206 protein-coding genes and 2 pseudogenes (2 of these 208 only partly in view) are annotated in these 226056 nt (G+C 69.7%); 129 read left to right on the forward strand and 79 right to left on the reverse strand.

Going from position 1 to position 226056, the window contains the following annotated elements; translation table 11 throughout:
• The 3 genes in view from BM109_RS12215 to BM109_RS12225 are tightly spaced (at most 46 nt apart) and all read left to right on the forward strand, a layout consistent with a single transcriptional unit that may run on beyond the window.
• Positions 1-454, forward strand: partial view of a 5-methyltetrahydropteroyltriglutamate--homocysteine S-methyltransferase gene (locus tag BM109_RS12215; protein WP_093343088.1) — the 3' end only. 668 nt of this gene lie to the left of the window's left edge; the window shows 454 of its 1122 coding nt (coding positions 669-1122); its start codon lies beyond the left edge, outside the window; it ends in the stop codon at positions 452-454.
• A 27-nt stretch (positions 455-481) separates the two neighbouring features.
• Positions 482-1147, forward strand: coding sequence for a glutathione S-transferase family protein (locus BM109_RS12220; protein WP_093343090.1), 666 nt, complete (start codon positions 482-484; stop codon positions 1145-1147).
• A gap of 46 nt (positions 1148-1193) precedes the next feature.
• Positions 1194-2573 (forward strand): phospholipase D-like domain-containing protein, encoded by a 1380-nt coding sequence (locus BM109_RS12225; protein ID WP_093343091.1) that lies wholly within the window; start codon positions 1194-1196, stop codon positions 2571-2573.
• On the opposite strand, the gene BM109_RS12230 is transcribed toward BM109_RS12225, so the two are convergent.
• Positions 2551-3297, reverse strand: a complete 747-nt coding sequence (locus BM109_RS12230; protein WP_093343093.1) for a TetR/AcrR family transcriptional regulator — start codon at positions 3295-3297, stop codon at positions 2551-2553. The genes BM109_RS12225 and BM109_RS12230 overlap by 23 nt on opposite strands.
• Before the next feature lie 94 nt (positions 3298-3391).
• On the opposite strand from BM109_RS12230, the gene BM109_RS12235 reads away from it, so the two are divergent.
• The 6 genes from BM109_RS12235 (at position 3392) to BM109_RS12260 (ending at position 11970) form a co-directional block, all read left to right on the forward strand.
• Positions 3392-4408, forward strand: coding sequence for an HlyD family secretion protein (locus BM109_RS12235; RefSeq protein WP_093343094.1), 1017 nt, complete (start codon positions 3392-3394; stop codon positions 4406-4408).
• The gene (locus tag BM109_RS12240; RefSeq protein ID WP_093343096.1) at positions 4405-6177 is read left to right on the forward strand and encodes an ATP-binding cassette domain-containing protein; all 1773 of its coding nucleotides are present in this window, start codon (positions 4405-4407) and stop codon (positions 6175-6177) included. Before BM109_RS12235 ends, BM109_RS12240 begins: the two co-directional genes overlap by 4 nt.
• The gene (locus BM109_RS12245) at positions 6174-7304 is read left to right on the forward strand and encodes an ABC transporter permease (RefSeq protein WP_093343097.1); all 1131 of its coding nucleotides are present in this window, start codon (positions 6174-6176) and stop codon (positions 7302-7304) included. The genes BM109_RS12240 and BM109_RS12245 overlap by 4 nt, the downstream gene beginning before the upstream one ends.
• Positions 7305-7317: 13 nt before the next feature.
• A complete protein-coding gene (locus BM109_RS12250; protein WP_093343099.1) occupies positions 7318-8436 on the forward strand; it encodes an ABC transporter permease in 1119 nt (372 codons plus the stop codon).
• Positions 8437-8468: 32 nt separating this feature from the next.
• Positions 8469-9992: an efflux transporter outer membrane subunit gene (locus tag BM109_RS12255; RefSeq protein WP_093343100.1), complete on the forward strand. Its 1524-nt coding sequence runs from the start codon at positions 8469-8471 to the stop codon at positions 9990-9992.
• Between the two features lie 226 nt (positions 9993-10218).
• Entirely contained in the window at positions 10219-11970 is a 1752-nt protein-coding gene (locus tag BM109_RS12260) for an Ig-like domain-containing protein (protein ID WP_177239323.1), read from the forward strand.
• A 7-nt stretch (positions 11971-11977) separates the two neighbouring features.
• Here the strand turns inward: BM109_RS12260 and BM109_RS12265 are convergent, their stop codons facing one another.
• Positions 11978-12871: a LysR family transcriptional regulator gene (locus BM109_RS12265; RefSeq protein WP_256222521.1), complete on the reverse strand. Its 894-nt coding sequence runs from the start codon at positions 12869-12871 to the stop codon at positions 11978-11980.
• A 363-nt stretch (positions 12872-13234) separates the two neighbouring features.
• On the opposite strand from BM109_RS12265, the gene BM109_RS12270 reads away from it, so the two are divergent.
• The 3 genes from BM109_RS12270 to BM109_RS12280 all read left to right on the forward strand — a co-directional run bounded on the left by BM109_RS12270 (position 13235) and on the right by BM109_RS12280 (position 17154).
• Positions 13235-14359 carry a TauD/TfdA family dioxygenase gene (locus tag BM109_RS12270; protein WP_093343102.1) on the forward strand — a complete coding sequence of 375 codons (1125 nt, stop codon included), beginning with the start codon at positions 13235-13237 and terminating at the stop codon, positions 14357-14359.
• A gap of 56 nt (positions 14360-14415) precedes the next feature.
• Positions 14416-15381, forward strand: coding sequence for a tripartite tricarboxylate transporter substrate binding protein (locus tag BM109_RS12275; RefSeq protein WP_093343103.1), 966 nt, complete (start codon positions 14416-14418; stop codon positions 15379-15381).
• A 381-nt stretch (positions 15382-15762) separates the two neighbouring features.
• A complete protein-coding gene (locus tag BM109_RS12280) occupies positions 15763-17154 on the forward strand; it encodes an MFS transporter (RefSeq protein ID WP_093343105.1) in 1392 nt (463 codons plus the stop codon).
• On the opposite strand, the gene BM109_RS12285 is transcribed toward BM109_RS12280, so the two are convergent.
• Together BM109_RS12285 and BM109_RS12290 are read right to left on the reverse strand one after the other, a co-directional pair.
• On the reverse strand, positions 17155-18273 hold the full coding sequence (locus tag BM109_RS12285) for an ROK family protein (RefSeq protein WP_143129150.1): 1119 nt from the start codon (positions 18271-18273) through the stop codon (positions 17155-17157).
• Positions 18274-18360: 87 nt separating this feature from the next.
• The gene (locus tag BM109_RS12290) at positions 18361-19248 is read right to left on the reverse strand and encodes a LysR substrate-binding domain-containing protein (protein ID WP_177239324.1); all 888 of its coding nucleotides are present in this window, start codon (positions 19246-19248) and stop codon (positions 18361-18363) included.
• Between the two features lie 103 nt (positions 19249-19351).
• Between BM109_RS12290 and BM109_RS12295 the strand changes: the two genes are divergently transcribed.
• Together BM109_RS12295 and BM109_RS12300 are read left to right on the forward strand one after the other, a co-directional pair.
• Entirely contained in the window at positions 19352-19651 is a 300-nt protein-coding gene (locus BM109_RS12295; protein WP_093343108.1) for a DUF6506 family protein, read from the forward strand.
• A 46-nt stretch (positions 19652-19697) separates the two neighbouring features.
• Positions 19698-21251 carry an ABC transporter permease/substrate-binding protein gene (locus BM109_RS12300; protein ID WP_093343109.1) on the forward strand — a complete coding sequence of 518 codons (1554 nt, stop codon included), beginning with the start codon at positions 19698-19700 and terminating at the stop codon, positions 21249-21251.
• Here the strand turns inward: BM109_RS12300 and BM109_RS12305 are convergent.
• Positions 21241-22140, reverse strand: a pseudogene (locus BM109_RS12305) (LysR family transcriptional regulator); the annotation flags it as partial. The gene BM109_RS12300 and the pseudogene BM109_RS12305 sit on opposite strands and share 11 nt — an antisense overlap.
• Before the next feature lie 104 nt (positions 22141-22244).
• On the opposite strand from BM109_RS12305, the gene BM109_RS12310 reads away from it, so the two are divergent.
• On the forward strand, positions 22245-23441 hold the full coding sequence (locus BM109_RS12310; protein WP_093343111.1) for an MFS transporter: 1197 nt from the start codon (positions 22245-22247) through the stop codon (positions 23439-23441).
• 22 nt (positions 23442-23463) lie between these two features.
• On the opposite strand, the gene BM109_RS12315 is transcribed toward BM109_RS12310, so the two are convergent.
• The 7 genes from BM109_RS12315 to BM109_RS12345 all read right to left on the reverse strand — a co-directional run bounded on the left by BM109_RS12315 (position 23464) and on the right by BM109_RS12345 (position 31041).
• Positions 23464-24900: an aldehyde dehydrogenase family protein gene (locus BM109_RS12315; protein WP_093343475.1), complete on the reverse strand. Its 1437-nt coding sequence runs from the start codon at positions 24898-24900 to the stop codon at positions 23464-23466.
• Between the two features lie 55 nt (positions 24901-24955).
• On the reverse strand, positions 24956-26302 hold the full coding sequence (gene gudD, locus BM109_RS12320; protein WP_093343112.1) for a glucarate dehydratase: 1347 nt from the start codon (positions 26300-26302) through the stop codon (positions 24956-24958).
• 58 nt (positions 26303-26360) lie between these two features.
• Positions 26361-27347 carry a Bug family tripartite tricarboxylate transporter substrate binding protein gene (locus BM109_RS12325; protein ID WP_093343114.1) on the reverse strand — a complete coding sequence of 329 codons (987 nt, stop codon included), beginning with the start codon at positions 27345-27347 and terminating at the stop codon, positions 26361-26363.
• Between the two features lie 16 nt (positions 27348-27363).
• Positions 27364-27819, reverse strand: coding sequence for a nuclear transport factor 2 family protein (locus BM109_RS12330; RefSeq protein ID WP_093343115.1), 456 nt, complete (start codon positions 27817-27819; stop codon positions 27364-27366).
• 312 nt (positions 27820-28131) lie between these two features.
• A complete protein-coding gene (gene kdgD / locus BM109_RS12335; protein ID WP_093343117.1) occupies positions 28132-29043 on the reverse strand; it encodes a 5-dehydro-4-deoxyglucarate dehydratase in 912 nt (303 codons plus the stop codon).
• A gap of 55 nt (positions 29044-29098) precedes the next feature.
• On the reverse strand, positions 29099-30088 hold the full coding sequence (locus BM109_RS12340) for a Bug family tripartite tricarboxylate transporter substrate binding protein (protein WP_093343118.1): 990 nt from the start codon (positions 30086-30088) through the stop codon (positions 29099-29101).
• Positions 30089-30210: 122 nt separating this feature from the next.
• Positions 30211-31041 carry a FadR/GntR family transcriptional regulator gene (locus tag BM109_RS12345; protein WP_093343120.1) on the reverse strand — a complete coding sequence of 277 codons (831 nt, stop codon included), beginning with the start codon at positions 31039-31041 and terminating at the stop codon, positions 30211-30213.
• A gap of 114 nt (positions 31042-31155) precedes the next feature.
• Here BM109_RS12345 and BM109_RS12350 point away from each other — a divergent pair, with 114 nt between their 5' ends.
• The 25 genes and pseudogenes from BM109_RS12350 to BM109_RS12470 all read left to right on the forward strand — a co-directional run bounded on the left by BM109_RS12350 (position 31156) and on the right by BM109_RS12470 (position 59342).
• Positions 31156-31902: an amino acid ABC transporter permease gene (locus BM109_RS12350; protein ID WP_093343121.1), complete on the forward strand. Its 747-nt coding sequence runs from the start codon at positions 31156-31158 to the stop codon at positions 31900-31902.
• Positions 31899-32564: an amino acid ABC transporter permease gene (locus tag BM109_RS12355; protein WP_093343123.1), complete on the forward strand. Its 666-nt coding sequence runs from the start codon at positions 31899-31901 to the stop codon at positions 32562-32564. Before BM109_RS12350 ends, BM109_RS12355 begins: the two co-directional genes overlap by 4 nt.
• A gap of 19 nt (positions 32565-32583) precedes the next feature.
• Complete coding sequence (locus BM109_RS12360) at positions 32584-33363, forward strand: amino acid ABC transporter ATP-binding protein (protein WP_305728098.1); 780 nt, start codon at positions 32584-32586, stop codon at positions 33361-33363.
• A gap of 57 nt (positions 33364-33420) precedes the next feature.
• A complete protein-coding gene (locus BM109_RS12365) occupies positions 33421-34215 on the forward strand; it encodes a transporter substrate-binding domain-containing protein (protein WP_093343126.1) in 795 nt (264 codons plus the stop codon).
• Positions 34216-34228: 13 nt separating this feature from the next.
• Positions 34229-35041 (forward strand): NAD-dependent epimerase/dehydratase family protein, encoded by an 813-nt coding sequence (locus BM109_RS12370; protein WP_093343128.1) that lies wholly within the window; start codon positions 34229-34231, stop codon positions 35039-35041.
• 14 nt (positions 35042-35055) lie between these two features.
• On the forward strand, positions 35056-35946 hold the full coding sequence (locus tag BM109_RS12375) for an SMP-30/gluconolactonase/LRE family protein (RefSeq protein WP_093343477.1): 891 nt from the start codon (positions 35056-35058) through the stop codon (positions 35944-35946).
• A 64-nt stretch (positions 35947-36010) separates the two neighbouring features.
• Complete coding sequence (locus BM109_RS12380) at positions 36011-36988, forward strand: TRAP transporter substrate-binding protein (protein ID WP_093343129.1); 978 nt, start codon at positions 36011-36013, stop codon at positions 36986-36988.
• 156 nt (positions 36989-37144) lie between these two features.
• Entirely contained in the window at positions 37145-37633 is a 489-nt protein-coding gene (locus BM109_RS12385) for a TRAP transporter small permease (protein ID WP_093343131.1), read from the forward strand.
• A gap of 9 nt (positions 37634-37642) precedes the next feature.
• A complete protein-coding gene (locus tag BM109_RS12390) occupies positions 37643-38938 on the forward strand; it encodes a TRAP transporter large permease (protein WP_093343132.1) in 1296 nt (431 codons plus the stop codon).
• Positions 38938-40497, forward strand: coding sequence for a galactarate dehydratase (gene garD, locus BM109_RS12395; RefSeq protein ID WP_093343134.1), 1560 nt, complete (start codon positions 38938-38940; stop codon positions 40495-40497). Before BM109_RS12390 ends, garD begins: the two co-directional genes overlap by 1 nt.
• Before the next feature lie 84 nt (positions 40498-40581).
• Positions 40582-42600 (forward strand): lipocalin/fatty-acid binding family protein, encoded by a 2019-nt coding sequence (locus BM109_RS12400; protein WP_093343135.1) that lies wholly within the window; start codon positions 40582-40584, stop codon positions 42598-42600.
• 59 nt (positions 42601-42659) lie between these two features.
• Positions 42660-43421: an SDR family NAD(P)-dependent oxidoreductase gene (locus BM109_RS12405; RefSeq protein WP_093343137.1), complete on the forward strand. Its 762-nt coding sequence runs from the start codon at positions 42660-42662 to the stop codon at positions 43419-43421.
• Between the two features lie 68 nt (positions 43422-43489).
• Complete coding sequence (locus BM109_RS12410) at positions 43490-44470, forward strand: Bug family tripartite tricarboxylate transporter substrate binding protein (RefSeq protein WP_093343138.1); 981 nt, start codon at positions 43490-43492, stop codon at positions 44468-44470.
• Positions 44467-45552, forward strand: coding sequence for a lactonase family protein (locus BM109_RS12415; RefSeq protein ID WP_093343140.1), 1086 nt, complete (start codon positions 44467-44469; stop codon positions 45550-45552). Before BM109_RS12410 ends, BM109_RS12415 begins: the two co-directional genes overlap by 4 nt.
• A gap of 42 nt (positions 45553-45594) precedes the next feature.
• Positions 45595-46584, forward strand: a complete 990-nt coding sequence (locus tag BM109_RS12420) for a Bug family tripartite tricarboxylate transporter substrate binding protein (RefSeq protein ID WP_093343141.1) — start codon at positions 45595-45597, stop codon at positions 46582-46584.
• Between the two features lie 140 nt (positions 46585-46724).
• The gene (gene asd / locus BM109_RS12425) at positions 46725-47576 is read left to right on the forward strand and encodes an archaetidylserine decarboxylase (protein ID WP_093343143.1); all 852 of its coding nucleotides are present in this window, start codon (positions 46725-46727) and stop codon (positions 47574-47576) included.
• A gap of 196 nt (positions 47577-47772) precedes the next feature.
• Positions 47773-48075: pseudogene (locus BM109_RS12430) on the forward strand (winged helix-turn-helix transcriptional regulator); the annotation flags it as partial.
• Positions 48076-48355: 280 nt separating this feature from the next.
• On the forward strand, positions 48356-48706 hold the full coding sequence (locus tag BM109_RS12435; protein ID WP_057594512.1) for an FKBP-type peptidyl-prolyl cis-trans isomerase: 351 nt from the start codon (positions 48356-48358) through the stop codon (positions 48704-48706).
• A gap of 238 nt (positions 48707-48944) precedes the next feature.
• Positions 48945-49508: a nucleotide exchange factor GrpE gene (gene grpE, locus BM109_RS12440; protein WP_093343144.1), complete on the forward strand. Its 564-nt coding sequence runs from the start codon at positions 48945-48947 to the stop codon at positions 49506-49508.
• 124 nt (positions 49509-49632) lie between these two features.
• Complete coding sequence (gene dnaK, locus BM109_RS12445; protein ID WP_057594514.1) at positions 49633-51576, forward strand: molecular chaperone DnaK; 1944 nt, start codon at positions 49633-49635, stop codon at positions 51574-51576.
• Between the two features lie 120 nt (positions 51577-51696).
• Positions 51697-52836: a molecular chaperone DnaJ gene (gene dnaJ / locus BM109_RS12450; protein WP_057594515.1), complete on the forward strand. Its 1140-nt coding sequence runs from the start codon at positions 51697-51699 to the stop codon at positions 52834-52836.
• Between the two features lie 25 nt (positions 52837-52861).
• On the forward strand, positions 52862-53884 hold the full coding sequence (locus tag BM109_RS12455) for a hypothetical protein (RefSeq protein WP_093343146.1): 1023 nt from the start codon (positions 52862-52864) through the stop codon (positions 53882-53884).
• A 611-nt stretch (positions 53885-54495) separates the two neighbouring features.
• Complete coding sequence (locus BM109_RS12460; RefSeq protein ID WP_093343147.1) at positions 54496-56418, forward strand: PrkA family serine protein kinase; 1923 nt, start codon at positions 54496-54498, stop codon at positions 56416-56418.
• Positions 56419-56478: 60 nt separating this feature from the next.
• Positions 56479-57771 carry a YeaH/YhbH family protein gene (locus BM109_RS12465; RefSeq protein ID WP_093343149.1) on the forward strand — a complete coding sequence of 431 codons (1293 nt, stop codon included), beginning with the start codon at positions 56479-56481 and terminating at the stop codon, positions 57769-57771.
• Positions 57768-59342 (forward strand): SpoVR family protein, encoded by a 1575-nt coding sequence (locus tag BM109_RS12470; RefSeq protein ID WP_256222525.1) that lies wholly within the window; start codon positions 57768-57770, stop codon positions 59340-59342. The genes BM109_RS12465 and BM109_RS12470 overlap by 4 nt, the downstream gene beginning before the upstream one ends.
• A 7-nt stretch (positions 59343-59349) precedes the next feature.
• Here the strand turns inward: BM109_RS12470 and aroQ are convergent, their stop codons facing one another.
• The gene (gene aroQ / locus BM109_RS12475) at positions 59350-59790 is read right to left on the reverse strand and encodes a type II 3-dehydroquinate dehydratase (protein WP_057594519.1); all 441 of its coding nucleotides are present in this window, start codon (positions 59788-59790) and stop codon (positions 59350-59352) included.
• 39 nt (positions 59791-59829) lie between these two features.
• Positions 59830-60801 carry a LysR family transcriptional regulator gene (locus tag BM109_RS12480; RefSeq protein WP_093343150.1) on the reverse strand — a complete coding sequence of 324 codons (972 nt, stop codon included), beginning with the start codon at positions 60799-60801 and terminating at the stop codon, positions 59830-59832.
• Positions 60802-60986: 185 nt separating this feature from the next.
• Between BM109_RS12480 and BM109_RS12485 the strand changes: the two genes are divergently transcribed.
• From BM109_RS12485 to BM109_RS12540, 12 genes are all read left to right on the forward strand, one after another.
• Entirely contained in the window at positions 60987-62066 is a 1080-nt protein-coding gene (locus BM109_RS12485; protein ID WP_093343152.1) for a BMP family ABC transporter substrate-binding protein, read from the forward strand.
• A 17-nt stretch (positions 62067-62083) separates the two neighbouring features.
• On the forward strand, positions 62084-62767 hold the full coding sequence (locus tag BM109_RS12490; RefSeq protein ID WP_093343481.1) for a Rieske 2Fe-2S domain-containing protein: 684 nt from the start codon (positions 62084-62086) through the stop codon (positions 62765-62767).
• Between the two features lie 14 nt (positions 62768-62781).
• Positions 62782-63645, forward strand: coding sequence for an aromatic ring-hydroxylating oxygenase subunit alpha (locus BM109_RS12495; protein ID WP_093343154.1), 864 nt, complete (start codon positions 62782-62784; stop codon positions 63643-63645).
• Entirely contained in the window at positions 63642-64292 is a 651-nt protein-coding gene (locus BM109_RS12500; protein WP_093343156.1) for a glutathione S-transferase family protein, read from the forward strand. The genes BM109_RS12495 and BM109_RS12500 overlap by 4 nt, the downstream gene beginning before the upstream one ends.
• A gap of 76 nt (positions 64293-64368) precedes the next feature.
• Positions 64369-65475, forward strand: a complete 1107-nt coding sequence (locus BM109_RS12505; RefSeq protein ID WP_057594524.1) for an S-(hydroxymethyl)glutathione dehydrogenase/class III alcohol dehydrogenase — start codon at positions 64369-64371, stop codon at positions 65473-65475.
• A gap of 17 nt (positions 65476-65492) precedes the next feature.
• The gene (locus BM109_RS12510) at positions 65493-66401 is read left to right on the forward strand and encodes an alpha/beta fold hydrolase (RefSeq protein ID WP_093343483.1); all 909 of its coding nucleotides are present in this window, start codon (positions 65493-65495) and stop codon (positions 66399-66401) included.
• A complete protein-coding gene (gene fghA / locus BM109_RS12515) occupies positions 66398-67273 on the forward strand; it encodes an S-formylglutathione hydrolase (protein WP_093343157.1) in 876 nt (291 codons plus the stop codon). Before BM109_RS12510 ends, fghA begins: the two co-directional genes overlap by 4 nt.
• A 10-nt stretch (positions 67274-67283) precedes the next feature.
• Positions 67284-67778 carry a GNAT family N-acetyltransferase gene (locus BM109_RS12520; protein ID WP_093343159.1) on the forward strand — a complete coding sequence of 165 codons (495 nt, stop codon included), beginning with the start codon at positions 67284-67286 and terminating at the stop codon, positions 67776-67778.
• Positions 67779-67801: 23 nt separating this feature from the next.
• Positions 67802-68191 carry a VOC family protein gene (locus BM109_RS12525; RefSeq protein ID WP_093343160.1) on the forward strand — a complete coding sequence of 130 codons (390 nt, stop codon included), beginning with the start codon at positions 67802-67804 and terminating at the stop codon, positions 68189-68191.
• Between the two features lie 16 nt (positions 68192-68207).
• A complete protein-coding gene (locus BM109_RS12530; protein WP_093343162.1) occupies positions 68208-68525 on the forward strand; it encodes a YciI-like protein in 318 nt (105 codons plus the stop codon).
• Positions 68522-69019, forward strand: a complete 498-nt coding sequence (locus tag BM109_RS12535; RefSeq protein ID WP_093343163.1) for a TfoX/Sxy family protein — start codon at positions 68522-68524, stop codon at positions 69017-69019. The genes BM109_RS12530 and BM109_RS12535 overlap by 4 nt, the downstream gene beginning before the upstream one ends.
• Positions 69016-69627 (forward strand): 3'-5' exonuclease, encoded by a 612-nt coding sequence (locus BM109_RS12540; RefSeq protein ID WP_093343165.1) that lies wholly within the window; start codon positions 69016-69018, stop codon positions 69625-69627. Before BM109_RS12535 ends, BM109_RS12540 begins: the two co-directional genes overlap by 4 nt.
• On the opposite strand, the gene BM109_RS12545 is transcribed toward BM109_RS12540, so the two are convergent.
• A complete protein-coding gene (locus BM109_RS12545; RefSeq protein ID WP_093343167.1) occupies positions 69628-70365 on the reverse strand; it encodes an alpha/beta fold hydrolase in 738 nt (245 codons plus the stop codon).
• An 83-nt stretch (positions 70366-70448) separates the two neighbouring features.
• Entirely contained in the window at positions 70449-71483 is a 1035-nt protein-coding gene (locus tag BM109_RS12550) for an AraC-like ligand-binding domain-containing protein (protein WP_093343168.1), read from the reverse strand.
• Positions 71484-71684: 201 nt separating this feature from the next.
• On the opposite strand from BM109_RS12550, the gene gnd reads away from it, so the two are divergent.
• Positions 71685-73109, forward strand: a complete 1425-nt coding sequence (gene gnd, locus BM109_RS12555; protein WP_093343170.1) for a decarboxylating NADP(+)-dependent phosphogluconate dehydrogenase — start codon at positions 71685-71687, stop codon at positions 73107-73109.
• 66 nt (positions 73110-73175) lie between these two features.
• Here the strand turns inward: gnd and BM109_RS12560 are convergent, their stop codons facing one another.
• From BM109_RS12560 to BM109_RS12580, 5 genes are all read right to left on the reverse strand, one after another.
• Positions 73176-75125: a prealbumin-like fold domain-containing protein gene (locus BM109_RS12560; RefSeq protein ID WP_093343172.1), complete on the reverse strand. Its 1950-nt coding sequence runs from the start codon at positions 75123-75125 to the stop codon at positions 73176-73178.
• A gap of 94 nt (positions 75126-75219) precedes the next feature.
• Positions 75220-77826 carry a prealbumin-like fold domain-containing protein gene (locus tag BM109_RS40730; protein ID WP_177239325.1) on the reverse strand — a complete coding sequence of 869 codons (2607 nt, stop codon included), beginning with the start codon at positions 77824-77826 and terminating at the stop codon, positions 75220-75222.
• Between the two features lie 49 nt (positions 77827-77875).
• Complete coding sequence (locus tag BM109_RS12570; RefSeq protein WP_093343175.1) at positions 77876-85144, reverse strand: DUF11 domain-containing protein; 7269 nt, start codon at positions 85142-85144, stop codon at positions 77876-77878.
• A 181-nt stretch (positions 85145-85325) separates the two neighbouring features.
• Positions 85326-88280, reverse strand: coding sequence for a DUF11 domain-containing protein (locus tag BM109_RS12575; protein WP_093343177.1), 2955 nt, complete (start codon positions 88278-88280; stop codon positions 85326-85328).
• A gap of 155 nt (positions 88281-88435) precedes the next feature.
• Positions 88436-89035, reverse strand: a complete 600-nt coding sequence (locus BM109_RS12580) for a DUF11 domain-containing protein (protein ID WP_093343178.1) — start codon at positions 89033-89035, stop codon at positions 88436-88438.
• A gap of 392 nt (positions 89036-89427) precedes the next feature.
• Here BM109_RS12580 and BM109_RS12585 point away from each other — a divergent pair, with 392 nt between their 5' ends.
• Positions 89428-89991, forward strand: coding sequence for a GNAT family N-acetyltransferase (locus tag BM109_RS12585; protein WP_093343180.1), 564 nt, complete (start codon positions 89428-89430; stop codon positions 89989-89991).
• Between the two features lie 7 nt (positions 89992-89998).
• Here the strand turns inward: BM109_RS12585 and BM109_RS12590 are convergent, their stop codons facing one another.
• The gene (locus BM109_RS12590; RefSeq protein WP_093343181.1) at positions 89999-90439 is read right to left on the reverse strand and encodes a DUF2000 domain-containing protein; all 441 of its coding nucleotides are present in this window, start codon (positions 90437-90439) and stop codon (positions 89999-90001) included.
• 273 nt (positions 90440-90712) lie between these two features.
• On the opposite strand from BM109_RS12590, the gene BM109_RS12595 reads away from it, so the two are divergent.
• The 3 genes from BM109_RS12595 to BM109_RS12605 all read left to right on the forward strand — a co-directional run bounded on the left by BM109_RS12595 (position 90713) and on the right by BM109_RS12605 (position 96818).
• The gene (locus BM109_RS12595) at positions 90713-93919 is read left to right on the forward strand and encodes an efflux RND transporter permease subunit (RefSeq protein ID WP_093343183.1); all 3207 of its coding nucleotides are present in this window, start codon (positions 90713-90715) and stop codon (positions 93917-93919) included.
• Between the two features lie 119 nt (positions 93920-94038).
• Entirely contained in the window at positions 94039-95322 is a 1284-nt protein-coding gene (locus BM109_RS12600) for an efflux RND transporter periplasmic adaptor subunit (protein ID WP_093343184.1), read from the forward strand.
• Between the two features lie 2 nt (positions 95323-95324).
• Positions 95325-96818, forward strand: coding sequence for an efflux transporter outer membrane subunit (locus BM109_RS12605; protein WP_093343186.1), 1494 nt, complete (start codon positions 95325-95327; stop codon positions 96816-96818).
• On the opposite strand, the gene BM109_RS12610 is transcribed toward BM109_RS12605, so the two are convergent.
• A complete protein-coding gene (locus tag BM109_RS12610; RefSeq protein ID WP_093343187.1) occupies positions 96769-97866 on the reverse strand; it encodes a PA0069 family radical SAM protein in 1098 nt (365 codons plus the stop codon). The genes BM109_RS12605 and BM109_RS12610 overlap by 50 nt on opposite strands.
• A gap of 123 nt (positions 97867-97989) precedes the next feature.
• Between BM109_RS12610 and BM109_RS12615 the strand changes: the two genes are divergently transcribed.
• The 6 genes from BM109_RS12615 to BM109_RS12640 all read left to right on the forward strand — a co-directional run bounded on the left by BM109_RS12615 (position 97990) and on the right by BM109_RS12640 (position 102155).
• On the forward strand, positions 97990-98577 hold the full coding sequence (locus BM109_RS12615; RefSeq protein ID WP_057592450.1) for a GbsR/MarR family transcriptional regulator: 588 nt from the start codon (positions 97990-97992) through the stop codon (positions 98575-98577).
• A gap of 62 nt (positions 98578-98639) precedes the next feature.
• The gene (locus BM109_RS12620; RefSeq protein ID WP_093343189.1) at positions 98640-99071 is read left to right on the forward strand and encodes a thiol-disulfide oxidoreductase DCC family protein; all 432 of its coding nucleotides are present in this window, start codon (positions 98640-98642) and stop codon (positions 99069-99071) included.
• A 35-nt stretch (positions 99072-99106) separates the two neighbouring features.
• Positions 99107-100039 (forward strand): SAM-dependent methyltransferase, encoded by a 933-nt coding sequence (locus BM109_RS12625; RefSeq protein ID WP_093343190.1) that lies wholly within the window; start codon positions 99107-99109, stop codon positions 100037-100039.
• Positions 100040-100076: 37 nt separating this feature from the next.
• Positions 100077-101144 carry an SRPBCC family protein gene (locus BM109_RS12630; protein WP_093343192.1) on the forward strand — a complete coding sequence of 356 codons (1068 nt, stop codon included), beginning with the start codon at positions 100077-100079 and terminating at the stop codon, positions 101142-101144.
• Positions 101141-101779, forward strand: a complete 639-nt coding sequence (locus BM109_RS12635; RefSeq protein WP_093343194.1) for a DUF4166 domain-containing protein — start codon at positions 101141-101143, stop codon at positions 101777-101779. Before BM109_RS12630 ends, BM109_RS12635 begins: the two co-directional genes overlap by 4 nt.
• Positions 101780-101807: 28 nt before the next feature.
• Complete coding sequence (locus tag BM109_RS12640) at positions 101808-102155, forward strand: DOPA 4,5-dioxygenase family protein (protein ID WP_093343195.1); 348 nt, start codon at positions 101808-101810, stop codon at positions 102153-102155.
• Here the strand turns inward: BM109_RS12640 and BM109_RS12645 are convergent.
• Both BM109_RS12645 and BM109_RS12650 read right to left on the reverse strand, forming a co-directional pair.
• On the reverse strand, positions 102135-103487 hold the full coding sequence (locus tag BM109_RS12645; RefSeq protein ID WP_093343197.1) for an aromatic ring-hydroxylating oxygenase subunit alpha: 1353 nt from the start codon (positions 103485-103487) through the stop codon (positions 102135-102137). The genes BM109_RS12640 and BM109_RS12645 overlap by 21 nt on opposite strands.
• A gap of 20 nt (positions 103488-103507) precedes the next feature.
• The gene (locus BM109_RS12650) at positions 103508-104494 is read right to left on the reverse strand and encodes a tripartite tricarboxylate transporter substrate-binding protein (RefSeq protein WP_093343198.1); all 987 of its coding nucleotides are present in this window, start codon (positions 104492-104494) and stop codon (positions 103508-103510) included.
• Between the two features lie 122 nt (positions 104495-104616).
• Here BM109_RS12650 and BM109_RS12655 point away from each other — a divergent pair, with 122 nt between their 5' ends.
• Positions 104617-105444 (forward strand): helix-turn-helix domain-containing protein, encoded by an 828-nt coding sequence (locus BM109_RS12655; protein ID WP_093343200.1) that lies wholly within the window; start codon positions 104617-104619, stop codon positions 105442-105444.
• 1 nt (position 105445) lies between these two features.
• On the opposite strand, the gene BM109_RS12660 is transcribed toward BM109_RS12655, so the two are convergent.
• Positions 105446-106102 (reverse strand): glutathione S-transferase, encoded by a 657-nt coding sequence (locus tag BM109_RS12660; protein ID WP_057592442.1) that lies wholly within the window; start codon positions 106100-106102, stop codon positions 105446-105448.
• A gap of 131 nt (positions 106103-106233) precedes the next feature.
• On the opposite strand from BM109_RS12660, the gene BM109_RS12665 reads away from it, so the two are divergent.
• Positions 106234-107454: a polyhydroxyalkanoate depolymerase gene (locus BM109_RS12665; RefSeq protein ID WP_093343201.1), complete on the forward strand. Its 1221-nt coding sequence runs from the start codon at positions 106234-106236 to the stop codon at positions 107452-107454.
• Between the two features lies 1 nt (position 107455).
• Here the strand turns inward: BM109_RS12665 and BM109_RS12670 are convergent, their stop codons facing one another.
• From BM109_RS12670 to BM109_RS12710, 9 genes are all read right to left on the reverse strand, one after another.
• A complete protein-coding gene (locus BM109_RS12670; RefSeq protein ID WP_093343202.1) occupies positions 107456-109162 on the reverse strand; it encodes a Mur ligase in 1707 nt (568 codons plus the stop codon).
• A gap of 70 nt (positions 109163-109232) precedes the next feature.
• On the reverse strand, positions 109233-109949 hold the full coding sequence (locus tag BM109_RS12675; RefSeq protein ID WP_093343203.1) for a glycosyltransferase family 2 protein: 717 nt from the start codon (positions 109947-109949) through the stop codon (positions 109233-109235).
• 3 nt (positions 109950-109952) lie between these two features.
• On the reverse strand, positions 109953-111518 hold the full coding sequence (locus BM109_RS12680; RefSeq protein WP_093343204.1) for a phosphotransferase: 1566 nt from the start codon (positions 111516-111518) through the stop codon (positions 109953-109955).
• A complete protein-coding gene (locus BM109_RS12685; protein ID WP_093343206.1) occupies positions 111515-111886 on the reverse strand; it encodes an HAD family hydrolase in 372 nt (123 codons plus the stop codon). The genes BM109_RS12680 and BM109_RS12685 overlap by 4 nt, the downstream gene beginning before the upstream one ends.
• Before the next feature lie 11 nt (positions 111887-111897).
• Positions 111898-113058: a hypothetical protein gene (locus tag BM109_RS12690; protein WP_143129154.1), complete on the reverse strand. Its 1161-nt coding sequence runs from the start codon at positions 113056-113058 to the stop codon at positions 111898-111900.
• Positions 113025-114818: a hypothetical protein gene (locus BM109_RS12695; protein ID WP_143129155.1), complete on the reverse strand. Its 1794-nt coding sequence runs from the start codon at positions 114816-114818 to the stop codon at positions 113025-113027. Before BM109_RS12695 ends, BM109_RS12690 begins: the two co-directional genes overlap by 34 nt.
• 3 nt (positions 114819-114821) lie before the next feature.
• Complete coding sequence (locus BM109_RS12700; protein WP_256222528.1) at positions 114822-115466, reverse strand: aspartyl/asparaginyl beta-hydroxylase domain-containing protein; 645 nt, start codon at positions 115464-115466, stop codon at positions 114822-114824.
• Positions 115467-115603: 137 nt separating this feature from the next.
• Entirely contained in the window at positions 115604-115963 is a 360-nt protein-coding gene (locus BM109_RS12705) for a hypothetical protein (protein WP_143129156.1), read from the reverse strand.
• An 80-nt stretch (positions 115964-116043) separates the two neighbouring features.
• Positions 116044-117063, reverse strand: coding sequence for a LysR family transcriptional regulator (locus BM109_RS12710; RefSeq protein WP_093343213.1), 1020 nt, complete (start codon positions 117061-117063; stop codon positions 116044-116046).
• Positions 117064-117139: 76 nt separating this feature from the next.
• On the opposite strand from BM109_RS12710, the gene BM109_RS12715 reads away from it, so the two are divergent.
• The 13 genes from BM109_RS12715 to BM109_RS12775 all read left to right on the forward strand — a co-directional run bounded on the left by BM109_RS12715 (position 117140) and on the right by BM109_RS12775 (position 133568).
• Positions 117140-118255: an adenosine deaminase family protein gene (locus tag BM109_RS12715; RefSeq protein ID WP_177239326.1), complete on the forward strand. Its 1116-nt coding sequence runs from the start codon at positions 117140-117142 to the stop codon at positions 118253-118255.
• Positions 118256-118263: 8 nt separating this feature from the next.
• On the forward strand, positions 118264-119259 hold the full coding sequence (locus BM109_RS12720; RefSeq protein WP_093343217.1) for a Bug family tripartite tricarboxylate transporter substrate binding protein: 996 nt from the start codon (positions 118264-118266) through the stop codon (positions 119257-119259).
• Positions 119260-119326: 67 nt separating this feature from the next.
• Complete coding sequence (locus BM109_RS12725) at positions 119327-120952, forward strand: phospholipase D family protein (RefSeq protein ID WP_093343219.1); 1626 nt, start codon at positions 119327-119329, stop codon at positions 120950-120952.
• A gap of 44 nt (positions 120953-120996) precedes the next feature.
• The gene (locus tag BM109_RS12730; RefSeq protein ID WP_093343221.1) at positions 120997-121719 is read left to right on the forward strand and encodes a helix-turn-helix transcriptional regulator; all 723 of its coding nucleotides are present in this window, start codon (positions 120997-120999) and stop codon (positions 121717-121719) included.
• A gap of 36 nt (positions 121720-121755) precedes the next feature.
• Positions 121756-122127, forward strand: a complete 372-nt coding sequence (locus BM109_RS12735; protein ID WP_093343223.1) for a VOC family protein — start codon at positions 121756-121758, stop codon at positions 122125-122127.
• Positions 122128-122238: 111 nt separating this feature from the next.
• Entirely contained in the window at positions 122239-123057 is an 819-nt protein-coding gene (gene blaOXA, locus BM109_RS12740) for a class D beta-lactamase (protein WP_093343225.1), read from the forward strand.
• Entirely contained in the window at positions 123054-124202 is a 1149-nt protein-coding gene (locus BM109_RS12745) for an acyltransferase family protein (RefSeq protein ID WP_093343227.1), read from the forward strand. The genes blaOXA and BM109_RS12745 overlap by 4 nt, the downstream gene beginning before the upstream one ends.
• A 174-nt stretch (positions 124203-124376) precedes the next feature.
• Positions 124377-126656, forward strand: coding sequence for an AMP-binding protein (locus tag BM109_RS12750; protein WP_093343229.1), 2280 nt, complete (start codon positions 124377-124379; stop codon positions 126654-126656).
• Positions 126657-126672: 16 nt separating this feature from the next.
• A complete protein-coding gene (locus BM109_RS12755; protein ID WP_093343231.1) occupies positions 126673-127650 on the forward strand; it encodes an ABC transporter permease in 978 nt (325 codons plus the stop codon).
• A gap of 93 nt (positions 127651-127743) precedes the next feature.
• Positions 127744-128769, forward strand: a complete 1026-nt coding sequence (locus BM109_RS12760; protein WP_093343233.1) for a sugar ABC transporter substrate-binding protein — start codon at positions 127744-127746, stop codon at positions 128767-128769.
• A gap of 22 nt (positions 128770-128791) precedes the next feature.
• Positions 128792-130906, forward strand: a complete 2115-nt coding sequence (locus BM109_RS12765; protein ID WP_093343235.1) for an ABC transporter permease — start codon at positions 128792-128794, stop codon at positions 130904-130906.
• Positions 130906-132009 carry an SMP-30/gluconolactonase/LRE family protein gene (locus BM109_RS41190; RefSeq protein ID WP_093343236.1) on the forward strand — a complete coding sequence of 368 codons (1104 nt, stop codon included), beginning with the start codon at positions 130906-130908 and terminating at the stop codon, positions 132007-132009. The genes BM109_RS12765 and BM109_RS41190 overlap by 1 nt, the downstream gene beginning before the upstream one ends.
• Positions 132006-133568, forward strand: a complete 1563-nt coding sequence (locus BM109_RS12775) for a sugar ABC transporter ATP-binding protein (protein WP_256222529.1) — start codon at positions 132006-132008, stop codon at positions 133566-133568. The genes BM109_RS41190 and BM109_RS12775 overlap by 4 nt, the downstream gene beginning before the upstream one ends.
• Positions 133569-133595: 27 nt before the next feature.
• Here the strand turns inward: BM109_RS12775 and BM109_RS12780 are convergent, their stop codons facing one another.
• Positions 133596-134045, reverse strand: coding sequence for a CBS domain-containing protein (locus tag BM109_RS12780; protein ID WP_093343237.1), 450 nt, complete (start codon positions 134043-134045; stop codon positions 133596-133598).
• Positions 134046-134190: 145 nt separating this feature from the next.
• Here BM109_RS12780 and BM109_RS12785 point away from each other — a divergent pair, with 145 nt between their 5' ends.
• The gene (locus BM109_RS12785; protein WP_093343238.1) at positions 134191-135501 is read left to right on the forward strand and encodes an O-acetylhomoserine aminocarboxypropyltransferase; all 1311 of its coding nucleotides are present in this window, start codon (positions 134191-134193) and stop codon (positions 135499-135501) included.
• 4 nt (positions 135502-135505) lie between these two features.
• Positions 135506-136312: an alpha/beta fold hydrolase gene (locus tag BM109_RS12790; protein ID WP_093343239.1), complete on the forward strand. Its 807-nt coding sequence runs from the start codon at positions 135506-135508 to the stop codon at positions 136310-136312.
• 12 nt (positions 136313-136324) lie between these two features.
• On the opposite strand, the gene BM109_RS12795 is transcribed toward BM109_RS12790, so the two are convergent.
• Together BM109_RS12795 and BM109_RS12800 are read right to left on the reverse strand one after the other, a co-directional pair.
• Positions 136325-136996, reverse strand: coding sequence for an NAD-dependent epimerase/dehydratase family protein (locus BM109_RS12795; RefSeq protein ID WP_093343240.1), 672 nt, complete (start codon positions 136994-136996; stop codon positions 136325-136327).
• Between the two features lie 46 nt (positions 136997-137042).
• Positions 137043-137438 carry a thioredoxin family protein gene (locus BM109_RS12800; RefSeq protein ID WP_093343242.1) on the reverse strand — a complete coding sequence of 132 codons (396 nt, stop codon included), beginning with the start codon at positions 137436-137438 and terminating at the stop codon, positions 137043-137045.
• 101 nt (positions 137439-137539) lie between these two features.
• Here BM109_RS12800 and BM109_RS12805 point away from each other — a divergent pair, with 101 nt between their 5' ends.
• Entirely contained in the window at positions 137540-137896 is a 357-nt protein-coding gene (locus BM109_RS12805; protein ID WP_093343243.1) for an Mpo1-like protein, read from the forward strand.
• Between the two features lie 21 nt (positions 137897-137917).
• On the opposite strand, the gene BM109_RS12810 is transcribed toward BM109_RS12805, so the two are convergent.
• Positions 137918-139129: a YihY family inner membrane protein gene (locus tag BM109_RS12810; RefSeq protein WP_093343245.1), complete on the reverse strand. Its 1212-nt coding sequence runs from the start codon at positions 139127-139129 to the stop codon at positions 137918-137920.
• Positions 139130-139205: 76 nt separating this feature from the next.
• Here BM109_RS12810 and BM109_RS12815 point away from each other — a divergent pair, with 76 nt between their 5' ends.
• Positions 139206-139613 (forward strand): DUF2069 domain-containing protein, encoded by a 408-nt coding sequence (locus BM109_RS12815; RefSeq protein ID WP_093343246.1) that lies wholly within the window; start codon positions 139206-139208, stop codon positions 139611-139613.
• On the forward strand, positions 139610-141046 hold the full coding sequence (locus BM109_RS12820; RefSeq protein WP_093343248.1) for an FAD-binding oxidoreductase: 1437 nt from the start codon (positions 139610-139612) through the stop codon (positions 141044-141046). Before BM109_RS12815 ends, BM109_RS12820 begins: the two co-directional genes overlap by 4 nt.
• 122 nt (positions 141047-141168) lie before the next feature.
• On the opposite strand, the gene BM109_RS12825 is transcribed toward BM109_RS12820, so the two are convergent.
• From BM109_RS12825 to BM109_RS12850, 6 genes are all read right to left on the reverse strand, one after another.
• Complete coding sequence (locus BM109_RS12825) at positions 141169-141540, reverse strand: nitrile hydratase accessory protein (protein ID WP_093343249.1); 372 nt, start codon at positions 141538-141540, stop codon at positions 141169-141171.
• Positions 141537-142196, reverse strand: a complete 660-nt coding sequence (gene nthB, locus BM109_RS12830) for a nitrile hydratase subunit beta (RefSeq protein ID WP_093343251.1) — start codon at positions 142194-142196, stop codon at positions 141537-141539. The genes BM109_RS12825 and nthB overlap by 4 nt, the downstream gene beginning before the upstream one ends.
• On the reverse strand, positions 142193-142825 hold the full coding sequence (nthA, locus tag BM109_RS12835) for a nitrile hydratase subunit alpha (protein WP_093343252.1): 633 nt from the start codon (positions 142823-142825) through the stop codon (positions 142193-142195). Before nthA ends, nthB begins: the two co-directional genes overlap by 4 nt.
• 24 nt (positions 142826-142849) lie before the next feature.
• On the reverse strand, positions 142850-145276 hold the full coding sequence (locus BM109_RS12840) for a TonB-dependent siderophore receptor (protein WP_256222530.1): 2427 nt from the start codon (positions 145274-145276) through the stop codon (positions 142850-142852).
• Between the two features lie 112 nt (positions 145277-145388).
• Positions 145389-146405 carry a FecR domain-containing protein gene (locus BM109_RS12845; protein ID WP_218159370.1) on the reverse strand — a complete coding sequence of 339 codons (1017 nt, stop codon included), beginning with the start codon at positions 146403-146405 and terminating at the stop codon, positions 145389-145391.
• Entirely contained in the window at positions 146402-146941 is a 540-nt protein-coding gene (locus BM109_RS12850; RefSeq protein ID WP_209541072.1) for a sigma-70 family RNA polymerase sigma factor, read from the reverse strand. The genes BM109_RS12845 and BM109_RS12850 overlap by 4 nt, the downstream gene beginning before the upstream one ends.
• Positions 146942-147084: 143 nt before the next feature.
• Between BM109_RS12850 and BM109_RS12855 the strand changes: the two genes are divergently transcribed.
• The 5 genes from BM109_RS12855 to BM109_RS12875 all read left to right on the forward strand — a co-directional run bounded on the left by BM109_RS12855 (position 147085) and on the right by BM109_RS12875 (position 150675).
• On the forward strand, positions 147085-147918 hold the full coding sequence (locus BM109_RS12855; protein ID WP_093343490.1) for a thymidylate synthase: 834 nt from the start codon (positions 147085-147087) through the stop codon (positions 147916-147918).
• A gap of 11 nt (positions 147919-147929) precedes the next feature.
• Positions 147930-148634 carry a cyclodeaminase/cyclohydrolase family protein gene (locus BM109_RS12860; RefSeq protein ID WP_093343255.1) on the forward strand — a complete coding sequence of 235 codons (705 nt, stop codon included), beginning with the start codon at positions 147930-147932 and terminating at the stop codon, positions 148632-148634.
• Positions 148621-149133, forward strand: a complete 513-nt coding sequence (locus BM109_RS12865; RefSeq protein ID WP_093343257.1) for a dihydrofolate reductase — start codon at positions 148621-148623, stop codon at positions 149131-149133. The genes BM109_RS12860 and BM109_RS12865 overlap by 14 nt, the downstream gene beginning before the upstream one ends.
• On the forward strand, positions 149130-150218 hold the full coding sequence (locus BM109_RS12870; RefSeq protein WP_093343258.1) for a phosphatidate phosphatase App1 family protein: 1089 nt from the start codon (positions 149130-149132) through the stop codon (positions 150216-150218). Before BM109_RS12865 ends, BM109_RS12870 begins: the two co-directional genes overlap by 4 nt.
• A gap of 217 nt (positions 150219-150435) precedes the next feature.
• A complete protein-coding gene (locus BM109_RS12875; protein ID WP_093343260.1) occupies positions 150436-150675 on the forward strand; it encodes a hypothetical protein in 240 nt (79 codons plus the stop codon).
• Here BM109_RS12875 and BM109_RS12880 read toward each other — a convergent pair.
• Positions 150662-151654: an AraC family transcriptional regulator gene (locus BM109_RS12880; protein ID WP_093343262.1), complete on the reverse strand. Its 993-nt coding sequence runs from the start codon at positions 151652-151654 to the stop codon at positions 150662-150664. The two genes, BM109_RS12875 and BM109_RS12880, sit on opposite strands and share 14 nt — an antisense overlap.
• 156 nt (positions 151655-151810) lie before the next feature.
• On the opposite strand from BM109_RS12880, the gene BM109_RS12885 reads away from it, so the two are divergent.
• Genes BM109_RS12885 through BM109_RS12905 form a run of 5 tightly spaced genes read left to right on the forward strand, consistent with a single transcriptional unit; the run spans position 151811 to position 156996 of the window.
• Positions 151811-152659, forward strand: a complete 849-nt coding sequence (locus tag BM109_RS12885) for a TauD/TfdA dioxygenase family protein (RefSeq protein WP_093343264.1) — start codon at positions 151811-151813, stop codon at positions 152657-152659.
• Between the two features lie 43 nt (positions 152660-152702).
• The gene (locus tag BM109_RS12890; protein ID WP_093343265.1) at positions 152703-153761 is read left to right on the forward strand and encodes a beta-keto acid cleavage family enzyme; all 1059 of its coding nucleotides are present in this window, start codon (positions 152703-152705) and stop codon (positions 153759-153761) included.
• A gap of 22 nt (positions 153762-153783) precedes the next feature.
• Positions 153784-154755, forward strand: a complete 972-nt coding sequence (locus BM109_RS12895; protein ID WP_093343267.1) for a Bug family tripartite tricarboxylate transporter substrate binding protein — start codon at positions 153784-153786, stop codon at positions 154753-154755.
• 31 nt (positions 154756-154786) lie between these two features.
• The gene (locus BM109_RS12900; RefSeq protein ID WP_093343268.1) at positions 154787-155758 is read left to right on the forward strand and encodes a quinone oxidoreductase family protein; all 972 of its coding nucleotides are present in this window, start codon (positions 154787-154789) and stop codon (positions 155756-155758) included.
• 11 nt (positions 155759-155769) lie between these two features.
• Positions 155770-156996 carry a porin gene (locus tag BM109_RS12905; protein ID WP_093343270.1) on the forward strand — a complete coding sequence of 409 codons (1227 nt, stop codon included), beginning with the start codon at positions 155770-155772 and terminating at the stop codon, positions 156994-156996.
• Positions 156997-157015: 19 nt separating this feature from the next.
• On the opposite strand, the gene ligD is transcribed toward BM109_RS12905, so the two are convergent.
• From ligD to BM109_RS12930, 5 genes are all read right to left on the reverse strand, one after another.
• A complete protein-coding gene (ligD, locus tag BM109_RS12910; RefSeq protein WP_093343271.1) occupies positions 157016-159562 on the reverse strand; it encodes a DNA ligase D in 2547 nt (848 codons plus the stop codon).
• Between the two features lie 13 nt (positions 159563-159575).
• Entirely contained in the window at positions 159576-160100 is a 525-nt protein-coding gene (locus tag BM109_RS12915) for a DUF4142 domain-containing protein (RefSeq protein WP_177239327.1), read from the reverse strand.
• Positions 160101-160333: 233 nt separating this feature from the next.
• Entirely contained in the window at positions 160334-161341 is a 1008-nt protein-coding gene (locus BM109_RS12920) for a lysylphosphatidylglycerol synthase domain-containing protein (protein ID WP_093343275.1), read from the reverse strand.
• Between the two features lie 84 nt (positions 161342-161425).
• The gene (locus tag BM109_RS12925; RefSeq protein ID WP_093343276.1) at positions 161426-161653 is read right to left on the reverse strand and encodes a hypothetical protein; all 228 of its coding nucleotides are present in this window, start codon (positions 161651-161653) and stop codon (positions 161426-161428) included.
• Between the two features lie 124 nt (positions 161654-161777).
• The gene (locus BM109_RS12930; RefSeq protein ID WP_093343278.1) at positions 161778-162047 is read right to left on the reverse strand and encodes a hypothetical protein; all 270 of its coding nucleotides are present in this window, start codon (positions 162045-162047) and stop codon (positions 161778-161780) included.
• 223 nt (positions 162048-162270) lie between these two features.
• Here BM109_RS12930 and BM109_RS12935 point away from each other — a divergent pair, with 223 nt between their 5' ends.
• The 3 genes from BM109_RS12935 to BM109_RS12945 all read left to right on the forward strand — a co-directional run bounded on the left by BM109_RS12935 (position 162271) and on the right by BM109_RS12945 (position 164736).
• A complete protein-coding gene (locus BM109_RS12935) occupies positions 162271-162537 on the forward strand; it encodes a hypothetical protein (RefSeq protein ID WP_093343280.1) in 267 nt (88 codons plus the stop codon).
• A 115-nt stretch (positions 162538-162652) separates the two neighbouring features.
• A complete protein-coding gene (locus BM109_RS12940) occupies positions 162653-163432 on the forward strand; it encodes an APH(3')-II family aminoglycoside O-phosphotransferase (protein WP_093343282.1) in 780 nt (259 codons plus the stop codon).
• A gap of 35 nt (positions 163433-163467) precedes the next feature.
• A complete protein-coding gene (locus tag BM109_RS12945; protein WP_093343283.1) occupies positions 163468-164736 on the forward strand; it encodes an acyl-CoA thioesterase/bile acid-CoA:amino acid N-acyltransferase family protein in 1269 nt (422 codons plus the stop codon).
• Positions 164737-164930: 194 nt separating this feature from the next.
• Here the strand turns inward: BM109_RS12945 and BM109_RS12950 are convergent, their stop codons facing one another.
• Complete coding sequence (locus BM109_RS12950; protein WP_093343285.1) at positions 164931-166571, reverse strand: long-chain-fatty-acid--CoA ligase; 1641 nt, start codon at positions 166569-166571, stop codon at positions 164931-164933.
• A 135-nt stretch (positions 166572-166706) separates the two neighbouring features.
• Between BM109_RS12950 and BM109_RS12955 the strand changes: the two genes are divergently transcribed.
• Positions 166707-167507 (forward strand): phosphodiesterase, encoded by an 801-nt coding sequence (locus tag BM109_RS12955; protein ID WP_256222534.1) that lies wholly within the window; start codon positions 166707-166709, stop codon positions 167505-167507.
• A gap of 1 nt (position 167508) precedes the next feature.
• Complete coding sequence (locus tag BM109_RS12960) at positions 167509-167889, forward strand: hypothetical protein (protein ID WP_093343288.1); 381 nt, start codon at positions 167509-167511, stop codon at positions 167887-167889.
• Positions 167890-167901: 12 nt separating this feature from the next.
• Here BM109_RS12960 and BM109_RS12965 read toward each other — a convergent pair whose 3' ends face one another.
• Positions 167902-169080, reverse strand: coding sequence for an acetyl-CoA C-acetyltransferase (locus BM109_RS12965; protein ID WP_093343290.1), 1179 nt, complete (start codon positions 169078-169080; stop codon positions 167902-167904).
• A 426-nt stretch (positions 169081-169506) separates the two neighbouring features.
• Here BM109_RS12965 and BM109_RS41795 point away from each other — a divergent pair, with 426 nt between their 5' ends.
• Positions 169507-169626 carry a MarR family transcriptional regulator gene (locus BM109_RS41795; RefSeq protein ID WP_371268806.1) on the forward strand — a complete coding sequence of 40 codons (120 nt, stop codon included), beginning with the start codon at positions 169507-169509 and terminating at the stop codon, positions 169624-169626.
• A gap of 2 nt (positions 169627-169628) precedes the next feature.
• A complete protein-coding gene (locus tag BM109_RS41800) occupies positions 169629-169751 on the forward strand; it encodes a hypothetical protein (protein WP_371268807.1) in 123 nt (40 codons plus the stop codon).
• A gap of 87 nt (positions 169752-169838) precedes the next feature.
• On the opposite strand, the gene BM109_RS12980 is transcribed toward BM109_RS41800, so the two are convergent.
• From BM109_RS12980 to BM109_RS12990, 3 genes are all read right to left on the reverse strand, one after another.
• On the reverse strand, positions 169839-170732 hold the full coding sequence (locus BM109_RS12980) for a DMT family transporter (RefSeq protein ID WP_177239328.1): 894 nt from the start codon (positions 170730-170732) through the stop codon (positions 169839-169841).
• Complete coding sequence (gene gntB, locus BM109_RS12985) at positions 170725-171693, reverse strand: guanitoxin biosynthesis L-arginine gamma (S) hydroxylase (RefSeq protein ID WP_093343294.1); 969 nt, start codon at positions 171691-171693, stop codon at positions 170725-170727. Before gntB ends, BM109_RS12980 begins: the two co-directional genes overlap by 8 nt.
• Before the next feature lie 283 nt (positions 171694-171976).
• Positions 171977-172759, reverse strand: a complete 783-nt coding sequence (locus tag BM109_RS12990) for an SDR family NAD(P)-dependent oxidoreductase (RefSeq protein ID WP_093343296.1) — start codon at positions 172757-172759, stop codon at positions 171977-171979.
• 135 nt (positions 172760-172894) lie between these two features.
• On the opposite strand from BM109_RS12990, the gene BM109_RS12995 reads away from it, so the two are divergent.
• Both BM109_RS12995 and BM109_RS13000 read left to right on the forward strand, forming a co-directional pair.
• Positions 172895-175615 (forward strand): winged helix-turn-helix domain-containing protein, encoded by a 2721-nt coding sequence (locus BM109_RS12995; protein ID WP_093343297.1) that lies wholly within the window; start codon positions 172895-172897, stop codon positions 175613-175615.
• A gap of 53 nt (positions 175616-175668) precedes the next feature.
• The gene (locus BM109_RS13000; RefSeq protein ID WP_093343299.1) at positions 175669-176331 is read left to right on the forward strand and encodes a hypothetical protein; all 663 of its coding nucleotides are present in this window, start codon (positions 175669-175671) and stop codon (positions 176329-176331) included.
• Positions 176332-176351: 20 nt separating this feature from the next.
• On the opposite strand, the gene BM109_RS13005 is transcribed toward BM109_RS13000, so the two are convergent.
• The 15 genes from BM109_RS13005 to BM109_RS13075 all read right to left on the reverse strand — a co-directional run bounded on the left by BM109_RS13005 (position 176352) and on the right by BM109_RS13075 (position 192330).
• Complete coding sequence (locus BM109_RS13005) at positions 176352-177419, reverse strand: branched-chain amino acid ABC transporter substrate-binding protein (RefSeq protein ID WP_256222536.1); 1068 nt, start codon at positions 177417-177419, stop codon at positions 176352-176354.
• Between the two features lie 189 nt (positions 177420-177608).
• Positions 177609-178757: an acyl-CoA dehydrogenase family protein gene (locus tag BM109_RS13010; RefSeq protein WP_093343300.1), complete on the reverse strand. Its 1149-nt coding sequence runs from the start codon at positions 178755-178757 to the stop codon at positions 177609-177611.
• 48 nt (positions 178758-178805) lie between these two features.
• A complete protein-coding gene (locus tag BM109_RS13015; RefSeq protein ID WP_093343302.1) occupies positions 178806-180365 on the reverse strand; it encodes a long-chain-fatty-acid--CoA ligase in 1560 nt (519 codons plus the stop codon).
• A 50-nt stretch (positions 180366-180415) separates the two neighbouring features.
• Positions 180416-181528, reverse strand: a complete 1113-nt coding sequence (locus tag BM109_RS13020) for a CaiB/BaiF CoA transferase family protein (RefSeq protein ID WP_093343304.1) — start codon at positions 181526-181528, stop codon at positions 180416-180418.
• A 130-nt stretch (positions 181529-181658) separates the two neighbouring features.
• Positions 181659-182237, reverse strand: coding sequence for a DNA-3-methyladenine glycosylase I (locus BM109_RS13025; protein ID WP_093343305.1), 579 nt, complete (start codon positions 182235-182237; stop codon positions 181659-181661).
• A gap of 25 nt (positions 182238-182262) precedes the next feature.
• Positions 182263-183699, reverse strand: coding sequence for an amidase (locus BM109_RS13030; RefSeq protein ID WP_093343307.1), 1437 nt, complete (start codon positions 183697-183699; stop codon positions 182263-182265).
• A 16-nt stretch (positions 183700-183715) separates the two neighbouring features.
• Entirely contained in the window at positions 183716-184705 is a 990-nt protein-coding gene (locus tag BM109_RS13035) for a tripartite tricarboxylate transporter substrate-binding protein (RefSeq protein WP_093343308.1), read from the reverse strand.
• Between the two features lie 37 nt (positions 184706-184742).
• Entirely contained in the window at positions 184743-186119 is a 1377-nt protein-coding gene (locus BM109_RS13040; RefSeq protein WP_093343310.1) for an amidase, read from the reverse strand.
• A 22-nt stretch (positions 186120-186141) separates the two neighbouring features.
• A complete protein-coding gene (locus tag BM109_RS13045; RefSeq protein ID WP_093343311.1) occupies positions 186142-186903 on the reverse strand; it encodes an SDR family NAD(P)-dependent oxidoreductase in 762 nt (253 codons plus the stop codon).
• Positions 186904-186914: 11 nt separating this feature from the next.
• Positions 186915-187685 (reverse strand): SDR family NAD(P)-dependent oxidoreductase, encoded by a 771-nt coding sequence (locus BM109_RS13050; protein WP_093343313.1) that lies wholly within the window; start codon positions 187683-187685, stop codon positions 186915-186917.
• Positions 187682-188506: a polysaccharide deacetylase family protein gene (locus BM109_RS13055; protein ID WP_093343315.1), complete on the reverse strand. Its 825-nt coding sequence runs from the start codon at positions 188504-188506 to the stop codon at positions 187682-187684. Before BM109_RS13055 ends, BM109_RS13050 begins: the two co-directional genes overlap by 4 nt.
• Positions 188507-188539: 33 nt before the next feature.
• Entirely contained in the window at positions 188540-189340 is an 801-nt protein-coding gene (locus tag BM109_RS13060; RefSeq protein WP_093343316.1) for an ABC transporter permease, read from the reverse strand.
• Positions 189337-190188, reverse strand: a complete 852-nt coding sequence (locus BM109_RS13065; protein WP_057589639.1) for an ABC transporter permease — start codon at positions 190186-190188, stop codon at positions 189337-189339. The genes BM109_RS13060 and BM109_RS13065 overlap by 4 nt, the downstream gene beginning before the upstream one ends.
• Positions 190185-191270: an ABC transporter ATP-binding protein gene (locus tag BM109_RS13070; protein ID WP_093343318.1), complete on the reverse strand. Its 1086-nt coding sequence runs from the start codon at positions 191268-191270 to the stop codon at positions 190185-190187. Before BM109_RS13070 ends, BM109_RS13065 begins: the two co-directional genes overlap by 4 nt.
• 34 nt (positions 191271-191304) lie before the next feature.
• The gene (locus BM109_RS13075; protein ID WP_093343319.1) at positions 191305-192330 is read right to left on the reverse strand and encodes an ABC transporter substrate-binding protein; all 1026 of its coding nucleotides are present in this window, start codon (positions 192328-192330) and stop codon (positions 191305-191307) included.
• Between the two features lie 170 nt (positions 192331-192500).
• Here BM109_RS13075 and BM109_RS13080 point away from each other — a divergent pair, with 170 nt between their 5' ends.
• Positions 192501-193115 (forward strand): MarR family winged helix-turn-helix transcriptional regulator, encoded by a 615-nt coding sequence (locus BM109_RS13080; RefSeq protein ID WP_093343321.1) that lies wholly within the window; start codon positions 192501-192503, stop codon positions 193113-193115.
• Positions 193116-193119: 4 nt separating this feature from the next.
• On the opposite strand, the gene BM109_RS13085 is transcribed toward BM109_RS13080, so the two are convergent.
• The 8 genes from BM109_RS13085 to BM109_RS13120 all read right to left on the reverse strand — a co-directional run bounded on the left by BM109_RS13085 (position 193120) and on the right by BM109_RS13120 (position 203787).
• Positions 193120-194571 carry an HD domain-containing phosphohydrolase gene (locus tag BM109_RS13085; protein ID WP_093343323.1) on the reverse strand — a complete coding sequence of 484 codons (1452 nt, stop codon included), beginning with the start codon at positions 194569-194571 and terminating at the stop codon, positions 193120-193122.
• Between the two features lie 35 nt (positions 194572-194606).
• Positions 194607-195401: an alpha/beta fold hydrolase gene (locus tag BM109_RS13090; protein WP_093343324.1), complete on the reverse strand. Its 795-nt coding sequence runs from the start codon at positions 195399-195401 to the stop codon at positions 194607-194609.
• 107 nt (positions 195402-195508) lie between these two features.
• Positions 195509-197983 carry a ferric-rhodotorulic acid/ferric-coprogen receptor FhuE gene (gene fhuE / locus BM109_RS13095; RefSeq protein WP_093343326.1) on the reverse strand — a complete coding sequence of 825 codons (2475 nt, stop codon included), beginning with the start codon at positions 197981-197983 and terminating at the stop codon, positions 195509-195511.
• A gap of 68 nt (positions 197984-198051) precedes the next feature.
• Positions 198052-199053: a FecR domain-containing protein gene (locus tag BM109_RS13100; protein ID WP_256222541.1), complete on the reverse strand. Its 1002-nt coding sequence runs from the start codon at positions 199051-199053 to the stop codon at positions 198052-198054.
• Positions 199054-199058: 5 nt separating this feature from the next.
• On the reverse strand, positions 199059-199562 hold the full coding sequence (locus tag BM109_RS13105) for a sigma-70 family RNA polymerase sigma factor (RefSeq protein ID WP_093343495.1): 504 nt from the start codon (positions 199560-199562) through the stop codon (positions 199059-199061).
• A 101-nt stretch (positions 199563-199663) separates the two neighbouring features.
• Positions 199664-202135: a TonB-dependent siderophore receptor gene (locus tag BM109_RS13110; protein ID WP_093343327.1), complete on the reverse strand. Its 2472-nt coding sequence runs from the start codon at positions 202133-202135 to the stop codon at positions 199664-199666.
• Between the two features lie 123 nt (positions 202136-202258).
• Entirely contained in the window at positions 202259-203254 is a 996-nt protein-coding gene (locus BM109_RS13115; protein WP_093343329.1) for a FecR domain-containing protein, read from the reverse strand.
• The gene (locus BM109_RS13120) at positions 203251-203787 is read right to left on the reverse strand and encodes a sigma-70 family RNA polymerase sigma factor (RefSeq protein WP_093343330.1); all 537 of its coding nucleotides are present in this window, start codon (positions 203785-203787) and stop codon (positions 203251-203253) included. The genes BM109_RS13115 and BM109_RS13120 overlap by 4 nt, the downstream gene beginning before the upstream one ends.
• A 398-nt stretch (positions 203788-204185) precedes the next feature.
• Here BM109_RS13120 and BM109_RS13125 point away from each other — a divergent pair, with 398 nt between their 5' ends.
• The 26 genes in view from BM109_RS13125 to BM109_RS13250 are tightly spaced (at most 52 nt apart) and all read left to right on the forward strand, a layout consistent with a single transcriptional unit that may run on beyond the window.
• The gene (locus BM109_RS13125; protein ID WP_256222543.1) at positions 204186-204452 is read left to right on the forward strand and encodes a flagellar biosynthetic protein FliQ; all 267 of its coding nucleotides are present in this window, start codon (positions 204186-204188) and stop codon (positions 204450-204452) included.
• 48 nt (positions 204453-204500) lie between these two features.
• Positions 204501-205325 (forward strand): flagellar biosynthetic protein FliR, encoded by an 825-nt coding sequence (locus tag BM109_RS13130; RefSeq protein ID WP_093343333.1) that lies wholly within the window; start codon positions 204501-204503, stop codon positions 205323-205325.
• On the forward strand, positions 205325-206428 hold the full coding sequence (locus tag BM109_RS13135; RefSeq protein ID WP_093343335.1) for an EscU/YscU/HrcU family type III secretion system export apparatus switch protein: 1104 nt from the start codon (positions 205325-205327) through the stop codon (positions 206426-206428). The genes BM109_RS13130 and BM109_RS13135 overlap by 1 nt, the downstream gene beginning before the upstream one ends.
• Positions 206425-208521 carry a flagellar biosynthesis protein FlhA gene (gene flhA, locus BM109_RS13140; protein ID WP_093343336.1) on the forward strand — a complete coding sequence of 699 codons (2097 nt, stop codon included), beginning with the start codon at positions 206425-206427 and terminating at the stop codon, positions 208519-208521. Before BM109_RS13135 ends, flhA begins: the two co-directional genes overlap by 4 nt.
• Positions 208522-208543: 22 nt before the next feature.
• A complete protein-coding gene (locus BM109_RS13145) occupies positions 208544-209335 on the forward strand; it encodes a flagellar hook-basal body protein (protein WP_093343338.1) in 792 nt (263 codons plus the stop codon).
• Between the two features lie 43 nt (positions 209336-209378).
• Entirely contained in the window at positions 209379-210167 is a 789-nt protein-coding gene (flgG, locus tag BM109_RS13150) for a flagellar basal-body rod protein FlgG (protein WP_093343340.1), read from the forward strand.
• A gap of 10 nt (positions 210168-210177) precedes the next feature.
• On the forward strand, positions 210178-211218 hold the full coding sequence (gene flgA / locus BM109_RS13155; protein WP_256222544.1) for a flagellar basal body P-ring formation chaperone FlgA: 1041 nt from the start codon (positions 210178-210180) through the stop codon (positions 211216-211218).
• Positions 211215-211802, forward strand: a complete 588-nt coding sequence (locus BM109_RS13160) for a flagellar basal body L-ring protein FlgH (protein WP_093343341.1) — start codon at positions 211215-211217, stop codon at positions 211800-211802. The genes flgA and BM109_RS13160 overlap by 4 nt, the downstream gene beginning before the upstream one ends.
• On the forward strand, positions 211802-212947 hold the full coding sequence (locus BM109_RS13165; RefSeq protein ID WP_093343342.1) for a flagellar basal body P-ring protein FlgI: 1146 nt from the start codon (positions 211802-211804) through the stop codon (positions 212945-212947). Before BM109_RS13160 ends, BM109_RS13165 begins: the two co-directional genes overlap by 1 nt.
• A 49-nt stretch (positions 212948-212996) precedes the next feature.
• Positions 212997-213380 carry a flagellar basal body rod protein FlgB gene (locus tag BM109_RS13170; RefSeq protein WP_093343343.1) on the forward strand — a complete coding sequence of 128 codons (384 nt, stop codon included), beginning with the start codon at positions 212997-212999 and terminating at the stop codon, positions 213378-213380.
• A gap of 2 nt (positions 213381-213382) precedes the next feature.
• Positions 213383-213853, forward strand: coding sequence for a flagellar basal body rod protein FlgC (gene flgC, locus BM109_RS13175; protein WP_093343345.1), 471 nt, complete (start codon positions 213383-213385; stop codon positions 213851-213853).
• Complete coding sequence (gene fliE, locus BM109_RS13180) at positions 213850-214200, forward strand: flagellar hook-basal body complex protein FliE (protein WP_093343346.1); 351 nt, start codon at positions 213850-213852, stop codon at positions 214198-214200. The genes flgC and fliE overlap by 4 nt, the downstream gene beginning before the upstream one ends.
• Entirely contained in the window at positions 214197-215666 is a 1470-nt protein-coding gene (gene fliF, locus BM109_RS13185; RefSeq protein ID WP_093343347.1) for a flagellar basal-body MS-ring/collar protein FliF, read from the forward strand. Before fliE ends, fliF begins: the two co-directional genes overlap by 4 nt.
• The gene (locus tag BM109_RS13190; RefSeq protein ID WP_093343349.1) at positions 215663-216328 is read left to right on the forward strand and encodes a hypothetical protein; all 666 of its coding nucleotides are present in this window, start codon (positions 215663-215665) and stop codon (positions 216326-216328) included. The genes fliF and BM109_RS13190 overlap by 4 nt, the downstream gene beginning before the upstream one ends.
• Positions 216325-217251 carry a FliH/SctL family protein gene (locus BM109_RS13195; RefSeq protein ID WP_093343350.1) on the forward strand — a complete coding sequence of 309 codons (927 nt, stop codon included), beginning with the start codon at positions 216325-216327 and terminating at the stop codon, positions 217249-217251. Before BM109_RS13190 ends, BM109_RS13195 begins: the two co-directional genes overlap by 4 nt.
• Positions 217252-217256: 5 nt before the next feature.
• Positions 217257-218696 (forward strand): FliI/YscN family ATPase, encoded by a 1440-nt coding sequence (locus tag BM109_RS13200; protein WP_093343352.1) that lies wholly within the window; start codon positions 217257-217259, stop codon positions 218694-218696.
• Positions 218693-219205 carry a hypothetical protein gene (locus tag BM109_RS13205; protein WP_093343354.1) on the forward strand — a complete coding sequence of 171 codons (513 nt, stop codon included), beginning with the start codon at positions 218693-218695 and terminating at the stop codon, positions 219203-219205. The genes BM109_RS13200 and BM109_RS13205 overlap by 4 nt, the downstream gene beginning before the upstream one ends.
• Complete coding sequence (locus BM109_RS40745) at positions 219202-220020, forward strand: hypothetical protein (RefSeq protein WP_143129157.1); 819 nt, start codon at positions 219202-219204, stop codon at positions 220018-220020. Before BM109_RS13205 ends, BM109_RS40745 begins: the two co-directional genes overlap by 4 nt.
• Entirely contained in the window at positions 220020-220421 is a 402-nt protein-coding gene (locus tag BM109_RS13215) for a flagellar hook assembly protein FlgD (protein ID WP_093343357.1), read from the forward strand. Before BM109_RS40745 ends, BM109_RS13215 begins: the two co-directional genes overlap by 1 nt.
• Positions 220422-220469: 48 nt before the next feature.
• Positions 220470-221666: a flagellar hook protein FlgE gene (locus tag BM109_RS13220; RefSeq protein WP_093343358.1), complete on the forward strand. Its 1197-nt coding sequence runs from the start codon at positions 220470-220472 to the stop codon at positions 221664-221666.
• Positions 221663-222616 carry a FliM/FliN family flagellar motor switch protein gene (locus BM109_RS13225; protein ID WP_093343360.1) on the forward strand — a complete coding sequence of 318 codons (954 nt, stop codon included), beginning with the start codon at positions 221663-221665 and terminating at the stop codon, positions 222614-222616. The genes BM109_RS13220 and BM109_RS13225 overlap by 4 nt, the downstream gene beginning before the upstream one ends.
• Entirely contained in the window at positions 222613-223041 is a 429-nt protein-coding gene (locus BM109_RS13230; protein WP_093343361.1) for a FliM/FliN family flagellar motor switch protein, read from the forward strand. Before BM109_RS13225 ends, BM109_RS13230 begins: the two co-directional genes overlap by 4 nt.
• Before the next feature lie 3 nt (positions 223042-223044).
• Positions 223045-223563, forward strand: coding sequence for a FliO/MopB family protein (locus BM109_RS13235; protein WP_093343363.1), 519 nt, complete (start codon positions 223045-223047; stop codon positions 223561-223563).
• The gene (gene fliP / locus BM109_RS41610; RefSeq protein ID WP_256222545.1) at positions 223563-224630 is read left to right on the forward strand and encodes a flagellar type III secretion system pore protein FliP; all 1068 of its coding nucleotides are present in this window, start codon (positions 223563-223565) and stop codon (positions 224628-224630) included. The genes BM109_RS13235 and fliP overlap by 1 nt, the downstream gene beginning before the upstream one ends.
• Positions 224631-224651: 21 nt before the next feature.
• The gene (locus tag BM109_RS13245; RefSeq protein WP_093343364.1) at positions 224652-225530 is read left to right on the forward strand and encodes a sigma-70 family RNA polymerase sigma factor; all 879 of its coding nucleotides are present in this window, start codon (positions 224652-224654) and stop codon (positions 225528-225530) included.
• 52 nt (positions 225531-225582) lie between these two features.
• A protein-coding gene (locus BM109_RS13250; protein WP_093343366.1) for a tetratricopeptide repeat protein crosses the window boundary here: on the forward strand, positions 225583-226056 show its 5' portion. 813 nt of this gene lie beyond the right edge of the window; 474 of the gene's 1287 nt are visible here — the first part of the coding sequence; it begins with the start codon at positions 225583-225585; its stop codon lies beyond the right edge, outside the window.

The raw sequence follows: 226056 nt of genomic DNA on the forward strand, positions 1-226056 counted from the left end.
CGCCGCCTTCATCAACAAGGTGGTGGCGCAGAAGCCGCCGGGCATGCTGCTGGCCATGCACCTGTGCCGCGGCAACTTCAAGAGCACCCATGCCGCGGCCGGCAACTACGAGCCGGTGGCCGAGGCGCTGCTCCAGGAGATGGACCTCGACGCCTACTTCATGGAGTACGACGACGCGCGCTCGGGCGACTTCAAGCCGCTGCGCTTCCTGCCCAAGGGCAAGACCGTGGTGCTGGGCCTGGTGACCACCAAGTTCGGCCAGATGGAGGACAAGGACGAGCTCAAGCGCCGCATCGAGAACGCCGCCATGTACGCGCCGCTCGAGCAGCTCGCGCTGTCGCCGCAGTGCGGCTTCTCGAGCACGGTGCACGGCAACAACATCGCGGTCGAGGCGCAGCGCGCCAAGCTGCGGCTGGTGGTGGAGACCGCGCAGGAGGTCTGGGGATCGACCTGAGCCGCGCTTTCTGCTGAACTCGGGGCCATGACGACCCACATCTTCTCCGGCCCCCTCAGCATGTTCGGCGCCAAGGTCCAGATCGCGGCGCTCGAGAAGGGCATCGCCTTCGAGCTCGTGATGGTGCCCTTCGACCGCGACGACAACTACAGCCCCAGGCATCCCGAGGTGCTGCGCATCAACCCCAAGGGCCAGGTGCCGGTGCTGATCGACGACGCGGTCGAGCTGTTCGACTCGACCCAGATCTTCGAGTACCTCGAGGACCGTCATCCGCAGCCCGCGCTGTGGCCCGCCGAAGCGGCCGCGCGGGCCCGCGCGCGCCAGCTCGAGCACCGCTCCGACGAGGTCTTCTTCCCGCAGGTGGTCAAGCTCTTCGGCCTGCAGGAGGCGATGCAGAGCCCGCCCGCGGTGGAGGCCTGCGCCGCCTGCGCGCGCTTCTACGGCCAGCTCGACACCCTGCTGGCCGACGGCCGCGCGTTCCTGGCCGGCGACTACGGCTATGCCGACATCGCCTTCTACATGGCCCATGTGTTCGCCGACCGCAAGGGCGCGGGCATGACCGCCGAGACGCCGCGGCTCGTGGCCTGGCGCGACCGCGTCGGCGAGCGGCCCGCGGTGCGCGCGGTGGTCGATCCGATGATGGACTTCCTGGCCTCGCAGGGCCGCGGCGTGCCGGCCTTCCTTCGGCGCTGAGGGGGCAAGCGCGGCGGCGCGCGGCGGGCTCAGGCATCATCGGTCCATGCCGAAAAACGGGTTCGACTGGCTTCCCTCTCCGTCCCAGCATTTCCTCGTCGTCACCTTCGCGCTGCTGGTCTACGTGCTGACCACCCGCGCGCGCCGCGAGCAGCGCGCGCCCACCACCGCCATCGCGTGGGTCATGGGCCTGGTGCTGCTGCCCTACCTGATCCTGCCGATGTACCTGCTGTTCGGCCAGCGCAAGCTGCGCCCCGCGGGCTCGGCGCGGCCGCCGCGCTCGGCGCCGGCCGGCCACTGGGCCGCCGACCTGATCGAGAGCTTCGGCCTGGCGCCGCCCGGGCGCAGCGCGATCCGGCTGCATGCCGATGGCGAGCATGCGCGGCTCGCGCTGTTCGAGGTGATCGACGGCGCGCGCGAGCGGCTCGACGTCTGCACCTTCATCATCGGCAACGACGAACTCGGCCGCTCGGTGATCGAGCGGCTCGCGCGGCGTGCGCGCGAGGGCATCAAGGTGCGGGTGCTGCTCGACGGCTTCGGCGCGCTCACGCTGCCGCGCCACCACTTCGACCGGCTGCGCGCGGCCGGCGGCGAGGTGGCGGTGTTCCGGCCCTTCTTCAGCCTGCGCCGCATCGGGCCGCGCAACCTGCGCAACCACCGCAAGTTCACCATCGCCGACGACGGCTGGCTCTGGTCGGGCGGGCGCAACCTCGCCTGCGAATACTTCAACGGCGACGCCGCCCATCCCGAGGCCTGGCACGATCTCTCGTTCGACCTGCGCGGCAGCGTGGCGGCCGCCGCGGCGCGCCAGTTCGACCACGACTGGGCCTCGGTGCGCAGCCGCAAGCCGCGCGCCATCACGGCCGAGGACGTGCCCGAGGGCCCCGGTGCCGCGATGGCGCAGTTCCTGCCGAGCGGCCCCGACCAGACCGAGGACACCGCGCATGCGCTGCTGATCGACGCCTGCTTCCGTGCCGAGCACCGGCTGCTCGCGATCACGCCCTACTTCGTGCCCGGCGACGGCCTGCGCGACGCGCTGCGGCTGGCCGCGCGGCGCGGCGTGCAGGTCACGATCGCGATCCCCGCGCAGTCGAACCACCGGCTGGCCGACTTCGTGCGCGCGCGTGCCATGCGCGACCTGGCGCGCGCGGGCGTGAGCTTCCGCATGCTGCCGTTCATGGCCCATGCCAAGGCGGTGGTGGTCGACGACCAGCTCGCGATGTGCGGCTCGATCAACCTCGACCTGCGCAGCCTGCTGCTGAACCACGAGGCCAATGTCGTGTTCTACGGCGAGCACGAGATCGAATGGCTGGCCGAGTGGATCGAGACCACGGCCTCGGCCGGCGAGGCCTACCGCGCGCGGCGCCCGGGCCTGCTGCGCGACGTGGCCGAGGGGCTGCTGCTCACCGTCGCCTTCCAGCTTTGACGGGCGCGGCGGCCTGCTGGCCGCCCGCCTCCCGCGCCACCGCGTCGAGGCCCGCGAGCACGTAGCGCATCAGGTCGTCGACCAGCGCCTCGGTGTCGCGCACCGCGGGCAGCACGCGCTGGCCCAGCTCCTTGGGCGCGACCATCATCACGATGCACGGCAGCACCGTGAACATCACGCTGCGCTGCACCGAGGGATGGTCGTCGGCCAGGCCCATGATCTCGCCGATCAGCCCGCGCACCACCTTGGCCTTGGGCAGCACCGCCTTCTGGATCAGCACCGGCAGCGCGCTCGACGGCGACAGCGCCTCGCGCAGCATCACGCGAAAACCCCAGGGTGCCTGCGGCTGGTGGCCCATCTCGACCAGATGGCCGAGGAAGGCGCGCAGCCGCTGGCGCGGATCGGCGCCGCTGCCGGCCTGCGCCACCAGCTCGTCCACGCTGACGATCTGGCGGTGCGCCTCGACCAGCACCGCCTCGTAGAGGCCGTCGCGGCCGCCGAAGTGGTAGTTGACCGCCGCCATGTTGGTGCCGGCGCGGGTGCAGATCTCCTTGCTGGTGCTGGCCGCGAAGCCGCGTTCGGCGAACAGCCGGCCCGCGGTCTCGAGGATGTGGGCGCGGGTCGCGCTGCCGTCGGTGCGCGGCACGCGCGCGGCCGGCTCGGCCTCGGCGGCAGGCGGTGCGGAGGAGGCGGTCGAACGAGGAGAACGGGATCGGCTGGCCATGGCGCGAGCCTACCCCAACTTCCGGCCTACTTCAAATTCAAATTTGAATTTGATACGATCCGGCCGCTCCTTCCGCTTTGTCGAAAAAAACGCCATGACCAAGAAACCCCTGATCGCCCTCGCCGTCGTCGTGCTGGCCGCCGCGGCCGCCGGCGCCTGGTACTTCGGCCGCTCGCCGGCACCGTCCGACCGCATCGTGCTCTACGGCAACGTCGACCTGCGCCAGGTGTCGCTGGCCTTCAGCGGCAGCGAGCGCGTGGCCGAGCTCGCGGTGCGCGAGGGCGACCGGGTGCGCGCGGGCCAGGTCATCGGCCGCCTCGACACGCGCCCCCTGGCGCTGCGCGTGGCGCAGTCGCAGGCGCGCATCGGCGTGCAGGAACAGGCGCTGCTGCGGCTGACGACCGGCAGCCGGCCCGAGGAGATCGCGCAGGCCGAGGCCCAGGTGAGCGCCGCCCAGGCCAATGCCGAGCTCGCGGCGCAGCAGCTCGCGCGGCTGCAGGCCATCGGCCAGTCGACCGCGGGCCGTGCGGTGAGCCAGCAGGACCTCGAGAGCGCGCAGGCGCGGCGCAAGGTCGCGCAGGCCCAGCTCGACAACGCGCGCAAGGCGCGGCAGCTGGTGGTGAGCGGGCCGCGCAAGGAAGACATCGGCCAGGCCCAGGCCCAGCTCGAGGCGGCGCGCGCCGAGCTCGCGCTGATGAAGCACGAACTCGAGGAGGCCGAGCTCAAGGCGCCGATCGACGCCGTGGTGCGCGCGCGGCTGCTCGAGCCCGGCGACATGGCCTCGCCGCAGCGCCCGGCCTTCACGCTCGCGATCACCGATCCCAAGTGGGTGCGGGCCTATGTGGCCGAGCCCGACCTCGGCCGCATCCAGGCCGGGCAGGAAGCCAGCGTGAGCACCGACAGCCAGCCCGATCGCGCGATCGCGGGCAAGGTGGGCTACATCGCCTCGGTGGCGGAGTTCACGCCCAAGACCGTGCAGACCGAGGAGCTGCGCAGCAGCCTCGTCTACGAGATCCGCGTGATGGTCGACGACAAGGAGGACCGACTGCGGCTGGGCATGCCGGCCACCGTCACGCTGCGGCTCGCGTCCTCCGGAACGGCCGGCAAGTGAGCACACCTGCCGTCCTCGCGCGCGGCCTGCACAAGCGCTTCGTCGTCAAGCCCGCGAAGAAGACCGTGCACGCGCTCGACGACATCGCGCTCGAGGTGCCGCCCGGCACGCCGACCGCGCTGGTCGGCCCCGATGGCGCCGGCAAGACCACGCTGCTGCGGCTGATGGCCGGCCTGCTGCGCGTCGATGCCGGCGAGCTGCGCGTGCTCGGCATCGACGTGGCCGCCGACCCGCAGGCGGTCCAGGACCGCATCAGCTACATGCCGCAGCGCTTCGGCCTCTACGACGACCTCAGCGTGCAGGAGAACCTCGACCTCTATGCCGACCTGCACGGCGTGCCGCGCGAGCAGCGGCGCGCACGCTACGGCCGGCTGATGGAGATGACCGACCTGGGCCGCTTCACCGACCGGCCCGCGGGCAAGCTCTCGGGCGGCATGAAGCAGAAGCTCGGGCTGGCCTGCACGCTGGTGCGCTCGCCCGAACTGCTGCTGCTCGACGAGCCCACGGTGGGTGTCGATCCGCTGTCGCGGCGCGAGCTGTGGCAGATCGTGCAGCAGCTGGTGGACGACGAAAAGCTCTCGGTCATCGTGAGCACCGCCTACCTCGACGAGGCCGAACGTTGCGCGCGCGTGTTCGTGCTGCGCGAGGGACGGCTCGTGGCGCAGGGCGCGCCCGAAGAGATCCGCGACCGCGCGCGGGGCCTGTGCTTCGTGGCGGCGCCGCCGGCCGGCGAGCCGCCGCGACGGCTGCAGGCGCGGCTGCTCGATGCACGCGCCGAGATCGTGGACGCGGTGCCGCAGGGCGGCGAGGTGCGCTTCGTTCGGCGCGACAACGCGGACGAGGCAGGCATCGACAAACTGCTCGAGGGCGCGGCCGCCGAGCCCGTGGCGCCGCGGCTCGAGGACGGCTTCATGACGCTGCTGCGCACGCAGGAAGAGCCGGCGCCGAAGCCCGCCGAGCCGATCGCACGGCAGCCGGCGCCCTCCTCCTCCACGCCCGGCGACACCGTCATCGAGGTCAAGGACCTGGTGCGCCGCTTCGGCGATTTCACCGCCGTCGCCAGCACCAGCTTCAGCGTGCGCCGCGGCGAGATCTTCGGCCTGCTGGGCCCCAACGGCGCGGGCAAGACCACCACCTTCCGCATGCTCTGCGGCCTGCTGCCGGCCAGCGGCGGGCAACTGCGCGTGGCCGGCGTCGACCTGCGCCATGCGCGCGCGCAGGCACGCCGGCGCATCGGCTACGTCTCGCAGAAGTTCGCGCTCTACGGCAACCTCAGCGTGCGCGAGAACCTCGAGTTCTTCGGCGGCGCCTACGGCCTGCGCGGCCAGCGACTGCGCGAACGCATGGACGCGGTGCTGCGCCAGTTCGACCTGGCGCGCGAGATCGACGCACCCAGCGGCCAGTTGCCCGGCGGCTACCGCCAGCGCCTGGCGATGGCCACCGGCCTGCTGCACGAGCCCGAGATCCTGTTCCTCGACGAGCCCACCAGCGGCGCCGATCCGCTCGCGCGGCGCGAGTTCTGGCGCCGCATCACCGCGCTGGCCGAGGCCGGCACCACGGTCGTGATCACCACCCACTTCATGGAAGAGGCCGAGTACTGCGACCGCATCGTGATCCAGGACGCGGGCCGGCTGCTGGCCATCGGCACGCCGCGCGAGGTGCGCGCTCAGGCGCTGGGCGACGAACACGGCGAACACGATGCACGCCGCATCGACATGGAGCAGGCCTTCATCGGCATCGTCGAGAAGGCGCGGAAGGAGAAAACATGAGCGGTTTCTGGTCCCGCCTGGTCTCGCTCACGCGCAAGGAGTTCCGCCAGCTGCTGCGCGACCGCAGCAACCTCGCGATCGGCATCCTGCTGCCGATGGTGCTGATCCTGATCTTCGGCTACGGCATGTCGCTCGACGTCAAGCATGCGCCGGTGGCGATCGTGTTCGAGGATGCCTCGCCCGGCGCGCAGGAGGCGATGGCCGGGCTGCAGCTCTCGCCCACGCTCGCGCCGATCCCGCTGGCCTCGATGCACGAGGCCGAGCAGTTGATGCGCGAACGCCGCATCGACGCCATCGTGCGCGTGCCCTCCGACTTCTCGCGCGCGCTCGCGGCCGGCCAGGCGCGCGTGCAGGTGATCGTGCACGGGGCCGACGCGGGCCGCGCGACCATCGTGCTGCAGTACCTCAACGCGGCCATCGGCCAGTCGGCGCTGCGGCAGGCCGATCGCGGCGGCAACGCGAGCGCAGCGCCCGCCATCGGCAGCGTGACGGTCGAGCAGCGCATGTGGTTCAACGCCGCCAACACCAGCACCTGGTACCTGGTGCCGGGGCTGATCGTGCTGATCATGACGCTGGTCGGCGCCTTCCTCACCGCGCTGGTGATGGCGCGCGAATGGGAGCGCGGCACGCTCGAGGCGCTGTTCGTCACGCCGGTGCGGCCGGTCGAGATCCTGCTGGCGAAGATCGTGCCCTACTTCGCGGTCGGCATGCTGGGGCTGGCGCTGTGCCTGCTGGCCGCGCGCTTCCTGTTCGCGGTGCCGATGTACGGCTCGCTGGTCGTGGTGGTGCTGAGCTCGATGCTCTACCTGGTCGTGGCGGTGAGCCTGGGCCTGGTGATCTCCTCGGTCACGCGCAACCAGTTCCTCGCCAGCCAGGTGGCGCTGATCGCCACCTTCCTGCCCTCGATGATGCTGTCGGGCTTCCTGTTCGACCTGCGCAACACGCCGCTGGCGGTGCAGGTGATCGGGCATGCACTGCCGGCCACCTACTTCATGGAGCTGGTCAAGACGCTGTTCCTCGCGGGCGACGTCTGGCCGCTGATCTGGCGCGACTGCGCCATCCTCGCCGCCTATGCGGTGGGCCTGCTGGCGCTGGCGCGCGCGGTCACGCGCAAGCGCCTGGACTGAAAGGACCCGCACCATGCTCGACTTCCTGCTGCGCATCGCCAACCTCTGCCGCAAGGAACTGCTCGCGATCCTCAAGGACCCCGCGAGCCGCGTGATCCTGGTCGTGCCGGCGCTGATGCAGAGCCTGATCTTCGGCTACGCCGCCACCTACGACCTGAGCAACGTGCCCTATGCGTTGCTCGACCAGAGCCATGGCGGCGCGGCCACCGAGCTGGTCGCGCGGCTCGACGGCACCGGCGTGTTCCACCGCGTCGCCACGCTGCGCACCCAGGCCGACATCCGCGAGGTCATCGACACGCAGAAGGCGCTGCTGGTGGTGCAGCTCGGCCCCGACTTCGAGCAGCGGCTCGCGGCCGGCCAGCGCGCGCCGGTGCAGCTGATCCTCGATGCGCGCAACTCCAACACCGCGGGCTCGGCCGCGGGCTACGTGGGCGCGGTGGTGGAGCGCTACAACGCCGAGCTGCGCAGCCGCGCGGGCCTGGCGCCGGCGCCGCTGGCCGTGGAGTCGCGCGCCTGGTTCAACCCCAACCTCGAGACGCGCTGGAACCTGCTGCCCGGCATGATCGCCGCGCTCAGCATGGTGCAGACGCTGCTCTTGACCGCGCTGTCGGTGGCGCGCGAGCGCGAACAGGGCACCTTCGACCAGCTGCTGGTGACGCCGATGTCGCCGCTCGAGATCATGGTCGGCAAGGCGCTGCCGCCGGTGCTGGTGGGGCTGGTGCAGTCCTCGCTGGTGCTGCTGGTGGCGCGCTTCTGGTTCGGCATACCGATGGCGGGCTCGCTGTTCACGCTCTACACCGGGCTGGTGTTCTTCACCGTCGCGAGCGTGGGCATCGGGCTGTCGATCTCGGCGGTGTCGGCCAACATGCAGCAGGCGATGCTCTACACCTTCGTGCTGCTGATGCCGATGATGCTGCTGTCGGGCCTGACCACGCCGGTGCGCAACATGCCCGAGCTGCTGCAGATGGCCACGCTGGCCAATCCGCTGCGCTTCGCGATCGACCTGGTGCAGCGCGTCTACCTCGAGGGCGTCGGACTCTCGACGGTGGCGGCCAATCTCATTCCGCTCTCGGTCATCGCCGTGGTCACGCTGCCGCTGGCGGCCTGGTTGTTCCGGAACCGGCTCGCCTGAGCGCGCGCCATTCCACGTCTGGAGAAGAAGACATGTCCATCCCTCATGCCCTCGCGCCGCTGGTGCTCGCCCTCGCGCTGTCGGGCTGCGCGGTCGGCCCCGACCATCGCCCCGCCGAGACGCCGGCACCCGCCGACTGGTCGGCCTGGCACGGCGGCGCCGATGCGCTGCTCGGCGCCGAGCGGCGCGCCGGCGTCTCGGCCGCCCCCAGCGACTGGCAGGCCTTCGGCGATCCGCTGCTCGAGAGCCTGCAGGCGCGCGCGCTCGCGGCCAACCACGACCTGCAGACGGCCGCCTTGCGCTTCGCGCAGAGCCGCGCCCAGCGCGGCGCCACCGCGGCGCAGCAAGGGCCGCAGCTCGAGGCGAGCGCGGGCGTCAACCGCCAGCGGCAGAGCGAGAGCGGCGCGGCCACGCGCATGATCGACGCGATCGGTTCTTCGGCCGGCAACCGCGAGCAGCTGATCCGCTCGCTGTCGCAGCCCTTCGACCTCTACCAGGCCGGCTTCGACGCCTCGTGGGAGATCGACCTCTGGGGCCGCGTGCGGCGCGCGGTCGAGGCCGCCGATGCCGACAGCGCCGCCTCGGCCGCGCTGCTGCGGCAGGCACAGCTCAGCGTGCAGGCCGAGGTCGCGCGCAACTACGTCGAGCTGCGCGGCAGCCAGCGCGAGCTGCAACTGGCGCGCGCCGACCTCGCGGCCGCCGGCGAGTCGCTCGAGCTGGTGCTGGCCCGCGCGCGCGGCGGCCTCGTGACCGAACTCGACCCGGTGCGCCAGCGCGGCCTGCTGGCCGAGCTGCGCGGCCGCATTCCGGCGCTGCTGCAGCAGGAGGCGCAGGCGATGAACCAGATCACGCTGCTGCTCGGCGCCGCGCCGGGCGCGCTCAATGCCGAGCTCGCGGCGCCGGCCGATGCCACCGCGCAGGACCGCGCCCTGCCCGAACTCGCGCTGGGCCTGCCGGCCGAACTCGCGCGGCGCCGGCCCGACATCGCCGCCGCCGAAGCCCAGTTGCATGCCGCCACCGCGCGCGTGGGCGTGGCGGTGGCCGAGCTCTATCCGCGCGTGACGCTGGGCGCGAGCTTCGGCAACGAATCGGTGGGCCACGAGCGCTTCGGCGACTGGGGCAGCCGGCAGTGGCAGGTCGGCCCCTCGCTGAGCCTGCCGATCTTCGACATGGGAAGGCGCCGCAGCACCGTGACCCTGCGCGAGCTGCAGCAGCAGGAAGCGGCCGTCGCCTTCCAGCAGACGGTGCTCAAGGCCTGGCACGAGATCGACGGCGCGCTCAGCGCCTATGCGGCCGAGCGCCGCCGCCAGGCCGAGCTGGCCGAGCGCGAGCGCGAGAGCGCCGATGCGCTGGCGCTCGCGCAGGCGCGCTACGCGGGCGGGCTCACCGATTTCGGCGTGGCGCTCGATGCCCGCCGCACCCTGCTGCAGGCCCAGCGCGACCGGGCCCAGAGCCGCGCCCGGCTGGCCATCGACTGGGTCGCGGTCTGCAAGGCGCTGGGCAGCGCGCCGCCCAGGGAAGCGGTCGCCGCGGCGGCATCGGGGCCGCCAATTTGATACATTGCAACAACGTTTGAAACACAAACACACAATCCATCTAGAATTACTACCGGTTTCGGTAGTTGACGGATGGGTTTTGTCCGCGCGCCCCTGAGGCGCGGCCCGATCGGCACTCCCGGCACCCCCTGCATCGCAGGGCCGCCCGACGGGGGTCGCGCACGGCGAACGGCCGGCTCCCGGCGCCGACCGTTCGCGCTTTGCGCCCCCGCCGCGGGGAAGACCGATGCGAGCCTTCTCCTCGCTGCAAGCCGGTACACGCCGGCTGTGCGCCGCCCTGCTGGGGGCGGTGGCCCTGCTGGTCGCATCGCCCGCGGGCGCGGTCGTGCTCGACGAGATCGGCCGCGGCACCGCCAGCGTCCACCGCCTGAAGTTCTTCGTCGATCCGCAACTCGCGGCCGAGATCGGCGGCGCCGAGGCCGGCCGCCGGCTGGCGCAGTACGTGGCCGACGTGAACACCGTCTTCACGCGCGAATCGGTGCGCGGCTTCGGCTTCGATCCCGCCGCCGACCTGCAATGGATCGCGCCGGCACAGGCGCCGCAGTGCAGCCTCAACGGCCTGGTCAACGGCGAGATCGCGGTCTGCATCAACAAGTCGACGCGCGGCTACAGCCACGGCGGCCTGACGATGAGCTGGACCTTTCCGGCGCGCGGCGCGACCTGGAACCTCAACTGGACCGCGATCCACGACCCGCTGCGCCTGTCGCGCGCCATCGCGCCCGGCGCCGTCGAGTCGACCGAGAAGGACTACCTCGGGCGCCAGCTCAAGACCCTGCTGCACGAGCTCGAGCACGTGTTCGGCGCCGGCTCGGGCGAGTACTACAACGCGATCGCGGTGGCCGACACCACCGACGTCGCGCCCAAGGCCGACCTCGACCTCACGAAGCCCGCCGACCGCTACTGGTGGCCGCGCCAGCACTGGCGGCTCGATCCGCTGCTGGGCACGGTGTTCGAGGAGCGCTTCGACCCCGCGGCCAACCGCGTCGCCACGCTCGAGATGATCCGCTTCACCGAGGGCACGAAGGCCAACCTCGACACCGACTGGAGCAACTGGCCCAAGCTCGGCAGCTCGAAGTTCATGGCCGGCACCACCGCCACCCAGGTGCGCGTGAGCGAGCGCGAAGGCGGCGCGGCGCTGCCCGGCGCGCAGGTCTGGGTGTGGCGCGATCCGGGCGCGGGCAAGCCGCTGGAGCCGATCGCGCAGGGCGTGTCGGACGCGGGCGGGCGCTTCGTCTTCGACTGGCGCTGCGGCTTCACCTGCTTCGCGGTCGGCAAGACCAACCTGCTGGTGAAGGCGCAGGCACCGGGCCGCGCGCCGGGCGCGAGCTGGTTCACCATCTTCGACGCCTTCGAGCAGAAGGCGGTGCGCGGCCAGGCCATGTTCACCATCGAGCTGCCGCTGGGCCTGCCCGACGAGCACAAGCCGGTGGTCTCGCTGGCCGCACCGGCCATGGCGACCGTGGGCCAGCCGGTGACGCTGGCGCCGGTGGCGGTCGACAACGTGGGCGTGTGGGGCCTCAAGGTGATGGGCGCGCAGAGCCTGCCGATCTGCAGCTTCACCGCGCCGCCCTACACCTGCAGCTGGACGCCGACCGCGCCCGGCATGCAGACCATCCGCGTGATCGCGATGGACGCGGCCGGCAACACGGCGCAGGCCTCGGCCAACGTGATGGTCAACCCGCCGGCCGACACGCTGCCGCCCGCCGTGGCCTTCGTCGCGCCGCCGACCGCAGCGGCCGGCCTGCCGCTGCGCCTGGCCGCGAGCGCGGCCGACAACGTGGCGGTGGCCGAGCTCAAGTTCATCGCCGACGGCCGCACCGTCTGCACGCTGCGCGCCGCGCCCTACGTGTGCAACTGGACGCCGACGCGCGCGGGCCATGCGGTGATCGAGGTGCGCGCCTCGGACGCGGCCGGCAACATCGCGGCCGTGTCGGGCGGCGTGCGCGTCGAGGGCGGCCTGCGGCCCGAGGACCTGTAGCGCGGCCCTACATGCCCCGGTCGCTGCGCTGCCGCTGCGCCGTCATCAGCGCCGTGTGCATGGCCTCGCGCATCGCGGCCAGCGTGCGGCTGTCGTCGTCGGTCTTGCGCGTGACCAGCGACAGCTGCAGCATCGGCGCGCCGCGGCCGAGCCGCACGATGCGCACCGGGTAGGTGGCCACCAGCCCCGGGTCCGCGATCTGCACCACCGAGATCCCGAGGCCGCCGCTGACCATGGCCACGATGGCGGGCGTGCTGTCGAACTCCAGCGTGCCACGCTTCTCGCGCACCTGCGTGCTCACGAAGCGCGCGGCCAGCGTGCCGGTGACGGTGGAGCGGTCATAGCGGATCCAGTCGTACTGCTTGAACAGCGCGGCCACGGAGCTCTCGGTGGCCGTGGGCGGCGCCACCAGCACCAGCTCGCGCCGCAGCATCGGCTGCCAGCGCAGCCGCGCCGAACCGCCGCTCTCTGGCTGCGCCACCAGCGCGGCGTCGAGGTCACCGGCCTTCACCGCCGCGATCAGCGACGCGCTGCGCCCGCGCGCCGGGCGCAGCTCCAGCCGCGGATAGCGCTCGCGCAGCAGCCGCATCGTGGCCGGCAGCACGATGGGCTGCATCGACTCGATCACGCCGAGCCGCACGCTGCCCTCGATGCTCACGGTCGCGCGCTTGCGCAGCGACTCGAGCTGCTGCAGCGCGTCGCGCATGACCGAGGAGACCTCGTGCGCCAGCTTCATCGGCTTGACCTGCAGGCCCGAGCGGTCGAACAGCGGCTGACCCAGGTAGGCCTCGAGCTGCTTCATCTGCATGCTGATGGCGCTGGGCGTGAGGTTCATCTCGTGCGCGGCCGCCGCCAGGGTGCCGCCGCGCAGCACGGCGTAGGGCCTGTTAACGCTATTCAAGGGGTCGCGCTGCTGCGCAAAGGGGCTGGATGCAAGGCGCCCGCGCGCAGCAAGGCTGATGCCTTGCAAGCGCGGGCAACGCCGCAGACGGCCCCTTTGCGCAGCAGCCCGGAGGGGAGCTCGCCAGAGCCCGCCCCTCCGCGTTGCGCTCCTAGCGTGTGCGGACGCACACGCGTCGTCACGCGCCTTGATGGGCGGGCTCTGGCGAGCTTCGCGACCCCTTGAATAGCGTTAACAGGCCCTAGCGTGGAGAAGGCATCGATCTTCATCAAATTTCCTTATCTAAGACTTGAAATAGTGTCGCTTTTTCTTTGCATCGCGCGGTCCTAGACTTTTTCCCACGACACCCGAGGACCCGATCGAATGAAAGACACGCAACCCACCGCCCCTCTTGCCTGGACCGCCGAAGAGGTGCGCCAGGACAGCTCCTGGATCCAGCGCCTCAGCGAGACGGAGGTCGACGGCTTCCGCTCGGCGCTGCGGCATGCGGCCGCGCTCGGCAAGCCGCTGCTCTCGATGACGCAGGCCGACTTCCCGCTGCCCGCGGCCTCGCGCGAAGCGCTGGCCCGCGCCATCGCGACCACGCAGGGCCGCTGGGGCATGTGCCTGCTCAAGGGCTTCCCGGTCGACGAATGGAGCGAGGACGAGACGCGCACCGCCTACTGGGGCATGAGCCTGCACATGGGCGTCGGCCGCACGCAGAACCGCGCCAGCCAGGTCATGAACGACGTGCGCGACGAAGGCGGCGACTACAAGGTCAAGGGCGGCCGCGGCTACAACACCAGCGCCGGCCTCGATTTCCACCAGGACTCGTGCGACGTGGTGGGCCTGCTGTGCCGGCGCACGGCCAAGAGCGGCGGCACCAGCAAGGTCATCAGCTCGATCCGGCTGCGCGACGAGGTGCAGCGCCTGCGCCCCGACCTGATCCCGGTGCTGCAGCAGCCCTTCTTCCACAGCTACCAGGGCACGCAGGATCCGTCGCAGCCGCCGTTCTACCGCTGCCCGATCTTCGGCAGCGACCCGTTGCATTTCGCCGCCCGCACCAACCGCAAGAACACCGATGCGGCGCAGCGCGACTTCCCCGAGGTGCCGCGCCTCACGCCACAGCAGGTGGAGGCCCTCGACCTGCTCGACGCGCTGATGCCGAGCCCGCTGCTGTGCTACTCCATGACCCTGGAGCGCGGCGACCTGCAGCTGCTCAACAACTACGTGACCCTGCATTCGCGCACGCCCTTCGAGGACTTCGAGGCGCCCGACGACAAGCGCCACCTGCTGCGCCTGTGGCTCGCGATCCCCTCGTCGCAACCGCTGCCCGCTGCCTTCGAGGAGTACTACGGCGACGTGCGCGCGGGCGCGGTGCGCGGCGGCGTTCGCGGCAGCGCGATCACGTCCGAGTTCCTGGCCTACGAGCAACGGCAGGCCCGGGCCCTGAACATGCGGCTCGAGCCCTGGCGGCCGAAGCGGCTGGCGGCGGACGCCCTGGCCTGAACCGCGCGCCGGCACCGGCCGGCCCGGCCCCCGATGACAACGAAAGAGAGACAAGCATGCTTCGACGCAGATTCATCGCCGCGGGCGCCAGCGCCTCGGCCCTCGCGAGCTTCGGCGTTCGCGCGCAGCAGGTCACACGCCTGCTCGTGGGCGCGACGCCCGGCGGCGGCACCGACATCGTGGCGCGCGCGCTGGCGCAGGAGCTCACCACGCGCCTGGGCCACCAGTTCATCGTCGAGAACCGCCCGGGCGCGGCCGGCAACATCGCGGCGCTGGCCGTGGCCAAGGCGCCCACGGACGGCAGCACGCTGCTGCTGAGCTACACCAGCCACGCCATCAATGCCTCGCTGTACCCGAGCCTCCCCTTCGATCCGCAGAAGGACTTCACGCCGCTCGCGGGCATCGCCAGCCTGCCGGCCATCCTGATCGCACGGCCCACGCTCCCGGCCAACGACGTGCGCGAGCTGATCGCGCTGGCCAAGCGCGAACCGGGCAAGCTCAACGTGGCGATCGCGGGCATGGGCAGCGCCAACCACCTCGCGGGCGAGATGCTCAAGCGCGACGCGGGCATCGACATCGTGGGCGTGCCCTACAAGGGCACCGGGCCGGCCATCGCCGACGTGGTGGCGGGACAGATCGACCTGGCCTTCGCGGGTGTCGCCACGGTGCAGCAGCTCGTGAAGGCGAAGCGCCTCAAGGCCCTGGGCGTGACGAGCGAGAAGCGCCTCGCGGCCTTTCCCGACGTGCCGGCCGTGGCGGAAGTGTTGCCCGGCTATGCGTACAGCTCGTGGTATGGCCTGTTCGGGCCGGCGCAGATGCCCGCGCCGCTGGTGGCGCGCATCGCCGACGCCGCGCGCGCCGCGCTGGGCTCCGAGCTCATGCGCGCGCGCTTCAGGGACGAAGGCCTGGTGCCGATGGGCACCGGCCCCGACGAGTTCGGCGCCTTCGTGCGCAGCCAGGGCCTGTTAACCCTATTCAAGGGGTCGCGAAGCTCGCCAGAGCCCGCCCATCAAGGCGCGTGACGACGCGTGTGCGTCCGCACACGCTAGGAGCGCAACGCCGAGGGGCGGGCTCTGGCGAGCTTCCCTCCGGGTTGCCCCGCAAAGGGGCCGTCTGCGGCGTTGCCCGCGCTTGCAAGGCATCAGCCTTGCTGCGCGCGGGCGCCTTGCATCCAGCCCCTTTGCGGGGCAACGCGACCCCTTGAATAGGGTTAACAGGCCCTGGATCACGCGCTGGGGCAAGGTGGTGGCGGCCACGGGCGCCAAGCCCGAGTGAGCGGCGGGCGGGCGCCGCGGGCCCGCGACGCGCTTCTCCGAGCGCCTGCAAGGGTTTCCCCTTAAGACTAGCCTTCGCGTCCTCCCACGGCGTCGCCGGACGCCGCAGCCCTCTTCTTTCCGCGAGCGATGGCCTCCCTGTTTTCCCGTCAAGAGATCCATGCGGTCGGCCCGGGCCTGCCGGCCCACGAACGCTTCGGTTCGCTGCTCGCCGTCATGCTCGGCGTGTGCGTGGCCAGCCTCGACACCGCGATCGCCAACACCGCCCTGCCCACCATCGCCAACGAACTGCGCGTGAGCGAGGCCGCCTCGACCTGGGTCGTCAGCGGCTACCAGCTCGCGATGGTGGCCGCGCTGCTGCCGGCCGCGGCACTCGGCGACGTGCTCGGCCACCGGCGCGTGTTCCTCTGGGGCCTGGTGCTGTTCACTGTGTCCTCGCTGGGCTGCGGCCTGGCCGATTCGCTGCCCGCGCTGGTCGGCTGGCGCGTGGTGCAGGGCCTGGGCGCCGCCGGCGTGATGGGCGTGAACGGCGCGCTGGTGCGCGTCATCTACCCCTCGGGCATGCTGGGGCGCGGCCTGGGCGTGAACGCGCTCGTCGTGGGGCTGGCCTTCGCGGGCGGGCCCACGGCGGCGTCGCTGGTGCTGCTGCTGGGCTCGTGGCACTGGCTGTTCCTGATCAACGTGCCGATCTGCGCGGTGGCGGTGTTCTACGGCCTGCGCTTCCTGCCGGCCACCGAGCGCCACGGCCACGGCTTCGACGGCCTGGCTGCGCTGCTGTGCGCCGCCGCGCTCGCGCTGCTGGCCTCCACGCTCACCGAGGCCGCGCACCAGGCCACCGTCGAGTCGGTGGTCGTGCAGGCGGTGCTGGGCTTCGGGCTGCTGGCCTGGCTGCTCAAGCGCCAGTCCGGGCACCCGGCGCCGATCCTGGCCGTGGACCTGCTGCGCAATCCCGTGTTCGCGCTGTCGGCGGCCACGGCCGTGTGCTCGTTCGCGGCGCAGGCGCTGGCCTTCATCTCGCTGCCCTTCCTGTTCCAGGCGCTGCTGGGCTACTCGCAGGTCGAGACCGGCTTCCTCATCACGCCGTGGCCGCTGGTGGTGGCCGCGATGGCCCCCGTGGCCGGGCGCCTGTCGGACCGCTACGAGTCGGGCATGCTCTGCGGCGTCGGGCTGGCGCTGCTCGCGCTGGGCCTGCTGTCGCTGGCGCTGCTGCCGCCGCATCCCACGGTGGCCGGCATCGTCTGGCGCATGGCGCTGTGCGGCGCGGGCTTCGGCTTCTTCCAGTCGCCGAACCTGCGCGCCATCATGGGCTCGGCCCCGGCCTCGCGCAGCGGCGGTGCCAGTGGCATGGTCGGCACGGTGCGGTTGCTGGGCCAGTCCTCGGGCGCGGCGCTGGTGGCGGCCTGCTTCCATGTGTCGAGCACGAATGGCGCGGTGTACGCGCTGTGGCTGGGCACCGCGTGCGCCGCGAGCGCCAGCGTGTTCAGCTTCCTGCGGCTCCGGCGAAGGGCGCTGGCAGCCTAGTCACTTCCGGTTCGTGAAGCTGGCGTTGCCCAGCCCGGTGCCGATGGTCAGCACCGCCCAGTGGCCGACATCGCGCATGAACGGCAGCTCGCTCAAGCCCTGCACCACCGCGTCGTTGTGCATCAGCACCAGCGTCGGGCCCGAGCCGATCATCGGCATGCGGCGCCACAGCGCGCTCGGCAGGTGGAAGTTCTCGCTCTCCCAGTCGCCCGGCAAGTTCTGCGCGCCGCGCGCGATCGAGCCGTCCTTGCGGATCAGGCCCGGGCAGGCGATGCCGATGAAGGGCGCGAGCCGGATCTTCTTGCGTTCGGCATAGCGCACCATGTCCTCGAGCATGCCGGCCACGTGCTCGACGAAGTTGGTGCGGCTGGGCTTCTCGTCGGCATGGCGCCACTTCTCGCGCCGCACCACCTTCGCGAGCGAGAAATCGCGCGCCTTGCGGTGGCGCGTCTTCACGATGCCGCAGCGCACGTTGGTGCCGCCGATGTCGATCGCGAGGATCGCGTCGTGCTTCTTGAGCATCTCGGGCGGCGTCAGGTGCACCCAGCCGATCAGCCCGCCGTCGTCGACCTCGTGCGAGAGCCGGCCGAGCTGCACGTGCACGCCCATCTCCTCGAGGATCGCGCCGGCCTCGAGGATCGCGCGCTCGCCGGCCTCGCTCTCGGGAAAGCCGCCGCCCACCACGATGCGCTCGACCTTCTCCCACGAGGGCTGGTGCAGGAAGCGCTGGATCACCGCCGCGAGCTCCTGCGCGAACTCGCCGATCGCGCTGTGCATCACGTTGGCCGCGTCGCTGACCTTCTGGCCGCGCAGCAGCCGGTCGAGCTCCTTCTTGCTCATGTCGCGCGAATGCCGCAGGCCCAGCGGATCGGTGCCGTCGCTGCGGTGCTTGCGGCGCCAGCGCTCGAGCAGCGCGCGAAACGCGGTCTGGCTCGCCTGGTCGCCGACGAAGCCCTCGTTGTCGCGCAACTGCAGGCTGTAGCCGTCGACCTGCAGCTTGGGCAGTTCGCGCAGGCCGTGGACGTCGGGGCCGGGCAGGTCGATCTTGGGAGGCTGGCGGGGCTTGGCCGTGGGCTTGGTCGTGGTCTTGGAAGACTTCTTGGCGGGCTTGGGATTCATGGCTTTCGACTATGCGACGTGGCGCGGTGCGAACGCATCGGCTTCGCGCACCACGGCGTGTAGGAGACGGGCGGGTACCGCCACGGCTCAGACGGCCGGCAGCGCCGCGAGCAGGCGCTCGGCGAGCGCGCCCGGCACTCTTCTTGTCACCGCATGCACCTCGAGTTCGAGCGCAAAACCGCGCGGCAGCTCGGCCCAGGCCACGCCCGAGGGCGCCAGCCGCTTCAGCCCGGACTGGACGATCGCCAGCCCCAGCCCGCAGGCCACCAGCTCGAGCACGGTGGAAGGCTCGGCCGCCTCGTGGCGGATGGCGGGCGTGAAGCCCGCGCGCCGGCAGGCCTCGAGCATCTGCGCGCGCCCCTCGGGCGTGGCCTGGCGCGGCAGGAAGACGAAGGGCGCGCCATCGAGCGCCCTGGCGCCGGCACGCCGGCCGGTGGCCAATGCATGGTCGGCCGGCAGCGCCAGCAGATAGGGTTCGCGCGCCACGCGCCGGCTCGCGAGCGCATCGTCCGACGCGGGCGGTGCCCGGTGCGTGAAGCCGATGTCGATGCGGCCGTCGCGCAGCGCCTCGAACTGCGCCGCGGACCGCGCAGCCTGCAGCTGCACCTCGGTGACCGGCGACTGCCGCCGCAGCGCGCGCAAGGCCTTGCGCAGCACGCCCGCATGCAACGCGCTCTCGACATGGCCGATGGCCACGCTGCCGGCCCGGCCCGCGGCCTCCTCGCGCACGCGGGATTCGAGCCGCGCCGAGGCGGACAGCAGCAGCCGGCATTCCTCGAGGAAGCGCTGCCCCGCCTGCGTGAGCTTGAGCCGCTTGCCGCTGCGCGCGAACAGCGCCAGGCCCAGCCGCTCCTCGAGCGCGATGACCTGCCGGCTCAGCGGCGACTGCGAGATGTGCAGGCGCTCGGAGGCGCGCGCGATGCTCTGCGTCTCGGCGACCGCGACGAAATAGTGGAGCTGCTGCAGATCGAGCATGTCGGACCTTTTCTGTCTCATTCATTGCCGAAACGGACGTGGACGAGCATAGACCGAAGCGCGACCATGGCGGCCATTCACCACTGCCCCCTGGAGCAAGCACATGGCACTCACCCGATTCGGATTCATCGTCACCGGCAACGGGCTCGACCCCGCACGCGACCGCAGCGTGCTGGCGTCCCCGCACTTCCACATGGTGACCATCGGCGTGGCGAGCGCCGCCCAAGGGCCGCAGGCCGCGCGTGCCCTGCTGGCAGAGGGCGTGCACCTCATCGAGCTCTGCGGCGGCTTCGGCCCCGCGGGCACGGCGGCGGTGCTCGCGGCCGTCGATGGCGCGGTGCCGGTCGGCTCGGTGGGCTACGGCCCCGAATCGATCGCGGGGCTGGCGCGGCTGTTCGCCTGAGTGCCCCGGGTGGCCGCGCGCCACGCATGCCGATACACTGGTCCGGATGCAATCGCCCCGCCGCCACCTCTGGCGCGCCATCCTGCTGTTCTCGCTGGCCTGGCTCGGTGTCGCGGCATCCGCGCAGACCACCGACGACGGCACGCTGCGCGTCGGCTCGAAGCGCTTCACCGAGTCCTACATCCTGGCCGAGCTGCTCGCGCAGACCGCCGCGCCGCATCTGGCGAACAAGCCGGTGGTGCGCCAGGGCCTGGGCAACACGGCCATCGTCTACGAGGCGCTGCGCTCGGGCGCGATCGACCTCTATGCCGAATACACGGGCACCATCGCGCTCGAGATCCTCAAGGGCTCGCCCGCGGCCACGCGCGAGCAGATGAACGCCTCGCTCGCGCCACTGGGGCTGGGCGTGGCGATACCGCTGGGCTTCAACGACGGCTATGCGCTCGCGGTGCGCGCGGCCGATGCCGACCGGCTCGGGCTGCGCAGCCTCGGCGACCTCGCGAAGCATCCCGAGCTGAAGCTCGGCCTGTCGAACGAGTTCATCGGCCGCGCCGACGGCTGGAAGGGCCTGGCCGCGCGCTACGGCTTCACGCAGACGCCCACCGGCCTCGACCACGGCCTGGCCTACGACGCGATCGGCGCGAAGCAGGTCGACGTGATCGACATCTACACCACCGACGCCAAGATCGACCACCTGGGCCTGCGCGTGCTCGAGGACGACCGCCAGTACTTCCCGCGCTACGACGCGGTGGTGCTCTACAAGCTCGACCTGCCGCAGCGCCTGCCGAAGGCCTGGGCCGCGCTGCAGAAGCTCGAGGGCCGCGTCGACGAGCACGCGATGATCGCGATGAACGCGCGCGCCGAACTGCAGAGCGTGCCCTTCGACACCATCGCGCGCGACTTCCTCGCGAGCGCCGGCAAGGACGGCGCGGCGCCGCAGGATACGCGGCGCGGCTTCACGGCCAAGCTCTTCGGCCCCGATCTCTGGCAGCTCGCGCGCCAGCACCTGCTGCTGGTGGCGCTGTCGGTGGGCGTGGCGATCCTCATCGGCGTGCCGATCGCGATCCTGGTGTTTCCGCACCTGCGGCTGCGCGCCCTGGTGCTGGGCGTCGCGAGCCTGATGCAGACCGTGCCCTCGCTGGCGCTGCTCGCGGTGCTGATCTCGATGCTCGGCGCCATCGGCACCCTGCCCGCGCTGATCGCGCTCACGCTCTATTCACTGCTGCCGATCATGCGCAACACCGTGACCGGCCTGGCCGAGGTGCCCAACGGCCTGCGGCTGGCCGGCACCGCGCTCGGCATGACCTCGAAGCAGAGCCTGCGGCTGGTGCTGCTGCCGCTGGCGCTGCCCACGCTGCTCGCGGGCGTGCGCACCGCCACCGCGATCGCCATCGGCACCGCGACCATCGCGGCCTTCATCGGCGCGGGCGGCTTCGGCGAACGCATCGTGACCGGGCTCGCGCTCAACGACCGCGAGCTGCTCGTGGCGGGCGCGCTGCCGGCGGCGGCGCTGGCGCTGCTGAGCGAGGGCGTGTTCGAGCTGGTGGAGTTCTGGCTGCGCCGGCGCCGCCGCGCGCCGCCGGCATCGACAGTGCCTTGAGGCCCTCGCGCAGCAGCCGCGCGCCCACGCCCAGCGGCTTGTCGGCGCGGTGGCAGAAGTAGGCGCGGTGGCCGGTCTCGCCGTCCACGCCGAGGCGGCCCACGGGCAACTGCACCAGCGTGCCCGCGGCGATGTCGGCGGCCACCAGCCACGACGGCATCTTTCCCCAGCCGAGGCCTGCGCGCAGCAACGCGAGCTTGATCTGCATGTCGCCCGCGCGCCAGGTGGTGGGCGAGAGCACGTCGAAGTCCTGGCCCGTGCTGAGCGCGCTCGCATCCTCCACCACGATCTGCAGATGCCGCGCGGCCGCGTCGTCGAGCGAGCCGCGGGCCTTCTTCCTCGCGAGCGCCGCCAGCGGATGCGCGGCGGCGGCCACCGCCACCATCGACAGCGGCATCAGGAACTCGCGCGCGATGCGCTCGTCGAGCTGCGAGAAGGCCGAGATCGCGATGTCGCAGCGGCCGCTGTGCAGCGCCTCGACCGGCGCGCCCATCGAGCCGTACTCGATGCGCATCGCGATGCCCGGATGCACCGCGTGCACGCCGCGGATGGCCGTTGCCACGAGGTCGATCGGGAACAGCGTGTCGACCGCGATCGAGAGGCCGAGCTCGATGCCCTGCTCGATCCCCTGCGCGCGGGCGCGCAAGGCATCGACCTTCGCGAGGATCTGCCGCACGTCGCCCAGCAGCGCCTGGCCCGCGGGCGTGAGCACCGGCTTGTGGCCCGAGCGGTCGAACAGCCGCACCTGCAGCTGCTGCTCGAGGTTGGCGACGGCCTGGCTCACGGCCGACTGCACGCGGTGCAGCCGGTCCGCGCCCGCGCGAAAGCTGCCGGCCTCGGCCACCACCACGAACATCTGCATCTGGGACAGCGTGAGCGCATCCAGCATGGGCTTCTCCTCTTTCAAGCAATGCGAGTCGATCGGTTCGATCGATGAAGTCGACCGATATTATTTGCTTTCGTCGATAGCCCTCGAAGGCCAGACTGGCGCCCATGCACTCCACGTCCGCGCCGCTGCCCTCCTCCGCCGCCACCACCGCCTGGACCGGCGTCGCCCTGGTCGTTGCCGCGGGCGTGATCGCCGCGCTGCAGGTCGGCAAGGTCGCGATCGCGGTGCCGCAATTGCGCGAGGACTTCGGGTTCGGCCTGTCGGCGATCGGCTGGCTGATGGCGGTGTTCTCGCTGCTCGGCGTGCTCGGCGCGATTCCGGTCGGCGCCTGGATCGCGCGCGCGGGCGACCGTCGGCTGCTCGCGGTCGGCCTGCTGGCGCTGGCGGTCGGCAGCACCATCGGCGCCCTGGCCGGCAGCCTGGCCGCGCTGCTGTTCGCGCGCGTGGTCGAGGGCCTGGGCTTCCTGCTGATCGTGATCGCCGGGCCCTCGCTGCTGCAGCGCATCGTCGCGCCCGCCGCCAAGGACCTGGCCTTCGCGATCTGGAGCTGCTTCATGCCGGTCGGCATCGCGATCGCGTTCTTCGTCGGCTCGGTGCTCGAGGGCTGGCGCGGCTTCTGGCTCGCGAACGGCCTGCTCGCGCTGGTGCTGCTGGCGCTGGTGCTGGCGGCCGTGCCGCGCGGGGAGCGCGATGCGCGCCGGCTGTCGTGGCGCGACATCGCGGGCGACACCACCCGCACGCTCGAAGCGCGCGCGCCGCTGCGGCTCGCGCTGTCCTTCGCGATCTACAGCCTGCAGTTCTTCGCGCTGTTCAACTTCCTGCCGGTGCTGCTGATCGAGCGCATGGGCGCGGGCGTGGCCACGGCCGGGCTGCTGAGCGCGCTGGCCTGCCTCGCGAACGTGGGCGGCAACCTCGCGGCCGGCCTGCTGCTGGCGCGCGGCACGCCGCGCTGGCGGCTGGTGGCGGCCGCGACCGCCACCATGGGCATCGCCGCGCTCGGCATCTTCCTGCCGCTCCTCGCGGCGCTGCCGACCTTCTTGCTGTGCCTGCTGTTCTCGGGCGCCGGAGGGCTGCTGCCCGCGACCCTGCTGGCCTCGGCCGAACGGGCCGCGCCACAGCCTCGGCTCGCGCCGCTCACGGTCGGCCTGCTGATGACCGGCAACAACGTCGGCCAGATGATCGGCCCGGTGCTGGTCGGCGGCGCGGTCGAGGCGCTGGGCTGGCCGGCCGCCGCCGCGATCGTGGCGCTCGCGAGCGTGGCGGGGCTGTGGGTGGCGATGGGGTTGCGGCCGCTGCGCTGAAAGCGCGGCCGCGAACGCTGCCTCAGGCCAGCGTGTAGGCCGTCTTCACCGTGGTGAAGAACTCCTGCGCATAGCGCCCCTGCTCGCGCGGTCCGTAGCTCGAACCCTTGCGACCGCCGAAGGGCACGTGGTAGTCCACGCCCGCGGTCGGCAGGTTCACCATCACCATGCCGGCCTGGCTGTGGCGCTTGAAGTGCGTGGCGTACTTCAGCGACGTGGTCGCGATGCCGGCCGACAGGCCGAACTCGGTGTCGTTGGCCGTGGCCAGCGCCTCCTCGTAGTTCTTCACGCGGATCACGCTCGCGACCGGGCCGAAGATCTCTTCCTTGTTGATGCGCATCGCCGCGGCCGATTCGCTGAACAGCGCGGGCGACATGTAGTAGCCGTCGGTGTCGAGCTTCAGGCGCTCGCCGCCGGCGGCCAGCACCGCGCCCTCGGCCTTGCCGATGTCGACGTACTCCAGGTCCTGCTCGAGCTGCGACTTCGAGGACACCGGGCCCACGTCGGTGCCCTGCGCGAGCGCGTCGCCGACCTTGATCTTGGCCATGCGTTCCTTCATCGCCTCGATGAACTTCGGGTAGATGCCCTCGGTGACGATCAGCCGGCTCGAGGCCGTGCAGCGCTGGCCGGTCGAGTAGAAGGCGCTCTGCGTGCTCAGTTCCACCGCCTGCGCGAGGTCGGCATCGTCGAGCACCACCTGCGGGTTCTTGCCGCCCATCTCGAGCTGCACCTTCTTGCCGTTCTTCACGCACTGCACCGCGATGTTGCGCCCCACGCCCACCGAGCCGGTGAAGCTGATCGCGTGGATGCCGGGGTGGTTGACCAGCGCATCGCCGATCACGCTGCCGCGGCCCATCACGAGGTTGAACACGCCGGCCGGAATGCCCGAGCGGCTGATGATCTCGGCCAGCGCCCAGGCGCAGCCCGGCACCAGGTCGGCGGGCTTGAGCACCACGCAGTTGCCGAACGCGAGCGCGGGCGCGATCTTCCAGGCGGGAATGGCGATCGGGAAGTTCCACGGCGTGATCAGGCCGACCACGCCCACGGGTTCGCGCGTGATCTCCACGCCGATGTTGGGCCGCACCGAGGGCAGCAGCTCGCCCGACAGGCGCAGGCACTCGCCCGCGAAGAACTTGAAGATCTGGCCCGCGCGCGTGGCCTCGCCGATGCCTTCGGCCTTGGTCTTGCCTTCCTCGCGCGCGAGCAGCGTGCCGAGTTCCTCCTTGCGCGCGAGGATCTCGTTGCCGATCTTGTCGAGCGCGTCGGAGCGTGCCTGCACGCTGCCCGTGGCCCAGGCCGGGAAGGCGGCGGTGGCAGCTGCCACGGCCGCTTCGACATGGCTCGCGTCGCCTTGCGTGTAGTGGCCCAGCACGTCGCCGAGGTTGCTGGGGTTGACGTTGGGGCTGTAGCTCGCGCCGGCGCGCCATTCGCCGCCGATCAGGTTGTCGTGGTTCTGCATGGAATGCATCCTTGTTGCTGCGTAAAGAACGGAATGAGGGGTGAGGCCGGCGGTCTCAGCGGACCAGGCAGGGCCGCTTGTTGTCGAAGCGCCAGCCGGGGATCAGGTACTGCATCGCCTGCGCATCATCGCGCGCGCCCAGGCCATGCTTCAAGTAGAGCGCGTGAGCTTTTTTGACTTCGTCCATGTCGAGCTCGACGCCGAGGCCGCCGCGCGTGGGCACCTTCACGAAGCCGCCCTCGATGCGCAGCGGCTCCTTCGTCAGGCGCTGGCCGTCCTGCCAGATCCAGTGCGTGTCGATGGCCGTGACCTTGCCCGGCGCGGCTGCCGCCACGTGCGTGAACATGGCCAGCGAAACATCGAAGTGGTTGTTCGAATGCGAGCCCCAGGTCAGGCCCCAGGCCTGGCACAGCTGGGCCACGCGCACCGAGCCGGCCATCGTCCAGAAATGCGGGTCGGCCAGCGGGATGTCGACCGACTGCAGCGACAGGCTGTGGACCATCTCGCGCCAGTCGGTGGCGACCATGTTGGTGGCCGTGGGCAGGCCGGTGGCACGGCGGAACTCGGCCATCACCTCGCGACCCGAGAACACGCCCTCGGCGCCGCACGGATCCTCGGCATAGGCCATCACGCCATGCAGGTCGCGGCACAGCCGCACCGCGTCGGCCAGCAGCCAGCCGCCGTTGGGGTCGAGCGTGACGCGCGCCTGCGGAAAGCGCTCGTGCAGCGCGCGGATCGCCTCGACCTCCTCCTCGCCGCGCAGCACGCCGCCCTTGAGCTTGAAGTCGGTGAAGCCGTAGCGCGCATGCGCGGCCTCGGCCAGGCGCACGATGGCCTCGGGGGTCATGGCCTCCTCGTGGCGCAGGCGGAACCAGTCGTCGGCGGCGCCGGGGTCGCTGTCGTACGGCAGGTCGGTCTTCGCGCGGTCGCCCACGTAGAACAGGTAGCCGAGCATCTGCACCGCGTCGCGCTGCTGGCCCTCGCCGAGCAGCGCCGCCACCGGCACCTCGAGGAACTGGCCCAGCAGGTCGAGCAGCGCGGCCTCGACGGCCGTGACCGCATGGATGGTCACGCGCAGGTCGAAGGTCTGCAGGCCGCGCCCGCCGCTGTCGCGCGCGGCGAACTCGCGGCGCATGGCGTTGAGCACGGCGTTGTGGTTGCCGATGGGCTGGCCCACGACCAGCGCGCGCGCGTCCTCGAGCGTCTGGCGGATCTTCTCGCCGCCGGGCACCTCGCCCACGCCGGTGCGCCCGGCGCTGTCGGTGAGGATCAGCAGGTTGCGCGTGAAGAAGGGACCGTGCGCGCCGCTGAGGTTCATCAGCATGCTGTCGCGGCCCGCGACCGGGATCACCTGCATCTCGGTGACGACGGGGGTGGAGGAACGGGAGTCCGGGAGCGTCATGGCTTTGGCGTCGGTTCTGAAGGCTGCGGGCCCACGGGGCCCTTGTCAATCGGCGTGATCAATCGGCGGTGATGTGGCGCGTCTCGATCAGGGTCTTCCAGCGCGTCCATTCGCGCGCCTGGAAAGCAGTGAATTCCTCCGGCGTGCTCGCGACGATCTCGAGGCCCTGCTCGAGCATGCGCTTCTTCGTCTCGGGATCCTGCATCGCGGCCACCACGGCATCAGCCAGCTTCTTCTTCGTGGCCGGCGGCAGTCCGCGCGGCGCGGCCACGCCCTGCCACGAATAGACCTCGGCGCCCTTCACGCCGGCCTCGGCCAGCGTGGGCACATCGGGCAACACGGGCGAGCGCTTGTCGCCGGTGACGGCGATGGCGCGCAGCTTGCCGGCACGGATGTGCGGCAGCACGGCATTGACGTTCTGGAACGAGAAGTCGACCTGGTTGCCGAGCAGGTCGTTGACCGCCGGCGCGCCGCCCTTGTAGGGCACGTGAACGCCCTCGGTCTTCGTCTGCTGCCAGAACAGCTCGGCTGACAGGTGATCGGAGGAGCCGTTGCCCGAGCTCGCGAACGAGACCTTGCCCGGCGTCTTGCGCAGCAGCGCGAGCACCTCGTCGACCGTCTTCTCGGGCCGCGCGACATTGGCCACCAGCACGTTGGGCGCCTGCACCGGCACGCTGATGTAGTCGAAGTCCTTGGTCGCGTCGTAGGGCACGCTCTTCTGCAGGTGCGGCGTGACCACGAAGGCGCCGAGCGAGGACACCAGCAGGGTGTAGCCGTCGGGCGCGGCGCGCTTGACGAAGCCGGTGCCGATGGTGCCGGTGGCACCGGGCCGGTTGTCGACCACGAAGCTGCCGCCGAGCTTCGTCTGCAACTGCAGCGCCAGCGCGCGCGCCACCATGTCGGTGGAGCCGCCCGCGGGGAACGGCACGATGATGGTCACGGGCTTCTGCAGTGGCCAGTCACCTTGTGCGGACGCGGCCATCGGCAGCCAGGCCGCACCGGCCAGGCCGACCAGGCCGGTCGCGAGCAATGCTCTGCGCTTCATGCGTGCCGTCCGCAAATCAGGAAGCGCGCACGGCCTGGCGCGCGAGCAGCTTCCAGTCGCCGCCCTGCTTCTGCCACACGCCGAGGATCTTCAGCGCCACCTTGCCGGGCTTGCCCGAGTCGTTGGTGTCGGCGGCCAGCGCATGGCGCACGATGGCGGTGCGGGCATCGACCACCTTCACGGTCTGCTCGGTGATGGTGATGGTCACGAAGTCGGACTTGCCGTCGAGCAGGTCGGCGATGAAGCTTTCCTTGGTGTCGACCTTGCCGCCCGAGTGGCCGTAGCTGAGCTCGTCGGCCACCAGCGCCGACAGCGCGGGACGGGTCGGGTCGACCATCGCGATGCGCAGGCGCTCGGCGGCCGCGGCCACGTCGGCCGCATCGGAGGCGCTGCCGCCGCCCGTGGGCATGACGTTGGCGCAGCCCGAGAACAGCGCCGCGGCGGCGGCAACGAGGAACAGTTTCTTCAGCATGTCGTCATCTCCGGTGTTGTGTGTTTCTAGGGCCTGTTAACGCTATGCAAGGGGTCGCGTTGCCCCGCAAAGGGGCTGGATGCAAGGCGCCCGCGCGCAGCAAGGCTGATGCCTTGCAAGCGCGGGCAACGCCGCAGACGGCCCCTTTGCGGGGCAACCCGGAGGGAAGCTCGCCAGAGCCCGCCCCTCGGCGTTGCGCTCCTAGCGTGTGCGGACGCACACGCGTCGTCACGCGCCTTGATGGGCGGGCTCTGGCGAGCTTCGCGACCCCTTGCATAGCGTTAACAGGCCCTGGTTCGACAGCGGCGCCGCTTACTGCGGACCCAGCTTCTCGATCAGCGCGGCGAGCTGCGCGACCTCGTCGGGCTTGAGGTCGGTCAGCGGCGCGCGCACCGGGCCGGCGTCGTGGCCGACGATCTTGGCGCCGGCCTTGACGATGCTCACGGCGTAGCCCGGCACGCGGTTGCGCAGCTCGAGGTAGGGCATGAAAAAGTCCTTCAGCAGGCGGTGCTGGGTCGGCAGGTCGTCGTTGGCGACGGCGTTGTAGAAGTCCATCGCGGTCTTCGGGATGAAGTTGAAGACGGCCGACGAATACACCGGCGTGCCCATGGCCTTGTAGGCCGCGGCATAGACCTCGGCCGTGGGCAGGCCGCCCAGGTAGGCGAAGCGGTCGCCCATCTTCTGGTAGATGGCGACCATCGCCTCGATGTCGCCCACGCCGTCCTTGAAGCCCACCAGGTTCGGGTTGCGTTCGGCCAGGCGCGCCAGCGTGTCGGGCTTGAGGCGGCTGGTGGCGCGGTTGTAGACGATCACGCCGAACTTCACACTCTTGCACACGGCCTCGACGTGCGCGGCGATGCCGTCCTGGCCGGCTTCGGTCAGGTAGTGCGGCAGCAGCAGGATGCCGTGCGCGCCGGCCTTCTCGGCCGCCTGCGCGCACTGGATCGCGAAGCGCGTGGGACCGCCGGCGCCCGCGATGATCGGCACCTTGCCGCGGCAGGTGTCGACCGCGGTCTGGATGATGCCGGGGTACTCCTCGCCGGTCAGCGAGAAGAACTCGCCCGTGCCGCCGGCCGCGAACAGCGCGCTGGCGCCGTACGGCGCGAGCCATTCGAGGCGCTCGATGTAGCCCTTCTTGTCGAAGTCGCCGTTGGCATCGAAGTCGGTCAGCGGGAACGAGAGCAGGCCGGAGCCCATGATGTTTTTGAGTTCTTGCGGGTTCATCGAAGAAAACGTCCAGTGAAAGAAATGAAGAAAGGGTTCGAAGCGGCGAGCGCGTTCAGTCGAGCTTGATGCTGGCGTCGGCCACCACCTTGGCCCAGCGCGCGCGTTCCTTGTTGAAGAACTGCTCCTCCTCGGCCGGGGTCATGGTCACCACCTCGGCGCCCTGCCCCGCGAGCCGCGAGCGGATGTCGGCCGTGCGGATGACGGCGATCAGTTCCTTGTTGAGGCGCTGCACGATCGCCTCGGGCGTGCCGCGCGCGACGCGCACGCCCTGCCAGGTGCCCGACTCGTAGCCGGGCACGCCCTGCTCGGCGATGGTCGGCACGTCGCCGATCAGCGGCATGCGCGTGGCCTTGGACACGCCCAGCACCTTGAGGCGGCCGCCCTGCACCTGCGGCAGGGTGGCGAGCATGCCGTTCATCAGCACCTGGGTCTGGCCCGAGACGGTGTCCTGCACCGCCTGCACGCCGCCCTTGTAGGGCACGTAGGTCCACTTCGCGCCGCTGGCGCGCTCGAGCGCCACGCCGGCCAGGTGCGGCGCGCTGCCGGTGGCGGTCACGGCGAAGTTCAGCTCCGAGGTCTTCGAGAGCGCGACCAGTTCCTTGAGGTTGTTGGCCTTCACCGACGGGTGCACCACCAGCAGGTGCGGCGAGTAGGCCAGCATGGTCACGCCGCGCAGGTCCTTCGACGGATCGAAGGACAGCCTGGTGTAGACCGAGGGGCTGATCGCCAGCGCGCCCACGTCGCACAGCAGCAGCGTGTAGCCGTCGGGCGCGGACTTGGCGACGAAGTCGGCGCCCAGGTTGCCGTTGGCGCCGGGCTTGTTCTCGACGATCACCGGCTGCTTCAGCGCTTCCGACAAGGGCTGGCTGATGGCGCGCGCAATGATGTCCGACGAACCGCCGGGCGGGTACGGCACCACGATGCGCAGCGGCTTCGCGGGCCAGCCGGCGGTGCCGGCTTGCGCCAGGGCGAACCCCGGCAGGCTTGCGGCCAACGTCGTGGCCAGTGCGGCGCTGAGCGCGCCGCGGCGTTTGATGGTCATCCTCTGCCTCCAGTTGTCTCGATGGTCGATGCCTCGCTCGTTAATCTCGCGAGTTATCAGTCATCGTACAACTAGAAAAACAAGTTGTCCAGCATCACGAACCCCAAAAGGGGGTTCATGGACTAGTTATCGGAGGACTTGGCCGCTTCGGCCTTCTTCTGCGCCGCTTCCTGCGCCATGCGCAGCCGTTCGCGGCTGTTGGTCAGGTGGATGCGCATCGCGGCGCGGGCCGACTCGGGGTCGCGCCGCGCGATCGCCGCATAGATCTCTTCATGCTCGCGGTTGACGCGGCTGAGGTAGGCCCCACCCTCCTGGTGGCGGATCGCGCTGATGCGGGTGCGCGGGATGATCGTCGTGCCCAGGTGCCGCATGATGTCGGCGAAATAGGGGTTGCCGGTCGACTGGGCGATCTGCAGGTGGAAGCGGAAGTCGGGCGCCACGGTGTCGCCCGAGACCGTCACGTTGTGCTCGAAATCGTCGAGCGCCTGGCGCATCGCGACCAGCTGCTCCTCGGTGCGACGGCTCGCGGCCAGCCCGGCGGACTCGGTCTCGAGGCTGATGCGCAGCTCGAGCACGGCCAGCACGTCGACCGAGGTCGCGATCTCGCCCGGCTCGAGCCGGAACACCCCGCCCGGGCGCGGCTGCAGCACGAAGGTGCCGACGCCATGCAGGGTCTCCACCAGCCCGCCGGCCTGCAGCTTCGACAGGGCCTCGCGCACCACGGTGCGGCTCACGCCATAGGCCTGCATGATGGCCGACTCGGTCGGCAGCTTGTCGCCCGGCCGCAGCACCTGGCTGCGGATCTTCTCGCCCAGGTCTTCCACCAGCCCGTGCGCCAGTCCGCGCGCGCGCTGGCGCGGCCGCCCCACGAAGGCGCTGCCGCCCTTCGAGGCGGAAACACCGGCTTCCGGCGCATCGGAAACCAAGGGATTACCCGCAGTCGTCTGGTCCATACCCACGATCATAATCTCCCATCAGTTGTACGACAACAGATAACCTATCACTCAAAACCTGCCAGATCGCCGCCTTCGCACCTCTGCGGGTGTTCTCGTCGAAGCGGCATTCACATGAAGTATTCGCTCGATTTCTCTCCGCTGGCATCGTACTGGCCCGTGTTCGTCAACGGGGCATGGCTGACCCTGAAGATGACCGCGCTGGCCGTGCTGATCGGCGTCTGCGTGGGCACGCTGGTGGCCTTCGCCAAGCGCAGCCGCATCCGGCCCCTGTCGCGCGCCTGCTCGATCTACATCGAGGTGGTGCGCAACACGCCGTTCCTGGTCCAGATCTTCCTGCTGTATTTCGGCCTCGCGAGCTTCGGCCTGCGCATGCCGACCTTCGCGGCCGCGGTGCTGGCGATGGTGATCAACATCGCGGCCTACGCGGCAGAGATCATCCGCGCCGGCCTCGAGTCGGTGCCGCGCGGCCAGATCGAAGCAGCCGAATGCCTGGGCCTGTCGAAGTGGCGCATCGGCTGGCACGTGATGCTGCAGCCATCGATCGAGAAGGTCTACCCCGCCCTCACGAGCCAGTTCCTGCTGATGATGCAGGCCTCAGCGATGGCCTCGCAGATCTCGGCCGAGGAGCTCACGGCGATCGCCAACACCGTGCAGTCCGACACCTTCCGCTCGCTCGAGACGTACATCGTGGTCGCGGCGCTCTACCTGGTGCTGTCGCTGTTCATCAAGCTCGTGACCTGGGCGCTCGGCGAATACATGTTCCGCCGCCGCCGCGTGGTGCGCCGCGCGGCCGCGCAGGCGGGCAAGGTGCAGCCGGGCGCAGCGGCCGCCGTTGCGATCCATGGGGGTGCGGCATGAGCATCGGCCACTTCACCTTCACGCATTTGATGTACCTGGTGCAGTCCATCGGCTGGACCCTGGTGCTCTCGGCCATCGCCTTCGCGCTCGGCGCCATCGGCGGCTTCGGCCTGATGCTCGCGCGCATCTCGCCGCGGCCCTGGCTGCGCTGGCTGCGCTGGCTCGCGCTGGTCTACATCGAGTGCATCCAGGGCATCCCGCTGCTGATCCTCTTGTTCATCGTCTACTTCGGCCTCTCGGTCTACGGCCTCGCGCTGCCCTCGCTGATCGCGGCCGGCATCGCGATGATGATCTACGTCAGCGCCTACCTCGGCGACATCTGGCGCGGCTGCGTCGAGGCCATGCCCAAGCCGCAGTGGGAAGCCTCCGAATGCCTGGCCTTCACGCGCTGGCAAACCTTGCGCCTGGTGATCATCCCGCAGGCGGTGCGCCTGTCGCTGCCGCCCACGGTCGGCTTCCTGGTGCAGATCATCAAGATGACCTCGCTGGCCTCGGTGATCGGCTTCGTCGAGCTCACGCGCGCCGGCCAGATCATCAACAACACCATCTTCCAGCCCTTCCTGGTCTTCCTCCTGGTCGGCGCTTTCTATTTCGCCCTGTGTTATCCGCTGTCGCGCTGGAGCGAAGCGATGGAGAAGAAGCTCAATGTCGCCAATCGTTGAATCCCTGCGCACCCCCTACATGGACGCCAGCGTCGGCACGGCCGGCGGCGGTGCCGCGCAGGTCCCGGGCTCCTCGCCCATCGTGCGCCTGGACCAGGTCTACAAGAGCTTCGGCGCGAACCAGGTGCTCAAGGGCGTCTCGTTCGAGGTCGCCAAGGGCGAGATGATCGCCATCATCGGCGCCAGCGGCTCGGGCAAGAGCACGGCGCTGCGCTGCATCGACCGGCTCGAGGTGATCGACCGCGGCAGCATCGAGGTCTGCGGCATCCGCGTCGACGATCCCGCGGTCGACCTCAAGCGCCTGCGGCTCGAGGTCGGCATCGTGTTCCAGAGCTACAACCTGTTCCCCCACCTCACGGTGCAGGAGAACATCATGCTGGCGCTGCGCCACGTGAAGAAGCTCTCGCGCGGCGAGGCCGCCGAGGTGGCGATCCGCGTGCTCGACCAGGTGGGCCTCAAGCAGAAGGCCGACGCCTATCCCGAGCAGCTCTCGGGCGGCCAGCAGCAGCGCGTGACCATCGCGCGCTCGCTCGCGATGTCGCCCAAGGTCATGCTGTTCGACGAGGTGACCTCGGCGCTCGACCCCCAGCTCACCGGCGAGGTGCTGCGCGTGATGGAGGACCTCGCGGCCGGCGGCATGACCATGCTGCTGGTGACGCACGAGATGGCCTTCGCCAAGCGCGTGGCCGACCGGATCATCTACATGCACCAGGGCACCGTGTGGGAAACCGGCCCCGGCGAAATGCTCGACGCGCCCCGCACGCCGGAGCTGCATGCCTTCCTGAACAACGGGCTGTAAACAGGCAGCCCGGGTTCTTCTCTTTACTCCCATACCAAACCACACCAGGAGATATTCATGAAACTCGGCAAAGCCTTCACCCGCAGCTGCATCGCGCTGGCCCTCGTGGCCGGCGTGGCACAGGCCGCCATGGCCGACCAGCTCGACGACATCAAGAAGGCCGGCAAGATCCGCGTCGCGATCGCCATGGGCACGCCGCTGTTCAGCTTCGCCGACGCCAACCTGCAGCCCACCGGCTCCGACGTCGACACCGCCACGCAGCTGGCCAAGGACCTCGGCGTGAAGCTCGAGATCGTCTCGGTCACCAACGCCGCGCGCGTGCCCACGCTGCAGGCGCAGCGCGCCGACATCGTGGTGGCCGACCTGTCGATCACGCCCGAGCGCGAGAAGGTGGTCGACTTCTCGACGCCCTACGCCGTCATCAGCATCATCGTGGGCGGCCCCAAGAGCATCAAGGTCGCCGACTACGCCGACCTCAACGGCAAGCGCATCGGCCTGACGCGCGCCACCGTCAACGACACGCTGACCACGCAACAGGCCAAGGGCGCCGAGATCGTGCGCTACGAGGACGACGCCACGCTGATCACCTCGATGGTCACGGGCCAGATCGACCTGTTCTCGAGCACGCCCTCGAACCTCAGCGAAATGATCAAGCAGGCCCCGGCCAAGAACCTCGAGCTGAAGTTCTCGCAGAAGGACTTCGACCTGGGCATCGCGCTCAACAAGGAGCAGCCCAAGCTCAAGGAGTGGATCAACAACTGGGTCGTGACGAACCAGAAGAACGGCAAGCTCAACGCCATCTACAAGAAGTACCACGGCCGCGACCTGCCTGAACGCATCACCAAGCTGTAAGGACGAGCGACGGATGGAATCGAACAAGAAACTCGATCGGCTGCTGTTGACCGGCGCCGCCGGCGGCCTCGGCAAGGTGCTGCGCGAACGGCTCAAGCCCTATGCGGGCGTGCTGCGCGTGTCCGACATCGCGGCGCTCGCGCCGGCCGCCGACGCGAGCGAGGAAGTGGTGCCCTGCGACCTCGCGGACAAGGCCGCGGTGCATGCGCTGGTCGAGGGCTGCGATGCCATCGTCCACCTGGGTGGCGTGTCGGTCGAGCGGCCGTTCGAGGAGATCCTCGAGGCCAACATCAAGGGCATCTTCAACGTCTACGAGGCCGCGCGCCGCCACGGCGTGAAGCGCGTGGTGTTCGCGAGCTCGAACCACGTGATCGGCTTCTACCGGCAGGACGAGCACATCGACGCCCATGCCGCGCGCCGGCCCGACGGCTACTACGGCCTGTCGAAGTCCTTCGGCGAGGACATGGCGCAGTTCTACTTCGACCGCTGGGGCATCGAGACCGTGAGCATCCGCATCGGCTCCTCGTTCCCCGAGCCACTGAACCGCCGCATGATGAGCACCTGGCTCAGCTACCGCGACCTCACCACGCTGATCGAGAAGTCGCTGTTCACGCCCGGCGTGAAGCACACGGTGGTCTACGGCATGTCGGCCAACCGCGACGTGTGGTGGGACAACTCGGCGGCCGCGCACCTGGGCTTCGTGCCGCAGGACGGCTCCGAGGTGTTCCGCGACAAGATCGAGCAGCAGCCGCCGGTGGCCCCCACCGATCCCAACGCGATCTACCAGGGCGGCGCCTTCACGGCGCAGGGCCCGTTCGGCGATTGAGCGGCACGCCCAGCATGCAGGCCGAACTCGTTCTCGACGCGCGCAACGGCACCGGCGAAAGCCCGGTCTGGCAGGCGGCCGAGCAGGCGCTCTACTGGGTCGACATCCCGGCGCGCGCGCTGCACCGCTGGCATGCCATCGAGGGCCATGCCAGCTGGACCGCGCCCGAGATGATCGCCTGCATCGCGCCGCGCGCCGACCGGCCCGGCAGCTGGATCGCGGGCCTGGAGAGCGGCCTGTTCTCGCTCGAGCCACGCGCCGACGGCACGCTGGCCGCCACCTCGATCGCGCCGGTCGAGCACGCGGCCCCCGCGATGCGCTTCAACGACGGCCGCTGCGATCGCCAGGGCCGCTTCTGGGCCGGCACCATGCTGCTGGACATGGCCGCCGGCGCGCGCGTCGGCCGCCTCTACAGCCATGGCCAGGGCGATGCGAGCGCCGCCCTGCGCCTCGACGACCTGATCGTGCCCAACGGCCTGGCCTGGAGCCCGGACGGCCGCACGATGTATCTCTCCGATTCGCACCCGAGCGTGCAGGCCGTCTGGGCCTTCGACTACGACACCGCCAGCGGCACGCCGTCGAACCGCCGCCTGTTCGTCGACATGAAGCCCCTGCCCGGCCGCCCCGACGGCGCCGCGATGGATGCCGAGGGCTGCTACTGGATCTGCGGCAACGATGCCGGCCTGGTCCACCGATTCACGCCCGGGGGCCGGCTCGACCGCTCGCTCGCGGTGCCGGTGAAGAAGCCCGCGATGTGCGCCTTCGGCGGCCCGGGCCTCGACACCCTGTTCGTCACCTCGATCCGGCCTGGCAACACCGACCTGTCGGACCAGCCGCTGGCCGGCGGGGTGTTCGCGCTGCGGCCGGGCGTCACGGGATTTCCCGAGCCGATGTACGGCACTTGATTGGGTACCTGAGTCTTTGCGCTTTCATTTTCACGACAACCAACGATCAGAGGACGAGACAGACATGAAACTCCAGAAGACACTCATCGCACTTGCAGTCGGCGCCGCGGCCATGCTGACCACCCTGGCCGCCAGCGCCACCGAGTTCCGCTCGGCCGACATCCATCCCGACGACTACCCCACCGTCACCGCCGTCAAGTTCATGAGCGAGCGCCTCAAGGCGCTGTCGGGCGGCAAGCACAGCATCAAGGTCTTCAACAACAGCGCGCTCGGCAGCGAGAAGGACACCATCGAGCAGACCAAGATCGGCGCGCTGCAGATGGTGCGCGTGAACATCGCACCGATGAACAACATCTGCGCCGAGACGCAGGTGCCCACCATGCCCTTCCTGTTCCGCTCGGTCGACCACCTGCACAAGGTGCTCGACGGCCCGATCGGCGAGGAGATCCTCAAGTCCTGCGAGAAGCAGGGCTTCGTCGGCCTGGCCTACTACGACAGCGGCGCGCGCTCGATGTTCACCGCCAAGAAGCCGGTGCGCAGCTTCGCCGACATGAAGGGCCTGAAGGTGCGCGTGCAGCAGTCGGACCTGTGGGTCTCGATGCTCGAAGCGATGGGCGCCAACGCCACGCCGATGCCCATGGGCGAGGTCTACACCGGCCTGAAGACCGGCCTGATCGACGCCGCCGAGAACAACTACCCCACCTACGAGAGCGCGCGCGCCTTCGAAGTGGCCAAGTACTACAGCAAGACCGAGCACTCGATGGCGCCCGAGATGCTGCTGTTCTCCAAGCGCGTGTGGGACAAGCTCTCCACCGAGGAGCAGGGCTGGATCCGCCAGGCCGCCAAGGAGTCGGTGCCTTACATGCGCAAGCAGTGGGAAGAGCGCGAGGTGAAGTCGCTGGCCACCGTGAAGGCCGGCGGCGCCGAGATCATCGAGGTCGACAAGGCTCCGTTCCAGGCCGCGATGAAGCCGGTCTACGACAAGTTCATCACCGACGCGAAGCTCAAGGACCTCGTGAAGCGCGTGCAGGACACGAAGTAACCGGACCGGTTTGCTGAATTGGCTCCTTCCCCCTCTGGGGGAAGGCAGGGATGGGGGCATCGGCGCATCCATCGCCGCGCGCTTGCCGCCGCCCGGCGCCCCCACCCCAACCCTCCCCCACAGGGGGAGGGAGGACGACAGAAGGCTTCACATCGTATGTACACCAAACTCTGCCGCACGCTCGCGCGTGCCTGCATGTGGCTGGGCATCCTCGGACTCGTCGCGGTGATCTGCGCGGTGAGCTGGCAGGTGTTCGGCCGCTACGTGCTCAACAACACGCCGACCTGGGCCGAGAGCCTGGCGCTGCTGCTGGTGCTCTACGTCACCATGCTCGGCGTGGCCGTGGGCGTGCGCGACGCCGGCCACATCGGCCTCGAATCCTTCCTCGTGCTCGCGCCCGACTGGCTGCGGCTGAAGATGGAATACCTGATCCACGCGCTGATCCTGATCTTCGGCGCCGCCATGGCCTGGAACTGCGCCGAGCTGGCCGCCTCGGTCTGGGACTACCGGCTGCCCACGCTGTGGATCTCCGAAGGCTGGAAGTACGTTCCCGCTACCGTCTCGGGCGTGCTGATCGTCCTGTTTTCCATCGAACACCTCATCGCGCTCGCACAGGGCCGCGAAGTCGAACCCGCCTGGGGATAAGCCGCCATCATGACGATCCCGCTCCTCATCCTCTGCCTCTCGTTCACGCTGTTCCTGCTGCTCGGCGTGCCGGTGGCCTTCTCCATCGGCCTGTCCGCGCTCGCCACCCTGCTCTACGAAGGCCTGCCGCTGGCGGTCGGCTTCCAGCAGATGACCTCGGGCATGGGCATCTTCTCGTTCCTCGCGATCCCGTTCTTCATCTTCGCGGGCGAGCTCATGCTGTACGGCGGCATCGCCGACCGCATCGTCAACTTCGCGCGCGCGCTGGTGGGCCACGTGCGCGGCGGCCTCGGCATGTCGAACGTGGTGGCCTGCACGCTGTTCGGCGGCGTCTCGGGCTCGCCCGTGGCCGATGTCTCGGCCATGGGCGCCGTGATGATCCCGATGATGAAGAAGGAGGGCTACCACGCCGACTACGCGGTCAACGTGACGACCCACGCGGCCCTGGTCGGCGCGCTGATGCCCACCAGCCACAACCTGATCATCTATTCGCTGGCCGCGGGCGGCAAGGTGTCGATCGCGGCGCTGATCCTCGCGGCGCTGCTGCCGGCGGCGGTGCTGACGCTCAGCAACCTCGCGGCCGCCTACCTGGTGGCGGTCAAGCGCGGCTATCCCGCGGGCACCTTCCCGGGCTGGGACATCGTCTGGCGCTCGCTCGCCGCGGCGCTGCCGGGCCTGTTCATCGTGGTGCTGATCCTGGGCGGCATCCTCTCGGGCGTGTTCACCGCGACCGAGTCGGCCGCCGTGGCGGTGCTCTATGCGCTGGCGCTCACGATCTTCGTCTACCGCACGCTGAAGTGGGAGCACTTCATCAAGGCGGCCTCGAAGGCGGTGCGCACCACCGGCGTGATCCTGCTGCTGATCGGCATCTCGAGCACCTTCGGCTACCTGATCAGCCTCTACGGCGTGGCCGAGCTCACGGGCCAGATGCTGTCGCAGGTCACGACCACGCCGTGGATGATCTTCCTGCTGATCAACATCATTCTGTTCGTGCTCGGCACCTTCCTCGACATGGCGGCCACCATCCTGCTGTGCACGCCGATCTTCCTGCCGATCGCGCAGCACTACGGCATGAGCTCGGTGCAGTTCGGCGTGGTGATGCTGATCAACTGCGCGCTCGGCCTCAACACCCCGCCCGTGGGCACCACCCAGTTCGTGGGCTGCGCGATCGGCGGCGTGTCGGTGGGCCAGGTGATGCGCACCATCTGGCCGTTCTACGGCGCGCTGATCTTCGCGCTCGGCGTCGTGACCTTCGTGCCGGCCTTCTCGACCTGGCTGCCGAGCCTGTTCATGGTCGTGCGCTGATGACCGAGCCCGTGCGCCCGCCGCTGTACATCCGCATCCACCCGGCGGACAACGTCGCCATCGTCGCCAACGACGGCGGCCTGAAGGCCGGCGCGGTGTTCGCCGACGGCCTCGCGCTGGTGGACAACGTGCCGCAGGGCCACAAGGTGGCGCTGGCCGACCTCGCCGAGGGCGAGGCGATCCGGCGCTACGACGTGGTGATCGGCTATGCGCAGAAGGCGCTGCCGCGCGGCAGCTGGGTGCACGAGCGCGTGATGCGCATGCCGACCGCGCCCGAGCTCGACGGCCTGCCGATCGCCACCGTCAAGCCGCCGCCGATGGCGCCGCTCGAGGGCTTCAGCTTCGAGGGCTACCGCAATGCCGACGGCTCGGTGGGCACGCGCAACATCCTCGCGATCACGCAGACGGTGCAGTGCGTGGCCGGCGTCACCGAGTTTGCGCTGCAGCGCATCAAGCGCGAGCTGCTGCCCAAGTACCCGAACGTCGACGACGTGGTCGCGCTCGAGCACGGCTACGGCTGCGGCGTGGCGATCGACGCGCCCGATGCGATCGTGCCGATCCGCACCTTGCGCAACATCAGCCTCAATCCGAACTTCGGCGGCGAGGTGATGGTGGTGAGCCTGGGCTGCGAGAAGCTGCAGCCCGAGCGCCTGCTGCCGCCCGGCAGCATCCCGATCGCCGACGGCCGCGATGCCGACCTCGACGTGGTCTGCCTGCAGGACGACGAACACGTGGGCTTCATGTCGATGATCGATTCGGTCATGCGGCAGGCCGAGCAGCACCTCGCGCGGCTCGACGCGCGCCGGCGCGAGACCGTGCCCGCGAGCGAGCTCGTGGTGGGCGTGCAGTGCGGCGGCAGCGACGCTTTCTCGGGCGTCACCGCCAACCCGGCCGTGGGCTTCTGCACCGACCTGCTGGTGCGCGCGGGCGCCACTGTGATGTTCTCCGAGACCACCGAGGTGCGCGACGGCATCGACCAGCTCACCGCGCGCGCCAGCACGCCCGCGGTGGCCGAGGCCATGATCCGCGAGATGGCCTGGTACGACGACTATCTGCAGAAGGGCCGCGTCGACCGCAGCGCCAACACCACGCCCGGCAACAAGAAGGGCGGCCTGTCGAACATCGTCGAGAAGGCGATGGGCTCGATCGTGAAGTCGGGCTCGGCGCCGATCTCGGGCGTGCTCGCGCCCGGCGAGAAGGCCACGCACAAGGGCCTGATCTACACCGCCACGCCGGCCAGCGACTTCATCTGCGGCACCTTGCAGCTCGCGGCCGGCATCAACCTGCACGTGTTCACCACGGGCCGCGGCACGCCCTACGGGCTGGCCGAGGTGCCGGTCATCAAGGTCGCCACGCGCAGCGACCTCGCGCGCCGCTGGCACGACCTGATGGACGTGAACGCGGGCCGCATCGCCGATGGCGACGCCACGATCGAGGAGGTGGGCTGGGAACTGTTCCGCCTGATGCTCGACGTCGCCAGCGGCCGGAAGAAAACCTGGGCCGAGCACTGGCAGCTGCACAACGCGCTGGTGCTCTTCAACCCGGCTCCCGTGACCTGAGAAAAAGAGGCAGGCGCGGGTATTCCGGACGACCCGGCAAAGGGGGCCGGGCGTCCTTCTTTCAACCGAGAGAGGAGACCGAGGATGCAAAGAACCCGTTTGGTGGCGAGCATGATCGCAGGCGCCGCCCTGCTGGCCGCGTGTGGCGGCGGCGGTGGTGGTGGCGCGAGCTTCGTGCCGCTGCCGCCCGCGGCGAACAACCCGCCGCCCGAAACACCCGTGCCGCCCGAGGTGCAGGCAGCCCAGCCGAAGCTGTCGAACACGCCGATGAACGAGATCGTGAGCAGCCACCTGCTGCCCACCATCGAGCGCCTGTTCGCGCAGGTGCGCACGCAGAAGCTCGACACCGTGCTGCTGGGGCAGAAGGTGTTCGCGCCCGGCAGCAAGGACAAGTTCCTGCCCGGCAAGGTGGCGATCGGCTTTTCCTACATCCTGCTGAACACGCCCAGCTCCGACCCCAAGTACCGCGAGTACATCGACGGCTACCGCGAGATCGCCGACGCGACCATCGACGTGACCAACGACAGCTGGGGCATCTACTACTACATGTCGGCGCTGTGGAAGCTCAAGAAGGCCGGGCTGCTCGAGGGCAGCGGCGCCGCGATCTCGCCGGCCACGCTCGACAAGCTCAAGACCAAGCTCAACTGGACCGCCTTCGTCAACCCGGCCGACTATTCGCTGATCGGGCTGCCGACCAACTACTACGGCGTGGCCTTCAGCATCGCGCGCCTGCGCCACCTCATGGGCTGGGAAGGTCCCGAGGCCAGCGAGGCGCTGCTGCAGAAGATGATCAACCACTACAAGACCTTCTCGGCCTTCGGCTTCTCCGACGAGACCGACGGCAGCGGCCGCTTCGACCGCTACAGCGTGCTGCTGATCGGCGAGATCATGCAGCGGCTGATCGAGACCGGCATGACGGTGTCGGCCGAGGACGAGGCCCTGCTCAAGGGCTGGCTGCGCCAGTCGGTGGACGTGATCAAGGTGCGGCTGAACCCGGCCGGCAACGGCGTGGACTACGGCCGCAGCCTCGCGGGCTATGCCGACACGGCCTTCGCCGAAGTGCTGTCGGCGGCCGAGCACATGAACGTGCTGAACGAGGAGGAGAAGCAGATCGCCTATGCCTTCGCCACGCGCGTCACGGCCAAGTACGTGGAGTTCTGGTACGACGCCGAGCTCGGCTCGCTCAACATGTGGCAGAAGGGCCGGCGCGTCGACAGCTACCGCGGCATCGACCGCGTGCTCGGCGAGAACCTGAGCCTGTCGCACCAGCTGATCTACACCAACAACCTCTGGAAGTCGGCCGGCTACGCGCAGAAGGCGCCGGTGTCGACGCAGACCTTCCTGGCCTACCTCGACAGGCAGCCGCGCGCCACGCTCACGAAGTTCGCGGGCTTCGACGGCGGTGCCTCGACCTACGACCGCGGCCTGGTGACGTACCGCGACGGCCTGCGCGTGATCAGCCTGCCGGTGGTCAACGGTGCGAAGACCTACCACCACACCAACCCCTACTTCGCGATCCCCCACTCCTACAACATGCTCTCGGGCGTGGCCGACACCCAGTGGCCGCAGCTGCAGCCGCGCTTCACCGTGGCGACCGGTTCGCAGCCCCTGATCCCCGCGGCCTACCAGAAGAACCTGAAGATCGCCGAGGCCGGCCAGGTGCTCACGGTGAGCTACGACCAGGATGCGATGGACCGGGCCACCTCGGGCAACGACCCGATCAAGGACACGCGCATCACCTCGAACACGCGCTACACCTTCGAGCCCGGCCGGATCACGCGCGTCGACACCTACACGCCCGCGGCCGCGCTCGACATCGCGAAGCTCGAGCTCGAGTTCGGCAGCTACTCCGACGGTGCCAGCGCGCTCGGCGGCAACCGCTTCGCGTTCGCGAACGGCGACGTGCAGGGCTTCGAGGTCGAGGGCCTGCAGGACTGCGCCGCGGTCGATGTGCGCGAGAACGTCGACTACAACACGCCGACCGGCGCGCTGAAGACCAGCATCCGCTGCAGCACGCCGGCCTTCAGCCTGGCCGCGCCGCTCACGATCAAGTGGGTGCTCGAGTACCGCTCGCCGAGCGTGGCGGGCATCGCACCCAAGTGACCCACCGCCCGGCCGCCGCGAGACGGCCGGGCTTTTTTTCTCCAACGACGACAAGCCCCATGGAAGACCTCAGGAACAAGACCGCCCTCGTGACCGGCGCCAGCACCGGCATCGGCGCCGCGGTGGCCATCGCCTTCGCCGCGCGCGGCATGCGCGTGGCGGTGCACTACAACAGCTCGGCCGATGCCGCGAACCAGGTGGTCGAGACCATCCGCGCCGCCGGCGGCAGCGCCTTCGCGGTGCAGGCCGACGTGCGCGACACGGCCGCGATCCGCGACTGCGTGCGGCGCACCGCCGGCGAGTTCGGCCGCATCGACGTGCTGGTGAACAACGCCGGCAGCCTGGTCAAGCGGGTGCCGATCGCCGAGTTCGACGACGCGCTGTTCGACGAGGTGCTGCATGTCAACGCGCGCTCGGTGCTCGCCTTCTGCCGCGAGACGGTGCCGCTGATGCGCCAGCAGGGCGGCGGCAACATCATCAACGTGACCTCGGTCGCGGCGCGTACCGGCGGCGGCCCCGCCGCCTACCTCTACGCGGGCGCCAAGGGCTTCGTGAGCACGGCCACCCACGGGCTGGCCAAGGAATTGGTGGGCGACCGCATCCGCGTCAACGCGGTGGCGCCGGGCGTGATCCAGACGCCGTTCCAGGACCGCTTCTCCACGCCCGCGATGCTCGAAAACTTCAAGGCCGGCATCCCGATGGGCCGCCTCGGCGAACCCGAGGAGTGCGTGGGCGCCTTTCTCTTCCTCGCTTCGGAACAGCTCTCGGGCTATGTCACGGGGCAGGTCATCGAGGTGAACGGCGGGCAGTACATGCCCTGAGTTTTTTGAGCGACGGCGCCCTCGCGGGCGCGCATGGATTTCGATCGACAACAACCACTGGAGACACCATGAACAGAAACGACTTCCTCCGCGGCCTCGCCGCCCTCTCGGCGACGGCCGCGCTCTCGCTGGGCCTGGCCGCCACGGCCTCGGCGCAGGCCAGCGACTATCCGAACCGCACCATCGAGCTGCTGGTGCCCTACCAGCCCGGCGGCGGCACCGACGGCCTGGCGCGCGCCTTCGCGGACGCGAGCCGCAAGCACATCTCGCAGCCGATCGTGATCGTCAACCGCCCCGGCGCGGGCGGCGCCATCGGCTGGACCGAGGTGATCAATTCCAAGCCCGACGGCTACAAGCTCGCGGTGCTCACGGTCGAGCTGCTCACGCTGCCGCACCTGGGCCTGGCGAAGTTCAACTACGACGACTTCCAGCCGATCGCGCAGCTCAATGCCGACCCGGCCGCGATCACGGTGAAGGCCGACTCGCCCTGGAACACGATCGAGGACTTCCTCGCGGCCGCGAAGAAGGACTCGGGCAAGGTGAACGTCGGCAACTCGGGCAACGGCTCGATCTGGCACCTGGCCGCGGCCGCGCTCGAGGACAAGACCGGCACCAAGTTCGGCCACATCCCGTTCCAGGGCGCGGCGCCCGCGGTGCTCGCGCTGCTCGGCGGCCACATCGACGCCGTGGCCGTGAGCCCGGCCGAGGTGACGACCCATGTGCAGGGCGGCAAGCTCAAGGTGCTGATGGTGATGGCCGACCAGCGCGTGAAGGGCTTCGAGAAGGTGCCGACCGCGAAGGAGCGCGGCATCGACCTGACGATCGGCACCTGGCGCGGTCTGGGCGCGCCGAAGAACACGCCGCCCGAGGTGATGGCACGGCTGCGCGAGATCACGGCCAAGACCGCGGCCGAGCCGCTGATGCACGAGGTGATGGACAAGCAGAACCTCGGCTACGTCTACACCGACGGCGCGGCCTTCAAGGAGACGCTGGCCAAGGACAACGCCTATTTCAAGGCGTTGATCACCAAGCTCAATATCAAACCATGAGCTCAGCCACGCATCGCGCGCGGCGCGTCGCCGCGGCCGCGCTGCTGTCGGCGGCCGCGTGGCAGGCCCAGGCCGCGACCTGGGTCTACGTGGCGAACGCCGACAGCCAGGAGATCTCGGTGCTCGCGCTCGACCGCGACAAGGGCACGCTGGCGCCGGTGCAGACGCTCGCCGTCGGCGGCACGGTGATGCCGATGGCGGTGAGCCACGACAAGCGCCTGCTCTACGCGGCGCTGCGCTCGCAGCCGTTCCGCGTGGCCACGCTGGCGATCGACGCCGCCACCGGCCGGCTGCAGAAGCTCGGCGAGGCGCCGCTGGCCGACAGCATGGCCAACATCGACCTCGACGCCAGCGGCCGCTGGCTGTTCGCGGCCTCCTACCAGGGCGGCAAGATCTCGGTCAACGCGATCGGCAAGGACGGCACGGTGGGCGCGATCCAGCAGCTGGTGCAGACCGCGCCGAACGCGCACGCGATCCACGCCGACGCGGCCAACCGCTTCGTGCTCGCGACCAGCCTGGGCGGCGACAACCTCTCGGCCTGGCGCTTCGATGCCGAGCGGGGCCTGCTCTCGCCGAACGATCCGCCGCTCACGCGCACCGCGGCGCAGGCCGGGCCGCGCCACTTCGTCTGGGACAAGGCGCAGCGCCACCTGTACCTGCTCGACGAGCTCGACGCGGCGCTGCACGTGTACGCCTGGGATGCCGAGCGCGGCACGCTGAAGCTCGAGCAGAGCACGACCACGCTGCCCGCCGGCTTCGCGGGCAAGCCCTGGGCCGCCGACCTGCACCTCACGCCCGATGGCCGCCACCTCTACGCCTCGGAGCGCACCTCGAGCACGCTGTCGGCGTTCCGGGTCGACGCGGCGAGCGGCCGGCTGCAGCCGCTGGGCCAGACGCCGACCGAGAAGACGCCGCGCGGCTTCGCGATCGACTCGAGCGGACGCTACCTGATCGCGGCCGGGCAGGAATCGCACGGCCTGACCTTGCACACCATCGATCCCGCGACCGGCGCGCTCGGCACCGCGCAACGGCTCGCGGTGGGCAAGAACCCGAACTGGATCGAGATCGTCGATCTGCCCTGAACCTTCGCCACGACTTCGCCACAACCATAAGGAGACATCGCCATGCAACGCCGCACCCTCATTCGCAGCGCCTTCGCCACGCCGCTGCTCGCCGCCCTGCCCCATGCCTTCGCCCAGGGCAGCTGGCCGACGGGCAAGGCCATCACCTACCTCGTACCCTTCCCGGCCGGCGGCACCACCGACGTGCTGGGCCGGCTGATCGGCCAGAAGCTCGGCCCGGTGCTCAACACCAGCGTCATCATCGACAACAAGGGCGGCGCCGGCGGCAGCGTGGGCTCGGAGATCGGCGCGCGCGCCGCGCCCGACGGCTACACGCTGGTGGGCGGCACCATCAGCTCGCACGCGATCAACGTGAGCCTCTATCCGAAGCTGGGCTACGACCCGCAGAAGTCCTTCGCGCCGGTCACGCTGATCGGCACCAACCCGGTGGTGCTGGTGGTGAACCAGGCGAGCCCGCACAAGACGCTCAAGGACGTGCTCGAGGCCAGCAAGGCCAAGGCGGGCGGGCTCTCGTCGGCCTCGGCCGGCACCGGCACCTCGCAGCACCTGGCGCTGGAACTGCTGGCCTACAAGTCGGGCGTGAAGTTCACGCACATCCCCTACAAGGGCAGCGGCCCGGCGATCCAGGACGTGATCGGCGGCCAGGTCGACATGATGTTCGACACCACGGTGGTGGCCGGCCCGCACATCCAGAGCGGCAAGCTGCGCGCGATCGCCGTCACCTCGGCGAAGCGGCTGGCCTCGATGCCCGACGTGCCGACGGTGGCCGAGTCGGGCATCGCGGGGCTGCAGGACTTCGAGGTGGTCTCGTGGCAGGCGATCTTCGTGCCCGCGGGCACGCCCGCGCCGGTGGTGCAGCGGCTGCACACGGAGATCCGCACCATCCTCGCGACACCGGAGATGCAGGACAAGCTCAAGGGCTTCGGCATGGAGCCCACCGACCTGGGCACGGCGCAGATCGCGGCCTTCCAGAAGGCCGAGGTCGAGAAATGGGCGCAGGTGATCAAGGCGGCGGGGATCAAGGCCGAGTAGCGGAAAAACGCCCACCGGCCGCGCGGCCGGGAAATTCCGCGCAATTCGCCCCCGCGAAATCCCGAGGGAAGTTTCCTACGCCCCGGGCCGGGCCCGCTTTATAGAATGCCCCTCCCATCCAAGAACCAGAAGCTCCGCACGTGTCTGATCGCTCCGCTGTCCTGCCCCAATACCTGTTCCCCAAGCAGGCACTGACCAATTTCGCCGGCTGGGTCGCGGGCAAGGAGCGGGGAGCGGTCACCACCTGGATCATCCGGCGCTTCGTCGACAAATACGGCGTCGACATGAACGAGGCGCTCGAACCCGATATCGCGCACTACAAGAGCTTCAACCAGTTTTTCACGCGCGAGCTCAAGCCCGGCGTGCGCCCGCTCGCCGACACCGACCTGATCTGTCCCGTCGATGGTGCGATCAGCCAGTTCGGTGCGATCGAGGGCGACCAGATCTTCCAGGCCAAGGGCCACAACTACAGCACCACGGCCCTGGTCGGCGGCGACGCGGCGCTCGCGGCGCAGTTCGCGCACGGCAGCTTCGCCACGCTGTACCTGAGCCCGCGCGACTACCACCGCATCCACATGCCCTGCGACGGGCGGCTGCTGCGCATGATCCACGTGCCGGGCGAGCTGTTCTCGGTCAACCCGACCACCGCGCGCGGCGTGCCGGGCCTGTTCGCGCGCAACGAGCGCGTGGTCTGCGTCTTCGAATCGGCCCATGGCCCCTTCGTGCTGGTGCTGGTCGGCGCCACCATCGTCGGCAGCATGGCGACCGTGTGGCACGGCGTGGTCAACCCGCCGCGCGGGGGCGAGCTGCGCGAATGGCGCTACGACGACCGGCAGATCGCGCTGCGCAAGGGCGAGGAGATGGGCCGTTTCTTGCTCGGCTCGACCGTCGTCATGCTGTTCCCCGCACCCGCGGTGGCCTTCAATTCCGAATGGGCGCCTGCGCGCGCCATCCGGCTGGGCGAAGCCATGGCGAATTTTTCAAAGATGTGACGCTTTGTCTCTGGAGCCGCATGCAGCGTACGCCCACAGCTATAAAACTAGTAGCATCGTAATCATTTGAGCTATAGTCCCCGGCCGGAGCGAAGGCCGGACAGCGGTCCGCCAACCATCAAAAAAGAGCGAGGCCGAGGCACTGCCCACGGGGCCGGCCTCCCGCGCAGCACAGATCGCAGAGGAGATGATGACGATGAGTTCCAAGGAAAACGCAGCCATCAGCCAGTTGCTCGCGCTGCTCGAGGCCCGCTATGCGCTGCGTGTGCTCTGGGCCCTGCGCGACGGCCATGCCCAGACCTTCCGGCTGCTGCAGGACAGCGTCGGCGGCATCACTCCCAACACCCTCAACACCCGGATCAAGGAACTGCGCGAAGCCGGCGTGGTGAGCCACGGCGGCGACGGCTACAGCCTCACGCTCAGCGGCCAGGACCTGCTCAAGCGGCTGTCCGACCTGCAGGCCTTCGCGAGCAAGTGGCAGCTCGGCCAGGCCAAGAAGGCGGCGGCGCAACCGGCCGCCGCGGTGCCGCCAGCGGCCTCCGCCTCGGCGCCATCGGCAGCGCCCGCGCCGCAGCCGAGCTCGCCGCCGCTGCCTGTGCCCGCCTCGCCGCCGCCCTCCCCGCCTTCCTCGCCGATCCCGCCGCCGATCTCGGACTGAACCCGGCGGCGCCCCGTCCGGCAAACGCCGTCCGCCGGCCTCGGTAAACTCCGCGCCTTCGATCCCCGGATCGATGCCCTTCTTTCATCTCGCGAACATACCGACGCAAGGAGCGTTCACCATGCCCACCACTCCCTCCGGCCTGCAATACGAAGACACCGTCGTCGGCGACGGCGCGGAAGCCAAGCCCGGCCACCACGTGCACGTGCACTACACCGGCTGGCTCTACAACGACGGCGTGCAGGGCGCCAAGTTCGACTCGAGCCGCGACCGCAACGACCCGTTCGCGTTCTCGCTCGGCGCCGGCCAGGTCATCAAGGGCTGGGACGAAGGCGTGGCCGGCATGAAGATCGGCGGCCAGCGCACGCTGATCATCCCGGCCTCGCTGGGCTACGGTGCCCGCGGCGCCGGCGGCGTGATCCCGCCGAACGCCACCCTGAAGTTCGACGTCGAGCTGCTCGACACCCACTGATCGAGCGCGGGCCCTCGGCTCGAAGGCCCTGCGAAGGGCCTTTTTCATCGCCGGGCCGCCCCAAGATGGAAAACGCCCCCTTGGGGGCAGCGACCTCACGGAGTGAGGGCGCTCGGGGGCCATCTTTCATGCCCATGCGGCCTTTTCGGCCGCATTTTTTCGCTTGAAAAGCCTCCGGAGGGCCCCAACTGGCCCGCAATCGTTTGTTTCCAGCCCATCGATCAATCCGCTTCAAAAGATGTCCGATCCGCAACAATCCGCCCCGAATTCGCAAACCCTGCACGGCGAACCCAGCCCTGAAGAGCTGGAGGCCGCGCAAGCCGCCAACGAGGCGGACGCGCTGGCCGCGGCCCAGGGCGAGCTCGCCGCCCTGCAGGCCAAGAACGCCGAACTGGCCGACCAGTACCTTCGCGCGCAAGCCGACGTGCAGAACGCCCGCCGCCGCGCCGACGACGAGATTTCCAAGGCCCGCAAGTTCGCGGTCGAAGCCTTCGCCGAGAGCCTGCTGCCGGTGACCGACAGCCTCGAGGCCGGTCTCGCCATCAAGGACGCCACCCCCGAGCAGATCCGCGAAGGCGCCGAAGCCACGCTGCGCCAGCTCAAGAGCGCGCTCGAGCGCAACAAGGTGATCGAGATCGCGCCGGCTCCCGGCAGCAAGTTCGATCCGCACCAGCACCAGGCGATCTCGGTGGTGCCCGCCGACCAGGAACCGAACACCGTGGTGGGCGTGCTGCAGAAGGGCTACACCATCGCCGAGCGCGTGCTGCGCCCCGCGCTGGTCACCGTCAGCGCCCCGAAGTAAGCCGCTGCGCCCTTCTCCCCGTCCACACGAATTCCACAGGAAAACCCCTTCTCTTCCCTTGAATAGACCCGGGTTATCCACAAGTTCATAACAACATATTTTTCAGGTTTCAGGAGTACAGAACATGGCAAAGATCATCGGCATCGACCTCGGCACCACCAACTCGTGCGTGTCGATCATGGAAGGCAACACAACGCGCGTGATCGAGAACTCGGAAGGCGCGCGCACCACGCCTTCGATCGTCGCGTACCAGGAAGACGGTGAAGTGCTGGTCGGTGCCTCGGCCAAGCGCCAGGCCGTCACCAACCCCAAGAACACGCTGTACGCGATCAAGCGCCTGATCGGCCGCAAGTTCGAGGAAAAGGAAGTGCAGAAGGACATCGACCTGATGCCCTACACCATCGCCAAGGCCGACAACGGCGACGCATGGGTGGAAGTGCGCGGCAAGAAGATGGCGCCGCAGCAGGTCAGCGCCGACATCCTGCGCAAGATGAAGAAGACCGCCGAAGACTACCTCGGCGAAGCCGTGACCGAAGCCGTGATCACGGTGCCGGCCTACTTCAACGACGCCCAGCGCCAGGCCACCAAGGACGCCGGCCGCATCGCGGGCCTCGACGTCAAGCGCATCATCAACGAACCCACCGCCGCGGCGCTGGCCTTCGGCCTCGACAAGCAGGACAAGGGCGACCGCAAGATCGCCGTGTACGACCTCGGCGGCGGCACCTTCGACGTCTCGATCATCGAGATCGCCGACGTGGACGGCGAGAAGCAGTTCGAAGTGCTGTCGACCAACGGCGACACCTTCCTCGGCGGCGAGGACTTCGACCAGCGCATCATCGACTACATCATCGGCGAGTTCAAAAAGGAACAGGGCGTCGACCTCAGCAAGGACGTGCTCGCGCTGCAGCGCCTGAAGGAAGCGGCCGAGAAGGCCAAGATCGAGCTGTCGAACAGCGCCCAGACCGACGTCAACCTGCCCTACATCACGGCCGATGCCACTGGTCCGAAGCACCTGAACATCAAGCTCACGCGCGCCAAGCTCGAGAGCCTGGTCGACGAGCTGATCGAGCGCACCATCGCGCCCTGCCGCCTGGCCATCAAGGATGCCGGCATCAGCGTGAGCGACATCAACGACGTGATCCTGGTCGGCGGCATGACCCGCATGCCCAAGGTGCAGGACAAGGTCAAGGCCTTCTTCGGCAAGGACCCGCGCAAGGACGTGAACCCCGACGAGGCCGTGGCCGTCGGTGCCGCCATCCAGGGCCAGGTGCTCTCGGGCGACCGCAAGGACGTGCTGCTGCTCGACGTGACCCCGCTGTCGCTGGGCATCGAGACCATGGGTGGCGTGATGACCAAGATGATCACGAAGAACACCACGATCCCGACCAAGTTCGCGCAGACCTTCTCGACCGCCGAGGACAACCAGCCGGCCGTGACGATCAAGGTGTTCCAGGGCGAACGCGAAGTGGCCGCGGGCAACAAGCTGCTCGGCGAGTTCAACCTCGAGGGCATCCCGCCGGCATCGCGCGGCACGCCGCAGATCGAGGTGAGCTTCGACATCGACGCCAACGGCATCCTGCACGTCGGCGCCAAGGACAAGGGCACCGGCAAGGAAAACAAGATCACCATCAAGGCGAACTCGGGCCTGTCGGAGGACGAGATCCAGAACATGGTGAAGGACGCCGAGCTCAACGCGGCCGAGGACAAGAAGAAGGTCGAGCTGGTGCAGGCCCGCAACCAGGGCGAGGCCATGGTCCACAGCGTGCGCAAGTCGCTGGGCGAGCACGGCGACAGCCTGGATGCCGGCGAGAAGGAAAAGATCGAGACCGCGATCAAGGAACTCGAGGACGTGGTCAAGGGCGAGGACAAGGCCGCGATCGAAGAGAAGACCAACACGCTGATGACCGCGAGCCAGAAGCTCGGCGAGAAGATGTACGCCGACGCGCAGGCCGCGGCCGGTGCCGCCGGCGGCCCGGGTGCCTCGGCTGGCGCGGAAGCTGCGAGCAGCGCCCCGGCCGACGACAACGTGGTCGACGCCGAGGTCAAGGAAGTCAAGAAGAAGGACTGATCGTCCGCTCGGTCGAACGGGGCTGGAACACCTGAAAGGGTGCTCCAGCCTTTCTCGCTTCGATCGATCCCCGTTCCCGAAGAGACCTGAAGACCGCCCCGCCGCCCGATCGAACCTGCCATGGCCACCAAACGCGACTACTACGAAACCCTCGGCGTTCCCAAGAACGCGAGCGACGACGAAATCAAGAAGGCTTATCGCAAGCTCGCGATGAAGCACCACCCGGACCGCAACCACGGCGACACCAGCAAGGACGCCGAGGCCAAGTTCAAGGAGGTGAAGGAAGCCTATGAAATGCTGTCGGACGGCCAGAAACGCGCGGCCTACGACCAGTACGGCCATGCCGGCGTCGATCCCAACATGCGCGGCGGCCCGGGCGCGGAAGGCTTCGGCGGCTTCGCGGAAGCCTTCGGCGACATCTTCGGCGACGTGTTCGGCGGCGGTGGCCGCGGCCGTGCCGGCGGCGGCCGCCAGGTGTTCCGCGGCAGCGACCTGAGCTACGCGATGGAGATCACGCTCGAGGAAGCGGCCGAGGGCAAGGAAGCCCAGATCCGCATCCCGAGCTGGGACGACTGCGGTACCTGCAAGGGCACCGGCGCCAAGCCGGGCACCAAGCCGATCACCTGTACCACCTGCCACGGCGCGGGCGCGGTGCAGATGCGCCAGGGCTTCTTCAGCGTGCAGCAGACCTGCCCGACCTGCCATGGCAGCGGCAAGATCATTCCCGAGCCCTGCGCGACCTGCCACGGCCAGGGCAAGATCAAGAACAACAAGACGCTGGAAGTGAAGATCCCGGCCGGCATCGACGACGGCATGCGCATCCGCAGCACCGGCAACGGCGAACCCGGCACCAACGGCGGCCCGCCCGGCGACCTCTACATCGAGATCCGGCTCAAGAAGCACGAGCTGTTCGAGCGCGACGGCGACGACCTGCATTGCGTGGTGCCGGTCAGCGTCACCACCGCGGCGCTCGGCGGCGAGATCAACGTGCCCACGCTCAAGGGCAACGCGGCCATCGACATTCCCGACGGCACGCAGAGCGGCAAGCAGTTCCGCCTGCGCGGCAAGGGCATCAAGGGCGTGCGTTCGAGCTACCCGGGCGACCTCTACTGCCACGTGCGCGTGGAGACGCCGGTCAAGCTCACCGAGCACCAGCGCAAGCTGCTGAAGGAGCTCGACGAGTCGCTCAAGAAGGGCGGCGAGAAGCACAGCCCCACCGACAAGGGCTGGTTCGACAAGGCCAAGGAATTCTTCAGCTGAGGACGCGCGGCGCGCGTTCCGATCCATGGCCCTGTTCGACGAACTCGCGGCCTGGCGCCGCGCCACCGCGGCGCAGCGTGAAGCCGCCGCGCGGGACCTGGCGGCACAGCTGCCCGCGGGCTTCGCCTTCGACGGCATCCGGCGCTTCGCGCTCGGCGGTGTCGCGCACGACGTGGCGCAGTACACGGCCGGCGGCGCCCTCTTCTCCCTGATTCCGGGCGGCCCGGCCACGCTGGGCTTCGACGTCGGCGGCTGGCGGCCCACGCCCGCGATGCACGAGAGCTGGCAGGGCATGGCGGAGGAATACGGCCTCGAGGAAAGCCTGGCCGACTACGTGGCGGCGCGCAGCACCCGTGTGCGCGAGGTGGCGCTGCCGCCGCTGCTGGCCGAGACCCGCCATGCCGAGGTCGGCTGGCAGCCCATCGATCCCGCGGGCGAGAAGGTGCGGGCGCTGCTCGCCGAGCATCCGCGCGGCGTGACCGAGCATGCGGACATCGTGACCCGGGTCGAGGTCGCGCCCGATGGCCGCGTCAGCGCCTGGCAGGCCGACGAGGACACACTGAGCCATGCGCTGGTCGCCGACGGCTTCGCCGCGCAGGGCTTCCGCCTGCCGAGCCTCGACGAATGGGAGCACCTGTGCGCGGCCGGCGCGCGCGGCTTCTTCCGCTGGGGCGACGAGGCGCCGATGGACCGCTACCCCACCGACATCAGCCCCGAGGAGGCCGAATGGCGCCGTCAATGGGTGCGGGCCGCGGGCCGGCTCGAGAAACCGGCGGCCGGCTTCGCCAGCGACTGGGAATTCCACCGCCTGCCCAACGCCTGGGGCCTGCAGATCGCGGCCGACCCCTACAAGTACGAGCTGACCGCGCAACGCGGCCTCACGCGCGGCGGCGATGGCGGCTGCGCCATCTGCGGCGGCGCCGGTTTTCTCTCGGGCTGGCTGCCGCTCGCGAGCGCCTGGCACGACCCCGACTTCTGCGAGCACGCGCCCGGCGAGGAGATTTCGCTCGGCTACACCGTGGCACGCCGCGTCCTGCCGCTGGCCTGAGCCTCATAACCCTTTGGTTTGCGTCCACGCACGCAAACGGTGCTCCTCGAACGCCTTCGGTGCCACGCACCACAACGGCGCCTTCTCCCGCTTCCCTCCGACTCGCAACTGGCGCGCTTTCCCACGTCGCGGCGCGCGCGCTGCTCATCAAAAGATGGCGCGTAGATTGCTTTTAGATATTTTTTGAATGTGCAATAAACCCAAACGGGAGCTGCCGCGTTATTGAAGGACAGCGTTGTTTTTTTGAGTCAGTGGGCTCAATAGGAGGTGCTTGCCGTTAAAACACGCAAAGGACGCATATGTCGATTGCCATAGGTATTTTCACTGGCAAACTGGTTTACCCGAACCCGTTTGCGGAACCTGGGAATTTAGCTGGAATTCGCAAACTCGTGCACGAATTTTTTGTTGAACTTTACTCGTGACTGTGGTTCTGAATTAACAACTATTTCCTGGGTGCACTCTTTGCTTTATGCTGATTGTGCAGATTGTGTTTAAGGGAGTTTTCCAAGGCATGCAGCCCTGGGCGGCCACACCTTTTTCAAAAGATGCGACGCTTTCGGACTGCAGGATTTCGGGCTTTAAAGGCCCGCTGACTTGACGGAGGCGTGACCATGGATGTGATCAGCAACTTTGCAGCGCGTTACGAGCGCACTCGCGAAGAGGTCCTTTCACTGCAGGACTACCTGGAACTCTGCAAACGGGATCCGATGGCCTATGCCACGGCTTCCGAGCGCATGCTCAAGGCCATCGGCGACCCCGAACTGGTCGACACCCGCAACGACTCCCGCCTTTCGCGCATCTTCGCCAACAAGGTCATCAAGATCTACCCGGCGTTCAAGGAGTTCTACGGGATGGAGGAGGCCATCGAGCAGGTGGTGTCCTATTTCCGCCACGCCGCGCAGGGCCTGGAGGAAAAGAAGCAGATCCTCTACCTGCTGGGCCCGGTCGGCGGCGGCAAGAGCTCGATCGCCGAGCGCCTCAAGCAGCTCATGGAGCACGTGCCCTTCTACGCGATCCACGGCTCGCCCGTGAACGAATCACCGCTCGGCCTGTTCGACGCGGCCGAGGACGGCGAGATCCTCGAGAAGGAATTCAACATCCCACGCCGCTACCTGCAGCGCATCCTGTCGCCCTGGGCCGTCAAGCGGCTCGAGGAGTACGGCGGCGACATCCGCCAGTTCAAGGTGGTGAAGCGCTACCCGTCGGTGCTGCGCCAGATCGCGGTCGCCAAGACCGAACCGGGCGACGAGAACAACCAGGACATCTCCTCGCTGGTCGGCAAGGTCGACATCCGCAAGCTCGAGACCTATGCCCAGGACGACCCGGACGCCTACGCCTACTCGGGCGGCCTGTGCCTCGCGAACCAGGGCCTCCTGGAGTTCGTGGAAATGTTCAAGGCGCCGATCAAGGTGCTGCACCCGCTTTTGACCGCCACGCAGGAAAGCAACTTCAAGGGCACCGAGGGTTTCGGCGCGATCCCCTTCGACGGCATCGTGCTGGCCCACAGCAACGAGAGCGAGTGGAAGGCCTTCCGCAACAACAAGAACAACGAGGCTTTCCTCGACCGGATCTACATCGTCAAGGTGCCCTACTGCCTGCGGGTGTCCGAGGAGATCAAGATCTACGAGAAGCTGGTGCGCAACTCCTCGCTGGCCCAGGCGCCCTGCGCACCCGGAACCCTGCGCATGATGGCGCAGCTGTCGGTGCTCACGCGGCTCAAGGAACCCGAGAACTCGAGCATCTTCAGCAAGTCGCAGGTCTACGACGGCGACAACCTCAAGGACACCGATCCCAAGGCCAAGTCGATCCAGGAGTACCGCGACTACGCGGGCGTCGACGAGGGCATGAGCGGCGTCTCCACGCGCTTCGCCTTCAAGATCATCTCCAAGGTCTTCAACTTCGACAGCTCCGAGGTGGCCGCCAACCCGGTGCACCTGATGTACGTGCTCGAGCAGCAGATCGAGCGCGAGCAGTTCCCGCAGGAGGTCGAGCAGAAGTACATCAGCTACATCAAGGAGCTGCTGGCGCCGCGCTATGCCGAGTTCATCGGCAAGGAGATCCAGACCGCCTACCTCGAGAGCTACAGCGAGTACGGCCAGAACATCTTCGACCGCTACGTGACCTACGCCGACTACTGGATCCAGGACCAGGAGTTCCGCGACGTGGACACCGGCGAGGTCTTCGACCGCGCCTCGCTCAACGGCGAGCTCGAGAAGATCGAGCGGCCGGCCGGCATCGGCAATCCGAAGGATTTCCGCAACGAGATCGTCAACTTCGTGCTGCGCGCGCGGGCCGGCAACAACGGCCGCAACCCGGCATGGACCAGCTACGAGAAGCTGCGCGCGGTGATCGAGAAGAAGATGTTCTCCAACACCGAGGAGCTGCTGCCGGTGATCAGCTTCAACACCAAGAGCAGCGCCGACGAGCAGAAGAAGCACGAGGACTTCGTCACGCGCATGGTCGAGAAGGGCTACACCGCCAAGCAGGTGCGCCTGCTGTGCGAGTGGTACCTGCGCGTGCGCAAGAGCTCGTAGCGCGCACCGCCAACGGAGCACGCCAACGCCCATCGTTTTGCAAGGAGCTTTGAAACCATCGTGGCCATCCTGCAGCAGATCATCGACCGCCGGCTCTCGGGCAAGAACAAGTCCATCGGCAACCGCGAGCGCTTTCTCCGGCGCTACCGCGGCCAGATCCAGGAGGCGGTACGGCGGGCCGTGAGCGGCCGCAACATCCGCGAACTGGAACAGGGCGAGGATGTGACGCTGCCGCGCCACGATGTGTCGGAGCCGGTGTTCGGCCATGCGCGCGGCGGCGACCGCGAGTACGTGCACCCGGGCAACCAGGAGTACGTGCGCGGCGACCGCATCAAGCGCCCCGAGGGCGGCCAGGGCGGCGGCTCGGGCAGCGGCGAGGCCAGCGACAGCGGCGAGGGCAACGACGACTTCGTGTTCCACCTCACGCGCGAGGAGTTCATGCGCGTGTTCTTCGATGACCTCGCGCTGCCGCACCTGATCCGCACGCAGATCGCCGACGTGCCCGAATGGAAGAGCCACCGCGCGGGCTTCACCAGCGACGGCACGCCCAACAACCTGCACGTGGTGCGCTCGATGCGCGGCGCGCTGGCCCGGCGCATCGCGCTCGGCGGCGAACCGCGCAAGGAGCTGCGCCGGCTCGAGGCGCACCTGCTGCACCTGAGGGCGCATCCGCAGGCCACGCAGCCCTTCATCCAGAACGAGATCGCCGAGACCGAGGCGCGCATCGAGGAGCTGCGCCGCACCGCGCGCCACGTGCCCTACATCGATCCGATCGACCTGCGCTACCGCAACCGCGTGAAGACCCCGGTGCCCAGCGCCAAGGCCGTGATGTTCTGCCTGATGGACGTCTCGGGCTCGATGGACGAGGCGCGCAAGGACATGGCCAAGCGCTTCTTCATGCTGCTGTACATGTTCCTCACGCGGCACTACGAGACCATCGACCTGGTGTTCCTGCGCCATCACACGCAGGCGCAGGAGGTCAGCGAGGACGAGTTCTTCCACGCCACCGAGACCGGCGGCACCGTGGTGTCGAGCGCGTTGGTGCTGATGGACGAGATCGTGCGCGCGCGCTACCCCAGCGGCGAATGGAACATCTACGGCGCGCAGGCCAGCGACGGCGACAACTGGCACCAGGACAGCGGGCGCTGCCGCCAGCTGCTCGAGGAGAACATCCTGCCGAAGGTGCGCTACTACGCCTACGTGCAGGTGGCCGAGACCGAGCAGAACCTGTGGCAGGAATACGCGCAGCTCGAGGGCATCGAGCCCAACTTCGCGATGCGCAAGGTGTCCGAGGCGAGCGACATCTACCCCGTGTTCCGCGACCTGTTCAAGAAGGAAGGAGCCAGCGCATGAGCACCGCCGACCGCCCTCCTTCGGCACCGCCGCTGCCGACCGCCGCCACCATCCCGCAAGGCAAGCTCGAGCGCTTGCCCAGCCCCTCGGACTGGACCTTCGACCTGATCGAGCGCTACCACACCGAGATCGCGCGCACCGCGCGCGGCTACGGCCTCGACGTCTATCCGAACCAGCTCGAGATCATCACGGCCGAGCAGATGATGGATGCCTACGCCAGCGTGGGCATGCCGATGATCTACAGGCACTGGTCGTACGGCAAGCAGTTCATCGCCACCGAGAAGAACTACCGCCGCGGCCACATGGGGCTGGCCTACGAGATCGTGATCAACTCCGATCCCTGCATCGCCTACCTGATGGAAGAGAACACCATGGCCATGCAGGCCCTGGTGATCGCGCACGCGGCCTACGGCCACAACAGCTTCTTCAAGGGCAACTACCTGTTCCGCATGTGGACCGATGCGTCCTCGATCATCGACTACCTGGTCTATGCACGGCACTACATCGCCGAATGCGAGGAGCGCCATGGCGTGGACGAGGTCGAGAAGCTGCTCGACTCCTGCCATGCGCTGATGAACTACGGCGTGGACCGCTACCGCCGGCCGCAGAAGCGCTCGCTGGCGCAGGAGAGCGCCCAGCGCGCCGAGCGCGAGCGCCACATGCAGCAGCAGGTCAACGACCTCTGGCGCACCCTGCCGCGGCGCAGCGAGCAGAACGCCGGCTCGGAATCGGCGCCGCGCTTTCCGCTCGAGCCGCAGGAGAACCTGCTCTACTTCATCGAGAAGAACGCCGCGCTGCTCGAACCCTGGCAGCGCGAGGTGGTGCGCATCGTGCGCAAGATCGCGCAGTACTTCTACCCGCAGCGCCAGACCCAGGTCATGAACGAGGGCTGGGCCACCTTCTGGCACTACACGCTGCTCAACACCATGTACGACCGCGGCCAGCTCGACGACGGCTTCATGATGGAGTGGCTGAGCTCGCACACCGGCGTGATCTTCCAGCCGCCAGTGGGCCACCGCGCCTACAGCGGAATCAACCCCTACGCGCTCGGCTTCGCTATGTACACCGAGCTGCGCCGCATCTGCGAGAAGCCCACCGACGAGGACCGGCGCTGGTTCCCCGACTTCGCGGGCAGCGATTGGGTGGCCACGCTCGACTACGCGATGCGCAACTTCAAGGACGAGAGCTTCGTGGGCCAGTTCCTGAGCCCGAAGACCATGCGCGACTTCCGCCTGTTCGCGATCCGCGACCACCAGAGCGAGTCCGAGCTCGAGGTCTCGGCGATCCACGACGACAGCGGCTACCAGGCGCTGCGCGAATCGCTGTCGCGCCAGTACGACCTCGGCAGCCGCGAGCCCGACATCCAGGTCTGGAACGTCAACATGCGCGGCGACCGCTCGCTGACGCTGCGCCACACCCAGCGCAACAGCCTGCCGCTGCACGACGATGCCGAGGAGGTGCTCAAGCACGTGGCGCGGCTGTGGGGCTTCGACGTGCACCTCGAGAGCGTCGATGCGCAGGGCCGCATCAGCCGCAGCTGGAAGGCCTCGGCGCCGCGGGCGCTGTACTAGCCGAGGTTCAGGGCACGAGCGCGGCAATCGCCAGCGTGTAGCCCTTCACGCCCAGCCCCACGATGATCCCGCGCGCCGCCGGCGAGATGTACGAGCGGTGCCGGAACTCCTCGCGCGCGTGCACGTTCGAGATGTGCAGCTCGATCAGCGGCACGCTCGCGCCCTTGATGGCGTCGTGCAGCGCGATCGAGGTGTGGGTGTAGGCCCCCGGGTTCATCACCACGCCGAGCATGGTGCCAGCCGCCACCTCGCGGCCCGCTTCCTGGATCCAGTCGACCAGCACGCCTTCGTGGTTGGTCTGGCGGCACTCGATCGCCACGCCGAGCTTCGCGCCCGTTTCATGGCACAGGCGCTCCACGTCGGCCAGCGTGTCGCGGCCGTACTGTTCGGGCTCGCGCGTGCCCAGGAGGTTGAGGTTGGGGCCGTTGAGGACGAGGATTTTCTTCATGATGGATCGGGCTGGCGGCACGCGTCGGACGGGCCGCCATTATGGTCTGGCACCCGCCCTGCCCCGCCGGGCCGCGGACGAGCCGACGTAGTAGTTGTACGAGTCGATGTCGACCACGCAGCGCGCCATCAGGTCGACGAAGGCGCGCAGCTTCTGCCCCATGTAGCGCTGCCGCTGGTAGGCGCAGTAGATGCGCCGCGGCTGCGGCTGCCACTGCGGCAGCACCGGCACCAGCACGCCCTGCGCCAGCTCGGGCCGCACGAAGAAGGCCGGCAGCAGCGCGATGCCCAGGCCGTCGATGCAGAAGGTCTTCATCACCCAGTGGTCGTTGGTCTCGAAGGCGGGTTCGGGCCGGTAGGCATGGCGCCCCGACGCGCCCGACACCAGCAGCACCTGCGACGGCCCCGCGGCCTCCTTCATCACGATCGCGCGGTGCGCCGCCAGGTCGTCGGGCGAGCGCGGCGTGCCCTGGCGCTCGAGGTACTGCGGGCTCGCATAGAGGCCGTGGTTGAGCTGACCCAGCAGCTTGGCCACGAGGTTCGGCGCGTCGGGCGGCTCCGAGCACACGTAGCAGTCCACGTCGCCGATGGCCGGCGCGTTCGGTCGGCTCGCCACGTCGAGCTGGCAGCGCACGTTGGGATGCGACTCCAGGAACAGCTTCACCACGTGGCAGACGAAGGAGGTGCCGAACTGGGTGTCCGACAGCAGCGAGAGGCTGCCCGACACGCCGGTGGTGATCTCCTGGATCTCGGTGCGCGCCGTCTCGAGCCGGCCCGTGACCTCGCCGAGCAGGTCCTCGCAGCGCACGAAGAAGGCGCGGCCCGCCTCGGTCGCGGTGATGCGGCGCGAGCTGCGCATCAGCAGCTGCGCGCCCAGCAGCTCCTCCAGCCGCGTGAGCTGCCGGCTCAGCGTGGCCTTCGAAACCCCGGACAGGCTCTCGGCCCGCGTGAGGCTGCCGCTTTGCACGACGAGCACGAAGGCCTGCACCAGCGCCAGGTCGATGCCGGTCACGCGCGTTCCCTGTCGGCGAAGGTCGGCCGTTTCAGAAATGAAAAGTTGCGTCTCGGCATGTGGCTTTCATCGGAGGGCGGGAAACGGTACGGTCTGCGCGGGCGTAGCGAATGCTATGCCATGCCCCGCCGAGCCCTCGAGCCCTCGAGGCCCGAGCCCCACTCCCCACGACAGGAGAACCCCCGATGCACAGCCCTGCCCGACGCACCCTGCTTTCCGCCGGCGTTGCCGCCTCCCTGCTGCCGTTGCGCAGCGCCTGGGCCGTCGGCCCGCTCAAGATCGGCTTCGTCTTCCTGGGCCCGGTCGGCGACACGGGCTGGACCTACCAGCACGACCTCGGCCGGCGCGAGCTCGAGAAGAACCTCGGCGCCCAGGTCAGCGTGCGCACCGTGCCCGACACCAACGAAGGCCCGGACTCCGAGCGCGTGGCGCGCGAGCTGTCGGCCGACGGCTGCCAGCTGATCTTCGGCGCCTCCTTCGGCTACATGAAGCCGATGCTCACGGTCGCCAACGACAACCCCGGCGTCCAGTACCTGATCGCGAGCGGCTACCAGACCGCAAAGAACTTCGGCGGCTACAACGCGCGCTGGCACGAGGGCGGCTACCTCGCGGGCATCGTGGCGGGCCGGACCACGCGCTCCAACATCATCGGCCTCGTCGGCGCCCACCCGGTGCCCGACGTGATGTGGTATCTCAACGCCTTCGCGCTCGGCGCGCGCAGCGTCAATCCGAAGGCGATGGTGCATGTGGTGTTCGTCAATTCGTGGTTCGACCCGCCGAAGGAGCGCGACGCCGCGGTCGCGCTGATGAACCAGGGCGCCGACGTGCTCACGCATTTCACCGACACGCCCGCCGTCACCACCGCCGCCGAGGCGCGCGGCGTGGGCGCCATCTCGTTCCACTCCGACATGCGCAGCCACGCGCCCAGGAACTACCTCACCGGCGTCACCCACCACTGGGGCGGCTTCTACACCCGGGTGGCGCGCGAGGTGATGGCCGGCAGCTGGAAGCCCGGCCTCTACCTCGGCGGCATCGGCGACGGCGTGGTGAAGATGGCGCCGATGGGCCCGCGCGTGCCGAAGGACGTCGCCGAACTCGTGCAGGCGAAGGAGCGCGACATCGCCAGCGGCAAGCTGCAGGTGTTCGCCGGTCCCATCAAGGACCAGAAGGGCGCGGTCCGCGTGGCGGCGGGCGCCCGCGTCGCCGACGCGGACCTCGGCCGGATGGACTGGTTCGCCGAGGGCGTGGTGGGCGGCTCGCGTTGAAGGCCATGGAGAACCCCATGACGCATCCCATCGCCGCCCCCTGGCACCCCGTCGCCCCTTCGGCCGGGCTGCGCCCCGGCGCCAACATCGTCGCCGGCTTCGCCGAGGGCCAGGAGCTCGCGCTCTGGCGTTCGGCCGACGGCGCGGCTCAGGCCTGGGAGAACCGCTGCCCGCACCGCAGCGTGCGCTTCACGCTGGGCCAGGTGGTCGAGAACCGCCTCTCCTGCGCCTACCACGGCTGGCAGTACGCCGCGGGCAACGGGCAGTGCGTCGGCATTCCCGCCCATCCGGCGATGCCCGCGCCGCGCAACGTCTGCGCCAGGGTGTTCGGCGCGGTCGACGCGGCGGGCATGCTGTGGGTGAACCTGGCGCACGAGGTCGACGCGGCGGCGCCCGCGCCGCAGGCACTGGCCGATGCCGTGCCGGCCGGCTGGCACTTCTGCCGCACGCTGACCTTGCGCGCCGGTGCGCAACAGGTGCGCGAGGCACTCCCACGGCACGGCTTCGCGGCCGGCGCCGCCCCGGGCGCCTGGCGCGGCACGCTCGGCGGCACGCCGACCGTCGCGCTGCTGCTCGACGCGCAAGCGCAACTGGCTTTCGTTCACCTGTGGACCGAGGCCGCCCCGGGCTCCGAGGCGATGAAGACCCTGCACGCGGCCGCGCGAACCCTGCGCGGCGACATCGAACAACCCAACGCCTGAAGGAAGGACGCACGATGCCCTTCGTCACCGACGATCCCAACATGCTCGACGACTGGCTGGTCGTCGGCCCCGCGAGCGCGCTCGCCGGCCGCTCGCAGCGGCAGCCCTACGGCACCTGCCTGCTCGGCGCCACGCTCTCGCTGTGGGCCGAGGCCGACGGCACGCCGCAATGCCGGCTCGGCACGCAGCCGCTTTCCGTGCAATCGCGCCACGGCTACCTCTGGGTCTGCCCCAGCGGCCGGCCCGCGCGCCCGCTGTTCGCGTTTCCGGAATACACCGAGCCCGGGCGCCGCCTCGTCGACTGCGGCGGCATCGGCGTCGCGGTGTCGGGGCTGCGCGTGATCGAGAACTTCCTCGACATGGCGCACTTTCCCTTCGTGCATGCCGACTACCTCGGCAAGGTGCCGCACACCGAGGTCGCCCGGTACGAGGTGGCGATCGAGCCCGCCACCGGCGAGATCTGGGCCACCGACTGCCGCTTCTGGCAGCCGCGCGCCTCGGCCGCGCACGACAGCGGCGCCGACGTGCGCTACACCTACCGCGTGATGCAGCCCTTCTCGGCCATGCTCTACAAGTCGAGCCTGCGGCCCGAGGCGCAGGACGCGATCGGCCTGTTCCTGCAGCCGCTCGACGACGAGCACGTGATCGCCCACACGGTGCTGGCCTACTTCGACGATGTGTCGAGCGACGCCGAGCTCATCGCGTTCCAGCACACCATCTTCGGCCAGGACAAACCGATCCTCGAGAACCATGCCTTCAAGCGCATGCCGCTCGAAGGCCGCGCCGAGACGCCGACGCGCGGCGACACCACCTCCGTCACCTACCGCCGCTGGCTGCGCGAACGCGGCATGCGCTTCGGCACGAGGGCCGCCGCATGACGACGCTGCTCAGGCTCCACGACTACCCGCTCTCGGGCAACTGCTTCAAGGTACGGCAGCTGCTGGCCTGGCTGGCCGTTCCCTACGAGGCCGTGCCGGTCGACTTCTACCCCGGGCGCGCGCACAAGTCGCCCGCGTTCCTCGCGCAGCTCAACCCGCTCGGGCAGATCCCGGTGATCGAGGACGAGGGCTTCGTGCTGCGCGATGCGCAGGCCATCCTGGTCTACCTCGCGAGCCGCCACGACGCCCGGCGGCGCTGGTACCCCGACGATCCGAAGCTGCGCGGCCAGGTCGCGATGTGGCTCGCCACGGCCGATGAGATCACGCGCAACGCCTCGGCCGCGCGGCTGCACGACGCGTTGGGCTACCGCCACCTCGACATCGAGGCCTGCCGCGCCGGCGCGCGCGCCGTGTTCCGCGTGCTCGACGACCACCTGGCCGAGCAGGCCAGCGCCGGCCTGCGCTGGCTGGCTGCGGCGGCCGAGCCGACCATCGCCGACCTGGCCTGCTTCCCCTACGTGGCGCTGGCCGGCGAAGGCGGCATTTCGCTCGACGAATTTCCCGCGCTGCGACACTGGGTCTGGGATTTCCGACACCTGCCCGGGTTCATCGGCATGTCGGGTATCTTCCCCGCTGGCCCCGCCTGAGTATCCTTGGGGCCTCGCGCCGTCTTCCGGCCCCCATTCCTTCCCTCCCCCCCCCCCTTTTCCCCCCGAACACGCCATGAAAACCAAAGCCGCCGTCGCCTGGAAATCCGGAGCCCCCCTGACCATCGAAACCGTGGACCTCGACGGCCCCCGGTTCGGCGAAGTGCTCGTCGAGATCAAGGCCACCGGCATCTGCCACACCGACTACTACACCCTGTCGGGCGCCGACCCCGAAGGCATCTTCCCCGCCATCCTCGGCCATGAAGGCGCGGGCATCGTGGTCGACGTCGGCCCCGGCGTCACCACCCTCAAGAAGGGCGACCACGTCATCCCGCTCTACACGCCCGAATGCCGCCAGTGCAAGTTCTGCCTGTCGCGCAAGACCAACCTGTGCCAGCTGATCCGCGGCACCCAGGGCAAGGGCCTGATGCCCGACGGCACCAGCCGCTTCAGCCTCGACGGCAAGCCGATCGCCCACTACATGGGCACCTCCACCTTCAGCAACTACACGGTCGCGCCCGAGATCTCGCTGGCCAAGATCCGCGAGGACGCGCCCTTCGACAAGGTCTGCTACATCGGCTGCGGCGTCACCACCGGCATCGGCGCGGTGATCTTCACGGCCAAGGTGGAAGCCGGCGCCAACGTGGTGGTGTTCGGCCTCGGCGGCATCGGCCTGAACGTGATCCAGGGCGCGAAGATGGTGGGCGCCGACAAGATCATCGGCGTCGACCTGAACCCCGAGCGCGAAGCCATGGCGCGCAAGTTCGGCATGACGCACTTCATCAACCCGAAGGACACCGAGAACGTGGTCGACGCCATCGTGCAGCTGACCGACGGCGGCGCCGACTACAGCTTCGAATGCATCGGCAACACCAAGGTGATGCGCCAGGCGCTCGAATGCACGCACAAGGGCTGGGGCCGCAGCATCATCATCGGCGTGGCCGAGGCCGGCGCCGAGATCAGCACGCGCCCGTTCCAACTGGTCACCGGCCGCAAGTGGGAAGGCTCGGCCTTCGGCGGCGCGCGCGGCCGCACCGACGTGCCGAAGATCGTCGACTGGTACATGGAAGGCAAGATCAACATCGACGACCTGATCACCCACACCATGCCGCTCGAGAAGATCAACGACGGCTTCGACCTCATGAAGCGCGGCGAGTCGATCCGCGGCGTGGTGCTCTACTGACGCCGCGGGTGCCGACCATGGAACGCATGGAGCCCCTGCGCCGCATCGAAGCCGGCGTGCTCGAGGTCGCCTACCACGAGAGCGGCCCGGCCGACGGACCGCCCGTGCTGCTGATGCACGGCTTCCCCTACGACATCCACACCTACGCCGAGGTCGCGCCGCTGCTCGCGGCCGAGGGCTGCCGCACCATCGTGCCGTACATGCGCGGCTACGGCGGCACGCGCTTCCTGAGCGCCGACACGCCGCGCTCGGGCGAGCAGGCGGCCTTCGGCGCCGACCTGCTGGCGCTGCTCGATGCGCTGAAGATCGACCGCGCCGTGCTCGCCGGCTACGACTGGGGCGGCCGCGCCGCCTGCGTGGTGGCTGCCCTGTGGCCCGAGCGCTGCGCGGGGCTGGTATCGCTCAACAGCTACAACATCCAGAACATCGCCAGGGCGATGGAGCCCGACACGCCGGAGAACGAGCACAGCCTCTGGTACCAGTACTACTTCCACAGCGAACGCGGCCGCGCCGGCCTGCGGAAGGACCGCAAGGCCATCGCCAGGCTGCTGTGGAAGCTGTGGTCGCCGACCTGGCGCTTCGACGACGCCACCTTCGAGCGCAGCGCCGCGGCCTTCGACCATCCCGACTTCGTGGAGGTGGTGATCCACTCGTACCGCCACCGCTTCGGCCTGGTGGCGGGCGATCCGGCCTATGCCGACATCGATCGCCAACTGGCCGCGCAGCCGGTCATCAGCGTCCCGGCGATCACCTTCGACGGCATCGACGACGGCGTGCGGCCGCCGGCCGAGGCCGCGGCGCATGCGCCGCGCTTCAGCGGACCGCGCTCGCACCGACTGGTGCCGGGCGTGGGCCACAACCTGCCGCAGGAGGCGCCGCGCGCCTTCGCCGACGCGGTGGTCGAACTGGTGCGGGGCGCCGCATGACCGATCTGCTCAAGACCCTGTCCGAGCACCACTGCTTCGGCGGCGTGCAGGGCTTCTACGAACAGGCCTCGCACGAGATCGGCCTGCCGATGCGCTTCTCGGTCTACCTGCCGCCGCAGGCCGCGAACGAGCGCGTGCCGGCGCTGCTGTACCTCGCGGGCCTGACCTGCAACGAGGAGACCTTCGCGATCAAGGCCGGCGCGCAGCGCATGGCCGCCAGCCTCGGCCTCGCGCTGATCGCGCCCGACACCAGCCCGCGCGGCGCGGCCGTGGAAGCGCTGCCGGGCGCCACCACGAGCTGGGACTTCGGCATCGGCGCCGGCTTCTACCTCGACGCCACCGAGGCGCCCTGGGCCGCCCACTGGCGCATGGAGAGCTGGATCGTGCAGGAGCTGCTGCCGCTGGTGGGCCGCCAGTTCGCGATCGACACCGCGCGCCTGGGCATCTTCGGCCACTCGATGGGCGGCCACGGCGCGCTCACTCTGGCGCTGCGCCATCCGGGGCGCTTCCTCTCGCTGTCGGCCTTCGCGCCGATCTGCGCGCCCACCCAGTGCCCCTGGGGCGACAAGGCGCTGCGCGGCTACCTCGGCGAACCCGGCGACGACCGCGCGGCTTGGCTCGCGCACGATGCCAGCGCGCTGATGCAGTCGCAGGTCGCGGCGCCCTATCCGCACGGCATCCTGGTCGACCAGGGCCTGGCCGACAAATTCCTCGCCGAGCAGCTGCATCCCGAGGCCTTCGAGGCCGCCTGCTTCGCCGCCGGCCAGCCGCTCACGCTGCGGCGCCACGCGGGCTACGACCACGGCTACTACTTCATCCAGAGCTTCATGGCCGACCACCTGGCGCACCACGCGCAGGTGCTGCGCGGCTGAACGAACGGCCATGTCCGACGCCCAGACGCCCGCCTTCCACCTGCGACTGCGCGATGGCGCCGCCGAGGAGAACATGGTGCTCGCCGGCATCTGGCGCCGGGCCTGGGCGGCCTCGCATCCGGGCACGCCCGTGATCGAGCCGATCGCCCACTGGCTGCAGCGCGTGCGCACCGAGTTCGTGGCGCCGGCCGAGGTGGTGATCGCCGAGCGCGACGCGCAGGCACTGGCCTTCATGGTGCTGCACGACCGGCGCGAGTACGTGGCGCAGCTGTTCGTCGATCCGCACCTGCGCAACCAGGGCCTGGGGCAGGCGCTGCTCGACGAGGCCTGCGTGCGCATGCCCACCGGCTGGCGGCTGCACGTGGCGCTCACCAACACCGCGGCCCAGCGCTTCTACGAACGCTACGGCCTCGCGCGCGGCACGGTCGACCGCCATCCGACCAGCGGGCGCGAACGCATCAGCTACCACTGGTACCCGGCGCGCGCGCCCTGGCGCAAGGCCTGAACCCATTCGCCGTCTTCTTCACCATGCGCATCGACCACATCGCCCTCTGGACCACCGACCTCGAACGCTGCAAGCGCTTCTACGTCGACTACTTCGGCGCCGCCGCGGGCGAGGGCTACGTCAATCCCGCGAAGGGCTTCGCCTCCTGCTTCCTGAGCCTGGGCGACGGCGCCCGCATCGAGGCCATGACCACCCGCACGTTGTCGCCGGTGACGGCCGAGCCCGGCGCGCAACGCATGGGCTGGACCCATCTCGCGATCAGCGTGGGCTCGGAGGAAGCGGTCGACGCGCTGAGCCGCCGGCTGCAGGCCGACGGCTACCCGCTGCTCGACGGCCCGCGCCGCACCGGCGACGGCTACTACGAGAGCGTGGTGCTCGACCCCGACGGCAACCGCATCGAGATCACGGCCTGAACCCCACGAACACCCCATGCACTACCTGCTGATCTACGACACCGCGCCCGACTACCTCGAGCGCCGCGGCGAATTCCGCGATGCGCACCTCGCGCTGGCCTGGCAGGCGGTGGAACGCGGCGAGCTGCTGCTCGGCGGCGCCACCGGCAATCCGCCCGACGGCGCGCTGCTGCTGTTCGAGGCCGCCTCGCCCGCGGTGCCCGAAGCCTTCGCCAAGGCCGATCCCTACGTGACGAACGGCATCGTGACCGGCTGGCGCGTGAAGGCCTGGAACACGGTGGTCGGCGCCCAGGCCTCGACGCCGGTGCGGCCGGCCGCGGGCGGCACGCCATGAAGAACGCCTTCGCCGACAGCCTGCACGAGACCTTCGAGCGCTTCGGCCGCATCGACATCCGCCGCATGTTCAGCGGCTTCGGCATCTACCACGAGGGCCGCATGTTCGCGCTGGTGATACGCGACACCCTCTACCTCAAGTCCGACGCCGAGAGCGCCGCGCATTTCGACCGCCTGCACCTCGCCCCCTTCACCTACGAACGGCAGGGCCAGCAGATGCCGATGTCCTACCGCGAGGCGCCGCCCGAGCTGTTCGAGGACCGCGAGGAAGCGGCCCTGTGGGGCCGGCGCGCCTACGAGGCCGCGCTGCGCTCGGGCACGGTGCCGAAGGCGATGCGCAAGGCGGCCGCCGCGAAGAAGGCGGCGGCGAAGAAGGCGCCCGCCAGGAAGGTGGCGGCGAAGAAAACCGCCGCGAAGAAGGCAGCACCGGCCAGGAAGACCGCCGCGAAGAAGACCGCCCCGGCGAAGACGGCCCGGAAGGCGGCCCCCCATTGAACGCACCGCGCACACCCCTGCCCCCTCTGCCCGAGCGCGAGGAGATCGCGCTGCTCGAACCCTTCGAGGGCCTGGGCCTGAACGACATCGTGCTGGTCGCCACGCGCGACGATGCCGAGCGCGCGGCCGCCGCGCTGCTGGCCGCGGGCGTGGTCGGCTTCGACACCGAGTCCAAGCCCACCTTCGCCAAGAACGAGGTCTCGACCGGCCCGCACCTGGTGCAGTTCGCCACGCGCGAGACCGCGTGGCTGTTCCAGCTGCATCGCAGCGACTGCAACGAGGTGCTGGGCGCGCTGATCGGCTCCGAGGCGCTGCGGAAGGTGGGCTTCGGCCTCTCGAGCGATCTCTCGCTGATCCGCCAGAAGCTCAAGGTGGAGCCGCGCGCGGTCTACGACATCGACGACGAGTTCCGCCGCCGCGGCTACCGCCGCTCGGTCGGCGTGAAGACCGCCGTGGCGCTGGTGTTCGGCCAGCGCTTCACCAAGTCGCGCAAGGCCACGACCTCGAACTGGGCCAGCCACCGGCTCAGCGAGGCGCAGCTGCGCTATGCGGCCAACGACGCGTACGCATCGATCCGCGTGTTCGACGCACTGCTGCCGCGCGACTGATCAGTCGCGCCCCGCCTCGAGGATCGCCTGCGCGAGCCGCTTGGGGTTCGAGAAGAACATCTCGTGGCTGCCCGGACATTCGACCAGCCTGAAGAGGCCCAGCCGCTCCGACAGCCTCGGATGCCACGGCAGGCTGTGCGGCAGCGCGATGTCCTGCTGGCAGTTGACGTAGGACTTCCCCACCTGCAGCGCGGCCATCGGCTGGCTCAGCACGATCTTGTCGGTGAAGGTGCGGTACGGGTGCGGGTTGAGCTGCTCGTAGGCCGAACGCGCGAGCGCCATGTCGGCGTCGTTGATGAAGGCATCGCGCCAGATCTCGAACGGCAAGGTCACGGCCTGGTTGTTGGCGCCCGCCACCGCGTCGAACAGCGCCACGTAGTGCGGCGGCACCATGTCGTTGAGCGACTCGCCGGGCTGCGGCACGAAGGCGTTCACGTAGACCAGCCGCGCGATCCGGCCCGGCTGCTGCGCGAGCCGGTCGGCCACGCCCGTGATCACCATGCCGCCATAGCTGTGGCCCACGAGCCGCAGCTGCGAGAGATTCTTCTCCTCGATGTACTGCAGCGCCGAATCGATCGCGTCGGCCAGGCCGATCTTCGCGCGATCGTCGCCGGGCCGGTTGCCCGCGAGCGTGGGGCAGTGCACGGTGTGGCCGGCCTCGCGCAGGCCGTTCGCGACGGCCTCCATTTCGGCACCGGTGTGCCAGGCGCCGTGGATCAGGACATAGGTGTCGGACATGGGGGTCTCCTCGTTGGGTGGATGCGGGTTGCTGGCGATCGAACGCAGCGACTGTAGAAATCCCGCTGCGCCGCCGCTGGCCGCTAGCCGCCAGCGCGATGGCCGATTCGCGCCAGCCGCAGCGCGCCCGGCGTGGCGCCCAGCTGCTGGCGGCACAGGCGCACGAAATGCGAGGCATCGCGCAGGCCGACGCGAAAGCCGATCTCCGCCACGGCCAGCCGGTCGAAGCGCGCGTCGCCCAGCATGCGGCGCGCGGCCTGCATGCGAAAGCCCAGCAGCGCGGTGGCGAAGGTGGTGCCGCCTTCGCTACCCTCGCCACGCTCGGCCAGGCAGCGGTGCAGGCTGCGCTGCGAGATGCCGAGCTCGCGCGCCACCGCCTCGGCCGTGAGGCCGGGCTCGGCATGGCGCTCGCGCGTGGCCTCGAGCACGCGCCGGCGCAGCGCGGCGCGCGCGCCCGGTTCCACCGCCGCGGCCACGCCCGGCCCGGTGGCCAGCGCGAGCAGCCCGCCGAGCTGGTCGGCCAGCAGGCGCGGCGGCAGCGGCGGCGCGCTCGCGGCCTCGGGCGTGAGCTGCTGCACGAAGCGGCTCAGCACGCTGCCCCAGCCCGCGCTGCCGTCGATGCGGCAGGCCAGCTGGCCCGGCGCGTCGGGCAGCCAGGACTCGACCCAGGCCGTGGGCAGCTCGAGCGAGATGGTGTCGGCCGACTGCACGAAGTGGAAGGCATAGCTGCGCCGCGAATCGACCAGCACCGCGTCGCCCGGCAGCATGCGCGCGCTGCGCCCTTCCTGCTCGACGCTCCAGGCGGTGTCGGTCTTGCACAGCAGGTAGTAGAAGTTGCTGCGGCTGCGCTCGATCGCGCGGCGCGTGCGATAGACGTCCTGCGCGCTGCCGCGCACGCGGTTGACGCCGATGCCGAGCGCCGGCGTGCCCAGCGGCGCCGATTCGAGCATGGCGTCGAAATGCCGCGCCTGCGGGCTGGTCACCTCCATCTCGAGGAAGCCCTCGCAGACCGCGCCGACCCAGTAGTCCAGGCGCTGCGCGGGCGGCACCGCGTCGGTGGACCAGCGCTCGATCGCGGCCGGCGAACGATGGGCTTCGGCGTGGGGCTGGGTAGGCATGGAGGGTTCTCCCCGTGGATGGGTCGGCTGCAACATACCGAAGCCGGCGGGGCTTGCCAAGCGGGCTCGCCCGGGAAGGCGGCCCGGTTATAGGCGGCGGCTGACGACACGGCCCACGCCCGGTCGGCACAATGGCCTGCTGCATCAACCCCGCGCACCGGCCGCCGCCGGCGTGCGCACAAGGAAGGAAACACCCAGGCCATGACCACCAACAAAAGCGACTTCGGACTGATCGGCCTGGCCGTGATGGGCCAGAACCTCGTGCTGAACGTGGAAAGCCGCGGCTTCCAGGTCAGCGTCTACAACCGCACCGAAGCCACCACCGAGGCCTTCATCGCCGCCAACCCCGGCAAGAAGCTGGTGGGCGCGAAGACGCTCGAGGAATTCGTGCAGAGCCTCGCCAAGCCGCGCAAGATCCAGATCATGGTCAAGGCCGGCGCGCCGGTCGACCAGGTGATCGAACAGCTCATTCCGCTGCTCGACAAGGACGACATCGTCATCGACGGCGGCAACAGTCTCTACACCGACACCGAGCGCCGCGACGCCTACCTCTCGAGCAAGGGCCTGCGCTTCATCGGCGCGGGCGTCTCGGGCGGCGAGGAAGGCGCGCGCAAGGGCCCGTCGATCATGCCGGGCGGCCCGGCCTCGACCTGGGAGGTGATGAAGCCGATCTTCGAGAGCATCGCGGCCAAGGTCGACGGCGAGCCCTGCGTGATCCACATCGGCCCGGGCGGCGCCGGCCACTACGTGAAGATGGTGCACAACGGCATCGAGTACGGCGACATGCAGCTGATCTGCGAGGCCTACAGCCTGTTCAAGGCCGCCGGCTTCACGATCGACGAGATGGCCGCGATCTTCAACGAGTGGAACGACGGCGAGCTGCAGAGCTACCTGATCCAGATCACCGCCAAGGCGCTCGAGCAGAAGGACCCGGAAACGGGCAAGCCGATCGTCGACGTGATCCTCGACAAGGCCGGCCAGAAGGGCACGGGCCAGTGGACGCTGATCAACGCGGCCGAGAACGCGGTGGTCATCAGCACCATCAACGCCGCCGTCGAGGCGCGCGTGCTGTCGTCGCAGAAGAAGGCGCGCGTGGGCGCGAGCAAGCTGCTGCAGGGCCCGAAGGTCGAGCTCTCGCTCGAGAAGAAGGCGCTGGTGGCCAAGGTGCACGACGCGCTCTATGCCTCCAAGGTCATCAGCTACACCCAGGGCTTCGACCTCATCAAGACCATGGGCGACAAGAAGGGCTGGGGCCTCGACCTCGGCCGCATCGCGGCGATCTGGCGCGGCGGCTGCATCATCCGCGCGCGCTTCCTCAACCGCATCACCGACGCCTTCCGCACCGATCCGGCGCTGGCCAACCTGATGCTCGATCCCTTCTTCAAGGACCTGCTCAACCGCACCCAGCAGAACTGGCGCGAGGTGGTGGCGCTGGCCGTGAGCAACGGCATCCCGGTGCCGGCCTTCAGCGCCTCGCTGGCCTACTACGACAGCTACCGCACCGAGCGCCTCAGCGCCAACCTGCTGCAGGCGCAGCGCGACTTCTTCGGCGCCCACACCTACGAGCGCGTGGACAAGCCCGAGGGGCAGTTCTTCCACACGGAGTGGCCGGAAGTCATCGGCTGAAGTCCGCGCCGGCCCGGCGCCGCTCGAGCGCCCGGCCCTTCGACGCTCGCGCGGCACGCGCTCATGTCATGGGTTGACCGTGCAGCTGAACTTGAGGACCGCGCTCTGGTCCTTGGCGAGCGTGCCCAGCGGGATGCCGGCGCCCGTGAGTTGCGCGACCGTGAACGTACCGGGCGGCACGCCATCGCCCGTGATGGTCACGCGGCCGGTGCCGGCGCAGGTCAGGCCGGCGCCGGGCTTGTCCTTGACCAGGGCGCCCGTGACGGGGGTGATCCCCAGGCTCTTCACGGTGATCGTGTATTCCACCGTCTGGCCCGGCTTGACCGACGTCTCCTCCAGGCTCTTGACGATGCTGAGTTCCGCGCCGGCCGTGTTGGTGAAGACGCAGAGGAATTTCGCGCCGGGACGCAACGACACCTCGGTCGCGGGCGGACTCGCCGACGGGGCCGGAATGACGATCGGTTGCCCCCGCGCGAAATTGATCGGCCGGTTCGCGGGATTGCTGCTGTTGGCGGTATCGGTGTCCGTGCAGGTCACGCCCGTCAGCACATAGCCCGGCGCCGGGTCTTCGGTCAGGGTCACGGGATCGCCCAGCTTCGTGACGAAGACGGCCGGCGGTGCCGCGGGCGTCGCCGTGTTGGCGGCCGAGGTCGTGATCGGGGCGGGCTGGGCGTCGAGGTTGTCGGCCGTGAAATTGAAAGGCCCGCCGCCTCCGGGGGCGCCCAGGGTCTTCTTCTGAATCGCCACTGTGGGCAATTTCGAATTGACGTAAGCACAGATGATTTCGCTGTTGCGCAGCTCACTGGCCCGCGGAATCGTGACCGTGCCCGTTGCCATGTCGTATTGGGGACTGAACAAGGTGCCCAGGAGGTTCGCGAGTTGGGTGGGGAAAAGCGAACATTTGATCGACGACAACACCCAGGGCGCCTGGGCGTTTTCGCTGATTTTCAATTCGCCGGGCGTTGGCAAGACGGGTCTCAACACGCGCGCGTGCGTGGCCGTGTCTTTTGTTTTCGTCTCGATGCTGCCGCTTGTCTGCGTGAAATTGGTGTAGTTGAAATCGAATTTCCCGACCCCGCCTCTGGAGGTCTTGACCGGGCCCACGATCGGAGGGGTATTCAAGGAAAAGGAGAAAAACACTCGAAGACGCCCGTACCACCGATCCGTCCCAGGTATTGGCGCATAGCTCTTGGCGCCAAATCTAAAGCGTATCGTCGAGATATTCTTGCCAAGAACCCTGACCGATCCGCACGCATCATCCTGGCTGCAATGCGCGTAGGCCCCTCTCCCTCCCACGGTGGCATCGGTGTTGTTTTTGATGAAATTCCCTTCTACAGCGAAATTCCAATTTCCTGAAAGTCTTTGAAGACTTCCTGGAGAAAGCAGCTCCAGAGAGTGGATCTGCAAGGAATGCCATCGAAAATCAGGAGGAGTATCGAGGGGGTAATTGGTCCCACTGATCAATCCCCTCAAGTGAATGACTGGATCGTCGACAGGTCGGTTGAAAGAAATTTCAATCACGGCTACTTCCGGTACTGCCACGACGGATTCCGGAAAAGCGTGCGAGGTCGCCTCTCCCCGAAAAAAGCCGTTGGCCGCGCCAATGCCAGTTCCAGTGGGACTGTTTTGAGACGTAAAGAGGGACTCCGGCCCTTCAAAAGCGAAGTAACCACCCTGGGGGAACGAAAAATTACCCGATACGGTTCGCATCGTCACCGTCAACGGCGTCCTTCCAGTATTGGCATCCTCTCCTTCCAGGATCGCGAAACCGCCGCCCCTCGGATTGTCGTAATTCAGCATCAAGGGAAGACTCGCCGTTCTTTTGTCGCCGCTGACCGTCGGACTCAAAGTGCCGCCGTACGCATTTTCCATCGCGGATGTATTTTGCTGGGCAAATGCCGCCTGCAATAGAGCGCTCCCCAAAACGGCCACCGCCCTCCGCTTCCAGGAATGGCCGAAGCACTTTCGGATGGAGATCGCCGAAAACCCCTTGCCTGCAAATAATGAAAACGTCATTCGAATCTCGTCGATCAGTCAAAACACGATAGCCAACCGGGTGCGTCGTTGAATTTCGAAACAGCCATTGCTTGTCCCGGCCTCCACCACGGCCTCAATCCACCTTGATCTGGAACATCACCGACCCGCTGCCACCCGGCGCCACGAAGCCGTCGAAGCGCCAGTCGACCGGCCCGGTCTTGCCGGCGGGCTGCGCCTCCGTGCAAGCCACCGCCGGTGCCGGTGCCGCATTGGCCGGCGTGGTCTTCAGGCATCCGGTCAGGGTCGGCGGCGTCTCGCCCACGGTCGCGCTGACGAAGCTGGTGTAGGCCGGCGTGGTGTCGTTCACCGCCAGGTTGCGGATCGGCGCATCGCTGTTGTTGGTGTAGGTGATGCGGTACTCGAGCGTTTCGCCCGACTTGGCCCGGTTGTTCACCCCGAACTCCAGCACGCCTTGCGTCACGTTGCGCACCTCCTTCCGGAGCTCCAGCGCCACGCTCGAGAGGGTGGTGATGTCCTGCAAGGTGTAGCGGCCGCTGAGCGCCGGGTTGGCGCCGCTGTAGTCGAAGTCGGCCTGCACCACCACCTTGTTGTTCGCGCCCATCGGCGCGGTCGCGGGAATGAACTGCTTCACGACCACGCACACCTTGCCCTCGAAGATCACTGCCTGGCCCGCGCCCGCCGGCGGGTAGAGCTGCGCCGCGCCCGGTTGCAGGCTGCCGGTGCAGCCCGTGTCGGCGAAGATCTGCGCGCTCCAGCCGCCGATGGCGGGGTTGGCGGTCTCGCTCGCGATGCTGAAGCGCACCTGCCCGGCCGTGCCCGCGGCGAAGGTGTGGCCATAGGTCACGCTGTTGCCGGGCAGCCCGGTCTTGGCCCCGTCGGCCGCGAAGCTGCCGTTGTCGACGTCGCCGAAGTTCAGTTCCTCATGGCCGACGCCGTTCCAGGCGAAGGCGATGCGATCGGGCGTGTCGGTGCGCGTGTAGGTGTAGCGGTCCGCGCCGATGGCCACGGCGGCCCCCGATGGCAGCGCCACACTGCCCACCGAGGCCCCCGTCGACACGCGCGTGCCGGGGCTGTTGACCTGCTCCACGCACATCGCGGCGCCCTTCGGCGTGCCGTCGGGCACGGCGAAGCTGTAGTTGCCCGCGGCGTCGGTGATCGTGCGCGCGTGCACGGTGGCCGCGCAGTCGGTCAGGCGCACGCCGATGCCGCGCTGCGGCACTTCGCCGCCATTGATCACGCCGTCGTTGGCCGTGCCGCCGCCCACGCCGTTGTCGAGGAACACGCGGCCGCTCACGATGGCGCTGGCGTAGCTGTTGGTGAAGGTGCAGGTCCACAGCGCGCCGGCGGCCATGTCCGCGCCGGAGAGGGCCACCGTGCCGGTGCCGGTGACGGAGCGGCCCGCCTCGTTCACGCAGACCGAGCGGGTCGTGACGTCGGGCACCGCGGTTTCGGTGATGCCGACGGCGGTGCCCGGCGTGCCCAGATGGTGCGCGGTCTTCGATGGCACGGGCAGGTTCTGCTCGCTCGTGGTCACGCTGTCGGTGTCGTTCGCGATCACGGTGCCCGTGAGCTTGAAGTCGTAGCTGCCGGTGCCGCCGACCGAGGTCTTGACGATGCGCACGCGCGGCCGGACGGTGTGGGTCACCGTGCACATCTTCTCGCGGCTATCGATGTCCCTGACGTCGGCCGCCGGCGATGTCATGGTGTAGACACCGACGGAAGGATTGGCGAGGTTGCTCGCCGGAAGATTTTCGTAGCCCTCGCACGAGAAGGTCTGGACGTAGTTGTCGAGCGAGGTTCCGGTCCCGGCCCCCGCCTTGAACGTCATCGTCGTGCTGACGTCGATGCCCAACCGGGCCGTCTGCCCCTTGTCACCGACGTCCTTCACGAAAGCAGCCCCCATGGTGCTGAAAGTCTGGACATTGACGCCGGAAAAGCTCAGGTCGAATTTCCCCGCATCGAACGGCGTGCCGACGATGCGATTGTTCAACCCGAATGAGGGCCGGTAGTTGTGGATGGAACACTTGAAGTCCGAATTCGGAAAAACGTACTTCTTGTCCAACGTGAACTTGTTTCCTTCGATCTTCCATCGGATGGCGGTATCGAAGGGATTGGTGTTGCCATCGACCCCCGCATTCGCATCCTTGCACCCGCCACCCGGGAGCGTGGATGCATAGACCGGCCAGCCCGGCTGAACGGTCTTCTCCGTGACCACGATATCCGCTCCGGGGATGATTCGCAGCTTCCCTTGCGACCAGTTCTGCGAGCCCGAACCGTCGAGCCTCGGAGTCACCGGAACCGTGATCGTTTCATCGACGGCGCCGCTCACGCCCGAGAAGGAGAAGCTGAAGCTCGGGAAAGGGGCTTCGGCCGCGCTGCCGATGGACTTGCCGAAGGCAAACGTCGGGCCGCCCCCCAGCGGCGTGCTGACCTGAGCGCTCCAGGTACACACGTTCGGGTTCTGGGGATCCGGCGTTTCGCACAATGCGCCGACCGGTGACGTGACCGTCGCGGTGTTGGTGACGACATCCAGCGCGGCCGCGGCGGCCGTCGCGGACGGCTTCGGAGGTGTCTGCTGCGCGAAAGGCTGGGCCACTGCCGCGAGCAGCAGGAGCCCCACGCCGCATCCGATCGCACGGCGCGGCCAGCGGCTCGTGCCTCCGGCGGAGAATCCAGTGCCCCGGATGGCCGAGGCCGCTTCCCGCGTGATGCCGTTCATGGATTGCATGGCCTGGAAAATCTCTCGCTGATCTGGCGTGCCCATCGGCTCACTGTGGTCCATTCGTGCCTCCGGCTGCCGGGCCCGCGGCCGGTGCGGACGCATCGCCGCCCGTCGCCGGGAAGCCCAGCGTGGTCTCGTCGAACTTGAAGCGCAGCCGGATGTAGGCGCCCTTGCTCGTGTATTCGTTGGCCGTGAGGTCGCGGTCGCGCAGGCCCACGAAGTTGTAGCCGGCCGACAGCCACAGGTTCTTGTAGACCTGGTAGCCGAGCTCGAGGCCGAAGGTCTTCTGCAGCCCGCCGCCCTTGCCGTAGAGCAGGCCGGCCTGCACGCCCCAGTCCCAGTCCCTGTCGATGTCCTGCGTGTAGCGCACCTGCAGCAGGTGCGCCCAGTACCTGCTCGCGAGCAGGCTGTCGCTGAGGCGGCTGACCTTGCCCGCGTAGCGCGCCATCACGAAGCGCCCGGGCTCGGGGTTGTAGTTGAGATGGGCCGAGACGATGTCGGCGCTGGTCTTGCCCGGCAGGCTGGCGCCGTTGTCGGCGCCGAACACGCTGCTGCCCTGCAGCGCGCCGGCCGCGTTGCCCGCGCCCACCACGTTCTCCGAACGGCGCTCGTAGCGTGCCAGCGCGTTCCAGCGGTCGTCGTCGACGGGCCGGTAGGCCACGCCGATCTGGTGGCGCTGCAGGTGGCGTTCGTTGCCCGCGTTGGTGCCCTGCCCTTCGCTGCTGCTCATGATGCTGCGCGCCAGCAGGCTCCACGAAGGATCGAGCTTGTAGCCGAAGCCCGCGCTGAACAGCCGCGTGTTGGCGTCGTCGCCGCGGCGCATCTCGAACACGCCGCTGGTCTTGAGCCGCTCGGTCATGTACTCGATGCCGCTGGTGATGGCGGTCGACTGGCCGAGCCCCCCGGCGTACCCGGTGCCGTTGTTGCCGCTGTTGGCGTAGCCGCCGAGGTTGCGCGTGTGCTCGATGCCGCCGGTCACGCTGACGCGTTCCGTGAGCTTGACGGTGTTGCGCACGCCGATGGCGGCCTGCACGCCGCGGCCGTCGGCACCGTCGGCGAGGCGGTACTCGTTGTACACGCGCCCGCCCTCCATGTAGTTGCTCTCGATGCCGACGATGCCGGTGTTGTTGTTCCGCGCGCCGTCGAGCCCGTAGGGACCGTAGAGCGAGGAGATCAGTTCGTAGCGCCCGTAGACGCGGGTCTTGTCGGTCACGGCGTAGTTGCCGCCGATGGCCAGCACGCGTTTGTCGCTGTGCTGGATGTCCTGCTCGCCCTCGATGAAGAGCTGCGCGTTCGGCGCCCACGGCAGCTGCGTCGACAGCCGCGCGCGCAGGGTGGTCAGGGTCTGGGTGTCGACGCCGTTGGCGGCCACGGCCGCGCCCAGCACGGTCACGCTGTTGGCACCGATGCTGCTGCCCATCTGGCCGTTGTAGGTGGAGATCTGGCCGTAGTCGAAGCCCGAGTTCGAACCGGGCGCGTCGTCGCTCTGGCCATGGCGCAGTCCCACCTCGACCACCGTGTCCTCGCTGAGCTTCTTCTGCGCGCTCAGGGTCAGGCCCTTGCGCTCGTCGGTCTGCGCGGCGTCCTTGCTGTAGAGCACTTCGGCGCGCACGGCCAGCGTGGGATCGACGCGGTATTCGGCGCGTGCCGACGCCTCGGTGCGGCCCGACGAGGAACTGGCGCCGGGGTTGTCGAAGCCGGTGCTGGTCCTGGTCGCGAGTGCCACCACGGCGAGCTTCTCGTCCTGGTAGCGCGCCTCGATGCGCGCGCCATGGCCGCTGCCCTTCTCGTCGGACTCGGTCTTGACCACTTCGCCCGCCACCGTCATGTTCTCGCCCAGGCGCGCGATGCCCGTGACCGCCTGCAGCTTGCGCTTGTTCCGCGGGTTCTGGTCGGTGCTGACGACCACGCCGACCTGCACGGTCTCGGAGGCCTTGACCTGGATATCGACGCCGGCCACGGTGAACTTCGGGCCGCCCGAATCGACCTCGTAGGTGACGCGGATCGACTGCGGGTTGAGGTTCGCGTCGACCGAGGAGATCGCGCGCGTGAACAGGATGCGGCGCGTCAGCGGCTCGACCGTGTAGTCGACGAAGCGCGTGACCGCCGTGCGCTGCAGCACGATGTCCGGCTGGTTGCGATCGCGCACCACGACCTCGACCTGCTCGCTGTTCTCGACGAACTCGCCGTTGGCGCCGTTCAGGTAGTACGGCCCCGAGGTGCCGAGCGCGCGGAACTCCTCGACCTGCTGCGTCTGCGCGGTGCGCGAGGCGTAGGAGGTGGTGCGCACGTTCTCGTCCTCGTAGACGTGCTTCAGGCCCGTGAGCGAACGGTTGCTCTGGCTCAGGTTGCGCACCTCGGTGCTGCTGGCGGTGGTGAAGTCGCCGTACAGCAGGTAGGAGCGGTTCCTGTCGATGCGCACGTAGAGCTTCTGCGTGCTCTGCGCGTCGAAGCCCTTGGCCGAGGAGTCGCCGTAGATCGGATAGAACTCGTCGGGCCGGATGTCGCGGAACAGGCGGTCCTTGCGCTGCTTGTCGGAATCGAAGGCCGCGGTCAGCAGGTACTCGCCCTTGATCGCGCCCTTGAAGAAAAAGGCGGAGCGCGCGCCCGCGCGGCGGCCGTTGTGCTCGTCCTTCAGGCCCGTGAGTTCGGCCTCGAAGGCCGCGCCGGCGGGCATCGCGCCCAGCGGCAGCTTGCCGCGCTTGGTGAAGTCGAGCACGCCCTCGACGATGCCCACGCCGATCATCGGGCGCAGCTCGGGCGTCAGCGCGAGGCGCACTTCCTTGACCAGGCTCGCGGCCGTGACGCGGATGCGCGCGTCGCCCGGTTCGCCCGGCGGGAACAGCTTGAACTCGGCCGAGCCGCCGTCCATGAAGACCTGGGTGCCGGGCTCGTCGGGGTTCAGGTCCTCGGCGAGCCAGCGGCCGCGGTCGGTCTCGAGCGTGAGCTGGGTGCGCGCGGTGACCGGCACGCCGGCCGCGTCGGCCAGCCGCACCGTGACGACGATGGGCGTGCGCAGGTCGGCCTGGGCCGAGGCCGGCAGGTCGATCGCGATCGCCGAGAGCTTGTCGGGCGCGACCAGCGTGATCTCCCGCGCCTCGCCGCGCACATTGCCGAAGCCGTCCACGGCCTCGAGCCGCAGCGTGTTGGCACCGGGCTTGAGCGTCACGCCGATGTATTCCCAGGCCGCGAGGTGCTTCGACGGCAGTTGCGATTTCTTGCCCACGCGGCGCTCGTCCACCGCCGTGCCGTTGACGCTCAGGCGGAAGCCCGCGCCATCGCCGCCCTTGACGCGCACGTTGATCGAGGTGCCGGCCACCGTGTCGCGGTCCTTGAGGTCGAGGAAGCCCAGCGCGTTGCTCTCGATCTGCGGCAACAGGGTTTCGAGTTCGACCGGGCTCGGCGCGGCCGGCGCCAGCAGGGGCACGTTGCGCGGCTCCAGCATGGCGCCGCCCAGCCCGATCGGGCGCGTGGGCATGGCGCCCGGGCCGGTGGCCGAACCGCTGGTGGGCGCGGAGGGCTGGCCCGAGGTCGGCAGCCCGCCGATCGGCGCGAACAGGCTGCCGGCCGGGACCTGCGAAGGCGCGGCGCCGAGCGGCGCATTGGCGCCGAGCTGGTTGCCGAGCGTGCCGCCCATGGAGCCGCCGGCGCCGCCGACGAAGGTGCTCGGGTTGGACGGCGGCGTGGGCAGCGCGATCAGCGGCACGGAGGTGGTCTGCACCGTGCCCGTGCTGCCGCCGGCCAGCGCCTGGCCCGAGGCCGGCAGGCCGCGCAGGTCGCCCACGGGCACCACGCGGCCCTCGGGATCGAGGCGCAACCGCACCTGGGCTTCGGCCTCGGTGTCGGGCCTGGCCGCGATCGCCGCGCGCCGCGCCGCCACCTCGTCGAGCACCGCCTGGTCCTCGCAGTTGGCGATGACGAAGTTGGCCTTGTGGAACTCGCCCTTCTTGAGGTCGAGGAAGCGGCTCTCGGGCGCGCCCGCGTTGCGGTTGTCGAGGATCTCGAGGCGCGCGCCCCGCGGCAGCGTGAGCTGGTCGAGGCGCAGCACGTGCGTCACCGGCTTCAGGCCGTAGAGGCTCCACTTGCCCTCGACGTCGGTCACGACATGCGTGCCGTCCTCCAGGTACAGCCGCACGCCGGGCACGCCGATCTCGTCGCCGCCCTGCTGCCTGCCGTCGCGCTTGCAGTCCATGTAGACCTTGCCGAAGGCGAAGGCGTCGTCGGCGAACACACCGCCGGTGACGCGCAGCGTCCAGCTCGCGAGGTTCGACTGGATCGGGCCCGAGTTGGCGCGCGCGCGGTTGATGGCGTCGCCTTCGGTCGGCGCGCCGACACCGATGCGCACGCGGTAGCGCACCATCGCCGACTGGTCGGGCGCGATGACCAGCGAGGGGTAGTCGAAGATCAGGCCGGGACCGGCACCGCCGGCGGGGTTGGGCACGATGGCGCCATTGAGCCGCACGCTGTTGGCGACGTAGGCGAAGCCCGGCGGCAGCGTATCGCTCAAGGTCACGCCGGTGACGGGAAAGCCGGTCTTGTTGGTGACGGTGAGCGCGTAGTCGACGAAGTCGCCGAATTCCGCCTGGCGCTTGCTGCCGTCCTTGCGCAGCACCAGGCCCAGGATGTTGCCGGGGTCGAGCGGAACATGGTTGTTCGCGGCCTCGCACATCTGCCCGTCGGACTGCATGCCGGTGCGCAGCTTGAAGTAGTGGGTGGTGGGCTCGCCCTCCTGCGGCGCGGCGGTGTTCGGCACCACGGCGCCGCAATTGGCGAAGGTGCCGGCGGTCGCGGGCAGGATCCGCGATGGCGCCACATAGCCGCTGCCCGCCGGCGGCGCGACCGACAGGTCGTAGGTGCACATGCCGCGGGTCTGCGGCGTCAGCATGTAGAACTGGTAGGCGCCGTCCGCGGCGGTGTTCATCGACACGCTGCCGTTCGGGTTGAAGGTGTAGAGGCCCGAGCTGCCGCCGTAGAGCTCGGCCTCGGTGATCGGCGTGACCGCGGCGTTGCCGCACGACTGGCGCGTGTAGGTCGCCACCGCGCCCGCCACGGGCTGGCGCGTGAGCGCGTTGTAGACCACGCCCTGCGGATCGACGAGCAGCGAGCGGGCCGTGGCCATGGTGGCGGCCAGCACCGAGCGCGGCTTGACGTTGACGGTGTTCTGGTCGAAGGCCGCGGCCCAGGCCTTGTTGCTCAGCGAGACGCGGCTGCCGATCGCGGCCGGCTTCTCGGTGACGCGCACGGTGAAGCTCAGCTGCTCGCTCTCGCCGGGCGCGAGCGCGCGGCTGCCGTCGGTGAGGCTCAGTGCCACCTCGGTGGGGAACTGGTAGGGGTCCGCGCTCTCGTCCTGGGTGCGGTTGCAGGTGGCCCGGCCCGTGAAGCCCGCTGCCGCCACGAGGCGGCCGCCGGCCACCTTCGGCCGGCCCACGAGCTCCCAGGACGCGATCTTGCCCTCGGCCTGGTCCATGTCGAAGGTGCAGTCGAGGTTGTCGATCAGCCGCAGGTTGGGCGCGGGCGCCGTGCCCAGGTTGCTGACCTTGAGCACGTAGTCGAGCTCGAACACGCCCGGCGAGACGCGCCGCGCCATCGAGGCCTGCTTGCTCAGCGACAGCGTCGGCAGCTGCGTGGCCACCGGCGTGGGCTGGGTGTTGTTGTTGGGATTGCCGTCGCCGTCGGGGTCGGGGTTGTCGCCGTTCATCGAGTCGTCGACGGCCACGGCCGCGCCGCCGGCCGACAACGCGCCCGAGGCCTTCACGCTGTTGAGCAAGGTGCCGGTGCGGCCCGTGAAGTTGATGCGCGCCTCGAACTCGACGTTGACCTGCGCGCCCGCCGGCAGCACGGCGCCGTCGACCAGCAGCTTCTGCGCGCTCGCCGTGCCCTTGAAGGCCGGGTTCGCCACCGCCACGATGCCGCCGCCGTTGCCGGTGGACGCGGGCACGATCGCGACCGAGCCCGGCACGATGGTGTACTGGTTCGGGCCCGGCACGGCCGCGGCCGTGTAGCTGCCGAACTGGGTCTCGCCCGGCCCTTCCATCAGGTCGGTGGCCTGCACGTCGTGGAGCCACGCGGCGCCGTAGTTGCGCAGGTTGACGCGGAAGCGCACATTGGCGGTGCCGTCGGGCTTGCCGTCCGCGCCCTGGTTGAGCCGCGGTGCCGAGGCGGACTTCGCCACGCCGATGCGGGCCTGGCTGGTGGCGATCACGACCGTGTTCGACGGCGCGGTCGCGGGGCCGGTGCCGTCGTCGTACTGGCCATGGGCCGTGTTGCGGATGTCGTCGCCAGGGTCGGCGTTGACCTTCACGGCGAACTGCATCGCGATCGATCCGTTGCGCACCAGCGGCTCGGGAACGCCGATCGCGACTTCGACCGCCGAGGCGTCCTCGGCCGTGCGATAGCTGAAAGGCGGATCGGCCGGCAGGCGGTAGAGCTTGACGGCCTGCGCGGCCGCGCTCTGCAGCGTGCCCGCGATGTACTGGGTGCCGGCGGGCACCACGTCGCGCACCAGCACCAGCGCCCTCGGCGCACCGTTCACGAGCAGCGGCGTGTTGGTGGGCGCCACCACGTTGCTCGGCTTCGCATCCTGCGCGCCGATATTGGTGCCCGTCACCGTGAAGTCGATGCGCGTCTGGCCGGGCACGACGAAGCCGGGATAGCTCGCCGACTTGGAGAGGGCCAGCGCCGCGGCGTCGCCCACGATCACGGTGTCGCGGTTGCTGGCCTGCAGGCCCTGCAGCGCCGTGGTGGCCGTCAGCCCGAGGCAGGCCGTGCCGCGCGCGGCCATCGGGATCGTGCCCTGCACCAGCAGCGAGGCGGCCTCGCCCGGCTTCAGCGTCAACGCGCCCGGCTTGTCGAGCGCGAGCACCGGGTCGGCGGGATCGGACACGCCGTTGTTGTTGGCGTCGCGCAGCACGCGCAGCGCCGACAGGTCGAGCGTGTCGGCCGCGCAGCCGGCCGCGTTGTTCGCCAGCGCGAGCGTGTAGCTCGAGACCACGTTGCCGGTGTTGCTCAGCAGGTGGCTCAGCGTGACGATGCTGCCGGGCGGGCGCGAGAGCGTCTGGTCCTGCGTGAGTACCAGCGCCTCGACCGGCAGCACGGTGGCGATCACCTCGTTGGAGGAGATCGTCTCGGTCTGCGCCATGCCGCCGGGCACGTAGGTGCCGGTGGCGATGCTGCGGATGACCGTGCCGCCCGGCGCGGCCGCGGCGTTCGCCTGCGCCATGCCGCCGAGCAGAAACACCATGCCCGCGGCGAGCGCGGCGGCGAATCCGCGCCACGATCGCAGGCTGGAGCCTCGGAGCTTGGAAGTCGACAACATGCAGTGAACTCTTGGAAGGTCCGGCCGCTGACCGGAAGAAAAGAATGGAAGAGGAGAAGACGGGCCGGGGCACCTTTCCCTTGCACCCTCGTGCGAGGACGCAAGGGAAAGGCGAACTGCCTTTGCGATGGAGAGGGAACCGGCAGGCCGAAGCCCGCCGGTTCCATCGTTCAGCCGACGCTTACTTGTTGACCTTCACCGAGAAGGTCAGCGTGGCCTTGCCGCCAGGCGCGACCGTGTTGGCCGCGCTGCCGCACGACACCGAGCTCGCGGTCGCCGTGTAGTTCGCTTGCGCGAAGGCCGGCGTCACGCCCGCGGAGGCGCACTGCTCCGAGGGCTGCGCACCGTCCGGTGCGGCCGTCAGGCTGGTGTAGGCAGGCACCGCGTCGTTGATCGACATGTTGGTCACCGGCGAGGCGCCTTCATTGGTCGCGACGATGCGGTAGACGATGCACTGGCCCGGCTTCACGGCAAGTGCCGCCGACGAGGTCGGCGCCTCGGTGCCATCGCAGTTCTCGTCCTTCGCCTGCAGCTTGATCAGGCGCATCTGGCCCGTGATCACGGTGGTGATGTCGGTCGCCGAGGGCTCGCCGCACTTCGCCTGCTCGGGGAAGGTCACGGTCACGGTGGCCGTGTCGGTGGTACCGGCCGTCGCGCCGCCCGGTGCGAACACCTTGACGAGCAGCTTGTGCGCCTTGCCGCCGCTGAGGTCCACGGTGGGACCGACCTGGCCGTTGGCACCCACCAGCGTGTCGCCGGTGTCGATCTGGCCGTCGCCGTTGTTGTCCAGGTACAGCGCGGTGGTCCAGCCTGCAGTCACGTCCGCGACCGGCAGGACCGCCTTGATGTTGAACTGCGTGCCGCAGCTCTGCGCGCCGGTGATGGTCAGCGTGTGGGCATAGACCACCGAGCCGCCGGGAGCGACCTGGCCTTCGTTGTTCGGCGTCAGCGTGGCACCCCAGGTGTCGGCGCCGATCACCTTCACCGCATCCAGCTTCGTGTCGATCGCCACGGCGCCGGTGGAGGTCGGGCTCGTCGAGCGCACCTGGAAGTAGATCAGCTGGGCTTCGACCGGTGCCTGCGAAGCGGGCGGGGTCACGCAGGCGTCGACCGCCACTTGCGTACCGGCGGCCACGTTGACCGTGGTCATGCCGGTGGCAGTGCAGGTGGCGCCGGCAGCCACGAACTTCACCGTCCAGCCGCTGGGCAGGCTGCCCGGGAAGCTGTTGGTCTGGCTCGCCGCGAGGCTGAAGGCGTTGTCCAGGCTGTCGTTGTTCTTGATGAACAGGTTGAAGACAGCAGGCGTGCCGGCCGGCGTCGTGGTGGTGGTCGTCGGGGTCGGGCTCGGGCCCGTGCCCACGTCGCCGTTGCCGGTGTTGCCGGACGTACCGTTACCGCTGGCGGTATTGGTCATGTCGACCAGCACGCCGATCAGCTTCGACAGGATGTCTCGCGTGGCATCGAACTTGGTGCTGTCCTTGGTCGACGTACCCAGCACGATGGCCTCGAACGATTGGGTCGGAATCGACGCGGGCGCGCCCAGCGTGACCGCCAGGACGATCTTGACGCTCTGGCCGGGCCGGATCGGACCGGTGTCGACGATGCCGTCGCTGTTGTTGTCGATCAGCGGCGCGAAGCCACCGTCGGCGAAGAAGCGGAAGGTCGAACCGGCGGGGAACTTGCTGAGGTCCGCCGTGAGGTTCACGATGTCGTCCGCATTGCCGGTGTTGAACACCGTCTGCGTGAACTTCACCGTCGAACCCGCGACGCCGGAGGCCAGGGTGGTCTGGTCGGCATCCGTCAGCAGCGGCTTGCCAGGCTCGGCGTCCTTCGAAGCGACCGGGCTGGCCGTGGGGTGCGCGGAGCCGAGCACGATGCCGAAGGTGCCATCCACGATGAAGGGCTTGTCGTTCGTCGGCGTGGTCGGGTCGGTCGGCGGATTCGTGGTCGTCTTGTCGTCCGGCACCTTCTCGGGAATGTAGTCCGCCCGGTTGGTCGTGGTCGTGCCACCGACTTCGGCGGTGCTGTTGACCAGCACGACGAAGCTCACGGTCTGCGTCACGTTCGGGGCCAGCGAGGACACCAGGAAGCTCAGCTTCTGGCCGTTCGCGAAGAAGTCGATGCCGTTCGGATCGTCCGCGGAGCCGGCCGCGTCACCCAGGGCCCGGCCCGGTGCGCTGCTCCAGACGGCGGAGCCCGGCACGTAGGTGAAGCCGCTCGGCAACGTGTCGGTCATGTAGAACTTGCCGGCCGCGCCACCCGTGTTGTTGAACTGCAGCGTGTACGTGGTGTACGAGCAGTTCGGGTCGTTCGACGTCGCGCCCGCGATCGTCGCCTGGCAGGAGGCCGCCGAGCGCGGACCGTGGTCCTTCGCCGCGGGCCAGACGCCACCGTTGGCGACCCAGCTGACGGCCGGGACCCTCAGGCTCTTCGAGGCATTGAATGCCGCGTCGACCGTGAGGACCACGTGGTCGAGGTCGGCCGCCTTCTGGTTCGCCACCTCGTACAGGTCGAGGGTCGCGGGCACTGCGTTGATGGTCGCGGGCCGCGGCGAAGTGAAGTTGGCCGCCGTTGCCGTGCTCGGGATCGAGTACGCCACGACGAACGGGAAGGTGCCATTGCCACCCGCCACCGTCTGCGCGGGCACCGTGCAGACTGCGTTCGGAGCGACCGAGCACAGCGCGGTCGTGCTGTCGGGCAGGCCATCGGCGTCGGCATCGGCGAACACCTCGATCTTCGAGAAGCCGTCCGGCGCCGCCGTGGTGTTGTCGATGGTGATGGTGAACTTGTCGCTGCCGTTGCCGGTGTTGGTCAGCACGTGAGGCGCGTAGACGATCGCGCCCGCGGCGCCGATCTTCTTGTTGATCACGTCGGTGGTCACCGTGGTCCGGCCGTCCAGGTTGAACGAGCCGACCTGCTGCACCGTCGTCTGCACGAGGTTCGAGGTCGCGAGCTGGCTGGCGCCATTCGGATCGAGGTAGGTGGCCGAAGCCTGGTTACCGATGATGGTGTTGGCAGGCGGAGCCGCAGCGAGCGCATCGCTTCCGAAAAGGAAGCTCAGGGTCAGAGCTGCGGCGCCCGCCCAGAGCGTACGCGGCACGGGGCCGGCACGACGGGCTGACAAGGTAGGAATCACGGGGTTTCTCCTCGGTGGTTAAGGGTCTTGAAAAAGCGGACGAACGCACCCCGGCCGGCGATTTCCAGCAGGAAACCGGCAAAAAAGACGGACGGGGCAGAAAGAGGACGGACCGTCAGCGCGGCGCGAGGCCGACGGTCGTCAGCGGCGCCGAATCAGGGCGCGGCGCGCGGAGCCTTGAGCGGCTCGGCCGTGGCTGCGGATGCAGCGGCTGCAACGGGTGCGGCAGGCGGCACCACTTCCTCGACCTTGGCGCGCGCGGTGACCGCGGTCACGCCCTTGGCGGGCAACTGGCCGAGCTCCCAGCGCAAGCTGCGGTACTCGTTGTAGGGAACGGGCTCCGACTTGCCGTTGACCTGGCGCGCCAGCGGCTCGGGGGCGAAGACGCCCTCCTTGGTCGCCGCCTTGACCAGCGTCGCGCCGGGCTTGGCACTCCTGGGCAGGTATTCCAGCCCCTCGGGAATCGGCAGGTTGGCCACCAGGCCGCTGACGGTGCGGCCCGTGTGATTGGTATAGGTCGCCGTGTATTCCAGGATGTCGCCCGGCTTGACCGAGGCGGCCTCGACCAGTTGCTCCTTGCCCTGCGGGCCCTTGACGACCTTGGACTGCTTGAGCACCACGGCCACGCCCTTTTCCTGCGCCGCCTCGGCCGCCGCGGGCGCGGTCTTCACGCCCTGCGCGGACGCCAGGCCTGCGCCGCCCAGCGCCACCACCACGCCGAGCCCCAGGCTCAAATGAACGGTCAAACGGGCCATCGGCCGAATGAACGAATTCCAACGAGATGTACTTCCAGTCGACATGAATTACCTCAACCTTCCACAAGATGAAAATCAACCGACTTCACGCTCTGTCCTCTGCGAAGTGGTCAGCGGGAGATTGGCCGCAATAACACTTCACAAAATAAAAGAGAGTGAACGCTTATTTTTCTTGAGGTTACAGCACCTTCGCTAACAAGACTGAGCAGGCCTGATGTGCTGCACAAACTTACGTAAAGAACATCAACTTCTTCACAGGCTGATTTTCGTGATATGACAAATGTGTATTTTTTAAGCGAATGTTCATTCTTTTTTTGATGCGGATTCGCCTCGAACCGTCGATCTGTCGCGGGGATTGACCCGCGGCCCTCCGCCATGGCACAACGCCGGCCATGGCAGCACCCGCCGAACCCGGCGCCTACCCGGCGCACCTCGTCGAAGACTGGCGGCTTCGCGATGGCCGCGCGGTGCGCATCCGCCCGATCCATGCCGACGACCTCGCGATGCACACCGCCTTCGTCGCGGGCCTGTCGGACCGCACCGGCTACCACCGCCTGCTCTCGCCGCGCAAGCCGCAGCCCGACGAGCTCTGGCGCATGACCCACATCGACTATGCGCGCGAGCTCGCGCTGATCGCCACCACCGAGGTCGATGGCGCCGAGCAGCAGATGGGGGTGGTGCGCTACGTGCGCGGCGACACGCCCGAAACGGCCGAGGTGGCGGAGTTCGCGGTGGTGATCGCCGATGCCTGGCAGCGCCACGGCCTGGCCGAGAAATTGATGCGCGTGCTGATCGCGGCGGCGCGCGACGCGGGCGTGCGCCAGCTGGCCGACATCACGCTCTACGACAACCTCGCGATGATCGCGCTGGCGCGCAGGCTGGGCTTCAAGGTGCAGCGCGATGCGGGCAATCCGAACGTCAGCCGGCTGCGTCTCGCGCTCGACGCCGCCGCGTGACGCCCGCCTACTGCCCGAGCAACCCCAGCTTCGACACCACCTTGCCCAGCGGCTTGCGCTCGCCGACGAAGCCGACCGCCACGTAGCGCAACGCCTCGGCCGGCACGCTCGCCACCGCCTCGCGGAAGGCCGCGTAGTTGGTGGTCTGCTGGCCCTGCACCGGGAAGTCGATCACGTCGCACTCGGTGTTGGCGAGCGCCTTCTGCCGCACCGCCACGAGTTCCTCCTGCGAGGCACCGAGCACCGCGATGCCGATCGGGATCAGGCCCGGATGCGAGCGGCCCGAGGCATCGACCAGCGGCGCGCCGACCAGCCCCGGATGGCGCTGGCCGACGGTCAGCGCGACCACGGCCGCGGCATTGGCGGCCAGGCCCGGCGGCAAGGCGGCGTCGACGACGATGACGCAGCGCTCGGGCAGCGCGGCAGGAGAAGGGTCGGTCTGGCTCATGGCGGGTGAAAGAAGCAAAAATTGAGTATCACTTAATCATAAACCAGCCATAAATTAGCGCTCAACCGCCACCAATTCGACCTCTCGATCCTATTTTATGAGTACAACTCAATCACGGATGCAGGCACCGCCACCCCATCCGGCACGCTCCATGCGTCGCCCGTCCCACCCCGAAAATCGCACCAAGAGGGCCAAGTAACTAAGTTAAACAAACTTAAAACTACTTCCTTATGATGCGAAACCTTTTTTCGCCGGAAGCAGAGAGACCCGTCCATGGTTCAGCTCGCGTTGCGTCGTCCGTACACCTTCATCGTCATGGCGATGCTGATCGTGCTGGCCACGCCCTTCGTCCTCTTGCGGATGGCCACCGACATCTTTCCGGAGATCAATATCCCGGTGGTGTCGGTCATCTGGAACTACACCGGCCTGCCGGCCCAGGAGATGGGCCAGCGCATCTCGGGCCAGGTGGAGCGCGGCCTGACCACCACCGTCAGCGACATCGAGCACATCGAATCGCAGTCGCTGGCGGGCGTGTCGATCATCAAGGTGTTCTTCCAGCCCACCGCCAACATCGAGATGGCGATCTCGCAGGTGGTGGCCTCGATGCAGGCCCAGGTGCGGCAGCTGCCGCCGGGCATCACGCCGCCGCTGGTGATCAAGTACTCGGCCTCGAGCGTGCCCGTGATCCAGCTCGCGCTGTCGAGCCCCACGCGCTCTGAAAACTCCCTGTTCGACGCCACCGTGAACCAGCTGCGCCCGCAGCTCATCACGGTGCCCGGCGCGGCGATCCCCTTTCCCTACGGCGGCAAGAACCGGCTGATCTCGGTCGACCTCGACACCCAGGCGCTGCAGGCGCGCGGCCTGTCGCCGTCGGACGTGGTGAACGCGATCAACACGCAGAACCTGATCCTGCCCTCGGGCACCGCCAAGTTCGGCGCCACCGAGTACGGCGTGCGCATGAACGGCTCGCCCGACGCGATCGCGGGCCTCAACGACCTGCCGATCCGCACCGTGAACGGCGCCACCGTCTACGTGCGCGACGTGGCCTACGTGCGCGACGGCTTCTCGCCGCAGACCAACGTGGTGCGCCAGGACGGCGTGCGCGGCGTGCTGCTGTCGGTGCTCAAGAACGGCGGCGCCTCCACGCTGGACATCGTGGCCAATCTGCGCGCCATGCTGCCGGTGGCGGCGCAGACCATGCCGCAGGACATCAAGATCACGCCGCTGTTCGACCAGTCGGTGTTCGTGAAGGCGGCCGTCAAGGGCGTGGTGTTCGAAGCCATCCTGGCCGCCGCGCTGACCGCCGCGATGGTGCTGCTGTTCCTCGGCAACTGGCGCAGCACGCTGATCATCGGCCTGACCATCCCGCTGTCGATCCTGGCCTCGATCCTGGTGCTCTACGGCCTCGGCGAAACGCTCAACCTCATGACCTTGGGCGGGCTCGCGCTCTCGGTCGGCATCCTGGTCGACCAGGCGATCGTGACCATCGAGAACATCGAGCGCCACCTGCACATGGGCACGCCGCTCAAGGAGGCGATCGAGGTCGGCGCCGGCGAGATCGGCAACGCGGCCTTCGTCTCCACGCTGTGCATCTGCATCGTGTTCGTGCCGATGTTCTTCCTCTCGGGCGTGGCGCGCTTCCTGTTCGTGCCGCTGGCCGAGGCCGTGGTGTTCGCGATGCTGGCCTCCTACCTGCTGTCGCGCACGCTGGTGCCCACGCTGGTGATGCTGCTGATGGGCGGCGTGCACGGCCAGCAGGCCGACGAGAACGCCAGGCCGAGCGCGCTGCAGCGCGTGTACCGCGCCTTCGACCGCCGTTTCGAGCGCGTGCGCCGCGCCTACACGCTGCTGCTGTCGGCCCTGCTGTCGCGCCGCGGCGGCTTCATCGCGGTCTTCCTCGGCTTCTGCCTGCTGTCCTGCCTGCTCTATCCGGCGCTGGGCCGCGACTTCTTCCCGACCGTGGACGCCGGCCAGATCCGGCTGCACATGCGCGCGCCCACCGGCACCCGCATCGAGGAGACCGCGCGCCTCACCGACCAGGTGGAGGCCGCGATCCGCGAGCTGGTGCCGCCCGACCAGCTCGAGACCATCCTCGACAACCTCGGCGTGCCCAACAGCGGCATCAACCTGTCGTACAGCAATGCCGGCACCATCGGCACCTTCGACGCCGAGATCCTGATGTCGCTGAAGGACGGTCACCGGCCGACCGAGGAGTTCGTGACCACGCTGCGCGCCGAACTGCCCAAGCGCTTCCCGGGCATCGAGTTCTTCTTCCAGCCGGCCGACATCGTCACGCAGATCCTCAACTTCGGCCTGCCGGCGGCCATCGACGTGCAGTTCAGCGGCAACGACATCGCGGGCAACGCGGCGCGCGCGGCCGAGCTCACCAAGGCGATCCGGCAGATCCCGGGCGCGGTCGACGCCCACGTGCACCAGCGCCTCGACGGGCCCTCGGTGGACCTGACGATGGACCGCTCGCGGCTGCAGCAGTACGGCCTGACCGCCTCCAACGTGGGGCAGAACGTGCTGATCGCGCTGTCGGGCAGCTCGCAGACCGCGCCGGCCTACTGGCTCAATCCGCAGAACGGCGTGGTCTACAGCATCGCGGTGCAGACGCCGCAGTACAACGTCGACTCGCTCGATTCGCTGCTCAACATCCCTGTGGGCGCGGGCGGCGCGGCCGCGGCCGGCGGGGCGCAGCAGTTGCTGGGCAACCTGGTCGACGCGCGCGCGGCGCGCCAGCCGGCGATCCAGTCGCGCTACAACATCGCGCCCGTGATCGACGTCTACGTCAGCGTGCAGGGCACCGACCTCGCGAGCGTGGCGAGCAAGGTGCAGGCGCTGGTCGACGAGATGCGGCCCAAGCTCTCGCGCGGCAGCCGCGTCGACATCCGCGGCCAGGTGCAGACCATGCAGTCCTCGTTCATCGGCCTGGGCGTGGGCCTGGCGATGGCGATCGTGCTGGTCTACCTGCTGATCGTCGTGACCTTCCAGTCCTGGCTCGACGCCGCGATCATCATCACCGCCCTGCCCGCCGCGCTGGCCGGCATCGCCTGGATGCTGTTCATCACCGGCACCACGCTGAGCGTGCCGGCGCTCACGGGCGCGATCATGACCATGGGCGTGGCCACGGCCAACTCGATCCTGATGGTGTCCTTCGCGCGCGAACGGCTGGCCGCGGGCATTCCGCCGCTGTCGGCCGCGCTCGAGGCCGGCGCCACCCGCATCCGCCCGGTGCTGATGACGGCGCTGGCGATGATCATCGGCATGATCCCGATGGCGCTGGGCCTGGGCGAAGGCGCCGAGCAGAATGCGCCGCTGGGCCGCGCCGTGATCGGCGGCCTGCTGTTCGCGACGGTGTCGACGCTGTTCTTCGTGCCCGCGGTCTATGCGGGCGTGCACAGCTGGCTCGCGCACCGGCGCGCCGCGCAGGGCGGCGGCGCCCATCCGCCGGCCGGCGCCACCGCGCAGGAGCACTGAGCGATGCCCGCGCCATCCGACCGTCTCGAGACCCTGTTCGACTTGTTGTACCTGCCGCGCACCCAGCCCTCTCACGGCCGCGCGGCCCGCCACGGAAACGGCCCCGCGCCGTATAGCGCATGACAGAGCAACGCCATTCGGCATTGGCCATCCACCCCATCGCCGCCGACGACGGCGACGGCCCCGAGCTGCTGCGGCGGCGCCAGATCGTGCGGCGCACCCGCTGGCTGGTGCTGATCGTGCTCGTGCTGCTGGCGCTCGGCGCGGCGCGCACGGTGTTCGTGCGCATCGCCAACGCGCGCGAGCTGCAGGCCAGCACGGTCGAGCACGCCAAGCAATACGTGCAGACCGCGCTGCCGCGCACGCCCACCGCGGGCCAGAAGCTGGCGCTGCCGGGCACGCTGCAGGGCTACGTGCAGTCGCCGATCTCGGCGCGCGCCAGCGGCTACCTCAAGCGCTGGACCAAGGACATCGGCAGCCGCGTCGAGAAGGGCGAGCTGCTGGCCGAGATCGAGACGCCCGAGATCGACCAGCAGCTGTCGCAGGCCATCGCCGCGCGCAACCAGGCGGCTTCGGGCCTCGAGCTCGCGCAGAGCACGGCCGCGCGCTGGGAGAACCTGCGCAAGAAGGACGTGGTCTCGCAGCAGGACCTCGACGAGCGCCGCAGCGCCGTCGCGCAGGCCACGGCCAACGTGGCGGCCGCCGATGCCAACGTGCAGCGGCTCAGGCAGACCGAGGGCTTCAAGCGCGTGGTCGCGCCGTTCGCCGGCGTGATCACGCGGCGCAACGTCGACACCGGCGACCTGATCGATGCCGGGGCCGGCGGCGGCGCGGGCCGCGCGCTGTTCGTGCTGGCGCAGACCGATCCGCTGCGCGTGTACATCAACGTGCCGCAGGCCTATGCCCAGCTCGTGAAGGCCGGCCAGCCGGTGGTGGTGACGCAGGCCGAGCTGCGCGGCCAGAAGTTCAGCGGCCAGGTCGCGCGCACCGCGGGTGCCATCGATACCACGACGCGCATGATGCAGGTCGAGGTCTCGCTGCCCAACCGCGACGGCGCGCTGCTGCCGGGCGCCTACGTGCAGGTCGAGCTGCCGCTGGCCGCGAGCGGCACGCTCACGGTGCCGGCCAACGCGCTGCTGTTCCGCGCCGAGGGCACGCGGCTGGCGATCGTCGACGCACAGGGCCGCGTCGGCCTGCGCCCCGTGACCTTGGGCCGCAACTACGGCGAGAACGTCGAGGTGGTCGACGGGCTCGCGGGCACCGACCGCATGGTGCTCAATCCCTCCGACTCGCTGGCCGATGGCGACGTGGTCGCGGTGGCGCCCGATGCGCCGGCCGATGGCGCCAAGCCCGGCGCGGCACCGGCTGCAGCACCGGCGGCGGCCAAGAAGGAACCCGCGTGAGCATGCGCCGTCCCGCCTTCGCGGCGATCGCGCTCGCCGCCGTGATGCTGGCCGCGGGCTGTGCGGTCGGCCCCGACTACAAGGCGCCCGAGACCCCGCTGCCCGTGAGCTGGAAGCTCGAGGCGCCGTGGCGCGAAGGCACGCCCAACGACATCGCCGACAAGGGCCCGTGGTGGAAGCGCTACGGCGACGCGCAGCTCGACGCGCTGCAGGACCGGGCCGTGGCCGGCAGCCCCACGCTCGCCATCGCCGGCGCGCGGCTCGCGCAGGCGCGCGCCACGCTGGCCTCGAGCTCGGCCGCGCAGTACCCGCAGCTCGGCCTGGGCACGCGTGCCTCGCGGCTCAAGATCTCGGCCAACCGGCCGCTGACCAACTACAACACCGCCAATGCCTCGACGGTGCAGAACGACTTCGCGCTCTCGCTCAACGCCAGCTACGAGCTCGACCTCGCGGGCCGCGTGCAGCGCAGCGTGGAAGGCGCGAGCGCCTCGGCCGAGCAGTCGGCGGCCGACCTCGCCAACACGCGGCTGCTGCTGTCGGCCGACGTGGCGAGCAGCTATTTCAACCTGCGCTCCACCGACATCGAGCTCGACGTGCTGACGCGCTCGATCGCGCTGCAGCGGCGTGCGCTCGAGCTGGTGACGGCGCGGCACGACCTGGGCGCCGTCTCGGGCCTCGACGTGGCGCAGCAGCAGGCGCTGCTCGAGACCACGCTGACCCAGGTCGACGTGCTGAGGAAGCAGCGCGCGCAGTACGAGCATGCGCTCGCCACCCTGACCGGCACGCCCGCGCCTTCGTTCGCGCTGGCGACCGACCTGCGCGAGATCCGCCCGCCCGCGGTGCCGCTGGGCGTGCCCTCCGACGTGCTCGAGCGCCGGCCCGACGTGGCCTCGGCCGAGCGCGCGATGGCCGCGGCTAATGCGCAGATCGGCGTGGCGACCGCGGCCTTCTATCCGAGCATCCTGATCGCGCCCACGGTCGGCGTCGACAGCCGGCTGATCGAGTCGCTGTTCGATGCGCCGAGCCTGTTGTGGTCGGTGGGCGTGTCGGCCACGCAGGTACTGTTCGACGGCGGCCGCGTGCGCGCGGGCGTGGACTTCGCCAAGGCCGGCTACGACGCCACCGTCGGCAACTACCGCCGCGTGGTGCTGACCGCGATGCAGGAGGTGCAGGACGGCATCGACGGCCTCGCGGCGCTCGAGCGCGCCACCGCCCAGGCGCAGTCGGCCGTGGCGGCCGCGCGGCGCGTGCTCGACATGGCCAACAGCCGCTACGAGGGTGGTGCCTCGACCTACCTCGACGTGATCACCGCGCAGCAGTCGCTGCTGACGGTGGAGCGCCAGGCCGCGCAGCTGCAGGGGCAGCGCCTGCTGACCTCGGTGTTCCTCGTGAAGGCGCTGGGCGGCGACTGGTGCGGCGACGGCAACGCGGACGCCGCGCTCGCATCTAGAACAGGCTGCCCTGCCCCGGCGCGCCAGGTGGCCGAAAAGCGCTGAGGTCGAGCGCGATGCGCTCGCGGTTGAAGCCGATGCGCGCGGTCGCCTTCTCGAAGCGCTGGCGCAGCAGGTCGGCCCACAGGCCCGTGCCCTTCATGCGCGTGGCGAAGTCGGCGTCGTAGTCCTTGCCGCCGCGCACGTCGTGGATGCGCGCCATGATGCGGTCCGCGCGCTGCGGGTAGTGCAGCGCCAGCCACTGCTTGAACAGCGGCGCCACCTCCCAGGGCAGCCGGATCATCGTGTAGAAGGCGCTGCGCGCGCCCGCCTCCCAGGCCGCCTCGAGCACCTGTTCCATGTCTTCCGTCACGAACGGAATCTGCGGCGCCACGCTCACGCCCACCGGCACGCCGGCCTCGGCCAGCGTGCGGATGGTGCGCAGCCGCCGGTGCGGCGCCGCGGCGCGCGGCTCGAGCTTGCGCGCGAGTTCGCCGTCGAGCGTGGTCACGGTCACGTACACCGCCGCCAGGCCGCGCGCGGCGGCCGGCGCGATCAGGTCGAGGTCGCGTTCGATCGCGCTGGACTTGGTCACCAGTCCGAAGGGGTGGTTGACCTCCGACAGCAGCTCGATCAGCGAGCGCGTGATGCGCAACTCGCGCTCGATCGGCTGGTAGCAGTCGGTGGCCGTGCCGATCGCGATGTGGCTGGGCCGGTAGCTCTTGCGGCCCAGCTCGCGGCGCAGCACCTCGACCAGGTTGCGCTTGGCGATCAGCTTGGTCTCGAAGTCCAGCCCCGGCGACAGGTTGAGGTAGCTGTGCGTGGGCCGCGCGAAGCAGTAGATGCAGCCATGCTCGCAGCCGCGGTAGGGGTTGATCGAGCGGTCGAAGTAGATGTCGGGCGAGTCGTTCTCGTTCATGGCCGACTTCACGTCCTCGAAGCGCACCTCGGTGGCCAGCGGCTCGAGTTCGTCGGCCTCGGCGGCGTTCTCCTCGAGCGTGCCCCAGCCGTCGTCGAAGGCATCGCGCTCGTCCTTCGAGAAGCGGTGCGCGAGCCGCGTGGCGGCGCCGCGGCCCTTGATGGCCTGGATGGGGATGTAGGCGGCGGGTGGCATGGCGCAACTCCTTCGCGGATCTACTAACTGTTTAAACATACAGTATTTCACCATTCCAACCGGCCACGGCGATTTTTCTATTTCTTTCTTGACAGAAATTTCGGAAGTCCTAGACTCCAGCGCATGGAACTCACCGACATCCAACGCAAGTTCGTCCTCCACTGGGGCGAGATGGGCTCCATGTGGGGCGTCAACCGCACCGTCTCGCAGATCCACGCGCTGCTGTTCGTGCACGGCAAGCCGATCCATGCCGAGGAGCTGTCCGACACGCTGGGCGTGGCGCGCTCCAACGTGAGCAACAGCCTGAAGGAACTGCAGGCCTGGAACCTGGTGCGCGTCACCCACATGCTGGGCGACCGGCGCGACTACTTCGAGACCAGCGTCGATGTCTGGGAGCTGTTCCGCACCGTGGTGCGCGAGCGCAAGGAACGCGAGTTCGATCCCACCATCCGCGTGCTGCGCGAGATCGTCGCGAGCCCCGACTTCCAGAAGGAATCGGCCGATGCGCAGGACCGCATCCGCTCCACCATGGACCTGATGGCCAAGCTCGCCACCTGGGCCGACGAGATGCTGCGGCTGTCGCCCGGCACGCTCGACAAGGTGCTGACGCTGGGCGCGAGCGTGCAGAAGTTCGTTCGCGGCGATGCGCCCGCGCCCGCCACCGGCAAGGACGATCCCGACGCCCACCACGCGAGCCTGCCGATGATCTGAGGCCGGCTTTTTTTTGCCCATTTATTTCTGTTTTGACAGAAATATCGAGAACAAAGAACACCATGTCCCGTCCCACCGCCATCGCCTACCCGCTGACCGTCTACTACGACGCCACCTGCCGCCTGTGCACCGCCGAAATGGGCGCGATGAAGGCACGCGACGCGGCCGCGCGGCTCGTTCTGGTCGACTGCTCGCCGCCGGATTTCGATGCCGGCCCGGCGCCGCGCAACGCCCTGATGACCGCGATCCACGTGGTCGATGCCGCCGGCCGCGTGCGGGTCGGCGTGCCCGCGATCCGCGCCTGCCGCGAGGCGGTCGGCCTGCCCAACGGCGGCGCCCTGCTCGACCTGCCGCTGGTCGCGCCGCTGGCCGATCGCGCCTATGCCGCGCTGGCGCGCAACCGCCAGCGCCTGCCCGGCTGGTTCGTGACCCTGCTCGCCGGCCCGGCCGCGAAGGCCTCGCGCACCTGCGCCGACGACCAGTGCCGGCTCTGACACCCGCATCGCATTTCCGACCAGGAGTCCATCGCATGCCCAGCGTCTTCCAACCCGATTTCCACCTGCCGCAGGCCGCCGATGCCTCGGCCCCGGTCAGCCGTGCCGACACGCAGGACTACTTCACCGAGGTCGCCACCGACTACGGTGCCTGGAGCCCCAGCTACAACATGCACTTCGGCTACTGGCGCGCGGGCCTGAATCCGCTGCGCCGCGAAGGCATGCTGGTCGAGATGAACCGCGAGGTCGGCCGCGCGCTGCGGCTCGGCGAGCGCCCCACGGCCGACGGCCGCCACTGCGTGCTCGACCTGGGCTGCGGCGCCGGCGCCACCGCGCGCACGCTGGTGAGCGACGACCGCCGCCTCTACGCCGTGACCGTCACCAACGTGCCGGTGCAGAACCGCATCGCCGCACGCCTCGACGCCCAGGCCGGCGTGGCCGACCGCATGGCGCACCTCGAGGCCGACTACACGCGCACCGGCCTGCCGGCCGCGCAGGCCGACGGCGCCTGGGCGCTCGAGAGCGCCTGCTATGCCGAGGGCACCGCCAAGGCCGACTTCGTGCGCGAGGCCGCGCGCCTGCTCAAGCCCGGCGCACGACTGGTGGTGGTCGACGGCTTCCTGCTGCGCCGCGAGCCCGGCCGCCTCGCGCGCTGGCTGCACCGCCTGTGGGCCGACAGCTGGGCCGTGCCGACGCTGGCCGTGCGCGCGGACTTCGTGGCCGCGCTGCGCCAACACGGCTTCGAGGACATCGAGGTGCGCTCGCTGCGCTGGCGCGTCGCGCCGAGCGCGCTGCACATCCCCGCGCTCGCCACCCGCTTCACGCTGGCCGAGCTCTGGAAGGCGCGCGGACGCCTGAGCCCGTGGCGCCGCAAGCACATCGTGGCCAGCTACTGCGCGCTCGCGCTGGGCCTGTTCTGGCGCGACTTCGACTACTGCATGGTCAGCGCCACGAGGCGCGCCGACTGAACACACGAACAAGCACACCGAGGAGAAGAGGACTTCCATGCACACCGATCCCGAAGACAGCCGGCTGGCCGAGCTGGCACCCATCGAGCCGGCCGCGAGCGGCGAGCCGCCGGCGAGGAAGCCCGAGCACGGCATGCCCTTCGGCTGGTTCTGGCCGATGGGGATCGGCGCCGCGATGGCGCTGGTGCTGCGCCTGATCTTCAGCGGCGGCCCCGGCCAGCTCTACTCGGCCATGCTGGGCTCCTTCGTCTACCTGACGCCCGCGCTGTGCGGTGCGGTCACGGTCTACATGGCCGAGCGCATCGAGCGGCGCAGCTGGGGCTACTACCTCTGGGCGCCCTGGGTGGCGACCGCGCTGTTCGTCGGCGGCACGCTGGCGGTGTTCATCGAGGGCCTGATCTGCGCCGCCTTCATCGTGCCGCTGTTCGCGGTGATGGGCAGCATCGGCGGACTGGCCATGGGCATCGTGTGCCGCATCACCCACTGGCCGAAGCAGACCCTCTATGGCTTCGCGCTGCTGCCGCTGGTGCTCGGCGCCATCGAGCCGAACCTGCCCAACCCCGACCGGTTCTCGAACACCTCACGCACGCTCTTCATCGCCGCGCCGGCCGAGCGCGTGTGGCACGAGCTCAACGCCGCGCGCGACATCCGCCCCGCCGAGGTCGACGGCGCCTGGGCCTACCAGGTCGGCGTGCCGATGCCGGTGTCGGGTGTCACGGTCGACACGCCCGAGGGCCGCGTGCGCCAGGTGCGGTGGCAGAAGAACGTGCACTTCGAGGAGGTCATCACCGACTGGCAGCCCAACCGCCGGCTGCAGTGGCGCTTCCGTTTCTCGCCCGACTCCTTTCCCGCCGGCGCGCTCGACGACCACGTGATGATCGGCGGCCAGTACTTCGACCTGCGCGACGCCACCTACACGCTGACGCCGCGCGACGGCGGCACCGAGCTGCGCGTCGAGGTCTCGTGGCGGCTGAGCACCAGCTTCAACTGGTATGCGGACCGCGTCATGCACCTGCTGCTGGACGACGCGTCCGAGAACATCCTGCGCTTCTACAAGGCCCGCAGCGAAGGCACGGCCACGGCAGGCGCCATGATCCGTCCATGAACAAGAACACCCGCCCGGTCTTCCAGCAAGCGCTCGGCCCCGCCTGGGACCGGTTGGGCGACGCGATCCGCCGCCACTACACGATGGCGCCGCATTCGAACGACCACGTCTGCGTGCGCGGCACCATGCACGAGGTCCACCATGCGCCCTGGGCCGCGCTGCTGATGCCCTTCGGCCGGCTGTTCGGCGCCCTCGTGCCCTACACCGGGCGCGAGGTGCCGATCGAGGTCCACTACCGCTGCCGGCCCGACGAGCCGCACCTCTACTGGGACCGCATCTTCCGTTTCGCGGGCCGTGCGCCCTTCCACTTCCGCTCGCACATGGAACACGACGCGGCCGACGGCGCGCTGGTGATCGAGTACGTGCGCTTCGGCATCGGCATGCGCCTCGCGGTGAGCGCCGAGGACGGTGCGCTGGTGTTCCGCGACCGCGGCTACGTCTGGCGCTTGGGCCGCCTGCGCATCCCGCTGCCGCTGGGCCTGCTGATGGGCACGGCCTATGTCGAGGAACGGCCCGACCCGCGCGACCCCGACGCCTTCAGCATGCGCATGCTGCTGCGCCACCGCTGGTTCGGCGACGTGTTCCGCTACAGCGGCAGCTTCCGCCTGCCCGACGACCTTCCCTGCGACAGGTGATCCGCGCCGGCGCCACAATCGCCCCACCATGCCGCGCCGCCCCGAGAACCTCTACCCGCAGTACCACGCCCACGTCTATTTCGGCCCCGCCACCGTGGCCCAGGCCCGCGCGCTGTGCGAGCAGGCGGGCCGCGAGTTGATGGTGGTGGTGGGCCGGGTGCACGAGCGGCCGGTCGGCCCGCATCCGCACTGGAGCTGCCAGCTCGCCTTCGACGCGGCCGAGTTCGATGCGGTCATCGGCTGGCTCGACAGCCACCGCGACGGCCTCGACGTGTTCGTGCACGGCGTGACCGGCAACGACCTCGCCGACCACACCGATCACGCGATGTGGCTGGGCAACGAGAGCGCGCTCGACCTAAGGATGTTCCGGCACTGACCGGGACGGCGCGTCCTCCGCCGCGCCGTCGGCGGGCGCGCCGTGCACCTTGAAGAAACGCGCGCCCTCCACCTTCTGCCCGATCGCCTGCTCGTAGGCCGCGCGCACCGCCTCGGGCTGCCCGGCCTGGCCGAAGAAATCCTTGAGATAGGGGCCGAGCAAGGGATGCGCCGCGAGTTCCCGGCGCGGCAGGCCCTTGGCCATCTCCTCGCGACAGGCCGAGGGCAGGAACACGTCGCGGTTCTTCTGCGGATCGCGGATCAGCCCCTTGGGCTCGTGCGCCGGGTCGGCCTGCATCGCCTCCAGTTCCTCGAAGAAGCGGCGCCGCATCATCACGATGCCCTTGTCGCTCTGGCCGAGCTTCTCGCGCGTGCGGTCGGTGACGGCGCCCTGCCCCACCCACACGGCGAAATCCTGGTTGGCGACGTGGCTGGTGATCCAGCGGCCCGTGGCCGGATCCCGGGTGGGCCCGTACCACGACGGAATGCGCTCCTGCACATAGGGCTCCTGCTCGGTCGGCACGCGGCTCAACACCCACAGCACGCTCAGCGTGTGGTGGTCGTCGATCGGCACGCGCCATTCGAAGTGATGGCCGAGGAAGAAGCCGTTGGGCCACAGCGTGACGCGCCCCGCGGTCCACATCGGGTTGTCCTCGCGCTCGCCGCCGCGCAGCCGCCGGTAGACGAAGCCGTGCTCGAACTCCTCGAACGCGAGCTTCAGGTGCGTGGGCACGTACGGGCCTTCCTCGCCCTGCAGCCGCGTGGTCCAGTTGTTGTGCGTCCACTCGAAATGCACCGGGTCGATCGAGTTCTCCTGGCACTGGAACCAGTTGCACGGGATCTCGGCGAACACCGCCTGCGCGAAACCGTTGGCGCAGTTGAACAGCTCCCAGTCGGGCAGCAACGGCGCGGGCTGCGGCCCCATGTAGGCCCACAGCAGGCCGGCCTTCTCCTGCACCGGGTAGGCCTTGATCCGCGTGCTGCGGCGCATGCGCGCGCCCGGGTCCAGCGTCTCCTCGAAGGGCTGGTGCACGCACTGCCCGCCCGCGTCGTACTGCCAGCCGTGGTAGCTGCAGCGCAGCCCGCACTGCTCGACGTAGCCGTAGGCCATGTCGGCATTGCGGTGCGGGCAGCGCCGGTCGACCAGCCCGTAGCGGCCGCCGAGGTCCTTGTAGAGCACCAGGTCCTCGCCGAGGATGCGCAGCGGCTTGACCGCCTGCGCATCGAACTCGCTCGCACCGGCGACCGGGTGCCAGTAGCGGCGCAGGTAGTCGCCCATCGGCGTGCCGGGGCCCACTTCGGTCAGCAGGCGGTTCTTCTCTTCGCTCAACATCGTCGTCTCCTGTTTCCTGGTCAATCCGCACGGATGCCGAACTCGCGCACGAGTCGGCCGAAGCGCTGGTCGTCCTGCGCGATCTGCCGCGCCAGCACGGCGGGCGCGCCGCCCACCGGTTCGATGCCCAGCGTGGCCATGCGCGTCTGCACCTCGGGCATGCGGAGGATTTCGTTGAAGTGCGCGTTGAGCGCCTGCACGATCGCCTCGGGCATCGCCCGCGGCCCGAGCAGGCCCATCCAGGCGTTCAGGTCCACGTCGCGCCAGCCGAGCTCGTACAGCGTGGGCACCGTGGGCAGCAGCGCCGCGCGCTGGCGCTGCGCCACCGCGAGCGGCAGCAGCTTGCCGGCCGCGATGTGGCTGGCCACGGCACCGGGCGTGATCCAGCCCACGCTCACATGGCCGCCCAGGGCATCGTTGACCACCGGCGCCACGCCGCGATACGGCGCATGCACGAGCGCGATGCCGGCGTCGCGGTTGAACAGCTCGCCCGCGATGTGCATCGGCGAGCCCGCGCCCGGCGTGCCGTAGGTCAGCGCGCGCCCGGCCTTCGCGGCGGCCACGAGCTGGGTCGCGCTCTGCAGGCCGGTCGCGGGCGCCGTCACCAGCAGCAGCGGGATGTCGCCGGTCTTCACGATCGGCGTGAAGTCCCTGACCACGTCGTGCGCCACGCCGGGACCGGCCTTGAGCACGTGCTGCGCGATCGGGAAGGTGCTGGGCGTGAACAGCAGCGTGTAGCCGTCGGCCGGCGCCTTCGCCACCCAGGCGTTGCCGATCATGCCGCTCGCGCCGGGCCGGTTGTCGATCAGCACCGGCTGACCGACGCGCTGCGACAGCTTCTCGGCATAGGTGCGCGCGATGGCGTCGGTGTCGCCGCCGGCCGGGTAGGCCACGACGATGGTGATCGGCCGCGCGGGCCAGGTCTCGGCGGTGGCGGTGGCGGCGAACGCGCTCAGCGCCGAGAACAGCGTCGCGGCCGCCATCGTCCGGCGCCGGAGTGGATTCATCATGGGCTTTCCTTTCTTGCCTGTGCGTGGAGCCACGGGATCGGGGCCAGTGCAATGTAGGAAGCCGGGCGCGGGGCCAGAAGATATAGTTTCACTGAGTGAACCACTTCGGAGGCCGCGGCATGTCGGACACCCAGGGCGCGCAGGGCGTGAAATCCATCGACGCGCTGCGCCGCGGGCTCGAGGTGATGCTCGCGATCCAGCGCTCCTCGGCCGCCACGCTGTCGGAACTCAGCCGCCAGACCGGGCTCTCGAAGGCCACGCTGCTGCGCATCCTCAAGACGCTGCAGCAGGCCGGCTGGGTGGAGCGCAACGAACTCGAGAAGCGCTACGTGCCGACCTCGGCCGCCGGTGCCCCGGGCCCGCTGGTCGAGTGGCGCGCGCGGCTGTCGGCGCTGGCGGCGCAACCGCGCGCCACGCTGCAGCGCAAGGTGCCCTGGCCCACCGACCTCGGCGTGCGCGACGGCAGCGCGATGCTGATCCTCGACGCGCACCGCCCGATCAACGGGCTGGCCGTGAACTACCGGGTGCTGGGCTTTCGCCCGCCGATGCTGATGTCATCGCTCGGGCGCTGCTACCTCGCCTTCTGCCCCGAGGACGAACGGCGCCAACTCCTCGCGGCGCTCGCGCGTTCGCCGCACCAGGTCGACCGCGACGCGCGGCGGCCCGAGAACGTGCGCCGCATGGTGGCGAACGCGCGCGCCCAGGGCTACGTGTCGCGCGACCCCACCGCCACCAGCATGGATTCGCCCGACCGCTTCGGCGCCATCTCGGTGCCGGTGCGACTCGACGAGCGCGTGGTCGGCTGCATCAGCTGCGCCTGGCTGCCCGCGGTGCGCAGCGAGCGCGAGATGGTGGCGCAGCACCTGGCCGACCTGCAGGCGGCCGCACAGGGCATCGAGCGCAAGCTGCGGCAGGCCGGCTTCGAGCCGGCGCCGCCCCCGGGCTGAATCAGAACTCCGCATCGAGCTCGTCGATCTCGTCAGGCTCCTGCTTCGCCGCCGCCACCCATTCCTTCATCGCGGGCAGTTCCATCACGCGCTTGCAGTAGGCCGTGCAGGCGCTGTCGAGCGCCACGTCGTAGCTCAGGAAGCGCGTGACCACGGGCGCGTACATCGCGTCGGCGATGCCCGGCTGCTCGCCGAACAGGTAGGGGCCGCCGTAGGCCTTGAGGCATTCGCGCCAGATCGCCACGATGCGGTCGATGTCGGCCTGCGCGCGCGACCACACCTTGAAGTTCTTGAACCGGGCCTTGATGTTCATCGGCAGCGCGCCGCGCATGGCTGCGAAGCCCGAATGCATCTCGCCGCAGATCGCGCGGCAGTGGGCGCGGGCCGCCACGTCGGCGGGCAGCAGGCCGGCCTTGGGCTTGATCTCGTTGAGGTACTCGCCGATCGCCAGGGTGTCCCACACCTTCACCGAGCCATGCTGCAGCGAGGGCACCAGCATCGAGGACGACAGCAGCAGCATCTCGGCCTTCATGGCCGGATCGTCGGGCGGGATGATCTTCTCGCTGAAGTCCAGGCCCGCCAGCCTGCACATCAGCCAGCCGCGCAGCGACCAGGCGCCGTAGTTCTTGCTGCTGATGGTGAGAACGGGTTTGGCCATCGGGTGTGCTCCTTGGTGCCGGCAAGCGCCGCCGGTGGGCTGCGACGTGCAAGCCCTGTGCCACCCGTTCCATCCCGGTGCGCCCGGCCTTGGCCCGCAACTTGCCTCTGGCACTGCAACGCACCACAACCATGCTCTACCGCGTCTACCAGAACCAGGCCGACCTGCTCTCCCCGCTGCGGCTCGCCTCCCAGTACATGGCGCGCGCGCTCTGGCAGGAAGGCAGCGAGCGCACCATGCAGCGGCGGCTGGCGGCGCAGTGCGAGGTGTTCTCGCGCATGCGGCTCACCCACAGCCGGCCGCCCTACGGCATCGCCAGCGTGCCGGTCGACGGCGACGAGGTCGCGGTGCACGAGGAGGTGGCGCTGAGCGCGCCCTTCGGCACCCTGCTGCATTTCAGGAAGGACGGCGACCATCCCACGCACCCGCCCGTGCTGCTGGTTGCACCGTTGTCGGGCCATTTCGCCACCTTGTTGCGCGAAACCGTGCGCACCCTGCTGCGCGACCACGACGTCTACCTGACCGACTGGCACAACGCGCGCGACGTGCCGCTGTGGCAAGGCCGCTTCGGACTCGACGACTACACGCTGCAGCTCATCGCCTTCCTCGAGGCCGTCGGCCCCGGCGTGCACATGGTGGCGGTGTGCCAGCCCTGCGTGGCCGCGCTGGCCGCCACCGCGCTCATGGCAGAGGACGACAACCCCTCCACCCCGCGCAGCCTCACGCTGATGGCCGGGCCGGTCGACTGCCGCATCAACCCGACCGCGGTGAACCGCCTCGCGACCGACCGGCCCATCGACTGGTTCCGCCGCAACCTCATCAGCCACGTGCCCTGGCCGCATGCGGGCGCGATGCGGCGCGTGTACCCGGGCTTCCTGCAGCTCGCGGCCTTCATGAGCATGAACCCCGAGCGCCACAAGAAGCAGTTCGAGGACATGTACCGCCACCTGGTCGAGGGCGAGCTCGAGAAGGCGCACACCATCGGCAACTTCTACGACGAGTACCTCGCGGTCAACGACCTGCCCGCGGAGTTCTACCTCGAGACCGTGGAGCGCGTGTTCCAGACCTACGACCTGCCGCGCGGCCAGCTCACCGTCGGCGAGCGCACCGTGAACCCGGCCGCGATCCGCCGCACCGCGCTGCTCACGGTCGAGGGCGAGCGCGACGACATCTGCGCGGTGGGCCAGACCGTGGCGGCGCAGGACCTCTGCACCGGCGTGCGGCCCTACCTCAAGGCCCACCACCTGCAGGCCGGCGTGGGGCACTACGGCGTGTTCAGCGGCAGCAAGTGGAACGCCCAGATCTATCCGCGCGTGCGCGAAACCATCCACGCGGCCGCCGAGCTGCACTGAGCTATGGCTGCGGCAGCGCGGCCTCCACCGCCGCCGGCTGCGTCGGCCTTCCACCGGCCTCCAGGTATTTCCAGTACGCCACATACCCCGAGAGGTAGTGCTCCACGTCGTCGATGCGCACGCGGAAGCTGTGGTGGCGGATGAAGAAGCTGCCCACGATGCGCTGCGGATTGCGGAAGAACATCGCGAGCTCGGGCCAGAAGTGCCCCGTGAGCAGGTAGCGCGCGCGCTGCTCGAGCGCGCGGTAGAACTTCTCGATGTCGAAGCCCTCGAGCAGGTGCGCATGCACGGGGTCTGCCTGCAGCCGCGTCACCATCTTCTGCGCCGCCATCATCAGCTCCAGCAAGGTCGGAAAGGTGGTGATGCGGTTGAGCACGAACTCGAGGTGGTCGCGCACGTTGTCCAGGCCGAAGCGGAAGTAGCGCTCTTCCGGCCGGTACAGCGTGAGCTCGTTGACGCAGTAGCTGAGCCAGTGGTCGTGCGCCTCCCAGTGGCGCGCCTCGATGAAGTGCGCGAAGGCCTTCTCCACCGCGCGCAGCCAGCGCTCGTCGCGCGTCAGGCCGTAGAGGCGCATCAGTCCGAAGGCGGCCTCGCCGTCGTAGTAGATGATGCGGTTCTCCTCCTTCACGCGCAGGTCCGGATGGTGGAGCACGTGCACGAAGCGGCCGCTGGCCGGGTCCTGCATGTGCAGGATGCCGAGCGCGAGCTGCTCCATCAGCGGCAGGTACTTCCGGTCGCCCGTGAGCTCGGTGTACTTGACCATCGCGAGCAGGCACACGGCATTGCCGCCGAGCTTGATCTCGTCCTCGATGTCGACCAGGAACGCGGCCTGCGCCCCATCGGGCAAGGTGGCGGGCCGGATCAACTCGCCCGTCAGGTGGCCCAGCGCGCGGTCGATCGCCGCCTTGTGCTCGGGCTTGCGCGTCAGCTCCCAGCCCTCGATCAGCGCATAGGTCGAGCTCGCATGGCGCAGCGCGTTGTAGGTGGGAATGGCGCGGTCGAAGCAGGGAAACCAGCCGTAGTGGTAGGCGCCCGAGCTCTTGACCTGGCGCGCGAGGTAGGCGGTGCTGGTCTCGACGATCTGGCGCACGCGCGCCGCGTCCCAGGCCGGCAGCCGGCGGTAGCCGCGGCCCACGCCCTCGTGCTCGATGCGGTGCGCCTCCTTGCCGTCGGTGAACACGGCGCGCGTGTCGAACACCCACACCGGCTGCTGCGGATCGGTGGGCCAGCTCAGCTCGCGCCCGTAGCGGTGCTGGCCGAACAGACGGAGGTTCGCCGCGTTGGGCGTGGCCTCGTCGAACTTGCCGTCGTAGAGCACGGCATGGGCGCCGATGTCCTGCTCGAGCATGGCCACCGACAGGTCGGCGTCGAAGGCGATGCCGCTGCGGAAGTAGTTGCGCTTGGTGGCCAGCAAGGCCTGCTGCAGCCCCTTCCAGTGCATCGCCTGCACCGTGTGGACCACGTCCGCGCGCAGCCAGATCGGCGCCGTGCTCTGCTTGCGCAGCCAGGTCTGCAGCAGTTGCGCGCCGCGGCGCCACACCTCGTCGAAGTTCCTGCCGCGCACCGTCACCACGTGCGCGCGCTCCTTGCCGTTGCAGGCCGACAGGAACAACACGCCCGCGCCTTCCGGCGCCGCGGCTTCCATGCACTCGGCCCACGTCGCGGCCACCGCGGGCTTCGCGCACGCGAGCAGTTCACCCAGACTCATCGAAGATTCCTCACATGGCTTCCATCGGCTGGCGATGCGATGGCTGCGCGCATTGTCCCTCGTCCCGGCGTCATTCCCAGGGCCGCGCGGCCGCGGCTTCGTACTCCTGCGGCGTGCCGCAGAAGACGATCTGCTCGGGCCCGACCAGCTCGTAGGCCACGCGCGCGCCGCGTGCGATCAGCGCGTTGTAGCAGGGCGCGATGTAGTACTCGCCGCGGATCAGCAACTGGTGCTGCTGCTGGTGCGCAAAGGCTTCGTCGAAGACCCGCGCATCGGCGAAGTGGTAGAGGCCGTCGCTGCACAGGCTGGAGATCCGTTCCTTCTCGGTGGTGCGCAGCACCGAGCGATCGGGCCCGGGCTCGACGAAGGACCAGTGCTCGCCCTCGCCCTCGAACACCTCGAGGTAGCCCGCGGCGCCATCGGCCAGCGCCGACTTGCGGAAACCGGGCCGGATGGTGTCGATGTTGAAGACGTAGAGCGCCTCCTCGCTGCGCAGCGCCTGCAGCCCGCGGTGCACCGAGTCGGCCTGTCCCAGCGTGTCGCCGTCGAGCTCGACGATGTGGAAGGACTTGACGCCCAGCGCTTTGAGTTCGCGCACCAGGAACTCGACCACGTCGTGGTCGCGCCGCACCACGAACAGGAACAGGTCGTCCTGGAAGTAGCGCTCGAAGGACTTCACCACATGGAAGAACACCGTGCGCCCGTGCAGCGGCAGCCGGTACTTGGGCAATGCATAGCCGGCCTCGGTGAAGCGGCGGCTCCTGCCCATCATCGGTATCACGAACATCGCTCAGTGCTCCATCTGTTCGTACAGGCGCAGCGCATTGGCCAGCATCGCGCGCTGGCGGCGCGGCGCGTCCTGGTGCAGCGGCAGCATCGACAGGAACAACAGCACCGTGATCGGCGCCACGTGGCGCGCGGTCATGCCGTTGAGCAGCGGCAGCGCCGCGAACAGCTTCTGGATCGCGGCCACGTCCTCGTCGGCATGGATGCGCAGGCGGAAATCCAGCCCCGTCCCGTCGTCGATCTCGAAGGCATCGGCCACGATGTAGTCGTACAGCCCCAGCACCGAATGCGCGAGCTTGGCGAGGTCGTAGCGCAGGTCGCCGACGAGCCGCGGCTCGTCGCGGAAATTGAGGCCGCGCGGATCGATCAGCTTGATGCAGTCCGAGCGGGTGTCGAACAGGATGTTGCTGAAGCACAGGTCGCCGTGCATCACGCCCGGCACCAGCGGCACGCGCGCCGCGGCCTCGAGGCAGCGCTCGAGGATCTCGGCCAGCGATGGCAGCGCGCGCCCGTTGAGCCGCGTCGGCGCCGACAGGTTCATCCCGCTCGCCGTGGCATAGGCATCGAGCCGCGCGCGCGTCTTGTCGCCCAGCATGCCGCGGCTGTCCTGCGCCACCGCCTGGCGCTCGCGCTCGCCCAGCGGCACCGCCGTCTGGCAGGCCGCCAGCCAGTCGGCCAGGTGCCTGAACACGCGCGACCAGAAGGCAGTGGAGTTGCGGCCGTGCACGTAGAGCTCGTTGAGCGGCGCCATGCACAGGTACTCGAGTTCGTAGCCATAGCCACCGTCCCCGTCCTCGACCGCGCCGCGATCGAGCAGTTGCGGGACGTACACGCGCAGCCGCGGCGGCAGCGCCTCGAACCAGCGTGCCTCGGCCTCGAGCTTGCGCGGCTGGCTGCCGGTCTTGCGCACGCGCCGGTCGCCGATGGCGAGGTCGTTGAAGGCGCGCTGCGTGGTGATGCGCGCGCGCGAGCGGTAGAAGGTGTTGACGTGGCCGAAGTCCGACCACTGCGCGGTCTGCACGCGCTGCAGGTAGCAGGCCTCGTCGTAGGCCGAGACCGCGCGCTCGAACGAGCCGCGCGCGGCCACCAGGCATTTGGCGAGCCGGCTGACCGACTGGAACGCGAAGTAGCCGCACCACACGCGCACCGCGGTCTCCGAGCCGTGGTCCACCTGCCAGTCGTAGTCGTCGGCCGACTCGGCCACGCTCAGGCAGTCCCAGCCGGTCGGCAGGTCGCTGATCAGCGTGTCGCCCAGCAACAGCCGCATGCCGTCGTCGTAGCGGCCCACGGTGTTGATCGAGAACAGCAGCGAGTCGGCCAGCGTGAGCCCGTCGGGCACGCGCAGCACCTGGATCGCATGCGCCTCGAGCGCCTGCGCGTCGCGGTGCGAGACGGCATGGCTCTCGGGCAGCGAGAGGTAGATGGGCTCGCCCGGGAAGTGCCTTGCCAGCAGCGCGGCCTGGTGCACGAACAGCCGGTGGTTGGCCACCGGCAGGAAGGCCGGCGGCAGGCGGCCGAACTCCGACTGCAGCTCGGAGTCGACGTAGGCCGCCGAGGTGACGACGATCACTTCTCGTGCTCCAGCAGCCGGTCGATCTCCTCCCGGCTGTACTTGAGGAACTCCGAGGGCCGGATCGCGCGGTCGTCGACGTAGAAGCCCTCCTCGCCGCACCAGGGCTTGCCGACGTGGATCTCGTCGTAGGGCACGTCGTGGCGGGCCAGCCAGTCGATGATGATCGGCAGCGTGTGGGCGTTGATGCGGCCGACGTTGCCGCCGAAGCTGTTGACGTTGCGGCTGGTGTAGATCGAGATCGCGAAGCCCTGCTCGCGGTAGCTGCGCAGCCGCTCGATCATGTCCTCGCGCGGGCGGGCATTGGGGTAGTCCTTCTGCTCCGCCACGCACAGCGTGTGGTCCAGGTCGAAGATCAGGCGTTTCAAGTGGGGCTCCTCTAATTCTGGTTCGCGGCGGCCGGGTCGATGGCCAGGAAGCGCGCGATTTCGTCGTTGTGGCGTATGCCGGTGGCGGCCACCGCGCGCTGCACCACGCGCATCAGCCGAGGGTTGTGCGCCGTGTCGCGCTGGTCGGCGTCGGGCCATTGGTACGGCGGCAGGCCGCGCTCGCGCGCCACGGCCTCGGTCTCCTCGCCGAAGGCCTGCAGGATGCGCAGCATCAGCGCATGGCCGCGCCAGATCTCGTCGCGCACCACCGGGCTGCCGTCGGCGAAGCGGCGCGCGCGCAGCTCGTCGGGCATGGCCATCGGCGGTTCGCCGGCCTTGGCCAGCTCGGCCAGCCGGTTCCAGAAATGGCGCACGTCGTAGGGATTGGGGTTGGCGAACACGCGCGCGCGCAGTTCGGTGGGCGTGGCCGGCAGCGGCGTGCTCCACAAGGTGGGGTTGCGCCGGTTCTCGGCCAGCGTCACCCACTCGGCCCACTTCGCCATGCCCTCGAGGTACCAGCTGGCGCGGAACATCGCGTGGCCGTACTGGAACAGGTGGAACAGCTCGTGCGGGATCAGGTAGTCCTTCACCCGCTCGTGGTTGCCCGCGAGCGCGGCGTTGATGGCGATCGAGAGCGTGCAGCGGTCGGCGCGCGCGCGGCTGCCGGGATAGCGGATCACGGCCGAGAACGAGAGCCCGCGCTTGTCCGCGACGCCGGGGCTGTAGGCATCGAAGTTCAGCAGGTCGATGTCGATCGTCTCGGCCTGCCTGAAGCGCGGACTGCGCAGCGGATCGCGAAAGCCGTTGGCCAGGTAGATGCGGCGCACGGTGTCCAGGTGCAGCGCGGCGTCCTCGACCATGTCGGGCACGCCGTTGCCGTTGAGGTCGACGCCGGTGTAGAGCGCATGCGGCCCGTCGAGTGCATAGAAGACGCGGATGCCGTTGAACTCGTGGCGCTGCGTCAGCGCCAGCCGGTGCGCGTTCTTCGAGATGCGGCAGCCCGCGCCCTCGGGCCCCTGCTGCAGGCCCGGCTCGCGGTCGGCCTGGTCCTGCGCGCGCGCCGCGCCCGGCAGCAGCCCGAGGAACAGGGCCCACAGCACCGACAGGGCCAGCACGGCCTGCATGCGACGCACCCGTGTCACCGCGGCGCCGCGCCGGCGAGAGCGTTCCACAACAGGCGGTCCATCTCGCTGGCCGGGCCCGCGGGCAGGTCGGCCGACAGCATCGCGCGCAGCTCGCCGCGGCCATAGGCGGCGGCGGGCACGGCCTCGACGGCATGGATGTTTTCGAGCGGCCGCCGCCGCACCCCCTGGAACAGCAGCGCATGCGCGAGCGAACAGTGCGAGCGCAGCCGCTTCGGAAAGCCGAACCAGTTCTCGCGGATCGCCTGGGTCTGCAGCCCCAGCGTGTTGGCATAGCAGCCCATGGCCTCGGGCGAGCCGACCGCGAACTGGTCGCCGGCATAGAGCGTCTTGGTCACCGCGAGGTGGTTGAAGAACAGCACGCGCTGACGGCGGCAGGCCTCGGCCATGCCGGCCCAGTCGGGCGCGGCCGTGCCGGCGCGGAAGGCGCGGTCGGGCCGGATCCGGATCACCAGGTCGTAGTCGCCGCCGTCCTCCAGCATCAGGCGGTGCGCTTCCTGGATCTTGTAGAACATCTTGAGCTGGTTGTTCGTGTCGTGCTCGAACTCGGGCCGCCGGTGGTTCTCGATCGCCACCACCGCGTCGGCGCCGTACACCGCGCGCAGGTCCGCCTCGCCGAGCGTCGACGACACCTCGAGCCTGGCGAAGAAATTCGGATAGGCCTTCTTCATCGCGGCCAGCCCGTAGCGGAAGCCGGCCTGCCGGTAGGCCTCGGCGAAGGGCGCGAACTTGAAGATCCGGTCCACGCCGTTGCCCGACATCGGATCGGGAAAGCGCCAGCCCGTGTCCTCCCAGGTATGGACGAAGTACTTCACCTGGTGGCCGTCCAGCCCCAGGTGCTTCCAGGTCTGGAAGGCGGCCGCATAGCCGCGCATCTGGCCCGATACGCAGACGGCGATGCGCAGCGGCGCGCAGGCGGCCGGCGTCGAGGGCTCGGCCCGCGCCGCGCCGGATTCGAAGGCGCGCGCGATCCTCGCGCTGGCGCGCGCCTGCCTCGCCTGCTTGCCTCCCTCGGCCGGCGGCAGGCTGCGCACCTGCGCGAGGATGCGCTCGTACAGCGCCTCGTCGAACAGGCCATAGCCGAGGATCAGCAGCCGGCAGATCGCCGCGTCGCTCAGGCAGCGCAGGCCCTGCGCGTCCTCCAGCAGGTCGTGCGCGAAGGCGCGCAGCAGCGCGCCGTTCGCCGGCAGCACGCTCTGGAAGAAGCGGCACAGCGTCTCGTGGTCGCAGCGCTGGAACAGCTCGACCAGCATCTCGCGCCGCAGGTCGTCGCCGTAGCCGCGGAAGCCCTCGACCGCGAGCATCAGCGCGGTGCGGTCGCGCGGATCGGCGAAGGCCCGGTGCTCGAACAGCGGCCGGGCCACGCCGGCCAGGCTGCGGTAGCTCGCGCCCTGGTGCCGCTTGAGGCCCGCGAGGAAGCTCGCGAAGGCGAAGGGAAAGGCTTCGAGGGCCTGGGCCAGCCGGGCCGCATGGCCATCGATCTGGCCCGCGATCATCTGCACCGCGCCCGCGTCCATCTCGCCCTGGGCGGGAAAGTGGCGCGCCCAGGTCTCGCCGCCGCGCAGCTCGAGCGCCGCCGCGACGTTGCCCGAGAGCACCAGCGCCTCGTGGTAGCGCAGCACGATCTCCTTCTCGAACGCATGGCCCTCGCCGAGCGCGCGGCGCAGCCGGTACAGGCTCAGCTCATGCTGGTCCGCGCGCGCGACGGCCGCCAGCGCGGCCTCCATGTCGGCGACCGAGGTCCAGGCCCCGGAAGCGATCGCTTCGAGCGGTGCGTCTTCCCGCCACATCGCTCAGGCCGCCAGCGCGACGGCTTCGGCCTCGCGCACCACCGGCAGCCAGGGCGCGGCCAGCATGCCGATCGGCGGCGGCGTCTCGAGGCTCATCAGCAGGTGGGCGCGGCTCGACGGCTGGTTGCTGCGGTTGACGGCACGGTGGTGCACGTCCACGCGCACCAGCCAGGCCGAACCGTCGGCCGGCAGGTGCACGCTCTCGATGCTGCCGTCGGCGCGCTGCCATTCGAAGAAGCAGTTGGGGTTGGTGACGATCGGCACGTGCAGGCGCCAGGCCTCTCGCACGGCGTCGGTGTGCAGCGGCATCTCGTCGCCTTCGCTCTCGAGCTGCATGATGCGCGCGCGAAAGGGCTTGAGGCCGCGCGCCGACAGCGCGTCCATCACCTCGGCCAGGCAGCCCGAGCAGGCATCGGTGGGCTGCGTGCCGCGGCTGGGCATGGCGGCATTGGGATTGATGCGGCGGATGCCGTCGATCAGCGTGCCGTCGCGGCTGGTCACGGCCCAGCCGATGTAGTCGACGCGGTTGTCGCGGTACTGCGTCGACGGCAGCTGGCGCACGTGCTGTTCGAAGTGGGCGCGCAGCGCGTCGATGTCGATCTTGAAGTTCGCCAGCCGGGCGAACATGACGTCCTTGGATTGGTTCACGGCTCTCTCTCCTCGGTTCCTCTGGATGAATGGCCATCGCGGACGATGGCGCCGGCCCGCGCGCGGCGGGCGATGCGCAATGGCTGCGCAGGCGCTGAACGCCGAAGCGGCAGCGCGATCCGGGCACGGGGCCGGACCTAGGCGAGGAAGGCGGAAATCCGTGGCGGCCGCTTGGGCGGCGCGAGGAAGGTCGAGGAGGAGAAGGAGGCGAAGGAGCGCGGCAACACGCCGGGCAGCACGATCAGTTCGAGCGCGTAGCCCTCGAACGCGACCTCGATGCCGTGGCCGATGTCCGTGTCGTCGGTGGACACCGAGGCGGACACGGAGGTGCCCGCGCCGCGCGGAAAGTCATCGCTGGAGGCCGAGGCATCCGACCACAGCGTCTGCGCGACGAGGTCGTGATGCAGGCCCGCTTCGACGAGGATCTGCGCGAACACCACCACGGCCTGACAGCACAGAAGGACCGCGAGGACGAGCGCGATGAGCGGGCGAGACATGACCGCGAAATCTTAGCGGCAGATACCCTGTCTAAGAAACAATTCGTTGACCTTTACGCAGGTATTCGGCGCACTGAGAACTACGGTTTACGGTGGGTTCTCGCACCCTTGGCGACCCGCCGCACCGGCCGTTCGCCGGCCTGCGGCAGGCGCTCGCGCAGGAAGTCGATCAGCGCCTGCGCCGCCACGTTGCGCATCGGCCCCGGCAGGTAGGCCAGCACCACGCGGCGCTCGATGCGCGGCTTCGACAGCGCCAGCACCACCAGTTCGGGATCGCGCAGCGAGGCCGTGTACAGGCGCGGCATCAGTCCCAGCGCCTGCCCGCCGCGCACCAGCGCATAGAGGGTTTCGGAATAGCTCACGCGCAAGGGCTCGAGCCCCTGCGCGAACTGCGCGCGCGCGGGATTGCCGAGCGCCGGCATGCTGCCGCTCTCGAACAGCACCAGCCGCTCGCGGCCGATGCGCTCCCAGTCCGTTTCGCCGGCCGCGGCCAGCGCATGGTCGCGCCGCACCACCAGCACCAGCGGGTCGCGGAACAGGTCCACGCATTCGAGCCCGCCCGGCGGCTCGGTGATGGCGGCCACCGCCATGTCGAGCTGGCCGCTGCGCAGTTCGGCGAGCAGCGCGGTCGAGGGCGCATCGCGCCACGACAGCTCGACCTCGCCGAGGCGCTCGGCGTGCGCCGCCGCGAACTCGCTCGCGGCCGCGGCCACGCGCGCGGCGGCCGAGGGGATCACGCCGATGCGCACGAAGGCCCGGCCGCGCCGCACCGTGCTCTCGATGTCGCGCAGCGCCACCTCGACCGTGTGGACCAGGAAGTCGGTGCGCGCCAGCACCTCTGCGCCCAGCGGCGTGAGCTCGACGCGGTGCGTGGAGCGCGTGAGCAGTTGCGCGCCCAGCAGCTTCTCGATCTGCTTGATCGCATTGCTGAGCGCGGGCTGGGTGATGGCCAGCCGCCGCGCGGCACGGCCGAAGTGCGCCTCCTCGACCAGCACCGAGAAGCACTGCAGCTGGCGCAGCGTGAGCGCACGCAGCGGCAGCGAGGACGCGGCCGGTTCGGGCGCCGGCAAGGGCTTGGGAGCGCGCGGGGAGGTGGCCATGCTTATAGATCGGGCGAATCAAATTATAGAAATTCAAAATTTTCCTTATCGCCTCGCCCTCACTAGACTGGCCCGCATGACCGCCAGCCCCTCCGCCAGCCCGTCTTCCGCCGCCCACGGCTTCGACCTCGAAGCCCTGTTGCGCGCCATTCCCAAGGTCGAGCTGCACTGCCACCTGTTCGGCACCGTGCGCCACGAGACCTTCAAGCAGCTCAACCTGCGTGCCGGCTCGCCGCTGGCGGCCGACGAGATCGAGGGCTTCTACACGCGCGGCGAGAAGCCCGTGGGCGTGCTGCGCGTGCTGCGCGCGCTCGACGCCGAGCTGGTGCGCAACCCCGACGACCTGCACCAGCTCACGCTCGAATACCTGCAGGACGCCGCGCAGCACAACGTGCGCCATGCAGAGTTCTCGTGGAACCCGACCGGCACGGTGCAGGTGTCGGGCATCCCCTATGCGCTCGCGCAGGGCGCGATCGTGCGCGCGATCCGCGATGCGAAGCAGCAGTTCGGCATCGACGGCCGGCTGATCGGCGCCATCGACCGCGAGGCCTCGCCCGCGGCCGCGCTCGAGATGGTCGAGTGGATGGCCGCGAACCGCTGCGACGAAGCGATCGGCATCGGCATCGACTACCGCGAGGTCGATCGCCCGCCCGAGCTCTTCACCGAGGCCTATGCGCGCGCGCGGCAGGTCGGCCTGCGCACCACCGCGCATGCCGGCGAGTTCGGCATGCCCTGGACCAACGTGCGCACCGCGCTCGACGTGCTGCGCGTGGACCGCATCGACCATGGCTACACCGTGGTCGACGCACCCGAGTTCGCGCGCGAATGCGCCGAGCGCGGCGTGCTGTTCACCGTGGTGCCGACCAATTCCTACTACCTGCGCACCCTGCCGCCCGAGCGCTGGGCGCTCGACCATCCGATCCGCCGCATGCCGGGCCTGGGCCTGCGCATCCATCCCAACACCGACGACCCGACCCTGCACAAGGTCACGCCCACGCAGGCCTGGCTGATGATGGTGCGCGACTTCGGCTTCGGCCTCGACGACCTGCGCGGCTTCATGCTCAACGGCCTCGACGGCGCCTGGATCGACGAGACGCAGCGCCGCGACTGGCGCGCGCAATGGAGCGACGCCTTCGACCACCTGCGCAGCCGCCTCGACGATGCGCCGCCCTCTTCCCAAGCCCACGCCTGAAGCCCGCCATGAACCACCTCCGCCGTCCCCTGCTCGTGGCCGCGACGCTCTGCGCCGCCCTGCCCGCCCTGCTGCCCACCATGGCCTCGGCCCAGCCGGCCTGGCCCGCGGCCAAGCCGATCACGCTGATCGTTCCCTACACCGCGGGCGGCAGCGTCGACGTCAACGCGCGCCTGGTCGCCACGCGGCTGGCCGAGCGGTTCAAGCAGGCGGTGGTGATCGACAACGTGGCCGGTGCCGGTGGCGCCATCGGCGTGGCCAAGGCCGTGGCCGCCGCGCCCGACGGCTACACGCTGGTGGTCGGTCCCGACAGCGCGATCGCCATCGGCCGGCTGGTCAACCCCTCGGCCTTCCGCTTCGATCCGCTCAAGGACCTGGCGCCGGTCGGCCTGCTCAACACCGCGCCGATGGTGCTGGTGGCGCGCCCCGGCCTGCCCGCGAAGAGCTACGCCGACTTCGTGCAGCTCGCCAAGGCCGCGCCCGGCAAGTACAACTACGCCACCTCGGGCGTGGGCACCGTGCTGCAGCTCGCGATGGAACTGCTCAAGCAGCGCAGCGGCATCTTCGTGACCCACGTGCCCTACCGCGGCGGCGCGCAGATCGCCACCGACGTGATCGGCGACCAGGTCGACCTCGCGATGCTCGTGAGCACCAGCGCCATCCCGCACGTCAACGGCAAGCGGCTGCAGGCGCTCGGCATCACCGGCGCCAAGCGCCTGCCCGCGCTGCCCGGCGTGCCCACCTTCGACGAGATGCCCGGCCTCAAGGGCTTCGACATGGTGAGCTGGTCCGGCATCTTCGCGCCCGCGAAGACGCCACCCGCCATCGTCGCGCGCATCAACCAGGAACTCGAGGCCGTGCTGCAGGAGGAAGGCGTGCGTACCAAGCTCGCCGAACAGGGCGCGCTGCCGGGCAGCGGCACGCCCGAAGCCTTCGGCCGCTTCGTGCAGGCCGAGTACGCGCGCAACCAGAAGATCGTGCAGACCGCCAACATCAAGGAATGAGCGCGGCGCGGCCGCCATGGCGCATGATCGATCGCCGCACCGTCACCGGCCTTCGGAGATCGACCCCATGCCGACCGCGTCCCCGCTCCCGCGCCTTCGCCTGCTGCTCGCGGCCCTGCTGCTGCCCGCCCTGCTCGGCGCCTGCGCCAGCCTGCCGCCGCCCGTGGCGCAGGCGCCCGTCGCCGCGATCGCCGACTACGCCGCCACGCCGCTGAACGCCATCGCGCAGCAGGCACTGGCACCGGGCAACGCATCGGGCTTTCGCCTGCTGCCCTACGGCCCGACCTCCTTCGCCAGCCGCATCGAACTCGCGAAGCTCGCCACCCGCAGCCTCGACGTGCAGTACTACCTGCTGGCCGGCGACAACACCGGCCGCGCCCTGATGCGCGCGCTGCGCGATGCCGCCGCGCGCGGCGTGCGCGTGCGATTGCTGGTGGACGATCTCTACACCACCGGCGAGGACGAACTGCTGCTCGGGCTGGCCAGCCATCCGAACGTGGAGGTGCGCCTGTTCAATCCCTTCCCGGCCGGCCGCGGCAGCGACCTCACGCGCTTCGCCGCCTCGGCCATGGATTTCGAGCGCATCAACCGGCGCATGCACAACAAGCTGTTCGTGGCCGACAACGCCGCCGCCGTGGCCGGCGGGCGCAACATGGCCGACGAGTACGTGATGAACGCCAGCGCCAGCAACTTCATCGACATGGACGTGTTCGCCGCGGGCCCGGTGGTGCGCGAACTCTCCGACGCCTTCGACCACTACTGGAACAGCGAGGCCGTCTATCCCGTGCAGCGCATCGCGCGCAGCAGCCTGTCGCCGGCGCAGCTGCGGCAGGCCTTCGAGGAGCGCACCGCCACCGCCAGGCCGCCGCAGGCACCGCGCATTCCCGACGACGGCATCATCCCCAACGCGACCGAGGGCGAGCCGGCCTCGATCCCGCTCGAGATGGTGCCGATGATGAACCTGCCCTTCGAGCTGGCGGAGCGCAGGCTGAGCCCGCTGCTCATGGCCGACGCGCGCGTGCTGTTCGATCCGCTGACCAAGACCCAGGGCTGGAACGAGCGCGAGAACTCGAACAAGGGCACCGTCACCGAATCCGTGGTGCGCTGGTTCCGGACCGCGCGCCACACCATCAAGATGGTGTCGCCCTACTTCGTGCCTTCCGACGCCGCGGTCCTCAGCCTCGCGGAAGCGCGCGCCGAGGGCCTGCAGGTCGAGCTCATCACCAACTCGCTGGCCTCCACCGACGAGCCCTGGGTCTATGTCGGCTACTGGCCGCACATCCACCGGCTGCTCGAAGCCGGCGTCGACATCTACGAGCTGAGCCCCTCGCTGAGCGTGCACCGCGGCAAGCTCGGCCTGTTCGGCCACGGCACCGGCGCGCTGCACATGAAGAACGGCATCGTCGACCATCGCCAGGTCTTCCTCGGCTCGATGAACCTCGACCCGCGCTCGGCGCGGCTCAATACCGAGCTGGGCCTGATCATCGACAGCCCCGACATGGCGCGCCAGCTCGAGAGCTTTGCCGACACGCGCAGCTTCTACCGGCTGCGGCTCGATGCGAAGGGCCGGAACGTCGAATGGGTGGACCAGGACGACGACACGCGCGTGTTCGACGTGCCGCCCGAGACGACGGCGTGGCAGCGCTTCAAGCTGAGGCTGCTGGGGCCGTTGATTCCGCAGAGCCAGTTGTAGCCGGCGCGCGCCGCACCCAGGCAGCGGGCCACTACCATGCCCGCATGTCCCGCTCCGAACGCCTGCTCGCACTGCTCCAGACCCTGCGCCGCCATCGCCGGCCCATCAGCGGCCAGGCCCTGGCCGAGCAGCTCGGCATCAGCCTGCGCACGCTGTACCGCGACATCGCGAGCCTGCAGTCGCAGGGCGCGCTGATCGAAGGTTCGCCCGGCCTCGGCTATGTGCTCCAGCCGGGCTACGTGCTGCCGCCGCTGATGTTCGGCCCCGAGGAGATCGAGGCGCTCGCGCTGGGCCTGCGCTGGGTGGCCGACCGCGGCGACAGGGCGCTGTCGGCCGGCGCGCACGATGCGATGGCGAAGATCGCCGCCGTGCTGCCGCCCGAACTGAAGCGCGAGCTCGAAGCCTCCGCGCTGCTCGTGGCCGTGGGAGCGAAGCGCGCGCCGGCCGCGGTCGAACCCGATCTGCTGCGCGCCGCGATCCGTGCCGAGCACAAGCTGCGGATCGGCTACGGCGATCCCGATGGAACCGCGTCGCGACGCGTCATCTGGCCCTTCGCGTTCGTGTACTTCGAACAGTCGCGCGTGCTCAGCGCCTGGTGCGAACTGCGCAACGACTTCCGCAACTTCCGCGCCGACCGCATCCTCGCCGCCGAGATGCTCGATGCGCGCTACCCCCAGCGCCGCCAGGCGCTGCTCAAGGCCTGGCAGCAGCGCGTGAAGGAAAGCGGCCGCACGATACTGCCGGAATCTGACATGCCCTCTCCCTAAGCTCGCGCCCATCGTTCATTCATTCAGGAGATCGGCGTGAAGTTTGCATCCGTGCGTCTAGTCACTCAACAATTCGAAGCCCTCGTTGCGTTCTACGCGCGCCTGTCGGGCACCGAGACCACCCGGCTGGCCGATGGCTTCGCGGAGATCCGGCTGGAGGGCGCGACGCTGGCCATCTCCGAAGAGCATCTCGTGCAGCGCGTCAACGCCGGGGCCGCGACGGCCGCGTCGAACCGCTCGGCGATCATCGAGTTCGAGGTCGCCGATGTCGAGGGCACGCTGGCGCGCATGGAGGAAGCGGCCGAGGTCGTGATGCGGCCGACCACGATGCCGTGGGGCAACCGGTCGCTGTTGCTTCGCGATCCGGATGGGAGCCTGGTGAATGTGTTTTCGAGGCCGGCGAACTAGCGAGGGCCCTTCGGCGTTACACGCGTTACGGCCGAGACGTCCCTCGCTTACCAGTCGGAGGACACGAACGCCGGTCTTTTCTACGATGGCGATCCATTCCCAGTCCCTTCCATGAAAAGTCCGCTTCGCCTCCTGCCCATCGCCCTGTTCGCCCTGCTCGCCCCCCTCGCAGCCACCACCCAAGCCCGCACCCTCTGCACCGCCATCGCCGACGCGACCACCGGCCAGTTCATCGTGAAGCAAGGCCGCTGCGACGAACGCGTCACCCCCGCCTCCACCTTCAAGATCGCGATCGCGCTGATGGGCTTCGACGCGGGCTTCCTCGAGAACGAACACGACCCCGTGCTGCCCTTCAAGGAAGGCTATCCGGCCTGGGTCGAAGGCTGGAAGCAGCCGACCGACCCGCAGCGATGGCTCAAGCTCTCGGTCTTCTGGTTCTCGCAGCGGGTGACCGAATCGCTGGGCGCCGAGCGCTTCACGCGCTATGCGAAGGACTTCGGCTATGGCAACGCCGACGTGTCGGGCGACCCGGGCAAGCACAACGGGCTCGAGCGTTCATGGGTCGCCTCCTCGCTGCGCATCTCGCCGCGCGAGCAGGTCGAGTTCCTGCGCAAGCTGCTGGCGAACCGGCTGCCGGTGTCGCCGCACGCGATCGAGATGACGCGGCGTTCGATGGAGACGACCGAGCTGCCCGAGGGCTGGACGGTGCAAGGCAAGACCGGCGCGGCCTACCCGAAGAAGGCCGACGGCTCGCTCGACGAAGCGCATGGCTATGGCTGGTATGTCGGCTGGGCCACGCGCGGCGAGCGCACGGTGGTGTTCGCGCGGCTGACGCAGGACGACCGGAAGCAGGCGACGACACCGGGCGTCCGCACGCGCGACGCGCTGCTGCCGGCCCTGCCCGCGCTGATCGGTTCCGCCGCGAGATGACGACGGCACCGAGCCTCGGGCCGCGCAGCACGCGCATCGATGTGCTGCGCGGCATCGCGATCCTGCTGGTGCTGTTCCACCACTTCAACATCGCCTACCGGCTCGACGGCACCGTGCTGTCGCAGCTCTTCGGCTGGGAAGCGGTGCGCGCGGTGGCGCGCAACGGCAACTACGGCGTCACGATGTTCTTCGTGATCTCGGGCTTCCTGATCACCTCGAACGCGCAGCGCCGCTGGGGCGCGCTGCAGGACGTGAAGGCGCGCGCCTTCTACGGCCTGCGCGTGGCGCGCATCGTGCCGTGCCTGCTGCTCCTGCTGGTCGCGGTCAACCTGCTGGCCTGGGCGGGCGTGGCCATCTTCCAGAACCGGGCGCCGGCAGGTGCGACCCCGTTGCCGCTGTGGCTGGTCAACCTCGCCTCGCTGACCTTCTGGATGAACGTGGTGGTCGACAAGTACGGCTGGACCAACTACGCGCTCGGCGTGCTGTGGTCGCTGTCGGTCGAGGAGGTCTTCTATCTCTTCTTCCCGATCCTCTGCGCGCTGCTGCGCCGGGAGCGCCGGCTGGTCGCCTTCTGGCTCGCGATCGCGGTGCTGGCACCGGTCTACCGCTTCCATCGCCAGGACGATGAAGGCGGCTACCTCTATGCCTACTTCGCGGCCTTCGACGGCATCGCGATCGGTTGCTGCACGGCGTTGCTCGCGGACTCGCTCGTTCTCTCCACGCGACTCGAGACGCTGCTGTCGTGGACCGTGGCGGTCGCCATGGTCGTCCTCTACCTGCGATGGCCGATCGCGCAGAGCCACGTGCTCGGCGTCACGGCGATGGCGCTGGGCACGGCCGTGCTTCTGGCGACGATGAGCGATCGATCCGCGGACGGTGGCACGGCATGGGCACCCGCTCGCTGGCTCCCGGCCGCCTTCGGATGGTTCGGTCGGCGCAGCTACGAGCTCTACCTGTTCCACCTGATCGTTCTCGGCCTGCTGCGGACCCTGTTCCCGCCCGCGCTCGCGAGCGGCGGCGACAGGATGTGGCTGCTCGGTGGCTACCTGCTGCTGTCGATGGCGCTGTGCGACGCCATCGCGCGCTGCTACAGCGAGCCGTTGAACCGCTGGCTGCGAAGCCGCTTGTCCGCTTCACGCGCCTGAACCCCGCGGGTTTTTTGGTGCGCCGCAGCTAAGGGAAATTCCCCGAACCGCCCTTCCCGGTCGCTCCGAATAATCGCGCCAGTCAACCAGGGTACTTTCGAGTAACCCCCGGTTCTCAAGGCGCCACGCGGCCTCCGCGCGGCATCGGTCCCTGGTCGTCGCCGCAGGAGTCGAATGTCTACCGAGCTGGTCGAATCGCCTTGGCAAAGCCGCGGAGAGCGGCAGCAGGACCGCCATGCCAAGAAGGACGCGGTGCTGCTGGCGGCGGCGCGGCTGTTCACGACCAAGGGCTTCCAGGGCACCTCGCTCGACGACATCGCGCGCAGCCTGCGCGTGACCAAGCCCACCGTCTACCACTACGTCGAGAACAAGGAACAGATCCTGTTCGAGTGCGTGCAGCGCGGGCTCGAGGCGCTGCGCGCGGGCATCCTCGAGGCGGCACGGCGCGGGCTGCCGCCGCGCGAGCGGCTGCGCGTGGCGATGGAGAACTACGCGGGCATCGTGACCAGCGACTTCGGCCTGTGCGTGATCCGCGTCGGCGAGGATCCGCTGGCCGAGCCGCGGCGGCGCGAGCTGCGCGCGCTCAAGGGCGAGATCGACACCGAGTTCCGCGCGCTGATCGAGGCCGGCATGGCCGAGGGCTGGATCGCGCGCGGCGACGCGGCGATGGCCTCGTACACGGTGGTCGGCGCGCTCAGCGGCATCGGCCGCTGGTACCGGCCCGACAGCCATCCGGCGCGCAGCCTGCAGGATGCCGTGCGGCACTGCATCGAGATGCTCATGCACGGCGTGCTCAGCGCCCCGACGGAGCTGCGGCCCTCGCAAAGCTCCGCGTCCTCGTGGTCCCAGTGGGGAGATTCCATGCCCAAGATGCGACGTGAAGTGCACTTCAACGAGCGCGTGGTGCGCTGCTTCGCCGAGCGGCCCGCCAACGTGGCCCAGATGCTGGCCGACGCGGTGCGGCTCTCGCCCGAGGGCGAGGCGCTGGTCTGCGACACGCTGCGCCTGAGCTGGCGCGAGCTGCACCATGCCACCACCAAGTGCGCGGGCGGCCTCGCGCAGCGCGGCGTGCAGCCGGGCGACCGGGTGGCGCTCTACCTCTCGAACGGGCCCGAGTTCGCGATCGCGGTGTTCGCCTGCGCCTGGCTCGGCGCGGTGGCGATGCCGGTGAGCGCGCGGGCGCGCACGGCCGAGCTCGAGTTCTCGCTGGCCGACGCCGAGGCGGTGGCCATCGTCTGCTCGCAGGAGCTGCAGGCGCTGGTGCCCTCGCCCGAGGCGCTGCCGCTGCTGCGCCTGCGCTTCGGCACCGGCGCCGCGCAGCCGGGCTTCGAATCCTTCACCGCGCTGATGCAGGCCGAGCCGCTGGCCAGCGCGCACGCGGCCGCCGAGGAAGACCTCGCGGTGCTGCTCTACACCTCGGGCACCACCGGCAAGCCCAAGGGCGCGATGCTCACGCACCTGAACATCGCGCACTCGGTGATGCACTTCGTGCACGCGATGAGCCTGGGCGAATCGGACCGCAGCATCGTGGCGGTGCCGCTGAGCCACGTCACCGGGCTGGTGGCGCAGCTCTACACCATGCTGCATGCGCGCGGCTGCGCGGTGCTGATGACGCAGTTCAAGGCGGCCGAGTTCGCGCGGCTGGCGGCGGCCGAGCGCATCACGCACACGATCATGGTGCCGGCCATGTACAACCTGTGCCTGCTGCTGCCGGACCTGCAGGCGCACGACCTCTCGGCCTGGCGCATCGGTGCCTACGGCGGCGCCTCGATGCCCACCGCCACCATCGAGGGCATCGCGGCGCGACTGCCGGGCCTCACCCTGATGAACGCCTACGGCGCCACCGAGACCTGCTCGCCCGCGACCATCATGCCGCCCGGCATGACGGCCGAGCACCGCGACAGCGTGGGCCTGGCCGTGCCCTGCGGCGAGATCTGCGTGGTCGACGAGAACGGCAACGAGGTGGCGCGCGGCGAGGTCGGCGAGATCTGGATCGCGGGCCCGATGGTGGTGCCCGGCTACTGGCGCAACCCGCAGGCCACGGCCAGCGAGTTCCGCGGCGGCTACTGGCGCTCGGGCGACATCGGCAGCATGGACGCCGACGGCTACGTGCGCATCCTCGACCGCAAGAAGGACGTGATCAACCGCGGCGGCTACAAGATCTTCTGCGCCACGGTCGAGAACACGCTGATGGAGCATCCGCAGATCGTGGAGGCGGCGCTGGTGGGCGTGCCCTGCGCGGTGCTCGGCGAGCGCGTGCATGCCTTCGTCTGCGTGAGCGAGCTCGACGAGCGCACCCAGGCCGCGGCCCTGCAGGCCTTCTGCGCCGAGCGGCTGTCGGACTACGCGGTGCCCGAGACCTGGACCATCGGCACCGAGGCGCTGCCGCGCAACCTCAACGGCAAGGTCATGAAGCGCGAGCTGCGCCAGTCGCTGCACGCGGCCCTGAGCTGAAACGAGGCGCCCCACCATGACGACGAAGAAATTCAAGGCCACGCAGCAAGGCATCGTGTCCGCGCTGTTCGCGCTGCTGTTCGCGGGCTTCGCGGCGTTCCTGCCGGGCTTCGCGCAGATCGACAACCTGCTCACGCTGGTGCAGAACGTGGCCTTCCTCGGCATCCTGGGGCTGGGCATGGCGGTGGTGGTGATCGGCCGCGGCATCGACATCTCGATGATCGCCGCGCTGGCCGTGCCCTCGGGCCTGCTGCTGCAGCTGGTGCAGAACGGCCATCCGCTCGGCTCGGCCTTCCTGATCGCGCTGGGCCTGGCGCTGGCCTTCGGGCTGGTCAACGGCTGGCTGATCGCCTATGCCGAGGTGCCGTCGCTGTTCACCACGCTGGCCTCGGGGCTCTTTCTCGCGGGGCTGGGGCAGGCCTATTTCTTCCAGCTCGAGGTGGTGCAGTGGCCGGCCGCGCTCGACCCCGCGGCCTGGCTGGGCCGCGGCACCCTGGCCGGCGTGCCGACGCCGGTCGTGATGTTCGGCGTGGCGGCCGCGGCCATGGCCTTCTTCCTGCGCCGCATGCGCGCGGGCGCCTTCGTCTACGCGATCGGCGACAACCCCTTCGCCGCGCGCGCCACCGGCCTGCCGACGCGGCCGATGGTGCTGCTGCAGTACGTGCTGGCAGCGCTGATCGGGCTGTTCGCGGGCGTGGTGATGGCGGCCTCGGTCAGCAGCATGCCGACGCGGATCTTCAACTCCACCATGATCTACGACGTGGTGCTGGTGGTGGTGCTCGGCGGCATCGGCCTGTCGGGCGGCCGCGGCGGCGTGTTCAACGTCGTGATCGGCACGCTGCTGATCGGCACCATGCTCAACGGCATGACGATCATGGACCTCTCCTATTCCGTGCAGAACATCGTCAAGGGCGTGGTGCTGCTGGCCGCGATCCTGATCGACTCCATGCTCAACCCGCGCAACGAAGAGACCGCGCAACAGGGCGACATCTGATCCCGGGGTCCGCGAGCGGACCCACCTGTTTTCCGAAGCCGGGCGCCAGGCGATTTTGGCGTCATCCGAGACCACCGAAAAAGGAGACATGCAATGCACTTCGTTCGCACACTCGCCGCGTCCGCCAGGCTCGCGGGCATCGCGCTGGCACTGGTTGCCGTATCGCAGCACGCGGCCGCCCAGGGCAAGGGCCTCGACGAGCCCTTCCGCGACGGCTACAAGAAGTCGCTGGCCGGCAAGACCGTGGGCTACATCCCGGTGGCCATGGGCTTCGACCTCGCGCAGGGCTGGTACAACGGCCTCAAGAAGGAGCTCGAGCCCGCCGGCATGAAGGTGGTGGCGCGCGATCCCAACTGGAACACCAACGCCGGCGCGCAGGCCTTCACCGCGCTGATGGCCGAGAAGCCCGCGGTGATCGTGATCCACAACCCCGACGTGCAGACCTACGCCAAGCTGATCAAGAAGGCCGAGGAGGACGGCATCTACGTGGTGCAGATCAACATGCGCTCGGTGCAGCCCTCGACCGTGTTCGTGGGCGCCGACTGGGTCGACGTGGGCGAGCGCAATGCCGAGGCGGTGGTGCAGGCCTGCAAGGGCAAGTCGAACAAGATCGCCATCGTGCAGGGCGCGCCGACCGCGGCCACCAGCGCCTACACGCTCAAGGGCGTGGAGAACGTGCTGGCGAAGAACCCGCAGATCAAGGTGGTGTCGAACCAGGCCGCCGACTGGGACGCGGCCAAGGCCAAGGGCCTGACGCAGACGGTGCTCAAGCAGAACCCCGACCTGTGCGGCATCGTCGGCTTCTGGGACGGCATGGACATCGGCACCGCGGCCGCCATCAAGGAAGCGGGCCTGACCGGCAAGGTCTATCTCGCGACCTCGGGCGGCGGCGAGCAGAAAGGCGCCTGCGACCAGGTCAAGTCGGGCGCCTTCGACCTCGACGTGAGCTACGACGTGCCGACGCAGGCCGCCAACATGGCCGCCATGATCAAGTGGCTGGTGCAGGGCGGCATGAAGCCCGGCGCGGCCAAGCAGAACATCTACACCACGCTGATCCCGATCACGAAGGAGAACGCGGGTGCCGACGGCACCTGCTGGAAGCTCACCGCCGCCAAGTGACGCCGACGCCGGAGCCGCACCGATGAACGAAACGCTCACCCGCCTGCGCTACCGCTGGTGGCCCGACCACTGGGTCGGCGAGATCCTGTCCAAGCGCTGGACCGAGACCGCGATCCCGGTGCTGCTGCTGGTGGCGGTGCTGCTGGCCTCGGGCCAGCTGATCGGCAACTTCTGGTCGCCGGTGGTGCTGGCCGACACGCTGCGGCAGGCCGGCGAGATCGGCTTCATCGTGCTCGGCCTGGCGCTGGTGATGATCGTGGGCGGCATCGACCTGTCGGTGGGTTCCATCTTCGCGCTCACCAACTTCTGCGCGCTGATGTGCATGCACGTGCTGAAGTGGCCGATGGGCGCGTCGGTGCTGGCCACGCTGGCCGTCGGCGCGCTGCTGGGCGCGGTCAACGGCGTGCTGATTGGCTACCTGCGGCTGCGCGCCTTCCTCACCACGCTCATCACGCTGATCATCTTCCGCTCGTTCTACGAGATCCTGAGCCTGCAGTACTCGACCGCGATCGCGGGCTCGCTGCCCGACTCGCCGGCCTGGGACTTCCTGGGCAACGGCACCTTGCTGGGCCTGCCGACGGTGGCCTGGGCCTATGCGGCGGTGGCGATCGCGGGCCATGTGCTGCTCACGCGCCTGCGCGCGGGCTGGCACATCATGGCCATCGGCGGCTCGCGCCGCTCGGCCTACAACAGCGGCATCGCGGTGCGGCGCACCGTGGCGCTGTGCTACGTGGCCTCGGGCACGCTGTGCGGCGCGGCCGGCTGCTTCTTCGCCTCGCGGCTGGCCACGGCCGGTGCCGACATCGGCGTGGGCATGGAGGTGCTGGTGCTCACGGCCGCGGTGCTCGGCGGCATCAGCCTGGGCGGCGGGCGCGGCTCGGTCGCCAAGGCGCTGGTCGGCACGCTGCTGGTGCTGCTGATCACCAACGGCCTGACCTCGATGTCGGCGCCCGGCGGCGTGATCCGCATGGTGCTGGCCGCGATCCTGGTGCTGGCGGCCGTGATCGACGTGCGCTGGCTCAAGAACCGCCAGCGCATCATCAGCAAGGTCTACGTGAGCCCGACCTACTTCGCGCTGCCGCCGGCACCGGCCAGCAGCGGCGACGGCGCGGGCGTCTACGCGGTCAACAACAAGCTGCGCGACGTCACGCTGATCGGCCTGGGCCGCATCGAGTCGCCCGAGGACGTGATCCTCGACCGCGACGACAACCTCTATGCCGGCTCGCGCCATGGAGACGTGATCCGCTTCCTCGCGCCCGACTACGAGCGCATGGAGGTCTATGCCCACATCGGCGGCCAGCCGCTGGGCCTGGCCTTCGACCGCGAGGACAACCTGCACGTGTGCGTGGGCGGCATGGGCCTGTACCGCGTCACGCCCGATCGCAAGGTCGAGCGCGTGACCGACGAGACCAACCGCAGCTGGACCTCGATCAACGACGACAGCCGGCTGCGGCTGGCCGACGACCTCGACATCGCCGACGACGGCCGCATCTTCTTCAGCGAGGCCACGGTGCGCTACGAGATGCACGAATGGCCGGTCGACGGGCTGGAGGCGCGCGGCAACGGGCGCATCGTCTGCTTCGATCCGCGCGACGGCTCGACGCGCACCGTGCTGCGCGGGCTGCGCTTCCCGAACGGCATCGCGATCGCGAGCGACGGCCAGTCGATCCTGTTCGCCGAGACCTGGGGCTGCTGCATCAAGCGCTACTGGTTCGACGGGCCGAAGGCCGGCCAGGTGCAGATGGTGATCGACAACCTGCCCGGCTATCCCGACAACATCAACCTCGCTTCCGACGGCCACTACTGGCTCGCGCTGGTGGGCATGCGCTGCCCGGCCTACGACCTCGCGATGCGCATGCCGGGATTTCGCCGCCGCATGGCCACGCGCGTGCCGGTGGACGAATGGCTGTTCCCCAACATCAACACCGGCTGCGTGCTCAAGTTCAGCGAGGCCGGCGAGATCCTCGAGACGCTGTGGGACCTGGGCGGCGAGAACCACCCGATGATCACCTCGATGCGCGAACACCGCGGCCACCTCTACCTGGGCGGCATCTCGAACAACCGCATCGGCCGCTACAAGCTCGAGGGCGCCGACCCCGACTTCGTGCAGTACGAACGGCGCTGGAGGACAGCCTGATGCTCGACACCTTTCGCGGTTTCACCGACCGCCTGCTCGGACGCGGCAGCGCCGCCATCACCGTGCCGGTGATGGACGGCGTGCTCAAGCCCAACCGCGCGCTCGACAACGCCGAGGTGGTGGCCGAGCTCGCCGACATCGACGACCTCGCGGTGGCCGACGGCGTGCTGTGGATCGCGGCCGGACCCGCGCTGTACCGGCTCGACGGTGGCGTGCCCGTCGAGGTGCGGCGCTTCGAGCGCCCGATCACCGCGCTGGCCGCGGCGCCCGGCGGACGGCTCGCGCTGGCGCTCGGCGGCACGCAGCTGCTGCTGCTCGCGCCCGACGGCGCCACCGCCCACACGCTCGCGGAAGCCGGCGGCCGCGCGCTGCGCTGCGTCAATGCGCTGGCCTGGGACGAGGCCGGCCGGCGCTGGCTCTTCACCGAGGGCTCGGCCGAGCATGCACCCGAACGCTGGTGCCACGACCTGATGGCGCACGGCGCGAGCGGCCGCGTCTGCGCCTGGGCGCCGGGCGGCGGTGCCGCGCAGCAGCTCGCGGCCGGGCTGCGCCATGCCTTCGGCGTGCTGCCGCAGGCCGGCGGCACGGTGCTGGTCAGCGAGAGCTGGGCGCATCGCGTGCTCGCGCTGGGGCCGAACGGCCCCGCGCCGCGCGTGGCCGACCTGCCCGGCTATCCCTCGCGCATGGCTGCGGCGGCCGGCGGCGGCTTCTGGCTCAGCTGCTTCGTCTGCCGCACGCAGCTGGTGGAATTCGTGCTGCGCGAGGAGGCCTACCGCCGCCGCATGGTGGCCGAGATCGATCCGCGCTACTGGATCGCGCCGGCGCTCTCGTCGGGCCACAGCTTCCTCGAGCCGCTGCAGGGCGCGGGCGTCAAGCAGATGGGCGTGCTCAAGCCCTGGGCGCCGCCGCGCTCCTACGGGCTGGTGGTGCGCGTGAATGCGCAGGGCCAGGTCGTGTCTTCGCTGCACAGCCAGGTCGACGGCCGGCACCACGGCATCACCGCGGTGGCCGAGCATGGGGGCGCGCTGTTCGCGGCCTCGAAGGGCGGCGGCCGGCTGCTGCGGGTGCGCATGACCGCCGAGGAACAGGGAGCCGCGCGATGAATGCCCGCGATACCACCGCCGACACCGTGGCCGCCGAGCCGGGCGCGCCGAGCATGCCTGCCACGGTCGAGACCATGCTCGAGCTGCGCCAGGCCACCAAGAAATACGCGGGCGTGCCCGCCATCGAGGCCGTCGACTTCACGCTGCGCCGCGGCGAGATCCATGCGCTGCTCGGCGAGAACGGCGCCGGCAAGTCGACGCTGACCAAGGTGATGGCCGGCGTGGTGCCGCTGAGCGCGGGCCAGATGCTGGTGGAAGGCCGGCCGGTGCAGCTGCGCACGCCGCTGGAGGCGCGCCACGAGGGCATCGCGATGGTGTTCCAGGAAACCAGCCTGGTGCCGACGATGACGGTGGCGCAGAACCTGTTCCTGGGCCAGGAGTCCTTCTTCAACCGGCTGCGCGGCGTCTACATCTCGGCGCAGCAGTTCCTGCAGTCGCTCAATTTCGACGTCGACCCGACCGCCACCGTGGGCATGCTCGGCGCGGCCAAGAAGCAGATGGTGGAGATCGCGCGCGCGGTGCTGCACAAGGCGCGCATCATCATCTTCGACGAGCCCACGGCCAGCCTCACGCCCGAGGAGAAGAAGTACTTCTTCGATCTGGTGTTCGACCTCAAGGCGCGCGGCGTGTCGGTGATCTTCATCTCGCACGCGCTCGAGGAGGCGCTGCTGCTGGCCGACCGCATCACGGTGCTGCGCGACGGCCGCCACGTGGTGACCGACGACAAGGCCAACTTCGACCGCGAGCGCATCGTGCAGGCGATGGTGGGGCGCGATCTCTCGCAGACGCTCTACGGGCAGAAGAAGACCCACGTGCGGCCGCAGGGCGAATGCCTGCTGTCGGTGCGCAACCTGCGCATGGCGGCGATGGTCAAGAACAACTCGCTGTCGGTGTTCGCGGGCCAGATCACGGGCGTGTTCGGCCTGGTGGGCGCGGGCCGCACCGAGACCTTCAAGGTGGTGGCCGGGCTGATCAAGCGCGACTTCTTCCATGGCGGCGAGATCCTGCTGCGCGGCAGGCCGGTGCGCTACCGCGTGGCGCGCCAGGCGGTGCGCGACGGCATCGCCTACATCACCGAGGACCGCAAGTTCGAGGGCTTCTTCGAGACCATGTCGATCGCGCAGAACATCTACATGGGGCTGCAGGGCAAGCTGGCCGGCGCGCGCGGGCTGGTGTCGGGCGCGAAGGCGCGTTCGGTGGGCGAACACTGGAGCCGGCTGCTCAATGTGCGCGCGATCGGCAAGGACGTGAAGGTGATCGAGCTGTCGGGCGGCAACCAGCAGAAGGTGGTGATCGCCAAGTCGCTGGTGCAGGAACCCGACATCGTGATCTTCGACGAGCCCACGCGCGGGGTCGACGTGGGCGCCATCGCCGAGATCCACGCCGAGATCAACCGGCTGGCCGATGCCGGCAAGGCGGTGGTGGTGATTTCTTCCTACCTGCCCGAGGTGATGGCGCTGTCGGACCGCATCCTCGTGGCCAAGCAGGGCAAGGTGGTGACGGAGTTCTCGGCCACCGAGGCGACGCAGGAGGCGATCATGTACGCGGCCATCCACTGACCGCGCCGATCGCCGCGTTGCGGCGCTTCAGTTCTTCTCGTCTTCCGCCGGCCAGTCGCGGATGTAGGCCTTGAGCATCTTGTTCTCGAAGTTCTGCGCGTCGACCACGGCCTTGGCCACGTCGTAGAAGCTGATCACGCCCATCAGCATGCGCCGGTCCATCACCGGCATGTAGCGGGCATGGCGCTCGAGCATGATGCGGCGGATCTCGTCGAGGTCGGTTTCGAGGGTGCAGGTGACGGGGGCGTCGTCCATGGCCTTGCGCACCAGCGTGCCGCCGACCTGGCCGCCGTTGGCGACGATGGCCACGATCACTTCCCGGAAGGTCAGCATGCCGACCAGGTCGCCATGCTCCATGACGACGAGGGAACCGATGTCTTTGTCCGCCATCGTCTTGACTGCTTCGGCCAGCAGATCGTCTGGCGTGATGGTGAAGAGCGTGTTGCCCTTGACGCGAAGGATGTCGGTGACTTTCATCGTGTGCTCCTCTCGGACTCTGTCTTTCCTGGCGGCCTGCCTTTTTTGAATATAGCCCACAATCGGCGCCGACCTCCACGGCCCGGTTTAGCGCTGTCACGCAGCGGACTTCACGGGCCCCTAGCGCCGCTTCAGAAAGGACTCCATGCCCGGCTATTCCGACCCCGGTTTCGATACCCTCGCGCTGCACGCGGGCGCCTCGCCCGACCCCACGACCGGCGCGCGCGCGGTGCCGATCCACCTGACCACCTCCTTCGTCTTCGAGTCGAGCGACCACGCGGCCGCCCTGTTCAACCTCGAGCGCTCGGGCCACGTCTATTCGCGCATCAGCAACCCGACCAACGCGGTGCTCGAGCAGCGGGTGTCGGCGCTCGAGGGCGGCATCGGCGCGATCACCACCGCCAGCGGCCAGGCGGCGCTGCACCTTTCCATCGCCACGCTGATGGGCGCGGGCTCGCACATCGTGGCCAGCACCGCGCTGTACGGCGGCTCGCAGAACCTGCTGTACTACACGATGCGCCGCTTCGGCATCGAGACCACCTTCGTCAAGCCCGGCGACCTCGACGGCTGGCGCGCCGCCGTGCGGCCCGAGACCAAACTGTTCTTCGGCGAGACCGTGGGCAACCCGGGCCTCGACGTGCTCGACATCCCGGCCGTGGCCGAGATCGCGCACGAGGCCGGCGTGCCGCTGCTGGTGGATTCCACCCTGACCTCGCCCTACCTGATCAAGCCGCTGGACTTCGGCGCCGACCTGGTCTACCACTCGGCCACCAAGTTCCTCTCGGGCCACGGCACGGTGATCGGCGGCGTGGTGGTCGACGGCGGCAGCTTCGACTGGGAGAAATCGGGCAAATTCGCCGAGCTGACTCAGGCCTACGACGGCTTCCACAACATGGTGTTCAGCGAGGAGAGCACGGTCGGCGCCTTCCTGCTGCGCGCGCGCCGCGAGGGCCTGCGCGACTTCGGCGCCGCGATGAGCCCGCACACCGCCTGGCTGATCCTGCAGGGCATCGAGACCCTGCCGCTGCGCATGGAGCGCCACATCGACAACACGCAGAAGATCGTCGAGTTCCTCGCCACTCATCCCTTCGTCTCGCGCGTGGGCCATCCGCTGATCGAGTCGCATCCGAGCCATGCCCTGGCGCAGAAGCTGCTGCGCCACGGCGCGCGCGGCGCGGGCGCCGTGTTCAGCTTCGACATCAAGGGCAGCCGCGCCCAGGGCAAGGCCTTCATCGAATCGCTCAAGCTCTTCAGCCACCTGGCCAACGTGGGCGACTGCCGCAGCCTGGTGATCCACCCGGCCAGCACCACCCACTTCCGCATGACCGACGAGGCGCTCGCGGGCGCGGGCATCTCGCAGGGCACGATCCGGCTGTCGATAGGCCTCGAGGATCCGGCCGACCTGATCGACGACCTGAAGCGCGCGCTGAAGGCAGCCGAGAAAGCGGGGGCCTGACACCATGCACTACACCGTCAACGGCCACGCCACCTACTGCTACACCGGCGGCAAGCCCTTCGATGCCGCCAAGCCCACCGTGGTCTTCGTCCACGGCGTGCTCAACGACCACAGCGTCTGGATCCTGCAGAGCCGCTGGTTCGCCAACCACGGCTGGAACGTGCTCGCGGTCGACCTGCCGGGCCACTGCAAGAGCGAGGGCCCGCCGCCGGCCAGCGTCGAGGAGGCCGCGCAGTTCGTGCTCGCGCTGCTCGACGCGGCGGGCGTGCGGAAGGCGGCGCTGATCGGCCACAGCTTCGGCTCGCTGATCGCACTGGAGGCCGCCTCGCGCGCGCCCGAGCGCGTGACGCACCTGGCGATGGTCGGCAGCGCCTACCCGATGGTGGTGTCGCCGGCGCTGCTCGAGAGTTCGCTCAACGACCCGCAGCGCGCGATCGCGATGGTCAACACCTTCTCGCATGCGCTGCTGGCGCCGCCGCCGTCGGCGCTCGGCCCGGGCACCTGGCTCTACGGCAGCTCGCGCGCGCTGATGCGCCGCGTGCTCGCGAGCAACCGCGAGGTCAACGTGTTCCACGTCGGCTTCAAGGCCTGCAACGACTACGCGGGCGGCGAGGCGGCGATGGAGAAGCTGCAGTGCCCGGTGCTGTTCCTGCTCGGCGACGCCGACCAGATGACGCCGCCGCGCGCCGTGAAGGCGCTGGCCGCCAAGGCACGCGACGGGCGGACGGTGACGGTGCATGCGGGCCACGCGCTGATGAGCGAGGCGCCCGACGCGGTGCTGTTCGCGCTGCGCGATTTCGTCTCGCGCTGAAGCGAAGCCGCGCTAGCCGCGCGCGGCCAGCTCGTTGATGTCGACCGGGTCGAGCACCTGCTTGGGCGCCCCGTGCCGCGCCACCGCCAGCATCGCGAGCCCCATGTTCTCGGTGGTGGTCACCAGGTGCGGCCACAGCCGCCGCGCGAGCCCGAACAGCGGCGTCAGCAGCACGATGCCCGCCTTGTACAGCGGCGTCTTCGTGTTGGCGCCGTGCAGCGGCTGGATCGCGCCGGGCCTGAACATGTAGGCGGCCCTGAACGGCAGCTTCAGCAGCGCGTTCTCGGTCGCGCCCTTCACGCGCGCCCACATGCTGCGGCCGCGCTCGCTGCTGTCGGTGCCCGAGCCGGTCACGTAGGCGAAGGTCATCTGCGGGTTGAGCCGCGCGAGCACGGTGGCGGCGGCCAGCGTGAGGTCGTAGGTCACGCGCCGGTACGCGTCCTCCTTCATGCCGACCGAGGACACGCCGAGGCAGAAGAAGCAGGCGTCGAAGCCCGTGAGTTGTGGCTCGACCGCCGTGTAGTCGTACATGTCGCTCAGCACGAGATCGCGCAGCTTGGGATGCTGCTGGCCGCTGGGCCGGCGGCCGACGGCCACGACCTCCGCCACGTCGGGAGCGAGCAGGCATTCGCGCAGCACGCCGAAACCGACCATGCCGGTGGCGCCGAAGACGAGGACTTTCATGGGAGGGCCGGCCCCGCGGGCCGCGTGTGTGGACAGGCCGAGTAGATCAGGCCGCCCGCGGCACTGTAAAGAGCGCGGGCTTCTTCTCGAGCACCGCCACCATCAGCTCGGCATGCAGGCTCGAGGGCTGGGGCGCCGGCAGCGCGGTCAGCATGCGCGACAGCGTCTCGGCATGCGGCAGCAGCGGACCGAGGAAGCGCGTGCCCGCGGCATCGGCCACCAGGAGGGTCGGGAAGGTCTCGACGTCGAACTCGTCGGCGATGTCGGCATGGTCCTCGATGTCGACCCAGGCGAAGCGCAGCCCGGGATGCGCGCGCGCCACCTGCTCGAACAGCGGCCGGTAGTCGCGGCAGGTGCCGCACCACTCGGCGCACAGGCACACGACCCAGGGCGCGCCGCCGGCCGGCACGGCGGAATCGGGGGTGGAAGGCAGGGCGCTCAAGGCTCGTATGTGGGCAGAAGGGGGAAGAAAGACCCGGGTGGTGCGCCCGGAAGGTCGTGGCTATTATGGACAAAGCCCCTCCGGGGCGCAGGAGACGCACGATGAACACCTCCACCGCCACCACCCCTGGCAGCGCCGCGCCCGCGAGCGTCGATCCGCGCCAGTTCAAGAGCTTCGCGGAGTTCTATCCCTTCTACCTGACCGAGCACGCCAACCGCACCTGCCGGCGGCTGCATTTCGCGGGCTCCACGCTGTCGCTGGCCTGCCTCGCGATGGGGGTGCTGACGCTCAATCCGCTGTGGCTGCTGGCCGGACTGCTGATCGGCTACGGCTTCGCCTGGGTCGGGCATTTCGGCTTCGAGAAGAACAAGCCGGCCTCGTTCAAGCGGCCGCTCTACAGCTTCATGGGCGACTGGGCGATGTACCGCGACATCTGGCTGGGCCGCGTGAAGATCTGAGCCTTGTCGCCTGGGTTGCTACTAGATCAATAGCACATCGCCCAGCCGCAGCGAGCGCAGCGGCCCCTTCTGCCACAGGTCCTCGAGCGGCTCGGCCTTGGGCATCAGGAGCGCCTCGAGCAGCGGCTCGATCGGCGTCGACGGATCGGCCAGCAGCACGTAGCGCGGATCGCCGCCATCGCCGTCCTCGGCCAGCGGCGCGATCCAGTCGAGCGCCACCAGGGTCTCGAGCACCGGCACCAGTTGCAGCGCATCGACCCGCATCGAGGCCACCAGCCGCGCCGCGCCCACGCCCTTCTCGGGCGTCGCGCGGGCCCGGGCGAGTTGCTGCAGCACCTCCATCGCGAGCTGCAGCGGCCAGCCGGCGCCGCCGCCGCGCCGGGCCACGCCGGTCAGGATGCTCGGCAGGTAGGCCGCGATCACCGCGCCCAGCAGCACGATGACCCAGGCCACGTAGATCCACACCAGCAGGATCGGGAAGGTGGCGAAGGCGCCGTAGAGCACCGAGTAGGTCGGCACCAGGCTCAGGTAGTAGCCCAGCACCCGCTTGGCGATCTCGATCGCCGCCGCCACGAACACGCCGCCGGCCCAGGCATGCGACCAGCGCACGTTGGTGTTGGGCACGTAGTGGTAGAGCGAGGCCATGCCGGCGGCCAGCAGCACGAACTCGAAGGCGTCGAAGAACAGCTTGACCACGCTCACGCCGACCACGTCGCGCGAGGCCGCGAACACGTAGGAGGTGGTGGACAGGCTCACCGCCAGGATCAGCGGCCCGAGCGTGATGGTGGCCCAGTAGATCAGCACCCGCTGCGCGAAGGGCCGCGGCGAACGCACGCGCCAGACGTTGTTGAGCGTCTTGTCGATGGTGAGGATCAGCGCGATGGCGGTGATCAGCAGCACGATCAGGCCCGCGATCCCCAGGCCGCTGGCCTTGCTCGCGAACTGGTTGAGGTAGCCCAGCACCTGGCGCGCGATGTTCTCGGGGATCAGGCTCTCGATCAGCCAGCGCTGCAGGCGGCCCTGCATCTTGGCGAACATCGGGAACACGGTGAACAGCGCGAGCGCCACCGTGAAGAACGGCACCATCGCGATGGTGGTGGTGAAGGTCAGGCTGCTGGCCGTGAGCCCGAGGCGGTCTTCGCGAAAACGCTCGCTGAGCACCGCGGCGGTGTTTCGCCAGGGGAAACGGGAGAGATCCCTCCAGAGCTGACGACGATTCATGGCCGGTATCATGCCATCCGCCTTTTCCGTTTCGCCACGCGGCGCCCCCGGGATCGCATCCCCTGTCCTTCTTCACCGTCGCCCGCCCGTGCCCATCGCCTCGCCCCCGCCCTCCTCCGTCGCCGCCACCCGCTGGCTCGCGGTCGGCAGCCTCGTCGGCCTGATCGTGCTGGGCCTGGCCTGGGAACTCTGGCTGGCGCCGCTGCGCCCCGGCGGTTCGCTGATGGCGCTCAAGGTGCTGCCGCTCGCGATCCCGCTGGCCGGCCTGCTGAAGAACCGCATGTACACCTACCGCTGGGTCAGCCTGATGGTCTGGCTCTATTTCACCGAGGGCGTGGTGCGCGCCTGGAGCGACACCAACGGCATCAGCCAGCTGCTCGCGCTGGTCGAGGTGCTGCTGTGCCTCGTGCTCTTCGTCGCCTGCGCCTGGCACGTCCGCCTGCGGCTGCGCCACGCCAAGGCCGCCGCCCGTCCCCTGGAGGCTTCCACCCCATGACCCCTTCCGCTTCTTCCGCCGCCCTGCTCGAGCGGCTGCGCGCCATCGTCGGCGCCAACCATCTGCTCAACGAGGGCGACCTCACGGCCTACGAACAGGACTGGCGCAAGCGCTCGCGCGGCAAGGCGCTGGCCGTGGTGCGCCCGGCCGACGCGCAGCAGGTGGCCGAGGTGGTCAAGGCCTGCGCCGAGGCCGGCACCGCCGTGATCCCGCAGGGCGGCAACACCGGCCTGGCGGTCGGCTCCATTCCCGACGACAGCGGCACGCAGGTGGTGCTGAGCCTGCAGCGGCTCAACACCATCCGCGGCATCGACGCGGCCAACCTCACGATGACGGTGGAATCGGGCTGCATCCTGCAGACCCTGCAGGAGACCGCCGAGAAGGCCGGCTACCTGTTCCCGCTGAGCCTCGCGGCCGAGGGCAGCTGCACCATCGGCGGCAACCTCGCGACCAACGCCGGCGGCACGCAGGTCGTGCGCTACGGCAACACGCGCGAGTTGTGCCTGGGCCTGGAGGTGGTCACGCCGCAGGGCGAGATCTGGCACGGCACCAGCGGCCTGCGCAAGGACAACACCGGCTACGACCTGCGCGACCTGTTCGTCGGCAGCGAGGGCACGCTGGGCATCATCACGGCCGCCACGATGAAGCTCTATCCGCTGCCCGCCGCGCAGCTCACGGCCTGGGCCGCCGTGCCCTCGCTCGACCATGCGGTCACGCTGCTGGGCCTGGCCCACAAGCAGCTGGGCCCGGGCCTCACGGGCTTCGAGGTGATGGGCAAGTTCGCGCTGAGCCTGGTCGACAAGCACATGCCGCAGCTGCGCGTGCCCTTCATCGGCGACGAGAACGTGCCCTACTGCGTGCTGCTCGAGAACTCCGACAGCGAATCGGAGGACCATGCGCGCGCGCGCTTCGAGGCCCTGCTCGAAACGGCGTTCGAGGACGGCTGCGTGACCGACGCCGTGGTGGCCGAGAACCTCGCGCAGGCGCACCAGCTCTGGCACATCCGCGAAAGCATCCCGCTCGCGCAGGCCGAGGAAGGCTTGAACATCAAGCACGACATCTCGATCCCCGTCTCGCGCATCCCGGCCTTCGTGGCCGAGACCGACGCGCTGCTGGCGCGCGAGATCGCCGGCGTGCGGCTGGTGAACTTCGGCCACCTCGGCGACGGCAACCTGCACTACAACGTGCAGGCGCCCGAGAACGTCGATACCAAGGCCTTCCTGAAGAACGAGGAAGACCGCATCAACACGCTGGTCTACGAGGCGGTCGAGAAGTTCGGCGGCTCGTTCTCGGCCGAGCATGGCGTGGGTTCGCTCAAGGTCGACACGCTCGAGAAGCACAAGTCGCCGGTGGCGCTCGAGATGATGCGCGCGATCAAGCGCGGGCTGGATCCGAAGAACATCCTGAATCCGGGGCGGGTGATCCGGGTCTGAGGACTTTCTCCCTCCCCCGCTGGGGGAGGGCCGGGGTGGGGGCACGACGGCCTCCGCAGCCGCAAGAAGCTCCTGCGCGGGCGCGGGCCCCCATCCCGGCCTTCCCCCAAAGGGGGAAGGAGTCAATGCCCGAAGTCGCCGGGCCTCAACTCGATCGCCTGCCCATGCGGCGTGCGGTCGGCCGCGTGATCCCAGGCCTCCCGGTAGCGCGCCAGCTCGTCGTGCGAACTCACGCCCTTGCGCGCCACCAGCGTCTCGAGCGCGGCGAGCCAGTGACGGTAGTAGGTGTCGCCCGCATCGGGGTCGCCCGCGGCCTGCGCGGCCTGGATCTGCGTGGCCAGGGTCTCGGCCCACTCGCTCCAGCTGAACAGGCCCTTCTCGTGCAGCGCCAGCGTCATCGCGAATGCTTGCGCCTGCCAGGGCGCGCCGAAGACCGGGCCGTCGGCGTCGCGTGGCATGCCGGGGGCCGGCATCCCGTCGGGGTACTGCGTCATTCGGCCGCCTCCAGGTAGCTTTCCCAGGCATCGACCGACACCGAGAGCCGCTGCGCCTGCGAGCCCCAGAGCTCTGCTTCCTCGAACACCACCGTGTAGAGCCACTGCGGCGCCTCGCCCGCGCCCTGCGCGTTGCTGTCGGCGAACACGTGCGCGCCATGCAGCCGCTCGATGGTGCCGCGCCGCCCCTGCACATAGCCCGGCAGCCGCGTGTGATGGTCGACGCGGCCCGCGCGCATGCGCACCGCCTGGCCGATCGCGAAGCGCGCGGGCGCCGCGGCCGGCCGCTCGGTGGGCGAGCCCCTCGCCAGCACCGCGGCCACGTCGGCCGCATGCAGCACGCGCTTGACGGGCGCGGGTGCATGCAGCATGCGGCCCTGCGCGATCTCGTCCTCGAACAGCTGGCCGCGTTCGATCATCAGACGCTCGAGCGCCGCGAGCCAGATCCGGTAATAGCTCAGCTGCAGGTAGTGCGGCAAGGTCTCGCGCACGGCGCGGCTCGCATCGATGTTCCACGAACTGGTGGCGCCCATCGCGAGCACCAGCGCGAGCGCACGCGGCTCCCAGTCGGCATGGAACAGCTCGCCCTCGGGCTCGGGCTGCACCGCGCCGAAGCCGGTGCGGCCGCCGAGGTCGGCCTGGGTTTGGTAGTTCATACCGGGCCCTCCGGCGCATCGGCGAGCCGGGTGCCGATCATCGAATCGCGCGACACCAGCGCCGCGAGCTCCTCCTCGCCCAGCTGCTCCGTGCCCGCGGGCCGCTGCGGAATCACGAGGTAGCGCACCTCGGCCGTCGAGTCCCAGATCCGGATGCGCGTGGTCTCGGGCAGCACAGTGCCGAAGTCCGCGAGCACGCCGCGCGGGTCGCGCACCGCGCGCGAGCGGTAGGGTGCGCTCTTGTACCAGGTGGGCGGCAGGCCCAGCACCGGCCACGGGTAGCAGCTGCACAGGGTGCAGACCACCATGTGATGCTGATCGTCGCTGTTGGCCACCGCCACCATGTGCTCGCCCTGGCGGCCGGTGTAGCCCAGCGAGGCGATGGCCGCGGTGGCGTCGGCCAGCAGCCAGTCGCGAAAGGCCGGGTCGACCCAGGCCCTGGCCACCACGCGCGCGCCGTTGCGCGGGCCGATGCGGGTCTGGTAGGTGTCGATCAGCGCATCGAGCGCGGCCGGCTCGATGTAGCCCTTCTCGGTGAGCACGCTCTCGAGCGCGCGCACGCGCAGGTCCATCTCGTCGAGCTCGCTGTGGTCATCGCCGTGGTCGTGGGCATGGGTGTGTTCGCTCATGCCCCCCATGCTAAGCGCTGCGACCTACCAGCGGTAAGTGGCCGAGGCCACCGCCTTGCGCCGCTCGCCGTAGAAGCAACCATAGGTGCACGAGGCGATGTAGGCCTTGTCGGCCAGGTTCGTGAGGTTGAACGCGTAGCGCCAGTGGCCGGTGTCGTACGACACCATCGCGTCGAACACGGTGTACGAGGGCACGATGCCGTTCACGTAGAGCCCGGTGGAGGCGCCCACGTAGCGCACGCCCAGCCCCGCGCGCAGGCCCGGCGCGCCGGCCTTGCCGAAGTCGTACTCGCCCCAGGCCGAGAAGGTGTTGTAGGGCACGTTGCCGCGGCGCTTGCCGACGTTGGCGGCGGTGGTGTCGGCGGTGACGCGCGCGTCGGTGTAGGCATAGGCGGCGATCAGGCTGGCCGAGCGGCCGATGCGCGTGCGCAACTCGATCTCCAGCCCGCGCGAGCGCACCTCGCCGGTCTGCACCGAGAAGCCGGTGTCGACGGGGTCGGTCGACAGCACGTTCTGCTGCCGGAGCTGGTAGACGGCGGCGCTCAGCAGGGTGTCGCTGCCCGGCGGCTGGTAGCGCAGGCCGAGCTCGTACTGCTCGCCGCGCGTGGGCTCGAAGCGCGCGCCCATGCGGTCGACGCCGCTCTGCGGCTGGAACGACTGGCTGAAGCTCGCGAACGGCGCGAGCCCGTTGTCGGCCAGGTAGACCAGGCCGGCACGGCCGGTGGTGGCCGAGGTCTTCTCCTTCGAGTTCGCGGTCTCGCCGTCGACCGGCACCTGGCGGTCGGTCACGCGGTCGTGCCGCGCGCCGAGCACCACCACCCAGCGCCCGGCGATCTTCATCTGGTCCTGCAGGTACAGCCCGGTGGCGTTGCCGGCCATGTCGGGGAAGTAGGTGTTCGGCACCGGCGCACCCGCGACGTAGACGTAGTTCGGCGCGTAGTAGTTGAACTGGGTCTCGATCTCGCGCGACGCGCGCCGCGTGGTGTAGGACTGGTAGGTGGTGTCCACGCCGGCCAGCAGCGTGTGCGCGACGGGGCCGGTGTCGACGCGGTACTCGAGCGAGGTGTCGGTGGTGCGCGCGCGCGAGCGGTCGCGGCGGTCGTAGGACTCGTGCGAGGTGGAGCTGGCGCCGTCGGGACTCACGCCGGAGGCGGAGGTGCTCGGGAAATCGACTTCCGAGCGGAAGGCATGCGCGCTGTGGCGCAGCTTCAGGCGATCGCTGAAGGCATGCTCGAAGCGGTAGCCGACGGCGGTGTTGGTGCCGGCGTAGCGGTCGCGCCCCGGCGTGCCGGTGTAGCGGCTGCTCGGCACCGGTCCGTGGATGTTCGGCAGGATCGTGATGCCGCCGGCCAGCCCGTACACGTAGTCGGTGCGGTTGCGCAGGTACTCCGCCTGCAGCGTGAGCGAGGTCGCCGCGCTCGGCTGCCAGCGGATCGCGCCCGACAGGAAACGCCGGTCGTCGGGCACATGGTCGATGAAGGTGTTGCTGTCGCGCACGAGGCCCGTGAGCCGGTAGGTCAGCGTGCCCTGCTCGTCGAGCTTGCCGCCGAAGTCGCCCTTGACCTGGCGGCGGTCGCGGTTGCCGAGCTCCACGCCCAGCTCGCGCAGCGGCTCGGCCGTGGGCTGCTTGGTGACGGTGTTGACCACGCCGCCGGGCGCGGCCGTGCCGTAGAGCAGCGAGGCCGCGCCCTTGAGCACCTCGGCGCGCTCGAGCCCGTAGAGCTCCTGCTGGCCGTCGTAGGCGTTGACCATGAACTTCGAGCCGTCGCGGTAGAGGCTGCCCGTGCCGGCGCCGGCCTGGAAGCCGCGGATCACGAACGAGTCGGTGGTGCGGTCGGCGCCTTCCGAGCGCCTCACGCCGGCCGTGTAGTTGAAGGCGTCGACCAGGCTGGTGGGCTGCTGGGCCTCGATCTGCTCGGCCGTGACCACCGAGATCGATTGCGGCGTCTCGAGGATCGGCGTGTCGGTCTTGGTGCCGGCCGTGCTGTGGCGCGCGATGTAGCCGTCGGCCGGCCCGCCGACGCCGCGTTCGGCATTCACGCGCACCTCGGCCAGCATGGCCGACGGCGCGGGTGCCACCACCTGCGGCGCGGCGGATGCGGCCGGCGCGCCCGCGCGCACGGTGTAGCCGCCCGCGTCGGTCGGCAGCAGCTCGAGGCCGCTGTCGGCGAGCGCGCGGCGCAGCGCCTGCGGCGCGTCGTAGCGGCCGCGCACCGGCGCCGAGGCGCGCTGGCCGACCAGCGCGGCATCGACCGTCAGCGCCAGCCCGGCCTCGCGCGCGATGCGGTTGAGCGTGGCGCCGAGCGGGCCGGACGGCAGGTCGTAGTCGCGCAGCACGGGGGCGGCCTGCGCCTGCGCGCGTGCTGCCGTCGGCAGCAGGGCCGGCATGGCGGTGGCGAACAGCAGCGCGGCGACGAGCGGGGTCGGACGAAACGGGAAGGACGAGGACAAGACGGGACTCCAGGCAGGGGAAGGACGAGGGTTCTCTTCCTGCTTGCCGGACGAGGTTCGAAAAGTGAGAGGGGGCGGCCGAAAAAAATCCGGCGGCGCCCCGATCCAGGCTTCAGCGCGGCGCCTGCCTTGGCTCGATGCGCAGCCACCAGCGCGTGCTGCCCACCAGCTCGACCGGCAGCGCCGCGGTGAGCGCCAGCAGCGCCTTGTCGGTGTCGTCCAGCGGCAGCGTGCCGGTCACGCGCAGGCCGGCCACGCGCGGGTCGACCGCGAGGTGGCCGGTCCGGTAGCGCGCGAGTTCGGCCACCACCTCGGACAACGGCTGGTCGTCGACCACCAGCATGCCGTCCTTCCAGGCATCGGCGTCGGGGCGCGCGGGGCCGGGGGTACCGGCGCCGTCCGCATGCAGTTCCAGGCTCTGGCCCTGCTGCACGACGCGTTCGCCTTCGCAGGCCTGGGCCGGATCGGCCGCGCAGGCGGCCGGCCGTGCTGCCACCGCGGACTGCGTGACCGTGAGCCGGGTGCCGGCACCGTCGTCGAGCCGGCGCACGACGAAGCGCGTGCCCAGCGCGCGCAGGCTGCCCTCGGGCGTCAGCACAACGAAGGGGCGCTGCTCGGCCGCGTCGCCATGGGCGGTCTCGATGGCGATCTCGCCCGCGCGCAGCACGATCGCGCGCCGGCTGCCATCGAAGGCCAGGTCGACCGCGCTGCGGGTGTCGAGGTGCAGCACGCTGCGGTCGGGCAGCACCACGGTGAGCCGCTCGCCGGTGCCGGTGCGGTAGTCGGCGCTCAGGGTGGCCAGCGGCTCGAAGCGGTCGACCGCGACCAGCCCCAGCAGCAGCGCGGCCAGCAGCCCCAGCACACCCGCGGACTGCTTCCAGCGCCGTGCGGCGCCGCGGCGCACCAGTGCCGAGCGCACGGCCTCGCTGCGCGCGGGCGCCAGTTGCGCATCGAGCTCGCCGAGCTGGGCCCAGGCGCGCCGGTGGTCGGCATGCGCGTCGAGCCAGCGGCGCAGGCCCTCGGCATCGCGCGCGCCGGCCTCGCCCGAGCCCAGGCGCAACTGCCAGCCGATCGCCGCGTCGAGCACGGCCGCGGACACCGGCAACGACGCCGAGGCCTGCACGCTCATGCCGACGCTGCCGGCAGCGCGACGCCGAAACGCAATTCGTAGCCCCGGCGCGCGGCCGTCGCCAGGTACTGCCGCACGCGCGGCACCGACACGCCGAGCTGCGCCGCGATCTCGGCATGGGTCATGCCGTCGAGCCGGCTGTGCAGCCAGGCGGCGCGGGTCTTGGGCGTGAGGCTCGCGAGCAGCGCATCGAGCGCGCGCAGCGCCTGCACCGCCTGCAGCTGCTCCTCGGGCGAGGGATAGAGGGCCGGCGGCAGCGCCGCGAGGTCGGCGAGGTAGGCGCGCTCGAGGTCGGCGCGGCGGAAGCGGTCGATCAGCAGGCCGCGCGCCACCGTCGTCAGGTAGGCCCGCGGCTCCTTCATCTCGACCGGCGCAGCCTGCGGCGGCCGCGCGGCCAGCAGCCGCACGAAAGCATCGTGCGCGAGGTCGGCCGCATCCTCTGCGCAGCCCAGCCGGCGCCGCAGCCAGGCCTGAAGCCAGCCGTGATGGCTGCGGTAGAGCACCTGGAGGCTGTCGTCGAGGGCCGGGGCGGACACGGGTTGCGCTTGCGGAATGTTGAGAATAGTTCTCATCTTATAGTCTTGGCCTGCCCGGCCAGCCGCCGGCCCCTCATCCGAATAAGATTCGGGGCTCCAGCCCCGCCGTCCCGGGCGCGCCGTTGCCGCCGCCCTCCACCGCCATGACCCAACGCCCCATCCGCTCCCAGTACGAAGACTTCATGCGCCACGTCGACATCCACGGCGTGTACAAGAGCGACCGCACCGGCACCGGCACCAAGAGCGTGTTCGGCCACCAGATGCGCTTCGACCTCAACGAGGGCTTTCCGCTGGTCACCACGAAGAAGGTGCACGTGAAGTCCATCATCCAGGAGCTGCTGTGGTTCCTGACCGGTTCGAGCAACAACAACTGGCTCAAGGAACGCGGCGTCACCATCTGGGACGAGTGGGCGCGCGAGGACGGCGACCTGGGCCCGGTGTACGGCGTGCAATGGCGCAGCTGGCCCACGCCCGACGGCGGCCACATCGACCAGATCGCCGAGGTCGTGAAGACGCTCAAGTCCAACCCCGATTCGCGCCGCATCATCGTGAGCGCCTGGAACGTGGCCGAGCTCTCGAAGATGGCGCTGATGCCCTGCCACGCCTTCTTCCAGTTCTACGTGGCGCCGCCGCAGAACGACGGCGAGCGCGGCCGCCTCAGCTGCCAGCTCTACCAGCGCAGCGCCGACATCTTCCTCGGCGTGCCCTTCAACATCGCGAGCTACGCGCTGCTCACGCACATGATGGCGCAGCAGTGCGACCTCGACGTCGGCGACTTCATCTGGACCGGCGGCGACTGCCACATCTACAGCAACCACGCCGAGCAGGTCGCGCTGCAACTGAGCCGCGAGCCCTACCCCTATCCCACGCTGCGCATCAAGCGCAAGCCCGACTCGATCTTCGACTACCGGTACGAGGATTTCGAGTTCGAGGACTACCGGCACCACGACCCGATCAAGGCGCCGGTGGCGGTGTAAACGGGTACGGAATGGCCCAGCAAGATCTTCTCTTGCTGCCAACGCGGCAATTGCTGGAGCAATTTGGAGCCGGAAATCCCACGCCAGGCTCAGGATCTGCTGCCGCACTGAGCGGACTTCTTGCCTGCAAATTGGGGCAAACAGTGTGCTCGATATCTCTTAGAAAATCGGAGCTTCAATCGGAATGGCGTACGCTGGAGTTTTTGAGAACCCAGCTTACCGACAGCTTCGAACCGGCCCTTGCAGAATACTTCCAGAAAGACTCCGAGCTGTTTGATCAATTGATCAGCCTAAGACGGCTAAGAGATCAGGAAACAGACCCAATAAAAAAGCGACGGTATCGAGACGACGCGCTAGCCAAACAACGGGACTCTACTGAGGCAGCACTAGACATTGCGAAGTTTTGCATCGCGCTTGCGAACGCAAATCTGCAGGTTTTTCAAGTGGGATGGAAATCCGTCCGCGGAGACTCGGGAGCGGCAATCAGTTGCGCCTTGTCGGGGGTTTCGGCCTCTTTGTTTGCGGCATATCTGAACCTCAAGGATTTTCGTGAAAGCGAATGGTTGCGACGGACAAAGCAGAATGCTGACGACCTGTTCGCTGAGTTTCGTGAAACTCAAAACCGACTCGTGACTTTGGCATTTGGACTTCAAGAGGAAGCCGAACAGACATTGGCATCGAATCAACTATCTTTACCTCTTGATGACCAGAATTAATCTAATCTTGGCGCGCGCCGCGAACGGTGTTATTGGGCAGGCAGGGTTACTGCCTTGGCATTTGCCCGAGGACCTCGCTCATTTCAAGCTTCACACCATGGGCGCGCCGGTCATCATGGGCCGCAAGACCTGGGACTCGCTGCCGCCGCGCTTCCGGCCGCTGCCGGGGCGCCGCAACATCGTGGTCACGCGCCAGGCCGGCTGGCAGGCCGAGGGCGCGCAGCGCGTGGGCAGCCTGCGCGAGGCCATCGAGGTCTGCGAGCGGCTCGAGGCGCCCGATGTCTGGGTCATCGGCGGCGCGCAGATCTATACCGAGGCCGAGCCCTTCGCGCGCCGCGCGCTGGTCACCGAGATCGCGCGCGACTACGAGGGCGATGCCTTCGCGCCGGTGCTCGACGCCAGCGCCTGGCGCGAGACGCAGCGCGAGTCGCATGTGTCGGCCAAGGACGGCCTGGCCTTCAGCTTCGTGACGTACGAGCGCGTCACGGCCGGCGCATGACACTGGCGCTGCGCCGGCGCACGCTGCTGGCCGGCGCGGCGCTGGCGGCCGGCGGCATCACGCCCGCGCTGGCGGCCGAGCCGATGGAGCCCGACGAGGAGGCGCTGTTCATGAACGGCACGGCGCGGCCCACCGACGACGGCCGGCTCGAAGTCGACATCCATGCCTGGGTCTACGAGCGCGAGCGCCGCTGGGGGCTCAATGCCGCGTTCGCGCGCTACCTCGGCCTCAACCTCAAGAAGCTCTCGCCGGCCGCGCAGCTGCGCTTCAACCAGCGCACCGCGCTGTTCCATGCCGAGTCGGAGGACGGCAAGGTGTTCGACGTCGAATTCGACGGCAGCCCCGGGCGCAAGACCATGCCGCCCTCGGGCGCCGACGGCCGCGTCAACGTGAGGCAGGTGATCGAGGTGCCGCGGCTGTCGCCCGCGCAGCAGTGGCTCGAGTTCCACGCGGTCACCGGCCCCGGCGAACTGCTGCACCGCTTCCGCGGCCGCGCGCTGATCGTGCCGGCGCAGGGCCTGTCGGTGATCTCGGACATCGACGACACCATCAAGCGCACCCAGGTGCGCGAGCGGCGCGAGATGCTGCTCAACACCTTCGCGCGCCGCTTCGAGCCCGCGCCCCACATGGCCGGCTGGTACCGCGCGCTCGCGAGTGCGCCCGACACGCGCTTCCACTACCTGTCGGCCAGCCCGATCCAGCTCTATCCGCCGCTCGCGGAGTTCGTGCGCGAAGCGGGCTTTCCGCCGGGCAGCATGCACCTGCGCGAGAGCACGACCTGGCGCACGCTGATCCCGGCCGACGAGGATTCGCGCGCCCACAAGCTCGGCGTGATCGCGCGCCTGCTGGCCGACTTCCCGCAGCGCCGCTTCGTGCTGGTCGGCGATTCGGGCGAGGCCGATCCCGAGATCTACGCCAAGGTGTTCCGCGACAACCCCGGGCGCATCGACGGCATCGTGATCCGCGACGTCACCGGCGAAGGCCGGCTGTCGGAGCGCTACCGCGCCACCTTCGAGGGCATCGGTCCCGTGATGTGGCACCTGGTCGCGCCCGACACGACGGCGTGGCCGATGCAGGCGCCCTGACCTCGGGCATCGCTCTGCGGCGCAGCAGAAAAGCCGCTCGCGACACCGCTGGAAACGAAGCGCCGCGCCACGCGCGACGCTTTACGAAAAAGAGTGCTTCCGTACTGCCGGACTGCCAGCTGACATAGGCACGAGCGGCGCAGGGTTTAGTCTGTCCTAAGAGTTTCTGCGCACAATGTCACGGACCCATTGCCATCAACGTTCAAGGAGAAGGCACATGTCCATGGAGTTTCTTCGGACGATCGCCGAGCAGAAATTGCCATACGTCGTGCACGCGCCCGCCGAGATCGACAAGCTGCGCGTGCTGCGCGCCGCGGACCTCGTGACGGCCTTCATTCCCCCGTCCGAGCGCCATCCCCAAGGCCGCGCGATCCGCCAGCTGGCCCAGGTCGAGAGCATCACGGCCAAGGGCATGCTGGCGCTCAACAAAGCGACCTCGGCGTTCATCGAGCTGTAGCACGCCAGGCTTCGGGCGAACAACCGAACTGGGTGCCGAACCAGCGGGTGAACGCACTGTGCGTGCTGTAGCCCAGCATCGCCGCCACCTCGCCCAGGCTGTGGCGGCCATTGGCCACGTAGCGCCGCGCGAGTTCCTGACGGACGTCGTTGACCAGTTGCTTGAAGGTCAGTTCGCGCGCATCGAGCTGGCGCTGCAGGGTGCGCATGCTGAGCCCCAGGCCCTGCGCCACCGACTTGCAGGTGGCCCGCCCCGCCGGCAGCATCAGGTAGATGGCCTTGCGCACCTCCTGGTCGATCGAGCGCTCGCGCTCGCCGGGAACGGCGTCGATCAGCTTGCGCGCATAGGCCGCCAGCACGGGATCGCCGCCCGGATTGGGCACGTCGAGGTCCGCCGCGCGGCACACCAATCCGTTGAAGCTGCCGTCGAACTCGACCGGGCACTGGAAGAAGCGGCGATGAAAGGACGCATCGGCCGGCGGTCCATGGCTGAAGCTCACGCTGGCCGGACGCCACCGGTCGCCCAGCAAGGCCGCGCACATCCGGTAGAGCACGCCGATCGCGAGTTCGATCGACTGCCGCGCCGGCACCGACACGGCCAGCTCCTCGCGCAGCAGCACCAGCTTGCCGACGTCCTCGACCTGGATCGCCAGCCTCTCGTTGAGCAGGTGCAGGTGCTCGATCAGCGTGAGCAGCACCTGGCGCAAGGTCGGCTGGTGCATCAGCAGCAGGCTCAGCACACCGAAGTTCGATAGCTGGCGCCGCGCGGCGATGCGCAGTCCGAACGACTCGCAGCCCGTGTCGCGCGCCGCGTCCTCGAGCAGGCGGGCCACGCGGTCGGCCTCGATCAACTGGTCCGGCTCGCGCAGCATCCTGGCGCGCAGCCCGGCCCTGCGCAGCGCCGCGCCGGGGTCGTGGCCAAGCTCCTGCGCGAGCTCCGAGAAGTTCGTCAGCGCCGCCGCGCGCACCAGTGCCGTCATGCCGAGCCTTTCCAGGATGGCGGGGATTCTGGCACCAAATGCACAGCGATTGGCATCGAATGCAAAGCGCCCCCGAGGGCCCGCTCCTACAGTTGCCCCATGCCCGCACCCCGGAGGCCGGGGCGGGCAGACCGCAAAAAAGAACGGAGACAAGACATGCGCATCGAAGCGATGACCTGCGCCATCGGCGCCCAGCTCAGTGGCGTCAGCCTGGCCGATGCGGCCCGGGACGATGGCCTGTTCGAGGAAATCCGGGCGCTGCTGCTGCGGCACAAGGTGCTGTTCCTGCGCGACCAGAAGATCAGCCGGGCCGAGCACGTGGCCTTCGCGCGGCGCTTCGGCGAACTGGAGGACCACCCGGTCGCCGGCAGCGACCCGGAGCACCCGGGGCTGGTGCGCATCTACAAGACGCCGGACGCGCCCAACGACCGCTACGAGAACAGCTGGCACAGCGACGCCAGCTGGCGCGAGGCGCCGCCGATGGGCTGCGTGCTGCGCTGCGTCGAATGCCCGCCCGTGGGCGGCGACACGATGTGGGCCAACATGGCGCTGGCCTACGAGCGCCTGCCCGGGCACGTGAAGGATCTGATCGCGCCGCTGCGCGCCCGCCACAGCATCGAGTGCACCTTCGGCGCGGCGATGCCGATCGCGCAGCGCCTCGCGCTCAAGGCCCGCTATCCCGACGCGGAGCACCCCGTGGTGCGCATCCATCCCGAGACCGGCGAGCGGGTGCTGTACGTCAACGGCTTCACGACGCACTTCACCAACTTCCACACGCCCGCCAACGTGCGCTACGGCCAGGATTTCACGCAGGGCGCGTCGGCGCTGCTGCAGTACCTCGTCAACCAGGCCGCCATCCCCGAATACCAGGTGCGCTGGCGCTGGCAGCCCGACAGCGTGGCGATCTGGGACAACCGCGCCACGCAGCACTACGCGGTGATGGACTACCCGCCCTGCCACCGCAAGATGGAACGCGCCGGCATCGTCGGCACGCCGACCGCCTGATCCGCCCTTCCCCTTCGCACCACCCGCATCCCCGGAGCCCTCGATGAACTTCCTAGACGGTCACCTGTTCCCCGAAAACCAGCAGCCGCTGATCATCACCGCCGCCCCCTACGCGCCATCCTGGCTGCCTTCGGACTTCCCCGGCGAGATCGCCGTGACGATGGAGGAGCAGATCCAGAAGGCGGTGGACTGCTACGAAGCCGGCGCCACCGTGCTGCACCTGCACGTGCGCGAACTCGACGGCAAGGGTTCCAAGCGCCTGTCGAAGTTCAACGAGCTGATCGCCGGCGTGCGGGCCCGCGTGCCCCAGATGATCATCCAGGTCGGCGGCTCGATCTCGTTCGCGCCCGAGAGCGAGGGCGCGGCCGCCAAGTGGCTGTCGGACGACACGCGCCACATGCTGGCCGAGCTCGACCCCAAACCGGACCAGGTCACGGTGACGATCAACACCTCGCAGATGAACATCCTCGAGCAGTTCGACCTGCGCGACATCCGCGGCACCTCGATGGAGGACCCGGTCGTCTTCAACGCCTACAAGGAGATGACGGTGCCGGCGCAACCGGGCTGGGCCGAGGAGCACATCCGCCGCCTCAGCGCCGCGGGCATCCAGAGCGCCTTCCAGTGCTACAACATCAACAGCTTCGAGTCGGTCGAGCGGCTGATGCGCCGCGGCATCTACAAGGGCCCGCTGGTGCTCAACTGGGTCGCGATCGGCGGCGGCATGGACGCGCCGAACATCTACAACCTCGCGAACTTCGTGCGCGCGGTGCCCGACGGCGCGGTGCTCACGGTGGAGAGCTCGGTGCTCAACGTGTTGCCGGTCAACATGATGGGCATCGCCATGGGCCTGCACGTGCGCTGCGGCACCGAGGACAACCTCTGGAACCAGTCGCGCACCGCCAAGATCGGCACCGCCGCGCAGGTCGAGCAGCTGGTGCGCATCGCGCGCGAATTCGGCCGCCCGATCGCGACCGCGCAACAGGCGCGCGAGATCTCGCAGATCGGCGTGTTCCACGACACGGTGGAAGAGACGCTGCGGGCCAACGGCTTCGCGCCCAACCGCAACGGCGGCCAGCAGGGCTTCCTGCGCAAGGCCGCCTGAGCCTCCACGCACCGGAGCAGCCATGCCGCGCCTCACGCACCTCGCCGCCCTGCTCGTCGCCGCCGCGTCGGCGCTGGGCTCGCCCTGGACCCATGCCTACACCGACAAGCCGGTCAAGATGATCGTTCCCGCGCCGCCGGGCGGCACCATCGACGTGCTCGCGCGCATCGTGGGCGACCAGCTCTCGCGCGACATCGGCCAGCCGGTGGTGGTCGAGAACAGGCCGGGCGCCGGCGGGGCGATCGCCGTCAAGTACCTGCTGTCCCAGCCGGCCGACGGCCAGACGCTGATGATGACCGCCAGCAACGTGCTCACCGAGGTGCCCCACGTGCTCAAGGGCGGCTTCGATCCGCTCAAGGACGTGCAGCCGGTCGCGCTGATGGCGCGCTCCTCGCTGCTGCTGATCGCCTCGCCGCAGTTCCCGGCCAGGGACGCGAAGGAGGCGATCGCCTATGTGAAGGCCCATCCGGGCCAGGTCTCCTATGCCTCCTACAGCGCGGGCACGGCCTCGCAGTACGCGGGCGCCATCCTCAACCAGGCGGCCGGGCTCGACATGCAGCACGTGCCCTACCCCGGTTCCGCGCCCGCGCTGGCGCAGGTCATGGGCGGCCAGGTGCCGCTGATGTTCGACGGCTCGGTCACGGCCCGGCCGCTGATCGCCGCCAACAGGGTGCGGCTGCTGGCGGTCGCGACCCAGGCCCGGCTGCCCGAATTTCCCGCCGTGCCCACCTTCGCCGAACTCGGCTACCCGGCGCTCGACTTCGCCAACTGGACCGGCGTGATCGCATCCTCGCAGATGCCGGCGCCGCTGGTCGAGAAGATCCACGCGGCGCTGCGCAAGGTCGCGGCCAACCCGGCGGTGCGCGCGAGCGTGGCCAACGCCGGCTTCGAGCCGATGGCCGACCGCACGCCAGTGCAGGCACGCGACGAACTGCGCGAGGAGTTCACCCGCAACGCCGGCATCGTCAAGCGCTACGACATCCGCCTGAACTGAAGACCATCCAGAACGACGAGGAGACATCGCCATGCCCCAAGCCATCCGCTTCCACGAGACCGGCGGTCCCGAGGTCCTGCGGCTCGAGAACGTCGAGGTCGCGGACCCCGGTCCCGGCCAGGCGCGCGTGCGCCACAGCTTCATCGCGGTCAACTTCATCGACATCTACTTCCGCACCGGTCGCTATCCGCTGGCGCTGCCCGACGGGCTGGGCTCGGACGCGGTCGGCGTGGTGGAGGCCGTCGGCCCCGGCGTGACGGAGGTCAAGGCCGGCGATCGCGTGGGCTACCTCACGGGTCCGCAGGGCGCCTACTCGCAGGTCCGCGTGATGCCCGCCGCGGTGCTGATCCCGCTGCCCGAGGGCCTCCCCGATCGCACCGCCGCCACGCTGATGATGAAGGGCATGACGGCGCAGTACCTGTTCCGCCAGGTCCGTCCGCTGCAGGCCGGCGAGACCATCCTCTACCACGCGGCCGCCGGCGGCGTCGGCCTGATCGCCTGCCAGTGGGCGCGCGCCCTGGGCGTCACGATGATCGGCACCGTCAGCACCGACGAGAAGGCCGCGCTCGCCCGGGCCGCCGGCTGCGCCCACGTCATCGTGACCGCGCGCGAGAACACCGTCGAGCGCGTGCGCGAGATCACCGGCGGCCGCGGCGTGCCGGTGGTCTACGACTCGGTGGGCAAGGACACGCTGATGGATTCGCTGGACTGCCTGCAGCCGCGCGGCACGCTGGTCAGCAACGGCACCTCCTCGGGCTCGGTGGTGATCGACTCGCAGCTGCTCGCGGCCAAGGGATCGCTGTGGATGACGCGGCCGGCGATGGCGCACTACATCCAGCCGCGCGCCCACATGCTCGAGATGGCGCGCGAGCTGTTCGACCACGTGCTGGCCGGGCGCATCGTCAGCGAGCCGCAACGCAGCTTCGCGCTCGCCGATGCGGCGCAGGCCCATCGCGCGCTCGAGTCGCGCCAGACGGCCGGATCGACCGTGCTGGTCCCCTGAGGAAGCCCGCCATGAAGACCACCACGCTGGCCCTGTCGCTGCTGGCCGCCACGGGCGGTGCCGCCGCGCAATCCGCCCTCACCGTGTTCGGCGTCGTCGACGCCGGCATCAGCCACTACAGCACCCGCAGCCGGTCCTGGGGCCTCGCGGCGCCGCGCCAGGTCAGGCAGAGCCAGACCGCGCTCTCGCCCTCGGGCTACGCGTCCAGCCGGCTGGGCTTTCGCGGCACCGAGGACCTGGGCGGCGGCCTCGCGGCCGGCTTCTGGCTCGAGGCGCCGCTGGCCAACGACAACGGCGGCGGCATCGGCAACTTCGGCCGCCGTTCCACCCTGAGCCTCTCGGGACCGTTCGGCGAGTTGCGCCTGGGCCGCGACTACACCGCCTCGTTCTGGAACGACGGCGTGTTCGATCCCTTCGGCGTCAACGGCGTCGGCACCAATCTGATCGCCGTGGTCAACAGCAACCTCGCCGCCTCGCGGGCGCTCGCCACCGGCGGCCTGCTCAACGGCGCGCTCTCCGCCGGCACCGACAGCTACCTGCGCACCAGCAACGCCCTCGGCTACTTCCTGCCGCCGGGGCTCGGCGGCTTCTACGGCCAGGTGCAGTACGCCTTGCACGAGAACGTGAAGGCGAGCGACGCGAGCGACAGCCCGTCCGGGCGCGGCCGCTATGCCGGCGCGCGCGTGGGATGGACCGGCGGTCCGGCCGACGTGGCGCTGGGCTACGGCGAGAGCACGCTCGTGAGCGCCGCGCCCGGGGGCGAGAAGATCAGGAGCCTGAACCTCGGCGGCTCCTACGACTTCGGCGCGGTGAAGCTGTTCGGCGAATGGTCCCGCGTGCGGAATGCGCGCGACGACGCCGGCCTGTTCGGCAGCCGGGCCACCGACCGCTACGACGGCTTCGTCGCCGGCCTGAACATGCCGGTGGGGCCGGGCCTCGTGCGCGCCTCGTTCGCGCGCGTGAATTTCAGCAACGGCAACGGCCTGCCCGGCGGCAGCGCCTCGGTCGACAAGCTGGCGCTGGGCTACGTGCACAACCTGTCGAGGCGCACCGCGCTCTATGCGACGGTGGCGCGCATAGCCATCCGCGACGGCCACAACAACCCGGGCGTGATGGGTGTCACCCCGCTGGTGCTGAGCCTGCCGGCGATCTTTCCGCAGGCGGCCTACGTCACCAAGGGCGGCATGGAGCCGCGCGGCGCGACCGGCTACGACGTCGGCATCCGGCACGCCTTCTGAACGCGCCGGGGGTCCCGGGTCAGCGGCCGCGGCCACGGGCCTTCTTCGCGTCGAAGCCGAGCATCTTCATCGCCGCATTCGGACTGCGCGCCCCCTTCGCATAGCCCTCCCACGGCGCATTGCCGCGATCGAGCCGCGTGTGGATGTCGCGCAAGGTCCAGTGCGCGCCGCCGCGCAGGTCGGGCACCTCGTCCCATGCCACCGGCACCGACACGCCCATGCCCGGTCGCGCGCGCAGCGACCAGGCGCTGACCGTGGTCGCGCCGAAGCCGTTGCGCAGGTAGTCGATGAAGATGCGGCCCACGCGGTTCGAAGGCCCGCTCTTCGCCACGAAGAGTTGCGGCAAGGTGCGCGCCATGTGGCGCACGATGGCCTGCGAGAAATCCTTCACCGCGTCCCAGCCATGCACGCGGCGCAGCGGCACCACCACGTGCAGGCCCTTGCCGCCGCTGGTCTTGCAGAAAGGAACGAGCCCGAGCTCGACCAGGATCACGCGCATCAGCTCCACCGCCTGCAGCATCGCGGGCCAGTCGACGCCCTCGCCGGGGTCGAGGTCGAAGGTCATGCGGTCGGGCTTGTCGATCGCGGACTTGACGGCGTTCCAGGTGTGCAGCTCGATCACGTTCATCTGCGCCGCGCCCGGCAGGCCGAGCGCCGCCGCCACCTCGATCAGCGCGGGATGTTCGGGCCACAGCGCGGCATCGAGCCGGCGCACACCCTCGATGCTGCCGTCCTCGAGGTGCTTCTGGAAGAACAGCTGCCCGCCGATGCCGCGCGGCGCGCGCACCAGCGACACCGGCCGGCCGCGCAGGTGCTCCATCATCAGCGGCGCGACCAGGCCGTAGAAGCGCACCACCTCGACCTTGGTGATGCCGGTCGACGCATCGACCACGCGCTCGGCATGCGAGACCTTGAAATTCGCGGGCAAGGTGGCGGCCGGGCCTTTCGTCCGGGTCTTCGCCTGCTCCCGGTCCGCCGCGCGCGCGGGCACCGGCGCCTCGCGCACGATCTGCTTCGCGGGCTTGTCGCTGCGCAGCGCATGGAACACCGGGTGGCGCACATGGCCGTCCTGCGTCCATTCGGAGAACGTGACCTCGGCCACCAGCACCGGCTTCACCCAGTGCGCGCGGCGCTCGTTCTCGATGCGCTGCTTGAACGGACGTTGGTCGATGGCCAGGGGCTTCAGTCGCGCGAAGATCTCGGCCAGTGAGCGCTCGTTGAAGCCCGTGCCCACGCCGCCCGCGAACACCAGCTCGCCCTGTTCGTCATGCACGCCGAGCAGCAGCGAGCCGAAGCCCGTGCGCGAGCCCTGCGGGTCGGTGTAGCCGGCGATCACGAACTCCTGCCTGCGCGCGCACTTGAGCTTGATCCAGTCGGGCGAACGGCGCGAGCGGTAGGCGCTGCCGCGCCGCTTGCCGATCACGCCCTCGAGTCCGATGCGGCAGGCCGAGGCCACGATGTCCTCGGGCGGCGCGTCGAAGACCGCGCTGAAGCGGATCTCGGGCGGCGGCTCGGCGAGCAGCCGCTCGAGCAGCGCGCGCCGCTCGACCAGCGGCACGGCGCGCAGGTCGTGGCCGTCGTAGTACGGCAGGTCGAACAGGAAATAGACGATGTCCTGGGTGCGCGTGCTGTCGAAGGCGCTCTGCAGTGCCTGGAAGTCGGTGCGGCCGGCCTCGTCGAGCACCACGATCTCGCCGTCGAGCCAGCCCGGCTTCAGCTTCATGCGCTGGATCGCGCGCACCAGGTGCGGCATGCGATCGCTCCAGTCGTGGCCGTTGCGCGTGAACAGACGCACCGTCTTGCCCTCGATGCGCGCGAGCAGCCGGTAGCCGTCGAACTTGATCTCGTAGACCCAGTCGCCCGGATCGGGCGGCGGACCGTCGACCAGCGTGGCGAGCACCGGCGCGAGCTTGGGCGGAGGCTCGGCCTCGACGGCACCGTCGGGCCACTCGGAACGCTTTCGCGCCGCCTTCTTCGCGGCGGGCTTCGACACTGTGCTCGCCCGCGGCATCGCGAGCGCGGCCACGCTGTCGGGGAACTGGTCGACCACGCTGAATTCCGCGGCCTCGCGCGCGAACTCGTCGCGCTCCTTGATCAAGAGCCACGGATCGCCGCTGCCCTCCTTGCGCGCCTTCATGCGCACCAGCGCCCAGCGGCCGCGCAGCTTGTGGCCATGCAGCTCGAACTTGATGTGGCCCGCGCGATAGTCCTTGCGCACATTGCCCAGCGGCACCCAGAAACCCTTGTCCCAGACGATCACCTTGCCCGCGCCGTACTGCTTCGCGGGAATCTCGCCCTCGAAGGCGTTGTACGACACCGGGTGGTCTTCCACATGCATCGCCATGCGCTTGTCGTGCGGGTCGTAGCTCGGCCCCTTGGGCACGGCCCAGCTCTTCATGGTGCCGTCGATCTCGATGCGGAAGTCGTAGTGGAGGCTGCGCGCCCAGTGCTTCTGCACCACGAACTGCAGCGCGCCGGGCAGCGACTCGCCGCCCTCGGCGGGCTCGGGCGTGATGTCGAAGTTGCGCTTGGCCTGGTAGCGCTTCAGTGCGGCGGTGCGCGCCATGCGGGGGCGGGTGTCACTGCGGCGCCGGCGTCTGCGCCTGCCGCCGGTTGCTCGCCATCGTCTTCGCGGCGTCCAGGTGCGTCCTGAGCACCGGCAGCGTCTTCTCGGCGAAGGCGCGCAGGTCGGCATCGTTGGCGTCGCGCGCCATGTTCTCGAACAGGCGGATGTCGGCCTCGTGGTCCTGGATGCCCACGCGGTCCACATAGGCCCGGTCGAAGCCCTCGCCCGACAAACCCTGCAGCGCCTCGATGCGCGCCTTCTTGTCGGCCGGAATCTCGGCCACCAGTTGCACCGACTTGCGCGCGGCCAACTGGCGCAGTGCCTCGTTCGATTCGCCGTGGTGCTTCGCGAGCATCAACGCGTAGTCCTTCACCTCGGCGCTCACAGCCTTCGAGGCGGCGAGCTTCGAGACCTCGAGCTCGTAGAGGCCGGCGCCCGCGGCCAGGGTCATCAGGCTGCGGTCGGGGGCGCTCACCGCGGCGGCCTGGGCAAGCTGCATAGCGGGTTCGGCCGCGAAGGCCATGGGCGCGGATGCCACGCCACCGAGCACGATGGCGCACGCGATCGCGCAGGCTCGCCCTCGGGACGAATGACGGAACGTCGAAATGGAATGCATGCCGGACCTCGCAATCTGCAATGGGAGGACAAGGCCATCGGAAGGCTCGCCACGGGCCGTCGATGGCCACCTGGGGCCACGCTGCGCCCGCCATGCGGCTGCGAACGTAGGAAGTCGCCCCTTGCGCGCACAAGCCCAGGCGCACACCGCCGTGCTCACCCCGCCTCGGCCGCGGCCGGGTGGCTCGATGCATGGCGCTCGAGCATCAGGTACAGCAGCACCCCTCCGCCCAGCGGCAGCAGGTAGTAGAGCGCGCGGTAGGCCAGCACCGCCCCCATCAGCGTGCCCTGTCGCACGCTGCCCGACAGCAGCGCGAGGTACACCGCCTCGAGCACACCGAGCCCCGCGGGAATGGGCGTGAACACACCCACGATCGAGGCCGCCATCAGCACCGACAGCGTGGTCGCGTACGGCACCTTCTGCCCCAGCAGCAGGTACATCGCCGCGCCCATCAGCGCCCAGTTGCAGGCCGACAGCGAGATCTGCAGCAGCGCGAGCCGCGCCGAGGGCAGCTGCACGCTGCGCCCGCGCAGGGTCCAGCGCTTGCCGCGCGCGACGCCGCAGGCGATCACGTAGCCGATCGCGAGCGCGATCATCAACACGCCGATGGCACGGAAGGCCACCACGCCCAGGTGCGCCTGGCGCGGCGGGTCGATCGCGCCCGCGGCGAACAGGCCGCCGGCCAGCAGGCCGTAGCCCAGCCAGTTGGTCGCAAGGCTGAGGCCGACGATCTGCGCGACCGTGGCCTCGTCGAGCCCCGCGCGCGCATAGAGCCGCGCGCGCATCGCGACGCCGCCCACCAGCGAGCCGAGGTTCAGGTTGAAGGCATAGCTCGTGACCGCGATGGCCCAGGTGCGCAGCGCGCCGAGCTTGTGCCGCGTGTGGAGCCGGCCGAGCAGGTCGAAGCAGCCGTAGAGCGCATGGCTGGCGGTCGAGAGCGCGAGCACGCCGAGCAGCAGCCACAGCGGATAGCGCTGCAGCGCATGCCAGGCACCGGCCCAGTCGACCTTGTGCGCATGCGAGAGCAAGAGCCCCAGCACCACGATGCCGAGCACGGGCAGTGCCCAACGCTTGCAGCGGCGCCAGAGGCCTTGGGGAACGGAGGCGGCGTCGGTGCTGTCCGCCTCGCGGGAGAGTGTGGCTGTGGCGGCGGTCTGTGGCATCGTGGGCCGATCATCGGGACCGGTCCGGATGCACGACAGTCGCCGCGAGCGCTTGTGTGCGTAGTCCGGGAACGATGCCCCGGATCACGCACCGGCCTTGCCCGGCGGCAGCTTGACCTTGGTGACCGTCACCGAGACGGGGTCGCTGGCGGGAAAGGATTCCTCCACGCCGCTGTCGAGCGCGTCCTCGCTCGGTGCCTCGTGGGTGGGCTTGTCGTGTTCGGGGGCGGGCTTGCCGTGCGACTCGGCGGTGGGAAACGGAAAGGGCTTGCTGGTGTCCTTGGGGTCGCGGGTATCGGTCTTCGAAGCCATGAGGGTTCTCCTTCCAGAAAGAGAGAGAGGGAAAGCACGCGGTGCGTCTCCCATTCTGGAAAGCGGCCCGTCCCGGCGCGTAGGACAACACGCGCCGTGGACCGTCGCCGCGAGAGCGACCGCCTCAGCGAGGAATGCGGATGAAGTCTTCCGAGGTCAGCGAGATCAGGCAGCGCGGCTCGTCGCGATAACGCTCCCGGGCCTTGGCCTCGATCGCGTCGAAGTAGGCGCGGCAGGCCTCGAGCAACTGGGGGCCGCCCTCGCGCACGCCGAATTCATCGTGCAGCGCGTCTTCCGTGATCTCCGCCAGCACGCGCTGGCCCTGCGGACCGTTCGGGTAGAACGCGAAGCGCACCGTGGCGGTGTCGAAGCAATAGATTCCTTCGAAGTTCATCTCTCTTGTCTCCAGCGGGTTGCATCTTGTTTCGTCGCGCCGACTAGAGCGCTTCGCGCGGGCGCGCCCGCGAGGACGAAATCCAGTCCCGATGCAGGAATCCTCCTACAACACCAAAGGCCTCGCGACGCTGCGCCTGCGCGCATCGGCGATGTCGTCCCACGCGGGCCTCCCCCTGTCTTCGGCAAGGCTTTGGACTTCCAACCCGAGGACCTCCACGACCATGAATACCACCGCCACTTCACGCCTCGACGCCCGCATCGCCGGCGTGGTCGAGTTCCGCGCGGGCGATGGCCCGCAGATCCGCATTCCCGAAGGCGTCTGCCAGGCGCTGGTCGCGGACGACAGCGTGGTGCTGACCTGGACCGAGGACGGCAATCCTCTGACCGCCGCGATCCCGCGCATCGAGTTCGACCGCTTCGTCACCGAGGGCCAGATCGTGCTGGGCCACGCGGAAGAGGACGACGCCGACGCGCCGAAGAAGGACTAGTGAAGGACTAGCGCGCAACGGCCCGCGGGCCGGTGGTGGCTTGCTTGAAAAGGCGGGCGCGAGCGACGACGATGCGTGCCGCGCCATCCGCGCCACCCCCTGGAGTCCTTCGCGCTTGAATCCCCTGCCCCCTTTTCCTCACGCCTGGCGCGCCCGCCTGGCCGATGCCCACTGGCGGCGCCAGACGATCGGTGAATCGGGCGCCGATGTGTTTCGCATCGAGGCCGCTCATGGCGAGCTCCTGTTCCTCAAGTCCGAGCCCGTGGCGCCCCTCGCTGAACTGCCGGGCGAGATCGCGCGGCTCGCATGGCTCGCGCGCCAGGACCTGCCCGCGCCCGCAGTGCTCGACCAGGCCCTCGAACACGATCGCCATTGGCTGCTGATGAGCGCCGTGCCGGGCCGCGATCTCGCATCGGGCCCATTCGGCCCGGCCGAGATCGTCGTGCACATGGCCGATGCGCTGCGCCTGCTGCACCGGGTGCCGGTCGCCACCTGCCCCTTCGACCATCGCCTGGCATACCGGATCGAGGACGCGCACGCACGCGCCGTGGCCGGTCTGGTCGACGAGAGCGATTTCGACGACGAGCGCGCGGGCTGGACCGCCCTCGATCTGTTCGAGCGACTGCGCGCGACGCGGCCCGCGAGCGAAGACCTCGTCGTGACCCACGGCGATGCCTGCCTGCCGAACCTGATGGCAACGGCCGACGGCTTCACGGGCTTCATCGACTGCGGCCGCATCGGCGTGGCCGACCGCTGGCAGGACCTCGCGCTGGCCGCACGCAGCATCGGCTTCAACCTCGGCGAGGGCTGGACCGCGCCCTTCTTCGAACGCTACGGCATCGCGCCCGATGCCGAGCGCATCGCGTTTTACTGCCTGCTCGACGAGTTCTTCTGAAGGTGCGCCGAAGGTGGCGCGGGGAGAATGCGGGCATGAAATTCGATCCCTTGCCATCGCAGTGCCTCGTCGACCAATCGCTGGAGATCCGCCTGCGCGGTCTCGCACCCGGCGAGCGCGTCGTGCTGCAGCTGTGCAACCGCTTCGGCCACCAGGTGACGCAATCGGAGGCCCACTTCGTGGCCGACGCCAGCGGCACGGTCGATCCCGCGCGGCAGTCGCCGGTCGCGGGCAGCTACGAGCGCGCCGACGCGATGGGCCTGTTCTGGTCGCGCGCGCTGGTGCCGCCCGAGCGCATGGGCGGCATCGCGGGCCTGCACGACGATCCGCTGACCGCCACGCTCAGCGCGGTGCGCGAGAGCGACGGCAGCGCGGTCTCGGTCTCGATCCGCCGCGTGTATGTCGGCGACGGCGTGCGGCAACGGGAGCTCAGGGAACGCGGCCTGGTCGGCCAGTTGTTCGAACCCGCGGGCGCGGGCCCGCATCCGGCCGTGCTCGTGCTCGGCGGATCGAACGGCGGCCTGGCGTGGTCGCAGGAGATGGCCGCGCTGCTCGCCTCGCATGGCTTCGCCGCGCTCGCGCTGGCCTACTTCGCGGCCGAGGGCCTGCCGCCCACGCTCGACCGCATTCCGCTCGAGTACTTCGGCACGGCGCTCGAATGGCTGGCCGAACAGCCCGGCGTGCGGGCCGACCGCATCGGCACCGTGGGCGTGTCGCGCGGCGGCGAACTCGCGCTGCTGCTCGGCGCGCACTTTCCCGCCATCGGCTGCGTGATCGGCTATGTGCCCAGCGGCATCGTGTGGCCCGCCTATCCGGCGAGCGGCCATGGCGCATGGACGCTGGGCGGCGAGGAGATCGATTTCGCATCGACGCTCACGCACGCGCAATGGGACGAAGCCGTCGCCCAGGGCCTCGCGCACGAGGACAGCTTCGACTGGTACCTGATCCCGCTGCGCGATCCCGCGCTGCTGGAGCGAAGCTCGATCCGGGTCGAGAACATCAACGGACCGGTGCTGCTGATCTCGGGCGAGGCCGACGGCCTGTGGCCCTCGACCGATCTCGCCGACTTCGCGCTGCAGCGTCTGCTCGAAAAGAAATTCGCGCACCGCGCCGAGCACCTGAGCTACCCGCGCGCCGGCCATTCGATCGCCTGGCCGAACGCGCCGACCACCATGACGCGCTCGGTCCATGCGATATCCGGCGAAACGATGGACATGGGCGGCACGCCCGAGGGCAATGCGCGGGCGCGCAGCGATTCGTGGCCGCGCATGCTCGCCTTCTTGCGTGATGCGCTGCAGCGCTGAAACCGCCCCCGGATTTCCGTCGCCCTACCACGATTTTTTGGACGGAACCGCGGGGTGGCGCAGTCTTTTTTGCACGGTCGGGAGCCCCTGCCTATTCAACAGGCAATGTGGTGGGAAGCCCCGCCAATCCTCGCTTCGCCCATCCGCTCCCCGCACAACCCACAGAGTTGTCCACAGAAAAATCGAACAAGTCATCAAACCGACTTGGTCGCGACATATCCCTTGAACATTTCCCGCAGGCGGGTCTTGAGCAACTTTCCGGTGGCCGTATGCGGCAGGCTGTCGACGAAGACCACGTCCTCGGGCAGCCACCACTTGACAACGCGCTGCGCGAGGAAATCGCGCAGCTGCGAAGCGGTCACTTCGCTGCCGGGCCGCTTCACCACGACGAGCAGCGGCCGCTCGGTCCACTTCGGATGCGGGATGCCGATGACCGCGGCCTCGGCCACCGCCGGATGGGCGCTGGCCGCGTTCTCGAGGTCGATCGAGGAGATCCATTCGCCGCCCGACTTGATCACGTCCTTCGCGCGGTCGACCAGCTGCACATAGCCGTCGGCATCGATGGTGGCCACGTCGCCGGTCGGGAAGAAGCCCTCGGCATCGAGCACGCTGCCGCCCTCGCCGCGGAAGTAGCCGCTCGCGATCCAGGGCCCGCGCACATGCAGGTGGCCGAAGGCCTTGCCGTCGTGCGGCAGGCGCCGGCCGTCCTCGCCGACGATCTTGAGCGCCACGCCCCAGACACCGCGGCCCTGCTTCATCTTGATGCCGATCTTCTCGTCCTCGCTCAAGGCCGCATGCTTGGGCAGCAGGTTGCCGATCACGCCGATCGGGCTGGTCTCCGTCATGCCCCAGCCCTGCACGAAGTCGGCGCCGAAGTCGCGTTCGAAACGCTCGATCATGCTGCGCGGCGTGGCGGCGCCGCCGAGGCCGATGCGCTTGAGGCCCAGCGCGCGCGGATCGAGTTCGGGATGGGCATCGAAGTACTGGAACAGCATCAGCCACACCGTGGGCACGGCCTGCGAGATGCTGACCTTCTCGTCGCGCATCAGCTCGTAGAGGTTCTGCGCGTCGAGGTGCGGGCCGGGCATCACCAGCTTGACGCCGGCCATCGCCGCCGCGTACGGCATGCCCCAGGCATTGGCATGGAACATCGGCACCGCGAGCAGCAAGGTCATGCCCGAGTTCACGCCGAAGGTGTCGGGGGTGCACTCCATCAGCGAGTGCAGCACGGTCGAGCGGTGCGAATAGAGCACGCCCTTGGGGTTGCCCGTGGTGCCCGAGGTGTAGCACAGCGACGAGGCCGTGCGCTCGTCGAACACGGGCCAGTCGTAGTCCTCGCTCTGCGCATCGATCAGCTCGTCGAAGCACAGCAGGTTCGGCACGTCGATGGCCGGCATGTGGGCGCGGTCGGTCATCGCGATGAAGGCGCGCACCGAGCGCAGGCCCGGCGCGAGCTTCTCGACCAGCGGCGCGAAGCTGGTGTCGAAGAACAGCACCTTGTCTTCGGCGTGGTTCACGATGTAGTCGATCTGCTCGGGAAAGAGCCGCGGGTTGACGGTGTGCAGCACCGCGCCCGCACCCGACACGCCGAAGTACAGCGCCAGGTGCCGGTGCGTGTTCCAGGCCAGCGTACCCACGCGGTCGCCGGGGGCGATGCCGAGCTGCGCCATCGCGTGGGCCACCTGCTTCGCGCGCCGGTGCACCGCGTCGTAGTCGGTGCGCACGATCGGTCCCTCGACGCTGCGCACCACGATCTCGGTGTGCGGGTGGAAGGTGGCGGCATGCTCGATCAGCGACGAGATCAAGAGCGGGCGGTCCTGCATCAATCCGAACATGGGGTCGTCTCCTGTGCTGGGGCCGCCGCATCGTGGCAGCAGCAAGCCGGCACGGCATCGTCGGAACGGACGATTGAGGGCGCGCGGCGGGAACGGAATCTGCGTGATGATGCGAAACCACCGGATGCCCGCTCCATGTCCATGCTCATCGCCCAGATCTCCGACCCGCACGTGCGCCCCGCCGGCGTGCTCTACCAGGGCGTGGTCGATTCCAACCGCATGCTCGAGGAGGCCATCGCCCACCTGCATGCGCTCGATCGCCGGCCCGACCTGGTGCTGCTGACCGGCGACCTGGTCGACGAGGGCCGGCCCGAGGAGTACGCGCAGGCGCGCCGGCTGCTGTCCGCGCTCGAAGTGCCGCTGCTCGTGATGCCCGGCAACCACGACCACCGCGAGCACTTCCGCGCGGCCTTCGCCGACCACGGCTACCTGCCGGCCACGGGCGCGCTGCACTACTGCATCGACGACCATCCGGTGCGCATCGTCGCGCTCGACGTCTGCGTGCCCGGCCTGCACCATGGGCTGGCCGATGCGGAGGGCCTGGCCTGGCTGCAGCGCACGCTGGAGGCCGACCGCACCAGGCCCACGCTGCTGATGCTGCACCACCCACCGTTCATGAGCGGCATTCCGTACATGGATGCCTACCGCTGCATCGACACCGAGCCGCTCGAAGCCGTGGTGCGCGCGGCCGGCAACGTGGAGCGCGTGCTGTGCGGCCACGTGCACCGCGGCATGCTGCGGCGCTGGGCCGGCACCGTGGTGTGCAGCGCGCCGAGCACCACCACCGAGATCGCGCTGCGGCTCGCGAGCGACGCGGCACCGGCCTCCTACCTGGGCCGGCCCGGCTGCCTGCTGCACCTATGGGACGAGGCGCACGGCATGGTGAGCCACCTGAGCCACATCGGGCCGATGCAGGGGCCCTACCCCTTTGCCTGACATGCGGATGCCGACCATCGCGGGACTGCGTGCCTCGATCCTCTGCGCGGCCGCCTGGCTGGCCTGCGCCGCGCCGGCCTTCGCCAACGGCAGCCTGTCCTGCGCAGGACGGCCCTATGCGGTGGAGGTGCAGTTCAGTCTGTCGACGGGCGAACTGACGCAACTGATCGTCGCGCGCGAGCAGCACGGCGAGCTTTCGTCCGAACGATTCGCGCCGCGGCGCCGGTTCATCGACTACACGCGCCGCACCGTGCAGGCGAGCGGCACCAGCGTCGACCGGCCGTCTCGCACCGCAACGCTGCGCATCGCCAACGCGCGCGGCACGCTGACCCTCGCGGGCCAGCGCCACCGCCTGCGCTGCGACTGGAACAGCCTGGGCTGAAGCGCCCCGCGTTCAGAGCCGCTCGACGATCGTCACGTTCGCCATGCCGCCACCCTCGCACATGGTCTGCAGCCCGTAGCGCTTGCCGCGCTGGCCCAGCGCATGCACCAGCGTCGTCATGAGCTTGGTGCCCGAGGCGCCCAGCGGATGGCCGAGCGCGATGGCGCCGCCGTGGACGTTGAGCCGTTCGGGATCGGCGCCCGTCACCTGCAGCCAGGCCAGCGGCACCGGCGCGAAGGCCTCGTTGACCTCGAACAGGTCGATGTCGGAGATCTTCATGCCGGCCTTCCGCAGCGCGCGCTGCGTGGCCGGGATCGGTGCCTCGAGCATGATCACCGGGTCGTGGCCCATCACGCTCATGTGGTGGATGCGCGCGAGCGGCTTCAGGCCGAAGGTCTTGAGGCCGCGCTCGTTGACCACCATCACGCCGCTGGCGCCGTCGCAGATCTGGCTCGCGGTCGCGGCGGTCACGCGCCCGCCCTCGGCGATCAGCTTGACCGCGCCGATGCTCTCGAGCGTCGCGTCGCCGCGGATGCCCTCGTCGGCCAGGTGCATCTCGCCGGGCTCGCTGCCATCGGCCAGCCGCACCGCCACCGGCACGATCTCGCGCTCGAAATGGCCGGCGCGCGTGGCCGCGGCCGCGAGCTGGTGGCTGCGCAGCGCATAGGCATCGAGCTCGGCGCGCGCGATGCCGTAGTTGGCGGCGATCATCTCGGCGCCCGTGAACTGGCTGAACTCGACGCCGGGGTAGCGCTTCTGCATGCCGGGGCTGACATAGAAGCCCAGCCCGTTCTTCAGCGGCAAGGTGGTCGGCAGGCCCATGGGCACGCGCGTCATGCTCTCGACGCCGGCCGCGATCGCCACGTCCATGCTGCCCGACATCACGGCCTGGGCCGCGAAGTGCAGCGCCTGCTGCGACGAGCCGCACTGGCGGTCGACCGAGGTGGCCGGCACCGACTCGGGCAGGCGCGAGGCCAGCACCGCGTTGCGCGCGATGTTCGAGGACTGCTCGCCGGCCTGGCCGACGCAGCCCATGATGACGTCCTCTATGGCGGCGGGATCGACGTCGGTGCGCGCGACCAGCGCGTCGAGCACCTGCGCGGCGAGGTCGGCGGGATGCCAGCCGGCCAGGCGGCCGTTGCGGCGGCCTCCAGCGGTGCGGGCGGCGGCGACGATATAGGCTTCGGGCATGGGTTCTCCTGGGGCTTGGTGTGACTCGGGGAATTGTTGGCCCCCAGGATACGGCGGGCGTCGTCGGATCGGACGATTTTGGGCGCGGGCCTGGCGGTGTCGAAACACCGGCTCGCACTTGACCAGGAAGGCCCGCATGCACTCGCGCGCATCCTCGGTCGCGAGGTGCGCATGCAGCTGTCGGCACCCGATGCGCACAAGGATCGGCGCTTCTTGCTCCATGGGCATACGGGCTGGCTCCTGCCAGTCGACGACGATCCTCTGCCGGGAGATCAGCGCGGACAGCACCGCGCCCAGGCCGGCATCGCGTGACTTGAACGCGGGCTGCGCGAGTGCTTTGCCGATCTCGTGGCTCACTAGAGCGAGGGGCCAAACACGCAGCAGGGGAGTGCTCGGCGCACTGTCGCTCGGCGAGGCAAAGGGGGGATGAGCGTGGGCGACCTGGCGCGCTACCTGAAGGTGAGCCGGCAGAACCTCTCGGGCCTGCTGAGCCGCATGGAGCGCGACGGCCATGTGAAGGGCGCGACCGGCGCTCACGCCTGGTGACGATGAGCGAGTCGGGACAGCATGTGTGGGTGGTCGAGGCGCAGCCGAAGATCTTTGCCTACCACGAGCAGGTGCTCGAGGGGTTCTCGGTCAACGACGTGACCACACCCTGCACTACCTGCTGAAGATCCTCGACACCATGCAGAAGGTGGACGACCGGCAGGGCGGGGCCAAGGCGCCGGCGGAGGAAAGCGCCGCATCCACCGCAGCCTTCAGGAGGTCGACGGCAATGCTTCGGCAGAGCGCCGCGCGCCCGGCTGTCGCGTGGAGACATACAGCCCAAGCACGACCAGAGTGCCGCCTGCGACGGCCCACGGGCCGGGCACCTCGCGCAGAAGAACGAAGGCGAACATCCCTGCGAAAAGCGGCTCAGCGAGTTCGAGCGTCTGCACTCGTCCCGGTGCGAGAAACTGGATGGCTCGCGTCGTGCACACAAAGCCCAGAACTGTCGGAAACACCGCCAGCAAGACCAGCGCGCCAACGGCCGACGGACTCCAGCGCACCTGCGTCAGCGCGTCGAACTGAACCGTCGTCGCAAGATAGAAGGAACCGAACAGGAGCAGCCGGGCAGTGAGCGCGAAGCCGCCTGGCAAGCCGAACTTCTTCACCAACACCGAGAACACCCCATAGCCCGTTCCTGCAAGGGCCGCCAGCATCACTCCGCGCGGGCTCTGCGCAACGCTCACCCCAGCGACCATGGCCACGCCCACGAGCGCCACACCCAGACCGACCCACTGGAAAAAGCTCGGCCTGTCACCCAACAGCGGCCAGCCCAGCACGATCGCCGACAAAGCGGCGAACGCCATCAGGGTCACGACCACATTCGCCGCGGCCTCATGTGCATAGGCAGCGGTTTCGAAAAAGAACAGCACGAATATCCCGAAGAAGGCGCAGAGTGCGACCTCGCGCCACTGGCCGTGCCAACGGGTTCGCGAATAGCCAAGCCCGATCGCACTCACTATCGCGAATCCGATCAGCGTCTTGAGCGCCGCGATTGCGTCGGTCTGCAAGCCCATCGCCACCACAAACTTGGTGAGGACGCCGATCGTCGCATTGAGCGCCGCCGCGCCAAGGGCATACAGCACACCCTTATGAAACTCACGCATGAGCCGCCTTGCCATCGCGTGACGACAAGTCCGACAGGATGGTCGGAATGATGGCTGGAGCGAAATTGCTGGAAAAAAAGATGCCGCCCGCATTGGCGTTCAGCCGGGCATACATAGGGTCTTTCAGCAGAATTCGATGCGCCGCCCTCAACCGATAGAACGGTACACCAGGAAAAAGGTGATGCACCAAGTGAAAGTTCTCGCCATGCATGCCCGTCAGGAAATGCTCTAGTGCGTGGCTGAAACGATTTCGTGTTGCCTCTATGTCCTTCTTTGCATACCGCACCATTGGAAAATGTTCGGACAGCTCGATGAACCACGTGATTATCTGAAACACGGTCAGATAAGGAAGCAGCCAATAAAGGAGAAAAAATTTCGGCCCGACAATCAGCGATCCCAAAAGAGCCATCGCGGATACGGCGGCAAGCACATAGGGCAACTCCCTGCGCGAATTGGCACCCAGCAATCGATGCCGAACCAAGTAGAAAACATTCGAAAGGAAGTTGAGAAGAATCAACGGGCCTACGATGTGCCGGTAGATGAAGACATTGCGCGACTTCGTGTCGTAGACACCTGATTCAACGTAGAAGCGATAGTCTGGGTCTTCATCGGCCTGACCCAATCTAGTGTGATGAGCCTGCACATGCGATGCTCGATAGGCGCTCCACGACTGAAAGACCAAGTAACCCGAGAACCATGTTCCCAGGAGCTTGTTCAGCCCCTTGTTTCTGCACAAGGTCCCATGGGCCGCCTCATGAAGAATCGTTGCCAGGGCTCGTTGTCGGGAACCGATGAGAAGAATGGAAAGCGGAAGAAACCAGACGTTGTATTCACTTATCGCGATTGCCACCCCAACGAAGAACACATTCATCCCAACCGCAACAACTCCGGAGTAATTATTGTAGACACACAGATCTTTGACAGATTTCTTTATTTCTTCATCGAATCGATAACGAATCATTTAAAGGCCAGAGGCTCAAGCCCCTTTTAGTTTCCCCGATGTGCCAATGCACACTGAATGACTGCCTCTCCGATGACGGAAGACCGAGGCAATCTCTCGCAAGCGTGATTGGCTTGCGCAGTGCTATTAGACACGCCTGCGCCGAGCAGCCTGAAAATCCCAAAAACTATCTCAATTATTCAACAAGGAATTGGCAAAAATCTCTTTTTAACAGTTCGCACTCAGTTGCAAACATTTTTTAGGATTTCGCTCCCTTCTTCTTCGCGACAAGTAGATCGCATGTTTATCTGGGCGCCATGCGGATCGCCCCGTCGAGCCGCACGCTCTCGCCGTTGAAGTAGCCGTTGGTGATCATCAACTCCGCCAGCGCCGCGTACTCGGCCGGATTGCCCAGCCGCTTCGGGAACGGCACCGAGGCCGCCAGCGCGGCCTTCACGTTGTCGGGCGCGCCCTGCAGCAGCGGCGTGTCGAAGATGCCCGGCAGGATGGTGTTGACGCGGATGCCCTCGCTCATGAGGTCGCGCGCGATCGGCAGGGTCATGCCGACGATGCCGGCCTTCGAGGCGGTGTAGGCGGCCTGCCCCATCTGGCCGTCCTGCGCGGCCACCGAGGCGGTGTTGACGATGGCGCCGCGCTCGCCGTCCTCGAGCATGTCGAGCGCGAGCATGCCGGCGGCCGACTTGGCGATGCAGCGGAAAGTGCCCACCAGGTTGATCTGGATGATGCGGTCGAAGTTGGCGAGCGGAAAGTGCTTGATCTCGCCCGTGGCCTTGTCCCGGCTCGCGGTCTTCACGGCATTGCCGGTGCCCGCGCAGTTGACCAGCACGCGCTCCTGGCCGTGCGCGGCGCGCGCGCGCTCGAAGGCCGCGTCGACCTGCGTCTCGGAGGTGACATCGACCTGGCAGAACACGCCGCCGATCTCGGCCGCGAGCGCCTCGCCCTGCGCCGCGTTGAGGTCGAACAGCGCGACCTTCACGCCATGGCCGGCCAGGCGCCGCGCGGTGGCCGCGCCGAGGCCGGAGGCGCCGCCGGTGACGACGGCGGCAATGCGGGAATCGAGTTGCATCTTCGGAGGTCCTTGCTGGATGGTTTGGCGCCGGCCAGTTTAGGAAGCAGAATCGACGCGGGCATCGTCGGAACCGACGGTATCCGCTTTCCCCCGCGGCGACCGCACGGCCCGCGCCCCACTCCGCCGTTCGCGATGTCGTCCGCTCCTTCCGCCCGCATCCTCGAGACCAAGCTCAGCCCGCCGGCCTTCGCCGCCACGCAGGTGCTGCGCGACGCGATCTGCGAACGCATCGCGGCCAGCGCGGTCAAGCTGGTGCTGGTGCGCGCGCCCGCGGGCTTCGGCAAGACCACCACCATGGCGCAGAGCCGCGAGCGCATCGAGGCGCGCGGCATCGCCACCGCCTGGATCACGCTGGACCGCGCCGACAACGACGTCTCACGCTTCCTGGCCGGCCTCGGCGAGGCCGTGCTGCGTCTCGGCGTGGAGGAGCCGCGCGCGCGCACGCCCTTCGACGCGGTGGCCGCGCTGGCCGCGCACGACGCGCCCTTCGTGCTGTTCCTCGACGACTTCGAGGGGGTGCAGGAGCCCGCGGTGATCGGGCTGGTGCGCGAGATCGTCGAGCACCTGCCGCGCGGCGGCAAGCTGGTGATCGGCTCGCGCGGCCTGCCCGACCTCGGCGTGGGCCGGCTGCGCGCGCGCGGCCAGCTCGAGGAGATCGACACCGACCGGCTGCGCTTCAGCCTCGAGGAGACCGGCGCCTTCTTCGGCCTGCGCCCGCACGCCGGCGACGCCGCCGCGCAGGCCCTGCCGCACGAACTGCTCGCGCAGCTGCACCGCAAGACCGAGGGCTGGATCGCGGCGATCTGGCTGGCCTCGATGGCGCTCGAGCGCCATGGCAGCGCGACCGGCTTCGTCGAACGCTTCTCGGGCTCCGACCGCGCGGTGGCCGACTACCTGGCCGAGGACGTGCTCGCGCACCAGCCCGCCGAGGTGCGCGAGTTCCTGCTGCGCACCAGCATCCTGCGCCAGCTCGATGCCTCGGTGTGCCAGGCGCTCAACCCGCGCGCCGACAGCGCGGCCATCCTCGAGCGGCTGGCCGCGGCCAACCTGTTCCTGACGCCGGTGAACGGCGGCGCGGACGGCGACGGCGCCTGGCGCTACCACAGCCTGTTCGCCGACTTCCTGCGCGCCCAGCTCGCGCGCGAGATGCCCGGCGAGATCGCGCGGCTGCATCTCGCGGCCTCGGGCTGGTACGAATCGCAGCAGCGGCCGGTGCCCGCGATCGACCATGCGATCGAGGGCGGCGACCATCCGCATGCGCTGACCCTGCTCGACAGCTATGCCGGCCGCTTCCTCGAGCAGGGCCGCATGCGCATGCTCGCGCGCTGGTTCTCGGCCATCCCCGAGCACCAGCTGCGCGAGCATCCCGCGCTGCAGCCGATCGCGCTGTGGGCCACCTGCTTCACGCACGGCCCCTGGCAGGCGATGCAGCAACTAGAGAGCTCGGGCTGCCTCGACAGCCCCACGCCCGCGGTGCGCGCGAGCGCGCAGACGCTGATCCCGCTGCTGCTGGCGATGCAGGACCGGCACGACGAGGCCTACGAGGCCGGCCGCCTGAGCCTCGCGCGCCTGCCCACCGGCCTGCCCTTCGCCGACAGCGTGCTGCTCAACGCGATGGCGCACATCCTCGCGGTGCGCGGCGACCAGCACGAAGCGCAGCGCCTGCTCGACGCCGCGCGGCGCCAGCAGGGCAGCAGCACCTTCAACCGCATGTACACCGAGTCGCTGGCCGGCCTGTTCGACCTGCAGGAAGGCCGGCTGCGCCAGGCCACCGCGCGCTTTCGCATGGCGGTCGATGCGACCCATGCGGTCTCGTACAACCACAGCCACGGCAACGCCTGGGCCGGCGTGCTCTACGCGGGTTCGGTCTACGAGTCGAACCAGCTGCTGCAGGCCGAGCACCTGCTCAACGTCTACCTGCCGCTGGCGCGCGACGTGGGCCTGCCCGACCACATGATCCTGAGCCACGCGATGCGCTCGCGCATCGCCTTCCATGCCGGCGACATCGATGCCGCGTTCCAGGCCCTGACCGAGCTCGAGTACCTGGGTCACCAGCGCCAGCTGCCGCGCGTGGTGGCCGGCGCCAAGCTCGAGCGCTCGCGCATGCTGCTGCTGCAGGGCAACGGTCCCGCCGCGCGCGACGAACTCGCGCGCGCCGACGACCCGGCCCTGTGGGCGCGCGAGAAGCTCCAGCGCCTGCCCGCCCACGAGCTCGACTACCTGACCCTGGCGCGCGCACGCTGGGAGATCGCCTTCGGCGATGCACGCGCGGCCCTCGACAGCATCGACGCCGAGCTGCATGCCGCCCTCGCCGTCGCGCGGCTGCGGCGCGTGCTCAAGCTGCGGCTGCTGCGTGCATTGGCACTGCAGCGCGCGGGCAGCCTGGCCGAGGCCATCGCCGAAGCCGCCGAGGTGCTCAAGACCGCGAGCCACGAGGGCTACATGCGGCTGATCCTCGACGAGGGCCCGGCCGCCGCGTTGCTGGTGCAGCGCTTCGCGCACGCGCTGCACGACAGCGCCACCGCGCGCGGCAGCAGCGACCCGATCCTCGGCGAGTACGTGCAGCGGCTGCTGCAGGCAGCCGGGCCGATGGCCCTGCCCGATGGCGGCGAGCCGGAGAACGCCGACGCCGCCGGCCCCGACGGCCTCGCGGCCAGCGAGCCGCTGACGCGCAAGGAGATCCGCGTGCTGCAGCTGTTGGCCGAGGGCTATTCGAACGGCGCGATGGCCGAGAAGCTGTTCGTGTCGGACAGCACGGTGCGCACGCACCTGCGCAACATCAACATGAAGCTCGATGCGAAGAGCAGGACGCAGGCGGTGGCGATCGCGCGGCGGCTGGGAGTGATCCGGTAGGGAGCGCCGCGGATAATTCGCGCGCGGGATTTCAGTATTTCAAGGAGGAGTTCATGTTCGCAGCGTATTCGGCCGGCATGCTGCTGGCCGCGGCCATGGCCGTGTCATCGCCGTCGATGGGCCAGGCGGTCGAAGCGCCCAAGGTCTCGCCGGGAGACACCTGGAAATACCAGACCGTGGATCAATGGTCGGGACGCCCCAAGACCGAAGCCATGTTCACCGTGCTGGGCGTTACGGAGGAATACGTTCGCATGGAGATCGAGATGAGGAGCTTCGCGGCCAACGGCAAGCCCACGCGCCATCCCCCTTTCGAAATGACGAATCACGCGAACCTCGACATGGTGCATGTCGCCAACGGCAAGAACAGCACACGCGTCAACTTTGCCTGGCCTCTCTTTCCGGGCAAGCAATGGCGTTACGAGTACGCCACTTCAACGCCGGACAACAGGATCACCACCACCTTCCGGATGGCGGCTGAAGTGACGGGCTGGGAGGACGTGGAGACCAGCGCCGGCAGGTTCAGGGCGCTCAAGGTGGTTCACACCGGGACGGCGGACGCGGGACCTTCCGTGGGAGTCGGCAAGAATGCCTGGACCTCCTGGTACTCGCCCGAGGCGAAGAACTACGTTCGCTACCAAGTGGAAGTCACCGGGCCCGATGGCGCACCGGGGTTGCGAGAAGTCTCGGAACTGACTGCCATCACGGTGCGGCCCTAGGCACGGCGCCGCTCTCCTGATCAGCGCAGCACCGCCACATTGACGCGGCGCATGCCATTGTAGGAATAGAGAATGATTGGCCCATCGCGCAGGTCGCCGCGGTCATCGAAAGAGATCGCGCCCGTCACGCCGGTGAACGAGATCGCCTTGAGCGCCGGCAGGTACCTGGCCGGCTCGGCCGAACCCGCGTTGCGCATGGCCTGCGCCATCACCTGCACGGCATCGTAGACATGGGGTGAAAAAAGCTGCGTCGACACGCCGAAACGCTGCTTGAACCGGTCCTTGAACGCGCGCAGGGCCGGCTGGTACTTCTCTTCGGTGCCGCCGGTTTCGGCGCACAGCACGGTGCTCCGCATCGCCTTGGCGCCGGCTAGCCGTGGCAATTCGCCGGTACAGATGCCGTCGCTACCCATGAAGACAGGATTCAGGCCGGCGCCATGAATCTGGCGCAGCAACGGACCGGCCACCGTGTCCATGCCGCTATAGAAGACCAGATCGGGCTTCGAGGCGCGCAGCTTCGCGACCAGATCGCCAAGCTCGGCGCCGTCGTCCATCACCTGATCGCGGCGCAACACCGTGCCACCGGCCTGCAGCACGCCGGCCTCGAAGGCGTCGGCGATGCTGGTGCTGTAGTCCGTGCGGTCATCGACCACTGCGATCCGCCGGCCCCCGGCCACCTCGACCGCATAGCGGCCCAGCAACTCGCCGAGTCGATCGTCGTGCGCGATCACCCGGAACGCCGTGGCATAGCCCAGTTGGGTGTAGGGCGGTCTGCTGGCGCTTGGAGAGATCTGGACGATGCCCGCATCGTGGTAGATCCTCGCGGTCGGAATGGTGACGCTCGATGTCAGGTGCCCGACCACGCCGTTCACGCCCGCGACCACCAGCGACAGCGCCGCGCGGGGGCCCATCTGCAGATCGGCGCCGTCGTCGCGGGCCACGAGTTCGAACCGCGCGCGCCTGGTACCGATGAGGAGGCACCGCGCATTCAGGTCTTCGATGGCCAGCACGGCACCGTCCTCGTTGTCGCGGCCGAGATGGGCCAGCGCGCCGGTCATCGGCGCGACGTGCCCGATCCTGACGGTCACCGAACCTCCCGGCCCGGGCTCGCAATTCGACGCCACCGACGTCTGGGCGCCACTCCCCGCACACGCCAGCACGCCGGCGGCGGCCACCACGCAGACACGAACCCAACGCTTCCCACCCACTCCCTGCAACATCCTGTTCTCCTCGCGGCCCACGGCCGGCGCGGATTCTAGGGGGCCCGGCAGGCCCGCTCACAAGGCCCGCGAGATCACCTCCTTCATGATCTCGTTGGTCCCGCCATAGATCCGCTGCACCCGCGCATCCGCATACATGCGTGCCACCACGTACTCGTTCATGAAGCCATAGCCGCCGAACAGCTGCAGGCATTCGTCGACCACCCGGCCCTGCGCCTCCGAGCCCCAGAGCTTGGCCATGGAGGCGGTGGCGGTGTCGAGCCTGCCGGCGACGAGGTCCTCGACGCAGCGGTCGATGAAGGCGCGGCCGACCTTGATCTGGGTGGCGATCTCGGCGAGCTTGAACTTGGTGTTCTGGAACTCGGCGATCGGCTTGCCGAAGGCCTTGCGGTCGCGCACGTAGTCGAGCGTGGCCTGGTAGGCGCCCTCCATGGTGGCGAGCGCGCTGACGCCGATGATGGTGCGCTCGTAGGGCAGGTCGCCCATGAGCTGGAAGAAGCCCTGCCCCTCGACGCCGCCGAGCACGGCATCAGCCGCCACGCGCACGTCGTCGAAGAAGAGCTCGGAGGTGTCCTGCGCCTTCATGCCGATCTTGTCGAGCACGCGGCCGACACGGAAGCCCGCGCAGCCCTCGGTCTCGACGATCAGGATCGAGGTGCCCTTGGCGGCCTGCGCGGGATCGGTCTTGGCCACCACCAGCACCACACCGGCGAGGAAGCCGTTGGTGATGAAGGTCTTGGAGCCGTTGATGACATAGCCGCCGTCCTTCTTCTCGGCGCGCGTGCGCACGCCCTGCAGGTCGGAGCCGGCGCCGGGCTCGGTCATGGCCACCGCGCCGACCAGTTCGCCGCGCGCCATGCGCGGCAGGTAGTGCTGCTTCTGCGCCTCGGTGCCGTGGTTGAGGAAGTAGTGCGCGACGATGCTGTGCACCGAGGTCGCCATGCCGCTGAGGCCGCGGCGCGCGGCTTCCTCGTAGAACACGGCCTCGTGGCGGAAGTCGCCGCCGGCGCCGCCGTATTCTTCGGGGATGTCGGCGCACAGCAGGCCGAGCGCGCCGGCCTTGCGCCAGATCTCGTGGCCGACGTGGCCGCGCTTGCGCGCCTCCTCGTCGTGCGGAACCATCTCGGCCTCGATGAAGCGCACCACGGTGTCGCGGTAGCGCTCCAGGTCCTCATCGCTCCAGGAGCGGCGAAAGTCGATCGTCATGTGTGTGGCGTCCTCGTTCGTCTCTTCGTTGATGTTCTGTGCGCGGCTTCAACCCACGCGGCGCTGCTTGCCGGCCCAGTAGGGATCGCGCAGCTGGAACTTCTGCAGCTTGCCCGCGGCCGACAGCGGCAGCGCATCACGGAACTCCACGCTGCGCGGGCACTTGTAGCTCGCGATCTGCGCGCGGCAGTGCGCGATCACGGCCTCGGCCTCGAGCGCCATGCCCTCGCGCCGCACGATCACGGCATGCACGCGTTCGCCCCATTGGTCGTCGGGCACGCCGATCACGGCCGACATCAGCACCTGCGGCAGCTGCGCGATGGCATTCTCGACCTCGGCCGAGTAGACGTTCTCGCCGCCGCTCACGATCATGTCCTTCATGCGGTCGACCACGAAGACGAAGCCCTGCGCGTCCATGTAGCCGCCATCGCCAGTGTGCATCCAGCCGCCGCGCAGCGCGGCCTCGGTCTCGGCCGGCTTGTTCCAGTAGCCCTGCATCACCATCGGCCCGCGCGCAACGATCTCGCCGACCTGGCCCGCGGGCAGCTCGCGGTCCTCGCCGTCGACGATGCGCACCTCGGCGATGGCGATCGGCGTGCCGGCCGAACGCAGCAGGCGGTCGCGGTCGGGGCCCGGCAGATGGCAGCGCGGCGGCAGCGCCGTGACCACGGGCGACAGCTCGGTCATGCCGTAGACCTGCGCGAAGGCGGTGGCCGGCAGCGCGCGCATGGCCTGGTCGAGCAGCGCGGCATCGATGGGCGCGGCGCCGTAGAACAGCAGCTTCAGCCGCGACAGGTCGAACTCGCCGAAGCGCGGATGCTCGATCACGCGCTTGATCATGGTCGGCACCAAAAACATCTCGGTGACGCGCGCCTGCTGCAGGGTGTCGAGCACCGCGAGCTCGTCGAACATCGGCACCACGTGCATGGGCACCAGCCGCAGCAGGTTCTGGATCGCGATGCCGCAGCCGGCGACATGGAACATCGGCGCGGCGACGATCGAGGCCGCCTCGTGCCCATCGCGCGGCAGGGCCGCGACGGTGGCCAGCGCATTGATGCAGAGGCTGCCGTGGCTCAGCATCACACCCTTGGGCCGGCCGGTGGTGCCGCCGGTGTACATCACGGCCGCGAGCTCGTCGCCGGTGTGCGGCGCGTCGTCGATGGCCGCGGTGCCGGCCAGCAGCGCCTCGTAGCCGACCATGCCCTCGGGCACCTCGCGCTCGCCGCAATAGACCACGGTGCGCAGCGACGTGGAGAGCCGGCGCAGCTCGCCGACCAGCGGCGCGAACAGGTCGTCCACCAGCAGGATGCGGGTGTCGCAGTCGTCGAGCGAGTAGGCGACCTCCTTCGGGTTCCAGCGGATGTTGACGGGGTTGACGCCGCCGCCGCCCCACCAGGTGCCGAAGAAGTATTCGACGAAGCGGTGCGAGTTGAGGCTCATCATGCCCACGCGGTCGCCGCGCGCCATGCCGAGCTGCTGCAGCGCGGCACCGAGCCGCGCGACGCGCTCGGTGAATTCGCCGAAGCCGAGGCGGTGCGCGCCGCTGACGATGGCGGTGGCCTCGCCCTTCTCGCGGCGGCCCTTGTGCAGGGACTGGGTCAGGTACATGGGAGCCTCCTCTGTCTTGCCGATGCCGATGCGCGGCCGCGGGGCGGCGCTCAGGCCGCGCGCAGCGACGGCGCGGCAGCCTCGCCCACGCCCCAGCGCCGCAGCAGCGCCGCGCCCTCCTCGCGCGGCTCGGCCGAAGGCGCGCCAGGCGCGCTGCGGCTGAAGCGCGGCGCGGGCGCGGGCTGCACCATGCCGTCGACCTCGACGAAGGTGCCGCGCGCCACGTTGTGCGGATGCGCGGGCGCCTCGTCCCAGTCGAGCACCGGCGCGAAGCAGGCGTCGCTGCCCTCGAGCAGCGCGCACCATTCGTCGCGCGTGCGGGTGCGGAAAACGTCGGCCAGGCGCAGCTTGAGCAGCGGCCAGCGCGCGGCGTCCATCTGGGCATCGAAGGCCGGGTCGTCGGCGATGCCGCAGCGCTCGCGCAGCAGCGCATAGAACTGCGGCTCGATGGCGCCGATGGCCACGTAGCGGCCGTCGGCGCAGGCATAGGTGTCGTAGAAGTGGGCGCCGCCGTCGATCAGGTTCTCGCCGCGCTGGTTGCTCCACCGGCCGCCCGCCTTGAGGCCGTACATCATGGCCGACATCAGCGCGGCGCCGTCGGTCATGGCGGCATCGACCACCTGGCCCTGGCCCGAGGCCTTGGCCTCGTGCAGCGCCGCGAGGATGCCGAAGGCCAGGAACATGGCGCCGCCGCCGAAATCGCCGACGTAGTTGAGCGGCGGCACCGGCGGCTCGCCCGCGCGGCCGACCGCGTGCAGCGCGCCGCTCAGCGCGATGTAGTTGATGTCGTGGCCGGCCGCCTGCGCCAGCGGGCCGTGCTGGCCCCAGCCGGTCATGCGGCCGTAGACCAGGCGCGGATTGAGCGCGAGGCAGTCGGCCGGACCGAGGCCCAGGCGCTCCATCACGCCGGGGCGGAAACCCTCGATCAGCACGTCGGCGCGCGCGATGGCATCTCGCACCGTGGCGGCCGCGCCCTCGGCGCGCAGGTCGATCTGCAGCAGGCTGCGGCCGCGCGCGAGGATGTCGTGGGGGTTGCGCGGCGTGCCGGGCCGCTCGATGCGCAGCACCTCGGCGCCCATGTCGGCGAACAGCATCGCGCAGAAGGGACCGGGGCCGAGGCCCGCCATCTCGATCACGCGCAATCCTTGCAATGGGCCCGGCATCGTCCGTCTCCTTGGCCGCGGGCGGCCTTGTCTGTGTGGAGGACGATCTTGTCGCGGCCCGGTGGGTGCCGCATCGTCGGAAGAGACGAAAGAAGCGACGAGAAAGGCGCGCCGGCCCGGCGCGCGGCGCTCAGCCCGCCTGGGCTCCCTGCGCGACCTGCGCGCGCCGGAAGCAGGCCGCGTCGTGGTCGTTGACGATGCCCACCGCCTGCAGCCAGGCATAGACGATGGTCGGACCGACGAACTTGAAGCCGCGCTTCTTCAGCTCCTTCGACACGCGCTCGGACAGCTCGGACGACACGGTGCGCGTCTTGCCGTCGTTCTCGATCACCTTGCCACCGGTGAAGGACCAGCAGAAGTCGGTGAAGCTCTCGCCGCGCGCTTCCATCTCGTTGTAGATCTGGGCGCCGCGGATGGTGGCCTCGATCTTGGCGCGCGCGCGGATGATGCCGGGGTTGCCCATCAGCCGCTCGATGTCCTTCTCGTCGAAGCGCGCGACCTTCCGGGGATCGAAGCCCGCGAAGGCCTCGCGGAAGGTGTCGCGCTTGCGCAGCACGGTGATCCAGGCCAGGCCGGCCTGGAAGCCCTCGAGCATCAGCGTCTCCCAGAGCATGCGCGGATCGCGCTCGGGCACGCCCCATTCGGCGTCGTGGTAGGCGCTCATCAGGGCATCGCCCTCGGCCCAGCTGCAGCGGGTGTGTTGCTTCATGCGCCGATGATATCGGCGGTGCTCCTCAAGCGAGCGCGGGTCGCCGCGCCATGAATCCCGTGGCGGCCTCGAACGCGGCCGACGCGCCCAGCAGCGCCGCGTCGTCCTGGAAGCGGCCCACGAGCTGCAGGCCCAGCGGCATGCCGTCGGCGCCGAAACCGCTCGGCAGGCTGATGGCCGGGTGCCCGGTCATGTTGAAGGGCATGGTCCACGGATACCAGTGCGCGCGCACGTTCTCGTACGGCCGGCCGTCGATGTCGAGCGGCGCGAACAGGTTCTGCTCGAGCGCCACCGCAGAGCGCGTGAGCGTGGGCATGGCGAGCAGGTCGGCGCGCTCGAACAGCGCCTGCACGCGCTTGAACAGCTGCGAGCGCGCGAACATCGCCTCCTGGTATTCGACGCCGCTCACGCCGGCCGCCGATTCGACCTGGCGCCGGAAGGTCTCGCTGAAGCTGTCGGGATGCCGCTCGACCAGCGGGCCGAAGCGCGCGCGCCACACCGTGTGGTTGATCGCGCGCCAGATCGGCTCGACCTCGAAGCCTTCGCCGTCGAAGTGTTCGATGCTCGCACCGAGATCCTTCAGCGTGCGCAGCGCGGCCTCGAAGTTGCGCGCCACGTCGGCCGACACCGGCCGGCCCGGCGGCGCGGCGCAGCACAGCACGCGCCGGCCGCGCAGGTCGCCGGGGTTGGCGGCGGCCGCCACGTAGTCGTGCGAACGCAGGCCGATGGACCAGGGATCGACCGGCGACGGCCCGGCCATCGCCTGCAGCATCAGCGCGGTGTCGCCCACGGTGCGGGTCATCGGCGTGACGTAGGTCTGGTTGCCGTAGAGGTCCTGCGCCTGGCTGTGTGGGATCACGCCGACCGACTGCTTGATGCCGACCACGCCGTTGCAGGCGGCCGGGATGCGCGTGGAGCCGCCGCCGTCGGTGGCGACCGCGAGCGGCGCGATGCCCGCGGCGACCGCGGCCGCGGCGCCGCCGCTCGAACCGCCGCAGGTGCGCGCCAGGTTCCACGGGTTGCGCGTGCTGCCGAACAGCGGCGAGTTGGTCAGCGGGCCCGAGCCGAACTCGGGCGTGGTGGTCTTGCCGATCAGGATCGCGCCCTCGGCACGCAGCCGCGCCACGCTCACCGCGTCTTCGGCGGGCACGTTGTCGCGGTGGATCACGGCGCCGAAGGTGGTCGCAACGCCCTCGGTGTTGACCAGATCCTTGACCGAGAACGGAAGGCCGTGCAGCGCGCCGAGCGGCCGGCCGGCCGCGATGGCGTCCTCGGCGCGGCGGGCCTCGGCCAGCGCGCGCTCGGGTGTCAGGGTGATGAAGCAGTTGAGCGTGGGCTGCAGGCGCTCGGCGCGCGCGAGCACCGCCGTCACCAGCTCGACCGGAGAGAGCTTGCGCGCGCGGATCAGGCCGGCCAGCTCGGTCGCGGGCGTGAAGAAGAGCGAATCGTCGGACATGGACATCGAGCCTTCGTGCGTGCTATTCGTCGATGACGATGCCGGCCGCCTTGACGATCGGCTCCCAGTTCCTGCGCTCGCGCTGCGCCCGCTGCGCGAGCTCGGCGCGGCCCTCGGCATGGGCGACCAGCCCGGCCGCCTCGAGGCTGCGCGCGAGCTCGGGCTTGGCCGCCGCCGCCAGAAAGCCGCGCTCCAGCGCCGACAGCGCGGCGGCCGGCGTGCCCGCGGGCGCATAGACCGCATACCAGCTCGTGGCCGCGACGAACTCGCCGAAGCCCTGCTCCTTGGCCGTGGGCACGTCGGGCAGCGCCGGCAGCCGCCTGTCGCCGCTGAGGCCGAGGAACTTGATCTTGCCGCCCTTGTAGAGCGGCATCATGCTGGCGGCCGCGTCCCAGCCCATCGACAGCTCGCCGCCGACCACGTCGATCAGCATCGGCGAGGCGCCGCGGTAGGCCACGGGCGTGAGCTCGAAGCCCTGCGCCTTGGCGAGCGCGAAGGCGCCCAGGTGGCCCGAGCTGCCGATGGTCGCGAGGCCCAGCGTCGCCTTGCTCGGGTTCTTCTTCGCCCATTCGACGTACTGCTTCATCGAGCTGTAGGGCTGCCCGGCGCCGGTGACGACCGCGGTGGGAATCTCGACCAGCAGCGCGACCGGCACCAGGTCCTTGTCGGCGTCGTAGCCCGGCGTCTTGTAGGTCAGCGGCAGGATGGTGAGCAGCGGCGACGGCGCGAGGTAGAGCGTCAGGCCGTCGGGCTTGGCCTTCTTCACCGTGTCCCAGGCCAGGCGGGCCGAGGCGCCGGGCTTGTTGTCGACCACGATGCTGCCGAAGCCCGCGTCCTTGAGCTGCTCGGCATAGAGGCGCGCGACCGTGTCGGCCGCGCCGCCGGCCGCATAGCCGACGACGATGCGCAGGTTGCCGCCCGCGAGGCCCGGTGGCAGTTGCGCATGAGCGGCCGGAAGAACACAGGCCGCGAGGGCCGCGACGGCAAGGGATCGGCGGATGAAGGACGGCATGGAAGACCTCGCGGTGAAAAAAAGTAAGGGGGATCGCTCAACCGAGCGCCTGCTCGACCAGCGCTGCGACATCGAGCAGGTAGTGGTCGTCGTGCCAGCGGCCCACGAGCTGCAGCCCGATCGGCAGGCCGATGGCGCTGCGGCCGCAGGGCATCGACAGCGCGGGATGGCCCGTGAGGTTCATCGGGTAGGTGTAGGGATACCAGGCGCCGCGCACGGTGCCCGCGGGCCGGCCGGCGATCTCGATCTCGCCGCTCACGTCCATGTCGATGGGCAGCGGCGGCGCCGACAGCGTGGGCGACACCAGCACGTCGAAGCGTTCGAACAGCGCCTGCAGCTCGTTGAAGCAGCGCGTCTTGGCGAAGGTGGCCTCGTGCAGGTCGACGGCCGTGTGGCGGCGGCCCTTTTGCACCGCGTCGATCAGCGAGGCATCGAGCCGGTTGCCGAAACGCTCGAGGTTGGCGCCCACGCGCGCGGCCAGCAGCGACTGCAGCACGACCAGGAAATGCTTCTCGAGCGAGACGAAGTCGAGCTGCACGGTCTCGACGATCGCGCCCTCGCGCGCCATCGCCTGCACGGCCGCACCGGTGAGGGCTTCCACCTCGGGGTCGACGCGGTTGCCCGCGCTCGGCAGCCAGGCCACGCGCAGGCCGCGCAGCGAGACCGGCGCGGCACGGCGCGGCGGCGCGCTGCCCATGCCCCAGGGGTCGCGCGCGTCGAAGCCCGCGATGGCCTCGAACAGCAGCCGGGTGTCGGCCACGTCGCGCGCCATCGGGCCGGTGAAGGAGTTGGCCGAATAGAGATCGGGCGCCTGCAGGTGCGGCACCACGCCGAGCGTGGCCTTGAGGCCGACGATGCCGCAGCAGGCTGCGGGAATGCGGATCGAGCCGCCGCCGTCGGTGCCCAGCGCCAGCGGCCCCATGCCGGCGGCCACCGCGGCCGCAGCACCGCTGCTCGAGGCGCCGGGGGTGTAGGCCGGGTTGATCGGATTGAGCGTGCGGCCGAACAGCGGCGCCGTTGGCACCTGCTTGTGGCCGAACTCGGGCGTGAGGGTCTTGCCGATCAGGATCGCGCCCGCGGCCTTGGCGCGCGCCACGGCCACCGCGTCGTCCTTGGGCACGAAGTCCTCGTGGATCGCCGAGCCCATGGTGGTGCGCACGCCGGCCGTCAGCGTCAGGTCCTTGACCGAATAGGGAATGCCATGCAGCGGGCCCAGCGGCTCGCCGGCCATCACGGCGGCCTCGGCGCGGCGCGCGGCGGCAAGCGCCTGGTCGGCGGTCACGGTGATGAAGGCGTTGATCTCGCGGCGCGCCTCGATGCGCGCGAGCGCGGCCTGCACGATCTCCACCGGCGAGGCTTCCTTGCGCCGCACCAGCGCGGCCAGCGCCACGGCGCCGTGGTCCATCAAGTCCATGGTCGTTCCTCGAAGTCGGAAGTCAGAGCATCCAGCGGCCGCCGTCGATCAGCAGCGTCTGGCCGGTGATGAAGCGGGCGTCGTCGCCCGCCAGGAAGGCCACGGCCGTGGCCACGTCGCGTGGCGTGCCGATGAAGCCCGCGGGCGTGTCGGCCACGATGCGCGCGAGCACCTCGGGGTTGAGCTGGTCGTGCGCGCGGGTGCGGATCGCGCCGGGGCACACGGCATTGACCGTGACGCCGTGCGGCGCGAGCTCGCGCGCCAGCGAGCGCGTGAAGCCCACCACGCCCATCTTGGCGGCCGCGTAGTCGGCCAGGCCGACGTCGCCGACGAAGGCCGCGTCGGTGCTCATGTTGACGATGCGGCCGAAACCGCGTGCCTTCATGCCGGGCGCCACGCGGCGCGAGGCGCGCATGGCCGTGAGCAGCGAGACCTCGAGCACGAAGCGCCAGACCTCCTCCTGCGACTCGACGAAGGGCGCGCCGCGTTCGCGCGCGCTCTGGCCGACGTTGTTGAAGAGGATGTCGACCGGGCCGAAGGCCGATTCCACGCGATCGAAGAAGGCCGAGACCACCGCCGCATCGGTGCAGTCGCCGCTCACGCGCAGGCAGCGCGAGGCCAGGCCGGGCGCAACGCCATCGCCGGCCAGTTGCGCGTCGAGCGGCGCGCAGTCGAGGTCGAGCACCGCGACGCGCGCGCCACGCCCCAGGAACTCCATCACCGCGGCGGCGCCGATGCCCTGCCCGCCCCCGGTGACCACCGCCACGCGCCGATCGAATGTCATCGCGGGGCCTTTCAGTGGAAGGTGCGGCCGCCGTCGACGGCGAGCGCGGTGCCGGTGATGTAGCTGGCGCCGGGGCCGCTCAGGTAGAGCACGGCCTCCGCGACCTCCTCGGGCGCGGCGATGCGGCCCAGCGCATAACGCTCGCGGATCTCGGCCAGCGCGCGCTCGGGATCGTCGGCGTTCTCGTAGCTGGTGCGGAACAGCGGCGTGTCGATCGCACCCGGGCAGACCGCGTTGACGCGGATGCCGTCGGCCGCGGTCTCGATCGCGAGCGACTTGCCGAACATGATGACCGCGGCCTTGCTCGCGCAGTAGGCGGTGCGGTTGGGCAGCGGCCGCAGGCCGGCGCCCGAGGCGATGTTGACGATGCTGCCGCCGCCGGCCGCGCGTAGGTGCGGCAGCGCGGCGCGGCACACCAGCATCGGCCCGGTGAGGTTGACGGCCAGCACGCGCGCCCATTCCTCGTCGCTGGTGGCCTCGAGCGATTTGAGCGCATCGATGCCGGCCGAGTTGACCAGCGCGTCGACGCCGCCCAGCCATTGCGCGGCGCAGTCCACCGCGGTGCGCACGGCCGATGCGTCGCTCACGTCGCATTCGAGCGCCAGCGCAGCCTCGCCGAGCAGGCGCACGGCGTCGGCGAGCGCGGCCGTGTCGCGATCGAGCAGCGCCACGCGCGCGCCGCGCGCCACCGCCATCCGCGTGACCGCGAGGCCGATGCCGCTGGCACCGCCGCTCACGATCAGCTGGCGCGGCGCCGCCGGGTTGGCAGCGACGGCGTTCATGCGGCCACCGCGGCCTGCAGGCGCGGGCGCATGTCGTCGGAGATGCGGTCGCAGCGGTCGATCCACACGTCGGAATGCGCGAGCGCATGCTCGATCAGGCCCTCGAGCACCTTGAGCCGCGAGGGCTGGCCGATGATCTGCGGGTGCATGCCGACCATCATCATGCGGTCCTCGGCATGCAGCACGTCGAACTCGCTCTTCCAGGCCTCGAGCGCGGCCGAGGGCGCCTGCAAGGTGCGGCCCGGCAGCGTGATCGAGTACTGGAAGAAGGGCGCGTCGTCGAGCACCCAGCGGAACGGCAGCTCGACGATGTCGGTGCGTTGCCCGCCGATCTCGAGCAGATAAGGCGAGTCGTCGTCGAAGAAGTTCGAGGAGTAGTCGAAGCCGTACTCCTTGATCAGGTCGAGCGTGATGGCGCTGAACTCGGCCGCGGGCGAACGCCAGCCGCGCGGGCGGCTGCCGGTCAAACGCGTCAGCACCTCGAGGCCCTTCTCCATCTCCTCGCGCTCCTCCTCGGGCGAGAGGCCGACGATCCAGCGGTGGCTGTAGCTGTGGTGCGCCACCTCGTGGCCGCGGTCGATCACCTCGCGCATCAGCTCGGGATGCTTCTCGGCCACCTCGCCCGGCACGAAGAAGGTCGAGTGGATGCCGTAGCGCTCCAGCAGCTTGAGGATGCGCGGCATGCCGACCTTCCAGCCGTAGGCGCCCTGCGACATCAGGATCGGCCGCTGCGCATTCGCGGGATCGCGGCCGGTCCACATGGTCTCGGCATCGAGGTCGAAGGTCAGCATGAGCGGGAAGCCTTTGCTCGTGGTGGGCATCGCGAAGTCCTGGGGAAGAAGAGGAAGAAGGGTCTAGACGTGCTTGTGGAAGCCGGTCCAGCGTTCGGCCAGCAGCAGCACGATGCCGGTGGCCACGATCAGCAGGGTGGAGACCGCGGCGACGCTCGGGTCGACGCCCTGCTCCACCGAGGTGAAGATCTTCACGGGCAAGGTGGTCTGGCTCGCCGAGAGCAGGAACACCGACACCGGCACGTTGTCGAGCGAGGTGATGAAGGCGAACAGGCCACCGGCCACGAGGCCGGGCTTGACCAGCGGCAGGGTGACCAGCCGGAAGCTCGTGAAGCCGTCGGCGCCGAGCACGCGCGCCGCGTCTTCCAGCGACTCGTCGACCGCCGCCAGGCTGCCGAGGCTGGCGCGCACCACGTAGGGCACGGTGATGACCACGTGCGCGAGCCACAGGCCCAGCGAGTTGCCGCGCAGTCCGGTCATCGTGTAGTACTGCAACAGCGCCACGCCGAGCACCACCGAGGGCAGCACCAGCGGCGCCATGAACAGCGAGGTCAGCGCGGCCGCGCCCGGCACCATGCGGCGGTGGATCGCATAGGCGGCGATCAGGCCGAGCACCAGCGCGGCGGCGGTCGAGGCGGTGGCGAGCCAGAGGCTGGTCCAGGCGGCCGAGAGGTATTCGGGATCGCGCAGCACCACCTCGAACCAGTGCAGGGTCAGGCCCTTGGGCGGAATCGTGAGGTAGGCGGTCTTGCTGAAGGCCGCGAGCACCACCACCAGCACCGGGATCTGCAGGAACACGACCACCGCGATGGCGGTGGCGGCGAGGCCGAAGCCCTGGCGCTGCGTTTCGGTCGACGTGCTCATGCCTGGCCTCCCCAGCGCTTGAGCAGGCGGCTCGACAGCGCGATCACCGCCAGCGTGAGCGCGGTCAGCACGAAGGACATGGCGGCGCCGGCCGGCCAGTCGAGCGTCTGCAGGAAGTCGTCGTAGATCAGCGTGGCCATCACCTTGTAGGTGGCGCCGCCGAGCATGCGCGGCGTGACCAGCGCGCTGATGGTCAGCACGAACACCAGGATCGAGCCCGAGAGGATGCCGGGCGCGCTCATCGGCAGCGTGATCGACCAGAACACGCGCAGCCGGCTCGCGGCCAGGGTGTAGGCGGCCGACTGCACGTCCTTCGGGATCGCCTGGATCGCGGGCACCAGCATCAGCACCATGAAGGGCAGGAAGATGTGCGACATGCCGACCAGCAGACCGAACAGGTTGAACATCATGCGGATCGGGCGCTCGATCAGGCCGATGTCGATCAGCAGGTTGTTGATGAGGCCGCGGTTGGCCAGCAGCGCGATCCAGCCGAAGGAGCGCACCACGAGGTTGAGCAGCATCGGGAAGATCACGAGCATGGTCAGCGCGAGCCGCATGCGCGGGCCCGCGTTGGCGATGTAGTAGGCCAGCGGATAGCCGAGCACGAGGCAGATCGCGGTGACGCCGAAGCCCAGCACCAGCGTGCGCAGCACCACCTCGCGGTAGTACTCGTCGGTGAGGATGCTGGTGTAGTTGGCCAGCGTCCAGCCGCTGGCGATGCCGCTGCCGGGCACGTAGGGATGCAGGCTCAGCGGCACCATCAGCAGCACCGGCGCGACGAAGGCCAGCAGCAGCACCAGCAGCAGGGGCGAGGCCAGCAAGGCGCCGGCGGTGTGGCGCGATCTCATGCCGCGGCGTTCACGTAGACATGGCGCGGATCGATCGCCACGCCGACCGGCGCGCCGACCTCGAGGCCGGCATGCGGGCCGTTGGTGGCGGCCTCGGCGATCAGCTCGATGCCGCCGAGGGCCAGCAGGTACTGCACGCGCGAGCCGACGAAGGAGCGCATCGCGACGCGGGCTTCGTAGCGCGGCAGGTTCGCGGCGTCGGAGACGTCTTGCGCGCCGAGAAAGCGGATGTCCTCCTGGCGCACGACCACGTCGACCGCGGCGCCATCGGCGATGCCCTCGGCCTGGGCCACGGCGAGCACCGGGCCGTCGCGCAGCTGCACCGTAGTGGCACCCGCTCCGGCGCGCGCGAGCTTGCCGCCGAGCCGGTTGGGCCGGCCCATGAAGCTCGCGACGAAGCCCGTGGCCGGGCGGTGGTAGATGGACTCGGGCGTGTCGAACTGCTGCACCACGCCATGGGCCAGCACGCAGACCCGGTCGGACATCGACATGGCCTCGCCCTGGTCGTGCGTGACGAACAGCGTGGTGATGCCGACCTCGCGCTGCAGCCGCTTGAGCTCGATCTGCATCTCGTCGCGCAGCGCGGCATCGAGGTTGGACAGCGGCTCGTCGAACAGCAGGATGCTCGGGCGCGGCGCGATCGAGCGCGCCACCGCCACGCGCTGCTGCTGGCCGCCCGAGAGCTGGCGCGGCAGCCGGTCGCCCAGGGCCGAGAGCCGCACGCTGGCCAGCGCCTGCTCGACGCGGCGCGTGAGCTCCGCGCCCTGCACGCCCTGGCGGCGCAGGCCGAAGGCGACGTTCTCGAACACGCTCATGTGCGGGAACAGCGCATAGGACTGGAACACCAGGCCGATGTTGCGCTTGTTGGTGGGCAGCGCGGTGACGTCGCGGCCGTCGATCAGGATGCGGCCGCCCGTGGGCTCGATCAGGCCCGCCACCATGCGCAGCACCGTGGTCTTGCCGCAGCCCGAGGGGCCGAGCAGCGAGATGAATTCGCCGTCGTGAACCGACAGCGAGACCGAGGAGGCGGCGACGTGTCCGGGGTAGCGCTTCTCGAGGCGCTCCAGCGTGAGTGCGGGCATTGGGCGTACGGGATCGTGGGAACGGCGGCGGCGCTCAGCGCGCGACTTCGCGCTGCCAGCGGCGGGTCCACTCGGGCATGGACTTCGCGACCTGCTCGGGGTCGGGCAGCCAGAGCTTGTCGAAGGTCTCCTTGTACGGAACGATCTTCGCGGCCTTGTCGCTGAGCTTGACCTGCGTGTTGACCGGGCCCGCGTACTTGCGCTCGGCGAAGCAGGCCTGGCCTTCCTTCGACAGCACCTCGTCGATGTACTTGAGCGCCAGCGCCGGCGACTTCGCGCCCTTCGGAATCACCAGCGCGGGCAGGATGCCGACCGCGCCTTCCTTCGGATAGACGATCGCGAGCGGCAGGCCCTTGTCGATGGCCGAGCCCGCGCGGTCGGGATACCAGACGGCGGCGGCGATCTCCTGGCGCTCGAACAACGAGACGATCTGGTCGGCCTGCGTGTAGAGCGTGACCGAGGCCTTGGCGATCGGCTTCACGGCCGCGAAGCCGGCGTCCATGTTGCTCAGCTCGCCGCCCTTCATGCGGTTGAGCGCCATCAGGAACTGCGAGCCCGAGGTGCCGCTGATGTCGCCGATGGCGAGGCGGCCGTCGTACTCGGGCTTGGCGAGATCGGCCCAGGAGGTGGGCGGGGTCTTGATCTGCTTGGTGTCGTAGACGATGACGGTGGCACCCGTCATGAACACGATGTACTGGCCGTCCTTGTCGAGCGCGCGCGGCGAGATGTCGGCGGCATTCGCGAGCCTGGACTTGTCGATGGTCTCGAGCAGCTTCTCGTTCTTGAGCTGCGCGGCGAGCGAGTTGTCGATGTAGACCACGTCGAAATCGGACTTGCCGCCGGTCGCGCGGATGGCCGCGGCGAACTGCGAGGAGCTGCCGAGCTTGAGCGCCACCTTGGCGCCGGTCTTCTTCTCGAACGAGGCGATGTGGCAGGTCTTCGAGTCGTCGGCGAAAGAGCCGCCGAAGATGCCGACCACCAGCTCCTCGGCGTGCAGCGCACCCGACATCAGCAAGGAGGCAAAGCCCAGGGACAGGCAACGTGCGAGCGCGGTTTTCATGGAAGCGACTCCTGTGAGAGCGAAGGCTGGAGGGGATCGAAGCGCGATGCGATTCACTTTATCTTTTGCAAAAGATAAACGCAAGGCATTTAAGATAGGTACCAACCCGCTGCCGCGCGATGCACCAAGACGCATCGCGCACGCACGGAAATCGCCATCGAAAGGACGCCATGCAGCACAAGGACGATGCATCGAAGAGCCCGCCGCGACCCCGCGGTGCCAAGGCGCGCGAAGCGCTCGAGGTTCCCGCGCCCGAGGCCTTGCAACCCGCGACCGGCGGCGACCTCGTCGAGCGCGGCATACGGCAATGGCGCACCGAGCGGCCCGACATCGACAGCAGCGGCAAGGCGGTGGTCGGCCGGCTGCTGCGGCTCGAGGAGGTGGTGCTGCGCACCATCAACGCGGTGCTGCAACCCTTCGGCATCAAGTACCAGGAGTACGCGGTGCTCGCGACCTTGCGCGTGGCCGGCGCGCCCTACCGGCTGTCGCCCTCGCGGCTGCAGAGCACGCTGCTGTTCACCTCGGGCGGGCTGTCGAACCTGCTCAAGCGGCTCGAGCAGGAAGGACTGGTCAAGCGCTCGATCCATCCCGACGACGGCCGCGGCGTGCTGGTGAAGCTCACGGCCAAGGGCATGCGGCTGGCCGACGAGACGATGCCCAAGCACGCCGCCGCCGAGCTGCATCTGCTGCGCATGTTCGACACCGGCCAGCGCGAGGCGCTCGCCGGCCTGCTGAGCCAGATGATGACCGGCAACGCGCCCGAGACCGGCCCCGAGCCGGGCTGAAACCTCAGAGCAGACCGAGCGTCATCGCCTTGAGCGTCGCGGCCGCGCGCGTGGTGCAGCCGAGCTTGCGGAAGATGTTCTCGAGGTGTGCGCGCACCGTGCTCGGGCTGATGCCGAGCGTGCGCGCCGCCTCCTTGTTGCTCTCGCCGAGGCTGATGCGGCCCAGCACCTCGACCTCGCGCGACGAGAGCAGGGCATTGGCTTCGCCCTGCGCGGCGAGAGTCTTCGCGGCCACCGATTCACGCCCCGTCAACGCGGCGACGGCGGCCGCATCGAGCCGGCCCTGCGCCGCCTCGCGACGCAGTTGCGCTTCCGCCTCCGCGGCCGCCAGCGCGGGCCGGCCCGGCGCGCCCGTGTGCAGCAGCACCCAGTGCACCGCCGCGGCCAGCACGCGCTCGGCCGTGCCGATCGCCGCGCCCTTCACGCCGCGGAAGAAGCCCGAGCCATCGAGCCGCTCGTCGACGAAGGAAGCGATCTCGGCCTCGGCCCGCAAAGTCTCGATGCGGCGTGCGGCACGCTCGGTCCAGTAGGGCACGAGGCGCAGCCGCTCCTTGTCGGCCTCGCTGCGCAACTTGGGCGAATCCCAGACCGCGTTCGGCACCGAGGCACGGCCGATGCCATGGATCAGCGCGGCGCGCCGCACCTGCTCGCAGGCCGCGGCATCCAGCCCCAGGCCCGTGGCGCAGGCGGCGGCCGCCTCGGCCACGCGGCGCGAGAAGCCGGTCATCCACGGCATCTTGAGATCGATCACGTCGGCGATCAGCTCGAGCGGCGCCACCGCGTCGCGCAGCGCGCCCTCGGGCGCCTGCAGGTCGGCCGCGGCGCCCTGGTCGAGCGCATGCAGCCAGTCGACCGCGTGCTGCCGCGCCACCTGCACCAGCACCGCGGGATAGCGCCCGTCGGCGCGCTCGTCGATCTGGCGCAGCGCGCTCTGCAGGCCATGCGTGCGCGAGAAGATCTCGAGATCGCCCGCGAGCGTGGCCAGGTACACCGCCTCCGGAATCTGCGGCGCGGCCAGGCCCGCGGGCTTGCCGCTGCCGTCGAAGTTCTCGAACATGTGGCGCAGCGGCCGCTCGACCGCTTCGGGCAGGCCGAGGAAGCGCGCGATCTCGCCCGACACCTCGCAGTGGATCTCGGCCAGCGAGCCGACCGTGCCCGCGAAGGCCGCGGCCTCGCGCGCCGAGGCGGTCGCGAGCATCGCGCGGCGCCCGCCGACGTCGTCGCCGAGCAGGTCGGAGAACTCGGGCGCGTTGGCGGTGCAGCCCGACCAGCGCAGCAGCGCGACGCAGGCCGCGTGGCCCTGCGCCGCATCGTCCCGGCCCATCGCCTGCGCCAGCCTCGCGGCGATCCACGCCACGCGCGCCGAATGGTCGATGGGCTGGCCCATGCTGAGGTCGCCGACGAAGGCGAGCGCCTTGATGGCGTCGAAGAGCGGGACGTGGGCGATGGGCTGCAAGGCAATGGATCCGGTAGGCGACGGGCGCCGGCACCTTACTTCGACTGGCGCACGGCGTCCAGGATCACCTCGGCCACCTTCGCGGGCTGCGACTGCTGCGGCACGTGGCTGGTGTTCAGCGTGGTCACGTGCGCGCCGATGCGCTTGGCCATGTCGCGCTGCAGCGCGGGCTGGATCATGTGGTCGGCGCTGCTCACGATGTACCACGAGGGCTTGGTCTTCCAGGCAGCGGCCGACACCTTCTGCTCGAAGGCCTTGGCCTGGATCGCGCCTTGCGTCACCGCCATCACGCGCGTGGTCGCGGCCGGCAGGTCCTGCGCGAAGTGCTTGCTCATGCCCTCGGGCGTGAGGCGCAGGAAGCCCGAGGCATCGGCCGCGATGTGCGCGAAACCGGGCGGTGCCGGGTAGTCCTTGCCGAGCTCGCCCGAGTTCTGGCCCGCGTCGGGCGCGAAGGCCGCCACGTAGACCAGCGAGGCGACCTTGTCGTTGCCGCCGGCCTCGGTGATCACGGTGCCGCCCCACGAGTGGCCGACCAGCACCACCTTGCCGGGCTGGGCATCGATGGCGCGCTTGGCGGCGGCCACGTCGTCCTCGAGCGAGGTCAGCGGGTTCTGCACCGAGACGACGTCGACGCCCTTGGCCTGCAGCAGCGGGATCACCTTGGCCCAGTCGGAGCCGTCGGCGAAGGCGCCGTGCACCAGCACCACGCTGGGGGATGCGCTGGTGGCGGCGGCCGCGGCCGGGCCCGCCGCGCTGGCGGCCGTGACGGAGAACGAGAGGCCGACGGCGATGGCAGCGGCGGCGAGCTGGAGGCGTTGGAAGTGCTTCATGGGAGGGTCTTGGCAAGGAAGTGACGGGAGCCGCTACTGTCGGCCGCGGCGTCTTTTCGCGCCATTGGACGAATGTCCGATCGCGCCCCGCTTCCCTCTCCGCACCCTCAGAACTTGTAGTTCAGCGTCGCCACCGCATTGCGCGGCGTGCCCGCGAAGGCCTGGCCGTCGATGTTGACGTTGTAGCGCTTGTCGAACAGGTTCTCGATGTTGAGCTGCAGCGACAGCCGCGGCGAGACCGCGTAGCGCGCCATCAGGCTGAAGACGGCGCGCGAGCCCTGCGTGTAGCGCATGTCGACGTCGCCCACGCTGAACGGGTAGTACACGCGGTTCTGCCAGTTGAGGCCGCCGCCGACCGTGAGCTGGTGCCAGCGGCCCGGCAGCCGGTAGGTGGTGAAGAGCGTGGCCAGCGTGGTCGGCATGGTGGGGTTGATGCGGTCGCCGCTGCCTTCGCGCCCGAGCGTGCGCGCGATGCCCGCGTTGACCTGCCAGCCCTCGGCCAGTTCGCCCGACAGCTGCAGCTCGATGCCCTTGGTGACGACGCCGCGCGCGCCGTAGTAGGCGCCATCGGTGGAGCCGGGCACGAGGCGGGTGCCGTCGCGCTGCGCCACGTTCTCCTGCTCGGAGCGGAACAGCGCGAGCGAGCTGTCGAGCTTGCCGTTCAGGTGCTCGCCCTTGAGGCCGATCTCGTAGCTCTTGCCGGTCACCGGGTCGAGGTAGCGGCCGCTGGTGTCGCGGTAGTTCTGCGGCTGGAAGATGTCGGTGTAGCTCGCGTAGGCCGAGTAGTGCTCGCCCAGGTCGTAGATCAGGCCCGCATAGGGCGTCAGCACTTCGTGGCGGCGAGTGGTCCGGTCGTCGGCCGTGAGGCGGGTGGCCCGCCAGTCGTTCTGGCGCGCGCCGAGGATGAGCTTGAGCGAATCGGTGACCGAGAAGCGCGCGGCGCCGTAGTAGCCGGTCTGGCGCAGCTTGTCGATGCCCGACACCTTGAGCTCGCCCCAGCTCGGCTCGGGATACCCGCCGTTCCAGAGATAGAAGTTGCCGACCTCGGGCAGCGCGCTCAGGCGCACGTGGCTGGCCTGCACATAGCGCGACTGGGTGTTGCTCAGCCCCAGCACCAGCTCGTGCTTGCGCCCCAGCAGCTCGAACGGGCCGGTGGCCTGCAGGTCGAGGCTGTTCTGCCTGAACTCGTGCTCGAAGTAGCCGGGCAGCGAGCCCAGCCCGGTGCCGGTGAGGCGGTCGAGGTCGCCGAACAGGTAGAGCAGCTTGGCGTTCTGCTTGCTCTGGCGGTGCGAGGCATTGGCCTTGAGCTTCCAGCCGTTGCCGAAGGCATGCGTGAGGTTCGCGAACAGCGTGGTGTTGGTCGCGTCCCAGTGGGTCCAGGGCGTGCCGATGCTCTTCGAAGCAGCCCAGTTCGCGGGGCCACCGTCGCCGAAGGTCAGCGGCAGGCCGCCCCAGGTCGATCCGTTCGGGCGGCTGGCCTGGGAGTCGATGCCCACGCTCAGCGAGGTGTCGGGCGTGAGGTCGGCGTCGACCACGCCGTACAGCACGTGCTTGCGGCCGTGGTAGCGGTCGAGGAAGGAGTCGCGGTCCTCGGTCATGCCGATGACGCGGGCGCGCACGCGGCCGTCCTCGGTCAGCGGGGTCGAGAGGTCCACCGTGCCGCGGCGCAGGTTCCACGAGCCCAGCGCGAGCGAGGCGCTGCCGGCGAACACCTTGCTGTCGGCATGCTTTCGCACCAGGTTGACCGAGGCCGAGGGATTGCCGGCGCCGGTCAGGAGGCCGGTCGAACCGCGCACGATCTCGATGCGGTCGTACAGCACCGGGTCGTTGTTGGAGGCGCCGAAGAAGTCGGTGGTGACCGTGGTCGGCACGCCGTCGTACTGGTAGTTGTCGATGTAGAAGCCGCGCGCATAGAGGTCGGTGCGGTCGCTGTCGGAGCTGACCGCGAACACGCCGGTGACGCTCTTCATGGCCTGCCCGAGCGAGAGCAGGTTCTGGTCCTCGATCTGCTGGCGCGTGAGCACGGTGACCGACTGCGGCGTCTCGCGCGGCGACAGCGCCAGGCCGGTGGCAGCGGCGGTGGCGCGCGTGGTGTACGAGCCGGTGCCTTCGGTGGTGCCGCTGCGGTCGGCGTCGGCCGTGACGGTGACCGGTGCCAGCGTGCCGATGCCGGTCTGCGCGCCGGTGGCGGCGTCGGCACCCGCTTCGCGCCGGCCCAGCGTGTAGCTGCCGTCGCTGCGCGCCACCACCTGCAGGCCGCTGCCCGCGAGCAGGCGCTCGATGGCCTCGCGCGCGGTGTAGCGACCCGAGACCGCGGGGCTGCTGCGCCCCTGCGTCAGCGCGGGATCGAAGGACAGCGCGATGCCATTGCCGACCGCGAAGCTGGCGAGCGTGCGGCCCAGCGGGCCGGCGGGAATGTCGTAGGCCCGGGGCACCGCGGCATCGAGCGGCGAAGGTTCGGCCGCCAGGGCCGGCGGCGCGGCCAGCCCGGCGAGGGCGAGCGCCATCAGCGCGTGGCGCAGGGCGGCGGAGAAGCGGCGCTCCGCGCTGGCGCGCGGAACGGACGGACGGGATGCGGACATGGAAACGGGCCTTTCGGTTGGCAACGGTGGGTTCTTCCCCTCCTTGCCAGCCGAAACGAAAAAAAGTCTCACCCCTCGGTGGAAATATTTCTGGCCACCAGCGTGACCCAGTAGCCGCGCAGCCGCGTGAGCGCATCCACCGGATAGGTCGACACCAGCATGCGCAGCACGCGGTCGGTGTCGTCCAGCGGGAAGGCGCCCGAGATGCGCAGCCCGGCGACGGCTGCCTCGCAATGCAGCGCGCCGGGCCGGTAGCGCGACAGCTCGGTCGCGAAATCGGCCAGCCGCATCGCGTCGGCCAGCAGCATGCCCTGGGCCCACGCCACGCGGCTCTCGTCCGCGAGGGCGAAGACCTCGATGCCATCGGCGCCGAAGCGGGTCTGCTGCCCGGCCGGCAGCACGCGCGACGCGCCACGCTCGGGCGTGACGCGCACCGCGCCCTCGAACACCGCGACCGCGGTCGCGCCCTCTTCCTCCCTGCGCACGCTGAAGCGCGTGCCCAGCGCCTCCAACGTGCCGCCGCCGGCCTGCACGCGGAACGGCCGGTGCGCCGCGGCGGTGTCGGGCGCGGTCTCGATCAGGATCGCGCCCGCATGCAGCACGACCAGGCGCTGCGCCGCATCGAAGCGCACGTCGACCGCGCTCGCGGTGTCGAGCGTGAGGCGGCTGCCGTCGGCGAGCTGGAGTTCGCGGCGCTCGCCGGTGGCGGTGCGGTGCTCGGCGGTCCAGCCGCGCTCGCCGGCGAAACGCCAGCCCAGCCAGCCCGCGGGCACGGCCGCCAGCAGCGCGGCCAGCCGGCCGATGGCGGCACGGCGGCCGCCATGGCGCGAGGACCGAGCGAGCGACGGCATGGCCAGCGCCGGCGGCAGGCCGCCGAGCTTGTTCATCAGCAGCTCGGCGCGCGCCCAGGCGCGGGCATGGTCGGGATGGCTCTGGCGCCAGCGCTCGCAGGCGCGGCGGTCGGCGTCGGTGGCGGCGCTGTCGTGCAGGCGCATCAGCCACTCGGCGGCCTCGTCGAGCACGCGCGGCGGCAGCGCCGCCGACGGCGCACCGGCGGAGGAAGACGGCACCGCGCTCACGCCATCAGCGCCAGGCAGCCACGGAAGCCCTGCTGCATGTAGCGCTTGACCGTGACCAGCGACACGCCGAGCTCGCGCGCGATGTCCTCGTACTTCAGGCCCTCGATCTGCGACAGCAGGAAGGCGCGCCGCGCGGCCGGCTTGAGGCTGTCGAGCATGGCGTCGATCTCGTGCAGGGTCTGCAGGATGATCAGCCGCTGCTCGGGCGACGGCGCCTCGGGTTCGGGCATCACGGCCAGCGCCTCGAGGTAGGCACGCTCGAGCGCCTGGCGCTGGTACCAGTTCACCAGGATGTTCTTGGCCACGCTCGTGAGGTAGGCGCGCGGCTGCGCGATCACCTCGGGGTTGCGCGCGGTCAGCAGCCGCGCGAAGGTGTCCTGCGCCAGGTCGGCCGCGTCGAAGGAATTGCCGAGCTTCCTGCGCAGCCACGACTGGAGCCAGCCGTGGTGGTCGCTGTAGAGGGAGTGGACTTGCTGGAAGTCGGCTTCGGCGGCGGGAATGGCGGACACGGCGAACGGCGTTGGCGGCCGGGCTGCCGCGCACGAATAAGAATTGTTCTCATTTTAGACGGATGCCTTCGCCCTCGCCGTCCGCCGCCGGTTCAGAGCTTCGGTGTGTACTTCACGGTGAACATCAGGTTGCGCGGGTCGCCATAGTTGTTGTTGCCGTTGGTCTCGTTGAAGGCGGGGATGTAGTAGCGCTTGTCGAACACGTTGTAGACGTTGAGCGCCAGGCTCAGCTCGGGCGTCGCCTGGTAGGCCACGCGCGCGCTCCAGACCATGAAGCCCGGCACCTTGAACGAGCGGTCGTAGCCCAGCGTGCTGCCCTGCACCGTGAAGCCGCCGCCCACGCTGAGCCGGCTCCATGCGCCCGGCAGCCGGTAGTCGCTCCACACGCGCAGCATGTGGCGCGGCGTCCACTGGCTGAAGACCTGGCCCTGGTTGTCGGGGTCCTCGAGGAATTGGGTCGTGTTGTAGGTGTAGCCGGCCGTGAGCTGCAGCCGCGGCGCGATCTCGCCGCTGAGCTCGGCCTCGAAGCCTTCGCTGCGCACCTTGCCCGAGGACTTGTAGCAGTACCAGTCGTCGCAGGCATAGCCGTTGTCGTAGTCGGTCACGGCGCGGTTGCGGTGGTCGTAGCGGAACACGGCCAGCGAGGCATTGAGCCGGCCGTCCATCAGCTCGCCCTTCAGGCCCAGTTCGTAGTTGCGGCCGGTGATGGGCTTGAGCGGCTCGTTGTTCAGCGCGCGCTCGGACTGCGGCTCGAACACCTCGGTGACGCTGCCGTAGGCCGACCACTGCCGGTCGAGCGCGAACACCAGCCCGACATAGGGCGTGATCCTGGTATTGGTGCTCACGGTGCTGCGGGTGTCGCGGGTGCGGTCGGCATAGAGGTAGTCGTACCAGCTCGCGCGCGCGCCGAGGATCGCCGTCAGCGGCTCCGCGAGCTTCACGCGCCAGCTGCCGTACAGGCCCGACTGGCTGATGTCGTACTCGGTGTGGCTCTTGGTGCCGCCCGCCGCGAGGATGGTCTCGTAGTTCTGCGCCGGCCGGTAGTGGTCGGGCGCGAAGATGTTGCCGCCGCTCGTGAAGCGGCGGCCGAAGCGGTCCTTCGAGGTGTACTTGGCATAGTTCGCGCCGACCGTCAGGTCGTGCTCCAGCGACAGCGCCTCGAAGCGGCCGCGCACGTAGACGTCGAGCCCGGCCTTCTTCGAATCGAACAGGTTGTCCCAGTCGGCGAAGCTCAGCCCGCTGCCGTCGGGCTGCACGTTGCCATGCATGCGCTGGTGCTGCGACGCATTGCGCTCGTTCATGCGCAGCGCCGAGGCCTTGAGCTTCCAGTTCGCGTTGAAGCGATGCTCCAGGTCGGCATAGAGGGTGGTCTGCTCGCTGTCGTGGCGGTTCCACCAGGCGCCCGTGTACACCGAGCGCGGCAGCCCGATGTCGCTGCCGTCGGGATAGCGCGGAAAGCCACGCAGCATGGGGCGGCCACTGCCCTTCATCTGGCTGATGCCCAGGCCGAGGGTGGTGTCCGGCGACAGGTCGTAGTCGATCGCGCCGTAGAGCGAGCGCGTGCGGCTCCAGACGAAATCGGTGAACGAGTGGCTGCGGTCCTCGTCGAGCACCACGCGTCCGCGCAGCGTGCCCTCGGCATTGAGCGGCCCGCCCGCGTCGAGCTGCGCGCCGTAGTGGTTCCAGCTGCCCGCCTTGCCGGTCAGCACCAGCGTCTTCTCGGCCTGGCCGCGCTTGCGCACCAGGTTGACGGCGCCGCCCGGGCTGCCCGTGCCCTGCAGCAGGCCCGCGGCGCCGCGCAGCACCTCGAGGCGGTCGTGGAACACCAGCGCCTCGGTGGCCCAGTTGCCCAGCGAATACCAGTTGCGCGGCACCGGCACGCCGTCGTACTGCCAGGCGTCGATCTGGAAGCCGCGCGACGACAGCACCATGCCCGGTCCCACGCCCTTCACGCCGACCACGCCGGTGACGGCATTGGCCGCGTCGCGCAGGTCGACGAGGCCCTGGTCGTCGAGCCGCTGGCGCGTGAGCACGCTGACCGACTGCGGTATGTCCTTCGCCGCCTGCTCGCCCTTGCCGATCGTCAGCAGCGGCGCGGCATAGGAGCGCGTGCCCTCGCTGGTGGCGCTGCGCACCGGGGCCGCCGTGACGGTGATCGGCGCGAGCGTGGCGCCCGCGGCATCGCTCGCGGTGCCGGCCGCGGCGGGGCGCAGCACGTAGGCCCCGCCCGCACCGCCGGCCACCTCGAGCCCCGAGCCCGCGAGCAGGCGCGCGAAGGCTTCGCGCACGCCATGGCTGCCCTGCAGGCCCGGCGATCGCTTGTCCCGCACCAGGGCCGGCGGCATCGTGAGGCTCAGGCCCGCGGCGGCGGCGAAGCTGGCGAGCGCGTCGTCGAGCGGGCCCGCGGCGATGCTGTAGGCCCTGGGCTGTTCGGCCTGGGCCGTGGCGTTGGCGCCTTGCGCCTGGGCCGCGGTGCCGCCGGCGGCGCAGGCCATGGCGAGCAAGGCGCCATGCACCGCGCGCGCGATGCGGGAATCGAAGAAAAACGGAGGGCGACGGGCCATGGGGAGATCTCTCGCAAGAAGGTGTGAAGTGGCTGTTCCTCAAGGCTTCACACGCGAGAAGAAGAAAAGGGACACGGCGCGGCGGATTTTTTTCGCCGGCCGGCCCGGCGCGCTCGCGCGCCCTCAGCCGCCGGCCGGTGCCACCGTCACCCAATAGCGCGTGCGCGACAGCACCCGCACCGGCAGGGCCTGCGGCAGGCTGTCGAGCACGGGCGTGGTGTCGCGCAGCTGGAAGACGCCCGAGACGCACAGCTCGGCCACCGAGGGATCGCAATGCAGCACCCCGGACCGGTAGCGGCCGAGCTCGGCGAGGAAATCGTGCAGGCGCATGTTCTTCACGCGCAGCACGCCGCGCGACCAGTCGTCGGCCCCCGGGTCCAGCGCGCCCGGCGCATCGACCGCCGAGGCGGAGAAGCCGGCCTGCTCGCCGGCGCGCACCACCACAGCGAGACCACGGGCCTCGTCGGGCCGGACCTCGACCGCGCCCTCGAGCACGCCCACGTGGCTGCGCCGGTCCTCGCGCTGCCGCACCACGAAGCGCGTGCCCAGCGCGCGCAGCCGGCCCTGCGCGGTCTCGACCACGAAGGGGCGGTAGGCGGGGTCGCCGGCGGGCACGCGGTCGGGTGCGGTGTCGACCAGGATCTCGCCCGCGCGCAGGCGCACCCGCCGCTGCGTGGCGTCGTAGGCTACGTCGATCGCCGTCGCGGTGTTGAGCTGGATGCGCGTGCCGTCGGGCAGGCGCACTTCGCGTCGCTCGCCAGTGGCAGTGCGGTGGTCGGCCAGCCATTCGCGCGCTGGCGAGACGCGCCACGCGACCCAGCCGGCGGGCACCGCGGCCAGCAGCAGCGCGAGCGCCTTGACCGCGGCGCGGCGGTCGGCCCGCACCGTGCGCCCCAGCGCGGGCATCGCCAGCGCGCCGGGCAGCAGGCCAAACTTGCGGCTCACCTGCTCGGCGCGTTGCCAGGCATCCTCATGGGCCGGATCGGCCGCGCGCCATTGCGTCCAGCGCGTGCGGTCGGCGGCCGTGGCCTCGCCCGACTGCAGCAGCAGGAAGCCCTGGGCGGCCTGCGTGGCGACGGCCTTGTCGACCACCACGCGCTGTGCGCTCGCAGCGCTCATGCCGCCAGCAGGATGCAGTGCGCCATCGCCTCGGCCATGTAGCGCTTCACCGTGCGCTCGCTCACGCCCAGCCGCGTCGCGATCTCGGCGTAGCTCAGCCCTTCGAGCTGCGCCATCAGGAAGGCCTGACGCACCGGCGGCGCGAGGCCGTCGAGCATCGCGTCGATCTCCTGCAGCGTTTCGAGAATGATCGCCTGCTGCTCCGGCGACGGCGCCAGCGGCTCGGGCATCGCGCCCAGTGCATCGAGGTAGGCCTGCTCGAGCGAGCGCCGCCGGTAGAGGTTCGCGAGCAGGCGCTTGGCGACGACCGTCAGGTAGGCACGCGGCTCGCGCAGCTGCCAGTCGCCCTGCTTCTCGGGCGTGTGATCGGGCGCCGTGAGGATGCGCAGGAAGGTGTCCTGCGCCAGGTCCGCGGCGTCGAAGGAATTGCCCAGCCTGCCGCGCAGCCAGCCCAGCAGCCAACCGTGGTGGCCGCGGTAGAGGGCATGGACATGTGCATGGGGCTGCGGGTGAAGGGCGGAATCGGCGTTCATTCTTCCGAACGGCGTGCGGGGATCGCGGCCTCATGAATACGAATGGTTCTCATCTTAGTCGATCAAGCGATGGCGCCGCATCGGACGACGCCTGTCTCGCACCGACAACGAAAGCAAACACCGAGCCCCTTAGAACCTTGCGCTTACTTGTCTTACATTTTGCGCATTCGTGTTACTTATTACCTAAGTCATAACGTCGACGTCTTGCCATCCTCCAAATGGGGGCTGTAACGGTCATTGGAGCCTCCCTCTAAAGGTGTAAGCTCGATGTAGGAACCAGCCTACGACCTGCCACTCGACGACCGATTCGGCAGGCCGTTCAAAAACACACAAGATTTACATCCGACCCGGATCGCGCACTGCCGAGTGCATCGCGAGCGGGTCACGGGGGATTCGAATTGCACGCCGATCTAGCGCTCAAGATGATGGCGGACCTGTTCATGACGGGCCTGCTGATCTGCCTGCCCTTGCTGGGCCTGACCATGCTCGTCGGCGTGGTCATCAGCGTGCTCCAGGTGGTGACGCAGGTGCAGGAGATGTCGCTGACCTTCGTCCCCAAGCTGTTCACGGCAGGCGCCGTGCTGGTCGTCGCGGGGCCGTGGATGCTGCGCAAGCTCACGCAGTTCACCACGAACCTCTGGAACAGCATTCCGGCGATGTTCTGAGCGCGACCGCCGCCCGTCTTCCCCGCTTCGTCTCGTCCCACAAGTCCCATGAACGCAGCGACTTCGCTGCCCGACGCGGTGGTCTCCGGACTCGGTAGCGGCTGGCTGATCTCCACCGGCCTGCTGAGTCTGCGCGTGGCTGCCACCTTCCTCATGACGCCCGTCTTCTACGCGGTGCCTTTGCCCACCACGGTCCGCGCCCTGCTGCTGCTGGCGCTGGCCATCGCGCTGGCGGCCGGCCTTCCCGCCTCGAACGCCAGCTGGAACGGCTGGAGCGCGCTGCTTGCCTCCGCCCTGGCCGAGGTCGCGCTCGGCGCCACGCTGGGCCTCGGCATCCTGCTCGCATTCGGCGCGTTCTCGGTCGCCGGCCAGTTGCTCGACGTGCAGCTCGGTTTCGGCATCGCGCAGGTCTTCGATCCCGTCACCCAGCGCCCCACGCCGATCCTCACCACGGCCTTCAACTACCTCGCCGTGCTGGTGTTCTTCCTGCTCCACGGCCATCACGCGCTGCTGCGCGGCCTAGGCTTCAGCGTTGAGCGTTTTCCGGTCGGCGCCTCCTGGTCGGTGGCCCATGCGGTCCTGCCGGTGCTCAAGCAGGCGGCCGGGCTCTTCACGCTCGGCTTCGCGCTCGCCGCGCCGGTGGTCTTCTGCATCCTGCTGGTTGAATTCGTGCTGGGCGTGGTCGGCCGCAACCTGCCGCAGATGAACATGTTCGCGATGGGCATTCCGGTGAAGATCATCGCCGGCCTGCTCGCACTGTCGCTCTGGTTCACGGGCATCGGCGGCGTGATGACGCGCGTCTACGCGGGCATCGCCACCAGCTGGGACCAGATGTTCACCGCCGCCCCGTCCGCTCCCGGAGGGCCGCGCTGATGGCCGAACAGGATCTGGACCGCAACCAGGCGGCCACGCCCTACAAGCTGCAGCGAGCGCGCGAGCGCGGGCAGGTGGCCAAGAGCGTGGACATAGTGTCGGCCATGGTGTTCTTCGCCGCGGTGGTCTATCTCACCTGGCGCGGCTTCGGCGTGGCGGCCGAGCAGTTCCGCTTCGACCAGGCGCTGCTGATCCATGCCAGCCGCATGGACGCGGCCGGCGTCGGCCTCTGGCCGACCATCGAGCGCGCATTGCGCGCGGGGCTGATGATCATGGCGCCCTTCTTCGCGGTGGCGATGCTGGCGGCCGTGATCGGCAACCTGATGCAGACCGGCCCGGTGTTCTCGCTCGAGCCGGTGAAGATCGACTTCACCCGTGTCAGCCCGGTCACCGGCCTCAAGCGGCTGTTCTCGATGCGCGTGCTGTTCGACACGGCGCGCGCCATCATCAAGCTCGTGCTGCTCACGCTGGTCGCGGTGCTGAGCCTGCGCGCGCTGACCGACCAGTTCTACGCCCTGGCCTCGCTCGCGCCCATCGGCTACCTGCGCATGCTGATCGACGACCTCTCGAGCGTGGGCCTCAAGATGGCCCTGGTGCTGGGCCTGATCGCGCTGGTCGACTGGATGTACACGCGCCACGAGTTCGCGAAGAAGATGCGCATGAGCCAGCGCGAACTCAAGGACGAGGTCAAGAACCGCGAAGGCGATCCGCGCATCCGCGCGCGCCTGAAGGAACTGCGCCGCGAGATGCTCAAGCGCAGCCAGGCGCTGAGCCAGACCCGCAATGCCGACGTGCTGATCACCAACCCCACGCACGTGGCGGTGGCGCTCAAGTACGAACACGGACGCATGGTCTCGCCGCAGCTGCTGGCCAAGGGCGCCGGCCACATGGCGGCCGCGATGCGCGAGATCGCCGCGCGGCACCGCATCCCCGTGGTGCAGAACCCCGCGCTCGCGCGCCGCATCTACCGCGAGCTGCCGGTCAATCAGCCGGTGCCGCCCGAGCTCTACGCGCAGGTCGCGCGCATCATCGTCTGGGTGTTCGCCATGCGCGAACAGCAACAACAACGGCAGGCCGGCGCCGCAACGGGAGGCCGGCCATGAACGCGCTGGGCCGCATCCTCGGCAAGAACAGCGACATCGCGCTGGTGGCGCTGGTGCTCGGCGTGCTGGTGGTGCTGTTCGCGCCCATTCCCAGCGGGCTGCTCGACTTCCTGATCCTGAGCAACTTCAGCTTCGCCTTCCTGGTGCTGCTGCTGACCTTCTACATGGCGCGGCCGGTGGAGTTCTCCACTTTTCCCTCGCTGCTGCTGATCGCCACCTTGTTCCGGCTGTCGCTCAACGTGGCCGCCACCCGGCTGATCCTGTCCGACGGCGACGCGGGCCGCGTCATCGGCGCCATCGGCGCCTTCGTGGTCGGCGGCAACTACGTGATCGGGCTGATCGTGTTCCTGATCCTGATCGTGGTGCAGTACGTGGTCGTGACCAGCGGCGCGCAGCGCGTCTCCGAGGTCGCGGCACGCTTCACGCTCGACAGCATGCCCGGCCAGCAGATGAGCATCGATGCCGACCTCAACATGGGCTTCATCGACCAGGCCGAGGCGCAGCGTCGGCGCAAGAACCTCGAGAAGGAAGCGGGCTTCTACGGCGCCATGGACGGCGCCAGCAAGTTCGTCAAGGGCGACGCGATCGCCGGCATCATCATCCTGCTGATCAACATCATCGGCGGCCTGGTGATCGGCGTGATGCAGCACGGCATGCCGTGGGGCCAGGCACTGCAGACCTACACGCTGCTGACCATCGGCGACGGCATCGTGACCCAGGTGCCGGCGCTCGTCATCGCGGTGGGCACCGGCATCATCGTCACGCGTTCCTCGTCCGACGCCAACCTGAGCCGCGAGGCGCTGCGCCAGGTCGGCTCGTTCCCGAAGACGCTGCTGCTGGTGTCGATGGCGCTCGGCGGCCTGCTGCTGCTGCCGGGCATTCCGGCGCTGCCCACGCTGGCACTCACCGCCTGCTTCCTGCTGGCCGCCACGCTGCTCTACCGCCTCGCCAAGGCGAAGGAGACCGCCGCCGCCCAGCCCGCGGCGGGCGGCGACGCGGCCCTCGATGCCATCGGCACCGACGGCGACGGCGCACCGGCGGCCAGCACCGACGATCCCTATGCGCTGCTGCGCGTCGAGCCGATCGAGATCCACCTGGGCAGCAACTGGGTGCCGCTGATCAACCAGCCCGGCAGCGTGTTCATGGAACGCATCGGCACCTTCCGCAAGCAGCATGCGCAGGAGTTCGGCCTGGTGCTGCCGCGCGTGCGCTTCAAGGATTCGGCGCGGCTGTCGGCCGACCGCTACGAGATCCACCTCGACGGCGTGGTGGTCGGCAAGGGCGAGGCGCGCGCCGACCGGCTGCTGGCGATCCATCCCGCGGGCGACACCAAGTCGATCCCGGGCGAACCCACGCGCGACCCGACCTACGGCCTGCCCGCGCTGTGGATCGAGGAAGGCCAGCGCGAGGCCGCGAGCCAGGCCAAGTTCACGCTGGTCGATGCCGCCACCGTCTTCATGACCCACCTGACCGAGATGCTGCGGCGCGAGTCGGCCACGCTGCTGACGCGCGCCGAGGTCGACCGGCTGCTCGCGCGCGTGCGCCAGAGCCAGCCGGGCCTGGTCGAGGAACTGATCCCGACCGTGCTGTCCTCGAGCGACGTGCAGAAGGTGCTGCAGAACCTGCTGCGCGAGAAGGTCTCGATCCGACACATCGAGGCCATCCTCGAGACGCTCGCCGATGCCGGCCGCACCACGCGCGACGCCCACCTGCTGACGGAAATGGTGCGGCAACGCCTCGGCCACGCCATCTGCCAGGGGCTGCTGGGCGAGGCCACCTCGCTGCAGGTGCTCACGCTCGATCCCGCGATCGAGAGCCAGTTCCTGCAGAGCATCCAGGTCGCGAGCGAAGGCGGCGGCGCACAGCCCTTCGTGCTCGATCCGCGGCTGTCGGAGCAGCTCGTGAAGCGGCTGGTGCAGCACGCCGAACGCATGATGAAGAGCAACCTGCTGCCCGTGCTGCTGTGCGCGCCCGAGCTGCGCCGCCACGTGCGCGCGCTGTCCGAGCGCGTGATGCCGCATCTGCGCGTGCTGTCCATGACGGAAGTGCCGCACACCATCGAGCTGAAGTCCTTCGGCATCGTTCAACTCTGAGAAAACTCACCAAGGGCCACGCATGAGCGACGTACTCGCAATCAGCCTCAACAGCATGCAGCAGGACATGGCACGCCTGGAGCGCGTGAGCATGAACATGGCCAACGCCACCACGCCCGGCTACAAGCGCGAGGTCGCGGTGTCGCTGCCCGTGGGCACCAACGCCGTGGCGGGTGGCTTCACCGGCGCGATGCGCGATGCCGCCGCTTCGCTGAGCATGGCCACCGGCGGCGCGCGGACGACGCCCGGCAGCTTCATCGTGCGCCCCGACCTGCGTCCGGGCACGCTCAAGACCACGGGCCAGAGCCTGGACGTCGCGCTGGCCACGCCCGGCTATTTCGAGATCTCGACCGATGCCGGCCTCGCGTACACGCGCCAGGGCAGTTGGCAGCTCGACGGCCGCGGCCGCCTCGTCACGCCGCAGGGCCATCCGGTGATGGGCGTGGGCGGCGAGATCGTCCTGTCGCGGCCCAACCCGGTGATCGACGCCACCGGCCAGGTCTTCGAATCCCGCCCCGGCGGCGGTGCCGAGGCCACGCCGATCGCACAGCTCAAGGTCGTGCGCTTCGACGATCCCTCCGCGCTCCTGCGCATGGGCAACGGCCTCATGTCGGCCGAGCAGGCGCCCACGCAGGTGCCCGATGCCGAAGTGCAGCTGCGCCAGGGCTTCATCGAGAACTCCAACGTCAGCTCGATGCAGGAGATGTCACAGCTCATCCAGTCCATGCGCCACTTCGAATCGATGCAGCGCGTCGCGCTGGGCTACGACGACATGATCGGCGCCGCCGTGCGCAAGCTCGGCGACCTCGGCTGAGCCCGGCGCCTCTCCTCTTCCACCTCCACCTCACACCCGCACCATGTTCGACGCCCTCTACATCAGCGCCACCGGCATGCAGGCCCAGCAGCTCAATGTCGACACCATCGCCAACAACCTGGCCAACGTGAACACGACCGGCTACAAGCGCTCGAAGGTCGGCTTCTCCGACCTGATGGTGCAGGAGGCCAGCCGCCTCGCGCCAGCCGCCGAGGACATCGGCCTGCTCGGCGCCGAGCGCCGGCTGGGCGCCGGCGTCGGCATCACCGCCGTGTCCAAGCTGTTTGACATGGGCGACCTCAAGAAGACGGAGTCGGCCTACGACATCGCGATCCAGGGCGAGGGCTTTCTCGAAGTGACCATGCCCGACGGCTCGAGCGCCTACACCCGCGGCGGCACCTTCAAGATCAACCGCGACGGCCTGCTCGCCACGCCCGGAGGCTTTCCGCTCAAGCCCAACATCGCGATCCCCGAGAACGCGCAGAACATGCAGATCGACGGCGACGGCCGCGTCCGCGTGCAGGTGGCGGGCCAGAGCACGCCGGTCGAGGCGGGACAGTTCGACCTGGTGCGCTTCACCAATCCCTCGGGCCTGCAGTCGCAGGGCGACGGCCTCTACCGCTCGACCCAGGGCTCGGGTGACGCCATCCTGGCCAAGGCCTCCGAGGACGGCATGGGCAGCCTGGCGCAGGGTTTCCTCGAGGGTTCCAACGTTAAGCTCAACGAAGAGATGGTGAACCTGATGGTGGCCCAGCGCGTCTACGAGGCGAACGTGAAGGTCATGCAGGCATCGGACGAAATGCTGGGGATGGTCAATGCGCTGCGCAAATAGACGCGCGGCGTTGCGCGCACGGCATCCGGCGCGGGTGATCGCGCTGTCGGCGATGGCGCTGCTGGCGACGATGGCGACGCTGCCCGCGACCGCGGCGGCCGATGGCGCCGCCGCCGTGTCGATCGAGCTGCGCCCCCGTGTGCAGGTGCCGCAGGGCCAGGTGCGGCTCGGCGACATTGCCTACCTCACCGCGCGCGACCTGCCCATGCTGCGCCAATTGATGGCGCTGCCCGTCGGCGCCGCACCGCGGCCGGGCTCGCCGGCGCTGCTCGAACGCGACACGCTCGAACGCTGGGTCGCCGCGCGCAGCGGCCTGTATGCGGGCGACGGCACGGGCCCCGCCATTCGCTGGAGCGGCGCGGGCGAAACCGCCATCGAGGCCGCAGCGCAGGAACTGCCGGGCGACACCGTGGTCGACGCCGCGCGCTCGGCGCTCATGCACTGGCTCTCCCAGCGCAGCCTGCGCGCGGAGGTGCAGGCCGTGTCCACCGCGCGCGACCTCACGCTGCCGGCCGGCAATGCCGTGCTGCGGGTGCGGCCGCTGTCCGCCGCGGCCACACCGTCGCGCCGCATGCTGGTCTGGGTCGATGCCTGGGTCGACGACCGCTTCATGCGCACCACGGCCATCAGCTTCGACGTGGCCGCCTGGGCCCCGGTCACGGTGGCGGCCGCGCGGCTCGACAGCGGGACCGCGGTCGATACCGTCACGCTGCGCGGTGCGACCACCTCGCGCGAAGTCAATCTCGCGGAGCTTCGCCAAGGCGTGCCGCTGGCCGCGTCCTCCGCACCCGAAGCGACCGGCCAGCGGCTGCGCCGCGCGCTCAAACTCGGCGAGGTGCTGACCGACGCCCACCTCGAGCCAATGCCCGCGGTCACGCGCGGCAACTGGGCGCAACTGCTCGCCCACAGTGGCGATGTCACGGTGGAAAGCCGGGTCGAGGTTTTGCAGGACGGCCGCAAGGGACAGCTGGTGCGCGTCAAGGTGCCGGGGGCCGGCGGCGAGGTCGTCGCGCGCGTCACCGGTCCGGGCCAGGTGGAGGTGCAGCCATGAAACGCGGCCTGAGAACCACCGCCCTCGCACTGCTGCTCTCCTGCGCCGCCGCCTTGCCGGCCGCCGCGGAAAGCCTCTACCAGGAAGGCAGTTTCCGCCCGCTGACGGCCGACAACAAGGCCTTCCGCATCGGCGATTCGCTGACCATCCAGGTGTTCGAGAACTCGTCCGCCAGCAGCAGCGCCGACACCGGCACGCGGCGCTCCAACGACATCAACGGCTCGGTCACGCAGACCGGCAACCGGGTGATCGGGCAACTGGGCATCGGCCTGTCCGGCGAGTTCGACGGCGGCGGGCGCACCCAGCGCGCCAACCGGCTGCTGGCCACGCTCACCGTCACCGTGAAGGAAGTGCTGCCGAACCAGGAACTGCGCGTGGCGGGTGAACAGCAGCTCACGGTCAACAACGAGCTGCAGAAGGTCAACCTCGAGGGCCGCGTGCGCCCGCAGGACATCTCCGACGGCAACGTGGTGCTGTCCACGCGCCTGGCGGATGCGCGCATCACCTACGTGGGCGAAGGCGACATCTCCGACCGCGCCCGGCGCAGCCTGTGGCGCCGCATCATGGACATCTGGGGATTCTGATGAAGCCATCGATCTTCACCCTGGCCTCGGGCCTGCTGCGCGCGGCGCTGGTGGCCTCGGTCCTCTGCGGCGGCGTCATGCACGCCAGCGCGGCCGACGCGATCCGCGTCAAGGACCTCGGCAAGCTCCAGGGCTGGCGCGACAACGCGCTGTTCGGCACCGGCATCGTCACCGGCCTCGCCGGCACCGGCGACTCGCCCTCGAACCGCACCACGCGCCAGTCGCTGGCCAACGTGCTGTCGCAGTTCAACCTGACGATCGCGCCCGAGCAGGTGCAAAGCCGCAACGTCGCGGTGGTCATGGTCAGCGCCACGCTGCCGACCTTCGCGCGCGAAGGCGACACGCTCGACGTCACGGTGAGCTCCGCCGGCGACGCGCGCAGCCTGGTCGGCGGCACGCTGCTGCTCACGCCGCTCAAGGGCGCCAACGGCCGCGTCTATGCGCTGGCGCAGGGCGGCCTCTCGGTCGGCGGCTACCGCTACGACGCCAACGGCAACGTGGTGCAGAAAAACCACCCGACCGCCGGCTCGGTGCCCAACGGCGCCACGGTGGAAGTGGGCGTGCGCGCCGCGATGCTCGACGAGCGCCAGAGCGTGACCTTCGTGCTGAGCGAGCCCGACTTCACCACCGCCAACCGCGTCGCGGCCGCCATCAACAGCCAGCTCGGCGGCGGCCTCGCCAAGGCGCGAGACGCCTCGGGCATCGAGATCGCGGTGCCGCCCGGCCAGCGCGACGAGCTGGTCGGCCTGTTCACGCGCATCGAGAACGTGATGGTCGAGCCCGACCGCCGCGCCAAGGTGGTGATCAACGAACGCACCGGCACGGTGGTTTCGGGCGGCGACGTGCGCATCTCCAAGGTCGCGATCTCGCACGGCGACATCAAGATCGCGATCTCGAACCAGAACACGGCGTCGCAGCCCTACGGCGTCTGGGGCGGCGGTCCCGACATCCGCACAGCGATCGTCACCAACACGCGCATCGACGTCGACGAACCCGCCGGCACCGGCTTCGTGACCGGCTCCAACACGGTGTCCGACCTCGTGCAGTCGCTGGCCCGGCTCAAGACCAGCACGCGCGACGTGATCTCGATCCTGCGCGCGGTCAAGGCCGCAGGCGCGCTGCACGGCGAACTGATCGTGCAATGACCGGGCCCCTCCTCCACGCAACCCAGACAACCCTTCCCCGGAGACCGACATGACCGACGGAATCGAAGCCGTGACCCGCTCGGCGCTGGCCCTGGCGCTCGATGCGGCGAGCCTGCGCCAGCAGGCCATCGCCACCAACATCGCCAACGCGAACGTGATCGACTACGTGCCGCAGCGCGTGAGCTTCGAGGCGCAGTTGCTCGATGCGCGCCGCGGCATGGCGCAGACCGGACGCCTCGACACCTTCGCGCTGAGCCAGGTGCGCCCGCACATCGAACCCGCGGTCGATGCGGACGGCACGCCGCAGCCGGTGCAGCTCGACGTCGAGGCCGCCGAGATGGCGCGCAACGCGGTGCACTACCAGGCGCTCGTCAAGGGCCTGTCGCGGCATCTCTCCATTCTTTCGATGGCGGCCGGCGACGGCAGGAAATGACCATGGACTACAACCAATCCTTCGCCATCAGCGCGATCGGCATGAACATCGAGCGCACCCGCGTGGACGTGGCGGCGCTCAACCTCGCCAACGCCAACACGGTGCAGGGCGTGGGCGGTGCCAGCTACCAGCCGCTGCGCGTGGTCGCGCAGGCGCAGTCGTTCGCCGCCGGTGGCGACGCCGCGGCCGGTGCCTTCGGTGCGCTGGTCGACCAGGGCCTCGATGGCGGCGCCGTGCCCATGGCCGCGCCGCTGGTGCAGGTCGTCGCCTCGCAGACGCCGCCCCGGCTCGTCTACGAACCCGGGCATCCGCTGGCCGACGCGCGCGGCTATGTGAGCTACGCGGCCGTCGACACGGCGACCGAAATGGTCAGCATGATGAGCGCCACCCGCGCCTACGAAGCCAACGTGTCGGCCATGAACACCAGCCGCACGCTGGCGCTGCGCGCCCTCGACATCGGGAGCAACGCATGAGCGGCTTCCTTCCGGTCGAGGCGATCGCCGCGCTGTCGCCGCAGGCCCAGGCCATGGCCACGGCCGCGCAATCGCTGGCCGGCGGCACGGCAGCCGCCGAAGCGCCCGCGGCCACCGCGAGCACCGGCGGCTCGTTCGGCCACCTCGTCACCGATGGCCTCTCGAAGGTCAACGACCAGTTGATCTCGAGCCAGGTCGACCTGCAGAAGCTCGCGGTCGGCGATGCGCAGAACCTGCACCAGATCATGATCAACCTGGAGGAAAGCCGCGTGACCTTCCAGCTCATGATGCAGGTGCGTAACCGTCTGCTCGAGGCCTATCAAGACGTCATGAAGATGCCGATATGACTTTCTGGCAAGGACTCACGCAGCGCGCCCGCGCCGGCCTGATCGCGGGCATCGTGCTCATCGTGCTCGCCACTGCGGCGCTGGCATGGTGGACCTTTCGCACCGAATACCAGGTGCTGTTCGCGGACCTCAAGCCCCAGGACGCGCAGGCCATGACCACCGAGCTGGAGCGGCTGAAGATCCCGTACCGGCTCGGCGACAACGGCACGGCCATCCTGGTCGACAAGGCCACGGTGCACGCCACGCGCATCAAGCTCATGGGCAAGGAACTGCCGCTGCAGGGCGCGGTCGGCCTCGAGCTGTTCAACAACACCGACTTCGGCATGACCGAGTTCGCGCAGAAGATCAACTACCAGCGCGCGCTGCAGGGCGAGCTGACGCGCACGATCCAGTCGCTGTCGGAGGTGCGCGAGGTCCGCGTGCTGCTGGCGCTGCCCGAGCAGGGCCTGTTCAAGCAGGCGACCTCGAAGGCGACCGCGTCGATCACGCTGACGATGCGCCAGGGCCTGGCGCTGCGGCCCGAGCAGGTGGTCGGCGTGCAGCGGCTGGTGGCGGCGGCGGTGCCCGGCATGGCGATGCAGGACGTGACCATCGTCGACAGCCACGGCGTCGCACTCACGCGCCACGAAACCGGCAACGCCGAGGGCGAGGCCGGCGGCGCACGCCTCGACCTCAAGCGCGACACCGAGGCCTACCTGTCGCGCAAGGTCACTGCGGTGCTCGACCGCAGCTTCGGCCCGGGCCAGGCCCTCGCGAGCGTCGACGTGACGCTCAACATGGACCAGATCCGCACCACCACCGAGGACGTGCTGCCGGCCGCGAACCGCGCCGGCCTGCAGTCGACCGGCGTGGTCGTGCGCGAACGCGAGACGCTGCGCGACGCCGGCTCGGCGCTCGACACGCGCGTGACCGACAGCGGCGGCCCGCGCGGCGGCAGCGCCCAGCGCGACGTGGAGTACGCGGTGGGGCGGCGCGTCGAGCAGGTCGTGAGCCAGCCCGGCTCGATCCGCCGCGTGCAGGTGGTCGCGGTGGTGCGCAAGGCACTCGATGCCGCGCAGGAAGAACAGCTGCGCAAGGTCATCGCGGCTGCCGTCGGCGCCACGCTCGAACGCGGCGACACCGTCGTCGTGCAGTCGCTCGCGGGCGCGGCGATGCAGTCGGCCGAGCCGGCAGCCGCGCTCGCGCCCGCCGCCACCGATGGCGGCGAATCCGCGCCGGCCGCGGGTGCGCCGGGCAGCGACAAATCGGCCCCCGAACTGCTGCACTGGCTGATCGCGGCGATCGTGATCGTGGTGCTGGCCTTTCTCGTGCTGCGTGCCGGCCGGCGTGCGCCCGCCCCGCGCGAGCGCCGCGACCCCGCGCCGCTGTCGGAGGCCGAACGCGCCGCCGCGTTGCGCCGCGTGCGCGACTGGGTGCGCGAGCCGGCCGGATCGACCTCGGCCGGAAACAGGAGGCAACCGGGATGAACCCGAACTTCGCGGCATCGCTCCCGCAGGCAACCGGCGCTGACGCCCTGGGCGCCGGCGGCGCGCGCCATGCGGCGCTGCTGCTGCACGCCATGGCGCCGGCCGATCGCGACTGGGTGCTGGCCAGCCTGCAGCCCGCGGAACGCGACGGGCTGCAGGCGCTGCTGCGCGAGCTCGAAGAACTGGGCATCGAGCGCGACCCGAGCCTGATCGCAGAAGCCACCGCCGCCGCGGCGCCGGCCGCCCCGACCGGCCTCGACGACCGCATCGACGACGCCTGGCTCGAAACACCCGTGTCCGACGAAGCCTGGCTGCGCCGCCTCGCCGACAGCCAGATGCCGCTGCTCGCGGCCAGCCTGCGCAGCGAACCGGCGGGCCTGGTCGCCCAGTTCCTTCGCCTGAGCGACTGGCCCTGGCGCCATGCCCTGCTGCAGGCGCTCGATCCGGTGCAACGGCGCCGGGTCGAGAGCGCGATCGACGAGGCCTCGAATGCCGCGGACATGCCGCCGGCCCTGCGCGCCGCGCTGGTCGACGCCGTGGCGCTGCGGCTGCGCCAGCAGCCTGCCGCCGCGACGCCGGCGCGCGAGCGCGTCGCGGGCTGGAAGCAATCGCTGAGCCGGCTGCTGCGTCCCGGCGCCGCGGCACGCGGAGCGCATCGATGAACGACCGTCCGCTGGTCCCCTCGCCCGCGCCTCGCGAGGCCGATGCCGCAGCGCAGGCAGCGGCGCACTCGGTCGTGCTGCGCGACGTGGCGGTGCGCGGCCAGGTCTCGCTCGCGCGTCCCCGCGCGCACGAAGCCCGGCCGGCGGAGGGATCCACGCGCGCGCATGCGCCGAACGTCGTGCCCGTGCAGCCGGCGCGACGGACCGAGCCGAATGTCGCGGCACCCCAGCCGCAAGCCGCGGCGACCGGCCCCGCCAGTGCCAACGATGGCGGCGCTTCCGAGCGCCGCGGCTACGAGGAAGGCCTGGCCCAAGGCCGCGCCCAGGCCGCCGAGGAGGCGCGCCAGGCCGCCGCGCGTGCGGACCAGGCGCTGCAGAAGGCCACGCGCGAGCTCGAGGCACGCTTCGAGAAACAGGCACAGGCCGCGCGCGAACGCGGCGAACAGGAACAGGCCACGCTGAAGGCGCGGCTGCAGAAGCTCGACACGCTGCTCGCCGCCGTGCCCGCGCAGATCGAGGCGCGGCTGGCCGATGCCGAGGACGACATGCTGGCGCTGTGCTTCGAGTCGGTCTGCAAGATCCTCGGGGCCCACGCGGTCACGCCCGAAGGCATCCGCGCGCAACTGGCGCATGTCAGGACCGGCCTGCGCGGCAAACCGCTGGTGGCCGTGCACCTGCATCCCGACGACCTGGCCGTGCTGCGCGATGCCACCGCCGCGGCCGGCGGCCCGCTGCCCGCCGAGGACGGCGAGGTGCAATGGGTCGCCGATCCCGCGCTCGCGCTCGGCGGCTGCATCCTGCAATCGCCACAGGGCGGGATCGACGCGCGACTCGAGACCCAGTTGCGCGCGCTGGCCCGGTTGCTCGCGCAATCGCGCACCGCGGCCCGCGCGGCCGTCCCCCCCTCGACGACCGGACGCTGACACCGATGAACGCGCTCGCCACCGCCCGCCAGACCCTGCGCGCCACCGACCTGCGTCGGCGCATCGGCTGGGTGCGCGAGATGCAGGGACTGGCGATCGATGCCACGGGCCCCGACGCGGCCGTGGGCGAGCTCTGCCGCATCATGGTTCGCGGTGGCGAATCGGCGGACCCGGCCAACGAAGCGGCCGGCGTGCTGGCCGAGGTGGTCGGCCTCAAGCCGGGCCGCGTCACCTTGATGCCCTATGGCGCGCTCGACGGCATCGCGGCCGGCTGCGAGGTTCGCGCGCTCGGCGTGGAGTCGCAGCTCGGCGTCGGCCCGGCCCTGCTCGGGCGCGTGATCGACGGCTTCGGCAACCCGCTCGACGGCCAGCCCGCGCCCACCGTGGTCGCGCGGCGGCCGCTCAAGGCGTCGCCGATCAATCCGATGCAGCGCCCGCCGATCCGGCGCGTGATGGAAACCGGCATCCGCAGCATCGACGGCCTGCTCACGCTGGGCCAGGGCCAGCGTGTGGGCATCTTCGCGGGCAGCGGCGTCGGCAAGAGCACGCTGCTGGGACTGCTGGCGCGCCATGTGAAAGCGCAGGGCGGCAACGATCCGCGTGGCGGCGTCAACGTGATCGCGCTGATCGGCGAGCGCGGCCGCGAGGTGCGCGAATTCATCGAGAACCAGTTGGGCCCCGAGGGCCTCGCGCGCTCGGTGGTGGTGGTCGCGACCTCCGACCAGCCCGCGCTGGCGCGGCTGCGCGCGGCCTATGCCGCGCTCGCGATCGCCGAGTACTTCCGTGAGGACGGCCGCAACGTGCTGCTCACCATGGACTCGATCACGCGCTTCGCGATGGCGCGGCGCGAGGTCGGCCTGTCGGCCGGCGAGCCACCGACCGCGCGCGGCTACACGCCCTCGGTGTTCGCCGAGCTGCCCGAACTCTGCGAGCGCTGCGGCACGGCCCCCGGCGGCGGCTCGATCACCGCGCTGCTCACCGTGCTGGTGGAGGGCGACGATTTCAACGAGCCGGTGTCCGATGCCCTGCGCGCCATCCTCGACGGCCACATCGTGCTGTCGCGCCAGCTCGCGCACCGCGGCCACTATCCCGCCATCGACGTGCTCAAGAGCGTGAGCCGCCTCATGCCCGACCTGGCCGACGAACGCCAGCGCGCGCTGGCGGCAACGGCGGTGCAGTACCTCGCGGTGCTGGAACGCAATCGCCAGATGATCGACATCGGCGCCTACGAACAAGGCGCCAATGCCGAGCTGGATCGCGCCATCGCGCTCGAGCCCCGGCTGCTGGCCTGGTTGCGGCAGAGCACGGGCGGCGTGCCGCATGCGGAATCCATCCGCGGCCTGCAGGAACTGTTCGGCCCGGCGGCCGCACCAGCGCCAACGTCCCTGGCGATGCCCGCGCCCATGCAGATGCAGATGCCCACCCGCGGCGGAGCCAAGCCATGAACGCCACCGCATCGACGCCCTCGACCGCGGCGCGCGATGTCGACATCCGCGGCTTCTCCTACCCGCTCGAACCGGTGCGGCAGCGGCAGCAGTGGCAGCTCGACCGCTGCCTGGCCGCGCTGGGCCGCGCGCAGACGCTGCTCGACCAGACCGAGGCGCAATTGAAGCAACTGCGCGAAACCCACGATGCCCAGGCCCGCGCGCTGAGCGAAGCGACGCTGCGCCGCCTCGACCCCGGCGCCCATCGGCGCGCACTCGGCTATCTCACGCACCTGCGCGAGCGCTCGAAGGAGGTCGAGACCCTGCGCGACACGCAGCGGCTGGCGCGCGACGAACTGCGCCGCGAATGCACCGAGCGGCGGCTGCGCCTCGACGGCCTGGACCGCCACAAGGAAGACGCCTTGACCGACTACGCGCACGAGATCCGCCAGCGCAATGCCAACGAGCAGGACCGGGACTGGCTCGCGCGGCGCGGCACGCCGGTTACGGTGAAGGAGCAGCAGCCATGACGAACCCGCACATCGGCGCGGGACTGCCGCCCGCCGCATGGCCCGCATCGCGCGAACCAGCGACGCCGGCAGACTCTGGCGACGATCCGCAGCAGCAACTGGCATGGCAGCGCGAGATGGAGCGCGCGCAGTTGTCGGGCTGGTTCAAGCCGACGCCGCGGGACGAAGGCCGTGGCACTTCGCAGGGAGCGTCGCAGCCCGGCCCGCGCGCGGCGAAAGCCACGCGGCAAGCGAGCGGCACTGGCCCCGCGACACCTGGCATGCCCGCGCCGTCGATCCGCATGGCGCCCTGGTCGCCAGTGACTTCGCCGGCGCCGCCATCCGGGTTTCAGGGAACGCTTTCACCGCACCTGCCCGGCACACCCACCGCTTCAAGCGTCAACGCCAAGGCCTTCGCTACAGACCCGGCCCCCCCGATCGAAGAGCGCCACAGCGCCCAAGTCGGAGCGCGCTCGCCTCTGTGGAACGCTTCGCCCGCGCAGGGTGCGTCCGCCGTCTCGGAAGACCCACCCCAAGCCGGCGACACCGATCCCGCCAACGCCACGCCCCAGGACCCGCAGGCACCGATCCGGCTGCACGAGGAGTCGACGCCTTCCGGCCAGGCGCTGTGGATCGCCATGCGCGCCAACGACCGACCGCTGGCGGCCCTGCTGCCGCAGCTGGTGCTCGATCTTCAACGCGCCCAGAAGCAGCAGGGACGCCACCTGCACCAGGTCGTCTGCAACGGCCGCCTGGTCTGGCGCGACGGCGAATTCATCCAGGGCGAGAGCCCTACGCACGACATGTTCGATTCAACCGGCTCCAAGGAGATCTGATGGCCATCGATTCAGTGGGCGCCTCCGCCGCCACCAACCTGCAGTCCTCCAGCCTCGGCATGGAGGACTTCCTCAAGATCCTGCTGACCCAGCTGACCTACCAGGATCCGCTGAAGCCCATGGACAACCAGCAGTTCATGGCGCAGATGGCGCAGTTCACCAACCTGCAGCAGACGCAGCAGCTCAACGACAGCATCAAGACGCTGATCACCAACCAGGCCGCGCTGCAGTCGGTGGGCCTGATCGGGAAGACGGTCGACATCAACACCCAGTCGGGCACCGCCAGCGGCACCGTGAGCGCGTTGTCGCTCTCGGGCGAGGCGCCGATGATCACCGTGCGCACCTCCACGGGCGCCACGCTCACCGACATCTCGCTGAGCCAGATCATTTCGGTTCGCTAGGCACGCGAACCCGGGCCACCGCAACGACCACAGCACAGGGAGATTTCCATGCTCGAATCCATCTATGTCGGAATGACCGGCCTCCTGGGCTACTCGCGCGGGCTGCGCGTGATCGCCAACAACACGGCCAACCTCAACACGCCGGGCTTCAAGAGTTCGAGCCTGCAGTTCACCGACCTGTTCTACACAGGAGCCAACCTCAGTGGCGGCGGCACCCAGCAGGGACCGAGCCAGCTCGGCTTCGGCCTCAACACCGCCGGCACCAGCCTCTCGTTCAAGCAGGGCGAACTGCGCCAGACCGGCAACGAGCTCGACCTCTCGGTCGACGGCCAGGGCTTGTTCGTGCTGGAGAACGAGGATGGGCAGACACGCTACACGCGCGCGGGCCAGTTCAAGTTCGATCCCGATGGCACGCTGGTCAACCGCATCGGCGGCGAGAAGGTCATGGCATCGGGCGAGAACGGCAAGTTCGTGCCGATCAGCATCGCCGGACAGGGCTCGCACAACGGCCAGCCGACCACCAAGCTCAAGTTCGAGGGCACGCTCAATGCCAAGCCGGTCGACAACGCCTCCCAGTCGATCGAGGGCATCACGGTCATCGACAGTGCCGGCACGCGGCACGCGCTGATCCTGCGCTTCTCCTCGATCACGCCGGAAGGCGCGAACATGTCGGTGAAGGTCGAGCTGATGGACGCGTCGACGGTGCTCGCGACGGGCAAGCTCGTGTTCGCGAACGGCAAGCCGACGGCGCAAACCGCGCAGTTGGCCCTGCAGTACAAGCCCACCGGGCTGCCGCCGCAGGCATTGACGCTGGATTTCGGCACCGGCGTCTCGCTGCTCGACGGCGCCACCACGCTGAAGCTCAACAACCAGGACGGCATTCCTCCCGGCACCCTGAGCGGCGCGGCCTTCGACGACACCGGCACGCTTCGTATCAGCTACACCAACGGGCAGACCGTGAAGGGCGCCCGCCTGGCGCTGGCGCGCTTCGACTCGCCCGATGCGGTCGTGAGCCTGGGTGGCAACCAGTTCGACATCGCGGACAAGGCGGCCTGGCACTTCGGCAGCGCAAGCGAAGGCGCGTTTGGCAAGGTCGTCTCGGGCCGGGTCGAGATCTCGAATGTCGACCTGTCGCAGGAATTCAGCGACCTCGTGATCATGCAGCGCGGCTACCAGGCCAGTTCGCAGGTGGTATCGACCGCCAACGAGATGCTGCAGCAACTGTTCTCGATGAAGAGCAAATGAACGCGACCCTTGCTGTCGATCCCACCGCCTCGGCCTTGCTCGATCCGGCGGCGTCCGCGCTCCAGGCGCGGCCGCTGCGCAGTTGGCCGGCGTCGCAGAAGGAGCACGTGCGCTGGCGCATGGTCGCGCTGCACCAGGACTGGGTTGCCGAGTGGCTGCCGCTGCGCGATGCCGGCGCGCGCGAACCGGAGGTGCAGGTCATCGAAGCAGCCGGCGAATCCGACGCCGCCGCTTCATGGGCGTTCGCGTCCGCATCGCGCCGCGCGTCGGGTTCCGGCGCGCCGCACGACGCCGCGCTGCTCGCGATCGGCGCGGCGATGTTCGGCACCGAAGCCGCGCCAGCTGTCGCGGGCGGCGCCCATCCGGGCCGCATCGCCGACCGCATCGCGCTCGCGGCCTGGAACGACTGGCTGCACCGCATCGACACCGCGCTCAACGGCTTCGCGCTCGCACCACGAAGCGCCGCGGCCGGTGCCTCCGCCGAAACGCCGTCGCATGCCTGGTCGGGCGCGCTGCAACTGCGCTGGCCCTGGTGTGGCGGCCTCTGGACGCTGGACCTGCCGCACGAGGCCGTGGCCGCGTTGCTCGGGTCCGCGCAAACGATTCCCCCCGAGCCGGCGGACAGGCCGGCCTCGTCGCCGAAGGAACGCCTCGACCGCGCCCTGTCCGATCAGCCCGTGACCTTGCGCGTGTTGCTCGAAGGCGCCGAACTCAACCTCGGCCAGTTGCAGGGCCTGCGGCTCGACGACGTCGTGCCGCTCGCGCATCGCCTCGACACGCCGGCCATCGTCGTCGGCACCGACGGCCAGCAGGTCTGCGACGGCTGGCTCGGACAGAGCGAAGGCCGCATCGCGATCGAGCTCACGCGTCTCGCCACCTCACCCACCGTCACCGTATCTCCCGCCGGCGCATCGCCGCGCCCATTGCCATCGAAGGAAGAAAAGTCATGACCCAAACCATGGAAGGCATTGCCGCCACCCACCGCGTCGGCGCATCGCCGAGCGCCAATGAACAACGCGCGGAAAGTCGCGTACCGACCGCCCAGATCATCTCGTTGCCCGACCTGCATGCAGGCGCGGAAGGCGACGGCGGCGCATCGGCCGGCGGCGCCGCCGTGCTCAAGGACTGGAACCCGCTGCACCAGATCAAGGCCCGGCTGCAGGTCTGCGTCGGCGAAGCGACGCTGACGGTCGGCGAGCTGCTCGGTGCCAAGGAGCATCAGGTGCTGCGGCTCGACCGCGGCATCGACCAGCCGGTGGACCTCACCATCGAAGGCAAGGTCGTGGCGCGCGGTCAGTTGGTGGCAGTCGACGGCCACTTCGCCGTGCGCATCACCGAACTGCCGGTCGCACTGGGCCTCGGGTCGGGAAGCTGAAGCATGAGGGAATGGTGGCAGGCGGGGGCGAAGGCCCGGCGTGGCGGATGGATCGGGCTCGGTCTGGTCGCCGCCCTGCTGATCGGCGCACCGGGCGTTCGCGCGCAGGAATCACCGAGCGCGGCCTCCGGCACCGCGAGCGGCTCGGGCAGCGTCGGCAGCCTGCCGCCCAGCATCCCTGTGAAGCGCGACAACGTCGCCGGCGGCTCGGACGATGCCGATGGACGCTGGTGGATCGCGGCCGTCTTCATTGCCGGCTTGGCGGGCTGGGGCATCGTCGCCGTGCGCCGCAAGTCAGCGGGCCAGGCGGCCGCACCGGCCTGGCTGACGCGCTGGACCGGCCTGCCCGACACCGCGGCGCAACGCGAGATCCGCCGCATCGCGAGCACCCGGCTGACGCCGCGCCACAGCCTGCACGTGGTCGAGTGGAATGGCCGCCAGCTGCTGCTGGGCTGCACCGATCAATCGGTGCAACTGCTGTCCGAAGCGCCCGCCGCGCCGCCGAGCGAGGTTCACTCGTGATGCTGCGCATGCTCGCCAAGGACCGCGGTGTCTGCTGGACCTGGCCGCGGGTGCTGCTCGCCGCAGGCACGCTCGCCGCTGCTGCGCTCTTCGGTTCGGCGGGCTTCGCCCAGTCGCCATCGACGGAAGTGCCAGCGTTGTCCGAAGGGGCGCCGGCCACCACCCCGACGTCGACTGAAACGCCGATGGAACCGCCCGCAGTCCAGGCGCCCGTCGCGCCCGCCGTCGTCGGCACACCGAATGCGCCCGAGCCCGCATCGAGCGCCAGTCCGCCTTCGCCATCCAGCGCCACGCCGACGGCACCGGTCACCACCGCACCCACGGCACCGCCACCCGCCGCGACACCACCCGCGCCTCGCGCCAAGACGCCGGCCGCCGCCAACAACGCCTCCACACCCTCGCCCCAGGCCGCGAACGCACCGCTCAGCACGCCGGCCACCGAAACCTCGCAGGCGCTGCGCGTCGTGCTGGGCCTCACCGTGCTCGCGGTGCTGCCTGCCATGCTCGTGTGCCTGACCAGCTTCCTGCGCATCATCGTCGTGCTGTCGATGCTGCGGCATGCCATCGGCATGAACGAGACACCACCCAACACCGTGCTGATCGGCCTTGCGCTGTTCCTCACGCTGTTCACCATGTCGCCGGTGCTGCAGAAGGTGAACCAGGATGCCTTCGAGCCCTTCATGGCCGGCAAGCTCTCGATGGAGGACGGCTACAAGAAGGGCGTGGCGCCGCTGCGCGAGTTCATGGTGCGGCAGACGCGCGAGGCCGACCTCGCGCTGATGGTCGAGCTGTCGAAGGCGCCGATGCCGCGCTCCATGGACGACATCGGCAACGTGCAGCTCATTCCGGCCTTCATGCTGTCCGAGCTGCGCTCGGCCTTCCAGATCGGCTTCGTGATCTTCCTGCCCTTCCTGCTGATCGACCTGATCGTCTCGAGCGTGCTGATGGCGCTCGGCATGATGATGATGCCGCCCACCACCATCGCGCTGCCGCTCAAGGTGCTGATGTTCATCCTGGTGGACGGCTGGAGCCTGGTGCTCAAGTCGCTGGTCGGGAGCTTTCACTGACCTGAAGGCAACCGGACGCCCATGCCCCGCTTCGGTTCCGCGCTCACCCCCTCGCTGGTTGCCCTGCCCGCAACCGGCGAGGCGGGCGAGCACGCGCCCGGCGGCGGCATGGGCGCGAACGACGACACGCTCCCTCTGTGGCAGCGCTGGCGCGACCGGGCCGATCCCGAGGCGCGCGAGCTGCTGATCGGCCACTACCTGCCCTACGCCCGCATGATGGCCGCCACGCTCTATGGCCGCCGCACCCACGACGAGGTCGAGTTCGCCGACTACCTGCAGTACGCGCGCGTGGGCCTGCTCGAAGCCATCGACCGCTACGACCCCACCCAGGGCGCGCAGTTCAAGACCTTCGCGGCGCGGCGCGTGCAGGGTGCCATGCTCAACGGCCTCGCGAGCTTCACCGAGAAGAACCAGCAGATCAGCGTACGCATGCGGCTGCGCCAGGAGCGCCTCGAGGCGGTGAAGCAGGCCGCGGCCGAGGCCGCGCCCGACGACGCGCCGGCCACGGCCTCTTCCTCCCCGTCTCGCAGCGCCGATGCGCTGTTCCGCTATCTCGCCGAAGTCGGCATCGGCCTCGCGCTCGGCGTGATGCTCGAAGACACGGGGATGGTCGACGCCCAGGCCTTCGACGGCGAAGCCCATGCGCCCTCGCCCGAGGTCAGCTACTTCCGGAAGTCGGAGATCGATCGCCTGCGCAGCGTCGTCCGCAGCCTGGTCGACCGGCTCGGCGAACAGCAGAGAACCGTCATCCGCCATCACTACCTGCAGGAAGTGCCCTTCGACGACATTGCGGCGATGATGGGCGTGACCCGCGGCCGCGTCTCGCAGTTGCACCGGCAGGCGCTGTTGCGATTGCGGGAACTGCTGAGTGCCGACGCCCGCCTCGATGTCTCGTTGTGATCCCGTGCCGCCCCTTTCGCTTGTCCCCCGTTTCCATTCCATCCGACACCGCATGACCGATACGACCTCCACCTCGACCTCCGATGCATCGCCGCATGACGACCCGCGCACGGTGGCGGCGCGCCAGCGGCTCGACCGGCTCGACGGCTACCTGCGCAACGACCCGCGCAACAACGCCATGCTGATCGATGCCTTCGAAACCGCGCTTGCCTGCGGCGAATGGGAGCGCGCGGAATTCCACCTGCGGCATGCCCAGTCGCTGCAGACCGACGGCCTCGCATGGCGGCTGCGCGAAGGCGATTTCTGGCTGGCCCAGCAGCGCTACGACGATGCGCAGTCCGTGCTCGAAAGCCTGGCCGGCACGCCGAATCCGCCGCCGGGCTTTGCCGATGTCGTGCTGCACAACCTGGCTTTCATCGACATGCGCCGCGGCCAGCCCAGCGTCTGCGTCGACCGCCTCGCGCCGCGGCTCGAAGGATCGGCCCACGTCGCGACCGATGCCGCGCAACCGACGCCCATCGCCGAA

This window comes from Variovorax sp. PDC80 (genome assembly GCF_900115375.1).
Taxonomy (GTDB): domain Bacteria; phylum Pseudomonadota; class Gammaproteobacteria; order Burkholderiales; family Burkholderiaceae_C; genus Variovorax.

What these genes read in the sequence shown, in the direction of transcription:
- BM109_RS13010 (WP_093343300.1), bottom strand. Translation starts at nt 178,757, where the DNA reads ATGACGATCGACTTTCGCCGCTCCTGGAGCGATGAGGACCTGGAGCGC.
- BM109_RS12890 (WP_093343265.1), top strand. Translation starts at nt 152,703, where the DNA reads ATGAACTTCCTAGACGGTCACCTGTTCCCCGAAAACCAGCAGCCGCTG.
- BM109_RS12825 (WP_093343249.1), bottom strand. Translation starts at nt 141,540, where the DNA reads ATGACGCAGTACCCCGACGGGATGCCGGCCCCCGGCATGCCACGCGAC.
- fhuE (WP_093343326.1), bottom strand. Translation starts at nt 197,983, where the DNA reads ATGTCCGCATCCCGTCCGTCCGTTCCGCGCGCCAGCGCGGAGCGCCGC.
- BM109_RS12695 (WP_143129155.1), bottom strand. Translation starts at nt 114,818, where the DNA reads ATGTGGCGGGAAGACGCACCGCTCGAAGCGATCGCTTCCGGGGCCTGG.
- BM109_RS12530 (WP_093343162.1), top strand. Translation starts at nt 68,208, where the DNA reads ATGCACTACCTGCTGATCTACGACACCGCGCCCGACTACCTCGAGCGC.
- BM109_RS13110 (WP_093343327.1), bottom strand. Translation starts at nt 202,135, where the DNA reads ATGGCCCGTCGCCCTCCGTTTTTCTTCGATTCCCGCATCGCGCGCGCG.
- BM109_RS12600 (WP_093343184.1), top strand. Translation starts at nt 94,039, where the DNA reads ATGACAGAGCAACGCCATTCGGCATTGGCCATCCACCCCATCGCCGCC.
- BM109_RS41800 (WP_371268807.1), top strand. Translation starts at nt 169,629, where the DNA reads ATGAGCGAGTCGGGACAGCATGTGTGGGTGGTCGAGGCGCAGCCGAAG.
- BM109_RS12780 (WP_093343237.1), bottom strand. Translation starts at nt 134,045, where the DNA reads ATGAAAGTCACCGACATCCTTCGCGTCAAGGGCAACACGCTCTTCACC.
- BM109_RS13160 (WP_093343341.1), top strand. Translation starts at nt 211,215, where the DNA reads ATGAAACGCGGCCTGAGAACCACCGCCCTCGCACTGCTGCTCTCCTGC.
- BM109_RS13135 (WP_093343335.1), top strand. Translation starts at nt 205,325, where the DNA reads ATGGCCGAACAGGATCTGGACCGCAACCAGGCGGCCACGCCCTACAAG.
- BM109_RS12495 (WP_093343154.1), top strand. Translation starts at nt 62,782, where the DNA reads ATGCCCTTCGTCACCGACGATCCCAACATGCTCGACGACTGGCTGGTC.
- BM109_RS12665 (WP_093343201.1), top strand. Translation starts at nt 106,234, where the DNA reads ATGCTCTACCGCGTCTACCAGAACCAGGCCGACCTGCTCTCCCCGCTG.
- BM109_RS12410 (WP_093343138.1), top strand. Translation starts at nt 43,490, where the DNA reads ATGAACAGAAACGACTTCCTCCGCGGCCTCGCCGCCCTCTCGGCGACG.
- BM109_RS13200 (WP_093343352.1), top strand. Translation starts at nt 217,257, where the DNA reads ATGAACGCGCTCGCCACCGCCCGCCAGACCCTGCGCGCCACCGACCTG.
- BM109_RS12225 (WP_093343091.1), top strand. Translation starts at nt 1,194, where the DNA reads ATGCCGAAAAACGGGTTCGACTGGCTTCCCTCTCCGTCCCAGCATTTC.
- BM109_RS12340 (WP_093343118.1), bottom strand. Translation starts at nt 30,088, where the DNA reads ATGACCATCAAACGCCGCGGCGCGCTCAGCGCCGCACTGGCCACGACG.
- BM109_RS12550 (WP_093343168.1), bottom strand. Translation starts at nt 71,483, where the DNA reads ATGCCTACCCAGCCCCACGCCGAAGCCCATCGTTCGCCGGCCGCGATC.
- BM109_RS12950 (WP_093343285.1), bottom strand. Translation starts at nt 166,571, where the DNA reads ATGTTCGGATTGATGCAGGACCGCCCGCTCTTGATCTCGTCGCTGATC.
- BM109_RS12490 (WP_093343481.1), top strand. Translation starts at nt 62,084, where the DNA reads ATGACGCATCCCATCGCCGCCCCCTGGCACCCCGTCGCCCCTTCGGCC.
- flgG (WP_093343340.1), top strand. Translation starts at nt 209,379, where the DNA reads ATGTTCGACGCCCTCTACATCAGCGCCACCGGCATGCAGGCCCAGCAG.
- fliF (WP_093343347.1), top strand. Translation starts at nt 214,197, where the DNA reads ATGACTTTCTGGCAAGGACTCACGCAGCGCGCCCGCGCCGGCCTGATC.
- BM109_RS13230 (WP_093343361.1), top strand. Translation starts at nt 222,613, where the DNA reads ATGACCCAAACCATGGAAGGCATTGCCGCCACCCACCGCGTCGGCGCA.
- BM109_RS12860 (WP_093343255.1), top strand. Translation starts at nt 147,930, where the DNA reads ATGGCCCAGCAAGATCTTCTCTTGCTGCCAACGCGGCAATTGCTGGAG.
- BM109_RS12990 (WP_093343296.1), bottom strand. Translation starts at nt 172,759, where the DNA reads ATGCAACTCGATTCCCGCATTGCCGCCGTCGTCACCGGCGGCGCCTCC.
- BM109_RS12710 (WP_093343213.1), bottom strand. Translation starts at nt 117,063, where the DNA reads ATGGCCACCTCCCCGCGCGCTCCCAAGCCCTTGCCGGCGCCCGAACCG.
- BM109_RS12360 (WP_305728098.1), top strand. Translation starts at nt 32,584, where the DNA reads ATGGACGCCAGCGTCGGCACGGCCGGCGGCGGTGCCGCGCAGGTCCCG.
- BM109_RS12260 (WP_177239323.1), top strand. Translation starts at nt 10,219, where the DNA reads ATGCGAGCCTTCTCCTCGCTGCAAGCCGGTACACGCCGGCTGTGCGCC.
- BM109_RS12620 (WP_093343189.1), top strand. Translation starts at nt 98,640, where the DNA reads ATGTCCCGTCCCACCGCCATCGCCTACCCGCTGACCGTCTACTACGAC.
- BM109_RS12980 (WP_177239328.1), bottom strand. Translation starts at nt 170,732, where the DNA reads ATGCGTGAGTTTCATAAGGGTGTGCTGTATGCCCTTGGCGCGGCGGCG.
- BM109_RS12235 (WP_093343094.1), top strand. Translation starts at nt 3,392, where the DNA reads ATGACCAAGAAACCCCTGATCGCCCTCGCCGTCGTCGTGCTGGCCGCC.
- BM109_RS12270 (WP_093343102.1), top strand. Translation starts at nt 13,235, where the DNA reads ATGAAAGACACGCAACCCACCGCCCCTCTTGCCTGGACCGCCGAAGAG.
- BM109_RS12390 (WP_093343132.1), top strand. Translation starts at nt 37,643, where the DNA reads ATGACGATCCCGCTCCTCATCCTCTGCCTCTCGTTCACGCTGTTCCTG.
- BM109_RS12895 (WP_093343267.1), top strand. Translation starts at nt 153,784, where the DNA reads ATGCCGCGCCTCACGCACCTCGCCGCCCTGCTCGTCGCCGCCGCGTCG.
- BM109_RS12945 (WP_093343283.1), top strand. Translation starts at nt 163,468, where the DNA reads ATGAAATTCGATCCCTTGCCATCGCAGTGCCTCGTCGACCAATCGCTG.
- BM109_RS12865 (WP_093343257.1), top strand. Translation starts at nt 148,621, where the DNA reads ATGACCAGAATTAATCTAATCTTGGCGCGCGCCGCGAACGGTGTTATT.
- BM109_RS12435 (WP_057594512.1), top strand. Translation starts at nt 48,356, where the DNA reads ATGCCCACCACTCCCTCCGGCCTGCAATACGAAGACACCGTCGTCGGC.
- BM109_RS12470 (WP_256222525.1), top strand. Translation starts at nt 57,768, where the DNA reads ATGAGCACCGCCGACCGCCCTCCTTCGGCACCGCCGCTGCCGACCGCC.
- BM109_RS13090 (WP_093343324.1), bottom strand. Translation starts at nt 195,401, where the DNA reads ATGAAGCACTTCCAACGCCTCCAGCTCGCCGCCGCTGCCATCGCCGTC.
- BM109_RS13225 (WP_093343360.1), top strand. Translation starts at nt 221,663, where the DNA reads ATGAACGCGACCCTTGCTGTCGATCCCACCGCCTCGGCCTTGCTCGAT.
- BM109_RS12525 (WP_093343160.1), top strand. Translation starts at nt 67,802, where the DNA reads ATGCGCATCGACCACATCGCCCTCTGGACCACCGACCTCGAACGCTGC.
- BM109_RS12755 (WP_093343231.1), top strand. Translation starts at nt 126,673, where the DNA reads ATGACGACGAAGAAATTCAAGGCCACGCAGCAAGGCATCGTGTCCGCG.
- BM109_RS12775 (WP_256222529.1), top strand. Translation starts at nt 132,006, where the DNA reads ATGAATGCCCGCGATACCACCGCCGACACCGTGGCCGCCGAGCCGGGC.
- BM109_RS12510 (WP_093343483.1), top strand. Translation starts at nt 65,493, where the DNA reads ATGGAACGCATGGAGCCCCTGCGCCGCATCGAAGCCGGCGTGCTCGAG.
- BM109_RS12405 (WP_093343137.1), top strand. Translation starts at nt 42,660, where the DNA reads ATGGAAGACCTCAGGAACAAGACCGCCCTCGTGACCGGCGCCAGCACC.
- BM109_RS13170 (WP_093343343.1), top strand. Translation starts at nt 212,997, where the DNA reads ATGACCGACGGAATCGAAGCCGTGACCCGCTCGGCGCTGGCCCTGGCG.
- gudD (WP_093343112.1), bottom strand. Translation starts at nt 26,302, where the DNA reads ATGACGCTCCCGGACTCCCGTTCCTCCACCCCCGTCGTCACCGAGATG.
- BM109_RS12885 (WP_093343264.1), top strand. Translation starts at nt 151,811, where the DNA reads ATGCGCATCGAAGCGATGACCTGCGCCATCGGCGCCCAGCTCAGTGGC.
- BM109_RS12650 (WP_093343198.1), bottom strand. Translation starts at nt 104,494, where the DNA reads ATGAATCCACTCCGGCGCCGGACGATGGCGGCCGCGACGCTGTTCTCG.
- BM109_RS13075 (WP_093343319.1), bottom strand. Translation starts at nt 192,330, where the DNA reads ATGAAAACCGCGCTCGCACGTTGCCTGTCCCTGGGCTTTGCCTCCTTG.
- BM109_RS12880 (WP_093343262.1), bottom strand. Translation starts at nt 151,654, where the DNA reads ATGACGGCACTGGTGCGCGCGGCGGCGCTGACGAACTTCTCGGAGCTC.
- BM109_RS12330 (WP_093343115.1), bottom strand. Translation starts at nt 27,819, where the DNA reads ATGCTGAAGAAACTGTTCCTCGTTGCCGCCGCCGCGGCGCTGTTCTCG.
- fghA (WP_093343157.1), top strand. Translation starts at nt 66,398, where the DNA reads ATGACCGATCTGCTCAAGACCCTGTCCGAGCACCACTGCTTCGGCGGC.
- BM109_RS12845 (WP_218159370.1), bottom strand. Translation starts at nt 146,405, where the DNA reads ATGAGCGTGCAGGCCTCGGCGTCGTTGCCGGTGTCCGCGGCCGTGCTC.
- aroQ (WP_057594519.1), bottom strand. Translation starts at nt 59,790, where the DNA reads ATGAAGAAAATCCTCGTCCTCAACGGCCCCAACCTCAACCTCCTGGGC.
- BM109_RS13035 (WP_093343308.1), bottom strand. Translation starts at nt 184,705, where the DNA reads ATGCCGTCCTTCATCCGCCGATCCCTTGCCGTCGCGGCCCTCGCGGCC.
- BM109_RS12370 (WP_093343128.1), top strand. Translation starts at nt 34,229, where the DNA reads ATGGAATCGAACAAGAAACTCGATCGGCTGCTGTTGACCGGCGCCGCC.
- ligD (WP_093343271.1), bottom strand. Translation starts at nt 159,562, where the DNA reads ATGGCGCGCACCGCCGCACTGAAGCGCTACCAGGCCAAGCGCAACTTC.
- flgC (WP_093343345.1), top strand. Translation starts at nt 213,383, where the DNA reads ATGGACTACAACCAATCCTTCGCCATCAGCGCGATCGGCATGAACATC.
- BM109_RS13165 (WP_093343342.1), top strand. Translation starts at nt 211,802, where the DNA reads ATGAAGCCATCGATCTTCACCCTGGCCTCGGGCCTGCTGCGCGCGGCG.
- BM109_RS12660 (WP_057592442.1), bottom strand. Translation starts at nt 106,102, where the DNA reads ATGGCCAAACCCGTTCTCACCATCAGCAGCAAGAACTACGGCGCCTGG.
- BM109_RS13030 (WP_093343307.1), bottom strand. Translation starts at nt 183,699, where the DNA reads ATGTCCATGTCCGACGATTCGCTCTTCTTCACGCCCGCGACCGAGCTG.
- BM109_RS12570 (WP_093343175.1), bottom strand. Translation starts at nt 85,144, where the DNA reads ATGTTGTCGACTTCCAAGCTCCGAGGCTCCAGCCTGCGATCGTGGCGC.
- BM109_RS12580 (WP_093343178.1), bottom strand. Translation starts at nt 89,035, where the DNA reads ATGGCCCGTTTGACCGTTCATTTGAGCCTGGGGCTCGGCGTGGTGGTG.
- BM109_RS12535 (WP_093343163.1), top strand. Translation starts at nt 68,522, where the DNA reads ATGAAGAACGCCTTCGCCGACAGCCTGCACGAGACCTTCGAGCGCTTC.
- BM109_RS41795 (WP_371268806.1), top strand. Translation starts at nt 169,507, where the DNA reads ATGAGCGTGGGCGACCTGGCGCGCTACCTGAAGGTGAGCCGGCAGAAC.
- BM109_RS12810 (WP_093343245.1), bottom strand. Translation starts at nt 139,129, where the DNA reads ATGATACCGGCCATGAATCGTCGTCAGCTCTGGAGGGATCTCTCCCGT.
- BM109_RS12290 (WP_177239324.1), bottom strand. Translation starts at nt 19,248, where the DNA reads ATGCTCGATCTGCAGCAGCTCCACTATTTCGTCGCGGTCGCCGAGACG.
- BM109_RS12230 (WP_093343093.1), bottom strand. Translation starts at nt 3,297, where the DNA reads ATGGCCAGCCGATCCCGTTCTCCTCGTTCGACCGCCTCCTCCGCACCG.
- BM109_RS13000 (WP_093343299.1), top strand. Translation starts at nt 175,669, where the DNA reads ATGTTCGCAGCGTATTCGGCCGGCATGCTGCTGGCCGCGGCCATGGCC.
- BM109_RS12385 (WP_093343131.1), top strand. Translation starts at nt 37,145, where the DNA reads ATGTACACCAAACTCTGCCGCACGCTCGCGCGTGCCTGCATGTGGCTG.
- BM109_RS12920 (WP_093343275.1), bottom strand. Translation starts at nt 161,341, where the DNA reads ATGCCACAGACCGCCGCCACAGCCACACTCTCCCGCGAGGCGGACAGC.
- BM109_RS12905 (WP_093343270.1), top strand. Translation starts at nt 155,770, where the DNA reads ATGAAGACCACCACGCTGGCCCTGTCGCTGCTGGCCGCCACGGGCGGT.
- BM109_RS12670 (WP_093343202.1), bottom strand. Translation starts at nt 109,162, where the DNA reads ATGAGTCTGGGTGAACTGCTCGCGTGCGCGAAGCCCGCGGTGGCCGCG.
- BM109_RS13130 (WP_093343333.1), top strand. Translation starts at nt 204,501, where the DNA reads ATGAACGCAGCGACTTCGCTGCCCGACGCGGTGGTCTCCGGACTCGGT.
- BM109_RS41190 (WP_093343236.1), top strand. Translation starts at nt 130,906, where the DNA reads ATGCTCGACACCTTTCGCGGTTTCACCGACCGCCTGCTCGGACGCGGC.
- BM109_RS13055 (WP_093343315.1), bottom strand. Translation starts at nt 188,506, where the DNA reads ATGCCCACCACGAGCAAAGGCTTCCCGCTCATGCTGACCTTCGACCTC.
- BM109_RS12645 (WP_093343197.1), bottom strand. Translation starts at nt 103,487, where the DNA reads ATGTTGAGCGAAGAGAAGAACCGCCTGCTGACCGAAGTGGGCCCCGGC.
- BM109_RS13235 (WP_093343363.1), top strand. Translation starts at nt 223,045, where the DNA reads ATGAGGGAATGGTGGCAGGCGGGGGCGAAGGCCCGGCGTGGCGGATGG.
- BM109_RS12930 (WP_093343278.1), bottom strand. Translation starts at nt 162,047, where the DNA reads ATGAACTTCGAAGGAATCTATTGCTTCGACACCGCCACGGTGCGCTTC.
- BM109_RS13190 (WP_093343349.1), top strand. Translation starts at nt 215,663, where the DNA reads ATGAACCCGAACTTCGCGGCATCGCTCCCGCAGGCAACCGGCGCTGAC.
- BM109_RS12855 (WP_093343490.1), top strand. Translation starts at nt 147,085, where the DNA reads ATGACCCAACGCCCCATCCGCTCCCAGTACGAAGACTTCATGCGCCAC.
- BM109_RS12300 (WP_093343109.1), top strand. Translation starts at nt 19,698, where the DNA reads ATGCAATCGCCCCGCCGCCACCTCTGGCGCGCCATCCTGCTGTTCTCG.
- BM109_RS12615 (WP_057592450.1), top strand. Translation starts at nt 97,990, where the DNA reads ATGGAACTCACCGACATCCAACGCAAGTTCGTCCTCCACTGGGGCGAG.
- garD (WP_093343134.1), top strand. Translation starts at nt 38,938, where the DNA reads ATGACCGAGCCCGTGCGCCCGCCGCTGTACATCCGCATCCACCCGGCG.
- dnaK (WP_057594514.1), top strand. Translation starts at nt 49,633, where the DNA reads ATGGCAAAGATCATCGGCATCGACCTCGGCACCACCAACTCGTGCGTG.
- dnaJ (WP_057594515.1), top strand. Translation starts at nt 51,697, where the DNA reads ATGGCCACCAAACGCGACTACTACGAAACCCTCGGCGTTCCCAAGAAC.
- BM109_RS12675 (WP_093343203.1), bottom strand. Translation starts at nt 109,949, where the DNA reads ATGTTCGTGATACCGATGATGGGCAGGAGCCGCCGCTTCACCGAGGCC.
- BM109_RS12720 (WP_093343217.1), top strand. Translation starts at nt 118,264, where the DNA reads ATGAACCACCTCCGCCGTCCCCTGCTCGTGGCCGCGACGCTCTGCGCC.
- BM109_RS12705 (WP_143129156.1), bottom strand. Translation starts at nt 115,963, where the DNA reads ATGTCTCGCCCGCTCATCGCGCTCGTCCTCGCGGTCCTTCTGTGCTGT.
- BM109_RS12295 (WP_093343108.1), top strand. Translation starts at nt 19,352, where the DNA reads ATGGCACTCACCCGATTCGGATTCATCGTCACCGGCAACGGGCTCGAC.
- BM109_RS12955 (WP_256222534.1), top strand. Translation starts at nt 166,707, where the DNA reads ATGTCCATGCTCATCGCCCAGATCTCCGACCCGCACGTGCGCCCCGCC.
- BM109_RS13025 (WP_093343305.1), bottom strand. Translation starts at nt 182,237, where the DNA reads ATGAAGCAACACACCCGCTGCAGCTGGGCCGAGGGCGATGCCCTGATG.
- BM109_RS12400 (WP_093343135.1), top strand. Translation starts at nt 40,582, where the DNA reads ATGCAAAGAACCCGTTTGGTGGCGAGCATGATCGCAGGCGCCGCCCTG.
- BM109_RS12820 (WP_093343248.1), top strand. Translation starts at nt 139,610, where the DNA reads ATGACCCCTTCCGCTTCTTCCGCCGCCCTGCTCGAGCGGCTGCGCGCC.
- BM109_RS12900 (WP_093343268.1), top strand. Translation starts at nt 154,787, where the DNA reads ATGCCCCAAGCCATCCGCTTCCACGAGACCGGCGGTCCCGAGGTCCTG.
- gntB (WP_093343294.1), bottom strand. Translation starts at nt 171,693, where the DNA reads ATGATTCGTTATCGATTCGATGAAGAAATAAAGAAATCTGTCAAAGAT.
- blaOXA (WP_093343225.1), top strand. Translation starts at nt 122,239, where the DNA reads ATGAAAAGTCCGCTTCGCCTCCTGCCCATCGCCCTGTTCGCCCTGCTC.
- BM109_RS12280 (WP_093343105.1), top strand. Translation starts at nt 15,763, where the DNA reads ATGGCCTCCCTGTTTTCCCGTCAAGAGATCCATGCGGTCGGCCCGGGC.
- BM109_RS12505 (WP_057594524.1), top strand. Translation starts at nt 64,369, where the DNA reads ATGAAAACCAAAGCCGCCGTCGCCTGGAAATCCGGAGCCCCCCTGACC.
- BM109_RS13060 (WP_093343316.1), bottom strand. Translation starts at nt 189,340, where the DNA reads ATGAGCACGTCGACCGAAACGCAGCGCCAGGGCTTCGGCCTCGCCGCC.
- fliP (WP_256222545.1), top strand. Translation starts at nt 223,563, where the DNA reads ATGCTGCGCATGCTCGCCAAGGACCGCGGTGTCTGCTGGACCTGGCCG.
- BM109_RS12655 (WP_093343200.1), top strand. Translation starts at nt 104,617, where the DNA reads ATGTCGGACACCCAGGGCGCGCAGGGCGTGAAATCCATCGACGCGCTG.
- BM109_RS12640 (WP_093343195.1), top strand. Translation starts at nt 101,808, where the DNA reads ATGCCGCGCCGCCCCGAGAACCTCTACCCGCAGTACCACGCCCACGTC.
- BM109_RS12725 (WP_093343219.1), top strand. Translation starts at nt 119,327, where the DNA reads ATGCCGACCGCGTCCCCGCTCCCGCGCCTTCGCCTGCTGCTCGCGGCC.
- BM109_RS12590 (WP_093343181.1), bottom strand. Translation starts at nt 90,439, where the DNA reads ATGAGCCAGACCGACCCTTCTCCTGCCGCGCTGCCCGAGCGCTGCGTC.
- BM109_RS12285 (WP_143129150.1), bottom strand. Translation starts at nt 18,273, where the DNA reads ATGAATCCCAAGCCCGCCAAGAAGTCTTCCAAGACCACGACCAAGCCC.
- BM109_RS12345 (WP_093343120.1), bottom strand. Translation starts at nt 31,041, where the DNA reads ATGGACCAGACGACTGCGGGTAATCCCTTGGTTTCCGATGCGCCGGAA.
- BM109_RS12805 (WP_093343243.1), top strand. Translation starts at nt 137,540, where the DNA reads ATGAACACCTCCACCGCCACCACCCCTGGCAGCGCCGCGCCCGCGAGC.
- BM109_RS12935 (WP_093343280.1), top strand. Translation starts at nt 162,271, where the DNA reads ATGAATACCACCGCCACTTCACGCCTCGACGCCCGCATCGCCGGCGTG.
- BM109_RS13050 (WP_093343313.1), bottom strand. Translation starts at nt 187,685, where the DNA reads ATGAACGCCGTCGCTGCCAACCCGGCGGCGCCGCGCCAGCTGATCGTG.
- BM109_RS13195 (WP_093343350.1), top strand. Translation starts at nt 216,325, where the DNA reads ATGAACGACCGTCCGCTGGTCCCCTCGCCCGCGCCTCGCGAGGCCGAT.
- BM109_RS13080 (WP_093343321.1), top strand. Translation starts at nt 192,501, where the DNA reads ATGCAGCACAAGGACGATGCATCGAAGAGCCCGCCGCGACCCCGCGGT.
- BM109_RS12460 (WP_093343147.1), top strand. Translation starts at nt 54,496, where the DNA reads ATGGATGTGATCAGCAACTTTGCAGCGCGTTACGAGCGCACTCGCGAA.
- BM109_RS12485 (WP_093343152.1), top strand. Translation starts at nt 60,987, where the DNA reads ATGCACAGCCCTGCCCGACGCACCCTGCTTTCCGCCGGCGTTGCCGCC.
- BM109_RS12635 (WP_093343194.1), top strand. Translation starts at nt 101,141, where the DNA reads ATGAACAAGAACACCCGCCCGGTCTTCCAGCAAGCGCTCGGCCCCGCC.
- kdgD (WP_093343117.1), bottom strand. Translation starts at nt 29,043, where the DNA reads ATGAACCCGCAAGAACTCAAAAACATCATGGGCTCCGGCCTGCTCTCG.
- fliE (WP_093343346.1), top strand. Translation starts at nt 213,850, where the DNA reads ATGAGCGGCTTCCTTCCGGTCGAGGCGATCGCCGCGCTGTCGCCGCAG.
- BM109_RS12420 (WP_093343141.1), top strand. Translation starts at nt 45,595, where the DNA reads ATGCAACGCCGCACCCTCATTCGCAGCGCCTTCGCCACGCCGCTGCTC.
- BM109_RS12760 (WP_093343233.1), top strand. Translation starts at nt 127,744, where the DNA reads ATGCACTTCGTTCGCACACTCGCCGCGTCCGCCAGGCTCGCGGGCATC.
- BM109_RS13020 (WP_093343304.1), bottom strand. Translation starts at nt 181,528, where the DNA reads ATGCCGGGCCCATTGCAAGGATTGCGCGTGATCGAGATGGCGGGCCTC.
- BM109_RS13145 (WP_093343338.1), top strand. Translation starts at nt 208,544, where the DNA reads ATGAGCGACGTACTCGCAATCAGCCTCAACAGCATGCAGCAGGACATG.
- BM109_RS13040 (WP_093343310.1), bottom strand. Translation starts at nt 186,119, where the DNA reads ATGGACTTGATGGACCACGGCGCCGTGGCGCTGGCCGCGCTGGTGCGG.
- BM109_RS12415 (WP_093343140.1), top strand. Translation starts at nt 44,467, where the DNA reads ATGAGCTCAGCCACGCATCGCGCGCGGCGCGTCGCCGCGGCCGCGCTG.
- BM109_RS12795 (WP_093343240.1), bottom strand. Translation starts at nt 136,996, where the DNA reads ATGAAAGTCCTCGTCTTCGGCGCCACCGGCATGGTCGGTTTCGGCGTG.
- BM109_RS13220 (WP_093343358.1), top strand. Translation starts at nt 220,470, where the DNA reads ATGCTCGAATCCATCTATGTCGGAATGACCGGCCTCCTGGGCTACTCG.
- BM109_RS40730 (WP_177239325.1), bottom strand. Translation starts at nt 77,826, where the DNA reads ATGAACGGCATCACGCGGGAAGCGGCCTCGGCCATCCGGGGCACTGGA.
- BM109_RS12870 (WP_093343258.1), top strand. Translation starts at nt 149,130, where the DNA reads ATGACACTGGCGCTGCGCCGGCGCACGCTGCTGGCCGGCGCGGCGCTG.
- BM109_RS13070 (WP_093343318.1), bottom strand. Translation starts at nt 191,270, where the DNA reads ATGCCCGCACTCACGCTGGAGCGCCTCGAGAAGCGCTACCCCGGACAC.
- BM109_RS12785 (WP_093343238.1), top strand. Translation starts at nt 134,191, where the DNA reads ATGCCCGGCTATTCCGACCCCGGTTTCGATACCCTCGCGCTGCACGCG.
- BM109_RS12375 (WP_093343477.1), top strand. Translation starts at nt 35,056, where the DNA reads ATGCAGGCCGAACTCGTTCTCGACGCGCGCAACGGCACCGGCGAAAGC.
- BM109_RS12625 (WP_093343190.1), top strand. Translation starts at nt 99,107, where the DNA reads ATGCCCAGCGTCTTCCAACCCGATTTCCACCTGCCGCAGGCCGCCGAT.
- BM109_RS13205 (WP_093343354.1), top strand. Translation starts at nt 218,693, where the DNA reads ATGAACGCCACCGCATCGACGCCCTCGACCGCGGCGCGCGATGTCGAC.
- nthA (WP_093343252.1), bottom strand. Translation starts at nt 142,825, where the DNA reads ATGAGCGAACACACCCATGCCCACGACCACGGCGATGACCACAGCGAG.
- BM109_RS13115 (WP_093343329.1), bottom strand. Translation starts at nt 203,254, where the DNA reads ATGAGCGCTGCGAGCGCACAGCGCGTGGTGGTCGACAAGGCCGTCGCC.
- BM109_RS12315 (WP_093343475.1), bottom strand. Translation starts at nt 24,900, where the DNA reads ATGCAGAACCACGACAACCTGATCGGCGGCGAATGGCGCGCCGGCGCG.
- BM109_RS12355 (WP_093343123.1), top strand. Translation starts at nt 31,899, where the DNA reads ATGAGCATCGGCCACTTCACCTTCACGCATTTGATGTACCTGGTGCAG.
- gnd (WP_093343170.1), top strand. Translation starts at nt 71,685, where the DNA reads ATGACCACCAACAAAAGCGACTTCGGACTGATCGGCCTGGCCGTGATG.
- BM109_RS12545 (WP_093343167.1), bottom strand. Translation starts at nt 70,365, where the DNA reads ATGTCCGACACCTATGTCCTGATCCACGGCGCCTGGCACACCGGTGCC.
- BM109_RS12255 (WP_093343100.1), top strand. Translation starts at nt 8,469, where the DNA reads ATGTCCATCCCTCATGCCCTCGCGCCGCTGGTGCTCGCCCTCGCGCTG.
- BM109_RS12965 (WP_093343290.1), bottom strand. Translation starts at nt 169,080, where the DNA reads ATGCCCGAAGCCTATATCGTCGCCGCCGCCCGCACCGCTGGAGGCCGC.
- BM109_RS13045 (WP_093343311.1), bottom strand. Translation starts at nt 186,903, where the DNA reads ATGACATTCGATCGGCGCGTGGCGGTGGTCACCGGGGGCGGGCAGGGC.
- BM109_RS13065 (WP_057589639.1), bottom strand. Translation starts at nt 190,188, where the DNA reads ATGAGATCGCGCCACACCGCCGGCGCCTTGCTGGCCTCGCCCCTGCTG.
- BM109_RS12595 (WP_093343183.1), top strand. Translation starts at nt 90,713, where the DNA reads ATGGTTCAGCTCGCGTTGCGTCGTCCGTACACCTTCATCGTCATGGCG.
- BM109_RS12560 (WP_093343172.1), bottom strand. Translation starts at nt 75,125, where the DNA reads ATGACGTTTTCATTATTTGCAGGCAAGGGGTTTTCGGCGATCTCCATC.
- BM109_RS12995 (WP_093343297.1), top strand. Translation starts at nt 172,895, where the DNA reads ATGTCGTCCGCTCCTTCCGCCCGCATCCTCGAGACCAAGCTCAGCCCG.
- BM109_RS12605 (WP_093343186.1), top strand. Translation starts at nt 95,325, where the DNA reads ATGCGCCGTCCCGCCTTCGCGGCGATCGCGCTCGCCGCCGTGATGCTG.
- BM109_RS12790 (WP_093343239.1), top strand. Translation starts at nt 135,506, where the DNA reads ATGCACTACACCGTCAACGGCCACGCCACCTACTGCTACACCGGCGGC.
- BM109_RS12220 (WP_093343090.1), top strand. Translation starts at nt 482, where the DNA reads ATGACGACCCACATCTTCTCCGGCCCCCTCAGCATGTTCGGCGCCAAG.
- BM109_RS12455 (WP_093343146.1), top strand. Translation starts at nt 52,862, where the DNA reads ATGGCCCTGTTCGACGAACTCGCGGCCTGGCGCCGCGCCACCGCGGCG.
- flhA (WP_093343336.1), top strand. Translation starts at nt 206,425, where the DNA reads ATGAACGCGCTGGGCCGCATCCTCGGCAAGAACAGCGACATCGCGCTG.
- BM109_RS12960 (WP_093343288.1), top strand. Translation starts at nt 167,509, where the DNA reads ATGCGGATGCCGACCATCGCGGGACTGCGTGCCTCGATCCTCTGCGCG.
- BM109_RS12365 (WP_093343126.1), top strand. Translation starts at nt 33,421, where the DNA reads ATGAAACTCGGCAAAGCCTTCACCCGCAGCTGCATCGCGCTGGCCCTC.
- BM109_RS12250 (WP_093343099.1), top strand. Translation starts at nt 7,318, where the DNA reads ATGCTCGACTTCCTGCTGCGCATCGCCAACCTCTGCCGCAAGGAACTG.
- BM109_RS12715 (WP_177239326.1), top strand. Translation starts at nt 117,140, where the DNA reads ATGACCGCCAGCCCCTCCGCCAGCCCGTCTTCCGCCGCCCACGGCTTC.
- BM109_RS12630 (WP_093343192.1), top strand. Translation starts at nt 100,077, where the DNA reads ATGCACACCGATCCCGAAGACAGCCGGCTGGCCGAGCTGGCACCCATC.
- BM109_RS13015 (WP_093343302.1), bottom strand. Translation starts at nt 180,365, where the DNA reads ATGTACCTGACCCAGTCCCTGCACAAGGGCCGCCGCGAGAAGGGCGAG.
- BM109_RS12730 (WP_093343221.1), top strand. Translation starts at nt 120,997, where the DNA reads ATGTCCCGCTCCGAACGCCTGCTCGCACTGCTCCAGACCCTGCGCCGC.
- BM109_RS12520 (WP_093343159.1), top strand. Translation starts at nt 67,284, where the DNA reads ATGTCCGACGCCCAGACGCCCGCCTTCCACCTGCGACTGCGCGATGGC.
- BM109_RS12325 (WP_093343114.1), bottom strand. Translation starts at nt 27,347, where the DNA reads ATGAAGCGCAGAGCATTGCTCGCGACCGGCCTGGTCGGCCTGGCCGGT.
- BM109_RS13120 (WP_093343330.1), bottom strand. Translation starts at nt 203,787, where the DNA reads ATGAACGCCGATTCCGCCCTTCACCCGCAGCCCCATGCACATGTCCAT.
- BM109_RS40745 (WP_143129157.1), top strand. Translation starts at nt 219,202, where the DNA reads ATGACGAACCCGCACATCGGCGCGGGACTGCCGCCCGCCGCATGGCCC.
- BM109_RS12350 (WP_093343121.1), top strand. Translation starts at nt 31,156, where the DNA reads ATGAAGTATTCGCTCGATTTCTCTCCGCTGGCATCGTACTGGCCCGTG.
- BM109_RS12585 (WP_093343180.1), top strand. Translation starts at nt 89,428, where the DNA reads ATGGCAGCACCCGCCGAACCCGGCGCCTACCCGGCGCACCTCGTCGAA.
- BM109_RS12750 (WP_093343229.1), top strand. Translation starts at nt 124,377, where the DNA reads ATGTCTACCGAGCTGGTCGAATCGCCTTGGCAAAGCCGCGGAGAGCGG.
- BM109_RS12245 (WP_093343097.1), top strand. Translation starts at nt 6,174, where the DNA reads ATGAGCGGTTTCTGGTCCCGCCTGGTCTCGCTCACGCGCAAGGAGTTC.
- BM109_RS12500 (WP_093343156.1), top strand. Translation starts at nt 63,642, where the DNA reads ATGACGACGCTGCTCAGGCTCCACGACTACCCGCTCTCGGGCAACTGC.
- BM109_RS13215 (WP_093343357.1), top strand. Translation starts at nt 220,020, where the DNA reads ATGGCCATCGATTCAGTGGGCGCCTCCGCCGCCACCAACCTGCAGTCC.
- grpE (WP_093343144.1), top strand. Translation starts at nt 48,945, where the DNA reads ATGTCCGATCCGCAACAATCCGCCCCGAATTCGCAAACCCTGCACGGC.
- BM109_RS12745 (WP_093343227.1), top strand. Translation starts at nt 123,054, where the DNA reads ATGACGACGGCACCGAGCCTCGGGCCGCGCAGCACGCGCATCGATGTG.
- BM109_RS12765 (WP_093343235.1), top strand. Translation starts at nt 128,792, where the DNA reads ATGAACGAAACGCTCACCCGCCTGCGCTACCGCTGGTGGCCCGACCAC.
- BM109_RS12380 (WP_093343129.1), top strand. Translation starts at nt 36,011, where the DNA reads ATGAAACTCCAGAAGACACTCATCGCACTTGCAGTCGGCGCCGCGGCC.
- BM109_RS12610 (WP_093343187.1), bottom strand. Translation starts at nt 97,866, where the DNA reads ATGCCACCCGCCGCCTACATCCCCATCCAGGCCATCAAGGGCCGCGGC.
- BM109_RS12310 (WP_093343111.1), top strand. Translation starts at nt 22,245, where the DNA reads ATGCACTCCACGTCCGCGCCGCTGCCCTCCTCCGCCGCCACCACCGCC.
- BM109_RS12275 (WP_093343103.1), top strand. Translation starts at nt 14,416, where the DNA reads ATGCTTCGACGCAGATTCATCGCCGCGGGCGCCAGCGCCTCGGCCCTC.
- nthB (WP_093343251.1), bottom strand. Translation starts at nt 142,196, where the DNA reads ATGAACTACCAAACCCAGGCCGACCTCGGCGGCCGCACCGGCTTCGGC.
- BM109_RS12925 (WP_093343276.1), bottom strand. Translation starts at nt 161,653, where the DNA reads ATGGCTTCGAAGACCGATACCCGCGACCCCAAGGACACCAGCAAGCCC.
- BM109_RS13245 (WP_093343364.1), top strand. Translation starts at nt 224,652, where the DNA reads ATGCCCCGCTTCGGTTCCGCGCTCACCCCCTCGCTGGTTGCCCTGCCC.
- BM109_RS12875 (WP_093343260.1), top strand. Translation starts at nt 150,436, where the DNA reads ATGTCCATGGAGTTTCTTCGGACGATCGCCGAGCAGAAATTGCCATAC.